Source organism: Rhodococcus sp. OK519, assembly GCF_003051005.1.
Classification (GTDB): Bacteria; Actinomycetota; Actinomycetes; order Mycobacteriales; family Mycobacteriaceae; genus Prescottella.
Window position 1 is genome coordinate 56994 of the sequence record NZ_QAOW01000006.1, and the last position, 230686, is coordinate 287679.

202 protein-coding genes and 3 tRNA genes (2 of these 205 only partly in view) are annotated in these 230686 nt (G+C 67.6%); 100 read left to right on the top strand and 105 right to left on the bottom strand.

The features are described 5' to 3' along the window. The 4 genes from C8K36_RS16410 to C8K36_RS16425 form a co-directional block, all read right to left on the bottom strand. On the bottom strand, positions 1–1003 hold the 5' portion of the coding sequence (locus C8K36_RS16410; RefSeq protein WP_107985590.1) for an NAD(P)H-dependent flavin oxidoreductase. 83 nt of this gene lie to the left of the window's left edge; only the first 1003 of its 1086 coding nucleotides appear in the window; the start codon lies at positions 1001–1003; its stop codon lies off the left edge, out of view. Beyond that, positions 1000–1758, bottom strand: a complete 759-nt coding sequence (locus tag C8K36_RS16415) for a CoA-transferase subunit beta (RefSeq protein ID WP_107985591.1) — start codon at positions 1756–1758, stop codon at positions 1000–1002. Before C8K36_RS16415 ends, C8K36_RS16410 begins: the two co-directional genes overlap by 4 nt. After that, on the bottom strand, positions 1755–2618 hold the full coding sequence (locus C8K36_RS16420; protein ID WP_107985592.1) for a CoA-transferase: 864 nt from the start codon (positions 2616–2618) through the stop codon (positions 1755–1757). Before C8K36_RS16420 ends, C8K36_RS16415 begins: the two co-directional genes overlap by 4 nt. 87 nt (positions 2619–2705) lie before the next feature. Then, positions 2706–3506: a sugar phosphate isomerase/epimerase family protein gene (locus C8K36_RS16425; RefSeq protein WP_258195455.1), complete on the bottom strand. Its 801-nt coding sequence runs from the start codon at positions 3504–3506 to the stop codon at positions 2706–2708. Between the two features lie 240 nt (positions 3507–3746). Between C8K36_RS16425 and C8K36_RS16430 the strand changes: the two genes are divergently transcribed. The 3 genes from C8K36_RS16430 (at position 3747) to C8K36_RS16440 (ending at position 6378) form a co-directional block, all read left to right on the top strand. After that, on the top strand, positions 3747–4784 hold the full coding sequence (locus tag C8K36_RS16430) for a phosphotransferase family protein (RefSeq protein ID WP_107985593.1): 1038 nt from the start codon (positions 3747–3749) through the stop codon (positions 4782–4784). A gap of 35 nt (positions 4785–4819) precedes the next feature. Further along, positions 4820–5674, top strand: a complete 855-nt coding sequence (locus tag C8K36_RS16435; protein WP_107985594.1) for a sugar phosphate isomerase/epimerase family protein — start codon at positions 4820–4822, stop codon at positions 5672–5674. Between the two features lie 119 nt (positions 5675–5793). Next, on the top strand, positions 5794–6378 hold the full coding sequence (locus tag C8K36_RS16440) for a TetR/AcrR family transcriptional regulator (RefSeq protein WP_107985595.1): 585 nt from the start codon (positions 5794–5796) through the stop codon (positions 6376–6378). 81 nt (positions 6379–6459) lie between these two features. Here the strand turns inward: C8K36_RS16440 and C8K36_RS16445 are convergent, their stop codons facing one another. Continuing rightward, entirely contained in the window at positions 6460–8802 is a 2343-nt protein-coding gene (locus C8K36_RS16445; RefSeq protein WP_107985596.1) for an arylsulfatase, read from the bottom strand. A gap of 51 nt (positions 8803–8853) precedes the next feature. Further along, a complete protein-coding gene (locus C8K36_RS16450) occupies positions 8854–9669 on the bottom strand; it encodes a TauD/TfdA dioxygenase family protein (protein WP_107985597.1) in 816 nt (271 codons plus the stop codon). 96 nt (positions 9670–9765) lie between these two features. Here C8K36_RS16450 and C8K36_RS16455 point away from each other — a divergent pair, with 96 nt between their 5' ends. The 5 genes from C8K36_RS16455 (at position 9766) to rraA (ending at position 15488) form a co-directional block, all read left to right on the top strand. Continuing rightward, positions 9766–10377 (top strand): TetR/AcrR family transcriptional regulator, encoded by a 612-nt coding sequence (locus tag C8K36_RS16455; RefSeq protein WP_181319602.1) that lies wholly within the window; start codon positions 9766–9768, stop codon positions 10375–10377. Positions 10378–10642: 265 nt separating this feature from the next. Continuing rightward, the gene (locus C8K36_RS16460; RefSeq protein WP_107985599.1) at positions 10643–12142 is read left to right on the top strand and encodes an MFS transporter; all 1500 of its coding nucleotides are present in this window, start codon (positions 10643–10645) and stop codon (positions 12140–12142) included. 149 nt (positions 12143–12291) lie between these two features. Continuing rightward, the gene (locus tag C8K36_RS16465; protein WP_107985600.1) at positions 12292–14529 is read left to right on the top strand and encodes an arylsulfatase; all 2238 of its coding nucleotides are present in this window, start codon (positions 12292–12294) and stop codon (positions 14527–14529) included. A 45-nt stretch (positions 14530–14574) separates the two neighbouring features. Beyond that, positions 14575–14955, top strand: coding sequence for a DUF5313 family protein (locus C8K36_RS16470; RefSeq protein ID WP_107985601.1), 381 nt, complete (start codon positions 14575–14577; stop codon positions 14953–14955). 62 nt (positions 14956–15017) lie between these two features. Further along, a complete protein-coding gene (gene rraA / locus C8K36_RS16475; RefSeq protein WP_107985602.1) occupies positions 15018–15488 on the top strand; it encodes a ribonuclease E activity regulator RraA in 471 nt (156 codons plus the stop codon). An 11-nt stretch (positions 15489–15499) separates the two neighbouring features. On the opposite strand, the gene C8K36_RS16480 is transcribed toward rraA, so the two are convergent. From C8K36_RS16480 to C8K36_RS16490, 4 genes are all read right to left on the bottom strand, one after another. Next, complete coding sequence (locus C8K36_RS16480) at positions 15500–16801, bottom strand: alpha/beta hydrolase (protein WP_107985603.1); 1302 nt, start codon at positions 16799–16801, stop codon at positions 15500–15502. A 425-nt stretch (positions 16802–17226) separates the two neighbouring features. Next, positions 17227–17427: a hypothetical protein gene (locus C8K36_RS24575; RefSeq protein ID WP_146176501.1), complete on the bottom strand. Its 201-nt coding sequence runs from the start codon at positions 17425–17427 to the stop codon at positions 17227–17229. Between the two features lie 213 nt (positions 17428–17640). Then, the gene (locus tag C8K36_RS24580; RefSeq protein ID WP_146176502.1) at positions 17641–18096 is read right to left on the bottom strand and encodes a hypothetical protein; all 456 of its coding nucleotides are present in this window, start codon (positions 18094–18096) and stop codon (positions 17641–17643) included. A 158-nt stretch (positions 18097–18254) separates the two neighbouring features. Further along, positions 18255–19628: an FAD-binding oxidoreductase gene (locus C8K36_RS16490; protein ID WP_107985605.1), complete on the bottom strand. Its 1374-nt coding sequence runs from the start codon at positions 19626–19628 to the stop codon at positions 18255–18257. Positions 19629–19730: 102 nt separating this feature from the next. Here C8K36_RS16490 and C8K36_RS16495 point away from each other — a divergent pair, with 102 nt between their 5' ends. Both C8K36_RS16495 and C8K36_RS16500 read left to right on the top strand, forming a co-directional pair. After that, a complete protein-coding gene (locus C8K36_RS16495; RefSeq protein ID WP_181319603.1) occupies positions 19731–20447 on the top strand; it encodes a GntR family transcriptional regulator in 717 nt (238 codons plus the stop codon). 35 nt (positions 20448–20482) lie between these two features. Further along, positions 20483–21976, top strand: a complete 1494-nt coding sequence (locus tag C8K36_RS16500) for an adenylate/guanylate cyclase domain-containing protein (RefSeq protein ID WP_107985607.1) — start codon at positions 20483–20485, stop codon at positions 21974–21976. Between the two features lie 9 nt (positions 21977–21985). On the opposite strand, the gene C8K36_RS16505 is transcribed toward C8K36_RS16500, so the two are convergent. After that, complete coding sequence (locus C8K36_RS16505; RefSeq protein ID WP_181319604.1) at positions 21986–23542, bottom strand: molybdopterin-dependent oxidoreductase; 1557 nt, start codon at positions 23540–23542, stop codon at positions 21986–21988. Between the two features lie 100 nt (positions 23543–23642). Continuing rightward, a complete protein-coding gene (locus tag C8K36_RS16510) occupies positions 23643–23873 on the bottom strand; it encodes an RNA-binding S4 domain-containing protein (protein WP_107985608.1) in 231 nt (76 codons plus the stop codon). Positions 23874–23958: 85 nt separating this feature from the next. On the opposite strand from C8K36_RS16510, the gene lysX reads away from it, so the two are divergent. Both lysX and C8K36_RS16520 read left to right on the top strand, forming a co-directional pair. Then, positions 23959–27348, top strand: coding sequence for a bifunctional lysylphosphatidylglycerol synthetase/lysine--tRNA ligase LysX (lysX, locus tag C8K36_RS16515; protein ID WP_420910901.1), 3390 nt, complete (start codon positions 23959–23961; stop codon positions 27346–27348). A gap of 7 nt (positions 27349–27355) precedes the next feature. Continuing rightward, the gene (locus C8K36_RS16520) at positions 27356–28063 is read left to right on the top strand and encodes a DUF998 domain-containing protein (protein WP_181319605.1); all 708 of its coding nucleotides are present in this window, start codon (positions 27356–27358) and stop codon (positions 28061–28063) included. Positions 28064–28150: 87 nt separating this feature from the next. Here C8K36_RS16520 and C8K36_RS16525 read toward each other — a convergent pair whose 3' ends face one another. Both C8K36_RS16525 and C8K36_RS25220 read right to left on the bottom strand, forming a co-directional pair. Continuing rightward, the gene (locus C8K36_RS16525; protein WP_107985611.1) at positions 28151–28444 is read right to left on the bottom strand and encodes a putative quinol monooxygenase; all 294 of its coding nucleotides are present in this window, start codon (positions 28442–28444) and stop codon (positions 28151–28153) included. Positions 28445–28506: 62 nt separating this feature from the next. Continuing rightward, positions 28507–28659, bottom strand: a complete 153-nt coding sequence (locus C8K36_RS25220; protein ID WP_258195456.1) for a hypothetical protein — start codon at positions 28657–28659, stop codon at positions 28507–28509. A 418-nt stretch (positions 28660–29077) separates the two neighbouring features. Between C8K36_RS25220 and C8K36_RS16535 the strand changes: the two genes are divergently transcribed. From C8K36_RS16535 to C8K36_RS16545, 3 genes are read left to right on the top strand one after another with little or no spacing between them, the layout of a single operon-like run. Then, entirely contained in the window at positions 29078–29701 is a 624-nt protein-coding gene (locus tag C8K36_RS16535; RefSeq protein ID WP_107985612.1) for a TetR/AcrR family transcriptional regulator, read from the top strand. A 17-nt stretch (positions 29702–29718) separates the two neighbouring features. Beyond that, a complete protein-coding gene (locus C8K36_RS16540) occupies positions 29719–31380 on the top strand; it encodes an FAD-binding dehydrogenase (protein WP_107985613.1) in 1662 nt (553 codons plus the stop codon). Next, positions 31377–32177 carry an SDR family oxidoreductase gene (locus tag C8K36_RS16545; protein ID WP_107985614.1) on the top strand — a complete coding sequence of 267 codons (801 nt, stop codon included), beginning with the start codon at positions 31377–31379 and terminating at the stop codon, positions 32175–32177. Before C8K36_RS16540 ends, C8K36_RS16545 begins: the two co-directional genes overlap by 4 nt. A gap of 60 nt (positions 32178–32237) precedes the next feature. Here the strand turns inward: C8K36_RS16545 and C8K36_RS16550 are convergent, their stop codons facing one another. Then, complete coding sequence (locus C8K36_RS16550) at positions 32238–33083, bottom strand: hypothetical protein (protein ID WP_107985615.1); 846 nt, start codon at positions 33081–33083, stop codon at positions 32238–32240. A gap of 337 nt (positions 33084–33420) precedes the next feature. On the opposite strand from C8K36_RS16550, the gene C8K36_RS16555 reads away from it, so the two are divergent. Continuing rightward, positions 33421–34002: a DUF732 domain-containing protein gene (locus C8K36_RS16555; protein ID WP_107985616.1), complete on the top strand. Its 582-nt coding sequence runs from the start codon at positions 33421–33423 to the stop codon at positions 34000–34002. Positions 34003–34069: 67 nt separating this feature from the next. On the opposite strand, the gene C8K36_RS16560 is transcribed toward C8K36_RS16555, so the two are convergent. The 6 genes from C8K36_RS16560 to C8K36_RS16585 all read right to left on the bottom strand — a co-directional run bounded on the left by C8K36_RS16560 (position 34070) and on the right by C8K36_RS16585 (position 46540). After that, complete coding sequence (locus C8K36_RS16560; protein ID WP_107985617.1) at positions 34070–34984, bottom strand: cutinase family protein; 915 nt, start codon at positions 34982–34984, stop codon at positions 34070–34072. 259 nt (positions 34985–35243) lie between these two features. Beyond that, positions 35244–36986: an Ig-like domain-containing protein gene (locus tag C8K36_RS16565; protein WP_107985618.1), complete on the bottom strand. Its 1743-nt coding sequence runs from the start codon at positions 36984–36986 to the stop codon at positions 35244–35246. A 22-nt stretch (positions 36987–37008) separates the two neighbouring features. Next, a complete protein-coding gene (locus C8K36_RS16570) occupies positions 37009–38784 on the bottom strand; it encodes an Ig-like domain-containing protein (protein WP_258195457.1) in 1776 nt (591 codons plus the stop codon). Positions 38785–39074: 290 nt separating this feature from the next. After that, positions 39075–40538: a glutamate synthase subunit beta gene (locus C8K36_RS16575; RefSeq protein ID WP_107985620.1), complete on the bottom strand. Its 1464-nt coding sequence runs from the start codon at positions 40536–40538 to the stop codon at positions 39075–39077. Then, the gene (gltB, locus tag C8K36_RS16580; RefSeq protein ID WP_107985621.1) at positions 40531–45147 is read right to left on the bottom strand and encodes a glutamate synthase large subunit; all 4617 of its coding nucleotides are present in this window, start codon (positions 45145–45147) and stop codon (positions 40531–40533) included. The genes C8K36_RS16575 and gltB overlap by 8 nt, the downstream gene beginning before the upstream one ends. A gap of 436 nt (positions 45148–45583) precedes the next feature. Then, positions 45584–46540 (bottom strand): beta-propeller fold lactonase family protein, encoded by a 957-nt coding sequence (locus C8K36_RS16585; RefSeq protein ID WP_107985786.1) that lies wholly within the window; start codon positions 46538–46540, stop codon positions 45584–45586. 202 nt (positions 46541–46742) lie between these two features. Here C8K36_RS16585 and C8K36_RS16590 point away from each other — a divergent pair, with 202 nt between their 5' ends. Beyond that, on the top strand, positions 46743–47762 hold the full coding sequence (locus C8K36_RS16590) for an FAD-dependent oxidoreductase (RefSeq protein WP_107985622.1): 1020 nt from the start codon (positions 46743–46745) through the stop codon (positions 47760–47762). Between the two features lie 163 nt (positions 47763–47925). Here C8K36_RS16590 and C8K36_RS16595 read toward each other — a convergent pair whose 3' ends face one another. Then, positions 47926–49392, bottom strand: a complete 1467-nt coding sequence (locus C8K36_RS16595) for an MFS transporter (protein ID WP_181319606.1) — start codon at positions 49390–49392, stop codon at positions 47926–47928. A gap of 156 nt (positions 49393–49548) precedes the next feature. Between C8K36_RS16595 and C8K36_RS16600 the strand changes: the two genes are divergently transcribed. Continuing rightward, on the top strand, positions 49549–50004 hold the full coding sequence (locus tag C8K36_RS16600; RefSeq protein WP_107985624.1) for a MarR family winged helix-turn-helix transcriptional regulator: 456 nt from the start codon (positions 49549–49551) through the stop codon (positions 50002–50004). A gap of 61 nt (positions 50005–50065) precedes the next feature. Here the strand turns inward: C8K36_RS16600 and tatA are convergent, their stop codons facing one another. Genes tatA through C8K36_RS16615 form a run of 3 tightly spaced genes read right to left on the bottom strand, consistent with a single transcriptional unit; the run spans position 50066 to position 52547 of the window. Beyond that, positions 50066–50266, bottom strand: coding sequence for a Sec-independent protein translocase subunit TatA (gene tatA, locus C8K36_RS16605; RefSeq protein ID WP_107985625.1), 201 nt, complete (start codon positions 50264–50266; stop codon positions 50066–50068). Further along, positions 50266–50940 carry a Rid family hydrolase gene (locus C8K36_RS16610; protein ID WP_107985626.1) on the bottom strand — a complete coding sequence of 225 codons (675 nt, stop codon included), beginning with the start codon at positions 50938–50940 and terminating at the stop codon, positions 50266–50268. Before C8K36_RS16610 ends, tatA begins: the two co-directional genes overlap by 1 nt. Before the next feature lie 29 nt (positions 50941–50969). Beyond that, positions 50970–52547: a flavin monoamine oxidase family protein gene (locus C8K36_RS16615; RefSeq protein WP_107985627.1), complete on the bottom strand. Its 1578-nt coding sequence runs from the start codon at positions 52545–52547 to the stop codon at positions 50970–50972. A 237-nt stretch (positions 52548–52784) separates the two neighbouring features. On the opposite strand from C8K36_RS16615, the gene C8K36_RS16620 reads away from it, so the two are divergent. The 3 genes from C8K36_RS16620 to C8K36_RS16630 all read left to right on the top strand — a co-directional run bounded on the left by C8K36_RS16620 (position 52785) and on the right by C8K36_RS16630 (position 55628). Continuing rightward, the gene (locus C8K36_RS16620) at positions 52785–54272 is read left to right on the top strand and encodes an APC family permease (RefSeq protein ID WP_107985628.1); all 1488 of its coding nucleotides are present in this window, start codon (positions 52785–52787) and stop codon (positions 54270–54272) included. Continuing rightward, complete coding sequence (locus C8K36_RS16625; RefSeq protein WP_107985629.1) at positions 54272–55024, top strand: IclR family transcriptional regulator; 753 nt, start codon at positions 54272–54274, stop codon at positions 55022–55024. Before C8K36_RS16620 ends, C8K36_RS16625 begins: the two co-directional genes overlap by 1 nt. 91 nt (positions 55025–55115) lie before the next feature. Further along, positions 55116–55628 carry a hypothetical protein gene (locus C8K36_RS16630; RefSeq protein ID WP_107985630.1) on the top strand — a complete coding sequence of 171 codons (513 nt, stop codon included), beginning with the start codon at positions 55116–55118 and terminating at the stop codon, positions 55626–55628. Here the strand turns inward: C8K36_RS16630 and C8K36_RS16635 are convergent. Genes C8K36_RS16635 through C8K36_RS16645 form a run of 3 tightly spaced genes read right to left on the bottom strand, consistent with a single transcriptional unit; the run spans position 55625 to position 57951 of the window. Then, a complete protein-coding gene (locus C8K36_RS16635) occupies positions 55625–56899 on the bottom strand; it encodes an RNA polymerase sigma factor (RefSeq protein WP_107985631.1) in 1275 nt (424 codons plus the stop codon). The genes C8K36_RS16630 and C8K36_RS16635 overlap by 4 nt on opposite strands. Then, positions 56899–57267 (bottom strand): YciI family protein, encoded by a 369-nt coding sequence (locus C8K36_RS16640; protein ID WP_107985632.1) that lies wholly within the window; start codon positions 57265–57267, stop codon positions 56899–56901. Before C8K36_RS16640 ends, C8K36_RS16635 begins: the two co-directional genes overlap by 1 nt. A 42-nt stretch (positions 57268–57309) precedes the next feature. Next, entirely contained in the window at positions 57310–57951 is a 642-nt protein-coding gene (locus C8K36_RS16645; protein ID WP_107985633.1) for a DUF998 domain-containing protein, read from the bottom strand. A gap of 251 nt (positions 57952–58202) precedes the next feature. Between C8K36_RS16645 and C8K36_RS16650 the strand changes: the two genes are divergently transcribed. Continuing rightward, the gene (locus C8K36_RS16650; RefSeq protein WP_107985634.1) at positions 58203–58667 is read left to right on the top strand and encodes a hypothetical protein; all 465 of its coding nucleotides are present in this window, start codon (positions 58203–58205) and stop codon (positions 58665–58667) included. A gap of 91 nt (positions 58668–58758) precedes the next feature. Here the strand turns inward: C8K36_RS16650 and C8K36_RS16655 are convergent. Beyond that, positions 58759–58841 (bottom strand) — tRNA-Leu (locus C8K36_RS16655). 197 nt (positions 58842–59038) lie between these two features. Here C8K36_RS16655 and C8K36_RS16660 point away from each other — a divergent pair. From C8K36_RS16660 to pknB, 7 genes are all read left to right on the top strand, one after another. Then, positions 59039–60304, top strand: coding sequence for a DUF3662 and FHA domain-containing protein (locus C8K36_RS16660; protein ID WP_107985635.1), 1266 nt, complete (start codon positions 59039–59041; stop codon positions 60302–60304). Positions 60305–60467: 163 nt separating this feature from the next. After that, the gene (locus C8K36_RS16665; RefSeq protein ID WP_107985636.1) at positions 60468–60935 is read left to right on the top strand and encodes an FHA domain-containing protein FhaB/FipA; all 468 of its coding nucleotides are present in this window, start codon (positions 60468–60470) and stop codon (positions 60933–60935) included. Then, positions 60932–62353, top strand: coding sequence for a PP2C family protein-serine/threonine phosphatase (locus C8K36_RS16670; protein WP_107985637.1), 1422 nt, complete (start codon positions 60932–60934; stop codon positions 62351–62353). Before C8K36_RS16665 ends, C8K36_RS16670 begins: the two co-directional genes overlap by 4 nt. Then, the gene (locus C8K36_RS16675; RefSeq protein ID WP_107985638.1) at positions 62353–63795 is read left to right on the top strand and encodes an FtsW/RodA/SpoVE family cell cycle protein; all 1443 of its coding nucleotides are present in this window, start codon (positions 62353–62355) and stop codon (positions 63793–63795) included. Before C8K36_RS16670 ends, C8K36_RS16675 begins: the two co-directional genes overlap by 1 nt. Next, positions 63792–65279: a peptidoglycan D,D-transpeptidase FtsI family protein gene (locus C8K36_RS16680; protein ID WP_107985639.1), complete on the top strand. Its 1488-nt coding sequence runs from the start codon at positions 63792–63794 to the stop codon at positions 65277–65279. Before C8K36_RS16675 ends, C8K36_RS16680 begins: the two co-directional genes overlap by 4 nt. A gap of 3 nt (positions 65280–65282) precedes the next feature. Then, entirely contained in the window at positions 65283–66659 is a 1377-nt protein-coding gene (locus C8K36_RS16685) for a serine/threonine-protein kinase (RefSeq protein WP_107985640.1), read from the top strand. Beyond that, positions 66656–68587, top strand: a complete 1932-nt coding sequence (gene pknB, locus C8K36_RS16690; RefSeq protein ID WP_107985641.1) for a Stk1 family PASTA domain-containing Ser/Thr kinase — start codon at positions 66656–66658, stop codon at positions 68585–68587. The genes C8K36_RS16685 and pknB overlap by 4 nt, the downstream gene beginning before the upstream one ends. Positions 68588–68611: 24 nt before the next feature. Here the strand turns inward: pknB and C8K36_RS16695 are convergent, their stop codons facing one another. Then, positions 68612–69277 carry an aminodeoxychorismate/anthranilate synthase component II gene (locus C8K36_RS16695; protein ID WP_107985642.1) on the bottom strand — a complete coding sequence of 222 codons (666 nt, stop codon included), beginning with the start codon at positions 69275–69277 and terminating at the stop codon, positions 68612–68614. 30 nt (positions 69278–69307) lie between these two features. Beyond that, entirely contained in the window at positions 69308–70072 is a 765-nt protein-coding gene (locus C8K36_RS16700; protein ID WP_107985643.1) for a DUF881 domain-containing protein, read from the bottom strand. A gap of 167 nt (positions 70073–70239) precedes the next feature. On the opposite strand from C8K36_RS16700, the gene crgA reads away from it, so the two are divergent. Together crgA and C8K36_RS16710 are read left to right on the top strand one after the other, a co-directional pair. Continuing rightward, entirely contained in the window at positions 70240–70503 is a 264-nt protein-coding gene (gene crgA / locus C8K36_RS16705; RefSeq protein ID WP_107985644.1) for a cell division protein CrgA, read from the top strand. Between the two features lie 107 nt (positions 70504–70610). Continuing rightward, entirely contained in the window at positions 70611–71081 is a 471-nt protein-coding gene (locus C8K36_RS16710) for a PH domain-containing protein (protein ID WP_107985645.1), read from the top strand. A 7-nt stretch (positions 71082–71088) separates the two neighbouring features. Here the strand turns inward: C8K36_RS16710 and C8K36_RS16715 are convergent, their stop codons facing one another. Then, entirely contained in the window at positions 71089–72054 is a 966-nt protein-coding gene (locus C8K36_RS16715; RefSeq protein WP_107985646.1) for a rhomboid family intramembrane serine protease, read from the bottom strand. A 10-nt stretch (positions 72055–72064) separates the two neighbouring features. Then, positions 72065–72586, bottom strand: coding sequence for a peptidylprolyl isomerase (locus C8K36_RS16720; RefSeq protein WP_107985647.1), 522 nt, complete (start codon positions 72584–72586; stop codon positions 72065–72067). A 57-nt stretch (positions 72587–72643) separates the two neighbouring features. Here C8K36_RS16720 and C8K36_RS24855 point away from each other — a divergent pair, with 57 nt between their 5' ends. Continuing rightward, positions 72644–72817: a hypothetical protein gene (locus tag C8K36_RS24855; protein WP_181319607.1), complete on the top strand. Its 174-nt coding sequence runs from the start codon at positions 72644–72646 to the stop codon at positions 72815–72817. A gap of 3 nt (positions 72818–72820) precedes the next feature. Here the strand turns inward: C8K36_RS24855 and C8K36_RS16730 are convergent, their stop codons facing one another. Together C8K36_RS16730 and C8K36_RS16735 are read right to left on the bottom strand one after the other, a co-directional pair. Continuing rightward, positions 72821–74080: a lipase family protein gene (locus tag C8K36_RS16730; protein ID WP_107985649.1), complete on the bottom strand. Its 1260-nt coding sequence runs from the start codon at positions 74078–74080 to the stop codon at positions 72821–72823. A 41-nt stretch (positions 74081–74121) separates the two neighbouring features. Continuing rightward, positions 74122–75387, bottom strand: coding sequence for a TetR/AcrR family transcriptional regulator (locus C8K36_RS16735; protein WP_258195459.1), 1266 nt, complete (start codon positions 75385–75387; stop codon positions 74122–74124). 688 nt (positions 75388–76075) lie between these two features. Here C8K36_RS16735 and C8K36_RS16745 point away from each other — a divergent pair. Beyond that, positions 76076–76450 carry a nuclear transport factor 2 family protein gene (locus C8K36_RS16745; protein ID WP_107985652.1) on the top strand — a complete coding sequence of 125 codons (375 nt, stop codon included), beginning with the start codon at positions 76076–76078 and terminating at the stop codon, positions 76448–76450. 156 nt (positions 76451–76606) lie between these two features. Here the strand turns inward: C8K36_RS16745 and C8K36_RS16750 are convergent. The 13 genes from C8K36_RS16750 to dnaA all read right to left on the bottom strand — a co-directional run bounded on the left by C8K36_RS16750 (position 76607) and on the right by dnaA (position 91987). Further along, positions 76607–76679, bottom strand: a tRNA-Ala gene (locus tag C8K36_RS16750). Between the two features lie 167 nt (positions 76680–76846). Continuing rightward, positions 76847–76920 (bottom strand) — tRNA-Ile (locus tag C8K36_RS16755). A 74-nt stretch (positions 76921–76994) separates the two neighbouring features. Beyond that, a complete protein-coding gene (locus C8K36_RS16760; protein ID WP_107985653.1) occupies positions 76995–77996 on the bottom strand; it encodes a DUF3566 domain-containing protein in 1002 nt (333 codons plus the stop codon). Then, positions 77997–80507 carry a DNA gyrase subunit A gene (gene gyrA, locus C8K36_RS16765; RefSeq protein WP_107985654.1) on the bottom strand — a complete coding sequence of 837 codons (2511 nt, stop codon included), beginning with the start codon at positions 80505–80507 and terminating at the stop codon, positions 77997–77999. Between the two features lie 45 nt (positions 80508–80552). Continuing rightward, entirely contained in the window at positions 80553–82589 is a 2037-nt protein-coding gene (gene gyrB / locus C8K36_RS16770; RefSeq protein ID WP_107985655.1) for a DNA topoisomerase (ATP-hydrolyzing) subunit B, read from the bottom strand. A 231-nt stretch (positions 82590–82820) separates the two neighbouring features. Next, positions 82821–83744, bottom strand: coding sequence for an alpha/beta fold hydrolase (locus C8K36_RS16775; protein WP_107985656.1), 924 nt, complete (start codon positions 83742–83744; stop codon positions 82821–82823). 23 nt (positions 83745–83767) lie between these two features. After that, positions 83768–84889 carry a PDR/VanB family oxidoreductase gene (locus C8K36_RS16780; RefSeq protein WP_107985657.1) on the bottom strand — a complete coding sequence of 374 codons (1122 nt, stop codon included), beginning with the start codon at positions 84887–84889 and terminating at the stop codon, positions 83768–83770. After that, positions 84886–85809 carry a metal-dependent hydrolase gene (locus C8K36_RS16785; protein WP_107985658.1) on the bottom strand — a complete coding sequence of 308 codons (924 nt, stop codon included), beginning with the start codon at positions 85807–85809 and terminating at the stop codon, positions 84886–84888. The genes C8K36_RS16780 and C8K36_RS16785 overlap by 4 nt, the downstream gene beginning before the upstream one ends. Before the next feature lie 115 nt (positions 85810–85924). Beyond that, positions 85925–86482: a DUF721 family protein gene (locus C8K36_RS16790; protein ID WP_107985659.1), complete on the bottom strand. Its 558-nt coding sequence runs from the start codon at positions 86480–86482 to the stop codon at positions 85925–85927. After that, positions 86479–87705, bottom strand: coding sequence for a DNA replication/repair protein RecF (gene recF / locus C8K36_RS16795; RefSeq protein ID WP_107985660.1), 1227 nt, complete (start codon positions 87703–87705; stop codon positions 86479–86481). Before recF ends, C8K36_RS16790 begins: the two co-directional genes overlap by 4 nt. After that, positions 87705–88628, bottom strand: a complete 924-nt coding sequence (gene gnd / locus C8K36_RS16800; protein ID WP_107985661.1) for a phosphogluconate dehydrogenase (NAD(+)-dependent, decarboxylating) — start codon at positions 88626–88628, stop codon at positions 87705–87707. Before gnd ends, recF begins: the two co-directional genes overlap by 1 nt. Positions 88629–88700: 72 nt before the next feature. Then, positions 88701–89885 carry a DNA polymerase III subunit beta gene (dnaN, locus tag C8K36_RS16805; RefSeq protein ID WP_107985662.1) on the bottom strand — a complete coding sequence of 395 codons (1185 nt, stop codon included), beginning with the start codon at positions 89883–89885 and terminating at the stop codon, positions 88701–88703. Between the two features lie 518 nt (positions 89886–90403). Further along, entirely contained in the window at positions 90404–91987 is a 1584-nt protein-coding gene (gene dnaA, locus C8K36_RS16810; protein ID WP_107985663.1) for a chromosomal replication initiator protein DnaA, read from the bottom strand. 648 nt (positions 91988–92635) lie between these two features. On the opposite strand from dnaA, the gene rpmH reads away from it, so the two are divergent. From rpmH to rsmG (C8K36_RS16840), 6 genes are all read left to right on the top strand, one after another. Beyond that, on the top strand, positions 92636–92779 hold the full coding sequence (gene rpmH, locus C8K36_RS16815; protein ID WP_107985787.1) for a 50S ribosomal protein L34: 144 nt from the start codon (positions 92636–92638) through the stop codon (positions 92777–92779). A gap of 26 nt (positions 92780–92805) precedes the next feature. Next, complete coding sequence (rnpA, locus tag C8K36_RS16820) at positions 92806–93183, top strand: ribonuclease P protein component (protein ID WP_107985664.1); 378 nt, start codon at positions 92806–92808, stop codon at positions 93181–93183. Further along, a complete protein-coding gene (gene yidD, locus C8K36_RS16825; RefSeq protein ID WP_107985665.1) occupies positions 93180–93518 on the top strand; it encodes a membrane protein insertion efficiency factor YidD in 339 nt (112 codons plus the stop codon). The genes rnpA and yidD overlap by 4 nt, the downstream gene beginning before the upstream one ends. A gap of 75 nt (positions 93519–93593) precedes the next feature. Beyond that, positions 93594–94685 (top strand): membrane protein insertase YidC, encoded by a 1092-nt coding sequence (yidC, locus tag C8K36_RS16830; RefSeq protein WP_107985666.1) that lies wholly within the window; start codon positions 93594–93596, stop codon positions 94683–94685. A gap of 21 nt (positions 94686–94706) precedes the next feature. Beyond that, positions 94707–95258 carry a protein jag gene (locus C8K36_RS16835; protein WP_107985667.1) on the top strand — a complete coding sequence of 184 codons (552 nt, stop codon included), beginning with the start codon at positions 94707–94709 and terminating at the stop codon, positions 95256–95258. 100 nt (positions 95259–95358) lie between these two features. Beyond that, positions 95359–96045, top strand: a complete 687-nt coding sequence (gene rsmG / locus C8K36_RS16840) for a 16S rRNA (guanine(527)-N(7))-methyltransferase RsmG (protein WP_107985788.1) — start codon at positions 95359–95361, stop codon at positions 96043–96045. 43 nt (positions 96046–96088) lie between these two features. Here rsmG (C8K36_RS16840) and C8K36_RS16845 read toward each other — a convergent pair whose 3' ends face one another. Both C8K36_RS16845 and C8K36_RS16850 read right to left on the bottom strand, forming a co-directional pair. After that, positions 96089–97051, bottom strand: coding sequence for an esterase/lipase family protein (locus C8K36_RS16845; protein WP_107985668.1), 963 nt, complete (start codon positions 97049–97051; stop codon positions 96089–96091). Positions 97052–97455: 404 nt separating this feature from the next. Then, positions 97456–97692: a hypothetical protein gene (locus tag C8K36_RS16850; protein ID WP_107985669.1), complete on the bottom strand. Its 237-nt coding sequence runs from the start codon at positions 97690–97692 to the stop codon at positions 97456–97458. A 1185-nt stretch (positions 97693–98877) separates the two neighbouring features. Between C8K36_RS16850 and rsmG (C8K36_RS16855) the strand changes: the two genes are divergently transcribed. The 4 genes from rsmG (C8K36_RS16855) (at position 98878) to C8K36_RS16870 (ending at position 102683) form a co-directional block, all read left to right on the top strand. Then, positions 98878–99558 (top strand): 16S rRNA (guanine(527)-N(7))-methyltransferase RsmG, encoded by a 681-nt coding sequence (rsmG, locus tag C8K36_RS16855; protein ID WP_107985789.1) that lies wholly within the window; start codon positions 98878–98880, stop codon positions 99556–99558. A 70-nt stretch (positions 99559–99628) separates the two neighbouring features. Further along, complete coding sequence (locus tag C8K36_RS16860; RefSeq protein ID WP_107985670.1) at positions 99629–100639, top strand: ParA family protein; 1011 nt, start codon at positions 99629–99631, stop codon at positions 100637–100639. 1 nt (position 100640) lies between these two features. Beyond that, positions 100641–101768, top strand: a complete 1128-nt coding sequence (locus C8K36_RS16865) for a ParB/RepB/Spo0J family partition protein (protein WP_107985671.1) — start codon at positions 100641–100643, stop codon at positions 101766–101768. Between the two features lie 225 nt (positions 101769–101993). Then, positions 101994–102683: a hypothetical protein gene (locus C8K36_RS16870; RefSeq protein ID WP_107985672.1), complete on the top strand. Its 690-nt coding sequence runs from the start codon at positions 101994–101996 to the stop codon at positions 102681–102683. 156 nt (positions 102684–102839) lie between these two features. On the opposite strand, the gene C8K36_RS16875 is transcribed toward C8K36_RS16870, so the two are convergent. The 8 genes from C8K36_RS16875 to C8K36_RS16910 form a co-directional block, all read right to left on the bottom strand. Beyond that, complete coding sequence (locus C8K36_RS16875) at positions 102840–104042, bottom strand: N-acetylmuramoyl-L-alanine amidase (RefSeq protein ID WP_107985673.1); 1203 nt, start codon at positions 104040–104042, stop codon at positions 102840–102842. A gap of 153 nt (positions 104043–104195) precedes the next feature. Beyond that, entirely contained in the window at positions 104196–104519 is a 324-nt protein-coding gene (trxA, locus tag C8K36_RS16880) for a thioredoxin (protein WP_107985674.1), read from the bottom strand. A gap of 52 nt (positions 104520–104571) precedes the next feature. Further along, the gene (trxB, locus tag C8K36_RS16885) at positions 104572–105561 is read right to left on the bottom strand and encodes a thioredoxin-disulfide reductase (protein ID WP_107985675.1); all 990 of its coding nucleotides are present in this window, start codon (positions 105559–105561) and stop codon (positions 104572–104574) included. Positions 105562–105767: 206 nt separating this feature from the next. Next, on the bottom strand, positions 105768–106361 hold the full coding sequence (locus C8K36_RS16890) for a TetR/AcrR family transcriptional regulator (protein WP_107985676.1): 594 nt from the start codon (positions 106359–106361) through the stop codon (positions 105768–105770). Positions 106362–106391: 30 nt separating this feature from the next. Next, positions 106392–107159: an ABC transporter ATP-binding protein gene (locus C8K36_RS16895; protein WP_107985677.1), complete on the bottom strand. Its 768-nt coding sequence runs from the start codon at positions 107157–107159 to the stop codon at positions 106392–106394. Next, complete coding sequence (locus C8K36_RS16900) at positions 107156–108283, bottom strand: ABC transporter permease (RefSeq protein WP_107985678.1); 1128 nt, start codon at positions 108281–108283, stop codon at positions 107156–107158. The genes C8K36_RS16895 and C8K36_RS16900 overlap by 4 nt, the downstream gene beginning before the upstream one ends. 138 nt (positions 108284–108421) lie before the next feature. Then, positions 108422–109618: an NADH:flavin oxidoreductase gene (locus C8K36_RS16905; protein ID WP_107985679.1), complete on the bottom strand. Its 1197-nt coding sequence runs from the start codon at positions 109616–109618 to the stop codon at positions 108422–108424. Continuing rightward, a complete protein-coding gene (locus C8K36_RS16910) occupies positions 109615–110610 on the bottom strand; it encodes an NAD-dependent epimerase/dehydratase family protein (RefSeq protein WP_107985680.1) in 996 nt (331 codons plus the stop codon). The genes C8K36_RS16905 and C8K36_RS16910 overlap by 4 nt, the downstream gene beginning before the upstream one ends. A gap of 98 nt (positions 110611–110708) precedes the next feature. On the opposite strand from C8K36_RS16910, the gene C8K36_RS16915 reads away from it, so the two are divergent. Then, positions 110709–111329 carry a helix-turn-helix domain-containing protein gene (locus tag C8K36_RS16915; protein ID WP_107985681.1) on the top strand — a complete coding sequence of 207 codons (621 nt, stop codon included), beginning with the start codon at positions 110709–110711 and terminating at the stop codon, positions 111327–111329. A gap of 6 nt (positions 111330–111335) precedes the next feature. Here the strand turns inward: C8K36_RS16915 and C8K36_RS16920 are convergent, their stop codons facing one another. The 5 genes from C8K36_RS16920 to C8K36_RS16940 all read right to left on the bottom strand — a co-directional run bounded on the left by C8K36_RS16920 (position 111336) and on the right by C8K36_RS16940 (position 119938). After that, positions 111336–112094, bottom strand: coding sequence for a hypothetical protein (locus tag C8K36_RS16920; protein WP_107985682.1), 759 nt, complete (start codon positions 112092–112094; stop codon positions 111336–111338). Positions 112095–112158: 64 nt separating this feature from the next. Next, complete coding sequence (gene sigM, locus C8K36_RS16925) at positions 112159–112740, bottom strand: RNA polymerase sigma factor SigM (protein ID WP_107985683.1); 582 nt, start codon at positions 112738–112740, stop codon at positions 112159–112161. Positions 112741–112800: 60 nt separating this feature from the next. Further along, positions 112801–116571, bottom strand: a complete 3771-nt coding sequence (locus C8K36_RS16930; RefSeq protein WP_107985684.1) for a murein biosynthesis integral membrane protein MurJ — start codon at positions 116569–116571, stop codon at positions 112801–112803. Positions 116572–116963: 392 nt separating this feature from the next. Then, on the bottom strand, positions 116964–119378 hold the full coding sequence (locus tag C8K36_RS16935; protein ID WP_107985685.1) for a DUF6049 family protein: 2415 nt from the start codon (positions 119376–119378) through the stop codon (positions 116964–116966). Further along, complete coding sequence (locus C8K36_RS16940; protein ID WP_107985686.1) at positions 119375–119938, bottom strand: NUDIX hydrolase; 564 nt, start codon at positions 119936–119938, stop codon at positions 119375–119377. Before C8K36_RS16940 ends, C8K36_RS16935 begins: the two co-directional genes overlap by 4 nt. 125 nt (positions 119939–120063) lie before the next feature. Here C8K36_RS16940 and C8K36_RS16945 point away from each other — a divergent pair, with 125 nt between their 5' ends. From C8K36_RS16945 to C8K36_RS16965, 5 genes are all read left to right on the top strand, one after another. Then, positions 120064–121518 (top strand): CCA tRNA nucleotidyltransferase, encoded by a 1455-nt coding sequence (locus C8K36_RS16945; RefSeq protein ID WP_107985687.1) that lies wholly within the window; start codon positions 120064–120066, stop codon positions 121516–121518. Between the two features lie 95 nt (positions 121519–121613). After that, positions 121614–122021, top strand: coding sequence for a TOBE domain-containing protein (locus tag C8K36_RS16950; protein WP_107985688.1), 408 nt, complete (start codon positions 121614–121616; stop codon positions 122019–122021). Between the two features lie 53 nt (positions 122022–122074). Then, a complete protein-coding gene (modA, locus tag C8K36_RS16955; protein ID WP_107985790.1) occupies positions 122075–122806 on the top strand; it encodes a molybdate ABC transporter substrate-binding protein in 732 nt (243 codons plus the stop codon). Beyond that, the gene (locus C8K36_RS16960) at positions 122803–123609 is read left to right on the top strand and encodes an ABC transporter permease (protein ID WP_107985689.1); all 807 of its coding nucleotides are present in this window, start codon (positions 122803–122805) and stop codon (positions 123607–123609) included. Before modA ends, C8K36_RS16960 begins: the two co-directional genes overlap by 4 nt. Continuing rightward, positions 123606–124688: a sulfate/molybdate ABC transporter ATP-binding protein gene (locus tag C8K36_RS16965; RefSeq protein WP_107985690.1), complete on the top strand. Its 1083-nt coding sequence runs from the start codon at positions 123606–123608 to the stop codon at positions 124686–124688. Before C8K36_RS16960 ends, C8K36_RS16965 begins: the two co-directional genes overlap by 4 nt. 17 nt (positions 124689–124705) lie before the next feature. On the opposite strand, the gene C8K36_RS16970 is transcribed toward C8K36_RS16965, so the two are convergent. Then, on the bottom strand, positions 124706–126229 hold the full coding sequence (locus C8K36_RS16970) for a DUF4185 domain-containing protein (RefSeq protein WP_107985691.1): 1524 nt from the start codon (positions 126227–126229) through the stop codon (positions 124706–124708). Between the two features lie 122 nt (positions 126230–126351). Here C8K36_RS16970 and C8K36_RS16975 point away from each other — a divergent pair, with 122 nt between their 5' ends. Further along, complete coding sequence (locus tag C8K36_RS16975) at positions 126352–126858, top strand: hypothetical protein (RefSeq protein WP_107985692.1); 507 nt, start codon at positions 126352–126354, stop codon at positions 126856–126858. Here the strand turns inward: C8K36_RS16975 and C8K36_RS16980 are convergent. Together C8K36_RS16980 and C8K36_RS16985 are read right to left on the bottom strand one after the other, a co-directional pair. Beyond that, a complete protein-coding gene (locus C8K36_RS16980; RefSeq protein WP_107985693.1) occupies positions 126855–128159 on the bottom strand; it encodes an MFS transporter in 1305 nt (434 codons plus the stop codon). The two genes, C8K36_RS16975 and C8K36_RS16980, sit on opposite strands and share 4 nt — an antisense overlap. A 9-nt stretch (positions 128160–128168) precedes the next feature. Next, positions 128169–129116: an NAD-dependent epimerase/dehydratase family protein gene (locus C8K36_RS16985; RefSeq protein ID WP_107985694.1), complete on the bottom strand. Its 948-nt coding sequence runs from the start codon at positions 129114–129116 to the stop codon at positions 128169–128171. A 140-nt stretch (positions 129117–129256) separates the two neighbouring features. On the opposite strand from C8K36_RS16985, the gene C8K36_RS16990 reads away from it, so the two are divergent. From C8K36_RS16990 to C8K36_RS17000, 3 genes are all read left to right on the top strand, one after another. Next, positions 129257–129949 (top strand): TetR/AcrR family transcriptional regulator, encoded by a 693-nt coding sequence (locus C8K36_RS16990; RefSeq protein WP_107985695.1) that lies wholly within the window; start codon positions 129257–129259, stop codon positions 129947–129949. Between the two features lie 126 nt (positions 129950–130075). Beyond that, entirely contained in the window at positions 130076–130405 is a 330-nt protein-coding gene (locus C8K36_RS16995; protein WP_107985791.1) for a rhodanese-like domain-containing protein, read from the top strand. Between the two features lie 28 nt (positions 130406–130433). Then, entirely contained in the window at positions 130434–130694 is a 261-nt protein-coding gene (locus tag C8K36_RS17000; RefSeq protein WP_107985696.1) for a YgaP family membrane protein, read from the top strand. A gap of 139 nt (positions 130695–130833) precedes the next feature. On the opposite strand, the gene C8K36_RS17005 is transcribed toward C8K36_RS17000, so the two are convergent. Both C8K36_RS17005 and C8K36_RS25480 read right to left on the bottom strand, forming a co-directional pair. Next, complete coding sequence (locus tag C8K36_RS17005; protein WP_181319608.1) at positions 130834–131823, bottom strand: alpha/beta hydrolase; 990 nt, start codon at positions 131821–131823, stop codon at positions 130834–130836. Positions 131824–131908: 85 nt separating this feature from the next. Further along, positions 131909–133087: a PucR family transcriptional regulator gene (locus C8K36_RS25480; protein ID WP_107985697.1), complete on the bottom strand. Its 1179-nt coding sequence runs from the start codon at positions 133085–133087 to the stop codon at positions 131909–131911. A 288-nt stretch (positions 133088–133375) separates the two neighbouring features. Between C8K36_RS25480 and C8K36_RS17015 the strand changes: the two genes are divergently transcribed. Then, positions 133376–133981 carry a YqgE/AlgH family protein gene (locus C8K36_RS17015; protein WP_107985698.1) on the top strand — a complete coding sequence of 202 codons (606 nt, stop codon included), beginning with the start codon at positions 133376–133378 and terminating at the stop codon, positions 133979–133981. Positions 133982–133998: 17 nt separating this feature from the next. Here C8K36_RS17015 and C8K36_RS17020 read toward each other — a convergent pair whose 3' ends face one another. From C8K36_RS17020 to C8K36_RS17030, 3 genes are all read right to left on the bottom strand, one after another. After that, positions 133999–134970 carry an alpha/beta hydrolase gene (locus C8K36_RS17020; protein ID WP_107985699.1) on the bottom strand — a complete coding sequence of 324 codons (972 nt, stop codon included), beginning with the start codon at positions 134968–134970 and terminating at the stop codon, positions 133999–134001. Positions 134971–135114: 144 nt separating this feature from the next. Beyond that, on the bottom strand, positions 135115–136464 hold the full coding sequence (locus tag C8K36_RS17025; RefSeq protein ID WP_107985793.1) for a glutamate decarboxylase: 1350 nt from the start codon (positions 136462–136464) through the stop codon (positions 135115–135117). A gap of 149 nt (positions 136465–136613) precedes the next feature. Continuing rightward, on the bottom strand, positions 136614–137600 hold the full coding sequence (locus C8K36_RS17030) for a bile acid:sodium symporter family protein (RefSeq protein ID WP_107985700.1): 987 nt from the start codon (positions 137598–137600) through the stop codon (positions 136614–136616). Positions 137601–137684: 84 nt separating this feature from the next. Between C8K36_RS17030 and C8K36_RS17035 the strand changes: the two genes are divergently transcribed. After that, positions 137685–138524: a LysR family transcriptional regulator gene (locus C8K36_RS17035; RefSeq protein ID WP_107985701.1), complete on the top strand. Its 840-nt coding sequence runs from the start codon at positions 137685–137687 to the stop codon at positions 138522–138524. Positions 138525–138533: 9 nt separating this feature from the next. Here C8K36_RS17035 and C8K36_RS17040 read toward each other — a convergent pair whose 3' ends face one another. Next, positions 138534–139514, bottom strand: coding sequence for a DUF1648 domain-containing protein (locus C8K36_RS17040; RefSeq protein WP_107985702.1), 981 nt, complete (start codon positions 139512–139514; stop codon positions 138534–138536). A 17-nt stretch (positions 139515–139531) separates the two neighbouring features. Beyond that, on the bottom strand, positions 139532–139927 hold the full coding sequence (locus C8K36_RS17045; RefSeq protein WP_107985703.1) for an SdpI family protein: 396 nt from the start codon (positions 139925–139927) through the stop codon (positions 139532–139534). Between the two features lie 124 nt (positions 139928–140051). Between C8K36_RS17045 and leuS the strand changes: the two genes are divergently transcribed. Next, complete coding sequence (gene leuS, locus C8K36_RS17050; RefSeq protein WP_107985704.1) at positions 140052–142922, top strand: leucine--tRNA ligase; 2871 nt, start codon at positions 140052–140054, stop codon at positions 142920–142922. Positions 142923–143035: 113 nt separating this feature from the next. Here the strand turns inward: leuS and C8K36_RS17055 are convergent, their stop codons facing one another. Further along, positions 143036–144547: a lipase family protein gene (locus C8K36_RS17055; RefSeq protein WP_258195460.1), complete on the bottom strand. Its 1512-nt coding sequence runs from the start codon at positions 144545–144547 to the stop codon at positions 143036–143038. Between the two features lie 151 nt (positions 144548–144698). Between C8K36_RS17055 and C8K36_RS17060 the strand changes: the two genes are divergently transcribed. The 5 genes from C8K36_RS17060 (at position 144699) to C8K36_RS17080 (ending at position 150092) form a co-directional block, all read left to right on the top strand. Next, a complete protein-coding gene (locus tag C8K36_RS17060; RefSeq protein WP_107985705.1) occupies positions 144699–145070 on the top strand; it encodes a nuclear transport factor 2 family protein in 372 nt (123 codons plus the stop codon). Between the two features lie 300 nt (positions 145071–145370). Then, a complete protein-coding gene (locus tag C8K36_RS17065; RefSeq protein WP_107985706.1) occupies positions 145371–146819 on the top strand; it encodes a cytosine permease in 1449 nt (482 codons plus the stop codon). 48 nt (positions 146820–146867) lie between these two features. Then, positions 146868–148094 carry an allantoate amidohydrolase gene (locus C8K36_RS17070; RefSeq protein WP_107985707.1) on the top strand — a complete coding sequence of 409 codons (1227 nt, stop codon included), beginning with the start codon at positions 146868–146870 and terminating at the stop codon, positions 148092–148094. Further along, positions 148094–149482, top strand: a complete 1389-nt coding sequence (locus C8K36_RS17075) for a formimidoylglutamate deiminase (protein WP_107985708.1) — start codon at positions 148094–148096, stop codon at positions 149480–149482. Before C8K36_RS17070 ends, C8K36_RS17075 begins: the two co-directional genes overlap by 1 nt. A 70-nt stretch (positions 149483–149552) precedes the next feature. Beyond that, positions 149553–150092, top strand: coding sequence for a HutD family protein (locus C8K36_RS17080; RefSeq protein ID WP_258195461.1), 540 nt, complete (start codon positions 149553–149555; stop codon positions 150090–150092). 9 nt (positions 150093–150101) lie between these two features. Here the strand turns inward: C8K36_RS17080 and C8K36_RS17085 are convergent, their stop codons facing one another. The 3 genes from C8K36_RS17085 to C8K36_RS17095 are packed head-to-tail and all read right to left on the bottom strand — an operon-like array spanning position 150102 to position 151523. Further along, the gene (locus C8K36_RS17085; RefSeq protein WP_107985709.1) at positions 150102–150785 is read right to left on the bottom strand and encodes an SDR family oxidoreductase; all 684 of its coding nucleotides are present in this window, start codon (positions 150783–150785) and stop codon (positions 150102–150104) included. A gap of 22 nt (positions 150786–150807) precedes the next feature. After that, entirely contained in the window at positions 150808–151167 is a 360-nt protein-coding gene (locus C8K36_RS17090; protein ID WP_107985710.1) for a hypothetical protein, read from the bottom strand. A 14-nt stretch (positions 151168–151181) separates the two neighbouring features. Beyond that, positions 151182–151523, bottom strand: coding sequence for a hypothetical protein (locus C8K36_RS17095; RefSeq protein WP_107985711.1), 342 nt, complete (start codon positions 151521–151523; stop codon positions 151182–151184). A gap of 112 nt (positions 151524–151635) precedes the next feature. Between C8K36_RS17095 and C8K36_RS17100 the strand changes: the two genes are divergently transcribed. The 6 genes from C8K36_RS17100 (at position 151636) to C8K36_RS17125 (ending at position 156579) form a co-directional block, all read left to right on the top strand. Continuing rightward, entirely contained in the window at positions 151636–152109 is a 474-nt protein-coding gene (locus C8K36_RS17100) for a MarR family transcriptional regulator (RefSeq protein WP_107985796.1), read from the top strand. Further along, positions 152106–152531, top strand: coding sequence for an organic hydroperoxide resistance protein (locus C8K36_RS17105; protein ID WP_107985712.1), 426 nt, complete (start codon positions 152106–152108; stop codon positions 152529–152531). The genes C8K36_RS17100 and C8K36_RS17105 overlap by 4 nt, the downstream gene beginning before the upstream one ends. Before the next feature lie 37 nt (positions 152532–152568). After that, positions 152569–153594: a PHP domain-containing protein gene (locus C8K36_RS17110; RefSeq protein WP_107985713.1), complete on the top strand. Its 1026-nt coding sequence runs from the start codon at positions 152569–152571 to the stop codon at positions 153592–153594. Between the two features lie 16 nt (positions 153595–153610). Beyond that, positions 153611–154948, top strand: a complete 1338-nt coding sequence (ggh, locus tag C8K36_RS17115; protein WP_107985714.1) for a glucosylglycerate hydrolase — start codon at positions 153611–153613, stop codon at positions 154946–154948. A 96-nt stretch (positions 154949–155044) separates the two neighbouring features. Then, complete coding sequence (locus tag C8K36_RS17120) at positions 155045–155779, top strand: glycoside hydrolase family 25 protein (RefSeq protein ID WP_258195462.1); 735 nt, start codon at positions 155045–155047, stop codon at positions 155777–155779. 17 nt (positions 155780–155796) lie between these two features. Beyond that, positions 155797–156579: an SDR family NAD(P)-dependent oxidoreductase gene (locus C8K36_RS17125; protein ID WP_181319609.1), complete on the top strand. Its 783-nt coding sequence runs from the start codon at positions 155797–155799 to the stop codon at positions 156577–156579. Positions 156580–156688: 109 nt separating this feature from the next. Here C8K36_RS17125 and C8K36_RS17130 read toward each other — a convergent pair whose 3' ends face one another. Together C8K36_RS17130 and C8K36_RS17135 are read right to left on the bottom strand one after the other, a co-directional pair. After that, the gene (locus tag C8K36_RS17130) at positions 156689–158440 is read right to left on the bottom strand and encodes a glycosyltransferase family 39 protein (RefSeq protein WP_219910017.1); all 1752 of its coding nucleotides are present in this window, start codon (positions 158438–158440) and stop codon (positions 156689–156691) included. Then, a complete protein-coding gene (locus tag C8K36_RS17135; RefSeq protein WP_181319610.1) occupies positions 158416–160344 on the bottom strand; it encodes a cellulose biosynthesis cyclic di-GMP-binding regulatory protein BcsB in 1929 nt (642 codons plus the stop codon). Before C8K36_RS17135 ends, C8K36_RS17130 begins: the two co-directional genes overlap by 25 nt. A gap of 295 nt (positions 160345–160639) precedes the next feature. Between C8K36_RS17135 and C8K36_RS17140 the strand changes: the two genes are divergently transcribed. Next, entirely contained in the window at positions 160640–162226 is a 1587-nt protein-coding gene (locus C8K36_RS17140) for a hypothetical protein (RefSeq protein ID WP_107985716.1), read from the top strand. Next, a complete protein-coding gene (locus tag C8K36_RS17145) occupies positions 162223–163752 on the top strand; it encodes a glycosyltransferase (protein ID WP_107985800.1) in 1530 nt (509 codons plus the stop codon). Before C8K36_RS17140 ends, C8K36_RS17145 begins: the two co-directional genes overlap by 4 nt. Before the next feature lie 73 nt (positions 163753–163825). Here the strand turns inward: C8K36_RS17145 and C8K36_RS17150 are convergent, their stop codons facing one another. The 4 genes from C8K36_RS17150 to C8K36_RS17165 form a co-directional block, all read right to left on the bottom strand. Further along, entirely contained in the window at positions 163826–164866 is a 1041-nt protein-coding gene (locus tag C8K36_RS17150; protein ID WP_107985717.1) for a cellulase family glycosylhydrolase, read from the bottom strand. Between the two features lie 170 nt (positions 164867–165036). Further along, on the bottom strand, positions 165037–165768 hold the full coding sequence (locus C8K36_RS17155) for an amino acid ABC transporter ATP-binding protein (RefSeq protein WP_107985718.1): 732 nt from the start codon (positions 165766–165768) through the stop codon (positions 165037–165039). A 3-nt stretch (positions 165769–165771) separates the two neighbouring features. Next, positions 165772–167565: an ABC transporter substrate-binding protein/permease gene (locus tag C8K36_RS17160; protein WP_107985719.1), complete on the bottom strand. Its 1794-nt coding sequence runs from the start codon at positions 167563–167565 to the stop codon at positions 165772–165774. A gap of 15 nt (positions 167566–167580) precedes the next feature. Continuing rightward, positions 167581–168375, bottom strand: a complete 795-nt coding sequence (locus C8K36_RS17165) for an LLM class F420-dependent oxidoreductase (RefSeq protein WP_107985720.1) — start codon at positions 168373–168375, stop codon at positions 167581–167583. 85 nt (positions 168376–168460) lie between these two features. On the opposite strand from C8K36_RS17165, the gene C8K36_RS17170 reads away from it, so the two are divergent. From C8K36_RS17170 to C8K36_RS24585, 6 genes are all read left to right on the top strand, one after another. Next, the gene (locus tag C8K36_RS17170; protein ID WP_107985721.1) at positions 168461–168943 is read left to right on the top strand and encodes a nitroreductase family deazaflavin-dependent oxidoreductase; all 483 of its coding nucleotides are present in this window, start codon (positions 168461–168463) and stop codon (positions 168941–168943) included. A 100-nt stretch (positions 168944–169043) separates the two neighbouring features. After that, the gene (locus C8K36_RS17175) at positions 169044–170126 is read left to right on the top strand and encodes an ABC transporter ATP-binding protein (RefSeq protein WP_107985722.1); all 1083 of its coding nucleotides are present in this window, start codon (positions 169044–169046) and stop codon (positions 170124–170126) included. A gap of 146 nt (positions 170127–170272) precedes the next feature. After that, positions 170273–171556 carry an ABC transporter substrate-binding protein gene (locus C8K36_RS17180; protein WP_107985723.1) on the top strand — a complete coding sequence of 428 codons (1284 nt, stop codon included), beginning with the start codon at positions 170273–170275 and terminating at the stop codon, positions 171554–171556. Between the two features lie 38 nt (positions 171557–171594). After that, positions 171595–172686, top strand: coding sequence for a carbohydrate ABC transporter permease (locus tag C8K36_RS17185; RefSeq protein ID WP_107985724.1), 1092 nt, complete (start codon positions 171595–171597; stop codon positions 172684–172686). A gap of 149 nt (positions 172687–172835) precedes the next feature. After that, the gene (locus C8K36_RS17190) at positions 172836–173651 is read left to right on the top strand and encodes a carbohydrate ABC transporter permease (protein WP_181319619.1); all 816 of its coding nucleotides are present in this window, start codon (positions 172836–172838) and stop codon (positions 173649–173651) included. 14 nt (positions 173652–173665) lie between these two features. Next, positions 173666–173857: a hypothetical protein gene (locus C8K36_RS24585; protein WP_146176503.1), complete on the top strand. Its 192-nt coding sequence runs from the start codon at positions 173666–173668 to the stop codon at positions 173855–173857. 124 nt (positions 173858–173981) lie between these two features. On the opposite strand, the gene C8K36_RS17195 is transcribed toward C8K36_RS24585, so the two are convergent. Both C8K36_RS17195 and C8K36_RS17200 read right to left on the bottom strand, forming a co-directional pair. Continuing rightward, on the bottom strand, positions 173982–174749 hold the full coding sequence (locus tag C8K36_RS17195; RefSeq protein ID WP_107985726.1) for a hypothetical protein: 768 nt from the start codon (positions 174747–174749) through the stop codon (positions 173982–173984). Further along, positions 174746–175315 carry a sigma-70 family RNA polymerase sigma factor gene (locus C8K36_RS17200; protein WP_107985727.1) on the bottom strand — a complete coding sequence of 190 codons (570 nt, stop codon included), beginning with the start codon at positions 175313–175315 and terminating at the stop codon, positions 174746–174748. Before C8K36_RS17200 ends, C8K36_RS17195 begins: the two co-directional genes overlap by 4 nt. A gap of 359 nt (positions 175316–175674) precedes the next feature. Between C8K36_RS17200 and C8K36_RS17205 the strand changes: the two genes are divergently transcribed. Continuing rightward, on the top strand, positions 175675–177873 hold the full coding sequence (locus C8K36_RS17205) for a transglycosylase domain-containing protein (RefSeq protein ID WP_258195463.1): 2199 nt from the start codon (positions 175675–175677) through the stop codon (positions 177871–177873). A gap of 32 nt (positions 177874–177905) precedes the next feature. On the opposite strand, the gene C8K36_RS17210 is transcribed toward C8K36_RS17205, so the two are convergent. Beyond that, entirely contained in the window at positions 177906–179450 is a 1545-nt protein-coding gene (locus tag C8K36_RS17210) for an MFS transporter (protein WP_107985728.1), read from the bottom strand. A 1151-nt stretch (positions 179451–180601) separates the two neighbouring features. Here C8K36_RS17210 and C8K36_RS17220 point away from each other — a divergent pair. Both C8K36_RS17220 and C8K36_RS24590 read left to right on the top strand, forming a co-directional pair. Continuing rightward, a complete protein-coding gene (locus C8K36_RS17220; protein WP_181319613.1) occupies positions 180602–184009 on the top strand; it encodes a serine/threonine-protein kinase in 3408 nt (1135 codons plus the stop codon). A gap of 62 nt (positions 184010–184071) precedes the next feature. Next, entirely contained in the window at positions 184072–185391 is a 1320-nt protein-coding gene (locus C8K36_RS24590; protein WP_146176504.1) for a phospholipase D-like domain-containing protein, read from the top strand. On the opposite strand, the gene C8K36_RS25230 is transcribed toward C8K36_RS24590, so the two are convergent. Then, positions 185388–185702, bottom strand: a complete 315-nt coding sequence (locus C8K36_RS25230; RefSeq protein ID WP_258195464.1) for an ATP-binding protein — start codon at positions 185700–185702, stop codon at positions 185388–185390. The genes C8K36_RS24590 and C8K36_RS25230 overlap by 4 nt on opposite strands. Further along, complete coding sequence (locus tag C8K36_RS17240; RefSeq protein ID WP_107985732.1) at positions 185699–186100, bottom strand: GntR family transcriptional regulator; 402 nt, start codon at positions 186098–186100, stop codon at positions 185699–185701. Before C8K36_RS17240 ends, C8K36_RS25230 begins: the two co-directional genes overlap by 4 nt. Positions 186101–186356: 256 nt before the next feature. Here C8K36_RS17240 and C8K36_RS17245 point away from each other — a divergent pair, with 256 nt between their 5' ends. After that, positions 186357–188423 carry a transglycosylase domain-containing protein gene (locus tag C8K36_RS17245; RefSeq protein ID WP_181319614.1) on the top strand — a complete coding sequence of 689 codons (2067 nt, stop codon included), beginning with the start codon at positions 186357–186359 and terminating at the stop codon, positions 188421–188423. A 141-nt stretch (positions 188424–188564) separates the two neighbouring features. Then, on the top strand, positions 188565–190157 hold the full coding sequence (locus tag C8K36_RS17250; protein WP_107985802.1) for a hypothetical protein: 1593 nt from the start codon (positions 188565–188567) through the stop codon (positions 190155–190157). Between the two features lies 1 nt (position 190158). Here the strand turns inward: C8K36_RS17250 and C8K36_RS17255 are convergent, their stop codons facing one another. The 3 genes from C8K36_RS17255 to C8K36_RS17265 are packed head-to-tail and all read right to left on the bottom strand — an operon-like array spanning position 190159 to position 193024. Beyond that, positions 190159–190827, bottom strand: coding sequence for a DUF305 domain-containing protein (locus C8K36_RS17255; protein ID WP_420910902.1), 669 nt, complete (start codon positions 190825–190827; stop codon positions 190159–190161). Beyond that, positions 190824–192392, bottom strand: coding sequence for an LVIVD repeat-containing protein (locus C8K36_RS17260; RefSeq protein WP_107985735.1), 1569 nt, complete (start codon positions 192390–192392; stop codon positions 190824–190826). The genes C8K36_RS17255 and C8K36_RS17260 overlap by 4 nt, the downstream gene beginning before the upstream one ends. Positions 192393–192451: 59 nt before the next feature. Then, positions 192452–193024: a TetR/AcrR family transcriptional regulator gene (locus tag C8K36_RS17265; protein WP_107985736.1), complete on the bottom strand. Its 573-nt coding sequence runs from the start codon at positions 193022–193024 to the stop codon at positions 192452–192454. A 92-nt stretch (positions 193025–193116) separates the two neighbouring features. Here C8K36_RS17265 and C8K36_RS17270 point away from each other — a divergent pair, with 92 nt between their 5' ends. The 3 genes from C8K36_RS17270 to C8K36_RS17280 are packed head-to-tail and all read left to right on the top strand — an operon-like array spanning position 193117 to position 196186. After that, positions 193117–194349, top strand: a complete 1233-nt coding sequence (locus tag C8K36_RS17270; RefSeq protein WP_107985737.1) for an acyl-CoA dehydrogenase family protein — start codon at positions 193117–193119, stop codon at positions 194347–194349. Continuing rightward, positions 194346–195422: a phosphotransferase family protein gene (locus tag C8K36_RS17275; RefSeq protein WP_107985738.1), complete on the top strand. Its 1077-nt coding sequence runs from the start codon at positions 194346–194348 to the stop codon at positions 195420–195422. The genes C8K36_RS17270 and C8K36_RS17275 overlap by 4 nt, the downstream gene beginning before the upstream one ends. Continuing rightward, a complete protein-coding gene (locus tag C8K36_RS17280; RefSeq protein ID WP_219910018.1) occupies positions 195422–196186 on the top strand; it encodes an SDR family oxidoreductase in 765 nt (254 codons plus the stop codon). The genes C8K36_RS17275 and C8K36_RS17280 overlap by 1 nt, the downstream gene beginning before the upstream one ends. Positions 196187–196216: 30 nt before the next feature. On the opposite strand, the gene abc-f is transcribed toward C8K36_RS17280, so the two are convergent. The 5 genes from abc-f to C8K36_RS17305 form a co-directional block, all read right to left on the bottom strand. Further along, on the bottom strand, positions 196217–197827 hold the full coding sequence (gene abc-f, locus C8K36_RS17285; RefSeq protein ID WP_107985739.1) for a ribosomal protection-like ABC-F family protein: 1611 nt from the start codon (positions 197825–197827) through the stop codon (positions 196217–196219). Between the two features lie 279 nt (positions 197828–198106). Beyond that, complete coding sequence (locus tag C8K36_RS17290) at positions 198107–199201, bottom strand: inositol-3-phosphate synthase (protein ID WP_107985740.1); 1095 nt, start codon at positions 199199–199201, stop codon at positions 198107–198109. Beyond that, complete coding sequence (locus C8K36_RS17295; RefSeq protein ID WP_107985804.1) at positions 199194–199760, bottom strand: PadR family transcriptional regulator; 567 nt, start codon at positions 199758–199760, stop codon at positions 199194–199196. Before C8K36_RS17295 ends, C8K36_RS17290 begins: the two co-directional genes overlap by 8 nt. A 107-nt stretch (positions 199761–199867) precedes the next feature. After that, complete coding sequence (locus tag C8K36_RS17300) at positions 199868–200470, bottom strand: DUF1707 domain-containing protein (RefSeq protein WP_107985741.1); 603 nt, start codon at positions 200468–200470, stop codon at positions 199868–199870. After that, positions 200467–201327 carry a DUF1707 SHOCT-like domain-containing protein gene (locus C8K36_RS17305; RefSeq protein WP_107985742.1) on the bottom strand — a complete coding sequence of 287 codons (861 nt, stop codon included), beginning with the start codon at positions 201325–201327 and terminating at the stop codon, positions 200467–200469. The genes C8K36_RS17300 and C8K36_RS17305 overlap by 4 nt, the downstream gene beginning before the upstream one ends. 147 nt (positions 201328–201474) lie before the next feature. On the opposite strand from C8K36_RS17305, the gene C8K36_RS17310 reads away from it, so the two are divergent. The 3 genes from C8K36_RS17310 to C8K36_RS17320 all read left to right on the top strand — a co-directional run bounded on the left by C8K36_RS17310 (position 201475) and on the right by C8K36_RS17320 (position 206108). Further along, a complete protein-coding gene (locus tag C8K36_RS17310) occupies positions 201475–201894 on the top strand; it encodes a DUF5318 domain-containing protein (protein WP_181319615.1) in 420 nt (139 codons plus the stop codon). Positions 201895–202311: 417 nt separating this feature from the next. Further along, the gene (locus C8K36_RS17315) at positions 202312–204483 is read left to right on the top strand and encodes a transglycosylase domain-containing protein (RefSeq protein ID WP_258195471.1); all 2172 of its coding nucleotides are present in this window, start codon (positions 202312–202314) and stop codon (positions 204481–204483) included. 71 nt (positions 204484–204554) lie between these two features. Then, positions 204555–206108 (top strand): glycosyltransferase family 87 protein, encoded by a 1554-nt coding sequence (locus C8K36_RS17320; protein WP_107985806.1) that lies wholly within the window; start codon positions 204555–204557, stop codon positions 206106–206108. Here the strand turns inward: C8K36_RS17320 and C8K36_RS17325 are convergent. Beyond that, the gene (locus C8K36_RS17325) at positions 206097–206501 is read right to left on the bottom strand and encodes a DUF2752 domain-containing protein (protein WP_107985807.1); all 405 of its coding nucleotides are present in this window, start codon (positions 206499–206501) and stop codon (positions 206097–206099) included. The genes C8K36_RS17320 and C8K36_RS17325 overlap by 12 nt on opposite strands. A gap of 70 nt (positions 206502–206571) precedes the next feature. After that, the gene (locus C8K36_RS17330; RefSeq protein WP_107985744.1) at positions 206572–207960 is read right to left on the bottom strand and encodes a glycosyltransferase 87 family protein; all 1389 of its coding nucleotides are present in this window, start codon (positions 207958–207960) and stop codon (positions 206572–206574) included. A gap of 185 nt (positions 207961–208145) precedes the next feature. Between C8K36_RS17330 and rpsF the strand changes: the two genes are divergently transcribed. The 6 genes from rpsF to C8K36_RS17370 all read left to right on the top strand — a co-directional run bounded on the left by rpsF (position 208146) and on the right by C8K36_RS17370 (position 213597). Beyond that, positions 208146–208433: a 30S ribosomal protein S6 gene (rpsF, locus tag C8K36_RS17340; protein WP_107985745.1), complete on the top strand. Its 288-nt coding sequence runs from the start codon at positions 208146–208148 to the stop codon at positions 208431–208433. Positions 208434–208524: 91 nt separating this feature from the next. Next, entirely contained in the window at positions 208525–209061 is a 537-nt protein-coding gene (locus C8K36_RS17345; RefSeq protein ID WP_107985746.1) for a single-stranded DNA-binding protein, read from the top strand. A gap of 39 nt (positions 209062–209100) precedes the next feature. Then, a complete protein-coding gene (gene rpsR, locus C8K36_RS17350) occupies positions 209101–209343 on the top strand; it encodes a 30S ribosomal protein S18 (protein WP_107985747.1) in 243 nt (80 codons plus the stop codon). A 17-nt stretch (positions 209344–209360) separates the two neighbouring features. After that, positions 209361–209816 carry a 50S ribosomal protein L9 gene (gene rplI / locus C8K36_RS17355; protein ID WP_107985748.1) on the top strand — a complete coding sequence of 152 codons (456 nt, stop codon included), beginning with the start codon at positions 209361–209363 and terminating at the stop codon, positions 209814–209816. 508 nt (positions 209817–210324) lie between these two features. After that, complete coding sequence (gene dnaB / locus C8K36_RS17360) at positions 210325–211713, top strand: replicative DNA helicase (protein WP_107985749.1); 1389 nt, start codon at positions 210325–210327, stop codon at positions 211711–211713. A gap of 420 nt (positions 211714–212133) precedes the next feature. Further along, the gene (locus tag C8K36_RS17370; protein ID WP_107985751.1) at positions 212134–213597 is read left to right on the top strand and encodes a glyceraldehyde-3-phosphate dehydrogenase; all 1464 of its coding nucleotides are present in this window, start codon (positions 212134–212136) and stop codon (positions 213595–213597) included. A 30-nt stretch (positions 213598–213627) separates the two neighbouring features. Here the strand turns inward: C8K36_RS17370 and C8K36_RS17375 are convergent, their stop codons facing one another. Then, the gene (locus tag C8K36_RS17375) at positions 213628–214578 is read right to left on the bottom strand and encodes an alpha/beta hydrolase (RefSeq protein ID WP_107985752.1); all 951 of its coding nucleotides are present in this window, start codon (positions 214576–214578) and stop codon (positions 213628–213630) included. A gap of 45 nt (positions 214579–214623) precedes the next feature. Next, positions 214624–216222, bottom strand: coding sequence for a Na+/H+ antiporter (locus tag C8K36_RS17380; RefSeq protein ID WP_107985753.1), 1599 nt, complete (start codon positions 216220–216222; stop codon positions 214624–214626). A gap of 65 nt (positions 216223–216287) precedes the next feature. On the opposite strand from C8K36_RS17380, the gene C8K36_RS17385 reads away from it, so the two are divergent. Next, positions 216288–216617 (top strand): UBP-type zinc finger domain-containing protein, encoded by a 330-nt coding sequence (locus tag C8K36_RS17385; protein WP_181319616.1) that lies wholly within the window; start codon positions 216288–216290, stop codon positions 216615–216617. A gap of 27 nt (positions 216618–216644) precedes the next feature. On the opposite strand, the gene C8K36_RS17390 is transcribed toward C8K36_RS17385, so the two are convergent. Beyond that, a complete protein-coding gene (locus C8K36_RS17390) occupies positions 216645–218072 on the bottom strand; it encodes an ATP-binding protein (RefSeq protein ID WP_107985755.1) in 1428 nt (475 codons plus the stop codon). Beyond that, positions 218069–219727: an FAD-dependent oxidoreductase gene (locus C8K36_RS17395; RefSeq protein ID WP_107985756.1), complete on the bottom strand. Its 1659-nt coding sequence runs from the start codon at positions 219725–219727 to the stop codon at positions 218069–218071. The genes C8K36_RS17390 and C8K36_RS17395 overlap by 4 nt, the downstream gene beginning before the upstream one ends. 308 nt (positions 219728–220035) lie before the next feature. Here C8K36_RS17395 and C8K36_RS17405 point away from each other — a divergent pair, with 308 nt between their 5' ends. The 5 genes from C8K36_RS17405 (at position 220036) to C8K36_RS17425 (ending at position 225208) form a co-directional block, all read left to right on the top strand. Then, positions 220036–221205 carry a winged helix DNA-binding domain-containing protein gene (locus tag C8K36_RS17405; RefSeq protein ID WP_107985758.1) on the top strand — a complete coding sequence of 390 codons (1170 nt, stop codon included), beginning with the start codon at positions 220036–220038 and terminating at the stop codon, positions 221203–221205. Between the two features lie 53 nt (positions 221206–221258). Continuing rightward, on the top strand, positions 221259–221564 hold the full coding sequence (locus C8K36_RS17410; RefSeq protein ID WP_107985759.1) for a hypothetical protein: 306 nt from the start codon (positions 221259–221261) through the stop codon (positions 221562–221564). 87 nt (positions 221565–221651) lie between these two features. Beyond that, on the top strand, positions 221652–222074 hold the full coding sequence (locus tag C8K36_RS17415) for a YciI family protein (protein ID WP_107985760.1): 423 nt from the start codon (positions 221652–221654) through the stop codon (positions 222072–222074). Between the two features lie 3 nt (positions 222075–222077). After that, positions 222078–223367, top strand: coding sequence for an RNA polymerase sigma factor (locus C8K36_RS17420; RefSeq protein WP_107985761.1), 1290 nt, complete (start codon positions 222078–222080; stop codon positions 223365–223367). A 95-nt stretch (positions 223368–223462) separates the two neighbouring features. Continuing rightward, positions 223463–225208 carry a cutinase family protein gene (locus tag C8K36_RS17425; protein WP_107985808.1) on the top strand — a complete coding sequence of 582 codons (1746 nt, stop codon included), beginning with the start codon at positions 223463–223465 and terminating at the stop codon, positions 225206–225208. A gap of 33 nt (positions 225209–225241) precedes the next feature. Here C8K36_RS17425 and C8K36_RS17430 read toward each other — a convergent pair whose 3' ends face one another. The 3 genes from C8K36_RS17430 to C8K36_RS17440 all read right to left on the bottom strand — a co-directional run bounded on the left by C8K36_RS17430 (position 225242) and on the right by C8K36_RS17440 (position 230112). Continuing rightward, positions 225242–226276: a GAF domain-containing protein gene (locus tag C8K36_RS17430; protein WP_107985762.1), complete on the bottom strand. Its 1035-nt coding sequence runs from the start codon at positions 226274–226276 to the stop codon at positions 225242–225244. A gap of 57 nt (positions 226277–226333) precedes the next feature. After that, positions 226334–227155 (bottom strand): SDR family NAD(P)-dependent oxidoreductase, encoded by an 822-nt coding sequence (locus C8K36_RS17435; RefSeq protein WP_107985763.1) that lies wholly within the window; start codon positions 227153–227155, stop codon positions 226334–226336. A 611-nt stretch (positions 227156–227766) separates the two neighbouring features. Further along, complete coding sequence (locus C8K36_RS17440) at positions 227767–230112, bottom strand: heavy metal translocating P-type ATPase (RefSeq protein WP_107985764.1); 2346 nt, start codon at positions 230110–230112, stop codon at positions 227767–227769. Positions 230113–230261: 149 nt separating this feature from the next. Between C8K36_RS17440 and C8K36_RS25235 the strand changes: the two genes are divergently transcribed. Next, positions 230262–230390 (top strand): hypothetical protein, encoded by a 129-nt coding sequence (locus tag C8K36_RS25235; protein WP_258195465.1) that lies wholly within the window; start codon positions 230262–230264, stop codon positions 230388–230390. A gap of 36 nt (positions 230391–230426) precedes the next feature. Next, on the top strand, positions 230427–230686 hold the 5' end (the start) of the coding sequence (locus tag C8K36_RS17445; RefSeq protein WP_107985765.1) for a TIGR00266 family protein. It continues 439 nt past the right edge of the window; 260 of the gene's 699 nt are visible here — the first part of the coding sequence; the start codon lies at positions 230427–230429; its stop codon lies beyond the right edge, outside the window.

A 230686-nucleotide genomic window follows, 5' to 3' on the forward strand; every position in this document is an offset into this window, starting at 1 on the left:
GGATGTCGTCGATCAGCCCCACCACCTGACCGGTGGCCATCACGCCGATGTCGGCGTTGCCGTCGACCAGCGCAGAGCGGTACAGCATGGGCGCGTTCGCGGCCATCACCACCTGACGCCAACCGAGTTCGTGGCTCTTCTTCATCTCGAGCCCCTCGCGGATCATGTCCTTCCACGGGGTTCCCGAGAGTTTCTGGAATGCAAGGGCATTGCGCACGGCGCGCACCACGCGTTGCGGGCCCCTCGTGGATTCGAGCTGATCGATGGTGCCGGCGCGGAGCACCCGCTGCGGGACACCGTCGATCTCCAGCGTCACCACGGTGTCGTTCACCGACTTCGACAGGTAGACGTCCTTGACGACCTGCGCCACCGGCGAGTCGCTGGTCAGCATGAACCGGGTGCCCATCGCGATGCCGTCGGCGCCGTACGCGAGCGCCGAGACCAGACCGCGGCCGTCGAAGTAGCCACCCGCCGCGATGACGGGGATGTCGACCGCGTCGACCACCTGCGGCAGCAGCAGGCTCGTCGGAACGGCGCCCGTGTGGCCGCCACCCTCGCCACCCTGCACCACCACCGCGTCGACGCCCCACTCGGCGACCTTCTCGGCGTGCCGGCGGGCCCCGATCGACGGAACCACCACCAGTCCGGCGTCCTTGAGCTTCGCGATCAGGTCCCGCTTGGGCGCGAGCGCGAACGACGCGACCTTGACGCCCGAGCGGATCAACAGGTCCAACCGCTTGTCGATGTCCTCCTGGTTGGCCCGCAGGTTCACGCCGAACGGGGCGTCGGTGTGGTCCTTGACGTAGTTGATCGCCTGCTCGAGCTCGTCGAAGCTGAGCATCCCACCGGCGATGATGCCGAGACCACCGGCCGCGGCGGTGGCCGCGGTGAGCTTCGCGTCGGAGACGTAGCCCATTCCGGTCTGCACGATCGGATACTTCACTCCGAACAGGTCGCACAGTCGGGTGTGCAGCGCACTGCGATTCGATTCGACGGTGGTCACGCGGGTACCTCCTTGTCGCGCAGGTTGCGCGGATCGATGACCGTGCGGATCAGCTCGAGCTCTTCCGCGGTCGGGATTCGCGTCTGTGGAACCGAGTCCGGGATCACGAGGTCGAATCCGGTGGCCCCGACGACGTCGTCGACGGTGACGCCGGGATGGACCGACACCAGTCGCAGTCGCCCCGTGTCCGGCGTGAAGTCCAGCACCGCCAGATCCGTGACGACCCGGCGGAGCTCGTGGTACCGCGTAGCCGCCGGGCCCGCCTTGCGGGCGTTGTCGTATCCGACACCCGAGACCATGTCGACCTTGGGCACGAACACCCGGGTGCTGTGCCTGGGCACCCAGTAGCTGGTGGGGTGATAGACGGTGTTGCCCGGCGCTCCGCGTACCCCCAGCAGCTGAACAGCCGGGCGGGCGTGATCCCCGATCGCGGAGATGTTGCAGTTGCCGTACGTGTCGAGCTGGGTGGGGATCATCATGATGTGGCGCTTGCCGTTCCACACGAGATCGAAGATCTGGTTGAACGGCAGCCACGCCTCGACCTCACCGTCGGCCGCACCACCTACCGCCCACGTGCCTCGTACCGCACTGGCTTCACCGTCGGACACCATGAGATCTGGCTCGAAGGTGTTCCGCGCCAATCGGACTCCGATGGCCGGAATGGTGCCGAATGCGCTGGCGATCACTTCGCCGCTTCCGCGATACGCCTCGGCGCACGCGACCGCACACACTTCCGCCCGTGTCGCTGCACTCATGCCGATGTCTCCTCGCGCTCGCCGCGCACCGCGCGCTGATAGTCCGCCTCCGGTCCCGCCAGGTAGCGGTCGACGAAGGTCTGCCACTTCTCCGGATCCTTGGCAGCCGCGACGTATTCACGTTGAAATCCTTCGTCGCGGTCGTAGTCCGGCACGCACGACGTGAAGTGCGCGCCGCCGGGTGCGGCCACGACGCCGGACACCAGCAATCGGGGAATCCTGATCGTCGACGGATGCGCCTCCGCGGTGAGTTCGGCTGTCGGCACGATGCGCTCGCACGAGACGTACACCTGCTCGGCCGCCATACAGAACAGGTCGTCGAAGTACAGGTCCGGCCCCAGGTACTGCGCATTACCGTGCATGTCGGCGCGGTTCATGTGCACCAGTGCCGCGTCGAGCGGGAGCGCCGGCATCGCGACCAAGTTCTCGTCCCCGTAGGGATCGGTGACCGTGCGCAATTCGGGGTTGACGCGCATCACGTCCGAGCCGAGACCCGCGCGGGTCGGCAGGTAGGGCAGCCGGATCCCGGCGGCGTACAGACCCCACTGCAGCATGCCCTCGTCGTACTCGGCGACCTCGATGTTTCCGCTCTGACGAGCGGCACGGAAGTGCGGGTCGAGCGGGATCGAGTCCAGCGAGACGAACCCGAAGATCACCTTGCGCACCTTGCCCGCGGCACACAGCAGGCCCACGTCCGGTCCGCCGTAGGACACGACGGTGAGATCGTCGATGTCCGACCGCAGGATCTCCCGCACGAGCGACATCGGCTTCCGCCGCGATCCCCACCCTCCGATACCGATGGTCATCCCGGATTTCAGCCGGCTGACCACTTCCTTCTCCGACATTCTCTTGTCCGACAATTTGTTCCATCCTTCGTCTACGTCCCGACAACGCCCCGTCGATTCACGGAGCACTCGGCGTATCAAACATTTGCTACGTGCGCGCCATCACGGCACGAATGTCCGCATCCACTGCAGCCCGCGAGCCAGTGCGCTCTCGTCGCCTTCCGCATCGATCGCGGGACCTAGCAGTTCGAGATCCACCACTCCGGTGTATCCGATCTCCCGGACCTCACGGACCAGTCTTTCGAGCGGGAGTTGCCCGTCACCCGGAACCCACCTGTTGGGTACCGACGTCGCCTGTACCCGGTGGTCGCCGATCTGCACCAGGCAGATCGCGTCCAGATTGTCCGCGAGTGTCCGCATGAGCCCACGCTCCTGGAACGCCGAGTAGAGATCGACACACAATCCGACGCCCAGCAGGCCTGCCAACTCTGCAGCGTCGGACACCGAGTGCACGAAACTGATTCCCGAACGAATCGACATCGTGTTCTCGACTGCCAACGCCACGCCCGATCGCCGGGCATGCTCGACGAGCGGCGCGAACCGTTCGACCACCGCGGACGCCGCGTCCTCCCAGGACAGAAATCCAGAGCCACCCGAGGTGAAACAGACGGTGCCGGCCCCGATCTCGGCAGCCGCATCTACCGACCGCTGCAGATGTGCGATGTTCGTGGACCAACCCGCATCGTCGTCGGCCATCGCGTTCACACCACCGGCAATGAAGTCCGCGGACAACCCGCACGCCCTGACCGCGTCGACCGACCTGGCCCAGCCCTGCCTCGACATAGTCGAGGCAAGCAACCCGAACCGGTCCGCCCCGATACGCCGGAGCATCGCCAGCGACTCCTCGATCGGGCGATCGGCCGCCGACGCCAGGCAGACGCTGAAGTCGGATCGAGTACCCACAGCGGTATCCGAGAGAGAGTGTTGCACGAATCCTCCTGTCGCAGTGCAGGTGAAGCAGTCCAGATCGCGGTGCAAACGGAATGTAGCAAATGTTTGATGCGCCGTATAGTCTCGATTCCGAACCGGCGATTCGCGTGCAGGTGGACCGTCCACGAGACCCCGTCACGACCGCCGGAAGTTCGCCCAGTTCGCCCAGTTCACCGATGGTGCCGGGTCCGGCCCCGACTGGAAAGGCATTCGATGAGCAGCATCACCGACACCGGGATCCGCGACGATGCGGTCTCCCGATGGTTCACCGACCACGTCGACGGCGCGCGCGGCCCGCTGCGCTTCGACCGAATCGCCGGAGGCCGCTCGAACCTCACCTACCTCGTGACCGGCTCCGACGACAGCCGTTGGGTCCTGCGCAGACCGCCGCTCGGCATGGCGCATTCACGCGCCCACGACGTGCTGCGCGAAGCCGAGGTGCTCGACCGTCTGCGCGGGACACCGGTGCCCGCTCCGACTGTCGTCGGCACGTGTGACGACGACTCCGTCACGGGTGCACCGTTCTTCGTCATGAACCACATCGACGGCGTCGTGCTCCGCGACCCCGAGACCGTCACCGCCGCGGTGCCTCGGGACCGCAGGCCGGCCGCAGCGACCGCATTGGTGGAGGCGCTGGCTGCACTGCACGCCGTCGATCCGCGAGACGTCGGATGGGGAGGCCTGGCGGATCGCGACGACTACGTGGCCCGGCAACTGCGCCGCTGGTCCACGAACTGGGCGCACGATCGGGTCCGCGTCCTCGACGACATCGGGCGCACCCACGACCGCCTGCTCGAACGCATCCCCCGGCAGGGCGATGCGCGAATCGTGCACGGCGACTTTCGGCTGGACAACTGCCTGTTCACGGCCGACGGCACGATCGGCGGCATCCTCGACTGGGAACTCACCACCGTCGGCGACCCACTCGCCGACCTCGGTCAACTGCTGGCCTACTGGGCGCAACCCGACGACGACGTGTGCGCGCTCGAGAATCCGCCCACGCGGGTGGAGGGGTTTCCCACCCGAGACGACCTGGTGGAGCAATACCTCGCCGCAACGCGGCCCGACACGGTGCCCGACATCGACTTCTACATCGCCTACAACTGGTGGAAGATCGCGTGCATCGTCGAGGGCGTCTACACCCGCACACTGCGCGGTGCGATGGGCTCGAGCGATCGGTCTCCGGCGTCGTTCGGCGCGCAGGCCGAGCGCCTCGCGGAGCAGGCCTGGCGGTACGCGAAAAGACTGTGATCGTTTCCGAAGAACCCGAGACCCAGGAGAAGCCTGTGACGACCGAACACCCCTTCCCCTTGACCGGGACGGCACTGTCGTGGGGATGCGTTCCCGAACTCGACCTGATCGAGCTCGCGGAAATGGCGGCGCGCCACGGCTTTCCCGAGATCTCGGCACAGCCGGGGCAGTACTTCCGCGCACGACAGGTCCCGACCTGGCGGAGAAGGCTGGCGGCGACGGGCGTCCGGGTCGGTGTCGTCGACGCTCTGATGAATCATCTCCCGGGCTCGCCGGATCCCGGGGCGGTCCCTCGGGCCCTGCGGGACACGTATTCGCTGAACGCCGAGGCGTGTCTGGAGGCCGCCGTGGAACTCGGGGCACGCACTGTCAACATGGCCCACTTCCTCGGCCGGCCGGACGTCGGTGTCGAGGAGATGGCCGCGGGAGCGCGTGAGGTGGGCGAACTGGTCGGACAGGAAGGGGTGCGGGTCAGCCTCGAGTTCATCCCCGGCACCGGGCTGCCGGACCTGGCAACCACCCTCCAGATCGTCGAGTGTGCGGGGTCCGCCGCCGTCGGCATCATGTTCGATACGTGGCACCACATCCGTTCGGGCGGAACACCGACCGAGTTGTCGTCACTCGGGCCGGGCCGGGTATTCGAGGTCCAGATCAACGACTGGCGCGCGCCCGTCGCGACGGGCGAGTATGTACCGATGACCGGTCGCCTCGCGCCCGGCGAAGGTACCGCCCCCGTCGGGGAGATGGTGCGCCTGCTCCGGACCGCGTCGCCGGACGTCGTGCTGGGTCTCGAAGTCTTCACTTCCGAGCGCGGCGACCCGGATGGCCGCGTGGCGCGCCTGGCCGCCGTGACCCGCACGTTCCTGGACAGGTGGCAGGACGCAGCCTGAGATACCCGCCGTCCGCACCCCTCGACCACGCATGTAGCAAATGTTTGATTCAGTCGGTAAAGTTGACGCCGCCAGTACGATCCCACTGGTCGTCAAGCGGTTTCGATTCGGAGGTAGGCATGGAGTGGTCGGAGCGCCACACCTTGATCATGGAGCAGGCCGCCGGCCTGTTCGCCACGAAGGGCATCGCGGGCACGAAGGTCCGCGACATTGCCGACGGCGTGGGCATCCTCTCCGGCAGCCTGTATCACTACTTCCCGTCCAAGGACGCGATAGCCGAACTGATCGTCACCCGGTATCTCGACGCCCTCGTCGACGAGTACAGGGCTATCCTCGCATCGTCGAGCGATCCGCGCGGACGTCTCGACGACCTCGTCAAGGCGTCGTTCCGGGTCAGCCAGGCGCATCCGCACGCGTCCGAAATCTACCAGAACAACGGCGCGTATCTGCGTAAGATGAAGTCACATAGCAAGATTCGTGACGCTGCTCGCACCACGAAGGACGCCTGGATGGCGGTCATCGAATCGGGTATCGCGTCGGGTGATTTCCGCTCGGATCTGCCGGCCGAGGTGCTGTACGGCCTCATCCGCGACGCCGTCTGGTTGTCGTTGCGCTGGTTCTCACCCACCCGCGACTTCGGGATCGATCAGCTCGCCGACTCCGTCGTGTCGGTGTTCCTGGAGGGCGTCCGAGCCCGGACCTGACCGGCTCGCGTCGAGCAGGTCCCGACGGACCCCGCGGCCCTCCACCCACCCGGCGAAGCCGAGTGGGTGGAGCTACTCGAATCAGTGGGTGGCGCGGGCGATCCGCGCGAGCTCCTGCTGTTCCTGCGGCGGACGTGCACCCTCGACGTCGATCCGGACATGGTGGAGCCGGCCGTCGAACGCGAAACCGCCGAGCGAGATCTCGTCCGTGACCGGTGTGCCACGGCTGACGCCGATGTCGAGGCACTCGTTGAGGCTGAACTGGAACGGCGAGGTGGCCGCGATCCGCTGCTTGTCCACCGGCACACCGTCGACCAGCAAGGTGAGCGTGCCCCCGCTCCCCGGCCTGCCTCCGTCGTATGCGAAGTCCGCCGTCACCTCTCGCTCGCCGCGAGCAAGCGGCTGGGGTGACCTGACGTATGTCAGATTCCGTCCGAACAGGTTGTAGCAGAAGACGGGAAACGAGTCGAGGACGTAGAGCGCGAATCCGCCGAATCGGCCGCCGATACTCGCCAGCACACCGTTCGCGGGGCTGCCGCCGATCTCGACCTTCGCCGTGATCGTGTACGAGCAGCTGAAGACACGCGGCGCGGCCTTCTCCCCGATCCCGTCCATGTGCGGATAGAGCGTCAGCCCGGTGCGACTGCGCAGCACGTGCGGGGCCCGCGTGTCCGGGTCGAGGTTGCGGGTGTTCGTCCGATCGTCGAGCGGAAACACCTGGTATCGGCAGCCCACGAGCAGGAATTTCTCCTGCAGCTCGGCGAGCTTCTCGGGATACTGTGCCGCCAGGTCCCGCGACTGGGACCAGTCGATCGAGGTGTCGTACAACTCCCAGACGTCGTCCGCGTAGTCCGGCGGCGGCGCCATCAACTCCCACGGCCTGCGGTGCACCGCCACCGCGGTCCAGCCACGGTCGTAGATGCCGCGGTTGCCGAAGATCTCGAAGTACTGGGTCACGTGTTGGTCCGCAGCGGCGGCGTCGTCGAACGAGTAATTCATCGCGACCCCTTCGATCGGCTGTTGCGACACACCGTCCACGGTCGTCGGGCTGGGCACACCGACCGCCGCAAGGATGGTCGGAGTGATATCGACGCAGTGGTGCCACTGGTTGCGCACCTCACCCCGCGCCTCGATCCCGTCGGGCCAGTGGATCACCAGACCGTTCCGGGTGCCGCCGTAGTGTGACGCGACCTGCTTGGCCCACTGGTACGGGGTGTCCATGGCGACCGCCCACCCGGCCGGGTAGTGCGCGTAGCTGTTCTCGGTGCCGATCTCGTCGAGCCGCTCGAACATCTCCTCCGGCGTCTGCGGTGCGCCACAGAGCGTCGCGAGATAGTTGAACGATCCGTCGAGGCCGCCCTCGGTCGAGGCGCCGTTGTCACCGACCATGTAGATGATCAGCGTGTTGTCCAGCATGCCGCGGTTCTCGAGGTAGCCGACCATCCGTCCGACCTGGTCGTCGGTGTGTTCGAGGAAGGCCGCATACGTCTCCATCAAACGTGCCGAAACCGCCTTCTGGACGTCGGACAGCGTGTCCCAGTGCGGAACACCGGGGGTCCACGGCGCCAGCGCGGTGTCCTCCGCGACCACACCGAGCTCCTTCTGCCGAGCCAGCGTGATCTCGCGTTGCGCGTCCCAACCGTGGTCGAACTCGCCGCGGTACCGGCCCTGGTACGAGTCCGGAATCTGCAGCGGGGCGTGGACGGCACCGAACGGCAGATAACAGAACCAGGGCTTGTCCGGATCCATAGCATCCACGCCCTCGATCCACCGGATCGCCTGGTCGACGAGGTCTTCGGAGAGGTGATAGCCCTCTGCCGCCGTCCGAGGCGGGTCCACCATCGTGAAACCGTCGTGGAGTACCGGCGCGAACTGGTCTGCCTCGGCCCCCAGGAACCCGTAGAACCTGTCGAAACCCTCGCGCAGCGGCCAGTGATCGAACGGGCCGGCCGCCGTGGTCTCCCAGGGCGGCGTCTGGTGCATCTTCCCGAATGCTGCTGTCGCGTAACCATTACCCTGCAGCACCCTCGCGACGGTGGCGGCGCTCGCCGGCCGCATACCGTTGTATCCCGGTGAGGACGTCGAGACCTCGGCGATGTTCCCCATCCCGACACTGTGGTGGTTTCGCCCCGTGAGAGTGGCGGCCCGCGTCGGCGAGCACAGCGCGGTCGTGTGGAACCTGCTGTACTTCAACCCCTCCGACGCCAGGCGATCTGCCGTTGGGGTCCGGCACGGGCCACCGAACGTGGAGGAGGCACCGAAGCCGACGTCGTCGAGCATCACCAGGAGGACGTTCGGGGCGCCTACCGGGGGACGCACCGGCTCGACCTGACGGAACTTCTCCGTCTGATCCTGGATGTGGACGGCCGGGGCGGGGTGCACCATCTCGGGAACGATGGGTATCGCGAAACGGTTGAGAGTCATACGGAAAGCCTTTCAGGGGAGATCACTGCTCGACCCGGACCGGACAGCCGGTCACACCGGCACGTCACCGTCGATCACGACCCGATGCATCCGGCGTCGCTGCGCGTAGTCCGCTACCGCATAATGCTGCGTACATCTGTTGTCCCACAAAGCGATCGATCCAGGTTCCCAACGGAAGCGAACCTGGAAGTCCGGGGATCCGACGTGCTCGGTCAGCATCGGCAGAAGTGCGCTGTTCTCGCGTTCGGTGAGGCCCTCGAGGCGAGTCGTGAAGATTTTGTTGACGAAAAGCGCCTTGCGACCCGTGACCGGATGCGTTCGAACGACCGGATGTACCGAGGGTTCGAACTCAGTGTTCGCCGCATTCCTCGCGTGCGACGCCGAATTGGACGAATCATGAACTGCGGTCATCCCGTCGAGCAGACGCTGCATCCGTGACGAAAGTGCGTCGTAGGCCGCATACATCGACGCCCACAGCGTGTCTCCGCCGATGTCGGGCAGTATCACCGCCCGTAACAGTGACCCCAGCGGTGGGCGGTGCAGGAACGTCGCGTCCGAGTGCCAGATGTCCGAGTTCGCGGTCTTGGGCCTGGAGGGGTCGATGTCGATTGCATGCACCTCGGGAACGTCCTCCGACACCGGTTGCAGGAAGGCGAACCGTTGCAGAGGACCGAAGTGTGCTGCGAAGTCTCGTTGCGCGACATCGTCGATGTGCTGATCGCGGAAGAACAGCACCTGGTGTTCGTGGAAGTGGTCCCGGACCTCCTTCACCACGGCGGGTTCCAGTGGGCGGGACAGGTCGACACCGGTGACCTCCGCCCCGAGGGCGTGGGTCAGGGGTCGTGCCTTCAGTGCAGATCGGGGCATCACACACTCTCTTCTAAGACGAAGCGTCTTAACGGAGGCTAGGTGCTGCGCCTGTCCCCGTCAAGGCTCGAGACGCACTCGGGCACAATGACTCACATGACCGAGGATGTCCGCACGAAGATCCTGCTCGCCGCAGAACGCCTGTTCGCCGAACGCGGGGTCGAGCACGTGTCTATGCGCCAGATCGGCGAACGCGCCGGACAGCGCAACAATTCGGCCGTCCAATACCACTTCGGCGACAAGAGCGGACTCATCCAAGCCCTCTACGATCTGCGGCTACTCCCGCTCAACGCGGCACGCCACCGCATGATCGCGGAACTCGACGTACCCGACTCCCGGGAGCTGGCAGGCGCGTACGTTCTCCCACTGGCCACCACCGTTGTCGCTGCCAACGGATCATCCTGTTACGCACGATTTCTCGATAGGTACCTGGGCCGTGGACGCGACTTCGAGCCGTTCGACGACCGGCACGGCAGCGGCTCACGCGAGGTGGTCAGGCAGATGTCGGAACTCATGGACGGGATCGGCCCCGGGGTCCGCGAAGAGCGACTCAGAATGGTCCAGGTACTCACGATTCGCACACTGGCCGACCTCGAGTACCGGTTGGACAACCGGCAGATCGATTCCACTGCAGCCGATCTGACCGTTTCCGCTCTGGTCGAGGCCGTTTCCGTCCTACTCGAGGCGCCCACCGACGTGCGTGGCTGATCGGCATTCCGAGCCGGACACGACGAAACCTCCCGCTGAGTGGGTCACTGCCCGCAAACCCTTCCCTGCGCAACACCGGCTTGCTACTGTCCACCGCATTGGTCGGTCCAACGTTCGTTCGACTCGAACGGGTGCCCGACGCAGAACAGATAGTTCTGTCCCTCAATGCTTTCGGTAGTTCACGGTCCGCGGTTCGTCGCAGAAACGTCGCCCCCGGTCCCCCACCGAGCTGGATCTCCTCCACACAGATTGGAGTTGTTCGGCCATGGCCGAGTTCACGCATCCCTCCCCCAACCAGAAGTCCTCGGATACCGAATCCCGTTCCAAAGGACAATCGATCCTGATCATCGTGCTTATCGCGCTGATGACCGAGATCGTCGCCTTCGAGTTCACACTCGTGGCTCCGGGACTCACCGACATGGCACTCGCCTTCGAGACGAACCGCATCACACTGGTGATGACCATCCCGCTGCTGGTCGGTGGCGTGGTCGTTCCCATCATCGGCAAGCTCGCCGACGTGTACGGCAAGAAGAAGGTTCTGTTGTCCGCCGGAACCACGTTCCTGGTGGGCACGGTCCTGTGCGCAACGGCCACTGCCTACCCACTGTTCCTCGCCGGCCGCGGGCTGCAGGCCTGCGGCCTCGCCTCCTCCGTCGTTTGCTACGGATTGATCCGTGACCTCATTCCGTCCCGATGGGTCCCGCTCGGCGTCGGTGGCGTCGGCGTGGGTATCGGTGCATCGGCACTCATCGGCCCCCTTCTCGGCGGATGGCTCATCGAGACCTTCGGTTTCCGCAGCGCCTTCTGGTTCCTGTTCGTGTACTCGGCGATCGTCCTCGTCGCGATCGCGATCCTCGTCCCCGAGACCACCGTCCGGCTCGCCCACCGGATCGACTACGTCGGCGCGGCCCTGCTCGGCCTGGGTGCGAGTGCCCTCATCCTGGGCGCCAACAACGAGGACGTGCGCGGTGTGGCGATCCTCGTCGGTGTGATCCTGCTCGTCGTCTTCTTCCTCGCCGAACGCCGGATCGCGCAACCGCTGATCTCCATCTCGCTCCTGGGCCGCCCCGGCGTGTGGATGACCCTGCTGATCGCCGCCGCGTACGGCGTCGTCAACGGGGCGAACGGTGCACTTCTGCCCCAGATGCTGCGGGCGCCGTCCATTCCCGGCAACGACGAGTCCGGGCTGGGCCTGTCCGCCATCGGATACGCCCTCCACTACGGCCTGCCCAGTGGTCTGGCATCCGCCGCCTGCGGTCTGCTCGCGGGTTGGGTCTCACGCAAGCACTCGCCTCGGCTCGCGATGCTGGTCGGCATGATCGGTGCCTTCCTCGGTTCCCTCCTGATCGGCTTCGGCACGGTCACCGGCCTCGGAACGACCATCCTGCTCGCTGTCTTCATGGGTATCGCCGGCGGCTGCTTCTACTCGGCCTCCCAGAACCTGCTCATCGAAGCGGTGCCTGCCGACACCCAGGCGGTCACCGGCTCGATGAAATTCACCTCGGAGCAGGTCTCCGGTGCACTTTCCAGCGCCTTCCTCGGAGCGCTCGTCGGCAGCTACGTGCTGGTGGTCAATCCGAATACCGGCCAACCCATCCCGTCGATGCAGGGCTACCACTACGCCTATCTGATCTGTGCTGCCGCCGCCGTCGTCGCCGCCCTCGTGACACTCGCCATGCGGCACGGACGCACCCCGGCCACCGGTGGTGTCGCGTCCGGACAGAGTCTCGCCCGATCCGATTCGCCGGCACTACCTGTGCCCTGACTCGCGCTCCACGACCGAGACGCCCCGGAATCCGGTAGAGACGTCGAGAAAGTTGTTGCGGTGCAACAGTGGAGTCCGTCGAATTCTTGCTCGGCGGACTCCACCGGCGGCAGTGACGCCCCCGTGAACCGGCCCGAGAGGAAACCGAGATGACAGAGTTGAGAGCGCCGAGATGCCCTGCCGCACCGAACGTGCTCGTGGTTCTCGTCGACGACATGGGGTTCGGCGCGTCCTCCGCCTTCGGCGGGCCGATCGACATGCCCACAGCCGAACGATTGGCCGCCGGCGGATTGCGGTTCAACCGATTCCACACGACCGCCCTGTGCTCACCGACGCGGGCATCACTGCTGACCGGACGTAACCCCCATGCGGTGGGATTCGGCACGGTTACCAATTTCGTCAGCTCCGACCCCGGATACAACTGTATCCGCCCGGACAGCGCCGCGACCGTCGCAACGATCCTGAAGGACAACGGGTACAACACCGCCGCGTTCGGGAAGTGGCATCAGACTCCCGGCGGGGAGACCGGGCCTGCCGGACCGTTCGATCGCTGGCCGACGGGCGAGGGCTTCGAACGCTTCTACGGATTCCTCGGCGGTTCCACGGACCAGTACCACCCGGCCCTGTACGACGGGGTGACCCCGATCGACTGCCCGAGCACTCCCGAGGAGGGTTACCACCTCTCCGAGGACCTCGCCGACAGGGTGATCGACTGGATGACCTGCCAGCAGTCGGTGGCGCCGGGCAAGCCGTTCTTCGCGTATCTGGCGCTCGGGGCCACCCACTCCCCGCTGCAGGTCCCGAAACAGTGGCGCGACAAGTATTCCGGGCTGTTCGCCCACGGGTGGAACCGGCAACGCGACATCACGCTGGCCCGACAGAAGGAACTCGGGGTGGTCCCGGAGGACGGCGAGATGACGGCGTGGCTCGACCTCGTGCCCGAATGGGACACGCTGAGCGAGGAAGACCGCCGCGCAGCGGAGCTGCTGATGGAGCTGTATGCGGGCTTCGCCGAACACACCGATGCCCAGGTGGGCCGGGTCGTCGACGCGTTGGAGCGCCTGGAACTGCTCGACGACACCCTGATCTTCTACATCCTCGGTGACAACGGTGCGTCGGCCGAGGGCGGTGTGCAGGGCACCGCCAACGAGGGCATCCTGTTCAACGGGTTGCGCGACAGTTCCGTCCGCATCGTCGAGCTGGCGGACGAATTAGGTTCCCCCACAACGGCTCCTCAGTATCCCTTCGGATGGGCACTGGCCATGGACACGCCGTACCAATGGGTCAAACAGGTGGCGTCGCACTATGGCGGTACCCGAAACCCGCTGATCGTGCACTGGCCGGACGGGGTCGCGGCGAAAGGCGGGATCCGCCCACAATGGCACTTCGTGTCCGACATCGCGCCGACGATTCTCGAGGCCGCGGGTATTCCGGCACCCGAGGTGGTGGGTGGCGTGGAACAACAACCGCTGGACGGTGTCTCGATGCTCTACAGTTTCGACGACGCGGTCGCGAACGACCGCCGCACAACCCAGTACTTCGAGGTGTTCGGTAACCGCGGCATCTATCACGAGGGGTGGGTCGCGTGCACCGCGCATCGCGTCCCCATGCAGGCGGCGTCGGCGGATATGCCGTTCGAGGACGACGTCTGGGAGCTCTACGACACCAACGTCGACTGGACCGAAGCGCGGGACATGGCAGAGGAACTCCCCGGCAAACTGGCCGAGTTGCAGCGGCTCTTCGAGCTCGAGGCGGTGGGCAACCAGGTGCTGCTGGACAACGGTCGGATGCAGCGCATGCGTGAGGGCGTTCCCGCCCGTGACCCGGCGCGGGTGGTGACCTATCCGGGCACGATGCCGCCGCTCCTGCCGGACGCCGCGGTGAAGGTGCTCAACCGGTCCCACACGATCACCGTGCAGGTGACGCTCGACGCCGCGGGCAGCAGCGGGGCGCTGGTGGCCCAGGGCGCGCGGGCCGACGGCGGTTGGTCTCTCCACCTGCACGAGGGCCGGCTCGCTTACTGCCACAACGTGGCAGACCTGCATTCGTGGCACGTCCGCAGTGATGCGGTGCTGGCGGCCGGCACGCACGCGATCCGCCTGGAGTCGATCTACGACGGCGGTGGGATGGGCAAGGGGGCGGTGCTCCGCCTGTTCGTGGACGGCGAACCGGTCGGCCACGGACGAATCGAGAACTCGACCGCGTTCTACATCGGCGGCACGGGCCTACTGACCATCGGGCGCAGCCACGGTGTGCCGGTGACAACGGAGTACACACGGGACAGCCGGATCTCAGGCACGGTGCATTCGGTCCGTTTCGAGCTTGCCATCGAGGGGTCGCCGGCGGGGGACGTCGACCTGGCGCGGGTGGCGCTGGCGACGCAGTGACCGGGGGCCGGTCGCACCCGGTTCCACCGGTTCTACGCTGGACCCATGTCGGCACCTTCGCGCCCCACGTTCGGGCAATACGTGGGCTACCAGTTCGGTCGGACACTGCCGGACTCACTGCAGGACTGGGTCCGCAAGGACCTCGTCGGCCCCGGAGCGTCCGCGCGGTACCTGATCCGGTTCACGGTGCCGGTGCTGCCGGTTCTCGCGCTCTTCCTGCTCATTCCCGGTCCGATCTGGATTCCGCTGGCGATGATGGCGCTGCTCTTCATCCCCCTCGTGTACTTCGCGATCGCGTTGATGCAGGTGTACCGCCGGCATCGCCTGCAGAGCCACGGACTCGATCCCGAGCTGGTGGCCGAGAAGGCGCAGCGGCGCGCCGACCACGTTCGCGACGACTACGAGCGGCGGCACGGACGCGGTTGACCGAGCCAAGTTACCGGCCAGTCAACTATGGTGAACGGGCGAACCGACGAAGGGAAGAAACCATGAGTGAGCAGGTAGCGACCGCCGATCTGGCCGACGAGATCGGTCCCGACATTCGCAGCTGCGACACCCAGTTCATCCAGTTCGGTACCCGCGCCGTCTTCTCCGGCCCGATCACCACCATCAAGTGCTTCCAGGACAACCTGCTGGTCAAGCAGACCCTCAGCGAGCCGGGCAACGGCGGTGTCCTCGTCGTCGACGGTGATGCGAGCGTCCACACCGCACTCGTCGGCGACATCATCGCCGGGCGTGGCGTCTCCAACGGCTGGGCCGGCGTCATCGTCAACGGCGCGGTCCGCGACTCGGCGATCCTGCGCACCCTCGATATCGGTATCAAGGCGCTGGGCACCAACCCGCGCAAGAGCACCCAGACCGGCTCCGGCGAGAAGAACGTGCCCGTCTCCTTCGGCGGCGTCACCTTCAACCCTGGCGAGACGGTCTACAGCGACGACGACGGCGTCGTCGTTCGCTGACACAACCGGTTTCAGACGCGTCGCAGGTGGCCGGCGGTCCAGTCGGCCACCAGCGACAGCACCTCGGCGTCCACCGGTTCGCGCACCAACCTCCGGTAGTTCCGCAAGGACGGCGCGCCGGGATCCCGGCGCACCAGGTGCGTCAGGTCGGGGACTCGGACCGTGTCGACCTCGGTCGGAACCAGTTCCGCGATGCGCGACAGATCATCCGGGTCCACCTGCAGGTCCTTGGCGCCGGTGATCGCCAGGACCGGTGAACTATTCTCCTGCAGTATCGGTTTGGGGTCGAAGTCGAGAAACTCCCGGAGCCAGCGGGCGTTGATTCGGCGAAGACCCATCCGCGCCGTATCGTCCGTCGTCCGGTAGAGCTTGTCGAGTGCCTTGCGCTGCTTGGCTTTCACGTCCACCCGCACCAGCCGCAGGGCGGCCCGGGCCGGACCGGGCAATCCGTCCACCGCCTTGCCGGACTGCCACAGCAGCACCTCGCGACCGGTCACCGCGGGACACGCGAGCAGCACCACCGCGGCCGGATCCACCTCCCGATCGGCGCCCAGCGCCGCGGCCAGGCAGGCTCCCTCGCTGTGCCCGATCACGGCCACCGCGTTCCGCGCGAATCCGCCTGTTGTCCGGAGCCATTCGACGGCCGCTGCCGCGTCGGCGAGGTTGTCCGACATTCCGGCAGACAGATAGCCCCCGCCCGACCTCGGGACGCCCCGCTTGTCGTAGCGCAGCGACGCAATGCCGTTGCGGGCCAGCGCCTCGGCGAGCGCGCGGCTCAACCCGATCGGCAGCTTCGCATGATCGCCGTCGCGGTTCATCTCCCCAGACCCGGAGAGGATCACGGCCACAGGACCCGCCTCGGCACCTGCCGGAACGGTGAGGGTACCGGCGAGGACCGTCCCGTCTTCCGACCGGAACGTCACGTCGCGTTCGGACACTCCCGGTCGCCCGGAGCCCCGCGCATCCCGAATTCGACGCGAAACGTCGATCGCATCGGGGGTCGTGACGATCAGTTCGTCGAACTCCGCGCCCGAAGCCCTACCGACGGTGCGTACCCGGACCGCCGGGACCCCGGACCGCGCGACGACGAACGTGCGCACACTCCCGCCGCGCCACGTTCCGATGCGCAGACGTCGGGGAATCCCGAGGCCCGGCGCCCGCATACCGCGGATGTTGGCGAACGGGTCGGCGACCACGTCGACGTCGGACACGTGCTCGATCGGGACGGTGACGTCCCCGTGCAGTCCGGCGGTCCGCTCGAACCGGGACAATCGCAGCAGCACTCGATCGCCCTGCACGCTCAACTCGCCCACGGCAGCACCTCCTGGGTCGAGTATCCCGCTCCGCGGGGTGGGGTCGAGTGAAAGTGACGGCCTCGATACGGCTCGATTCCGCCGGGCGGGACGCCTTCCTGATTCGAATTGGACATTCGATCAGAATGACGGCGAATTGCCGATTGATGGTGTTCAATATCAATCGCAAGTTTTGAATTCGCGGCGGGGACACGGTCGTGTCGGGGGACTCGACCCAGCAGCGACACATACGCATGTAAACCACGGGCCCTTGCGGGGGTATGAGCCCGGTGATGCGGGCGCGCATCGGCTGCTCCGCGACCAATTCTCCACACCCGGGAACCATCCGGGACGCCGCAGAAACGAGCTTCGTAGATGACCGATCAGAAGGGGATTCCTGTCGGGGGGAATCACAAGACGCGCACCGCCGAGTGGATCGGGTCGATTCACACCCGGGTCGGGCGACGTTTCCGGCGCCCCTCGCCGCGGACCGTGTTGGCACTCGCGACCGTGCCTGCAGTCGTCGTGGGCTTGGCGCAGTTCTCCGACACCTCGGCCGCTTTCACGGATAGCGCAATGGCCAATAGTTCGATGTCGAGTGCGGCGAAGCTGCTGCCGGCGGTCGCGTCGTCGGGTTGCGATACCACCGGTTCTCCCGGGTTTCGCAATGCCCGATTGAAGTGGCCGCACATCGGGACCCCGTTCAAGTATCGGGTGATCGTCTACCAACTGAACGGGAACGTGTCACACACCAGCAACGTTATCGATCCCGGAACTGCCTCCGCAGGAACCCAGTTCACGTACGAGATCGACGACAGCGAAGTCGGCATCCATACCGGATGGGAGTACGTCGCGCGAATCTACACCGTCAATCCGGCCGGAGAACAGTCGACGGACTGGCGTGGTTCGAAACTGAAGCAGCCCACCACCAACAGCGTCGAGTGCAACGGCGATACCTCCTCGATCTCCGCCGCGAACGGCACCGAAGTCCAGGCATTGCGGATGGGCGCTCCACCGTCGGAGACTCCGGCAACCACGGAACCGACCACGGTCGGAAAGAGCTCCACCACGACGGCTCCGAGCACCACTACCGGAACCACCAGCTCGACGACGACCGGCACGACGACGTCGGGAACCACATCCACCGGCACAACGACATCCGAGACGAACGCGACCACCACCGAGAAAGAGGCCGCAACCGCCACGACTACCCCGCCGGAGTCGTCCACCACCACAGCATCTGCCACCGCATCGAAGCCGGTGAAGTCTGCGTCGGGCGAGTACTCCGCCGCTGTGCTGACCGACGGGACCGGCACGCACCTGGTCGTTTACGGCAATTCGGACGAAAAACGCTATCGGACAGTGGTTCCTGTGGATTCGACTCTGACGTGGCTGTCCAGCGGCGACATCAGGATCACCAACGCGACCGGCACCGAGACGGTGTCGAGCGACAACTGGACGAAGTAGCGCAGACTCAGAACCCTCGCCCCGGGTTGAGGATGCCGGTGGGGTCGAAGACCGACTTGATCCCAGCCATGAGTTCCCGCTCGGTCGCACCGACCATCGACTCCATGTACGGCGTCTTGAGCACACCCACGCCGTGCTCGCCGGTGATCGATCCACCGAGTTCCAGACAGGCCGCGACGAGGTCGTCGAACGCGGCGCGCGCCCGCGCGGTCATGTCGGCGTCGGACGCGTCGAACACGATGGTGGGGTGCAGGTTTCCGTCGGCGGCGTGCCCGAACGTGCCGATGAGCACGCGGTGTCGGGCCGCGGTCTCCTCGATCGCGGCGAGCATGCGCGGCAGGTGCGGAACCGGGACGGCCAGGTCGTCGAGCAGGGTGCTGCCCCGGCGCTCGAGTGCGGTGAGCGCGACGCGGCGGGCCTGCATGAACTCCTCACCCTCGACCGGATCGGCGGTGTCGTAGACCTCGGTGGCACCGGCCCCGGTGCAGGCGGCGGCGCAGCGGGCGGCCTCGGCGGCAGCGTCGCCGCCGTCGCACTGCACCAGCAGTAGGGCGCCCGCCGCGTCGTCGAGGCCCATCTTCGTCATGTCGTTGACGGCGGAAATGGTGGTGCGGTCCATCAGCTCGAGCAGGCACGGATCGGCCACCTGCCGGATCGCGAGCACCGCGTCGATCGCCTGCGCGGTCTCGGGGAAGCTCGCGACCACGGTGGACGCCGCCGACGGCTGGGCCCGCAACCGGACGGTCGCCTCGACGATCACCGCGAGAGTGCCCTCGGATCCGACGAGCACCTGCGTCAGGTTGAGGCCCGCGACGTTCTTGCGGGTCTCGGCGCCGGTGTGGATGATGCGCCCGTCCGGGAGGACTGCCTTGATCCGCGCGACATGGTCGGCGGTGACACCGTACTTGGCGCAGCACGTGCCGCCGGCGTTGGTGGCGAGGTTGCCGCCGATCGACGAGATGTCCCGACTGCCCGGATCGGGGACGTACCAGAGTCCGCGTTCGGCGACAGCCGCGGCGAGGTCACCGTTGATGACGCCGGGCTGGACAGTCGCGGTGCGCGCGGCCTCGTCGATCCGCAGGATCTCGTTCATCCGCTCGAGGCTCAGCACGATGCACCCGTCCATCGCGTTCGCGCCGCCCGCCAACCCGGTGCCCGCACCGCGGGTGACCACCGGAATGCCGTGCCGGTGCGCGATCTGCAGCGTCGCGACGACATCCTCGGTGCGGCGTGCCCGCACGACCGCGAGGGGTTCGCCGTCGGGCGTGAGCAGGGACTGGTCGCGCCGGTAGGCGAGCATCCGGTCCAAGTCGGTGACGACCGCGGCGCCGAGGCGTTCGGTCAGGTCGGCAGCAGCGGGGGAAACGACGTCGAGGGTCATGGAGAACCGTCCATCCGAGAGCAGCAGTATCTCTCGATTGTCAGACAAGTACTCATGTGAGTCAAGGAAGTGGAACAGGCACACGCCCATGCATGACAACCCATGGGAAGATCGACCCGAATCGAGCGAGCGGAGGACCCGGTGGGCAGAGTTGCGGCCTTGTCGATCGTCGACGCGCTCGCCGCCGAACTGCGGCAACGCGTGTTCGCGGGCGACCTGACGCACGCCGACGCGCTCACCGAGGCCGAGATCGCCCGTACCTACGAGGTGGCCCGCCCCACCGCGAAGGCCGCGATCGAGAAACTCGTCGGCGAGGGACTGTTGCAGCGCGGCGCCCACAAGACCGCACGGGTCCTGCACCTCGGCCCCGACGACGTGCGCGACATCTACCGAACCCGGGCCGGTCTCGAATCACAGGTGCTGCGCGAACTTGCTCCCACCCGAATCGTGCCCGCCGACGCGGTGACCGCGAACGCCGAGATCGCCGCGCTCACCGACGGCGCACCGCTGTCGGTGGTCGAACCGGACATGCGTTTCCACACCTCGCTCGTCGACGCCGTCGGCAGCCCCCGCACCAGCCGGATCTTCCGGACCCTCGTCTCCGAGGTGCGGCTGTGCATGGTCCAGGTGCAGGGCAAGCACCTGCTCACCACGTCGAGCATCGTCGCCGAGCACCAGCAGATCCTCGACGCCCTCGCGGACGGCGACGGCGACAGCGCGGTGGCCGTCCTGTCCGAGCATCTGGGCCACGCCCGGGAGCGTCTCGCCACGGTGCTCGGGGAGTCCGGGCCCGTGACGGCGCTGCCCGAGCAAGACTAGGTCTCGCACCCGTCCCGGGTGGCTACGCTGGAGTTATGTACCCGCCGACAACGAGGTACGTCGAGCGTGACGGGCACGCGCTGGCATATCAGGTCGTGGGCGAGAGTGGCGAGAACAGCACCGACGTGGTTCTGTTTCTCGAGATCGGCCTGCACCCCGACCTCATGTGGACCGATACGCACATCCACTACGTCTTCGAACGGGCCGCACGGTTCTGCCGGATGGTGTATTTCCAGCGCCGCGGCTTCGGCCTGTCCGATCCGGTCGATCACGTCCCCACGCTCGAACAGCAGGCCGACGACGTGCTCGCGATCATGGACGCGGTGGGGATGCCCCACGCCACGCTGGTCGGCATCGGCAGTACCTGCGGCGCCCTGGCGCTGATCGCGGCCCGCGACCCCGACCGGGTCACCGGACTGGTGTTCCAGCAACCGTTCGTCGAGGGTGCCCTCCGCGAAGGGGTGCATCTGCCGCACGGATGGACGCCGGCGGCACGGACACGCTTCGTCGACGGCTGGCGGGCCGTGTACGACGACTGGGGTTCCGGGCAGGTCATCGCGATGTGGGATCCCACCCAGGACTCCCCGTTCAACCGGCGGCTGATGGCGCTGCTCGAGCGCTGTTCGGCCACCCCCGCCACCGCCCGCGCGCACCTCGAATGGCTGTTCCGGATCGACTACTTCGACGCACTGATGTCCATCCAATGCCCTACGCGTGTACTGCATTCCGCGCGTAGCGCGGTCCCAGAGGCCGCGTCGCGGAAGATCGCGGCCGCGATTCCACACGGCACCCTGCACGTGTTGCCCCCACTGCCACCCGGAACCTCGATGGGTGAGGGCTGGATCCCGGTGCTCGACCACGTCCAGGAGGTCGCTACCGGGGTCCGTCACCCCATCGACGCCGAACGGTACCTGGCGACAGTCCTTTTCACCGACGTCGTCGGGTCGACGGAGACACTCGCCCGCATCGGCGACGGACCCTACCGCGATCTGCGTGCGGCGCACGAACGACAGGTCCGCAACGAGGTCGAGCGGGCGGACGGCCAATTGGTCAACGTCGCCGGCGACGGCACCCTGAGCGTGTTCGAGGGTCCGGCCGCCGCCGTCCGGTGCGCCCGCACGGTGTGCAGCCAGGCCGCAGTTCTGGGTCTCGGCGTGCGCGCGGGGGTGCACACCGGCGAGATCGAGGGCACGGGGCCCGAACTGACCGGGATGACCGTGCACGTCGGCGCGCGCATCGGGGCGACAGCCGGACCCGGCGAGGTCCTGGTGTCCCGGACGGTGCGCGACCTCGTCGTCGGCTCCGGACTCGCCTTCACCGAGCGCGGCGAGTACGACCTCCGAGGCGTCCCCGGACGGTGGCAGTTGTACGCCCTCACCGAAACCGACGACGAACGCACCGTCTCTCGAAAACCACTGAGCCTGAAGATGATCGATCGAATGATTCTGCGTACTGCGCGCCGGGCGCCCCAGGTGCTGCGGGCCGCGGGACGGCTCGCGGTCTCGCATCAGCGCCGTCGGGCCCGGTGACCATCCCCGCTACGTCACGGTGAAGCTTCGCGAGTGCCACCCGTCGGCGCCGTTCGGGATCGGCGCGGCCCGCTCCTCGGTCTGGGTGTTGCCGCCCAGATCGGTGGCCCGCACCTGCAGGCTGTGCACGCCGGTGGGCGCATCCCACTGCCACGTCCACTGCCGCCACGTGTCGATCGAGTACTCCGGCGCGAGCGTCGCTGTCCGCCACTCGCCGTTGTCGACGCGCACCTCGACCTTCGCGATGCCCCGACGCTGCGCCCACGCCGTCCCGGCGACGATCGTGGGACCGGCCGGGATCTTCCCGAACGCGGCTGGTACGTCGATGCGGGACGCGGTCTTGATCGGCGCCTTCTCGGACCAACCTCGCCGGGTCCAGTACGCCTCGGCTCGGTCGAAGCGGGTGAGCTCCCAGTCGACCACCCACTTTGTCGCCGAGACGAACCCGTACAACCCGGGCACCACCTGTCGCACCGGGTAGCCGTGCTCGAACGGCAGCGGTTCACCGTTCATCGCGACCGCGAGGATCGCGTCGCGGCCGTCGCGGAGGATCTCGACGGGGGTGCCGACGGTGAAGCCGTCGGAACTGGTGGACAGCAGCATGTCGGCGTCCGGCGAGACGCCCACCTCGTCGAGCAGGTCCTTGATCCGGTACCCGATCCAGGTGGCGTTGCCGGCGAGATTGCCGCCGACCTCGTTGGACACACACGTGAGCGTGATCGTCCGTTCGATCGGCGTGCGTGCGATCAGGTCGCTCCAGCTCAGGGTGATCTCGCGATCCACCATGCCGTGAATGCGCAGACTCCACTCGTCGGTGGTGAGCATCGGCACCTGCAGCGCGGTGTCGATCCGGTAGAAGTCGCCGTTGCGCGTGACGAACGGGGTCGCCCCGGGGACCGCGACGTCGGTGCCGGCCCCGATCCCCGGCGCCCGCCCGGCGACGGGCACCTGGGGCAGAGCGAGCCCGTTGCGGTTACGGACCGCCCCCGCGATCGTGTCGGCAAGGTAGCGCCCCGCTGCCCCCGCCGCGGCCGCGACCGCAGCCGCCGTCGCAGCCAGCACCAGGAACTGTCGGCGCGGCATGCCCGAGGCGTCGGGCCCGGATTCCGCGGGCACCCGGGCGCGCGCGGTGAGCAGGCGGAGCGTGACGATCCCGGCGGCCACCCCGACGACCGTCGGCGCCGCGTAGAGCAGCGTGGCGCCGGGACGATGCGTGGCCGCGTAGACCCCGACCGCGCCGAGCACCGCCAGGATCGCACTGCCGTACGGCCGACGTGGTTGCTCGACGATGCCGGCCACCGCCGCCAGCAGCACGATCAGGACGGTCATGCCGAGGAACAAGGCGGGCTTGTCGTTGGTGCCGAATGTGGTGATCGCGAACTCCCGCGCCCACGCCGGACTGCGGTCCACGGTGGTGGACCCGACCGCGAAGAACGGCGACGACGCGGGGGCGATCGCCACCGACACCAATTCGCCCACCCCGAGCACGACTGCGGCCGCGAGCACCCCCGACAATGCGCGTTCGGGCAGGCGTCGCCGCGTCGTCGTATCTGCACGCACCGTCATGTCGTCCTCGCTTCGTCCCGGCTACGTGTGAGGATTCGACGCCGACAGGCCCGCGGATGGGTGCCGCGGGGGTTGGCCGAGGGATACCTGGGAGGGATGCCTAGGACGTAGGCGCGCTCACCTTCGCCGACATTCCCCCGATCGCGACGACGTCGCCGTCGCGCAACTGCCGACCGCGACGGATCTCGACCTCGCCGTTGACGCTGACGAGGCCGTCGGCGACGACGACCTTCGCCTCGGCACCGGACTCGATGAGATTGGCGAGCTTGAGGAACTGACCCAAGCGGATGGATTCGTCACGGATCGGGACCTCGTGGGCGGCGTCAGACATGCCTCCATCTTCCTCCTTCACCCCAAACGGCCCTTCGACGCCTCACACTGGACTCAGATACGGGACAGCCACTGGAAGGATGTCGATGGCCACGAGTACCGGTACCCCTGCGGACGCGGAGGAGAAGCGGGAACACCGCACTGCCCGCGTCACGCCGAAACGCGGACGGCTGTCGGAGGTTCCGCACATCGCGGGCCTGATCCTGGGCGTCTTCTCCGTCCTGGTGTTCCTGTGGAGCCTGTCGCCCGCGTTGCGGTACCTCGTGCACACGCCGCGCCTCTACGTCGACGACTATTACTTCGACGCCCCCGACACGAGCCTGTCGTGGGCCGTCGTCGTCGGTCTCGTCGCGGCCGCGCTCGCCAGTCGCAAGCGGATCGCGTGGTGGCTGCTGACGACCTACCTGACGCTGTTCGCGGTATTGAACGCCGTGACGGCGGTGGCGGACAAGAACGTCAGCGCCGCGGTCGCGTGCGTCGTGCAGTTGGCCGTCGTCGGCCTCCTGATCGCGGCTCGCAAGGAGTTCTACACGCGGGTCCGCCGCGGCGCCGCGTGGAAGGCGTTGGGCGTCCTGGTGTCCGGCCTCGTGGCGGGCACCCTGCTGGGCTGGGGGCTGGTGGAACTGTTCCCCGGCACGCTGCCGTCGGGTCAGCGCTTCCTCTGGGCGCTCAACCGCGTCACCGCGCTCGTCGTGGTCGAGAACGAGCAGTTCGACGGTCACCCGCACGTGTTCGTCAACACGCTGCTCGGCCTGTTCGGTGCACTCGCACTGCTGGCCGCGGTGATCACGCTGTTCCGCTCGCAGCGGGCGTCGAACGCGTTGACCGGCGACGACGAGTCCGCGCTGCGCGGCCTGCTCGACACCTTCGGGGCCGACGATTCCCTCGGCTACTTCGCGACCCGCCGCGACAAGGCCGTCGTGTTCGCGCCCAGCGGCAAGGCTGCGGTCACGTACCGCGTCGAGATCGGCGTGTGCCTGGCCAGTAGCGATCCGATCGGCAACCCGGAGGCGTGGCCGCACGCGATCGATGCGTGGCTCGAGCTGTGCTCCCAGTACGGCTGGGCCCCCGCGGTGATGGGGGCGAGCGAGGCCGGGGCCACCGCCTACAAGCGGGCCGGTCTGTCGGTGCTGCAACTGGGAGACGAGGCCATCCTCGAGACCCGCGAATTCACCCTGAACGGCCGCGAGATGCGGCAAGTGCGGCAGGCCGTGCACCGCGTCCGCAAGCAGGGCATCACCGTCCGCATCCGACGCCACCGCGACATTCCGCCCGCGGAGATGGCCGAGGTCATCTCGCGTGCAGACGCGTGGCGCGACACCGAGACCGAACGCGGATTCTCCATGGCGCTCGGACGACTCGGCGATCCGCTCGACGGCGACTGCTTGCTGGTCGAGGCGATCGGGGGGGAAGGAACGGGAGGGAACGACACTGCCGAGGGCGGCGACGTGATGGGCATGCTGTCGCTGGTGCCGTGGGGTCCCAACGGAGCGTCGCTCGACCTGATGCGGCGGAACCCGCACGCCCCCAACGGCGTCGTCGAACTGATGGTCACCGACCTCGCCACCCGCGCCGACGAGTTCGGCGTCGTCCGGGTGTCGCTGAACTTCGCGGTGTTCCGGTCGACGTTCGAGGAGGGCGCCCGCATCGGCGCCGGCCCGATCCTGCGGGTGTGGCGTTCGCTGCTGCTGTTCTTCTCCCGCTGGTGGCAGCTCGAGGCGCTGTACCGCTCCAACGTGAAATATCAACCGGAATGGGCGCCGCGCTACCTGTGTTTCGACGACAACCGGCAACTGCCGCGAGTCGGCATCGCATCGGCCGTCGCCGAGGGCTTCCTGACGCTGCCCACGTTCGGTCATCGGGCGAAGGCGCCCACCCACACGGGCACGCGCACCGCGGTACCGGAAGCGCTCGCGGTCTCCGGTGTCCTACACGCCGACGGCAGCGCACCGGACGTCGTCCCCCAGATCGGCACCGCGCCCGGTGAGTCCGCACTGGCTGCGCCGGAGACGGGACCGCGTCGGCCCGAACAGGTTCGGGTGCGTATGGACAAGCTCACGCGCCTCACCGACGAGGGCATCGACCCCTACCCCGTCGCGTATCCCCCGACCCACACGGTCGCTGCGGCGACCTCCTCCCCCGAAGGCACACGCGTGCGAATCGCGGGACGCCTGTTGCGGATCCGCACGTACGGTGGGGTCGCATTCGCGGTGCTGCGGGACTGGTCCGGCGACATCCAGGTGCTCATCGAGCGCAGCACCGTCGGCGACCGTCTCGACGAGTTCTCCACCGACTTCGATCTGGGCGACCTCATGGAGGTGAGCGGCACCATCGGCCGCAGCCGCAAGGGCGAACTGTCCCTGCTGGCAACGGAGTGGCGGATGAACGGCAAGTGCCTGCACCCGCTGCCCGACAAGTGGAAGGGCCTGACGGACGCCGAGACCCGCGTACGGCAGCGCTACGTGGACCTCGCGATCAACCCCGAGTCCCGCCGACTGCTGACCGCCCGCACCGCGATCGTGAAGTCGTTGCGCGACACGCTGTCCGGACGGGACTACCTCGAGGTGGAGACGCCGATCCTGCAGCGCATCCACGGCGGCGCCAACGCCGCCCCGTTCGTCACCCATATCAACGCATACGACCTGGACCTGTACCTCCGCATCGCGCCGGAACTGTTCCTCAAACGCCTGTGCGTCGCGGGCATGGAGAAGGTGTTCGAGATCGGGCGCGTGTTCCGCAACGAGGGCGTCGACTTCAAGCACAACCCCGAGTTCACGATCCTCGAGGCGTACGAGGCGCACAGCGACTACGAACGCATGATGGTGCTGTGCCGCGAACTGATCCAGGCCGCGGCCGTCGCCGCGCACGGCAGCCAGACGATCATGCGACCCGGACCCGACGGTGAACCGATCGCCATCGACATCTCCGGCGAATGGCCGGTCAAGACGATGCACGGCGCCGTCGCCGAGAAACTGGGCGTCGACGTCACACCGGAGACACCGCTCGAGGTGCTGCAGAAGCTGTGCGACGAGAACGAGATCGAATACCAGAAGAGCTGGGACGCGGGCGCCGTCGCGCAGGAGATGTACGAGCACCTGGTGGAGGGGCAGACCGAATTCCCCACGTTCTACACCAATTTCCCGACGTCGATGTCGCCGTTGACCCGTCCGCACCCCACCATTCCGGGCGTGGCCGCGAAGTGGGATCTCGTCGCGTGGGGCGTCGAACTCGGCACCGCCTACAGCGAACTCACCGATCCGATCGACCAGCGTCAGCGTCTCACCGAGCAGTCACTGCTCGCGGCCGGCGGCGACGCCGAGGCGATGGAACTCGACGAGGACTTCCTGCAGGCCCTCGAACACGCCATGCCGCCCACCGGCGGCCTCGGCATGGGCGTCGATCGCATCGTCATGCTCATCACCGGCGGCAGCATCCGGGAGTCCCTCGCGTTCCCGTTCGCCAAGCCCCGAAGCTGAGGCAGCGGTGTCCCTGACAGTGCGGCGGTACACGATCGCGGCCCTGCTGATCGCGGGTGCGGTGCTGTACTCGTCGTGGGTGCTCGCGTTCTTCATCAACTCGGGCGAGGGGCCGTTCGAGGGGTTCGCGAGCCAACTCGCGGCGACCGACCAGCGCTACGGGATCCTCTACCGGAGCGGTGATCTGCTGACCGGCATCGTGCTGACCGTCGCCGCCCTGCTGGGCCTGACGATCACGCCACGACGGTTCCTGACGACGGTCGGCTGGCTCGCGCTGGGCGTCTTCGCGGTCGGGACCATCGCCGATTCCCGGCTGCCGCTGCGCTGTTCCAAGCCGGCCTGCGAGGCCGAGCAGGTGCCACTGACCCATCAGTGGCATGCGCTGACGAGCACGGTGTCCGTGACGGCCGCGGTGGTCTCGGCGGTCGCGTTCATCATCGCGGTCTTCGTCTATCGCGCGCCGCGGGCGATGTGGTGGTCCGGGCTCACCGTCGTCGTGCTGTTCCTGATCGGCACGCTGTGGATGCTCGTCGGCGTCGACGACCCGTCCGGCAGCCACAGCTGGCTGGGCTTCGCGCAGCGCGTCGAACTGCTGTCGATGAGCGGGTGGATGGTGCTCGTCGCCGCCACGCTCCTCAGCGACAGCGCGTGGCGGGACGTGCACGGGGTGACATCCGGATCCACTAGTCCTGCTGGTTCCACTGGTTCCACGTGAAACGCGTTTTGCGCACTTATCGCTGATTCGCGGACCGGAATTCCGCGACAAGTGCGCAAAACGCGGGACGGGGGAAGGCGCGGAGGGTCAGGCGACGGGGCGCAGCGGGTGGATGCCCGGGGCCGCGGCGAGGTGGGCGCCGAACGCACCGGCGGCCTCACGCATGTGCGGCGACTTCATGTGCGTGTCGAGCGCGTGCTGGTCCTTCCACACCTCGACGACGACGAACGTTCCGGGCGCCGACGTGGACTCGTAGAGGTCGTACGACACGCAGCCGTCCTCCTTGCGGCTCTCCTCCGCCAGCGCGGTGAGGGCGGCCTGGACCGTGTTCTCGGATCCGGACTTGGCCGGGATGGTCGCTACGACATGCAGATTCGACATCGAAATCCTCTTCTGTGAGCGCCGCCACAGTGCACGGCTTCCCGACGGTACCGTGGTCAGCGCTATAAACCCCGCAGATACGCCTGCGCCCGTTCGGAATTCCAGCCGAACACTTCACCAAGACCGGTCGCCATCGTCTCGAGGTAGGCCTCCGACGGCGGTACCCGGACGACGTCGCCGTGCCCGAGCGCACTCGTGAACGTGCGCAGGGGCACCCCTCCGCGCTCCCCCAGCTCCAGGATCCTTGGTCGTAGCACGACGGTTCCTGCCCACGGATGTCGTCGAACTGTTCGGTGGTCACGAGATACGCGCACGCGGCAGTGTCACCGGCCAGGTCGGGGTCGTAGAACGCGCGCCCGCCGCCCCACACGATCGACTCGCCCGCGAAGTAGACGGTGCCCGGCAATCGGATCGCAGCCCGGTCCAGTGGAGGATTCGGATCTCGCGCACCCGCATGCTGCCAGCCTCTCCCGGCGGGACAACCACCCCGCAGGTAGCAGTCGAGACGGGCCCGCGACATGTTCGATCCATAGCTGACGTACCAGACCTGCACGATTTCGACGCTACGCCGCCCTCCCATCGGATACAGTTTTGTATCGAACGGGAACTCGACCCGGAAAGCGGGGATGACCAGTGCAGACGGCCGACACGCCACACCCCAAGCGCGTCACGAAGCGTCGTGCTGAGACGCGGCAGCGCCTGCTCGACGCCGCCGGCGACGTGTTCTCGGACGAGGGCTTCGGACGCTCCACCGTGGAGCAGGTGTGCGAGCGGGCCGGGTTCACCCGCGGCGCCTTCTACTCGAACTTCACGTCGCTCGACGAGTTGTTCCTCGCGATGTGGGAGCAGCGGTCCACGGTCATGCTCGACGGCATCCGCGCCGCCCTCGCCGATCGGCCGTCCACCCTGACGCTCGAGTCGGCGGTGGAGCGCGTGCTGGCGGCGATCCCCGTCGACGACGCCTGGTACCGGATCACCGCCGAGTTCACCGCGCACGCGCTGCGCAACCCCGCCCTCAAGCGCGTCATGGCGGCCCGTGAGGACGCCATCCTCCACACGATCCTGCCGATCGTCGAGGACGCCCTCACCGCGGCCGGACGACGCATCGCCGACCGCGAGGCAATGGGCCGGGCACTCGTCGCGATCCACGACGGCACCTCCGTGCAGGTGCTGATGGAACCCGAGAACGAGGCGGTCCGGCAGGCGCGTGCGCGCCTGTTCGTCACCGTCGTGAGCAGTTACAGCAGCAGTACCTAACGGACAGGAGATAGGCCGTGGCAACGGAAGCCGACGTCATCGTTGTCGGAGCGGGACTGGCAGGTCTGGTCGCGACCCACGAATTGGTCAAGGCCGGCCGCAAGGTCGTGGTCGTCGACCAGGAGAATGTGGAAAACCTGGGCGGACAGGCCTTCTGGTCGCTCGGTGGCCTGTTCATGGTCGACAGCCCCGAGCAGCGTCGCATGGGCATCAAGGACTCCCGCGAGTTGGCCCTGCAGGACTGGCTGGGCAGCGCCGGATTCGACCGCGACCGCGAGGACCACTGGCCTCGCCAGTGGGCCGAGGCGTACGTCGACTTCGCGGCCGGCGAGAAGCGTGCCTACCTGCACGATCTCGGCCTGCGCGTGATGCCGAACGTCGGGTGGGCCGAGCGCGGCGGCGGACTCGCCACCGGTCACGGAAACTCCGTGCCACGCTTCCACATCACGTGGGGCACCGGCCCCGAGGTGGTCCGGGTGTTCCGCGAACCCGTGCTCGACGCCGCGAGCCGCGGCCAGGTCACCTTTCGCTACCGGCACCAGGTGGACGATCTGATCGTCGAGAACGGCGCCGCGGTGGGCGTGCGCGGGACGGTGCTGGAGCCGTCGTCCGAGCCGCGTGGCGTGAAGTCGTCACGGACGCCTGTGGGCGACTTCGAGATCCGGGCCCAGGCGGTGATCGTGACGTCCGGCGGCATCGGCGGCAATCCCGACCTTGTGAAGAAGAACTGGCCCGTCGACCGACTCGGCCGCGTACCCGAACACATGATCACCGGCGTCCCGGCGCACGTGGACGGACGAATGCTCGAGATCACCGAGAACGCGGGTGGCAACATCGTCAACCGGGATCGCATGTGGCACTACACCGAGGGCATCGTCAACTGGGATCCGATCTGGCCCAATCACGCCATTCGAATCATTCCCGGTCCGTCGTCGCTGTGGCTCGACGCCACCGGCAGGCGCCTACCGGTGCCGCTGTTCCCGGGCTTCGACACCCTCGCGACCCTGAAGCACATCCTCGGCACCGGATACGACCACACGTGGTTCGTCCTCACCCAGTCGATCATCGAGAAGGAGTTCGCACTCTCCGGATCCGAGCAGAACCCCGACCTCACCGGCAAGGACATGAAACTCCTGCTCGGCCGCGTGAAGAAGGGTGCGCCCGGACCGGTGGAGGCGTTCAAGCAGCACGGCGTGGACTTCGTGGTCCGCGACAACCTGCGCGACCTCGTCGACGGCATGAATGCCCTCACCCCCGACGCCAAGCTCGACTACGCGCAGGTGGAGCGCGAGATCGTGGCCCGCGACAACGAGATGGAGAACACCTTCTCGAAGGACATGCAGGTGATGGCGATCCGCAACGCACGAACCTATCTGCCCGACAAGGCGATCCGCGTCGCGAAGCCACACCGCCTGCTCGATCCGGCGCACGGCCCCCTCATCGCCGTCCGGCTGAACCTGCTCACCCGCAAGACCCTGGGCGGGCTCGAGACCAACCTCGATGCGCAGGTGATCCGGCCCGACGGCAGTGTGTTCGACGGCCTGTATGCCGCGGGTGAGGTCGCCGGGTTCGGTGGCGGCGGCGTGCACGGCTACAACGCGCTCGAGGGTACGTTCCTCGGCGGCTGCATCTTCTCCGGACGTGCCGCCGGACGCGCGCTCGGCCGGAGTCTCGGATGAGCCGCACCGCGCTCGTGACGGGAGCGTCGTCGGGTATCGGTCTCGAGGTGACGCGCGCGCTGGTCGCCCGCGGCTGTCGGGTCTACGGCACCACCCGTAATCCGGATGCGCTGCAGACGAGTTCACGGGTCCCTGGTGTGGACTACGTGGCGCTGGATCTCACGGACCGGGCGAGTATCGAGGCGTGTGCGCGGACCGTCGGCGACGTGGATATCCTCGTCAACAATGCCGGCGAGAGCCAGATGGGGCCGCTCGAGGAGTTGCCCCTCGACGCCATCGATCGACTGTTCCAGGTGAACGTGCTCGGTGCGATCCAGCTGACTCAACTGCTGCTGCCCGGGATGCGCGAGCGCGGCTACGGCCGCGTGGTGATGGTGGGCTCGATGCTCGCGAGTTTCCCGCTGGCGTTCCGGTCGTCGTATGTCGCCGCGAAGTGCGCGCTGAAAGGCTTCGCATCCGCGGCCCGACGCGAGCTGAGCCCGTTCGGTGTGTGGCTCACCACCGTCGAACCCGGCACCATTGCCACCGGCATTGGCGACCGCCGCACCCGGTACATCGCCGACGGATCCCCCTACGTGCGCGACTACGAGACGGTCTCGAACGCCATGGCGCGCAACGAGGGCCGGGGCATCGAGGCCGCGACCGTGGCCGAGCTGGTGGTGAAGGCCATCGAGGCGGACAAGCCGAGGCCGCTGTACGCGGTCGGGAACAAGGCACCACTGGTGTTCACCGTGCGCCGACTCGCGCCGCGTGCCTTCACCGAGAAGATGATGGCCCGCTTCCACGGCCTGAAGTGATGCGACGGGTGTCCTGCCGATCCCCCGACGGACCGGCAGGACGCCCGGATCGCGGACGAATCAGCTACCGCTGGAACCGCTCGAGCCCGCACCGTCGCCCGAATCATCGAGCGGATCGGTGCCACCGGCGTTCGCCGGGAACAAGAATCCCGTCGACACTGTCTCGAGCGAGGTGCCGGACTCGGCCGGAACCTTGGCTCGCCAGTTGACGATCGGGTTGAGAATCCCGAACGGGCCGCAGCCCGTGGCACCCGGGAGCGCAAAGTTGGTTGCCGCGTTCTTGACGTTGTCGAGCGCAGCGGTGCCTGCGGGGTACGGCGTGGTGGTGTCGGTTTCAGCCAGATCGTCCAACGTGTTCGTGTTGTCCAATTCGAATACGACGGGGTTGTCCTCGGTTCCGATGTAGCAGTTGTCGCCGAGGAACGGATTGTCGATCTTCAGCCTCACCGGCAGGGTCATGTCGAAATCGGTGATGATGCCGTTGAAGACCGGTATGTCCACGGCCTCGACGGTGGAGGTGACCCCGGCCAGACCGAACAGGTTGTCGAACGGGAGATCGAACCCGAGCACGCCGCCGGGGACGGTGAGCGGCTTGCTGTAGACGCCGTTGCTGCCGTCGTCACGCGGAACGAAATCCACCTCACCGAGGTTGCCGGCGATGATCATGTCGCCGTCGGCGATCGGCAGGTTGAAGCCGTTGTTGACGAAGGCGCCGCTTCGGACCACGACGGACAGGCAGGCCTCGGTGAGCACCGGATCGCACACTGCGCCGCCCGGCACCGGGACGGGCGTGGGCGCTGCGGTGGCCAATGGCGCAAGCATTGCCATGGAGGCGCCGACTGCACCCACCACTGCCACGGCGCGGACTGCGCCACGACGCCGCGAAACACTCGAATCGTTCTTCACGCGTTCTCCTCAGTTATCAAGCTTTCGATGAGCACAGCCACGTTTGTGGCCACAGGGAGGAACCAACAGCGGCGAGCGATTGCTCGCCGCGAACTACGCTGAACAGATCTGCGCCGTGGAGCTACAGGCTTCCCACGGCACCACGAGGGCGACCCGCAAATGACGCCTACCAGTACATTCATCGCAGGATCAACACACCTTCGACTGTTACGCGAAGTAACAGCTGGAGTGGTTTATATCACAGGGCCGCGACGCCAAATGCGAAACTCGCGACTTTTCGGCCTTCGGTGTTTTGGGGTCTACCAGTCAGTAGTTCAACGTGCCACACTGTCTTCCCATGACGAGCACACGTGCAGTTACCGTCGTAATCGCGGCCGCTGGAGCACTGCTCCTCAGCGCGTGCGGCGGGCAGGATTCGGAATCCGAGCACACAGGGCACGACGCGGCCGCCACCTCGGTGCAGGCCTCCACGACCACGTCGGCGACATCGCCGTCGACACCGATCTCCTCCCCGATTCCCGCCCCGGCCGCCGAGTCGTCCACTCCCCCGGCGCCCACCACGACAGTTGCGCCAGCCCCACCGGTGACCACCGTGCCGCCACCGGCCTCGCGTGCACCGGCACCCGCGGCGGGCGCGATCGACGCCCGCTCGCCGGATCAGATCGTCGCCGACTCCGGCGAACGCGGGCAGCGCTACCTCGCCGCGCTGCGGGGTGCGGGCATCCCTCCCACGGGAATGGATGCCGCCGAGGTGCTGTACGCGCAGGGCACGTGCGACGCACTCGCGCGCGGGGACTCGCGGGCCGGCGTGCTCGCCGAATTCGATTCGGTCGGACAGGCATACGCGCAGTTCCTGCCGATGCCCGCAGACCGGGTCGCGGAGATCTACGTGTCGACCGCCGAGAGGACGTATTGCTGAAACGCCTTCCGAACCGTGCTGACGACGATGGCCGCGACTCTTCGGTGAGTCGCGGCCACCACGATCGTCAGGCCTTGGAGCGCAACCAGTTCGCGAGCCACGACGTGGCCGTCGCACCGTTGCGGTCGACGACGTAGCCGCTGTAATCCTGATGCACCTGCGACTGGTAGAACATGCGGAGTTTCTCGGCCCTGTCCTGATTGGCACCGTCGGACGACTGCGACTCGAGTGTCGGCATGCCTCCCGCGGCGATCAGGTCCTGCACGATGACCAGGGCCTCCTGCGCATACCGACCCGTGAGCGGTGCCAGCGGTGACGAGTTCTGGGCCATGAACCCGGCCAGGCGGGTCACGAAGTCGTCCTTCGGCGTGGAGCAGTAGAGATCACCTGCGGCACAGAAGGTACGCGTCTGCGGATTGACCAACCCGAATCCGCCGACCCGCGGCCCGCCGGCGCCGTTTCCGATCACTGCCGGACCGACGATGGCGTCCCCCTCGGAGCGGCGCGGATCGGACACCAATCCCACCGCGGCGATCCGGTGCGGCGGAACGACCCCCAGACCGGTACCGATCTCGGCCGCCAGATCGCCGGCCGCATCCGCGCCCTGGCTGTACCCGACCAGGGCGAAACTCGTATTGCCGCAGCGCCCGGCGACGTCAGCGATGATTCCCCGGGCGTTGTCGACGGCCTGCCGCTTGGACGCGCCGTAAACCTCGGTCTCCCACGGGAACGCCGTCGCCGCGTACGTCACATAGTCGACACCGACCGACGACGGAAGTGGGTTGGTGACCGTGGCCAGCAATCCCGGACCGCGGCGCTCACCCGGATCCGTGGTGGTCTCCCAGGTCCCCGGGATGGCCACGACCTGTAGGTTCGGACAGGCCGGCGCCGCCTGCGCGACACCGGCCCCCACCGACACCACCGATCCGACAACCGTTGCAACGCAGGCTCCGAACACCGCCAGCGACTTCTTCACACGCATCAACCCGGCACCCCACTCACTCGCTTCGAGTGGCCACTTCCCCATGGCCACGTGTCGTGACGTCCCCTCCCGTGACAACGCCCTGCGGGTGACGCGACAGGTAGATCCTTACAGGGCCACATGTCGGTACGGTGCACGATCGGTAAACGCACGTTACCGGAGGCGAGCGCGGTGGTGGGCTTCTTCTGTTCGTCCCCTTGGGTCCCGAGAACGATGGGCCCCCTCGCATTTCGCGAGAGGGCCCATCCGACGACTGGAATCAGCCGCCCAAGCTACCGAACAGTCCCGAAAGGCCGGCGAGGCTTCCGCCCCCATCCGGATTCGGAATCGTGTCCGGATCACCGGTCACCGTGACGTTCACCGGGCTCGCTGCCGAGTCGATGAACCCGGCATCGGCGGTGAACTGAGCGGTGACGACGAAGTCGCCCGGATTCTGGAAGAACGTCGTCAACGTCGCGACGCCGTTCGCGTCCACCGACACGGGTCCACCCAGCAGCACGTCACCGAGCTTGAACTGCACCGTGCCGCGGGCATCGGCCGGATCGAGGCGCGCGGTGAGGGTCACCGGCGAGCCCTTCGCGGTCGAGGCGACCGGGTCGACGGTGATCGTGGTGGCCACATCGGCCGCCGGGGCCTCCGTGACGCTCACCGGGTACTGCAGCGACACCGACGGGGAAATCCCCTCGGCACCCGAGTACCGGGCGACCACGCGGTGCGTGCCGTTGGTGGTGAAGGTGTGCGGCAGCACCGCGGCACCGTCGTCCATCACCTCGGCGGTACCGACCGCGGTCCCGTCGACCTCGAAGCTCACCGTGCCGCCCGAGACACCCGGCTCGACCTTCGCGGTGAGGTTGACCGGCTGGTCACGATAGGCATCGTGATCCGGTCCGGTGACCGACGTGGTGGTCTGGATGTCCTGCGACGTCACCGTCACCGTCTTCGACCCCGACGACGTGTTGAAGAACTCCGCCCCGAGGAACTTCGCCTCGTACGCGTAGTCGCCGTCGGTGTCGATCGACTGCGTCAGCGACGCCTTGCCGTTCACCAGATCGACCGGCGCGCCGACATCCTCACCGTCGCGGGTGAACTGCACCTGACCACTGTCCGGGGTGGGGACAACCGTGGTGTTGAGCGTGAACTCGCCACCGTTGGTCACCGCGCTCGGACCGTCCAGGTAGGTGACGGTCTCGACCGCCTGCCGCAGGATCTGGATCGTGGCCAGAGGGCCGGCGCCCGCGTTCAGCGGGCCGGTGGCGGTGTCCCGCGGCGAGCACTGGGTGGGAGCCCAGACGGTGCCGACAACCGGCGCGCTGGCCTTCGGCAGGAACGTCAGGAAGTTCGCGTCGTTGCCGAAGGTGCCGGCGCTTCCCGCGGTGCGCAGTTTCATCGAGATCTCGCCGGCCGCACCCGCCTTGAGAGTCGCCTTGACCTGCGGCAACTGGAACGTCGTAGTGCTGCCCGACGCGTTTGCCTTGATACCGCCCTCGGAACTCTTCGACGAACCGGGGCCGTTGCCGATCGTCTGGTTGTTTCCGGACAACCGGATGATCGAGCCGTTCGCATCCGGATTGCCACTCTCGTTGACGACGAGGACATTCGGCGCGACACCCGTGATGCCCGCTGACGTCCCGGCGACCACCTCCGCGCCGACGAACTGCGCGTTCTCCGGCATCGCCACGTCGATCTTGAGCCGCGAGATGTTCGACAGGCTCGCGCCGGACCCCAGATCGTTGGGCACCGAGATCGGCGGCGGCGAGATCGTCACCACGAACTCCTCACCCGGTGCCACGGTTGCCGGCGCGTCGACCGTCACCGACGCCGCCTGTACCTGAGTCTGCGGCCCACCGGCCAGACTCGACGACGGCGTCGCCTGACACGCGTTGTTGAACGGTGTCGTCGTCGTCTCCGCGGAGGCGGTCGCAACACCCAGGACACCCGCGCCCGCCACGACGGTCGCGCCGACCGCAACCGGTGCGATGAAGCGGTACAGCTTGGAACTCATCGATCCTCCTGCACTCATCTCGTCAGCCCCCGATCGATCCGGCGAGCAGCCCGGCCAGCGGGCCTTCCAACAGCGAGCCGAGGCTGCCTGCGCCCGGCTCCGGAGCCACCGGCGCCGCAGACACGTTCAGCACCACCGGGTTCGACACGGTGTCCCGGAAGCCCTCTCCACCGACGAACTTCGCGGTGAGCAGCTGCGTGCCCTCGAAGTCGAGCGTGGTGGTGACGGACGCCTTGCCGTCGACGACGGCCACGGGAGCGCCGATGGCCTCCGTGCCCTTGTAGAACTGGACGGTGCCCTGCGCGTCAGCGGGATCTACATCCACGGTGAGCGTGACCGTCTGGCCCGCCACCGACAGACCCTGAACCTTCAGATCCGCGTTCACGGCGGTGAGGACGGGCGCGGTCGGAGCGACCGTGGCGGTGAACGGCGCGGACGTCGAGGCCGTGAAGCCCTCGGTGCCGGCGAAGTCGGCGACCACCTGATAGGTACCGGCGGTGTCGAAGGTGTGCTCGAGGGCCGCGACACCATCGGCGGTGCCCAGATCGACGGTGCCGACCTCGGTGCCGTCGACGGAGAAGGTGACGGTGCCGCCGGTCGGGATCGGGCGGACGGTGGCCATCAGGTTGGTGGGGCTACCGGCCTCCGCGTTCACCGGCTCGACGACCACCGTGGTGGTCTGCCAGGCGCCGTAGGAGACGGCGATCTGCTGCGCCGTCGCAGCCGAGTCCGCGACACCGAAACCACCGACGAAGTTGGCGGTGACCGCGAAGTTGCCGGGATCGTCGAAGCGGTGGTTCAGCGTGGCCGCGCCGCCGCTGACCTGGACCGGGCTACCGACGTCGGTGCCGTTGACTGCGAACTGCACAGTGCCCTGCGCGTCTGCAGGGGTGACGGCAGCCTGCAGCGGCACCGTCGAACCCGCCTCGGCCGTAGCAGGGACGGTCACGGTGGTGGCCGTCTGGACGGGGCCGACCTCGATCTCCTGTGCCGGCGCTTCGGAGTCGTGGAAGGCACCGGTAGCGGTGTACTTGGCGGAGATGGAGTACGTGCCCATCTCGTTGAAGGTGTGGGGCAGCGTGGCGGTGCCACCACTGACCGTCACCGGGTCACCGAGCGGAGTTGCACCATCGAAGAACTGCACCGTGCCCGTGGCGCCGACCGGTGCCACGGTTGCCGTGAGCGGCACCTCGCTGCCCTTGCCGACAGTGGCGGGCACCGTCAAGGTTGTCGTCGTTTCAGCGTGGTCGTGCGAGACCCGAACCTTGGCGCCCGAAGCGTTGGAGCCCTGCTGGGAACCGAAGGTCGCAACGTCGAAGACGAAGGCGCTGTTGAAGTCTCCGGCCGTGGGATGCGCCGGCACCTTGTACGTGACGTCGAACGTCAAAACGGTGCTGCCGATGATCTTGAACCCGGTAGCGGCATTCAACGGGGCGCTCTCGCAACCGCCCGCGGTACAGACCGCCTTGACGCCGGAGGCACCCTCGTTGGTCACGGTCGCCGACTTGCTCACTGTGGAGCTGACGTAAGTGAAGTCCGCGGGCGCGACGTGCCGGATCGCCGTGATGTAGCGACCGAGATTCAGAAAGCCGCCGGCCTTCGAGTTCTCCCAGATCTTCGAGCGATAGGTGACCGTGTCGCCGGGGTTGAGAACATTTCCGCCGACGACCTCGGTGCTCCACCCCATATTGTCCGCTGTCTGATTGCCCGAACTCGACGTCGGGGGCGGATCAGCCGCCGCTGCGGTGCCCGCTCCCGCGCCGAGCGCGAGGGCCGTCGCCGTACCGATGGCAAGCACCGGTGCAGCAACTCTACGAAGGGTTGACGAAAACACTGCTCCTCCTCGGGTTAGTCCGCCTCCCCGACTTGGCGGTTATGTGTCATGCATCACATGAGGCGGACCATAGCCGTTGCAGGATCGTTGCAGAAGCGTTTTCTGGTCGAACGTCCAGATTTTCTGGTCAATCGTCCAGAAAGCGCCCTCGAAAGGGACGAAGGCCCCGTCCCACGCGAGGCGATGCGTGGAACGGGGCCTTCGAGTCGTGAAGAGCGATCGGCGGGGAGCGACGTTGATCCCCGCCGGATCGCTCAGCGCTGTGGCGCGGTGGTGGTGCTGATCGGCGTCGGCAGTGCGGTCGAGCCCTCGAGGAACGAGTCGACGGCGGCCGCACAGGAACGGCCCTCCGCGATGGCCCACACGATGAGCGACTGGCCGCGGCCCATGTCGCCGGCCACGAATACGCCGTCGACGTTGGTGGCCCACTCCGACGAGCGGGCGACGTTGCCGCGTTCGTTGAGATCGACACCCAGGTCGGTGAGCAGACCCGGCTTCTCGGGTCCGACGAAGCCCATCGCGAGGAACACGATGTCGGCCTCGAGCTCGAAGTCCGAGCCCTCGACCTTCTCGAAGCGGCCGCCCACCATCGCGACCTCGTGCGCCTTGAGAGCAGCGACGACCTGCCGGCCATTCTCCTCGCGCCCGACGAACTCCTCGGTGTTGACCGAGAACACGCGCTCGCCACCCTCCTCGTGGGCGGACGACACGCGGTACATCAGCGGGTACGTCGGCCACGGGGTCTGCTCGGCGCGCTGCTCCGGCGGACGCGGCATGATCTCGAACTGATGCACGCTCTCGGCGCCCTGGCGGTGGCTGGTGCCGAGGCAGTCGGCACCGGTGTCGCCGCCGCCGATGATGACGACCTTCTTGCCCGCCGCCGTGATGGTCGGCTCGGCCATATCGCCCAGCTGCACGCGGTTCGCGATCGGCAGGAACTCCATCGCCTGATGGATTCCGTCGAGCTCGCGGCCCGGAATCGCCAGGTCGCGCGCCTCGGTGGCACCGCCCGCGAGGACGACCGCGTCGAACTGCTCGCGCAGCTGCTCGGCGGTGATGTCGACACCGACGTTGACGCCGGTGCGGAACACCGTGCCCTCGGCCTCCATCTGCGCCAGACGACGGTCGATGTGGCGCTTCTCCATCTTGAACTCGGGGATGCCGTAGCGCAGCAGGCCGCCGATGCGGTCGTCGCGCTCGAACACCGTCACCGAGTGGCCGGCACGCGTGAGCTGCTGTGCGGCAGCCAGACCCGCGGGGCCGGAGCCGACGATCGCAATCTTCTTGCCGGTGATGTGCGACGCGCGCACCGGCTGGACCCAACCCTCGTCGAAGGCGCGATCGATGATCTCGACCTCGACCTGCTTGATGGTCACCGCGTCCTGGTTGATGCCGAGCACGCACGACGCCTCACACGGCGCCGGGCACAGCCGGCCGGTGAACTCCGGGAAGTTGTTGGTCGCGTGCAGCCGGTCGATGCCCTCGCGCCACCGATCCTTGTGGATCAGGTCGTTCCACTCGGGAATCAAGTTCCCGAGCGGGCAGCCGTTGTGGCAGAACGGGATACCGCAGTCCATGCACCGGCTGGCCTGGGCCTTGAGGGTTTCGGGCTTGAAGTCCTCGTAGACCTCTTTCCAGTCCATCAGGCGCAGCGGCACCGGACGGCGGATGGGCAGCTCGCGCGACGTGTGCTTCAGGAAGCCGTTCGGATCACCCACGAGCTGCCTCCATGATTGCGTCGTCCACGTTCGTTCCGTTCTTCTTCGCGGTCTCGATAGCGACGAGGACCTTCTTGTAGTCGCGCGGCATGACCTTCGCGAAATGTGCCTTCTGGTGCGACCAGTCGGCGAGGATCCGAGCCGCAACCTCGGATCCGGTCTCGTCACGGTGACGCTCGATGGCGCCGTGCAGCCACCCGAGATCCTCGACGCTGAGGTCCTCGAGATCGACCAACTCGGTGTTGAGGTTGGTCCCGAAATCACGGTCCGGATTGAAGATGTACGCGACACCACCGGACATGCCGGCGCCGAAGTTGCGTCCGGTCTTGCCGAGGATGACCACCTTGCCGCCGGTCATGTACTCGCACGCGTGGTCGCCCACACCTTCGACGACAGCGGTGGCGCCGGAGTTGCGGACTGCGAAACGCTCGCCGACGATGCCGCGGAGGAGAGCCTCACCCGTGGTGGCACCGAACAGGATCACGTTGCCGCCGATGATGTTGTCCTCGGGTACGAAGCCCGCGGACGTCTTCAACGGCGGGCGGACGACGATGCGTCCACCGGACAGGCCCTTGCCGACGAAGTCGTTGGCGTCGCCGTGCAGTCGAAGCGTCATGCCCTTGGGCACGAACGCGCCGAAGCTGTTTCCGGCCGAACCCGTGAAGGTGATGTCGATCGTGTTGTCCGCCAGGCCTTCGGCACCGTAGGTCTTGGTCACCTCGTGGCCGAGCATGGTGCCGACCGTCCGGTTGACGTTGGTGATCTCCGACGCGAATGCGACGGCCTCACCCTTGTCGAGCGCCGGACGTGCCTGCTCGATCAACTGCTGGTCGAGTGCCTTCTCCAGGCCGTGCTCCTGCGTTCCCGAGCAGTACAGGTCCTGGTCCACGAACGTGGACTCGACCTTGTGCAGGATCGGCGACAGGTCCAGCTTGGACGCCTTCCAGTGCTCGAGTGCCGCGGTGGTATCGAGTGCCTCGACCTGGCCGACCGCCTCCTGCAGGGTGCGGAAGCCCAGCTCGGCGAGCAGCTCGCGCACCTCTTCGGCGATGAACATGAAGAAGTTCTCGACGAACTCGGGCTTGCCTGCGAAACGCTTGCGCAGCACCGGGTTCTGCGTCGCGACACCCACCGGGCAGGTGTCGAGGTGGCACACGCGCATCATGATGCAGCCCGAGACCACCAGCGGCGCGGTTGCGAAACCGAACTCCTCGCCGCCGAGCAGCGTCGCGATGACGACGTCGCGGCCGGTCTTCATCTGACCGTCGACCTGGACCACGATGCGGTCACGCAGACCGTTGAGCAGCAGCGTCTGCTGAGTCTCGGCCAGGCCGAGCTCCCACGGAGCGCCCGCGTGCTTGAGCGACGTCAGAGGCGACGCGCCCGTGCCACCGTCGTGACCCGAGATCAGGACGACGTCGGCGTGCGCCTTCGAGACACCCGCGGCGACGGTGCCGACACCGATCTCCGAGACCAACTTCACGTGAATCCGCGCCTGCGGGTTCGCGTTCTTCAGGTCGTGGATCAGCTGGGCCAGATCCTCGATCGAGTAGATGTCGTGGTGCGGCGGCGGCGAGATGAGGCCGACGCCGGGGGTGGAGCCACGCACCTCGGCAACCCACGGGTACACCTTGTGCGGCGGCAGCTGGCCACCCTCACCGGGCTTGGCACCCTGCGCCATCTTGATCTGGATGTCGGTGCAGTTGCTCAGGTAGTGCGACGTGACACCGAAGCGACCCGACGCGACCTGCTTGATCGCCGACCGACGCCAGTCGCCGTTCTCGTCCGGGGTGAAACGCGACGGATGCTCTCCGCCCTCACCGGAATTCGAGCGGCCGCCGAGACGGTTCATCGCGATCGCGAGGGTCTCGTGCGCCTCGGCCGAGATCGAGCCGTAGCTCATCGCGCCGGTCGAGAACCGCTTGACGATCGACTCCGCCGACTCCACCTCGTCGATCGAGATGGGCTCGCGCAGTCCGGTCTTGAACTTGAACAGGCCACGCAGCGACGCCAGTCGCTCCGACTGATCGTCGACGAGCTTGGTGTACTCCTTGAAGACCTCGTACTGGCCGGTCTTGGTGGCGTGCTGCAGCTTGAACACCGTGTCCGGGTTGAACAGGTGGTACTCACCCTCACGACGCCACTGGTACTCGCCGCCCACCTCGAGCTCGCGGTGCGCTCGCAGCTCCGGACGATCCAGGTACGCATTGGCATGGCGCGCAGCGACATCCGCTGCGATCTCGTCCAGGCCGATGCCGTCCAGGTTGGAGTGCAGACCGGTGAAGTACTCGTCGACGAGCTCCTGCGACAGGCCGATCACCTGGAACAGCTGAGCACCGGTGTACGACGCGAGCGTCGAGATGCCCATCTTCGACATCACCTTCAGCACGCCCTTGCCGGCGCCCTTGATGTAATTCGCGACGGCCGTGTCGAGGGTCATCCCCGGCAGCTGGTTGCTCTGCAGCAGCTCGTCGATGGTCTCGAACGCCATGTACGGGTTGACGGCCGCGGCACCGCAGCCGAGCAGCGCCGCCATGTGGTGGACCTCGCGGGCGTCGCCGGACTCGACGATGAGACCGACCTTGGTGCGGGTCTTCTCGCGCACCAGGTGCTGGTGCACCGCAGAGGTGAGCAGCAGCGACGGGATCGGCGCGTACTTCTCGTTGGACTCGCGGTCCGACAGCACGATGATGCGGGCACCGCCGGCGATGGCCTCGGAAACCTTGTCGCGCACCGTGTCCAGGGCCTTGCGCAGACCCTTTCCGCCCTGCGCGACCGGGTACACGCCGCGGACGACGACACTCCGGAAGTGCGGGAACGTGGCGTTGTCGTTGAGGTGGATCAGCTTCGACAGGTCGTCGTTGTGCAGGATCGGCGACGGCAGCGCGATCTGGCGGCACGACGCGGCCGACGGGTTCAGCAGATCGGACTCGGGTCCGATGGTGCCGCCGAGGCTCGTGACGATCTCCTCGCGGATCGCGTCGAGCGGCGGGTTGGTCACCTGCGCGAACAGCTGCTGGAAGTAGTCGAACAGCATCCGCGGGCGGGCCGACAGCACTGCGATCGGAGTGTCGGTGCCCATCGAACCGAGCGCCTCACCACCGGTGAGCGCCATCGGCTTGACGAGGAGGTTCACCTCTTCGTTGGTGTACCCGAAGATCTGCTGGCGCAGCACGACCCGGTCGTGGGTCATGTACGTGTACTTGCTCTCCGGCAGGTCACCGATCTGGACGAGACCCTCGTCGATCCACTGCTGGTACGGGTGCTCTGCGGCGAGCTCCGACTTGATCTCGTCGTCCGAGATGATGCGGCCCTGCGCGGTGTCGACCAGGAACATGCGGCCCGGCTGCAGGCGCATCTTGCGCACGATCTTCTCCGGAGCGATGTCCAGGACACCGACCTCGGACGCCATGACGACGAGGCCGTCGTCGGTGACCCACACGCGCGACGGACGCAGGCCGTTGCGGTCGAGCACGGCGCCGACGACGGTTCCGTCGGTGAAGCACACCGACGCCGGGCCGTCCCACGGCTCCATGAGCGCCGAGTGGTACTGGTAGAACGCCTTGCGGGCCGGGTCCATGCTCTCGTGACGCTCCCAGGCTTCCGGGATCATCATCAGCACGGCGTGCGGCAGGCTGCGGCCACCGAGGTGCAGCAGCTCGAGCACCTCGTCGAAGCGGGCCGTGTCCGACGCGCCGGGGGTGCAGATCGGGAAGATCTTGTCGAGCGCGCTGCGCTGGTCCTTGCCGGGCCCAGCCTCCCCTGACGCGAACACGTCGGACTTGATGAGCGCCTCGCGGGCCCGCATCCAGTTCTCGTTGCCGCTGACGGTGTTGATCTCACCGTTGTGCGCGACGCGGCGGAACGGATGCGCCAGCGGCCACGACGGGAACGTGTTGGTGGAGAAGCGCGAGTGCACCAGGCCCAGCGAGCTCTCGAGCCGGTCGTCCTGCAGGTCGAGGTAGAAACCCTTGAGCTGCGGGGTGGTCAGCATGCCCTTGTAGACGAACGTCTGGCCGGACAGGCTCGGGAAGTACACCGACTCGCGGCCGGGACCGTCCTCGCCGGCACCGCCGTCGCCGAGCTCGTGCTCGACGCGCTTGCGGATGACGTACGCGCGGCGCTCGAGATCCATGCCGGTGACGGCGTCACCGGCCGAACCGATGAACACCTGGCGGAACGTCGGCATCGCGGCCTGCGCCAGCGAACCGAGCGACGAATCGTCGGTGGGAACCGCACGCCAGCCGAGAACCGTCAGGCCCTCCTCGGCAACGATCTTCTCGACGCCCGCGGCAGCCTCCTCGGCGGCGGCATCGCCCTGCGGGAGGAATGCCATGCCGGTCGCGTACGCGCCCTCGGCGGGCAGCGCGAAATCGACGACGGCACGCAGGAAGCGGTCCGGGACCTGGAGCAGGATGCCGGCGCCGTCACCCGTGTTGGGCTCGGAGCCCGCGGCACCGCGGTGCTCGAGGTTGACGAGCGCGGTGATCGCCTTCTCGACGATGTCCCGACTGCGACGACCATGCATGTCGACGACGAACGCAACGCCGCACGCGTCGTGCTCGTTCGCCGGGTGGTAGAGCCCCTGGGGCCCGGGAAGATGCTTCATACCTACTGCCTTCGTATGCGTAAATGCACCGACGACCAGCAGCGCTGATGGTCATACAACTGCAGAGCATGTACCTGCACGACACTGTGCGGCACCGACCGAGAAGGGCTCCTCATTGAGCCTCGGCACGGGGACTGACCTTCGCCCCGGCGACGTTGCTCGGGGCAGTTCAGGTGGTTATGAGTCCACTGTGTTGAGAAAAGGTTAATTCACTCCCCGGGGAGAAGCGCAAGCAAGGATCCCCTCTCCACCCCGTGACCTGTGGTTTCACTCGCGTTTCCTGGGAAAATGCAGTGCACGTCACAGCTTAGGGCGAATGTTTCGTGCTCGACGGGGCGATGGATTGCAGCATCGACACGATCCTCCTACGCCGCCGCAGCGACCGGATGTCGCCGAGATGTCGAAAGCGGTTGCGTATCCAAGGACCTCTCAACGATCAGCCGACCCCGATCACCGACACCGAGTCGCTGTCGTAATTGGTGACGAAGACGCGCGAGCCGTCGGGTGAGGTCGCCACCTCGGACGGACTGTCCCCGACGGGGACGGTGGCCTCGACGGTGTTGGTGAGCGTCCCGATCACCGACACCGTGTCGTCGCCGTAGTTGGTGACGTACGCCCGAGTCCCGTCCGGGGTGATCGCCACCCCGAACGGATTGCGGCCGACCGGAACGGTAGTCACGACGGTATTGATCGCGGTCGCGATCACCGACACCACGCCGCCGTCCCACGCCGTCACCAGGACGCGGGTGCCGTCGGGCGTGATCGCCACCCCGAACGGTGCGTCGCCGACCGGCACCGTCGCAGCGACCGCGCCGGTGGCCGTGTCGATCACCGACACCGAGTCGCTGTCCTGGTTGGCGACGTAGAGCCGGGCGCCGTCCGGCGTGACCGCGACTTCCGAGGGAAGGCGCCCGACGCCGATGGTGCCGGTGACCACGTCCGTCGCCGTGTCGATCACCGACACGGTGCCTCCGTCGTAGTTACTGACATAGACCCGGGTTCCGTCCGGCGTGACCGCGACCCCTTCCGGACCCGCGCCCACCGGGATCGTGGCCGTGACGGCACCCGCCGCCGTGTCGAGCACCGACACCGAGTTGCTCTCGTAGTTGACGACATACGCCCGCGCCCCGCGCGGGGCGACCGCCACTCCCGTCGGGAACGTGCCGACGGGGATCGTGCCGGTCACCGCGGCGACCCCGGTGTCGATGACCGACACCGAGTCGTCGTACGAGTTCGTCACGTAGGCGCGGCCGTCACCGCCGATATCGATGCCGGTCGGACCGGTGCCGACCGAGATGGTGTCGGTGACGGAGTCGGCCAGCGCCGGCGGACCCGACGAGAAAGCCAGGCCTGCCACTGTCGCCAGCACGACCGCCGCTGTACGCGCAATCATGTGAGTTCCCTTCTCCAAGCGGACGAATCGCCGAAGTACGGCGTCCGTCTCCTCGCCGTTCGACTCCCGGGCCTTCACCTCGCTCACCGTCACGGGCGGCGGATCAGCATTCAATCCATTGGACGCCGTGCGCGCGGAACTGTAAACACCCAGCGAATCGTCGAACCCGGAAGCGTGACACCACCTCGGGTACCGTCCCCACATGGCTGGTTGCGCAGCGATCCTCGGGGGCGGCATCGGCGGACTCACGGTCGCCAACCACCTGATCCGGCACGGCTGGGACGTCACGGTCTTCGAGCGATCACCCGGACCGCCCACGACGGGAACGGCACTCGGCATGTGGCCCCAGGCGATGGCGGCGCTCGATGCCGCCGGCGTCGGCGACGGGGTCCGGCAACTCGGCACACTGCAGCGGCGCGCGGCGTTCCTGCGACCCGACGGATCGGTGATCGGACGGGTCGACAGCACGCGCCGGACCGCCTACCTGATCTCGCGGCCCGCACTGCTCGGCGTCCTGCTCGATGGAATGCCCGCCGACGTCGTGCGATTCGCCGAGCCCGCGCCCGACCTCGCGACCCTCGCCGAATTCGACGTCGTCGTCGCGGCCGACGGCACCCGCAGCGCCACCCGCGACTTCCTGTTCGGGGCGCGGTACCGGCCCACGTACGCCGGGATGACGGCCTGGCGGGGGTGGATTCCGGGCGAGGCCGCGTCGGTCACCGAGACGTGGGGTCCGGGTGGACTGTTCGGCATCACCCCGCGTGAGGGCGGCCTGGTGAACTGGTTCGCCGCGGTCCGCTCCCCCGCCGACTCCCCCGGCGGACTCGACTTCCTGCGTGCCCGCTTCGGCGACTGGCACCAGGACATCCGCAAGATCCTCGAACAGGTCGGCCCCGACGTCGTGCTGCACCATGACCTGTACGAGTCGCCGGCGCTGCCGTCATACGTGCGCGGGAACGTCGCGCTGATCGGCGACGCCGCCCACTCGATGGCCCCCAACCTGGGGCGCGGCGCGTGCGAGGCCATGGTCGACGCCGTCACGCTGGGCCGACTGCTCACCGAACGCGCCGTGCCCGACGCTCTGGGCCGCTACGACCGGGCCCGCCGGCGACCCACCCGGCGGCTCGTGCGGGCCTCCCACCTGGTCGGACGCGTCGCCACCGCGGAACGTTGGATCGGGCTCCGCGACAGTGTCGTCGGACTGGGTTCACGTTTCGCGTGAAACATGGGTCGGCTGCGGATCCGGGTGCGAAAATAGCTACTGGCCGCAGCGAATGAACAGCTGCGGCCAGTGCAGGACGAACATTAGCACCTGTTGAACGTTTGTCTCGCGGGGATCGGAACTTCTTGTCGGAGTGCCGGATCCCGTGAATCGAACGCCCTGGTCAGACCTTGGCGACCTCGGCGTCGCCCACCTCGACGACGGCGGGAGCGGGCTTGCGGCCGGGGATGGCCGCCGCGATCGCCGCCGCCACGAGGGCCACTCCGCAACCGATGAGCAGACCGGTACGGAAGCCGGCCTCGGTCGGGACCGTATGACCGCCGCCGATTTCGACGCTCATCTGCGCCAGCACCACACCGACCACCGCGGCCGCGAAGGACGTGCCGACCGAACGCATCAGCGTGTTGAAGCTGTTGGCGGAGCCCGTCGCCGACGGCGGCACCGCGCCCATGATGAGGGCGGGCATCGAGCCGTAGGCCAGGCCCACGCCGGCGTTGGAGATGCAGACCACGACGAGCAGACCCCAGGTCGACCCGAGGAGCAGCATCGACGAGCCGTAGCCGAGGGCGATGACCAGTGCACCGAGCACCAGCGTGACCTTGGGGCCGCGGGCGGCGGACAGCTTCGCGCCGAGCGGTGAGACGGCCATCATCACGAAGCCGCCGGGCAGCATCCACAGGCCCATCGCGAGCATCGACTGACCCAGGCCGTAGCCGGTGGACTCCGGCAGCTGCAGCAGCTGCGGAATGATCAGCGACTGCGCGTACATCGAGAAGCCGACCACGACGGAGGCGGCGTTGGTCAGCAGCACCTGCTTGCCGGCGGCCAGGCGCAGGTTCACCAGCGGATCGCGGGTGCGCAGCTCCCACCAGCCCCAGGCCAGCAGCACGATGACCGCGGCCGCGAACAGGCCGAGGATCGACGCGCTGCCCCAACCCCAGACGGCACCCTTCGACACCGCGAGCAGCAGGCTCACGAGTCCGACACCGAGACCGAGCGCACCGACGAAGTCGAATCGGCCCCCGGCCGCCATCGCGGGCGTCTCCGGGATGAGACGCCAGATCAGAACGCCGATGACGACGCTCAGCACCGCGCATCCCCAGAAGAGCACACGCCAGCTGGCGTTCTGGGTGACGGCCGCGGAGATCGGCAGACCGAGCGCACCGCCGATACCCAGGGTGGCGCTGATCAGGGCGATCGACGATCCGAGCTTGGCCGGCGGGACCAGCTCACGCAGGGCGCTGATGCCCAGCGGAACCATGCCCATGCCCAGGCCCTGGAGGCCGCGACCGATGACCATCGGGGCCAGCGAGTCGGCGAGCGCACACAGCACCGAACCGGCTGCGAGCGGGAATGCGCAGAACAGCAGCATCCGCCGCTTGCCGAGCAGGTCACCGAGCCGTCCGGTGACGGGCGTCGCCACCGCGCCCACGAGCAGCGTGATGGTGATGACCCACGACGCGTTGGACGCGGACGTGTCGAGAATGCGGGGCAGGTCGCCGATCAGCGGCACCACCAGGGTCTGCATGAGTGCCGCCACGATGCCGGCGACCGCCAGCACTGTGACGATGCCGCCCGAACGGGCGGTGGACGCGGAGCTGTCCACGGGACTCCCAACTTCTGGATTCATACGGATTTCGTTACTCAAACTAGTTGCAGCATACAACCAACTTGTATCATGCAATCAAGTTGTATCGCGCAAAATCCCAGGTAGGGTGATATGTCCGATTTCGCCGGGCACAATGGGAGGGCATCGAAGACCGATGCAGCTTGTGAGAGGACCGGCATGGAGAAGCCCACGCATCTGATCGACTTCGAGACCATGCTGCTCGGTCGACACGTGCACCACAACAGCCCGCGCCCCCGTCGCAGCGGCGGCCGTCTCGACAGCAGCGCCTACGTCCTGCTCAGCCGCATCGCCATCGAGGGGCCCCTGTCGATCGGGCAATTGAGCGACGCCCTCGGCCTCGACACCTCCACCCTGCACCGGCAGACCACCTCGATGCTCGGCGACGGACTCCTCGAACGCATCCCCGATCCCGACGGCGGAATGGCCCGCAAGTTTCGCATCACCGAGGAGGGCCAGGCACTCCTCGACGCGGAACGGTCGGGGAGCGTCGAGGCGCTCGACAAGCTGATGGAGGACTGGACACCCGAGGATGTCGCGGCCTTCGCCGCCTACCTCGAGCGGTTCAACACGGACATCGAGCGAATGAGCGGACGGCCCTGGCCGCGGCCGTGACGGCACAGACGTCGAAGGCCGCGCAACGCTCGTGCGTTGCGCGGCCTTCGCTCTCTCCGGTCTAGGCGGGCAGGTGTTTCACCGATTCGGGCTTCCCCAGTTCGGCGGACTGATCGTCGGCCTGCAACTCCCCCACCTCACTCTTGAGGATCCGCAGCGATCTCCCCAGGCCGCGGGCCGCGTCGGGCAGCTTCTTCGACCCGAACAGCACCAGCATCACCACGGCCACGATCGCCCAGTGCCCCGGGCTCAGCGCGCCCATCAGGACGGCTGCTTACCGTCGGGGTAGACCGCGTCCACCTCGACCTCCACCAACCAGCCTGCGACCGGGAGGCTTCCGACCTCGAGCGCGAAACGGCTGGGGCGGGCGCTGTTCCGTTCGATCGGGGCCGCCGGCGCGGCCGTGCCCATCGGCACCAGTTCGGTGTCGCCGGTGTCGAGGTTGGTGTTGGCGAAGAACTGTCGGTAGGCGCGGTTCCATCCCGCGTAGTCGGCGCGCTCCGTGCCGGGAGCGTTGTCCAGGAACACGCGCATCGTCACCACGTCCTCCAGCGTCAGCCCCTGGGCCTCGAGGTTGTCGCGAATCTTCTTGAGTACGCCGATGCCCTGTGCCTCGGTGACCGTCACCCCGGGCGGCAACACTCCACCACTGAACTGGCTGTCGATGTACGACTCCGGGGTGCCCTCCGGGGCCGCCTTGTTGGACGCCGACGGTCCGAGCCCGCTGGTCTTGTAGACGGCCGTGCCGCCCCCGATCGCGACACCCTGCGCGATCATCGGATTCGACTCACCCGCTTCGATGACGGACTTCGAGACGAAGGTGCTCTCCGGTGCGGGCGCGGCCTCGGCGGTGTCGGACGAGCAGGACGTGGCGGTCAGGATCAGCGCAGAACCGGCGAGAACTGCGGCGAACGTCTTGCGCGGAACGGATTTCATGGTGGCTCCTCGGCTAATGATGAACGGGCTCAAGCGGCTTGGGCGACGCGCTGGTGAATGTTGGTGACGACGTCGCGAGCGGACGTGAAGGCGCCGTGCTGCCAGGCGATCGCGTTGGACAGGTGGTCGCCCGCGAAGTAGACGCGGTCGACAGGTTCGAGCAGCTTCGTGTACTCGGGGGTCGCCATGCCGCCGTGCGAATCGCCGGACCCCGCCCACGACGCCCACGCGGACTCCGAGTACTTGGTGCGCCGCCACGAACCCGAGAAGGACGACGAGATGTCGCGGGTGTACTTGTCGCCGTGGATCTCCGAGCCCTCGGCGAGTGCCTTCGCGAGCCGCTGCCGGTGCGTGAGCGACTCGAAGCCGAGCTGACGACGGCCCGAGCTGTAATAGGCCACCACCACGCCGCGATCGGCGTTGTAGTGGTCGTACGGGAACATGATCTGCGAGATGTCGCGGTCCGTGTTGGACGCGCCGCCGTAGATGCGATCCTCGATCTCCCACCAGCGACGCGAGTACTCGATACCGAGCTTGCCGGACGACGACGGCTTCGCTGCCCGCAGTGCGGTGATGACGTCCGACGGCAGGTTGTTGTCGAGTCGCTCGATCAGGTGTGGCGGGATGGTGCAGATCGCGTAGTCCGCGGTGACGGACTTGTGCCGGCCGCCGACGCGGTAGTCGACCGTCACGCCGTCCGAGGTGTTCTTCATCGCGGTGACCTCGGCGCCGTAGACGAGGCTGTCGCCGATCTCCTCGGCGAAGCGGTAGTAGATGCGGTCCATGCCGCCCACCGGGGTGAGCATCGTCACCGCCTGGTCGTATTCGTAGTCGAACGCAAAGTTGCGGCCGATACCGCTCTGGATGACGTCCTTCATGGCGAACGGCGGCTTCTGCGCGCCGAAGTTCAGGCCGGCGCCGGGCTCGGTGTCGTAGCCGCGGCGCGGCGAGCCGACGTAGCGGCCGTCGTCGGACAGATCACCGAAGCTGCTGAGGAATTCGGAGAGCTTGTCCTTGTCGTCCTTGGTGAGCACGTCGTCGAGCGCGCCCTGGTTGGTGGCCTTCTGCAGCAGTTCGGAGACGTAGCCGAACGTGTCGGCCTTGGCGGCACGGTAGGTGACCGACTGACCGGCGAGCGGCTGGCTGCCGGTGTAGTTGACCATCGTGTTCGCGTTCTGGTTGCCGAACACCTGCAGTTCCACGCCCAGTTCGCGGCAGTAGTCGAGGGTCACATGGCCCTGCGGGATGCGGGTTCCGCCGAGGTTGTAGTAGTGCCCCTCGGAGAAGGTGCACTTCTGTGTCTCGCCGTTGAGGTCCGTCTCCTCGGTGCCCGCCCGCACCGACCAGATGCGGCCACCGGGACGATTGCGGGCCTCGAGCACGGTGACCTTGTAGCCGGCCTTGCGCATCTCGTACGCCGCGCACAGCCCCGCCGGTCCGCCGCCGAGGATCACCACCGAGTGATCGCCCTTGACCGAGCCGATGAAATCACCGGCCGACAGCGACTGGAAGCGCTTGGGGACCCCGGCGGTGGCCGGAGCCATCCCGATCGAGGACATCGCCCCGTAGGCCAGGCCCGCGCCACCCGTGACGCCGAGTGCCTGCATGAAAGTTCTACGTGTGAATGCCATTTCACGCTCCCAAATGTCCGCCCGGCGACCCGGGTGATCCGTTGGAACAGATCCTGGAGGTCGCTCGGGTCGGGAAGTTGTCGACGGTGAAACGGTTCTGCGGGACCGACTGAGAAATCCGCGGTCCGGGGGCTGCGCAGTCTCAGTCGGAAGCGATCACTGGAAGCACACAGGCAATATCGTTGTTACACAGCCGGACTAGCGTCACGCGCTATGTCCGCCCTCACCGACGCGATCGCGCGCTCGTTCGCGACACGCGAACCCGAGCGTCCCGCGCTGTCGCCGATGCGGGCACTCGGCCGTCGCCGGCTGTCGGGGATCGAGGTGCTGGCCCAGTCGGTCGCCACCACCGCGCCGGCGGTGTCCATGGTGGTACTGCCCGTCACCATGCTCACCCACGACCGCCTGCTCGGCGGGATGGTGACGATCCTGGTCGCGACGATCGCGGTCACCCTCATCGCATTCTGCGTCTCGCAGTTCACCCGACGCATGGCCGCGGCAGGCGGCCTGCACAGCTTCGCCTTCCGCGGATCGGGGACGCGAGCAGCCCTGACCGTTGCCGTCGCGATGCTGGTCAAGTACGTCGGCAGCGCGGTCATGACGCTCTACCACGGTGGCCAGGCCGTGATCGCACTGTGCGGTCTCGCCGGCTTCTCTCCGCCCGTCCTTCCTGTGTATCTCGCACTCGGGGTGGGCATCCTGAGCTGCCTTCTCCGCAGTGTGCGGTTCGCGGCGTTGACGATCCTGACAATCGAGGTGAGCTCGCTCGTCTTCATCGTCGGCCTGATGGCGTTCGGCGACAGTGCGTCCCAGACGGCCCTCGTTCCGCCCTCGTCGGGTCACGGCACACTGGCCCTCGCCCTCGCGGCCCTGTTCGCACTCGCCGGCTTCGAGAGCGCCGTGTTCTTCGGTCCCGAGGCGCAGCGCCCGCTCGTGACCGTGACCCGCACGGTGCTGTTCACGCCGATGATCTGCGGATCACTGTTCGTGTTCGCCGGATGGGCGGCGTGGAGCGGACGCAGCGACACCCTCGTCAACGCCTACCTGCACGGCACGTCGACCGGGGTCAGTCCGGCCGTCGTGGTCGCGCTCAACGTCGGACTCTGCTGCTCGTGGCTGGCATCCGCGATGGCGTCGTCGAATGCCGCTTCCCGCCTGGTGTATTCACTCGGCATCGAACGCGCGCTGCCGCGCTGGTGCGCCCGGGTGCACCGGTCGTTCCGGACCCCGTTCGCGGCGCTGACCGCCGTCGTCGGCCTGGTCGTGCTCGGTGCGGGGGCGTTCGCGATCCTCGGCACCGGCGTCGTGTTCGGCGACCTTCGTCTGGTCGTGCGCGGCGCCGTGATCGTCGCGTACGTCATCGTCGCGATCGCGTCCGTGCGGTTCCTCACCCGCATCGGCGAACAGACTCCCGGCGTCCGCGCGGCCAGCACCCTCGGCAGCGTCGCCGGTGTCACCGTCCTCGGATACCTGCTGTACGTCAACGTGATCGACGTGTCGTATGTCGTGCCGATCGCGGTCGCCGCGGTGCTGTCCTCCGGCCTGCTGTGGCGGGCACGGCTGCGCCGACGCCGCCCGGACGCGCTGCTGCGCATGGGTGCCTTCGACAGTGCCGAGTCCGCGGACGTGCTGCCCGGGGCGGGTGTGTTCGGCGCCGACGCGACCGGACAGACGATCCTGGTCGGCCGGGGCCCCCGCTGATGGCGGGTGCCCGGGATCTCGGCGGCAACGAACCACGTGCCGTCCAGCGTGCGCTGGCACTGCTCGAGGCTGCCGCGCAGTTGGGGTCCGGCGCATCCGCGAAGGACATCGCCGCGCTGGCCGGGATCCCCCCGGCCACCGCCTACCGTCTGCTGAACCTGCTCGTCGCCGACGGTTATCTCGTCCGGGTCGCCGACCTGTCGGGTTTCACCCTCGGCCGGCGTACCCGCGAACTGGCGGGCGCCGCGGACCGACCCGACGACGTCGGCGTCGTCCTCGAAGAACTCCGCTCGCAGGTCCGGTACGGGGTGTACCTGGCGTCGTATGCCGACGGCCGGGTCCGTCTCGTCGATCGCGACCCCGATCACGAACTCACCGGCGAACGCACCCTGCTGACCGCGCCGCACGCGTCGGCGATCGGGAAGGTACTGCTGGCGTCGCGTCCGGACCGGCTCGACCGGTCCGAGACACCGCTGCGTCGGGTCACCGCCCGCACCATCACCGACCCGGACCGACTGGAACTCGAGCTGTCGCTGATCCGGCGCGGCGAACCCGCGCGGGAGGTCGACGAGATCCGCGTCGGTCGCTCCGCGGTGGCAGTCCCCGTCCACGACAGCCGGCGGGCCGTTGTCGGCAGCCTCGCCGCGATCGGCCCCACCGGGCGACTCTCGGTCGACGACGTCGGCCTGGTCAACCTGCTGCGCGAATATGCCGGGCGGGTTGTTCCTAGCGGTATCCAGACCTCGGCCTGAGCGTCCGGTCCACGCAGCATCGGACGGAACCCCGCACGAACAGCGAAGGAATGGAACACCACGCCGATCAGGCGCCGCTAGCGTGATGCCCATGGAAGCACTCGGTGAAGCGCTCGCCCGCTTGCGCTCGGCGGGATGGACGTTCGAGCCTGGTTCGCCGAATCCGCGGACGGTCCCTGCGGCACTGAGGTCCGTTCCGCCAGGCCACGTGGCCTTCGCTTCGTCGTTCTCCCGACTGTCGAGTCCGGACGATGCAACGTGGTTCCTCGCGCTCGACGACTATGTGAGTTCGTCGCCTGACGCCTTCGCCTGGAACGAGTTCGAGACGATGAGCCGGGATGCGGCAGCGAGCATCGAGGACGAGGCCGCCGTCGCGGCGTTCTGGGATCGGCACTGCCCGATACTGCTGTCGGTCCGCGACCACTACGAGTATCTGGCGGTCCGCGTCGACGGCACGATCGTGCACGGCGAGGAACCCGAGTTCGAGAACACCACCGATACCGCCATCGATCTCGACAGCCTGCTTCGAAGCATCGCCGACCGACCCGACCCGGGCGTCGGGCTTGTCGAGGCGCTGCTGTTCGGGCGCGCTCCCGGTTCCTAGGGCGTCTCTTCTCCTGCGCGACGCAGAAGGTAGCGCCGCTCGATGTCGTTGTCGGTGAGTTCTGCTGCTGCACGGAACTGTTCACGAGCCGGAGCCTGGTGGCCGAGCTGTTCCAGCAAGTGCGCGCGGACAGCCCGGGCTCGCTGTGCGACGAGCGGATCGTCCGTGATCCGATGGTGGTGATCGAACTCGTCGAGCAGGGCGATGCCACGGCGCGGACCGAAGGCGTGTGCGACGGCGACGACCCGGCTCAGTCGAACGGGCGCGGTGGGCTGCAGTCGCTCGAGCCACAAATAGAGTGCGGCGATCTGTGGCCAGTCCGTGTCGGCGGCTGTCGTCGCCTGCGTGTGAGTTGCCGCGACCGCCGCCTGCAGCTGGTACGGACCCACACGCGCACGTGCCCAGGCCTTTTCGATCAGATGCTGCCCCTCCTCGATCAGCCGCACGTCCCACTGGGTCCGGTCCTGATCGGTGAGAGGGACTAGTTCCTCGTCGGCACCGGTGCGGGCGGCCCGACGCGCCTCGGTCAGGAGCATGAGCGCGAGGAGACCGGACGTCTCGGGATCGTCCGGAAGAAGATCGCACAGCATTCGCGTCAGCCTTATCGCCTCGGCAGTGAGGTCGGTTCGGGTGAGGGCGTCACCGGCAGTGGCGGTGTAGCCCTCGTTGAAGACGAGGTAGAGCACACGCATGACTGCTGCGATGCGCTGTGCGACGCCCGCGTCGTCGCGGATTTCGAAGCGGGCCCCCGCCTTCTTCAATGTCTGCTTGGCTCGGCTGATTCGGGTGCCCATCGTGGCTTCGGTGGTGCCGTAGGCGTGCGCGACCTCGCTGGTGCTCAGGCCCCCGACCGCGCGGAGCGTCAGTGCCACCTGGGAGATCTCACTCAGTGCCGGATGGCAGCACAGCAACAGGAGGTGCAGGCTGTCGTCGCGATCCCGAACGGCGGGCCCGGGCCGCGCGGGATCTACGAGGACAGCGTCGCTGTGCGCAGCCTCCTCCTCGCGGCGCCGGGACGCCTGCTCGGAACGGATGAGGTCGATCATCTTCCGGTAGCCCACGCGGATCAGCCAACTGCGCGGCTCCTCGGGCATGGTGTCCGCACGCCAGTCGCGGCCGGCGACGAGGAGCGCTTCCTGCGTGGCGTCCTCGGCGAGCTCGAATCTCCCGAAGCGTCGGACCAACGCGCCGAGCACATGCGGGGCCTCGGTGCGCAGCACGTGCTCGATGCGTCGGAGTTCTGCCCTCCGCCCGGCGTCGGACGTCGCCATCAGGCGAAGTCGTCGCCCATGATCGGCCGGATCTCCATCGGCTCGCCGAGAACGTCGACCATCCTGGCGACGATGTCACGCGCACGTTCGAGGCTCGAACACTCGATGATCGCGAAGCTTGCGAGTACTTCCTTCAATTCGGCGAAGGGACCGTCAGTGGCGACGATCCCGGCGTCGGTCTTCCGGACGGTTGTGGAGACCGCCGGATGGCCCAGGCCTTCACTCAGGACGAACTCGCCTGATTCACGAAGCTCGGCCTCGAACTTCTGGTAGGCGGCGAAGGCGGCCAGTGCGTCGTCCCCGGGGACGTCCGCGGTCTCGGCATCCCAGGAATCAGCGGGAGTGTAGCTCAGCAACAGGAACTGCATGACTCTCCTCGGGAGCTCGTTTGTGTTGTCAGCCTAGATGTTTCACAGACCGCGCCGCAGGCTGAGCGCGTACACCGTGACCCACGTGAACGCGATCAGCCCGGTCACCGCGATCTGGACACTCGATTCGGAGGGCGACATCGGCAGCAACAGCACCAGCGCGGTCGCACCGTGGCCGACGGCTGCCCACACCCGCCGACGCCGGATCGCACGGACGAGCAATGCGATGCACGCTGCGGCGAGGGCGACGAACGACAGCGTGGCAGCGACCGTATGGACGACACCGTGCCACGACATCTCGACCGCGCCGGCCGGTGCGCCGAGCGGAAAGCCGTTCTGCGGGTCCATCGGAAAGCATCCGGCGACGACGAATCCCGCCCCGAAGACGGCGAGGAACACGGGTGCGACCCGCGAGCCGACGCCACTTCTCACAACTCGGCGGTGCGCGACCGCCAGCGCGAGCGCGCCGAGACCCGCCAGCACGAAGGTGGCGGACTGGATCCAGCCGTACTCGCCTGCCGCGAGCTGACTGAGCGGATGAACGCGAAGGTCGAACCCGTCCCGGCTCAGTGCCTGCACTGTGGAAGAGACGTAGAAGATCGGGCCGGCGATCGTGGCGGCGCCGAGCAGGGTCGGCGTTCGGGCGCCGATTCGCTGTGTCTCGCGGATCGTTTCGGTGACCATGCTGACCTCCAGATGTCGGGGCGTCCGCCGGCCGGGACCGGACGGCGTTCACGGACACCACGGAGCCGACACCGACGGTTCGACATCGGCGGTTCGACATCGGCGGTTCGACATCGGCGGTTCGACATCGGCGCCGAAGAATCTTCGACCGATCTTCTTCGCGCCCGGACGTCGAGAACGCGGCGGCCGCTCCGTGGTCCCGATGAGAGCAGCCACCGCGGCGCTACTCCGAAGCAGACGAGGAGCACACCATGAGCGACATCACCACCACCGGCAACGACGTCTTCGATCAGAACGAGCAGGCGCAGCCCAGCGACCGGGTTCGCGCACTCGACCGACTCGTCGGCACGTGGGCCGTGACCGGGGGCGCGCAGGGCACCGTGCGGTACGAGTGGATGCCCGGGGGGCACTTCCTCGTCCAGCACGTCGACCTCGAGCAGTACGGCCAGGCCGTCACCGGATTCGAGGTCATCGGGCACCTCCACCCCTTCGGGGAGCCGATGGGCGACGATCTCGTCTCCCGGTTCTACGACTCGGCAGGCAACACCTTCGACTACGTCTACGAACTCGACGGCGATGTCCTCACCATCTGGGCCGGTGCGCACGGCAGCCCGGCGTACTTCCGCGGCACCTTCACCGACGGTGACGGCACGATGACCGGCGACTGGGTCTACCCGGGAGGCGGTGGCTACACCTCGACGATGACGCGGCAGTAGTCCGCGCAAACAAGAACCGCAAACGAAAACGAGGTCACGATCCCTTGCGGGTTCGTGACCTCGTTCTGCGCAGTTCGTGGAACTGCATGTGTGGGCGAAGGGGGACTTGAACCCCCACGTCCCGAAGGACACTGGCACCTGAAGCCAGCGCGTCTGCCATTCCGCCACTCGCCCGAGCGACGCTGAAACACTAGCACGCACTTCTCGGGAACAACGATTCGTGCAGGTAGGGGCCCAAAAACGGCCCTGCAGAGCGGTTAGCCGAACACCCCGGACACGGTGTCCGGATATCATGCAGATGCAGCGGCAGGCGCACTTTGCCGCCGCGACACGCAGACTGACCGCGAACAGACAACAGCAAGGTTCATGCCGTGGGGATCGTTCAACGTTTCGAGCGCAAGCTTCAGGGGGCCGTCGGCGACGCCTTCGCGCGCGTCTTCGGCGGTGGCGTCGTACCGCAGGAAGTGGAAGCCGCTCTGCAGAGAGAGGCCACCGACCGCGTCCAAGAACTGGACGGCGGGCACTACCTGGCCCCCAACAGTTACGTGATCACCGTCAACGAGTCGGATCACGCGAAACTGGCCTCGGATCACGAAATGACCGTGAAGTCTTTCTCGCGACACCTCGAAGGGTTCATCCGAGAACAGGGGTGGCAGACCTACGGTGACATCGACGTCCGTTTCGAGGCGTCACCGACACTGCACACCGGGCAGTTCCGCACTACTGGAACGGTCGATCCGGATGCCCGCAGCGACGACGCCGGCGCATCCGGGCCCGATCGACGGGCCCGACGTGCCCCGACACCCGTTTCACCGACCCCAGGAGCAGGCCCCATGACCCAGAACTCCGGCAACGAACCCGGTCGCGAGCATCGAGACGACCGCGGCACGCGCAACGGCAGCGCCCACCCGGATCAGGCGCAGGGCCCCGATCAGGGCGAATACCAGCAGGACTACCCGCAGGGCGGCTACGCACAGCCTCGCTACGACCAGCAGGCGTACGGCGCGGTTCCGGGTGGCTACCCCCAGGACGCCGGCTACCCCCAGCAGGGTGGCTACGAGCAGCAGGGCGAGTACCAGCAGGGTTACCAGCAGCAGGGCTACGACCAGCAGCAGTACCCGGGTCAGTACCCCGGCTACAACTATGACCAGCAGGGCTACGACCAGGGCTACCAGCAGCAGGGCGAGTACCAGCAGCAGGGCTACGCCGACTACAACTACCAGCAGGGCGACTACCAGCAGCAGGGCGACTACGACCAGGCCGGGTACAACCAGGCGTACACCCAGCAGGGCTACGACCAGGGATACGACAACGGCTACCAGGCCGGCTACACGCCCGAGGCGGGCCGCACGTACACCGCGACACTGCAGCTCGAGGACGGCAGCGGCCGCTTCTACCAGCTGAGGGACGGCAGCAACATCGTCGGACGCGGCCAGGAAGCGCAGTTCCGCCTGCCCGACACCGGCGTCTCCCGCCGCCACTTCGACATCCGGTGGGACGGCCAGGTCGCGATGCTCTCGGACCTGGGCTCCACCAACGGCACCACCGTCAACGGCGCGCCCGTGCAGGACTGGCAGCTCGCCGACGGTGACGTGGTTCGCGCCGGGCACTCGGAAATCCTGGTACGCATCGTCTGACCTCTGCAGACGTCGTACGTCGCGCCTGAATGCCGCATCCCGGACACGGGATGCGGCGAAAGATCATGATCACCGTCGCCGGCTTCCACATATGATGCAGCCAGCTGAAAATGCCCCGGCTGCGCATCCGCGCGGCCGTGCCCCCCGAAGGAGGTGTCGAGCAGTGCAGGGACTGATACTCCAGCTGACGCGAGCAGGCTTCCTGCTGTTGCTCTGGCTCTTCGTCTGGGCAGTGATCAAGACGCTCCGCAGCGACATCTACGCGGGCGTGGGCGGTGCACGCCCGGCCCCACGCTTCACGCGCACGGCGTCGGTGCTCCCGTCCCTCGGCCGCACGAAAGTCGCCAAGAACCTGGTCGTGACGCAGGGCGCGCTGGCCGGAACCCGCATCACGCTGGGTACACAGCCGGTCCTCATCGGGCGCGCCGACGACTCGACGCTCGTGCTCACCGACGACTACGCATCCACGCGACACGCCCGTCTGTCTCCCCGCGGCACCGACTGGTACGTCGAGGATCTGGGCTCCACCAACGGCACCTACCTCGATCGCGCGAAGGTCACCACGGCCGTGCGGGTTCCACTCGGCACGCCGGTTCGCGTCGGCAAGACCGTGATCGAGCTCCGCCCGTGACCCTTGTCCTCCGCTACGCGGCCCGAAGCGACCGCGGTCTCGTCCGCGCGAACAACGAGGACTCCGTGTACGCGGGCGCCCGCCTGCTGGCACTCGCCGACGGCATGGGCGGACACGCGGCCGGGGAGGTCGCCTCGCAGTTGATGATCGCGGCGCTCGCGCACCTCGACGACGACGAACCCGGCGGCGACCTGCTCGGCAAGCTCGAGGCCGCCACCCACGAGGGCAACGCGACCATCGCCGACCACGTGGAAGAGGATCCCGAGCTCGAGGGGATGGGCACCACGCTGACGGCGATCCTGTTCGCGGGCAGCAAGCTGGGCCTGGTCCACATCGGCGATTCGCGGGCCTACCTGCTGCGCGACGACCAGCTCACGCAGATCACCCGCGACGACACGTTCGTGCAGTCCCTCGTCGACGAGGGCCGGATCACGGCGGAGCAGGCGCACACCCATCCCCAGCGTTCGCTCATCATGCGGGCGCTCACCGGCAACGAGATCGAGCCGACGCTCACCGTCCGCGAGGCCCGGGCCGGCGACCGCTACCTGCTGTGCTCGGACGGCTTGTCGGACGTCGTGAGCGACGAGACCATCGCCAATACGATGCGCGAGGGCACCCAGGACGAGTGCGCCGACCGCCTCATCGAGTTGGCGCTGCGTAGCGGCGGACCCGACAACGTCACCGTCATCGTCGCCGACGTCATCGACCTCGACTACGGGCAGAGCCACCCGATCGTCGGCGGCGCCGCGTCCGACGACGACGACGAGGACACCCCGCCCCCGAACACCGCGGCCGGACGGGCGGCGGCGATGCGCCCGCCGCGCGCCACACCCAAGCGAGTGGCCGCGACGCCGGAGACCCCGCCGAAGAAGTCACACAAGCTGCGCTGGACGCTGATCGCGCTCGGTCTGGTGGTCCTGGTCGTCGCGGGGCTCTTCGTGGGCCGCAACATGATCCGCGACTACTACTATGTCGGCGTGTCCGACGACCGGGTGACCGTGCTCCAGGGCATCCCCGGCTCGTTCCTCGGGTACTCGCTGCAGGAGAGCGCGCTCGTCGGCTGTGTCGCCGACGACGGCGCCCTCACCCTCGTCGAACCCGACGCCGCACCCAGCGGATGCCACGTGCTGAAGGTCGACGACCTGCAGCCGTCCGCACGCGAGCAGGTGCGGGCAGGGCTGCCGTCGGGCACGAAGGACGACGCGACCGAGCAGATGCGTCGACTCGCCGCCAACGACGTGCTGCCCCTGTGCACGCCCGAGCCGACACCGACTTCCACACCGACACCGGCACCCGCACCCACCCCGGAGCCGGCACCGCCGGCTCCCGAGGGGGCGGCACCCACCACCGCGGCTCCCCCACCGACGCCCACGCCCGTCGAACAGGTCCCCGGCGTGAATTGCAGGGCCGGTAGCTGATGTCCACGCCCGACGCACCGTTCCCCAGTCCACCCGGCGGTTTCGCACCCCCGCCGACGCAGTCGACTCGGCGGAACACCGAACTGATCCTGATCGGCTGCGCCGTCGCGATCACCACGATCTCGCTCGTGCTGGTCGAGGCCAGCCAGGAGCAGACCATCACGTGGGATCTGGCGAAGTACGCGCTCACCTACACCGCGGTGTTCGTCGTCGCGCATCTCGCGGTGCGTCGGTACGCGCCGTACGCGGATCCCCTGCTGCTGCCGATCGTCGCGCTGCTCAACGGACTCGGGCTGGTGCTGATCCACCGTCTCGATCTCGCCGACGCAGAGAACGCGGTGTACCAGGGGCTCCCGATCCCGTCACCGGACGCCAACCAGCAGGTGCTGTGGACCGCACTGGCGATCGGCGGATTCGTCGCGGTGCTGATTCTGCTGCGTGACTACCGACTCCTGGCGCGCTACAGCTACACCGTCGGCCTGGCCGGTCTGGTGCTTCTGGCGATCCCGGCGCTGCTGCCGTCCCGGTTCTCCGAGGTCAACGGCGCCAAGATCTGGATTCGGCTGCCCGGGTTCAGCATCCAGCCGGGCGAGTTCGCGAAGATCCTGCTGATCATCTTCTTCGCCGCGGTGCTGGTCGCCAAGCGTGACCTGTTCACCACCGCCGGCCGCCACTTCCTCGGCATGGATCTGCCCCGAGCCCGCGACCTGGGCCCGATCCTCGTGGCCTGGATCGTCTCGGTCGCCATCATGGTGTTCGAGAAGGATCTCGGCACGTCGCTGCTGGTCTTCGGCACCGTGCTGGTGATGCTCTACATCGCGACCGAGCGTGCCGGGTGGCTGTTGATCGGCGGCGCCCTGCTCGTCGTCGGATTCTTCATCGCGTACCAGATGTTCGGGCACGTCCGGGTGCGCGTGGACACGTGGCTCGACCCGCTCGGCGACTACCAGAACACCGGCTATCAGATCTCGCAGTCGCTGTTCGGCCTGGCCACCGGCGGGATCGCCGGCACCGGTCTGGGCAGCGGACGCCCGTCGCAGGTGCCGTTCGCGAAGACCGACTTCATCGTCGCCGCGATCGGTGAGGAGCTGGGCCTCATCGGACTGGCCGCGGTACTGATGCTCTTCCTGATCCTGGTGGTCCGCGGCCTGCGCACCGCCCTCGCCGTCCGGGACAGCTTCGGCAAACTGCTCGCGGCCGGGCTGTCGTTCACGATCGCGATCCAGGTGTTCGTGGTCGTCGGCGGCGTCACCAAGCTGATCCCGCTGACGGGTCTGACCACGCCGTTCGTCTCGTACGGCGGATCATCGCTCCTTGCGAACTACCTGTTGTTGGCGCTGCTGATGAAGATCTCGGACGCCGCCCGCACGCCCGCCGCACCCAAGAAGAAGGGGCCCGCGCCCATCGCGGACGCCCCGACGGAAATGCTGGGTCGCCAATGAACACTCCCCTCCGCCGCGTCGCGCTCGCCGTCATGGTGATGGTTGTCGCGCTGCTCGCCAACGCCACCTACGTGCAGGTCATCAAGGCCGACGACCTGCGCGGCGATCCGCGCAACTCGCGGGTGCTGCTCGACGAGTACTCGCGTCAGCGTGGGCAGATCTCCGCGGGCGGACAGGTGCTCGCGTCGTCGGTTCCCACCGACGACCGCTACAAGTACCTGCGCGTGTACCCGCCTAATCCGGCGGCGCCGTCGAGCCCTTTCGCGAACGCCCCGGTCACCGGCTTCTACTCGATGCACTACGGCAGCGCCGGACTCGAGAAGGCCGAGGACCAGGTCCTCAACGGCTCCGACAATCGCCTGTTCAGCAAGCGGTTCTTCGACCTGGTGTCGGGTCGCGACCCGCGCGGCGGCAACGTGATCAGCACGATCGACCCGGTGATGCAGCAGGTCGCCTACGACGAACTGACCGCGAAGGGCTACACCGGTTCGGTCGTCGCGATCGAACCGAGCACCGGCAACATCCTCGCGATGGCCAGCACGCCCAGCTACGACCCCAACACGCTGTCGAGCCACGACGGCGCCGAGACGTCCGCGGCCTGGGACGAACTGAACTCCGATCCGGACAAGCCGATGCTCAACCGTGCGGTGTCCGCGACCTACCCGCCGGGGTCGACGTTCAAGGTCGTCGTGACGGCGGCCGCGCTGGAGAACGGCGCGAACCCGGACGAGCAGTTGACCGCGGCACCCAACATCACCCTGCCCGGCACCAGCACGACGCTCGAGAACTACAACGGCTCCACGTGCGGCGGCGGGCCGACGGCGTCGCTGCGGGAGGCGTTCGCGCGCTCGTGCAACACCGCGTTCGTCGAACTCGGTATCCGCACCGGATCCGACGCACTCGCCGAGCAGTCGCAGGCCTTCGGCATCGGACCCGGCACCCCGGGCATCCCGATCCCGGTCGCGGACAGCACGATCGGTTCCATCCCCGACGATGCGGCGCTCGGACAGTCGAGCATCGGTCAGCGTGACGTCGCGCTGACGCCGCTACAGAACGCGGAGATCGCCGCGACCATCGCCAACGGCGGTATGCGGATGGAATCGCACCTGGTGTCGCAGCTGCAGGGGCCGGACCTGTCGAACCTGGCGACCACCACACCCAAGTCGGTGGGCCGGGCCATCTCTCCCGAGGTCGCGGCGACGCTGACCCAGTTGATGATCGGCTCGGAGAACAACACGGCCGGCCAGGGCAAGATCCCCGGCGTGCAGATCGCCTCCAAGACCGGTACCGCCGAACACGGCAGCGACCCGCGCAACACCCCGCCGCACGCCTGGTACATCGGCTTCGCGCCCGCACAGAATCCGACGGTCGCGATCGCGGTCATCGTGGAGGACGGCGGTGACCGCGCACTCGCCGCGACCGGCGGCTCCGTCGCGGCACCGATCGGACGAGCCGTCATCGCGGCCGGATTGCAGAGGGGTTGAGCCATGTCGTTGACGAACGGATCGGTGATCGGCGGCCGCTACCGCCTGCAGCGGCTGATCGCGACCGGCGGCATGGGCCAGGTGTGGGAGGCCACCGACGGGCGCTTGGACCGACGCGTCGCGGTGAAGGTGCTCAAGGCCGAGTTCTCGTCGGATCCCGAGTTCGTCGAGCGGTTCCGCATCGAGGCCCGCACCACCGCGCAGCTGAACCATCCGGGCATCGCCGGCGTGTACGACTACGGCGAGACCCGTGACGAGGCCGGCGCCAACCTCGCGTACCTGGTGATGGAACTGGTGGCAGGGGAGCCGCTCAACGCGGTGCTCGCGCGCGTGGGCCGCCTGTCGATTCCGCATGCCCTCGACATGCTCGAGCAGACCGGGCGCGCGCTGCAGGCCGCTCATTCGGCGGGCGTCGTGCACCGTGACGTCAAGCCCGGCAACATCCTCATCACCCCGACCGGACAGGTGAAGATCACCGACTTCGGCATTGCGAAGGCCGTCGACGCGTCGCCGGTGACCCGCACCGGAATGGTGATGGGCACCGCGCAGTACATCGCGCCGGAGCAGGCGCTGGGCCAGGAGGCGAGCGCCGCCAGCGACGTGTACTCGCTCGGCGTCGTCGGCTACGAGGCGCTGTCGGGGCGGCGACCGTTCGGTGGCGGCGGCACCCTGACGGTGGCGATGAAGCACGTGCAGGAACCGCCGGAGCCGATGCCCGCCGACCTGCCGGCGCCGATCCGCGAACTGATCGACATCACGCTGACGAAGGACCCGGCCGGGCGCTACGCGAACGGCGGCGAGTTCGCCGACGCGGTGGCCGCCGTCCGCGCAGGCCATCAGCCGCCACCGCCGGGCCGGGTGCCCACCGCGGGGGCCCGGATGGTTCCGCCGGCGGCCGCGACCGCGATGATGTCGACGCAGCAGCAGCGCAGCTTCGACGACGGCAACGGGGGCAACGGGGGCGGTGACGGCGCCGACGACGGCACCGGGCAGTCCGGCGGCTGGACCAGCGGCCAGAAGGCGGTGGCATGGGCCGGCGGCGGTCTGCTGACCCTCGCGGCGATCGTCGCACTCGGACTCATGTTGTTCGGTGGCGGATCGGACAGTCCGTCCACACCGCCCGTCGTCACGACGACGTCGAAGGCGCCGGTGACCACCACGCGGACGACACCGCCGAGGATTACGACCACCACCACGGTGCCGCCCACGACGACCACCACCACCACGGTGCCGCCCACGACGACCACCACCACCACGGTGCCGCCGACCACGACGACCACCACACCGCCGCGGACGACGACGACCACGACAACGGCTCCGCCGACCACGACCACCACGACGGCCGCGACCACCACCACGGCCACGCAAGGACAGCCATGACGACACCGCGTAATCTCTCCTCCCGGTACGAGCTGGGCGAGATTCTCGGCTTCGGCGGCATGTCCGAGGTGCACCTGGGCCGGGACCTGCGGCTCAGCCGCGATGTGGCCATCAAGGTGCTGCGCGCCGACCTGGCGCGCGACCCCACGTTCTACCTGCGATTCCGCCGTGAGGCGCAGAATGCAGCGGCGCTGAACCATCCGGCGATCGTCGCGGTGTACGACACCGGGGAGGCCGAGACCGACGCCGGCCCGCTGCCGTACATCGTGATGGAGTACGTGGACGGCGACACGCTGCGCGACATCATCCGTACCGAGGGGCCGATGGCGCCGCGGCGGGCGATGGAGGTCATTGCCGACGTCTGCGCGGCGCTGGACTTCAGCCACCGCAACGGCATCGTGCACCGCGACATGAAGCCCGCCAACATCATGATCAACCGTGCGGGCGCGGTGAAGGTGATGGACTTCGGTATCGCACGGGCGATCTCCGACAGTTCCAGTCCCATGACGCAGACCGCCGCGGTGATCGGCACGGCGCAGTACCTGTCGCCGGAGCAGGCGCGCGGCGAGCAGGTTGACGCCCGCTCGGACGTCTACTCGCTCGGCTGCGTGCTGTACGAGCTTCTCACCGGCGAACCGCCGTTCAAGGGTGATTCCCCGGTTGCGGTGGCCTACCAGCATGTTCGGGAGGATCCGAAGCAGCCGTCCCAGGTGAATCCTGGGGTGCCGCTGGCGCTCGACTCGGTGATCCTCAAGGCGATGAGCAAGAACCCTGCCAACCGGTACCAGAGCGCCGCCGAGATGCGCAGCGACCTGGTGCGGGTACTCGGCGGACAGCGCCCGAGTGCACCGATGGTGATGTCCGACGAGGACCGCACCACGATCTTCGGTGCCGTGGACAGCGGTGCGGGCACCGGATCCGGCTACCAGCCCGAGCCGGCCCGCACGTCGACGGTGACCGCAGCACCGGTGGCCGTCCCCGCGGCGGCCCCGCCCAAGAAGCGCAACACCGGACGCAACGTGATGCTGTCGGTCGCCGCTCTCGTCGTGGTCGGCATCATCGGGGCGTTCATCTGGTCGCTGGTGGCCAACCCGGCGAAGGTGGATGTGCCGAACGTCGCCGGGATGACCGCGCAGTCGGCCGAGGCGCAGCTGCGGAACCTGAACCTCGACACGAGCATCCAGACGCGGCCGGACGCGGTGGTCGCGGAGGGCAACGTCATCGCGACGACGCCGGCGGCCGGGTCGTCGGTGAGCGAGAAGAGCACGGTCACGCTGCAGGTGTCGTCGGGCCCGGAACAGGTGCAGGTGCCGAAGCTTTCGGGCCTGACGCGGGACGAGGCGGCGCAGGCACTCAACGCCGTCGGCCTGCTCCTCGACACCCAGGTCGGGCGCGCCCCGTCGGATCCGGGCCAGCTCGACAAGGTAACCACCCAGAATCCGTCCGCGGGCGCGAAGATCAACCTCGATTCTGCGGTGTCGATCACGCTGGGTTCCGGACCGGAGCAGGTGCGGGTGCCGAACGTCATCGGTCAGACCATCGACATCGCGCAACCGAACATCGAGGGTGCCGGCTTCAAGGTGCAGGTCGAGACCGTCGATTCGAGCAAGCCCGAGGGCCAGGTCCTCTCGACGACGCCCTCGGGTGGATCGACGGCCGCCAAGGGCGACGTCATCACCGTGCAGGTGTCGAACGGCAAGCAGTTCACGATGCCCGCCCTCACCGAGATGTCGGTGTCGCAGGCACTGGAAGCGCTGCGCAAGGCCGGCTGGACGGGGTCGTCGAACCAGTTGGCGCAGACGCGGCAGTCGACGCTCGACGCCACCCTGGTGGGCAAGATCCTCGGGCAGCAGCAGCCGGCCGGCAGCGACGTCGCGAAGAACGCGCCGCTGACGGTGATGGTCGGCGAACTGGGCATCCCGCGCTGACGACGACGGCGCGGGCGCCGGGGATCAGCGCGTGAGCGCGTCGCCCAGCGCCCGTGCCACCTCGTCCTCGAGGGTCGCGACGAGCGTCTCGCTCGGGGCCTGACCGCACTCGCCGAGCCAGTTCGCGAGCATCCGGTGCCCGCCCTGGGTCAGGACCGACTCCGGATGGAACTGGACGCCGTGGATGGGCAGTTCGCGGTGCCGCATCGCCATCACGATGCCGCTGTCGGTGTGGGCGGTGACCTCCAGCTCGTCCGGAATCGTGTCCGGGATGACGGTGAGCGAGTGGTAGCGGGTGGCCGTGAACGGGTCGGGCAGGCCGGCGAGGACGCCACGGCCCGTGTGGTGCACGGTGCTGGTCTTGCCGTGCAGCAGTTCCGGCGCCCGGTCGACGGTGGCGCCGAACGCGGCACCGATCGCCTGGTGTCCCAGGCACACGCCCAGCAGCGGGGTCTTCGCCTCGGCACACGCTCCGACCAGCGGCATCGTCGCGCCGGCACGCTGCGGGGTTCCCGGGCCGGGGCTGAGCAGGATGCCGTCGAAGTCGGCTGCGGCGGCCGCGATTGCGGCGTCACCGGTCAGTCGCGGATCGTCGTTGCGCCACACTTCGGCGTTCGTCCCGAGCTGGCCCAGGTACTGCACCAGGTTGAACACGAAGCTGTCGTAGTTGTCGACGACCAGAATGCGCATGAGTGAAGGGTAATGCGCAGTACGTTCCCGCTACTCGACCGGTCGCGCGTATTCGGTGTTCAACTGACCGGTGTACGCCGGCACGGTCAGGTTGCCGGACTCCTGCTGGGTGTACCCGAGGCCGTAGCGCACCGCGTACTGCTTGAACGTCTTGATGCCGGGCTCGTTCGCGAGGGTTGCCGCGAGCCGCGCCGGATCGCCGATCGCGGTCACCACGTACGGCGGGCTGTATGTGCGTCCGTGCAGGAGCAGGGTGTTTCCGATGCAGCGTGGGGCCGACGTGTTCACGATCCGCTGGTCCTGCATCGCGATCGCCTCGGCGCCACCGGTCCACAGCGCGTTGAGCACGCTCTGCACGTCCTGCTGGTGGACGACGAGGTCGTCGGGCGACGCACCCGCCGGATACTTGCCGTCGGCATCGCGCGGGGCGTCGGTGAGGGTCACGACGACGCCCGGTCCGCTGAGTTCGGTCAGCCCGGCGGCGTCGGCGAGCGCGCGGGTCTCGGCGAGCACTTCCGCAACCCGGCTGTCGGTGCTCGCGGCGTTCTCCTGCAGTTCCTCGACCTGGGCAGCCAGGGCGTCCCGACTGCTCGCGGCCCGGTCCACCTCGGCCTGTGCCTGCCGGACCAGATCGGACAGGCGCGTGGAGTCGGCGGCGCGGATCTCGTTGCCGTGGGACACCTCGCGGGTGGTCGCGATCAGCAGTCCCGCGACCAGGCAGACGACGAGGACGGCGATCGACCAGACTCCGAACGGCGGGCGGGCCCGTTGCGGCTTGTCTCCGACGTCCGACACCCTCGATCACCACTCCTCACCACGGACAATCGGTGCGTGACCGGTCCTGGCTGCGTTCGTTTGAGTTAGCGTGTACTCACAGCAGGTTAGGTGCGAATCTACCCTGACGGCCCGGACGGCTCCGGGCATCGTGCTCGCGTTATCCATCCACACGAAACAAGGACGTCATGCCGAAGTCGAAGGTCCGGAAGAAGACCGATTACACGATCAATCCCGCGAACCGTACGCCGATGAAGGTGAAGGCGGGTCCGTCGAGCGTCTTGTACGTGTCGGTGATGCTCGGTTTCATGCTCGTCGGCCTGGTGTGGCTGATTGTGAATTACCTCGCGGGCGAGGACCTCGCATGGATGAACAACCTGGGGGGATACAACTTCCTCATCGGCTTCGGATTCATGGTCGTGGGCCTGATCATGACGATGCGGTGGCGGTGACCTGCTATTTCTCCGGAGAGGCGGCGTTATCCCCAGCCGCCAATTACACACGTGTTATTCATCCCCAATGTGGATAACTCCTGTGGATAACAGGGGTAGTTGTGCACATGCCTGAGGATGAAATTGATCATGGACCGTCTCTCGAGTGGTCCACACCGCTCGGCGCGGTGGTGGCTCTGGCCGCAGGCGGCGTCGTACTGATCGTCGCCGGCCTGCTGCTCGGCCTCGACGCCCCCGGACGTTTCCTCGTGGTCCTGGCCGCGCTCGGAATGTTCGTGCTCGCGTTCCTCGGCGGTCGGCAGCGACCGAAACTGGCGATCGTGCAGGACGGGCAGACGCCCGCCCTCGCAGCGACCCGACTGACGGGGCGCCGCGTCTACGGACGCGACGGCATCGACCGTATCCGGGTCGTCCGGTACCCCCGACTGGGTCGGCGTGTGCCGATGCTCGAGATCGACGCCGTCGATCCCGATGGCACCGAGCGTCTGCTGATCTTCGGACGCTGGGACCTGGGCGTCGATCCGACGGTGGTGTTCGACGCCCTGTCCGTGCACGGACTGGTGCCGCCCGAGAACTGACCTGCGGCTACGCGAAGCCCAATTCGTCGCGCAGCATCACGGTGCGCAGCACGATCAGCCCGACAACTACGACGGCGACGGTCGCCAGACCGGCCCAGCTCAATTGTCGCGCCCGGGCGACGCCTCCCGGGGTCCGCTGCCCGGTCGGCGCGTACACCAGCACCGCGGTCGCGGCGGCACCGGCCACGAGGCCACCCATGTGGCCCCACAGGGAGATCCCGGGCACCGTCAGGCTGATGACCACGTTGAGGCCGATCACGGTGAGGACCGGCGTGGCGCTTCGACGCATCCGAAGCAGCAGGACAGCTTGGGCGCCCATGATGCCGAAAATCGCGCCGGACGCTCCCGCGGTGAACGCACCTGCCGACTCGAACATCAGCGCCGATGCCGATCCGCCGAGGAGCGAGATCATGTAGACCGCGAGGTAGCGACTGCGGCCGAGCACCATCTCGGTGTCGCGGCCCAGCACCCACAGCGCGAACATGTTCACGGCCAGGTGGATGAGACCGAAGTGCAGGAATCCACTACCGATCACCCGGAACCATTCGCCCTGCGCGACGGCGGACGAGTCGAGGACCATCCAACCGAACAGGGGCGAGTCGAATGTCGCCGCACCGGTGAACCGGTTGACGACGCCACCGCCGTTCTCCATGAGCGACCGGGCCTGCAATGCGGTGATCGCGAAGATCAACACATTGAGCGCGATCAGCGCGTAGGTGACGACGGGCGTCGGAAGTTGCGAGCGCACCGCAGCGCCCGCGACGGTGCGGGCCTGCGGTGTGTTCCGCTGGTCCGCGGCGATGCAGTCGACGCACTGATGGCCGACGGACGCCGAACGCAGACAGTCCGGGCAGGCCGGGCGGCCGCAGCGGTTACAGGAGAGGGCAGTGGGTCGATCGGGGTGTCGCACGCACCTCGGCTGAGGTGGCGGGGTGCCCTCGCTCGCCGCACCACCCCAGCCGGGGTTCGTCATTCGAGAGTCCTTACGCGATGGTGATGCTATTGATCACGACGTCGTCGACCGGGCGGTCGCCACGATCCGTCGCGGTGGTGGCGATGGCGTCGACCACCTTCTTCGACTCCTCGTCGAGCACCTCACCGAAGATGGTGTGGCGACGGTTCAGGTGCGGGGTCGGGCCGACGGTGATGAAGAACTGCGAGCCGTTGGTGCCCGGGCCGGCGTTCGCCATGGCCAGCAGGTAGCCGCGGTCGAACTGCAGTTCCGGGTGGAACTCGTCGCCGAACTTATAGCCCGGGCCGCCACGACCGGTGCCGGTCGGGTCGCCGCCCTGGATCATGAAGCCGTCGATGATGCGGTGGAAGACCGAGCCGTCGTAGAACGGACCGGACGCCTCGCCCTTCGCGTTCTGCGTGGAGTATTCCTTGGAACCGTCCGCCAGGCCGACAAAGTTCTCGACGGTCTTCGGCGCGTGGTTACCGAACAGGGCGATCTTGATGTCGCCGCGGTTGGTGTGCAGCGTTGCGGTAGCAGTCTGTGAAGTCACGCCTCTATCGTGCCATTGGCTCGGGGTGGCGTGTGCGAGCTGTGCAAGAGTGGAGTCATGACGCGTGCCAAGAGTGCTTCCGTCCCGTCGTCCGACGGCGGACGACGACGGTTCCTGATCGGTGTCGGGGCGGCCGTCGCCACCGTCGGTGCCGCGGTGTTCGCCCTGACCCGCCGTCCGGAGATGCCGCCGGTGGCCCCCAAGCCCCCGTCGCTGTCCGACCCGCGGTAGCTGTCACAGCGTCCCGCAGGAATTGGGCGCCGGCACCCCGGCGAAGCGGTCGGTGACCCACGTCAGCGATTCGACGATGCCGAGCGGGTACGGGAGCGCGTGGTTGAGGCCCGTCCCGGGACTGATCGGCGGGAGCGTGTTCTCGCTGAGTTGCACCGCTACGCCCTTGCCGCACCAGTCCTTCGCGAGCTGACGCACCTGCCCGTACGGCACGGTGTCGTCGTTGACGGCGGCCTGGATCAGCACGGGTGCGCCAGGTGTCCGGTCGCCGATTCGCTGGGCGGCGAACAGGTCCTGTGCGAGCGGATAGCGGCCGAGGACCGTCGACAGCGGCTCTCCCGTCCGTGTGAACGACTCGCTGCGCTGGAAGCCGTACTTCAGCCGGGTCTCACCGACACACTGGTTCTGCACGTCGGCCAGCAGCTGCCGACCGCGATCGTTCAACTCGGCCTCGATCATCGGTCGCGCCTCGGGATACGACTGCGCCATGCCGTTCAGCGTGTATCCGATCGCCCCGAACAGTGAGGCCCCGTCGATACGGTCCAGTGTGGCGGCCAGGTCGGCGGGCGGCGCCCCGGCGAACGCGCCACGCACGTCGAGTTCGGGCGCGTACTCGGGTTGCAGTTCCACTGCGGCCGCCGACGCGCCGCCGCCCTGTGAGTAACCCCAGAACGCGACCGGGCCGTCGGGCGTGATTCCGGTGCCCGGCAGTCGTTTCGCTGCTCGGGCGGCGTCGAGTACCGCGTGCGCCGACGCCGCCCGGTTCACGTACGTGTGCACCCCATCCGTGCCGAGCCCCTCGAGGTCGGTGAGGACCACCGCGATACCCCGGGACAGAAGGGCATTCACGAACACCACCTCGTACGACGCCACGACATCCGACGGCGGCGTGAACTGGACGACGGTACCGATCGTCTCCGACGGCGCACACTTGTCGCCCTGCCCCTGAGTTCCCGCAGCCATACTGACGAGGGGTCGTGGGCCCGGACCGGTCCACGGCAGCGCCGGGTCGAAGTAGGTACCGGTAACCGCGTTGGCCGTGCCGTGAGTATCGTTGCTGCGATACATGATTCGCGTGGCACTGGCGGGAAAGTTCCCCACCTGCCATGCCAGCGGCATCGACTCTGTCCGGATCAGACCACCGGTCTCGCCGGGGAGTGTCGGCGGTGGTTCGTAGAAGCCCGGAGCGGCATATGCCGCAGGACTCGCGGCAACCACCACACCCACTACTGCCGCCACTGCGGCACAACATTTTCCGATCACACCGACCTCCCCAGCCAAGATGTCCGATCAGTCCACTGCTGCTACTTCGGAGACGCGCCCCACAGAACGGTCTCGAGGTTGTATCGCGTCAGTCGATCGACCGACACCCGCGGCAGAGTGTGCGTCGACCACAGGAGTTCGCCCATGCACTGGAACACCAGGCGGCTCGAACCGGGGATGGTGATGCTGCCGTCACGCACCCCGGCCGCGAAGGCGCGGTCCCACACGCGCAACAGCTTCCGTCCGTCGGTCTTGAGGAAGTCGAAGTGTTCCCTGCTGGTGAGCATCGCCCACGACTTGAGGATGGTGATCTCGGCGGCGAAGCGTTTTCCGGCGGCGCTGCGCATCCGGATCAGCGCGTCCACCGTCTCCAGTGGCGTTCCGCCCGCCGCGCCGATCGCCTCGTGGGCCTCCCGCATCCGGGACGAGAAGATCTGCAGGACCGCGACGAGGATGGCCTCCCGCGATTCGAAGTGGTGGTAGAGGCTGCCCTGCGTGAGCCCCACCGCGGTGGCGATGTCGCGGGTCGTCGTCGCGTCGAATCCGCGCTCGGCGAACACGATCCGTGCGGCATCGAGGATTCGGTCCTGCTTGTCCGACAGGTTCACCAGGTCTGCACGATCCCAGGAGGCGATGATCTTGCGGGCCACCTTTGCGGGTTCCGACTCCGAGAGATCATCGTCGGCAGGCTTGCTCGACAGCCCGCCGAACACCAGATCGATGGCGCAGTTCGCCACCTTCCGCGACGAGAAGCCGGTGGGAGAGAGGGTCGCGCTATGGGTGATCGCGACCCGCAGCACCTCGCGAAGGATGCGCGTGTCCACCTCGGGCCGGAGGTATCCGGCGTCTTCGACGTCCCGCACCAGGGTCTGCCACTTCCGTTCCGACCAGCGGGATTCGGCCGTCAGCAGCGCCTCCAACTGCTCATTCTGCGTCTCCGGGATGCCGAGGCACACCTGGAGGGCGCCGGGGTGTCGGGCAGACGCGTCCGCCACCTCGACCGCGAATCGGCGGAGCGCCTCGACCGGCGTATCCGACGGCACCGCTTCCCGCTGGGTGGCGCCGACGATGTCGTCACGGAGATCGGCCACCATCGTCGCGGCGAGCGCCTCCTTCGAATCGAAGTGGTAGTAGAGACTGCCGGCCAACATGCCGGTGTCACTCGCGATGTCCCGCATCGAGGTTCCGGTGTATCCCTTGGCCGCGAACAGATCCGACGCCGCGGCCAGAATTTCCGCGCATTTGTCGGAACGCTCGCGGTGCCCGGCGCCACCATCCGGAACAGGCTGCCTACCAATACGACTCACTGCCACTCCCCCTGTAGAAAGATCATTCTGTCGGGACTGTCGCCATCCCACGTCACATCCCCGGCTCGATCTCGACGCCCCCGAACGTCCCCGAGATCGACACCAGCGTACGGCGGATGCAGTGGCATTCCTGCCCCAACACGTTCTCCGGCACACGATCGCGGGAGCTTCCCGAACGGGTCGCGTGCCACTTCGTCCACCGTCACGCCTTCATTTGAGCGCCGAACGGACGTTCGTGTAGTCGTTTTGCCGGTAATGAACTTGTGTTCATTTTTGACGCCTGGCCTCGAATGACGCCCCTCCGCACCCGAAAGCTACTGGGGATCAGGGGTTCACCCGCGTCGCGACTGCCTGACACAGGGTCGAACCGCCACACGGGGGCCTACCGGTGTGGTGAGCGAAGAGGAGTGCACTACCCGATCTCACGTGCTGCCGGGTCGACCACGCGATCTGTTCCGCTGCCTCGTAGCAGCAGAGTGCCGCCCTCGAGAACCAATGATTCGGTCGGCAACACGGCCACCCGACACGCTTCCTCGCCCGCCCTGACGATCGACAGAGTTCGGCCGTCGTCGTCGAGCGACTGTGCGAGGTTCCGCGCATCCGGTTGCGACGGCCGGATTCCGACCACGTTCCGGTCCCGCTGGGATACCCTCGCGGCTGAAACAGGTTCTACTTTTGGAGGAGCAGCATGGCCGCGTCACCCGAGAGCATCCGCACCACCGTCGAGAGCTACATCAAGGCCGTCGCGACCGGCACCGCCGATGACGTCCTGGCGCTGTACGCGGAGGGCGCCACCGTCGAGGATCCGGTGGGCACCCCGGTTCGCGCCACGCGCGAGTCGATCCACGAGTTCTACGCGATCATCGAGCCGTTCGACCAGGAGGCCGAGCTGGTGACGCTGCGCATCGCGGCCAACACCGCGGCCTTCCACTTCCGCCTGATCACGAAGATGGGCGATCAGACCATCGAGATCGCGCCGATCGACATCATGGAGTTCGACGACGACGGCAAGATCGTCAGCATGCGCGCCGTGTGGGGCCAGGAAGACATGATCACCGGCTGAGCCACCCCTGGCCCTGCTGCACGCGAATTGACGCGCTGCCCGCCCGATTGCGCGCGCGGCAGGCGAGGAGGCGCGCGGCAGGGCCGACCGGGACCACTGGCGCCGGTACAGACGAAAAAAGACGCCGCCCCGGTTCGGGATGGCGTCTTTCGTGTGTGGAGCCTAGGAGATTCGAACTCCTGACATCTGCCTTGCAAAGGCAGCGCTCTACCAACTGAGCTAAGGCCCCGTCTGCACTGCTTCCGGAAAACCGGATTCAGCGACTTGTGACCTCGTGCCAGACGTCCGCGCCGCGTCGCTTGTTGAGCAACTTGGCGAGGCCGAGTGCCACCAGCAATCCGGCTCCTGCGAACAGGACGACCTTCATGTCGGTAACCCTTCGTCGGCACGTGGGAGTGGGCCTAGGAGGACTTGAACCTCCGACCTCTTCGTTATCAGCGAAGCGCTCTAACCGCCTGAGCTATAGGCCCTCGAACCGAGCAGAAGATTACCCCACCGGAGTCGCGGGACCAAAACGGCTCCGGCGGGGCACTGTTTTGCCTGGTCAGTCGGGGTCGGCCAAAGTGACCTGCACGCCGCCGACCAGGTCGGAGCACAGGTTGTAGATGAACGAACCGATCGTCGCGAGAGCTGTGAAAAGGACCACATTCATCAGACCGATCAGCGCCGAGTAACCGAACACCTGGCCGGACGTGACGAGACCCCCGCTGCTCGAGTCCGTGATGATCTCGGTGAAGGCGTTGTTCAGTCGATCCCACACGCCCATGCCGTCGAGCACGACGTACAGCAACCCGACGGCCACCATCCACACGAAGAAGAGCGCCACGGAGATCACCAGCGACACCTTGAGCGTCGACCAGGGATCGACCCGACGAAGCTGGACGGTTGCCCGCAGCGGCTCGCCCTCGTCCGTCACAGCGGCGGTGAGGGCCGTCGGGGAAGCCTTGCGCACGGAAGGCGGCACCGACTGCCGCGGATGCGGAGCCGCGGACAGGTCGGGCATGTCCCTGGCCAGATCGCTCCGGGCGATGCTGCGGGTGGGGCCGTCGATGGCAGCAGCTTTCGCCTTGACAGCCTCCCGGCGATCCGCGGCGGGCGGCTTGGGTGCCGCCGTTCCCGTGACGACAGGCCTCGCGGGCCGCGCATCACTCTGCGGCGGCTTGGGTGCCGCCGTCCCGGTGATGACGGGCCGGGACGACGCCGGCTTACCGGTACCGCCTGGCTTACCGGTACCGCCGGGCTTGGCAGCGCCGTTCGGCGAGGACGGCGAGGACGGCGAGGAGGACGGCGAGGACGGTGACGCCCCCTGCTGCTGTCCCCGCTGCCACGGCGGCGTCTGCACCGGCTTACCGGTGGTCGCGGGCGGCTTCGGTCCACCCTTCCCGTTGCCCTGCGGTCCCGGGGAAGGGGCGGGCGCCGGCTTGCGAGTCGGCCCGGTCGGCTTCTCCGATTTCCCGGGCGCCCCCGCCGCCTCCGGCCGCTTGTCGGCGGCCGGAGGCGGCGGAGACTGAGGCTTGCCGTCTCCGGGCTCGTGGGGAGTGCTCAACTAGGACTCCTTCGCTCCATCGGAACCCGCAGCACCTTCTTCGGGCTCGTCTGCGTTGCGCGCGATCGCGAGCAGGGTGTCACCCTCCCCGAGGTTCATCAACCGCACACCCTTCGTCTGACGGCCGGCCTTACGCACCTGCTTGGCTGCGGTGCGGATGACACCGCCGCCCGAGGTGATCGCGTACAGCTCGTCGTCGTCGTCGACGATGACCGCACCGACAAGGGTGCCACGTTTCGGGTCGTACTGGATGGTGAGAACGCCCTTTCCGCCGCGACCCTGTGCCACGTAGTCCTCGATGGGCGTGCGCTTGGCGTAGCCGCCGGACGTCGCGACCAGCAGGTAGGTGCCCTCCCGGACCACGTTGAGCGAGAGCAGCTCGTCGTCCTGGTTGAACCGCATGCCCTGGACACCCGACGTCGCGCGGCCCATCGGGCGCAGCGCCTCGTCGGTCGCGGCGAAGCGGATCGACTGGCCCTTCGCCGAGACCAGCAGCAGGTCGTCGTCGGACGAGCACAGCACCACGCCGACCAACTCGTCCTCGCCGCGCAGGTTGACGGCAACGATGCCGCCGCTGCGGTTGGAGTCGAAATCGGTGAGCTTGGACTTCTTGACCAGGCCGTTACGGGTCGCGAGCACCAGGTACGGCGCGTCCTCGTAGGTCTTGATCTGGATGATCTGCGCGATCCGCTCGTCCGGCTGGAACGCCAGCAGGTTCGCGACGTGCTGGCCGCGGGCGGTACGGCTGGCCTCGGGCAGCTCGTACGCCTTGGCGCGGTACACGCGACCCTTGGTGGTGAAGAACAGGATCCAGTCATGCGTCGAGCTGACGAAGAAGTGCTTGACCAGGTCGTCCTGCTTGAGCCCGGCGCCCTGCACGCCCTTGCCGCCGCGCTTCTGCGAGCGGTACAGGTCGGTCCGGGTGCGCTTGGCGTAGCCGGTCTCGGTGATCGTGACGACGACGTCCTCGCGCGCGATGAGGTCCTCGTCGGTGACGTCGCCGTCGGCCGCGATGATCCGGGTGCGTCGGTCGTCGCCGTACTTCTCGACGATCTCCGCGAGCTCGTCGCGCACGATCGCACGCTGCCGCTCCGGCTTGGCGAGAATGTCCTTGTAGTCGGCGATTTCGACTTCGATCTCGGCCAACTCGTCGATGATCTTCTGACGCTCGAGAGCGGCCAGGCGACGCAGCTGCATCGCGAGGATCGCGTCGGCCTGGATGTCGTCGACCTCGAGCAGGCCGATCAGGCCGGTGCGGGCGACGTCGACGGTCTGCGACGCACGGATGAGTGCGATGACCTCGTCGAGCGCGTCGAGTGCCTTGACCAGACCACGCAGGATGTGGGCCCGCTCCTCGGCCTTGCGCAGCAGGTAGCGCGTGCGTCGGACGATGACCTCGAGCTGGTGGGTGGTGTACAGCCGGATCATCTGGTCCAGGCGCAGGGTGCGCGGCACCCCGTCGACGATGGACAGCATGTTGCAGCCGAAACTGGTCTGCAGCTGCGAGTGCTTGTAGAGGTTGTTCAGCACCACCTTGGCGACGGCGTCACGCTTGATGACGACGACGATGCGCATGCCGACACGGTCGGACGACTGGTCCTCGATCTTGGAGATGCCGGCGATCTTGCCGTCGCGCACCTGCTCGGCGATCGAGGTGATCAGGTTGTCCGGGTTGACCTGGTACGGCAGCTCGGTGATGACGATCTGCGTGGCACCGCGATCGGATTCCTCGATCTCGACGACACCGCGCATGCGAACCGAACCGCGGCCGGTGCGGTAGGCGTCCTGGATGCCCTGGCCGCCGACGATCAGACCCGAGGTCGGGAAGTCGGGGCCCTTGACCCGCTCCATGACGGCTTCGAGGGTGGCTTCCTCGTCGGCCTCGTGGTTGTCGAGCGCCCAGTAGATGGCCTCGGCGACCTCGCGCAGGTTGTGCGGCGGGATGTTGGTGGCCATACCGACGGCGATACCGCCGGAACCGTTGATCAACAGGTTCGGGATACGGCTCGGCAGAACCGTCGGCTCCTGCGTCTTGCCGTCGTAGTTGGGAACGAAATCGACTGTGTCATGGTCGATTTCGCGCACCATCTCCATGGCGAGCGGCGTCAGGCGGCACTCGGTGTAACGCATCGCAGCCGCGCCGTCGTTGCCGCGGGAACCGAAGTTGCCCTGGCCGTCGACCAGCGGGTAGCGCAGCGACCACGGCTGCGCCATACGCACGAGGGTGTCGTAGATCGAGCTGTCGCCGTGCGGATGGTAGTTACCCATCGTCTCGGCGACCGGGCGCGCGGACTTCACGTAGCCGCGATCCGGGCGATAGCCGTTGTCGTGCATTGCGTACAGCACGCGGCGGTGCACGGGCTTGAGGCCGTCGCGCACGTCGGGCAGGGCGCGGCCCACGATCACGCTCATCGCGTAATCGATGTAGCTGGACTGCATCTCCTGCTGGATGTCGACCGGTTCGACCCGGTCGTGCGACGGTTCCTCGGGGGGCAACGTCGTGTCGGTCATGAGCTCACTTTCTGATCAAAAGTCGTTAAGCCGCTGCGCAAGTGCCTAGACGTCGAGGAAGCGGACGTCCTTGGCGTTGCGGGTGATGAAGCTGCGGCGCGCCTCGACGTCCTCGCCCATGAGCACGCTGAACAGCTCGTCCGCGGCGGCGGCGTCGTCGAGGGTGACCTGGCGCAGAACCCGGACGCTCGGGTCCATCGTGGTCTCCCACAGCTCCTTGGCGTTCATCTCGCCCAGACCCTTGTAGCGCTGGATGCCGTCGTCCTTGTTGATCTTCTTGCCCGACGACAGGCCGGCCTCGAGCAGTCCGTCGCGCTCGCGGTCGGAGTACGCGAAGTCGGGGGCCGAGCCCTTCTGCCACTTGAGCTTGTACAGCGGCGGCTGGGCCAGGTACACGTGGCCGTGCTCCACCAGCGGACGCATGAACCGGAACAGGAGCGTGAGCAGGAGCGTCGCGATGTGCTGGCCGTCGACGTCGGCGTCGGCCATCAGCACGATCTTGTGGTAGCGCAGCTTCGCGATGTCGAACTCGTCGTGGATGCCGGTGCCGAACGCGGTGATGATCGACTGGACCTCGGCGTTCTTGAGGACGCGGTCGATGCGGGCCTTCTCGACGTTGATGATCTTGCCGCGCAGCGGCAGGATCGCCTGGTACATCGAGTCGCGGCCGGACTTGGCCGAGCCGCCTGCGGAGTCGCCCTCCACGATGTAGATCTCGCACTTGCTCGGATCGTTGGAGCGGCAGTCGGCGAGCTTGCCGGGCAGGCCGCCGATGTCGGTGGCGCTCTTGCGGCGGACCAACTCGCGGGCCTTGCGGGCCGCGGTGCGGGCCTGCGCCGACGACACGGCCTTGGTGACGATGGTCTTGGCGTCCGCCGGGTTCGACTCGAACCAGTGCGCAATGTTCTCGTTGCACGCCTTCTGGACGAACGACTTGACCTCGGTGTTGCCGAGCTTGGTCTTGGTCTGACCCTCGAACTGCGGCTCGGCGACCTTGACGGAGATGATCGCGGCCAGGCCCTCGCGGATGTCGTCGCCGGTGAGCTCCGGATCCTTGTCCTTGACGAGCTTCTTGTCCTTCGCGTACTTCTTCACCACCGAGGTGAGCGCCGCACGGAAGCCCTCCTCGTGGGTGCCACCCTCGTGGGTGTTGATGGTGTTCGCGAACGTGTGGACCGATTCCGAGTAGCCGGAGTTCCACTGCATCGCGATCTCGAGCTCGTGCCCGGTGCCCTTGGAGGTGAAGCCGACGACCGAGTTGTGGATCGGCTGCTTCGTGCGGTTGATGAACCGCACGTAGTCCTCGAGGCCACCCGGGTAGTGGTAGACGCGGGACTTGACCTTCGGCGCCTTCGGCGCGGCGGCCTCTTCCTCGGTCTCGGACGCAGTCTTGGGCGCCTCGGCAGTGGTGCTGACGACGTCGTCGGTGACCTCGTCCTCGGCGACGCGCTCGTCGGTGAGGGTGATGGTCAGGCCCTTGTTGAGGAACGCCATCTCCTGCAGACGACGCGCGACCGTCTCGAAGTTGTAGGTGGTGGTCTCGAAGATTTCCGGATCCGCCCAGAACCGGACGGTGGTGCCGGTCTCGGACGTCGGCGCACCCTGCACCAGCGGACCGGGCTTGGCGTGGTTGTACGTCTGGGACCAGTTGTAGCCGTCGACCTTGATGTCGACCTCGACCTTGGTCGACAGCGCGTTGACGACCGAGATACCGACGCCGTGCAGACCGCCCGACACCGCGTAGGCGTCCGAGTCGAACTTGCCGCCGGCGTGCAGCTGGGTCATGACGACCTCGATGGTGGGGACACCGGAGGCGTGCATCGCGACGGGGATACCACGGCCGTCGTCGACGACCTGGATGCCGCCGTCCTCGAGCATGGTGACGTCGACCCTGCTCGCGTAGCCGGCCATCGCCTCGTCGACGGAGTTGTCGACGACCTCCCAGATCAGGTGGTGGAGGCCGCGTTCACCGGTGGAACCGATGTACATGCCCGGTCGCTTGCGGACGGCTTCGAGCCCCTCGAGGACGGTGATGGAGGAAGCGCCGTAGGTGTTGCTCTTGTCTGACTTCTGGGCAGCCACGGGTGGGTAGCTCTCCTTCTCCGTAGTGTGCCGACACGGCTCTACACTGCGCTCCGCAGAAGAGTGGCCGAGTTCTATCGCAGCCACGCACAACGAGGCACCGCGAGCGGTGTGTCGAGATTCGCCGCTAGTTACCCGACCATCTTACGTGTAGGTACCGACACACAAGGCACCTAACACGCCCCCAGCTGGCCCACAGGCGAATTTTTTCGGCCCTCGGCGGGTCAAACCCTAGGCGGAACCGGCCTCAGTGCTGTCGGCTGCGGTGGTCCCGCGAAGATCATCGACGAACTCGGCCGTGAGACGAGCCACGTCCGCCCCGTGCGAGATCGGCGACCAGTGGCCCGCCGGAAGCTCGCGTCGGCGCACGTCCGAGACCCACCGCTCGGTGTCCTCGTAGCCGACCGGGCGCACCGCCAGGTCCCGCCGATTGAGGATCAACTGGACGGGGACGTCGGTGCGCCGCTCGCGTGGGCTGCGCAGGCGCGGCCGGATGTTGGCCCGATATCGCTTGAGTCCGGTGATCATGTCCGCGCGCAACGTCGGCGCTGGATGCACGAGCGTCGGGTCCAGCCGGTCGAAGAATCGCAGGAACGTGGGCCAGATCCGCCACAGCCCGAGCCGGAACGGCAGTGTCCCGACGCCGGGGATCTGGAACAGCACGGTGTACCCCGACGCCGCGGCCTGCGCGAGTGGGCCGGACGGACGCCGTTCCGCGAGCCGGCGCCGCATCCACGCGCCCAGGTGGTCGAGATTCGGCCCCGAGATCGACGTGTACGACGCGATCCGCCGCTCGGCACCCGGTTCGCACACCGCTTCCCACGCCTCCACCGCCCCCCAGTCGTGCGCGAGGACGTGAACCGGGGCGTCCGGGCTGACGGCGTCGATCACGGCGAACAGGTCGCGCGCCAGTTCCGGCAGCGCGTACGCCGACACCGCGGTCGGCGCGGTGGTCGCGCCCGCGCCGCGGGTGTCGTAGCTGACGATCCGGAACCGCTCCGCCAGATGAGGGATCACGTGCTGCCACAGCTCATGGGTGTCCGGCCAGCCGTGCACCAGCACGAGCGTCTCACCGTCCGGGTCGCCGTGCTCGAAGACCGCGAGCCGGACATCGCCGTTGGTGACCAAACGTGGTTGCGACACAAGCGCACTCATGGACGTTCCTCCCGGTCGAGCGTTCAGAGATCGATGATCAGACGGCCGCCGGCGGCGCGGGAGACGCACACGAGCATGTGGTCCTCCCGTTCCTGCGGCGTGAGACGGGTCTCCCGGTGGTCCGGGGTGCCGGAGAGCACCCGCACCTTGCAGGTGCCGCAGAAGCCCTGCTGACACGAATAGCCGACGCCGGGCTGCCGCTCCCGGATCACGGCGAGCGCGGACTCGTCGGCGGGTACCTCGAGTACCTCGCCGGTGCTCACCAACTGCACCTCGAACGGCGCACCGCCCAGCACCGGCGGCGGACCGAAACGTTCGAAGTGCAATGCGGTCGCACCCGTACCGGCGAAGCCGCCGCGGACGGCGTCGAGCATCGGGGTGGGGCCGCAGCAGTACACCGCTCCCCCGACGGCGGCGCGGCTCAGCAGGTCGTCGGCGGTGGGGAGGCCGAACTCGTCGTCGGGACGAACGAACACTCGATCGGGATCCCAGGTCGCGATCTCGTCGAGGAACGGCATGGACTCCCGCGAGCGACCGGAATAGACGAAGCGCCAATCCATTCCGGACTTCCGGGCCGCACGCACCATCGCGATGATCGGCGTGATGCCGATGCCGCCGGCGACGAACAGAGCGCTGCCCTCCGCGACGAACGGGAAGCCGTTACGCGGACCACGCACCGTCACGGTGGTGCCCGGGGTGAGCCCGTGCATCTCGATCGACCCGCCACCGCCGTCGCGGATCGATCGCACCGCGATCCGGTAGTGCCGACGATCCGCAGGGTCACCGCACAGCGAGTACTGACGGCGCAGGCCGGACGGCAGGTGGAAGTCGAGATGGCAGCCGGGCTGCCACGCGGGCAGGTCGCCGCCGTCGAGGGCCGCGAACGTCAGGGCGGCGACGTTCTCGTCCTGCGCGACGATCGCGCGGTCGGTGGCGATCAGAGTCATCGCGGTATCCGGGTTGTGACCGGCCACGACCGGGTCGTAGTCGTACGATGTGAGCACCCGCAGGTATTTGTCGGCCGCGGCCTCGACGAGGGTCATCGCCCGATCGGGCCGGCCACGACCCTGCAGATCGGCCGGCGGAGCAGGGCGCATCAGCGACTCCTGCGGCGACAGGAGATCGCGCACGCGGGGCAGTTTCACCGGGCCGCTGCCCGGGCCGCCGGCGAGGACGCCAGGTACGCCACCGCCTGCGCGGTCGACCCTTCCTTGCCGGGGTGATAGTCCCGACGGAAGTACGTGGACATGCGCTTGCCCAATTCCATTGCGGTGGGCAGGGTTCCACGACGACCCGACGCACGGAAGTCGGACAGGTGCGGACGGCGCCGACTCGGCGACCAGTTCTGCAGTTCCGGATCGTTGCGCATCAGGAACCGGGTGCCACGCACCCACAGCCACACGATCATCGGGGTCACGACCAACTGCGTGCGGATGCGTCGTGTCTCACGCTTGTCGAAGTAACGCATGACATCGTAAGCGACACAACGATGTTCGACTTCCTCGGCGCCGTGCCAGCGCAGCAGGTCCAGCATAGTCGGGTGCATCCCGGCGCGGTCGAGACCATCCGCGTTGAGGACCCAGTCACCGAGGAACGCCGTGATGTGTTCGACGGCAGCAATGATTGCGAGGCGTTCGACGAGATGATTCTGCGCGCGACGTCCGACGAGAGGCTTGGGCCCGAGCAACTTCTGGAAGGCCCAGTGCATCTGGTCGGTGTACGGCGTCGGGTCCAGTCCGTTTTCCTTCAGGTGCGCGAGCACGCCCGTGTGTGCCCCGGCGTGCATCGCCTCCTGGCCGATGAACCCGACCACGTCCTCGCGCAGCTTCTCGTCCTCGATGAGCGGCAGCGCCTCCTTGTAGGTGGCGACGAACCATTCCTCACCCGCCGGCAGCAGCATGTGCAGCACGTTGAGCACATGCGTCGTGAACGGGTCGCCCGGCATCCAGTGCATCGGCAGGTCGGACCAGTCGAACTCGACGTTCCGGGCCTGCAACAGGATGTGATCCGGCTCGAGGTGATCCGTTGCGATCCCGGATGTGTGCGCGGTGGACGCGACCGACATGACTGCTCCAGCTATTCGTATAGGCCCGACCCACCTCGACACGGCAGCGTCGTGACCCAGCTCACTCGACGAAGTAGCTGTAAATGTAACATCAGGTAATAGGTAAATCCAGGGATCAGCCGTACGTGTCCCGGGGCCCTCGCCCCGACACGTGCCGGTCACCCTTTCGCCAGCTCGGAGCGGTCGGTCCGGTGATGCGCAGCGACTTCACGACGCCGTGCCCCACCGCGGCCGCGATCTTCGCGAGGATCTGCGCCTGCATCATCCGCAACTGGGTCGCCCACGCCGTCGACTCCGCCGAGACGCTCAGCACGCCGTCGCGCAGGCCCGTCGGCTCCGCATGAGACGAGATGTCCGAGCCGACGACGTCGGCCCAGCGCCCCAGCACCGTGCCCTCCGACACCTGCGACGACCAGCCGCGCTGCTTGGACACCGCATTGACCAGCGCCCCGAACGGCTGCGGATCGCGGTCGTCCGGGCCCGCGCCCGACCACGATCGACGACGCGACCGCAACGCGCGGATGCCACCGCGCGGCGACGATCGGCCCTGCCCCACCGACTTACCGTTCGCCTTCGCCGCCGCTCGTGCCTCTTCGAGCGCCCGCCGGGCCAGGTCGATGCCCTTGAGTTCGGGCTGCGGTTCAGGCTGGGAATCGGACTGTTCGCCGCTCATAGCTCCCCTCCCGTCGTGGTCATTCTGCCGAGCGCGGTGACTTCCGAGATCCGTCCGCGCTCCGTGTCGTGCGCCTCGACCCCGAATCGTGATGCGGACAGCTCGTCGGGCACGTCCTCGGCCACCGCCGCCGTGATCAAGACCTGTTCGGCCTCCGCCGCGACGCCGGCGAGGGCGGTGCGGCGCTTGCGGTCGAGTTCGGCGAACACGTCGTCGAGCATCAACACCGGGTCACTGCCGTCGTCACGCAACAAGAAGAAGGCACCCAGCCGCATCGACAGCGCAAACGACCACGATTCGCCATGGCTGGCAAAGCCTTTCGCGGGCTGGTCGCCCAGGATCAGCTCGAGATCGTCGCGGTGCGGGCCCACCAGGCACACCCCGCGCTCGATCTCCCGCTGCCGCATGACCGACAGCTCGTGCAGGAAGCTCGCCTCCAGCAACTCCACATCGTCGCGCTCGGGTTCCCTTGTCGGATCGAGTAATTCGGGAGGAAGCGATGTGCCGAGACTGCTGCGGTAGCGCACCGATGCCGGGCGGGACTCGGGCGCCAGCGACTGGTACGACGCCACGAGATGCGGTGACAGGTCGTGCACCAGCCGCAGCCGCGACTCCAGCAATTGGGCGCCGTGCACCGCGAGATGCCCGTCCCAGACATCAAGCGTCGCAAGCGCACTCGCGCCGTCCGTCGAACGCGAACCGCGCCGCAGAGCACCACCCGCGGTCTTGAGCAGTGCGGATCGCTGCCGCAGCACCTTGTCGTAGTCCGCACGGACCGCGGCCATCCGCGGTCGCCGCGACGTGAGCAGTTCGTCGAGGAAGCGTCGACGATCGCCCGGATCGCCGCGCACCAACGAGAGGTCCTCGGGCGCGAACAGCACCGTCTGCAGGATTCCGACGATCTCCCGGGGCCGCCGGGCCGGCGACTGGTTGATCCTGGCGCGGTTGGCCTTCCCATCGTTGATTTCGATGTCGATGCCCAGTTCGCGCCCGTGGTTGGCGACCAGAGCGCCCGCGTACGCCTGCGTCGTACCCGCCCGGATCAGCGGGGCATCATTGGACACTCGGTGCGACGACAGTGTCGACAGATAGCCGAGTGCCTCGAGCAGATTCGTCTTCCCGTGACCGTTGCGGCCGACGAACACCGTGCATCCCGGCTCGAGTTCGATGGTGACGGCGTCCCACGAGCGGAAGTCGCGGAGGGAGAACTTGCGGACGAACACTATGTCTTCGACTCTCCGGACGGCTGGACGGCACCCGATTGTCCGGCGCCCCGGACGGCGTGCCCGCCGAACTGGTTGCGCAACGCGGACACCGCCTTCATCGCGGGAGAATCGCTCTGACGCGACGCGAACCGCGCGAACAGGGCCGCGGAGATCACGGGCGCGGGCACCGCGTGGTCGAGCGCCTCGTGCACGGTCCACCGGCCCTCACCGGAATCCTCCGTGTAGCCGGAGATCTCGGCAAACTCCGGGTCCTCGGCGAGCGCCTTGACGAGCAACTCGAGCAGCCACGAGCGCACCACGGTGCCGTGCGTCCAGGCCTGCAGCACACCGTGTACGTCGGTGACGAGGTCCTCGGCCTCGAGCAGTTCGTAGCCCTCGGCATACGCCTGCATCAGTCCGTACTCGACACCGTTGTGCACCATCTTGGCGTAGTGCCCGGCGCCGACCGGCCCGGCGTGCACGAAACCGCCCTCGCGCAGACCGTCGGGTCGTAGGGCGTCGAAGATCGGCATGGCGCGGGCGACGTCGGCGTCCGCGCCACCCACCATCAGTCCGTAGCCCTCCGCGAGGCCCCAGATGCCACCGGACACACCACAATCCACGTAGCCGACACCGTGCGCGGCGAGCAGATCCGCGTGTCCACGGTCGTCGGTGTAGCGCGAGTTGCCGCCGTCGATCACCAGATCACCGGTCCCGAGCACGGACGCCAGTTCGGCGATCGTGCTGCGGGTGATCTCGCCCGCGGGGACCATGACCCACACGATCCGGGGCGACGACAGCGCCGCCACCAGCTCCGTGAGGGACGCCACGTCGGTGACCTCCGGCCGCGGATCGAACCCGACCACGTCGTGGCCGCGCTCGCGCAGCCTGGCGCGCATGTTGAAGCCCATCTTGCCGAGTCCCACCAGTCCGAGCTGCATCCTGAGATGTCCCTCCGCTAGTTGGTGATTCGAGCTGGCTTCGTTTCCGAGGGCGCCTGCTGCGAACCTGGATCAGCCCGGCAACCGCACCGGCATCAGCAGGTAGATGTAGTCACTCTCGGGAGCCGGGAACGCCCCGGACTCGCCACGCTCGAGCTCTTCCTCGCCGGCCGGACGCAGCACCGCGGGCCGACTCGGGGTGGTGAACCCGAACGAGACGCGCTCGGAATGCAGCGAGTTGAGGCCGTCGATGAGGTAGCCGGGGTTGAAGGCGATGATCAACGGCTCGCCCTGGAAGTCGGCCTCGAGGGCCTCCTCGGCCCGGCCGGCGTCGTCGCCACCTGCGGAGAGAACCAGACCTTCGCTGTTGAACTCGAGGCGCACCTGGGCACCGCGTTCGGCGACGAGGGCAACACGCTTGATCGCATCGACCAGCGGCGCGACAGCCACAGTGGCCATCGCCGTGTGCTCGGCCGGCAGCAGCTGACGGAACTTGGGGAACTCGGCATCGAGCAGTCGAGTCGTGGTGCGACGGCCGTCGGCGACGATGCCGAGCATGCCCTCGGTGCCCACCGATGCACCGGCACCGAGCGCCAACTGGACCGGGGAAAGCGAGTTGCTACCCAACGTCTTCGCGGACTCGGACAACGTGCGAGCAGGGATCAGGACCGCCGCAGTGACCTCGCCGGCGATGGGCATCCACTCGAGCTTGCGGACCGCGAGCCGGAACCGGTCGGTGGCGGCGAGAACGACATCGGTGCCTTCGATCTCGACGCGGATGCCGGTGAGCATCGGCAGCGTGTCGTCCTTGCCTGCCGCGACTGCCACCTGGCTGATGGCTTCGGAGAACAGGTCCACCGGCAGCGTGCCGGTCTGCTGCGGGAGCGTGGGCAGCTGCGGGTAGTCCTCGACCGGCATCGTCGGCAGGGAGAACTTGGCGCTGCCGCACGCGATGAGGACGCGAGTGCCGTCGACGGTCACGTCAACGGGCTTGTTGGGCAGGGCGCGGGTGATGTCGGCGAGCAGCTTGCCGGACACCAGGACCTGGCCCGTGGTGGTGACCTCTGCCGAGACGCGAACCTGCGCGGAGACCTCGTAGTCGAAGCCGGAGACCGTCAGACCCTGCTCGTCTGCACCGAGCAGGACGCCACCGAGAACGGGAACCGGAGGCCGAGACGGCAGGCTGCGCGCGACCCAGGCGACTGAGTCGGCGAAGTCCTCCCGAGCAACGCGAAACTTCATACTTCCAAGCTCCATCGCTCGGTTGTTCCTCTCGGTAGGCACGGACGTGTCGGCAACAGCTGCGGACAAGGCTGCGCTAGCAGTCTGACACAGCGGCCAGGGGACACCGTATGCGTTCGGAGCCCATGTTGGAAAGCGGACGGACGCGTCTCGAGACACCTCGAGGCGGCTGCAAACAGGTGGGTTCCGAGGGGATGTTCACAGGCCCTGTTTTAAAAGAAGTTCTCTCGAGAAGACTTCAATCTCAGTAATAGGTCCTGTGGAATCTGTGGATGGGGGCGTGAAGCCGCTGGTCCCCACTACTCGAGGCATGGGGACTTCTCGAGGATGTACTCGAGGATGAATCGAGGGCGCCTGTGGACACCTCGAGGATCTTCAGAACTGTCCCACGGTTCTCCACAGCGATTACACCTTATACACATACCTATCCACAGGTGTTAATCCTTTGCGATTCGTGTCTCGAGTCACCTCGGAAACACGACATCCGCACGGCGTGAACCGTGCGGATGTGGGTGTCGTGGCGTGACCCGCGATCAGCTCTTGGAGCGCTGCTTGATCCGGGCGGTGAGCTCCTGGACCTGGTCGTACACCTTGCGCCGCTCGGTCATCTCCTTACGGATCTTCTTGTCCGCGTACATGACCGTGGTGTGGTCACGGCCGAACGTCTGGCCGATCTTGGGCAGCGACAGGTCGGTGAGCTCCCGGCACAGATACATCGCGATCTGGCGGGCCTGCGCCAGCGGTCGGGCCTTGCCGGGGCCGCACAGGTCGTCGATCGACATGTTGAAGTACTCCGCGGTCACGGCCATGATCGTCGCCGCATTGATCTCGAGTGCGGCCGAATCGGGCATCAGATCGCGTAGGACCACCTCGGCGAGCTTGAGGTCGAGAGCTTGGCGGTTGAGCGATGCGAAGGCGGTCACACGGATCAGCGCACCCTCGAGCTCGCGGATGTTGCGTTCTATGCGGCTGGCGATCAACTCGAGGACGTCGTGCGGGACGTCGAGCCGATCCATCCGCGCCTTCTTCGACAGGATCGCGATGCGCGTCTCGAGTTCGGGCGGCTGGACGTCGGTGATCAGGCCCCACTCGAAGCGGGTCCGCAGGCGCTCCTCCAGCGTCGCCAACTGCTTCGGCGGCCGATCCGACGACACCACGATCTGCTTGTTCGCGTTGTGCAGCGTGTTGAAGGTGTGGAAGAACTCTTCCTGGATACCTTCCTTGCCCTCGATGAACTGGATGTCGTCGACGAGCAGGATGTCGGTCTCGCGGTACCGCCGCTTGAAGGCGACCTTACGGTCGTCGCGGAGGCTGTTGATGAAGTCGTTCGTGAATTCCTCGGTGGAGACGTACTTCACGCGCATGCCGGGGAACAGGCGCTGGGCGTAATGGCCGGCCGCGTGCAGCAGATGTGTCTTGCCGAGTCCGGACGCACCCCAGATGAACAGCGGGTTGTAGGCGCGGGCGGGAGCCTCGGCGATCGCGACGGCCGCGGCGTGCGCGAAACGGTTGGATGCGCCGATCACGAACGTGTCGAAGGTGTACTTCGCGTTGAGACTGTTCCCACCCGACGACGAGGTCGTCGTGCTCGCGGGCGGTTTCGTGAAGTACGACGGCCACGACTCGTGGACGCTCGCCAGCGCCTCCCGGTCGTCGTCCACCTCTTCGTGTTCGGCCAACTCCGTGGCTGTGGCCTCGCTCGCACCCATCGAGAGGTGCCGGCGGCGCACCGAACTAGATCCACTGTCGGAGAAACTCGAGTCGGCGAAGTCGGTCGTTGCTGCACGGTCCGCGGTGTCGTCCTCGGCCCCGGTGTCGTCGTCGGCGAGATCGTCGGACGGCGCGGCGATCCGGACCCCCAGCCCCTCGACCTTCTGGCCGAGGTGACGATTGAGTGCCCGCAGGATCGGTTCGCGCAGATCGCGTTCGATCGCCTCCTGCGCGAGGGGCGACGGGACCGAGAGGAGAGCGAAGCCCTGCGCGTAGGTCAGCGGCCTGACCAGCGCGAGCCACGCCTTCTGCGCCTTCGAGAGCTTGGGGCCGTCGGAGGCGTCGGAGGTCAGTTCTGCAACGACGTCGCGCCAGACATACGCCAAGGCGCTCGGATCGTCGTTCACTCTGTGTCCTCCCCATCTGCGGGTCTGCTCGGCAAGTTGCCGTGGTTGTCTGTTGAGCTCCCCCAGGTGAGGCTGAACCCCTTGACTGCTGGGCACCGAATATGCCACCCGATCAGTGTTTCCACACAATTATCCACAGATGTGGACAACGCTCGAGAACGGGCCCGTCGGCCGGGGGTGTGGGGTCGCGCCGAGTCCTCGAGGCGCTCACCAGGTGGAATGGTTTCCGGGAGTCGGTACGCCTACCTGCGGCTGCTCGGACTCGAACCGCCCGCCGGGGTGTTAGTTGTCTTACAGTCCCACTTCTCGAGCACTGCGCAATCGCGCAGCCGGCACGTTCCGCGTCTCGAGGCGGGTGGGCGCAGCGACAGGGCCATGGACGGACCGTAACAACCGATAGGTCGGTTCACGGCGATTCGAGCGATACGGGCGCCTGAATCTCATACGGCGTCCCGTCGTGCAAGCCCGACACGGACCCCGGTTTGACCTTGCCATCGACGGTCAGTACCCTCGAACAGTCACCCGATGGTGGAGGATGTGTGCTGACCGCAGGTCGGCGCCCCGATTACTTTCGAGTGGCCCCCAGATTTTCAGTGAAATGTTAGACCGACGCCGTCCGGCGTCATCGATCTTCGAGGAGTGTTGACCGTGGCCAAGGGCAAGCGGACGTTCCAGCCGAACAATCGCCGCCGCGCGCGCGTTCACGGCTTCCGTCTCCGTATGCGGACCCGTGCGGGTCGTGCAATCATTTCGGCGCGTCGTCGCAAGAGTCGCTCCGAGCTCAGCGCCTGATTCGATCCTGACGTCAGGAGCTCGGGGTGTTACCTGAGCCGTACCGCCTGCGTCGCCGCGCGGATTTCTCCGCGACGGTGCGTGGCGGACGTCGAATGGGTAGGCAGGACCTGGTCGTCCACGCTCTCGAGCGTGGGTCGACCGACACCCTGGTGAGCATCGACGGACCCCGTTTCGGGCTCGTCGTCAGCAAGGCTGTCGGGCCGGCGGTGATTCGACATCGAGTCGCCCGCCGGTTTCGTCATATCTGCGCCGGCTTGGTCGACACCCTTCCCGTCGGCACCGACGTGGTGATTCGCGCGTTGCCGGGATCGGCGACCGCAAGTTCCCGGGAACTCGACAAGCAGCTGCGATCGGTCCTGCGACGGATGGATCTGCTGGCTGACGAAGGCAAGTCGGCATGAGCACCGAACACGATGAGGCGCGGACCGAGACCGGTCCGCGCTCGTCGTCGTTTCCGGGCACCCTGTGGACCACGCTGCGGAGATTTCCCGCGCGGGTTCTGATCTTTCTCATCGAGCTGTACCGCACGTACGTGTCCCCACTCCGCCTGCCGACCTGTCGGTTCATGCCGACGTGCAGCGAGTATGCGGTCGACGCGTTGCGTACCCACGGTGCGATCAAAGGCTCCGCCCTGACTGTCGTACGGCTCGCGAAGTGCGCGCCCTGGCACCCTGGTGGTTGGGATCCCGTTCCGGAAAGACGCGGACGGCACATCCACTGCGTGAGCCAGGAATGACGCGTCCCGCTCGCCCGGAACTTGCCCAACTCCACGGCGTGGTGAACGTGGACGAACAGAGGAGTGCTTAGAGCCGTGCTCGACTTCATTTACTATCCGGTGTCTTGGATCCTGTGGGTCTGGCACAAGGTGTTCGGCTCCGTCCTCGGCGCCGACAACGGCTTCGCCTGGGCGTTGTCCGTCATGTTCCTCGTCTTCACGCTGCGCGCCATCCTCTACAAGCCGTTCGTGAAGCAGGTGCGCACGACGCGGCAGATGCAGGAACTGCAGCCGCAGATCAAGGCACTGCAGAAGAAGTACTCCAAGGATCGTCAGCGCATGGCGCTGGAGATGCAGAAGCTCCAGAAGGAGCACGGCTTCAACCCGATCATGGGCTGCCTGCCGGTGCTGCTCCAGGCGCCCGTGTTCATCGGCCTGTTCCACGTGCTGCGCTCGTTCAACCGGACCGGCAGCGGTATGGGACAGCTGGGTCTGACGCCGGAGCAGAATGCCGCTATCGGCAACTACGCGTTTAGCCCCGAGGACGTCCAGTCCTTCCTGAGCGCCCGCCTGTTCGGTGCCCCGATCTCGGCGGCCATCACCACCCCGCAGGCGCAGCTCGAGGCCTTCGGTCTGTACGGCACCGTCCCGACCGTCCTGAACATCGCTGTCGTTGCGATTCCGCTGATGGTCATCGCGTCCGTCGCGACCCACTTCAACTCGCGCGCATCGGTGGCGCGCCAGAGTGCAGCCGCCGCCGCCAACCCGCAGTCCGCGATCATGAACAAGCTGGCGCTGTGGGTCTTCCCGCTCGGTGTGCTCGTCGGTGGTCCGTTCCTGATGATCGCGATCCTCCTGTACTGGGTCTCGAACAACATCTGGACCTACGCGCAGCAGCACCTCGTCTTCCGCCGCATCGACGCCGAGGAGGAGTCCAAGAAGCAGGCGGTCATCGAGCGTCGCGCGGACAACGCCCCCAAGCCCGGCGCGCGCCCCAAGCTCGACAAGAAGAAGACGTCAGCACAGCAGCCCTCCCCCGCCGTCGATGCGGAGTCCGAGGACGCCGGCTCGACGGACGACACGGACAGCGGTCAGAGCACGGACGAAGGCGCGGCCGGTCCACGGCCCAAGCCGAAACCGCGGCCGGCCGCGAACCGTCCCAAGAGCAACAAGCGCAAGCGGCGCTGACCTCGAGAAGAGAGAACGACGATGACCAGTGAGCAGGACATCGCCCGGGAGGGTGAGGACAGGGAGAACACGGACGTGGTACTCGAGACTCCTGATGTGGCCACCGACGGCGAGGACGATCTGATCGAGGAAGGCGAGATCGCCGGCGATTATCTCGAGCAGTTGCTCGACGTCCTGGACTACGACGGCGACATCGACCTCGACGTCGAGGGCGACCGCGCGATCGTCAGCATCGACGGCGGCGAGGATCTGGCGAAGCTCGTCGGCCGCAAGGGCGACGTCCTCGACGCGCTGCAGGAACTGACGCGCCTCGCGGTGCAGCAGTCGACGGGCGTCCGCAGCCGTCTGATGCTCGATGTCGCGGGCTGGCGTGCGGGTCGTCGCGAGGAGCTCTCCGGGCTCGGTAAGGCCGCCGCTGAGCGCGTCCTGGAGTCCGGCGAGCGCGAGTCTCTCACCCCGATGACGCCGTTCGAGCGCAAGATCGTTCATGACGCTGTCGCCAAGGTGGACGGTGTCTCGAGCGAGAGTGAGGGCGCCGAGCCCAATCGCCGCGTTGTCGTGATCAAGGACTGACGAACGAGGGTCCGTCCGGACTCGAGAGGGCCGCGGCTCCCAGCTTCACCGCTGGGAACGGCGGCCCTCTCTCTTGTTGTGTGGTGGCTGGTTGGGGAGGATGTTTCACGTGGAACTGGTTGATGAGCAGTGGGATGTTGTCGGTGCGGTGGCTCGGGTGTTTGGTGAGCGGGCGTCGTTGGCGGAGGGGTATTACGCGTCGTTGGCGTCGGATGGTGTGGTGCGGGGGTTGATCGGTCCGCGTGAGGTGCCTCGTTTGTGGACGCGGCATGTGCTCAATTGTGGGGTGTTGGGTGAGTTGGTGGGGGTGGGTGAGTCGGTGGTGGATGTGGGGTCGGGGGCTGGTTTGCCGGGTGTTCCGTTGGCGATTGCGCGTCCGGATGTGCGGGTGACGTTGGTGGAGCCGTTGTTGCGGCGGTCGGTGTATTTGCAGGAGGTTGTCGACGATCTGGGGCTCGACAATGTGACTGTGGTGCGGGGTCGTGCGGAGGAGTCGGGTGTGGTGAAGGAGGCTGGGGGCGCGGATGTGGTGACGTCGCGGGCTGTTGCGCCGTTGGAGAAGTTGGCGCGGTGGTCGTTGCCGTTGGTGCGTGTGGGTGGTCGGATGTTGGCGTTGAAGGGTTCGAGTGCGGCGGAGGAGATTTCTCGTGACCGTGCGACGTTGGCGCGGTTGGGTGCTGGCAAGCTGGGGGTGGTCGAGTGTGGTGGCGCGGTTCTTCCGGTGCCTACGGTTGTCGTGACGGCGGAACGCGTTGCGCACCATCGTCATCGCGGTCAGCGTCGCTGACTCGAACCCCTCTCCCCCACCGGCCGGTTCGGCTGTGGAGTTGTCAGCCGCCGACGAACGGCGCGACGAACCCGCACGGCACCGGGCGCGGATGCGCCGGGTCGAGTGCGTTGAGGACGTGGCCGGCCGCGACGCGAGACGCCGCGAGCGCGATATGGTCGGAGTAGTCCTGCGAACACTGATCCTGGACAACGATGTTCGTCGCGTTGGGGCCCTCCACATAGCCGCTCGTGTACGGCAAGATTCCTTCGTCGTAGCGGGTCATGATGTTGGTGTAGGTGACTTCCGGCGCGTACAGGCCACCGGCGTGCAGTTTCGCAATGAATTCCGACGCGGGTAGGAACTGGAGACATGCCTGACAGAACGGCAGCAGGCCGCGGGCGTCGTCGGTGCCGAGACCGAGAATCGTTGCGCCACCGTCCGGTCCGGTGAGTGCACTACCGTTCCACGCCGGACCGAGCGACACGTACTTGTCGACCTTGGCTGCGCCGCCGAGGTACTTGACGAAGTAGTTGGGCACGACCGACCCCTGCGAGATACCCAGGATGTCCACGCGGCCCGCGCCCGTCGTCGCGAGCACCTCGTCCACGAAGTCCCCGATCTGTGCCGCACTGTCTTCGGCGCGGGCCATCCCCCCGACCGCGCTGATCGGATACGGCTGGTCGGCATAGTTGCCGAAGGTGAGTGCAAAGACGCAGTAGCCCTCGTTCGCGAGCAACGGCGCGAACGTGGTCCACATGTTGAGTCGATTGGCGCCGGTGCCGTGGACGAGCACCACGGGGTTGGGATGTTCCGGGGTCGGCTTGCACGACCAGTCGTTGGATCCTGTCGCTGACCCGCCGGGGTTGGTGAACTCGTCCTGCACGAAAAGGTTGTACGGCACCGGATACGGATCTCGCGCGTTCGCTGTCGCGGGTGCCGCGACGATGGCGACGGCTGCCGAGACTATCGCGAGAAGTGCGGTGGCCGCGCTCCGCCACCGTATGGGTCTGGGTGTGGTGTTCATCCGGTCTGTCCCCCCTTGGAATAGCTCCGATGAGTCGAAACGCTACGGGAACGGCGTGTTCCGGGAGGGTTTTCCGTCATCCTGCAGCGCTGAAGATGAATTATGTTGTGCGACAAGATATCAGCAGCTCAATGAGTTTCGACCGAACCCATTGCGCGGTGTGACCATCGGAGGATGCCCCCCATTTCGTCACTGTGACATCAGTTTTCCGATTCGTGCCTGTCCGATGGCGTGGGGCGGTGCATCGCGTTGTCGTTGCGGGCGAATCGAGGCCGACGATCTGCGACCGGGGATGTTTCACGTGAATCATTGCGGGTGTCACGGCACCGTCTCCGGATGGCCGAGTCGTTCCACGTGGGCTGCCGACTCGCGCCACTCCCCCCTTCGACGGTTCGGCCGCGGCGCTATCGGCCGTCCACGAACGGAGGAACGAACATGCACGACACCAGCGGCGTCGGATCGTGTGCGTTGAGCACGTAGGAGGCCGCTACCCGGGACGTCGCCAGGGCCGGGTGTTCCGAGCAGTCCTGTGAACACCGATCCTGAAACGCGATGGTCGTCGCCTCGGGATCGTCGACGCAGCTATTCGTGTCCGGCAGCACCAGTTGGTGGTGCCGAGTCACGATGTCGGTGTCAGTCACTCCGGCGCGAGGAGTGCACCCTCGTGCAGTCGGATGAACTCTGAGGCCGGCAGGAACTTTGGGCAGCGCGGGCAATGGGCAACAGTCCGGGTGCATCGTCGTGTGAGGTCGAGGGTCCAGTGGCCGTCGCGGGTCGGCCCGGTTCCCATCGTCCCCCTGCGGGTTGGACGTACGTGTCGACCTCCGTCGCATGCAGCGCGTACTCGTTCGAGCCCGTGGAGGCTTTCAGAAGGTCGATACGTGCGGCGCCGGTGCGTCGAGCACGTCGTCGACGAAGGCCCGATCTGGGCCCGTTGTCCTCGGCGTGTGTCAGCGCGTCTATCGCGCGGATCAGGTTCTGCGTCGGCGTCGTTGCCGTAGGTGAGTGTGCAGGCGCAGTAGTCCTCGTTGGCGGGGAGCGTGGTGCGGTGTACCAGCACGACGGGGTTGGGATGCTCGGTGGTCGGCTTGCACGACCGGTCGTTGGGCCGGTGTCTGAGCCTCCCGGGCTGGTGAAACTAAGAGGTAGGTACGCACCGGAATGGGCTCGCGGGCGCCGACTGTCGCGAGTGTCGCAGCGACGGCCACAGTGGCTGAGACGATCGCGAGTAGTGCGGTGGCCGCGCTCCGCCGCCGAGACGGTTTCGCTGTGCTGTTCATTCGGTCTGTGCCCGTTGGATTGGTTCCGATGGGCCGAACCGCTACGGAACGGCCCGTTCAGAGAGCGCTTTCGGTCATCTCGCGGTGTTTCACGTGAATCAGGTTGGGCGACAACGGATCACCCTATTGCGGCGGTTCGGCCGAATCGCTTGCGTCGTCGGCCCACCCAGAGGTACCAGCTTATTTCGTCACTGTGACAGCAAGCTCCACTTTCGCGGGATTTCGACCCCGAGGGGTGGAGGTTTTCCTCACCGCCGTGGGCGAATCGGGGACCCGAGGGTCGACTTGCCGTCGATGTTTCACGTGAATCATTGCGGGCGTCACGACACCCGCCGCCATCGAACATCATCGGAACCCGAACGGTTCCACGTGAAACAGGTCAGCCGTGTCCGCTGTTGTTCCACGTGAAACTCGATGCGCCGGGGTCGGAGATCATCACTTTGTCTGCCCAGCCCGGCCCTCCCCTACCGTCCCGAGTTCACGGGTGCCGGAGCGAAACCCGAAAACCTTTGCCCGAGTTTGTTGTGTGGTGGCTGGTTGGGGAGGATGTTTCACGTGGAACTGGTTGATGAGCAGTGGGATGTTGTCGGTGCGGTGGCTCGGGTGTTTGGTGAGCGGGCGTCGTTGGCGGAGGGGTATTACGCGTCGTTGGCGTCGGATGGTGTGGTGCGGGGGTTGATCGGTCCGCGTGAGGTGCCTCGTTTGTGGACGCGGCATGTGCTCAATTGTGGGGTGTTGGGTGAGTTGGTGGGGGTGGGTGAGTCGGTGGTGGATGTGGGGTCGGGGGCTGGTTTGCCGGGTGTTCCGTTGGCGATTGCGCGTCCGGATGTGCGGGTGACGTTGGTGGAGCCGTTGTTGCGGCGGTCGGTGTATTTGCAGGAGGTTGTCGACGATCTGGGGCTCGACAATGTGACTGTGGTGCGGGGTCGCGCGGAGGAGTCGGGTGTGGTGAAGGAGGCTGGGGGCGCGGATGTGGTGACGTCGCGGGCTGTTGCGCCGTTGGAGAAGTTGGCGCGGTGGTCGTTGCCGTTGGTGCGTGTGGGTGGTCGGATGTTGGCGTTGAAGGGTTCGAGTGCGGCGGAGGAGATTTCTCGTGACCGTGCGACGTTGGCGCGGTTGGGTGCTGGCAAGCTGGGTGTGGTCGAGTGTGGTGGCGCGGTTCTTCCGGTGCCTACGGTTGTCGTGACGGCAGAGCGTGTTGCCCAACACGGTCGCCGGCACCGCTGAGTTACGGGCTTTCGAGGGCTCGAGGGTTGAGAATTACCGCATGCGCGGTCATCAAGTGAAGGAGCAGTAGATGTCGGCTGGATCGGAGCCCGCCGTTTCACGGGAAGCGGTTTCACGTGAAACTGCCACCCCGTCTGACTCGACGAACGGCAGTCGAGGCGAGGGCTATGCCCACTCCTCCCCCTATACCGGGATCTCCCTCGCGGACACGCCGATCGGGGCAGCAGCGCAGCGAGCAAGTCAGGTGCTGCATCCCGGATCGGTGAGCCTGCCGCGGCCGTCTGAGCGCCGCGTCTTCACGATTGCGAACCAGAAGGGCGGCGTCGGCAAGACGACATCCACGGTGAACCTCGCGTCTGCGCTCGCGATCCAGGGTCTCACCGTGCTGGTCGTCGACCTCGATCCGCAGGGCAACGCGAGCACCGCGCTGGGTGTCCCGCACACCTCGGGAACGCCGTCGAGCTACGAACTGCTCATCGGTGAGGTGACCGCCAAGGAGGCGATCCAGCAGAGCCCGCACAACGAGCGCCTCTTCTGCATCCCCGCGACGATCGACCTGGCCGGCGCCGAGATCGAACTCGTCTCGATGGTGGCTCGCGAGAACCGCCTCAAGAACGCGCTGTCCGAGAAGGCGCTCGCAGACATCGATGTCGACTACATCCTCATCGACTGCCCGCCGTCGCTCGGCCTGCTGACGGTCAACGCGATGGTCGCCGCGAAGGAGGTGTTGATTCCGATCCAGTGCGAGTACTACGCACTCGAAGGCGTCGGGCAGTTGCTCCGCAACATCGAACTCGTCCAGGCGCACCTCAACCCCGACTTGCACGTGTCGACCGTCCTACTGACGATGTACGACGCACGCACCAAGCTCGCCGATCAGGTGGCCGAGGAGGTCCGCAAGCACTTCGGCGACGTGGTGCTGCGCGCGGTCATCCCCCGCAGCGTCAAGGTGTCCGAGGCGCCCGGCTACGGCATGACGGTCCTCGACTACGACCCGGGTTCGAGGGGGGCGATGAGCTATCTCGATGCCGGCCGCGAACTCGCGGCACGCGCGATGTCCACCAAGACTCAGGAGCAGTGAGATGGCGCAGACACGCAAGGGCGGCCTCGGACGTGGGCTCGCGGCACTGATCCCGACGGGCCCGGCCAACGGAGGACCCGGACTGGGGAACGCGGCTGCCGACGTCATCATCGGTACGTCCGCTCCGGCCGTCGACACGGCGGTCGACACCGCCGTCGAGACCGAGGCTCCGCCGGCCAAGGCGTCGAAGCCTGCCGCCAAGAAGGCTCCCGCGAAGGCGGCGTCCAAGACCGCATCCAAGCCGGCGCAGTCCGACGTGGTGGCCACAGCGCCCACGCCGGCGCCCGCGGTCCTCACCGACGCGGAGCCCCTCTCCCCCACCGGCGCGGTCTACCACGAGATCCCGCCGCTGCAGATCGAGCCCAACCCCAAGCAGCCGCGCAGCGTCTTCGACGAGGAAGCTCTCGGCGAGCTGGTGCACTCGATCCGTGAGTTCGGTCTGATGCAGCCGATCGTCGTCCGGCGGACAGGGCCCGAGCAGTACCAGCTCGTGATGGGTGAGCGCCGTTGGCGAGCCAGCCAGCTCGCCGGCCTCGAGACCATCCCCGCGATCGTCCGCGAGACCACCGACGAATCCATGCTGCGCGACGCGCTGCTGGAGAACATCCACCGCGTGCAGCTCAATCCGCTCGAAGAGGCGGCCGCGTACCAGCAGCTGCTCGAGGAATTCGAGGTCACTCACGAGGAACTGGCGTCCCGGATCGGACGATCCCGTCCCGTCGTGACGAACATGATCCGTCTCCTCAAGCTGCCGATCCCGGTGCAGCGCCGCGTCGCGGCGGGAGTGCTGTCTGCCGGGCACGCGCGGTCGCTGCTCTCGCTGGAGGCCGGCGCCGACGCGCAGGAGGTGCTCGCTGCCCGCATCGTCGCGGAGGGCATGTCCGTCCGCGCGACGGAGGAAGCGGTGATGCTCGCCAACCGTGAGGGCCCCTCCCCTACCCCACCGGTGAAGCGCAAGCCGATCCAGATGCCGGGTCTGCAGGATGTCGCCGAGCGGTTGTCGAACTCGTTCGATACCCGGGTGACGGTGAGCCTCGGCAAGCGCAAGGGCAAGATCACCGTCGAGTTCGGTTCGGTGGACGATCTCGAACGCATCGTGAAGATGATGGAGAAGCAGGCCGGAAACTGAGCCTGTTCGCGGTGAACGGACACCCGTGAGCGTTTCGTCACTGTGACGTTACAGGTGTATCGGGGCGCGGCACAGTCGCTTCGCTCTCGTCGGAATCACATAGTTTCCGCCCGGCCGAGAACGGAACTATCCCCTATTCTGGAGGGATAGTTCCGTTCTCGGCGGGATTGTGATTCCGGGTGGTTGCGACCACCCGGGGCAAGCGCACGGAGGCTGGCTTACACGGTGTCGACAAGCGTCACGTCACTCACGCTCGATGGACTCGACAAGCTGTCCAGCCACGCGCGTCGATGCGTTTTCTGGGAGATGGATCCGGACGCGGTCCACCAGGCCCGCGACTTCTACGACCCCGAGTTCGAGAAGGAAGCATGGCTCTCGATGGTCATGCTCGAATGGGGATCCTGCGGCCAGGTGGCCCTCGTCGACGACAAGCCCGCGGGATGCGCGCTGTATGCCCCGCCCAGCATGGTGCCGCGCTCCGACCTCTTCCCCACAGCTCCCGTCAGCGCCGACGCCATCCTGCTGACGACGATGCGACTGGAGCCCATCGGTGACGAGCACGGACTGGGCGCCACGCTCGTCCAGGCCGCGATCGGTGACCTGGTCCGACGCGGCGTCCGGGCACTCGAGGCCTTCGGGATCCGCGCCGACGCGGAAGCGACCCCGACCAGTACACCTTCGGCGACGGCGGCCCGCGAGTGCTCGCCACAGGAATGCATGATCAGCTCCGACTTCCTCGAGGACGTCGGATTCGAGGTGGTTGCACCGCACCACCGATTCCCGCGACTGCGACTCGAACTCGACCGCGACCACCTGTGGAAGGCCGACGTCGAGGCGGCCCTGGATCGCCTGCTGGAGACCGCGACCCTGTCGCTCCTCGATATCGGCGAGAAAAGCGCTCTGGCGGTCGGCTAGAGCCCTTTTCGTGGCTCTCATTGTGAGACGGGTCGGCGATATCGCCCCGAGGGGCCGGCGCTGAGAGCTAGGTTGAGCAAATCGTGGGAGAAGTCGTGTTCTTCCCCGCCTACTGGGTCGCGTGGTACGTGCGAGACAGCAGGCGGGCGAACAGGATCAGCGAGCCTGGGGCGCGCTGGAGAGTTCTTCCGCGAGCAACTCCGCGAATGTGAACGTGCCCGTCGGGGCGTCGTCCTGTCCCAGCAGGTACAGGCGCTTGACCGCGATCAGAATGGCCTCGGCGATGGTGTCCCGCGACCGCGGATCGGTGAGTACTGAGATGTCGAATTCGTTTGTGAGATAACCGATGTCGACCTGCACCGTGGGCATCTTGGTGAGTCGCAACAGTTCCCACGTACGACCGTGAGTTCTGCAGTCCCGCAGTCGAGTTCGTGCCACAACCTCGCGCTGGATGAAACCGGTGAGGATCTGACCGATCATCGATGTGGAACCGTGCGAGTTGCCGAAGTGGAAGCTCGCGACACCGCTCGCGGCCGGGCTGGCGTGGCTGTCGCAGCGCAGCGAGATCATGAGATCGGCGTCGAACCCGTTGGACGTCTCGGCGCGCTCGGCCTCGCTGGGGTTGGCGTGTTGGGGCCGGGACAGGAACGTCTCCATCCCGGTGGCGGCCATGCGGCCCTCGAGTCGGCTCGCGAGGTCCCACAGGATGTCGGCCTCACTCATCGGGCCGTGCGGGGTCTTCACGATCCGGCCGGTGTCGGCGCCGCCCAGTCCCGGGTCGATGACGATCCGCTTGCCACTCAGCTGCGGGCCGGACCGGCGGACCAGTTCCTCCTCGCTGATGGCGTGCGGGGAACCACCGGAGACGCGGGTGCCGAGCAGTTCCAGCGACCGCAGCGTGGCCGGGCCACAAATGCCGTCGGCGGCGATGCCGATCTCGCGCTGGAACGAACTGAGGGCCTCGTGCGTCTGCGGGCCGAAGTAGCCGTCGACACGCCCGATGTAGAAGCCGAGATCCTGCAGGCGCGTCTGCAGGGCCGCGACGTCGTCACCGTAGAGCGGTGCCGACAACTGGTAGATGAGGGTGCGAGCCCCGAGCCGGTACGACGCCTCCTTGAGGGAGCGGTACGTTGCCGGGCCGACGATGCCGTCGACGAGCAGTCCGCGTTGCTGCTGGAATGCCCGGACGGCGGAGTCGAGATGGTGGTCGAACATCGCGTCGGGCGACACCCAGTGCGAGCCGTTGACGGCCTCACGATGCGTCTCGGCCACCCCGTTGTGGAGGAAGCCGAGGCCGGTCAAAGTACCCCGAATCTCGGCGACGGCGGGGCCGTGATCGCCGTGACGGAGTAGCTGCATGCTCGCGGGCCTTTCGTTGCGCGGACGTTTGTCGATTCTTTCAGACGGCGCTCGGCCCCGGAAATCTGCTCAGGCCACAGTGTGACAAGACTGTGGTGCCGGTCTGGTCACACTGTGGCCCGGCAAAGGGTCCAACGGGACGAACGGGACGCGTCAGAGGACGTCTGCGAGATCCTTGAGCAGAGCGGCCTTGCCCTTCGCGCCGACAATCGTCTTCACGGGCTTGCCGCCCTGGAACAGGATCATCGTGGGGATCGACATCACCTGGAAATCGCGGGCCGCGCCCGGGTTCTGGTCGATGTCGAGCTTCGCGACCGTGAGCTTGTCGCTGTGCTCACCGGCGATCTCCTCGAGCACCGGAGCCACCATCTTGCACGGACCGCACCAGGTGGCCCAGAAATCGACGAGCACGGGCTTCTCGGAGTCGAGAACCTCCTGCTTGAACGAGTCGTCGTTGATCGTGATGGTGTTCGCCACAGAATCCTCCTGGGATCTGATCCGGTTCGGTTGACGGATGGGGGTAGGCAGGTCAGGCGTCGACGGCGACGGGCTCGCCCGCAGCGGCCAGGGTGTTGTCGGTGATGTCGCCCTGGTCCGACAGCCAGCGCTCGGCGTCGATGGCGGCGGCGCAGCCGGTGCCGGCGGCGGTGATGGCCTGACGGTAGGTGTGGTCCACCAGGTCGCCGGCCGCGAACACGCCCTCGGTCGAGGTCGCGGTGGTGGGCGACTGCACCTTCACGTAGCCGGCGTCGTCGACGTCGACCTGGCCCTTGACGAGCTCGCTGCGCGGGTCGTGGCCGATCGCGACGAACATGCCGGTGACGGCCAGCGTGGACTGCTCGCCGGTGACGGTGTCGCGGATCACCAGGCCGGTGACGCTGTTCTCGCCGAGGACCTCGATGGGCTCGGCGTTGGTGACGAAGCGGATCTTCTCGTTCGCCTTGGCGCGCTCGAGCATGATGCGGGAGGCGCGGAACTCCTCGCGGCGGTGCACCAGGGTGACGCTGCGTGCGAACTTGGTGAGGAAGGTGGCTTCCTCCATCGCGGAGTCGCCGCCGCCGACCACGACGATGTCCTGGTCGCGGAAGAAGAAGCCGTCACACGTGGCGCACGCACTCACACCGCGGCCGAGGAGGCGCTCCTCGCCCTCGATGCCGAGGTAACGGGCGGCGGCGCCCATCGCGAGGATGACGGCGCGGGCGTAGTACGTCTCACCGTTCGCGACGACCTTCTTGACCGGGCCGTCCAGCTCGATCTCCTCGACGTCCTCGGTGCGGATGTCCGCACCGAAGCGCTTGGCCTGCTCGCGCATCTCGTCCATGAGGTCCGGGCCCATGATGCCCTCGCGGAAGCCCGGGAAGTTCTCCACCTCGGTGGTGGTCATCAGCGAGCCGCCGAACTGGGTGCCCTCGAAGAGGAGGGGCTCGAGCTCCGCACGGGCGGCGTAGACGCCGGCCGTGTACCCGGCGGGTCCGGAGCCGACGATGATGAGGTCACGGACCGTGGTCGGAGTAGTCATGCGGGCCTTTCCTGTCTGTCCTGCGCTGCGACGGTTCACTTTGCTCACGCGTACCCGCCGGGGAGGGCGTGGCTCGCGGAGTCGGTCAGGTCAACAACAGATTAGTGGGTGTTGTTCCCCGCGGGGGTGTGCCGCCACGTGGCTTCCGCTGTCGAACGTTTCACGTGGAACCAGAGGTGTGCACCGCGTCATAGGAGCGGCGCGTGTCAGTCGGTCCGCCGCGCGAGGTCGGTGACGTAGGGCCGCACCAGGTCGGCCGCGTTGCGGCGCGCGGTCTCGAGATCCTCGCCCCGCTCGACCTGCCGGGTCGCCGCGTGCAGCACCGCGTTGATCAGTTCGGACATCGCGGCGACATCCCGCGCTCCCAGCTCGCGCAGCGCGTCGGACAGCGGGGTGTAGAGATCGTCGTGCATCGCACGGCTCTTGGCGTCGAGTTCCGGGCCGGGTGCGAGCTGCGCGAGGGCTGTCGCGATGGCGTGCTCGCCCTCGGCGACGAGGGCCAGGTTGGCGTCGATGTACGCCAGGACCCGCCGATCGGGAGAACCGGCGTCGGACATGGCGGAGGCGACCCGGGCCGACCACCGGGGGAAGGCGTCCTCGATCAGCGCCTCCAAGAGGTGCTGACGAGACCGGAAGTACTGGTACATGCTCGACCGCGCCAGCCCGGCGCGGGCGGCGACCTCACCGAACGACGGGATGTCGGTGGCCCCCTCGGCGAGGACCTCACGTGCTGCGTCGAGGAGGGCACGTTCCTGGGCGGCTCGATGCTCACCGACGGTGGGTGCAGTGATCCGCGGCACGTGCCCTCCTCTCTCGCTGCTGGTTCGCGACTACCGGGGCGTGAGCCGCCCGTCGGTCATCTCGACCACACGGTCGCAATAGTCGAGGACATCGTAGTCATGGGTCACCATGACGGTCCCGACCTTCGATTCGCGGGCCTCACGCGCCAGCAACTGGACGATCTCGTGGCTGCGGGCCCGGTCCAGCGCCGCGGTGGGCTCGTCGACGAGCAGCAGCGACGGCGTGGACACCAGGGCGCGGGCGATGCCCACGCGCTGGCGCTCCCCGCCCGAGAGCTGGTCGGGGCGACGATCGGCCTTGTGGCCCAGACCCACCTGTTCGAGGAGCTCGAGCGGATCACGGAACTTGCGGCCCTTGGTGTTGCCGAGGTGCGAGACCAGACGCAGTTGGTCGGCCGCCGTGAGCGACGGGATCAGGTTGCCGCTCTGGAACACGAATCCGATGTGCCCCCGCCGGAACCTCGCGGCCTCCGCCCTCTTCATCGCCAGCAGGTCGTGGCCGCCGACACGGACGGTGCCCGAGTCCGGGGTGGTGAGCGCGCCGGCGACCGCCAGCAGGCTCGACTTGCCCGAGCCGGACGGCCCGACGACCGCCACCATCTCGCCGGGGCGGACGGTCAGGCTCACCGCGTTCAGCGCGGTCACGGTCTGATCCCCGTCGCCGAGGCTCAGGTTGGCATCGACGATCTCGAGGGCTGCGATCTCGAGGGCTGCGACCTCGAGGGCTGCGGTGTCGACGCGGGTGTCGGTGTCAGTGGTCACGGCAGGGGTCCTTCCGAGGTCCTTGCGGGCGCTCATCGCTGGCCTCCCAGCGCGTTCAACGGATCGACGGACGCGATGCGGACGATCGCGATCGCCGCACCGATCAGCCCGAGGACCGTCAGCAGGACCGCGGCGACGGCCACGGCGGCGGGCTCGAGCAGGAACGGCACTCCCCCGCCGATCAGGGAGCCGAAGCCGTAGCCGACGGCGGCACCGACCGCGACCGAGCCGAGCAGCAGGATGAACGCCTGCGCGAGGCCGTCGCGCAGCAGGTATCCGGTGGAGGCGCCCATCGCGCGCATCACGGCGATCTCGTGCTTGCGCTGAATCGTCCACACGGTGAAGAACGCGCCGACGACGAGCGCCGAGATCGCGTACAGGAACACCTTGATGAGGTTGAGGGTCATCGTCTCGGCGCTGAAGCCGGGTGAGGACGCGAACGAATCCTCGAGTGCGACGGTCGACGTCTTCGCGGCCGCGTCACCGGCTGCGTAGTCGAGTGTCGCGCCGGGCGCGGCCTTCAGCGCGACGGCGGTGGACTCGGCCATCGACTGTGCCGGAACGGGCTCCCCGGGGCGGACGCCGGTGTGCAGTTCGCGCCACGTGTCGATCGGCAGGTACGCGACGTCGACGTGGCCGAACGTCTGCTTGCCCTCGGTGACGCCGACGATCGTCAGTTGGGTGCCCAGCCGATCGATCGTGATGGTGTCGCCGAGTGCGACGCCCTCGTCGAGGGCACTCTTGCTGACGACGATGCCGTTGGGCTCGCGCAGATCCGCGCCCTGGGCCGCGGTCGGCGCGAGGAACGAGTCGACCGGGACGCCGAACAGGGCCAGGTCGACCGGGACGCCCTTGTCGCTGTGGGCATTGACGAGCATGTTGCCGAAAGGCTCGGCCTCGTCGACGCCGGGCTGCTCGCGCCACGCCTCGACCTGCTCGTCGGTGACTGCGCTCCGGGAGAACGCCGAGTCTGTCTTGGTGCCCTCATTGAAGGCGAATCCGTCGACGGGCAAGGCCTTGAGGCCTGAGACACCGTCTTCGACGAGGCCGGAGGACAGGCCGGACAGCAGCACCATCAGCACGGAGATGAGGGCGATGACACCGCCCATCAGGCCGAATCTGGAACGCGCGAACCTTAGCTCCCGCAGGGCGAGGAACATCTCGATCTCCTGGTCGGTGTGGTGTGTCGATGGGAGCCGCCACGCGATGCTCGACGAATCGACATCTTCCCGACGGCCTGTCGGTAAATATACCAACGCACTGTCGGGAAGATCCGTGACGTTTGTCTCCTCCGCCGGTCAGTGGCGGGAGTTCTCCCACAGGGCTTCGCGCACCACGCACCGGGTTCCCGAGTAGATCGTCGGCAGGCACTTGTTGCAGTGGATGCACAGGCCCTCGGCGACACCCTCTTCGCGGAGTTTGCGCGGCAGGTACGGGTCCCGCAACAGCGCCCGCGCCATCCCGACGAACTCGAAGCCATCGTCGAGGGCGGTCCGGATGGTGTCGGCTCGGTTGATCCCGCCGAGCATGATCAGCGGCAGGGTCAGCGCCTCGCGGAACTGTCGCGCGAACGGTCGGAAGAACGCTTCCTCGAACGGGTAGGTGGGGAAGATGTGCGGGCCGTACACCCGCAGTCCCCACCCGACCGGTTTAGGTTGCGCAGCAATGAATTCCGCCAGCGGAACGTCGCCCCGGAAGTAGTACATTCCGTTGAGTAGTGAGCTGCCGCCGGTCAGTTGCAGGGCGTCGACGCAGCCGTCGGACTCGATCAGACGGGCGATCTGCAGGCTCTGGTCCAGCCACAAGCCCTTCGGGACGCCGTCGGCCATGTTGAACTTCGCCGTCACCGCGACGGACCCACCGACCGCGCCCCGCACGCGCCCGAGTACCTCTCGCGGGAAGAGCGATCGGTTGACGACACTGCCACCGTAGATATCCTTGCGCCGGTTGAGGTTCGGGCTCAGGAAACTGCTCAGGAGGTAGTTGTGCCCGAGATGGACCTCGACGGCATCGAACCCGGCGTCGACGGCGACACGCGCCGCCCGCTCGAATTCCCGGGCCACCTGCTCGAGCTGCGCCCTGGTGGCGGCACGAACCGGACCCATTGCGGGCGCACTGATCCGGGCTGACGGCGCCAGGGAGCGGGCCCTGTTCGACACCTGGTTCGCGACCAGCCCGGCGTGACCGATCTGCGCGCACGCCAGCGCGCCCTCGGCATGCACCGTGTCGGTCAGGTGCCGCAGATCCCGGCCCGTCCGGTCGTCGAGGACCAGGGTGTGGCGGTGGACGCGGCCGCCGGGCGAGACGGCGCAGTAGGCGACGGTGGTCATCGCCGCTCCCCCGCGGGCCACCTCGCCGTGAAAGTCGATCAGCTCGGGCGTCACCCGCCCGTGCGGCATGACGCCCTCGAACGTCGCCGCCTTGATCACGCGGTTCCGCAGCGTCAGTGGACCCAGCGGCGCCGGTTCCCAGACCTCGGTCGAGACGGGAGTCATTGTGGCACTGCTTGTTTCGGATCGTCCACTGACGCGGCGAGCGCGTCACGCACCGGACGCCACGTGAGTCCCAATTCGGACAGCGTCCGAGAATCGTCGGTGGGGGCGGCCGCGGTGAGCAGCCACGCCGCCTCGTAGCTGAATCCGGCGCCCACCGGCAGGAACCGGCCGACCGCGTCGGCGACCCGTCCGGCACCACGGAAGATGCTCGGAGCCAGTGGGATTCGTCGGATATGGCGGCCGGAGGCGCGCTCGAGGACGTCGATCAGTTCGTTGAACTCGATCAGCTCGCCACCGCACAGGTACCGGCGCGGGCCGCGGCCCGGTCGCATGGCCGCGGCGTGTACGTCCGCGACGTCGCGCACGTCGATCATCGCCATCCCGCCGCGCAGCCTCGGGGCGACACCGGCCTCGACCATCGGCGCCCAGCCCGTCGCGGTGATGCCTGCGCCACCATCCAGTCCGGGTCCCACGACACTCGACGGGTACGTGATCACCACGGGGGCGCCGGCGTCCTGCAGGGCCCGCGCGATTCGGTCGGCGGCAGCCTTGGTGCGGCCGTACGCGCTACGCCCCGGCGCGGTGGGGCTGTCGGGGCCGATCACCGGGTCCGGGGACGGGAACAGCGCGCTGTAACTGGCGACGTGCACGATCGGGTCGAGTCCGAGGAATGCGGCTCGGGTGAGCAGTGTCGCGGTGGCCGCGGTGTTGACCTCCCACATCAGCGTCTCGCGACTGTCGTCGGTGCCGACCACGCCGGCGGCGTGCAGCACGGAGTCGCAGCCGTCGAGCAGTCTCGCGATCGCCGCCGGGTCGCGGATGTCGCCGGTGAGGACCTCGACGCGGGCGGCGCCGGCCCCGAACAGGGGCGGGATCTGCTCGACGGGCTCGTCCGGATGCACCAGGAGTCGGATGTCGTGGCCGTCGGCGAGCAGTCTGTGCACGGTGTGTGCGCCGACGTAGCCCGTCCCCCCGGTCACCGCGACCTTCATGTTCGTTCTCCCTGAATGAGCCACGCAATTAAGAGGCCACTGGACTCGTAAAGCAAAGGATAGCGCAACCCGGTGCCCGTGGCCGACAATTCGAGGCGATGAATGCACACGTGAACGGCAGTTCCAGCCAATCCGGGCGCCCCCGCGACCCGAGAATCGACGCCGAGGTCCTCGCCGTGACCCGAGAGATGCTCGTGGAGGTCGGCTGGGACCAGCTGAGCCTGCGCGCGATCGCGACCCGTGCCGGGGTGAGTCGGGCGGCTCTGTCGCGGCGCTGGACGTCCAAGGCGCACCTGGTGCTCGACGCGATCCTGGGGTCGACGCCCGACCTCGCGCCGTTCGAGGGCACCGATCGTGCCGGGTGGATCGACTGGGTGGTCACCGGCAGCGCGCAGATCTTCTCGCGTCCCGACGTCCGCGCCGCCGCCCCCGGCCTGCTGGCGGCCCTGCGCGACCACGACGACCTCCGAAAAGCGCTGTGGCAGGGGTTCAGTGGTCCGGCGACCGAGCTGTTCGCCGCCCACGGCGGTGCGGGTCAATCAGAGGAGAGTCGGCGCCGGGATCTGCTCGACGCGAAGGCGGTCCTGGTCCTGGCGTCGGGAGCGGCGTTGTTCGCGAGTCTGGTGGCCGGGGACGACGCCACACCGGAACTGCACGCGCGGGTTCTCGAACTGCTCACTCCGGTCGCCGAGCGTGGTCCGGTGGAGAGCGGAAGCTAGCTCTTCTCAGCCTATTTCGGTTCGGCTGAGCAGGTCGGGATGCGTCGCATCGCATCCCGCGCCGACCACCAGCGCCACCAGTGTCGGCGGCGTCGGTCCGGCGATCAGGATCAGCACGGCGTCGGTGCCCTGGTATCGCACGGCCCGCGTGCCCAGGACGGGCCGGGAGGTGTCGACCCCGACGGCGGCCAGGCAGGCCGAGCGCACGTCGGGCCTCGCCAGCGCGCCCGTGCCACCGGACTCGGCACTCCCGATCAGTGCGAGGACCTGAGCGCGATCGATCGCGCCGGTCAGTTCGGCTCGCGCGGGGCCGTCGGGTGTCGTCGAGGTAGGTGACGCGACCACCGCGGGCACCGTCGAGTCGGGGCGATCGATCCCGGTGAGCGCGAAGACGATCGCGAGGGCGGCCGCCGTCGACGCTGCGGCGACACCGAGCCACGCCAGCCTGCGCCTCTTGGCGGCCGCACCGGACAGCGAGATCACATTCGGGTCGAACGTCCGATCTTCCAGTCCCAGAGCAGAATTGATGCGATCTGCGATCTCGGGGGGGATGGGCGTCCCGACGCTGTGGTCGCGGCCCGTCTCGGCGAGGCGCGCACTGACGGCGTCCAGCGCGTCGAGCACGGCCACGGCCTCCGGATCCTGTCGGACCAGCGGCCACAGCCGCTCGCTCACGGATTCGGGGAGAACGCCGGCATGCAGATCTGCGAGCAGGTCCGTGGAGAACGGGGGGCCGAGAACGTCGTCGCCGCTCTGTAGCGTCATCTCACCTCCTACCCGCAGTTCCCGGGACACGATTGTGCCTTCAATTTGTTCTGACGCGGGGGAATCAAGATCGGTTCCCTACATCTCGCAAGTATTCCAAATGAGATGCGAGCTTCGTCCGAGCACGCGCGCATCGACTCTTGACGGTTCCCTCCGGCACACCGAGTCGTCTGGCCGCCTCGGCAACGGAATAGCCCTCCATGTCGACGGCGACGATTGCGGCCCGCTGATCGGGCGACAGTCGCTGCAGGGCACGGTCGACGAGGATCGACGTCTCCCGTTCGGCGATGCGGTCACGGTCATCGCTCGGCTCGTCCGCCTCGTCGGTCGACAACGACACCGCCTGCCGCACCCGATTGCGCCGGATCCGGTCGAGACACGCGTTGACGACGATCTTGTGCAGCCAACTGCGCACGGCTGCATCCTCCCGGAACGAACCCGCCGTCCGGTGAGCCGACAGCAGCGCCTCCTGCAGCGCGTCCGCGGCGTCCTCGACGGTGTAGCTCGTTCTTCTCGCAACATGCCAAAGATGGTCGTAGTGCCGACTCAGCAACTCCGCGAACGCGCCCCCATCACCCGACGCGTGCGCTGCCAAGAGTTCCGAATCGGACAGACCAGCTTTGGCGACCCCCCTGAAGATTCGCACCGGCGGATGCTAGCTGATCGGTTGCCCGTCACGCCGTGCAAGACCGTGCCGAGCGGTATGTCAGCGCGCCGCGGTGAACGACACCTCGGCGATCCCGGACTGGTTCTTTCCGCTTGTCGCGCTCAGATCGGTGATCCACACGAGGACGTTCTTGGTGCCGGCCTCCGACGCGAGTGGGATTTCCGTCACACCGTCCGTCAAGGTGGCATTTCCGATGACGCGGGTCTGGTCCAGGGACGTGTTCGGGGACGGTGCCGTACGGATCTCCACCTGGGTGCCCGGAGTGGGCGAGGTGATCTGCATGCTGGTGAGCTTCGCGGCGTCGGGCAGCGTCACCATCAGGCCGACGCCGTTCTTCAGCGCAGGGAAGGGCTGGAAGTACGCGTCGGTGCTCCACACCGTCGCGGGGTTGCCGTCGATAGCCAGACCCGCGTTGGCGGCGTTGTCGGGCGTGCCCTGGGGCGAGAACACGGTGGCGCCCGTGGGCTTCAGTGACGCCGTCGCGGCCGGCGGTGCGGCCGGAGAGGCCTCCGCAGACGTCTCGGGCGCCACGGCCGTCGTCGTCAGGCCCAGGTTCTGTTTCGTGAGCGGTTCGTCGGAGCTTCCGCCCGCCAGCAGGTTCACCAGCCACCAGCCGATGAGCGCCAGTACCACCACGGTCAGGACACCGAGGGAGACCAGCGCGATCAGCGTCCGGTCGGACTTCTGCTTCTCCGCGGCCACGGCCTCCGGATCGGCGAGGGCGTGCCCGGAGCTGCCCGGAACCCGTTGGCCCAGGCGCAACGCCGGCATGAGGTCGGTCTTCTGGTCGACGACCGTCGCCTGATCGAGGATGTGCTGCACCGTGCCGGCCGCCCGGATGCCGCTGTCGCCGCCGAGCGCGCGGGCGGCCACTGCGGAGATCTCGAACGGCACGTCGGGGCGCAGCTGGCGCGGTTCGACGGGGCGGCCCGATGCATCCCGTTCCGCCGGGGGCATCGCGTCGTCGCCCTGGTTGCCCGGGCCGTCGAGCGGCCAGCGTGCGGTGATGAGCGCGTACAGCATCGCGCCGAGTCCGCGCACGTCCGAGGCGGGGTCGGCGTCCGACAGCGTTCCGGGGAACGCGAGGACGGCGTCGCCCGCGGAGCTGATGCGGATGCGGTCGGGGTCGTCGACGGACAGCGCGCTGCCGCCACGGTGTGCGGCCTCCGCTGCGCCCGCGAGCGCGCGCACGGCGCGTGCGGCACCGACCGGAGACGGATCGGTGGCCGCCATCTCCTTGAGCGACCGGCCCGGCGTCCACTCGGCGACGACGATGCCGCCCGAGGATCCGCGGACCACGTCGAGCACGCGAGCGAGGCCGGGCGAATTGATGCGTCCCAGCCGCAGCGTGCGCGACAGGATCGCCTGCGGCCCGTCGGGGCCGGTGGCGGCCAGTCCGTCGGCCTGCTGGTCGGCGTCGACGAAGGTCAACGCCACCTCGCGGTCGAGCTTGATGTCGAGGGCCTGCCAGAACTGCAGTCCGCGGGCGCCACCGTGCGGCGCGAGCAGGCGGTAGCGACCACCGGCGACCGAGGCGCCCGGCACCAGCTGGGGTCCGCGCAACGGACGGCGGGATTCGGGGACGGCGCCGGTGACGCGCAGCGGCGGGAGCTGCGGCGAGCCGATCGGGAAGACGCCCGTGTCGACGTTCAGATCCCGGCTGCGGCGACGGCGATCCGACACCAGGTCGGCATCGTCCGGAGTCGAACCCTTGTTGGAGTCCGGCGAATCGGAAGCATCTGCTGCCGAGTCGTTTTCGTCCGAAGCGGTCGAGGCGGACGGCGCGTCGGACTGCTGGTCCGGCGAATCTGTCGAAGTGGCACCGGCATTCGCCAGCTTGGTGGTGCCGTCCTCGACGTCGGTGGACGTGCCGTTTCGCTTGTCGGCACCGTCGTCGTCGCTCACACTCGCTCCTTCAATGAACTCGTCGGGAATGTAATCCGCACCGACGTATGCCTCGCTGCGTCCAGGGTACGGGAGACCATCGGGCCTATCGAGAGACCGCGGGAGGTCCCGGACAACCGGAATCAGTTCGGTATCAGCCTCGTACGGGCGCGGCGCGACGCCCGTCGTGTCCTCGGCGGCTCGGCCGCCGCGCCCGCGCAGGGCCGACACTTTGCGGCCCACCATGACGGTGATGGCCATGACCTCGGGTACCTTCGCCAGCCACATCAGGACGAACGTGACGACCAGCATGAGTGCACCGGTGATGGCGACGCGGATCATCGCGCCGGGACCGCCGAACGACTCGGACAGCCGCTCGAGCCCCAGCAGCTTGTCGGCCGCGAACATCGCGACGGCGCCCGCCGCGGACGCGAGCAGCACCACCCACACCGTCTTGCCGACGTTGGCCATCCTCAGATCGCCGAGGCTGCGGTGCAGGAGGAAGCCGCCGATGAGGGCACCCGCGACGAACGCGAGGCCGTTCGCGGCGCCGAGCAGGATGACGACCTGCTGGTTGTTCGCCGCGACGAGTGGCGTCAGCGCGGACAGCGCAATCTTCACGCCGGTGATGCCGAGGATGATCCACGTCGGCGTCCACGCCTGCTCACGCGCGTAGAAGACGCGGAGATGAATCAGCACCAGTGAGTACGGGATGAGCGTGAACGCCGACCAGCTGACAGCCTCGCCGAGGCGCTCGGCGTTGCCGGCCCCGAAGTTGCCGTAGCCGTACAACGCGTGCCCGATCTGCGGTCCGGCGAACGTGAAGAACGTGATCACCGGGATGAGCGCGATCATCGTCAGCCGGGTCGCGACGGAAAGATCGTCGACCACTGCGGGGGTGTCGTCGTCGGCCGCGTTGCGGCTCAGTCGCGGCATGATCGCGGTCAGGACGGTGACACCGAGGACGCCGTACGGCAGCTGCAGCAGCAGCCACGCGTTGGTGTAGATCGCCGGTCCGGCCTCGTCGGCGTGCGCCGAGACGCGCGTCGCGAACACCATGCCGGCCTGGCTGATGAGCACGTAGAGCACGATCGCGACGGCCATGCCGCCGAACTGCTTGAGCCGGTCGTCGATACCCCACAACGGGCGCAGCGAGATGCCCTGGCGGCGGATCGCGGGCAGCAGGCTGACGGCCTGGATGATGACGCCGGCCGTGACGCCGAGTCCCAGCAGCAGCAGGTGCGGATCGGTGATGCGGACCGGGTCGAGCGAGATCTCACCCGGCACCAACCAGTACCCAGCGAGGATCGCGAGCACCACCAGGTTGTTCAGCACCGGCGCCCACGCACCCGGCTTGAACTCCTGACGAGTGTTGAGGATCGCTGTGAGCAGCGCGGACAGGCCGTAGAACAGGATGGCCGGCAGCAGCAGGAAACACAGTGCGGTGGTGAGTGCGGTGTTGACCTGGCCGTCGTCGGGCAGGAAGACGTACGTGGTGAGGATCGGTGCCGCAGCGGTCGCGAGTAGCGCGGCGGTACCCAGCAGTGCGAGCGCCGCGGTGAAGAGTCTTCGGACGAACGCCGCGCCCTGGTCGGGGTCCTCCTTCTCCGCGCGGACCAGCACGGGGACGACGATCGCGGTGAGGACCGCGCCGAGCACCAGCTCGGAGATCATGTTCGGGATCTGGCTCGCGACGGTGAACGCGCTCGCCACCGCCGGACCGAGCGCCGTCAGCAGCAGTAGCTGCTTGAGGAAGCCGGTCATGCGGCTGATCAGCGTCGCGATCGCGATGGACCCCGTGGCCGCGAGAAGGCTCTTCTTCTGCGGTGCGGTCTCGGCGACCTTCTCCGGTTCCTTCTCGGCTACCGGCTGAGGCGGAACCGGACGGGCCGGTACAGGCTGCTGCGGGAGCGGGCGGGGCGGCATCGGGCGGGGACCGCCCTGGGGCATGGGGCGTCGCGCGCCGGGCGGGGCGGGACGCTGAGCACCCGGCGGCACCGGACGCTGGGCGCCGGGAGGGAGCGGGCGCCGGGCTCCGGGCTGGACGGGACGCTGCGCGCCGGGCTGGACGGGACGCTGCGCGCCGGGCGGGACGGGACGCTGCGCACCGGGCATGGGGCGCGGCGGCTGACGGCGGGGTGCTCCGGGCGGGATCGGGCGCGGGCCGTTCTGCGGCGGCGGCACCGGACGTCGGACGGGCTGCGAGGGTTGTCCGGGCAGCCCGGGCCGTTCCTGGGGGCGGTGGTCAGGATCGGCGCCGCGATCCCACGGCTCCGGCCGCGCCGACGACCGATAGCCCTCGTCGCGAGAGTTCTCGGTCATGGACGTTCATACCCTTCGTCGGCTCGGTCAGGCTGGCCGCGGAACCGGTGCCAGAGTCGTCGCCCGGCCAGGAACAGCAGAAGTGCACCAGCGCACGCCGTAATTATCGCCAAAGCTTGACCGTACGCATTCGACCGCACCGTGACGGACGTCTGTTCGCCCAGGCTCTGGCCGCTTTCGGTGGTCAGTGAGAAGTCCACCACCATGGTCCGGGAGTCGGAAATCTCGGCGGGAACCTGCAGCGACCGGCTGCCGCGGGGTGGCAGTTGCTGAGGTCCGATGTCGGTGATCTGCATCTCGGTGGGGGCGTCGACCCGCAGTTGCACCGTGATGGCGACGGGTAGTTCGTTGCGCGCCACCAGCAGCAGTGGACTCTGCTCCGACGCGAGCGTGTACACCCCGCCCGGCGCCAGGATCGTGACCGCCGAGTACATGCCGTCGACCGTGGTGGCGACGGCGCTCACCCGCTGTCCCGCGATCGTGTCGGCGGTGGCTGCGGCGTCGTTCTGTTCGCGGCGACCGGACAACGTCATGGCGCGGAGCAGATCCTCCCGCAGCGGCGCGAGGAACCGGGTGGGCGTCAGCGGAACCTGCGGATCGTCGACGAGGGCCGCCATGAGTTCGTCGATGCGTGGTTCCTGCGCGCCCACTCCCCACTCGATCGACTCGGGGGTCCCGTCGACGATGGCCTGCTCCGGGTACGCCAGCGACGCCGCCGCCGGCGAGGTCGGTGGCTGTTCGGCGACTCGCGACAGCGGCTTGGGTGTCGCGAGCCCAGAGCGCAGCAACGTCGACACCGTCGACAACACGGCCGCGGCCTCGTCGCCGTCGGCCGTCCACTGCTGCGGCGGCACGATCAGCATCGGCCGGTCCGCGGGCCGATTCGGTCCCCCGGTCGAGCCGGTCGACTGCAGCGCCGACCACGACATTGCGCCCAGGGCGTCCTGCAGTCGTGCGGTGCGCGAGTCGCGGTCCACGTTGTAGCGTGCCCGGGCGGGCACGTACGACGGCGTCTGCGGGTCGGCGCCGACCGCAGCGAGGGCCGCCGCGGCGGAGACGTCGAACAGTCCGGCGGTCACGGCGTCGGCTCCCGCACCCGTGACGACGACCTTGCCGCCCGCGGGTGCCGTCGAGTCGATCGCGTTGGCCGCGAGAAGTGTCGTGGTGGGTCCGATGTCGTGCAGCAGCTGTGCCGTCGCGTCGTCGAGGACACCCGAGTCGGGCCACGTCACGTTTCGCAGCGAGGCGACGCCGAGGATCGAGTCGACGATGTCGGCCGGTGCCTTCAGCGCGGTGTCGGTGAGCGAGGTCTGGTCGACCCGGCTCAGTGCGGCGAGGTCCACCTGTGCGAACGGCACCGACGTGATGCACATCGTGCGGGCGATCGATTCCAGGCGCTCGAGCCACGCTGCGGCGGCGGCGCGTCCGGACCCCTCGCGGGCGGGCCCGTTCGGGTCGGCCGGATCGTCCACGACCAGATAGCCCTGCGTCATGTTGCTGACCGTGATCAGCAGGTCCGGGTCGACGGCCAGGCACAGGGTGTCGGTCAGCCGGCGGTCGCGGTCGACGTCGGGTCCGGTCGCGTGCTCGACGGCGCCGAGGAGTTGGTCGAGTCGACCGCCCGCGGACAGCGAGGAGGCGAGTTCGTCGTCGCGGAGCCGGACCTTCTCGGTGACCGAGCCCGGGACGCCGGCTGCGAGCCGGGGCCGGTCGGCGAGCGGCCACAGCAGCGTGAGCGCGACCGGGGAGGACGTGTCGGGGGGCACCGGCGCAGTCGGCGAAGTCGGCAACGTCTCACTGACCGGCGGTGTGGTCTCGGTGGTGCCACCGGCCGCCCGCGGCAGGCCGAGCACCGGGAGCAGGAAGCGGGCGTCGTCGAGCCGGGCCTGCCCGCCGTACTCGGGGGCGCCGTTCACGTTCACCAGGAGCGGGTACACGCCGGGCTCGGTGACGTCGAGCGACGACCCGGTGAGCGACCGCAGCGGCAGCGAGAGCACGAACTGCTTCCGTTCACCCTCCGCGAGCTCGGGTGTGACCTGCACGAACGGGCCGACGACGTCGAACTGGCCCTGATCCATGTCGAGCGAGGTGCGCAGCTCCTCGCTCGAGTCGACGCGGGGCGCGCGCTGCAAGCGCACGCCGACGTCCGTGACCGCGCGGTCACCGACGTTCGCGACGGTCCCGGTGACGGTGACGACGGGATCCGACGTCGTCGTGACGGTGGACGGGGTGACGTCGTCGATGTGCAGTTCCAGGAACTTGGGTTGGCTGCGCGCCTTCGTGGTCTGCGCGAAGGCGGTCCCCGCCCCGGCCGTCCCGGCGATGGCACCGATGAGCATCAGGACGAGCGCCAGCACCGTGTAGGTCGCGGCACCCGGTCGTCTCCCTGCGGGACGCGATGCCAGTGTCATTCGGCGTCGGTCTCCCCGACCCTCGAGGGCCCCATCTCGGCGATGAGCTGACCGGCGATCTCGGCGAGCTTGCGTTCGTCGGCGTAGGCGAGCCGGGAATCCAGTTCGGACAACGGCACCCAGGCGACCTCGGTGACCTCGATGTCCGCGTCGGACAGCTCACCGCCCAGCGACCGCATCAGGTAGTGGTGCACGGTCTTGTGGACGCGCCGGCCCTCGGTGACGAACCAGTAGTCGATGCTGCCGAGCGAGGCGACGACGGAACCGCGGATGCCGGTCTCCTCGGCGACCTCGCGCATCGCGGTCTGCTCGGTGGTCTCGCCCTGCTCGATGTGTCCCTTGGGCAGCGACCACAGCAGGCGCCCGCGCCGATCGGTTCGGCCGATGAGGGCCGCGCACAGCTTGTCCTCGGGTCCGCCGAGACCGTCGACGACCAGTCCGCCGGCGGAGGTTTCACGGACGGTTCGCAGGTGCGGGGTCTTGGATTTGACGGAATCAGCGCTGGTGCCGCGACGCCGCGAGGAGCGACGGTTGCGGTTGGCACGTTCAGCGGCGGACACCTCATTGATCGTAGTTGACACGGCGCAACCTGCCGGACTCCCACGCCAGAGGTCGGGACGCGCTGCGCGGTGTCCTCACCGGAGGTGCGTTCGGCGCCGCGACGACCTCGGTAAGGTTTGCTGACGTGAATGCCCCCACTCCCGATGCCGAGCGGCGCGCCCGACTCCTCGACGGTGCGCACCGAACCCTGAGCAGCCTGTCGGATGTGCTGACCCCGCTCGGCGCACGCTTCGCCGAGGCCGGGCACGAGCTGTACCTGGTGGGCGGCAGTGTGCGCGACGCGGTCCTGGGCCGTCTCGGCACCGACCTCGACTTCACCACCGACGCGCACCCCGAGCAGGTGCAGCAGATTCTGCGCGGCTGGGCCGACAACCAGTGGGACACCGGCATCGCCTTCGGCACGATCAGCGCGGCCAAGGGCGCCGACCAGATCGAGATCACGACCTACCGCACCGACACCTACGACGGGGTCACCCGGAACCCGGAGGTGCGGTACGGCACCACCCTCGAGGAGGATCTGGTCCGCCGTGACTTCACGGTGAACGCGATGGCGGTCCGGGTCGACGGCAGCGGCACGTTCGAGTTCGTGGATCCGCTCAACGGGCTGGACGCACTGCTCGAGGGTGTCCTCGACACCCCCGCGGCCCCCGAGATCTCCTTCAACGACGATCCGCTGCGGATGCTGCGCGCGTGCCGGTTCGTCTCGCAGTTGGGGTTCACGCTCGCACCACGTGTGCGGCAGGCGATCGTCGACATGTCCGGGCAGATCGAGCGGATCACCGCCGAGCGGGTGCACACCGAACTCGACAAGCTGATCCTCGGCGCGTACCCGATCGACGGCATCAACGTCATGTGCGAGACGGGTCTCGCGGACCGCGTGGTCCCCGAGATCCCCGCGATGAAGCTCGAGATCGACGAGCACCATCAGCACAAGGACGTGTACTGGCACTCGCTGACCGTGCTCAAGCAGGCGATCGACCTCGAGGACGGCGATCCGGACCTGGTGCTGCGCTGGGCCGCGCTGCTGCACGACATCGGCAAGCCGGACACCAAGCGCAACGAGCCGGCGGGCGGCGTGAGCTTCCACCACCACGAGGTGGTGGGCGCCAAGCTGGTCCGCAAGCGGATGCGGGCGCTCAAGTACTCCAAGCAGATGGTCGACGACGTGGGCCAGCTGGTGTTCCTGCACCTGCGGTTCCACGGCTACGGCCAGGGGCAGTGGACGGATTCGGCGGTCCGCCGCTACGTCACCGACGCCGGTGACCTGCTGCCGCGGCTGCACAAGTTGGTCCGCGCCGACTGCACCACCCGCAACAAGCGTCGGGCCGCGGCCCTGCAGGCCACCTACGACGACCTCGAGGTGCGGATCGCCCGGATCGCCGAGCAGGAGGACCTGGCGCGCGTGCGCCCCGACCTCGACGGCAACGCGATCATGGAACTGCTCGGCATCCCGGCGGGACCGCAGGTCGGCATGGCGTGGAAGTTCCTCAAGGAACTGCGCCTCGACCGCGGCCCCCTCGATCGCGACGAGGCCGAGGCCGAGCTGCTGAAGTGGTGGGCGGACCAGCCGAAGGGCTGAGTGGGGCCGAGTAGGATCCCGGGCGCGTACCGAGCAGGCGCAGAATCGGATCGAAACGATTGAGGCATCCGCAGATGCGGATCTAGACTCCGTGCATGCCTGACATCCGGATACGCGACGCTGCCCAGCTACTCGGTGTCAGTGACGACACCGTCCGACGGTGGATCGACGCGGGCACGCTCGTGTCGCACAAGGACGACGCCGGCCGCATGGTCCTCGACGGCCGTCAGCTCGCCGAGTTCGCCCGGGCCAACGCGGCTCCGGCTCCGGAGAATCCGCTGGGTGTGGGCAGTTCGGCCCGCAACCGCTTCACCGGGCTGGTGACCCGAGTGGTGATCGACGGCGTGATGGCGCAGGTCGAGATGCAGTGCGGCCCGTTCTCCGTCGTCTCCCTCATGAGTGCCGAGTCGGCGACCGAGTTGAAGCTCGAGCCCGGCAGCATCGCGGTGGCCGTCGTGAAGGCCACCACCGTGATCGTCGAGACGCCGGCGGTGTCGGCGTGAGGCGCGTGCGGGCGGGGGCGGTGGCCGGCACGCTGGCCGGCGCGCTGGCTCTGATGACGTTGCTGTCCGGATGCAGCGGCTCCGCGGATTCCGGCACCGACTCCGAGTCCGGCGCCACGATCACGGTGTTCGCGGCGGCGTCGCTGAAGTCGACGTTCACCGAACTGGGCAGGCTGTTCGAGGCCGAGCATCCCGACACCCGCGTCGTGTTCAACTTCGGGGGATCGTCGGACCTGTTCACCCAGATCGACCAGGGCGCCCCGGCCGACGTGTTCGCGTCCGCCGACACCGCGAACATGACGAAGGCGGTCCGGGCGGGGCTGACGGCGTCGGATCCGGTCAACTTCGCGACCAACACGCTGACGATCGTCACGCCGCCGGGCAACCCGTCCGGCATCACGTCCTTTGCCGATCTCGCTCGTCCGGGCATCGACCTCGTGGTGTGCGCACCCCAGGTGCCGTGTGGCAACGCGACCCAGCGCATCGAGGACATCACGGGTGTGCGCCTGTCCCCCGTCAGCGAGGAGTCGTCGGTGACGGACGTCCTCGGCAAGGTCGTGACGGGGCAGGCCGACGCGGGCCTCGTGTACGTCACCGATGCGGCCGGTGCGGGAGACAAGGTCGCGACCGTCCCGTTCCCGGAATCCGCGCGGATCGTCAACACGTACCCGATCGCGGTGCTGCGCAACTCCGACGATCCGCTTGTCGCCGGCGAATTCGCGGCCTTCGTGATCGGGCCCGACGGTAGGCAGGTGTTGTCGGCAGCAGGATTCGGCGCGCCGTGATCACCACGCCGCGGGTGCGCGTACCGGCGGGGTTGCCGGTGTGGATCTACGTGCCCGCGGCCGTCGGCGCCCTGCTGGTGGTGTTGCCGCTCGTCGCAATGCTCGCTGGGGTGGACTGGGCGAACTTCGTGAGCCTGGTGACTTCCGAATCGTCCGTGGACGCTCTGCTGCTGAGCCTGAAGACGGCGTCGATCAGCACTGTGCTGTGCCTGCTGCTCGGCGTGCCGATGGCGCTCGTATCGGCGCGGTGCGAGTTTCCCGGGCTGTCGGCGCTGCGCGCACTCGTGTTGCTGCCCTTGGTTCTTCCGCCCGTCGTGGGTGGACTCGCGTTGCTGTACACATTCGGCCGACACGGCCTGCTGGGACAGCACCTGGAGCTGGCCGGCATCCAGATCGCCTTCTCGACGACGGCGGTGGTGCTGGCTCAGACGTTCGTGGCGTTGCCGTTCCTGGTGATCAGTCTCGAGGGTGCGCTGCGCACCGCGGGCCGACGCTACGAGGCCGTCGCCGCGACCCTGGGTGCGCGTCCGACCACGGTGCTGTGGCGCGTCACCGTTCCCCTGGTGCTGCCCGGACTGATCTCGGGGGCGGTGCTGTCGTTCGCCCGCGCACTCGGTGAGTTCGGTGCCACACTGACTTTCGCGGGCAGCTTGCAGGGTGTGACCAGGACGCTGCCGCTCGAGATCTACCTGCAGCGCGAGACCGACCCGGAGGCTGCGGTCGCGTTGTCGCTGGTGCTGGTGGTGGTGGCCGTGGTGATCGTCCTGGGTGCCCGGACCCGCCGCCTGGTGGGGGCGTTGTGAGCGGCCTGTCGCTGCGGGCCCGCGTCGACGCCCGCGGACTCGACGTCGCGCTCGACGTGGCGCCCGGCGAGGTCGTCGCGATCCTCGGGCCCAACGGCGCCGGCAAGTCGACGCTGCTCGACGTCGTGGCCGGACTGCTGCGCCCCGACGACGGACGGGTCGTGCTCGACGATCGAGCGCTCACCGAAACCGCGAAAGGTGTTGCGGTGCCACCGCATCAGCGGTCGGTCGCGCTCCTGGCGCAGGAGGCGCTGTTGTTCCCGCACCTGACGGTTCGAGAGAACGTCGCGTTCGCGCCGCGTAGCGCCGGTGCGGGGCGGCGCGAGGCGTACGCCGTGGCGGACCGCTGGCTGGACGAGGTGGATGCCTCGGCGTTCGCGGGTCGCCGGCCTCGGCAACTGTCCGGTGGGCAGGCGCAGCGTGTCGCGATCGCGCGCGCGCTGGCGGCCGACCCGCAACTGCTGCTGCTCGACGAACCGATGGCCGCGCTCGACGTCGGCGTGGCGCCCGCCCTGCGCGCCGTGCTGCGGCGCGTTCTGCGAACCGGAGACCGCACCGCGATTCTGGTGACCCACGATGTGCTGGATGCACTTTCGCTCGCGGACCGGGTGGTCGTGCTCGACGGTGGACGGGTCGTCGAGGAAGGGCCGGTGGATCGGGTGCTGGCCCGTCCGCGCAGCACGTTCGCGGCCCGGATCGCGGGGATCAATCTGATGTCGGGCAAGGTGTGCGACGGCGTCCTCGACACGGTCGCCGGGAGCGTGCACGGTGTCGCCGAGGATCCTTGCGACGACGGTGAGCACGCGGTGGCGGTATTCAGTCCGACCGCGGTCGCCGTGCACCGCACGCACCCGGAAGGAAGCCCGCGCAACGTGTTCCGTGTCCGGATCGCGGAGATCGAGGGGCTCGGCCGGCACGGCCACGCGATCCGGGTTCGCGCCGTCGACCACCCCGACGGGTCGGCAGGACTGGTCGCCGACGTCACGGCTGCTGCCGTCGCCCAACTCGATCTGGTTCCCGGCGACGACGTCTGGTTTGCCGTCAAGGCAACCGAGGTGGCGGTCTATCCGGCCGCGTGATCGCCGGAACCGCGGGATCACTCGAGCTGCGCCCGCATGAGGTAGACGTTGTAGCTGTCCCACTCGGACATCGTGAAGTACAGGTCGTTCGGGGTGGACCACGGGTGCATGAAGCCGCCGTACATCTTGGGGTACTCGGCGGCATCGGCGAGGGTGCCCCCGTCGGACCAGACTCCCTGCGGACTCGCGGAGCGGCGCAGAATGATTCGACCGGACATCGGATCGAGGTAGCTCATCAGCCACTGTTGCCGGGTGGCGTCGTAGCGGACCGACAGTTCGCTCGCGGCCCCCGCGACGAGTGGTGTGGCGAGGTGCTCGACCACCGGCACCCACGATCCGGCCACCCAGTACTGGTAGGCGCTGGGGTTGAGCAGCTCGCCGACCGGGACGCGGGCCAGTCCCACCGCACCGAGGCGCCCGTTGGGGGTGCCGAACATGAAGACGTGGTCGCCCTGCGGGACCATCGCCGCCACCTGGAACCGGCCGGTGCCGAAGATGTTGTCCCACTTGGCATGCTGGTCTTCGGTCCAGGTGTGGCCGTCGTCGTCGGAGTAGGCGATGCCGCCGTAGTTCGTGTACCACATGCCCGGGACGACGCTCCAGCGCCGCACCGACATGTAGCTGAGGTACTGACGATCGCCGATCGCGAACCCGGACGTCGGAATTGTGGTGGTCTCCCAGTTCGGGATGTGCCGGGAGGCGATGATCTCGGCGGCGTGGCAGCGGCTGTCCTGCACCATGGAATCGATCGTCATGCCGTCCGACAGGTCGGTGTCGGTGCTGTGCCCGAGGACGTTGCTGCGCCAGTCCTTCCCGTTCGCGCCGGGCGGGACCCAGTCGAGCCCGAAGGTGTCGCCGAACGCGACGGAGATCTCGCCCGGGCGGCTCTGCCAGGTGATGCCGAGGTCGGTGCCGCTCACCTGCCAGCGCTTGTCGGTGCGGTTCTCGGAACCGGGGCCGGTCACCTGCGACACCAGATCCACGGCCCGCACCTGCGGGGCACCGATGGACGGGGTGAGGGGTCCTGGTTCGATCGTTCCGATCCGGAACGGGGGCGCCGGTTGCGGTGCGGGGCCCGGTTCGTCCCCCGGAATCGGAATCGGCACGGTCTCGGACCTGGGCTGAATCTCTATACGCGGCAACGAGAACGAACCGGATCCGGACCCCGAACCGGACCCGGACCCCGAATCGGATCCCGGCGCCCCGGGGTCGGGAGCGGCGGGCGTCTCGGCCAGGTCGGTGACGTCCGGGCACGGGTCGGCGCACGGGTCGGCCGGCAGCGGATCCTGCGGCACCCGGGTTTGGTCGGGCGCGGGATCCGGGAGGGGCACGGGGACGAACTCCGGATACGGCAGCGGAACCCCGATGACGGGCGGATCGGTCGGCACCGGTTGCGGGTCCCGCACCGAGGGGTCGAAGCCCCGCTCGCCGCATGCATTCGTGAACGCCACCGGATCGGGTGTCTGCGCGACGGCGGGGGCCGTGGCGAGTGCCAGACCCGTGGCGGTGGTGGCGAGTAGCGACGTCAGAATCCGAGGCATGACCGTCAGTTCCGTGCGACAGCGATTTCCGCCGAACGTAACACCGGCCGGGTGCCCTCCCCCGGCGCAACGGTGTCGACCGTGACGGAACCGTGTCACGTTGCCGCGCGTCGAAGAAGGATATGGAGGGACTCGAGTATTGGTTCGGAACCGGAGACGGTGCGACGACCACGTGGACGTCGCCCGCCGACCTGGATCTCGACGCGGACGGCGGACTGGACGCGGTGCGCCTCGACTTCGACGGCGACGGCCTGCTCGACGACGCGATGTGGGACAGCGACGGTGACGGGGTCGTCGATCACGCGGTCCTCGACGTCGGTGTTCCCGAGGCCCGCTACTTTGCCGATTCGTCCCGCAACGGGGTGTGGGGACAGCAGGTTTCGCCGGGACCGTCAGGGCAGCCGCACCGGTGGGGGCGCGTCGACTTCGACAACGACGGCGAACGGGACGACGAGGTCGTGGACCTCGATCGCGACCGGACACCCGACTACGTGCTCGTCTCCACCCGTGACCCGGCGCGGCACGACACGTTGCTGGTCGCCGAGGAGGAAACAGGGCGGATGTCGGTGCGGTTGACCGACACCGACGGTGACGGACGCCTCGACACGGTGCTCAGAGGTGAGGCCTAGCCAGTCTCGGCGGCCGAACGTCGTGAGTTCAGCCCGATGCCGATCAGGCTGAGGGCGTAGACGCCGCCGGCTGCGAGGACCAGGCCGAGGGAGCGGCCGTCCGGGGCGATGGCGGTGGCCGCGGCGGCGACGGCCGCACAGAAGGCGATGTTGAAGACGGTGTCCTGCAGGGCGAACACCTGGCCGCGGCGGTCGTCGTCGATCTCGATCTGCATGGCGGCGTCGCCGGTGAGCTTGACGGTCTGGCCGGCGAATCCGAGGAGGAATGCACCGATCAGCAGCCACGACTGCGACAGCGTCGCGATCATCGTCACCTGCACGACGAGGGCGAACGCGATCGCGACGGTGACGGTGCGGGGCCGTCCGAGTCGGGGGATCAGCCACGGCGTGACGAGCGCGGCCAGCAACATGCCCGCGGCCGTAGCGCCCACCGCCACCCCGAATCCGGCGAGCCCCCCGGGCAGTGCTCCCGCGGATGCCGGGTCGCGCAGGATCAGCACCATCACGAGGGTGTTGACGCCGAAAGCGATGCGGTGCGCCCCGATTCCGAGCATCGCTGTGGTGACGCCGGGCGCCTGCCACACGGCGGTCGCGCCGACGCGCAGCCCCGCGAGGATCGCGAGGGCGGTGCCGCGGGTGTCGGCGGCGGTGTCGGTCGGGCCGAGTGCGTGACGCGCGAACCCGCGCGACGCCCACACCGCGATCACCGACCCCACCGCACCGATCGCAACGGCGACCCCGGACCCGACATCCCCCTCGCCGAGGAAGCCGATCACCGCCACGGCGGTGCCCGCACCGAGCGCGGCGAACACCGACCCGGCGGTAGCGAGAACAGAATTGGTTGGTACCAGCCAACTTTGCCGCACCACGTGCGGCAGCGACGCGGAGATGCCGGCGAGGACGAATCGGCTGACGCCGATCGCCGAGAGGGCCAACAGCAGCAGCGGCGTCTCCCCCACCCCGGCCATGAGCGTCGCCGCGATCACGAGAATCAGGATGCCGCGCAGGGCATTCGCCCACAACAGCACAGCTCGGCGGTCCCACCGATCGAGCAGTGCGCCCGCGAACGGCCCGACCACCGAGTACGGCAGCAGCAGCACCGCGAAGCCCGCCGCGATGGCGAGCGGTTCGGTTTCCCGTTCGGGGTTGAACAGGATGGCCCCGCCGAGTGCGGCCTGGAACAGTCCGTCGCCGAACTGGCTCGCGAAGCGGACCGTGGTGAGGCGGGCGAGGCCGGGCGAGTGACGCAGGGTCGTTGCGGCGGCCGTCCACGACCCACGAACCGAACTCCATCTGCGCACACGGCGACCCTATCGGGCGGCCGGCGTCGCCAATTCGGTCCGCCACCACCGCACCGTCGCCGCGGTGGCGTCGGCGAGCGAGGTGGGAGTGAGCCCGAGCAGTTGCTCGGTGCGGTGCGAGTCCATCACGAACGGGGCCTCGAACTGGTACAGCGTCTCGGCCAGTTCTCGGGTGGGCCGATGCACGGCGCCGGCGCCGCGCAGCAGCCACCCGGGCAGCGTTCCGACCTTGGGGCTCGGCACCCCGGCCGCCTCCGCGAACGCCGCGACCAACTCGCGCTGCGTCACCGCGGGGCCGGTCGGAGCGTGGAGCACCGAGTTCCACCTCGTCGGATCGTGCGCGGCCGCGATCATCGCCGCGGCGAGGTCGGGGACGTACGTGAACGAGTGTGGGGCGTCGGCGCGACCCATCACCCGGATCGTCTTCCCGTTCAGTACCGGCGGCACCATGCGCTCGCCCGCGTGGGCGTTCATCACGTGCGGTCCGAAAAAGTCGGACGCGACGACGCTGACGGTGGGCGCCGGGTGCGCGGCGCGGGCCGCCAGGAGGCGGGTGCGCACCCCCAGCTTGCCGGTGGTGGCATTGCGGGGGCCGTCCTCGGTCATGGCGGCGCCGGGCCGGCTGTACGAGTAGAGGCTCTCGGGGAACGCGACGACGGCCCCGATCCGCTGAGCGGCGTCCATCACCACCCGCTCGGCGGCGGGCAGCTCGCGCTCCCAGGCGCGGGCGTCGTATGCGGATCCGTGGATGCAGTGGAAGACCGCGGTGGCGCCCTCCGACGCCGGGGCGAGGGCGGCGGGATCGGAGACGTCGACCTTCAGTCGTTCGATCCGCGGATGGTCCGGTCCGCTGCCCGAGCGGGTGAGCACGCGGACGTCGTGGCCGGCGTCGGCCAACTGTTCGGCAACGGTCCAGCCGACGGGTCCTGCACCGGTCACTACCTGCAGATTCGACATGACGTGCTCGCTTCCTCTAGTGGGATTCCTGAACCGAGAGCACTGCTCTCTTCTCTCACCATGCGCTTCCGGAGTGGTGATGTCAAGAGCAGTGCTCTCGTTTGTTGACAGTGCTCTCATTTCTCCGGCAGGGTGGGCGCATGACCGTCACCCCGCGCGAACGCGCACGCGAGCAGACGCTCGCCGAGATCACCCGCATCGGTCGCGAACACCTCGCGACGCAGGGTGCGGCCGCGCTCTCGCTGCGCGCGGTTGCCCGAGACCTGGGCGTGGTGTCCTCGGCGGTGTACCGATACGTCGCCAGTCGCGACGACCTGCTCACGCTGCTGGTGATCGACGGCTACACCGAACTCGGCGCGGAGGTGGACGGCGCCGTCGACGCGCTGCCCGTCGACGACCACCGCGGCCGGTTGCACGCCCTGGCCCGAACGGTCCGCGCGTGGGCGGTCCGCGAGCCCGCGCGGTACGCACTGCTGTTCGGCAGTCCCGTCCCCGGCTATCACGCACCGGCGGAGCGCACGACGGGTCCGGGTACGCGCGTGATCGTCGCGCTGATCGGCATCGTCGAGGCCGCGCACCGGGCGGGGGCGCTGTCGGTGCCGGAGTCCACGGTCGATCCCACCCTGGCCGTGGATCTCGACCGCATCCGCGCCGAGATGGGGCTGACGGTCCCCGACGAGGTGCTCGCGCGCGGCGTCCTGGCGTGGGCGTCGCTGTTCGGTGCGGTGAACTTCGAGGTGTTCGGGCAGTACGGCGCCGACACGTTCGCCGATCCGGCCGCGCTGTTCGAGCACCATCTGACGGTCCTGGATCAGATTCTGGGGCTGGCGTAGCGCCACAGCGCAGTGTCCGACGACACCTCGACCAGATACCCCATGGGGTATAAAGTTGCGGGTGGAGAACGATCCCCCCTGGGGGGTCTGGAGAAAGCGAGTGGGGTGGCCCTACTGTCGAGGTCCGTGGGCATCTTTCGAAAGTCGTACGGAACGGTCGACGTGCACAAGGCGCAGAGCCTCGTCGAGCAGGGCGCGCTCCTGCTGGACGTGCGATCGCGTCCCGAGTGGGACACCGGTCATGCACCGGGCGCCACCCACCTGCCGCTGCACGAGGTGATCGACCACGACTTCGAGGTGGTCGCGGGTCGACCCGTCGTCGTGATCTGCCGTTCCGGCGGACGCTCCGCGACAGCGGCGCGTCAGTTGGCACGGGCAGGCGCCGAGACCTACCTGGTGCGCGGCGGGATGGACGCCTGGCGTCGCGCCGGCCTCGCGATCACCACTCCGGACTGATCGCCACGTCACACGAGGAGACACGAACATGGCATTGCCGAAGCATTCCGGTTGGACCGTCGAGCGCATCGTCCCGCTGCTCGGCGGGTCGGTGGTGGGCACGAGCCTGCTGCTCGGCCGCACCCACTCGCCCAAGTGGCGGGGCCTCACCGCGTTCGCGTCCGCGAACCTGGTGCTCTACGGGATCGTCGGCTGGTGCCCGATGAGCTTGCTGCTCCAGAAGGCAGGTGTCCCGCGCGGTGCGTCCTGCCCCGTACCGGCGGCGCGTACGGACGCCGACACAATCTGAGCGAGGCCTGCGCGATTCCGTGAGGCTCGAACACCTGCCGGCGGCACCGAGTGCCGCCGGCGGACGGTGGTGGCGCGGAGGCAGGCGCAGCCGTGATCGGACGTGTGTGAATGCAGTTGGAGCGCCGAAAATAATTCTGCTAGAGCAGAACTCGGCTCAAGTAGGCCAGCCGTGTATCGCTTGCCGTCCGTGACAAGGCGGCATGCGGGACAAGGGAACTGAACCCGTGAAACCCGCCCGGCCACACGTGGAGCTCGACCGGCACGCCTGCGTGAGACAGTCGAGTCGCGAAGTCGACCGCTTCGTCCAGGAGGATCTCGCTGCTCCCCACATCGATGTAGGCCGGCGGCAGTCCGGAGAGGTCGTCGGCCCGAGCTGCGGAAGCATAGGCAGAGACATCCGGCCCGCCGGCGGCATCGCCCAACAGTGCCGCCCAGCCGTTCTGGAGTCCCTGCTTGAAGTTGACGCTGTGCAGATCGGTCGCCGAGGTCGACTGACCGCTCATGCGATCGTCCAGCATCGGGCATCCCAGTACCTGATGACTGATGTCGGGGCCCTGCCGATCCCGAGCCAGTAGGGCCGTCGAGGCGGCCAGACCGGCGCCGGCGCTTCCTCCCATGATGACGATACGTCGTGGGTCGATACGCAGTGCGGCGGCGTTTCGTGCCACCCAGACGAGCCCGGCGTAGCAGTCCTCCACCGGGGCCGGATGCGGATGCTCAGGAGCGAGTCGGTACTCCACCGAAACGACAACTACTTGAAGCGCCGCAACATATTCCGCGAGAGTCTCCGCACCGTAGTAACGGTCTCCGGCGACCATTCCGCCGCCGTGGACGTGGTAGATGACCGGCCGAGGTCCACTCCCCTCTGTGGGCGACATGACCAAGACCGTGATCTCGGGCGCCCCCTGGGGTCCGGGGATCTGCTTGTCGTAGACATCAATTGTTCCGCCGCGAGTCAGGCTCGCCATGTTCGGCCGCCACGACGCCATCAAGGCGCGAGATTCCTCAATGGTGGCCGGGCCGTTTTCGGTACCGAATATGTCGGCGGGAAGGCTCGCCAAGCCGACTTCGAGTTCGGGATCGTACGGTGCTCGTATTGCAACCGGCCCGCCAATGCTCGCAGTCAATTTCTCTCCTCGAGATGATGATTCACGTACGAACCAATCATCTGCCACAGAGAACCGGCGATGCGACCGCCAACTGTCTGCGATCTCACGCCGGATGTCGACGATTGGCGGTTGTACTACCCGCCGCACCCCTCCTCGGGACGATCCGATCGTTCGCGGAGTCGCGAAGGAGTTTGAGAGCGTGCAGGGCGATACTCACGCGCAAGGTTCCGGAGTATGCGTTCAAATCCCAGCCCAGTTTCAGCTCGGCTCGCGAGATGCGTGTCGCAACGGTGCTGTGGTGCATGTGCAGTGAAGCAGCAGCCTGACGCAGCGATCCGGTGCGGCACAGCGCCTCCACCGCCTCCAGATCCATCCGGCCGCTGTCGGTCGCGGTGAGTTCCACAAGAGCGAGCACGTCCGGGTTCGCGGCGAGACGGGCCGACGGTATGTCCGCCAGCAACGCAATGGCTCCGAGTTCGTCATGATCGACAACGGCAGAGGCGGTTCCGGCCTCTGCGAATCTCAGTGCGAGCTTGCCCTCGAGCCAGGACTGCCTCGCCTGGTCGGGCATGACTGCGGTGCCGACACCCGCCAACGTGTGTCGAGCAAAAGTGTTCTCGGACAACACTTCTCGCAATCCCGACACAACGACAGCAGGGTCGGATCGGGGTTGGAGAAGAACCGCTGCGAGCGGGCCGACCGTCACGACCCGCGGGCCGACAGTCGACGGTCTTCGAGATACCAGCGCAGCGGCAGCTCCTTCAGGATCCTGCCCACCTGTCGTCGCGACCGCCACCACTCGGACTGGACGGTTCGGGTCGAGCCCGAGCAGTTTGATCGCACGGGCCCGATCCTCCGGGCAGTGCGTGCCGGCGATGAGAACCTCTACCAGCGCAGGATCCGCAATGTCGCGTGGCTCCAGACCATTCGGGCGAGGAATCAGTGCACGCGCTGCCAACGCGAAACGCTCGAGAAGCAGATCGTCCAAGTCGTGCGGGAGACCCGATCTTTCGAGCCACACGGATATCCCTCCGGCGGACCGCTGAGACGGCGATACATCCGGGTAAAACTCGTCCAACCGGTCGCCGTTCGGAGCGTAACGAACGACGGCGTGCCCGGGGCGACTGATCCCTGCCGGGCACTTCGCCAGCCCCGCAGTTGCCCGCGTCAAGGCTCCAACGGGGGCGCGGCTCTCCATGAGCCTGTCGAACGCGGCGACCACACGCACGGCCGCCTCGGCCCCGGCATCCAGGCTCGACAATTGCGCGAGCAGCCTGTCCATGCCCAACCTCCAGCTGAAATGCACCGCCACCGTCGTACGTCGTGACGAGGCGGCGTCGACCGACGCCCTGCCTCAAGTGGGCCCCATCACTCCTCGATCAATCCGGTCGGGTCCCACCCAGCGAGAACCGGGACTCCGACGCCGCCGATACGACATCGGTATCTCAGGCACCTGCCGCAGTGGCGTCCTGGACGTCGTCATCGCCGGGACCCGGCATTTGTCGGACACGCTCCAAGTCGTTCGCCGTCGCATCTCCCGTCCGGGTCGCGTCGGTGAGATGATGACCCAGTGGCGCACCCGGAGGAACCTGAGGATCGCACGGCATCGGCCCAACCGGCGGTGCGGCCCGGCAGCCTGCTCGTGTCGTCCACCGATCTGACCGAGCCGACGTTCCGCCGGACGGTCGTCTACATGCTCGAGCACAACGACGCCGGCAGTCTCGGCGTCGTCCTCAATCGGCCGAGTGAGACCGCCGTGCACGAGGTGCTGCCGCAGTGGGCGGCCCTCGCGACCAAGCCGCAGGCGCTCTACATCGGCGGCCCCGTCACCCGCGATGCCGCGCTGTGCCTGGCCACGGTCCGCACCGGCGTAGACGTCGCCGGGGTGCCCGGTCTGCGGCGCGTCGACGGCCGTGTCGTCATGGTCGATCTCGACGCCGACCCCGAACCGATCGCCGCGGTGATCGAGGGCCTGCGCATCTTCGCCGGCTACGCGGGCTGGACCATCGGTCAGCTCGACGCCGAGATCGAGCACGACGACTGGATCGTCCTGTCCGCGTTGGCCTCCGATGTGATCAGCCCTCCCCGGTCCGACGTGTGGGGGCAGGTGCTCCGACGTCAGCCGATGCCGCTCGCGCTGCTCGCGACGCACCCGATCGACATCGATCTGAACTGACCGACCTGAACTGACCGCTACTCGACCAGCGCCCGTCGCACGGCGTCGATTGCGAGGGTGCGCGCGACGATCGTCGCCTTGCAGTCCCGCAGGCTGTCGAGCATCAGGAAGTCGTGCACCATCCCCTCGACCCGGACGGCGGTGACGTCGACGCCCGCGGCGCGCAGCTTCGCGGCGTACGCCTCCCCCTCGTCGCGCAGGACGTCGGCCTCGTCGGTGATCACCAGCGTCGTCGGCAGCGCCGCCAGTCGGTCTTGCGACGCCCGCAGCGGGGAGGCGTAGACGTCGGCGCGTTGCTCCGGGTCCGGAATGTACTGGTCCCAGAACCACTTCATGCCGTCGCGGGTGAGGTAGTGGCCGTCGGCGAACTGCAGGTACGACGCCGTCTCGAAGTTCGCGTCCGTCACCGGGTACAGCAGCACCTGCGCGCGCAGGTTCACGTCGCCGCGTTCGGCGGCCATGAGTGCCAGCACCGTCGCCATGTTGCCGCCCACCGAGTCCCCGCACACCGCGATGCGGGAGGTGTCGAGTCCGTATTCGCGGCCCTGCTTCGCGGCCCACTGCGCCACCGCATAGTTCTGCTCGATCTGGGTGGGGTACTTGGCCTCCGGCGCCCGGTCGTACACCGGGAAGACGACGGCGACACCCGCGCCGACCGCGAGTTCGCGCACCAGTCGATCGTGGGTGTTCTCATCGCCGAATACCCATCCGGCGCCGTGGATGTAGAGCAGGATCGGGACGTCGCCGGACACGTCGACGGGACGCACGATGCGGGTGCGGACCGTCCCGTGCTCGCCGGCGTCGACGTGCACCCACTGCTCCTCGACCATCGGCTTCGGGACACCCTCCCCGGCCTGCAGGTCGGCGAGGATCTTGCGTCCCTGCTCGGGCGGGACCTCGTAGATCCGCGGGTGCGGTGAAGTTGCGACCACCAATTCCTTTGCGGCGGTCTCCAGTACGGGTTCGGGCGGATCGGGCAGCCGGGACATTGCGGGCTCCTTCGTGTCGGGTTCCGCCAAACGGATACCCAGTCGTGGGCGTCCGGCAAACCATCCCGGTGCGAACGGGATACCGCGGCACGCTCGCGGCGCGAAACCGTGTCGTGAACTCCCGTTCGATACTGCGCGAACGGGTCAGTGCGCGAAGTGTTGCGCCTTCGAGTGGATTGCGACGCCGTCTTGCCGCAGGTACGCGCACACCGAGAGGATGTCGTCGAACAGTAGACGAGCGAGGTCGGCGCTGAACCCCTCGCGGACCACGATTCTCAGGACCGCGACGTCCGTGGCGTCGGCCGGCATCGTGTATGCCGGGACCTGCCACCCGCGGGCGCGGAGTTCGTGGGAGATGTCGAACACCGTGAAGCGCTGGTCGCCGGTGAGTTCGAATGCGAGGACCGGAATGGCGGAGCCGTCGCTGATGACGCGGAAGTCGCCCTCCTCGGCAAGCTTGCCGCTCAACCACATCGCGGTTCCACGCAGAGATTTCATGATGCCCCGATAGCCGGAGCGTCCGAGTCGTAGAAAGTTGTAGTACTGGCCCACGATCTGGTTTCCGGGCCGCGAGAAGTTGAGCGTGAAGGTGGGCATGTCGCCGCCGAGGTAGTTCACCCGAAACACCAGTTCCTCGGGCAGGTGATCACCGTCGCGCCACACGACGAATCCGATGCCCGGGTAGGTGAGCCCGAACTTGTGGCCGCTCACGTTGATGGAGACGACCCGCGGAATCCGGAAGTCCCACTCCATTTCGGGGTTGAGGAACGGGATGACGAACCCGCCGCTGGCCGCGTCCACGTGCACCGGGACGTCGGGGCCACCGTCGGCCGCGACGGCGTCGAGTGCCTCGGCGATCTCCTTCACCGGTTCCAGTTCGCCGGTGTAGGTGGTGCCGAAGATCGCGACGACACCGATCGTGTTCTCGTCGACCGCCGCCGTCACCTGCTCGGTGGTGATCACGTAGCGGCCGGGCTCCATGGGCAGGTACACCGGTTCGACGTCGAAGTAGCGGCAGAACTTCTCCCACACCACCTGGACGTTGCTGCCCATCACCAGTTTCGGCCTGGATGCGTCGAGACCGGCCCGCTCGCGGGCCTGCCGCCACCGCCACTTCATCGCGAGCCCGGCGAGCATGACGGCCTCGCTCGAACCGATCGTCGAGACGCCTGTCGCCGACGTCGGATCGTCGTCGACAAGGTCGGGGGCGTTGAACAGGGCGGCGACCATGTTGACGCAGCGCTGCTCGATTGCCGAGGTGGCCGGGTACTCGTCCTTGTCGATGAGGTTCTTGTCGAACGTCTCGGCCATCAGCGTGCCGGCCTCCGGATCCATCCACGTCGTGACGAATGTCGCGAGATTGAGGCGCGAGCTGCCGTCGAGCATCAGTTCGTCGTGGATGAATCGATAGGCGGCCCGTGGATCCATATCGTCTTCGGGTAGCCGCAGCGCGGGAACGGGATTCGTCGCGATTCGGCCCGTGTAGGCGGGCATGATGACGTCGCGGGATTCGTGGTTGTGGTGATGGTGGTGGTTGTTGCTCACGCTCGCCTCCGATAAGACTGCGGCTACCTCGGACACACCTGACCTGCCACCCATTGAACCCCAGGAGTGACGCCGGTGTGGGCGAACGCGAGCTCGGGTCAGGACACGACCCGTTCCGGATCCGCCCGTTTCGCGTAGTGCTGCGCGAGCGCGGCGCACACGATCAGCTGGATCTGGTGGAAGATCATCAGCGGCAGCACGATCAGGCCCACCGGCTGTCCGGCAAACAGCACCGACGCCATGGGCAGGCCCGTCGCGAGGCTCTTCTTCGATCCGCAGAAGATGATCACGATTCGGTCGGGCAGCGAGAATCCGAGCTTCTTGCCGGCGAACGAGGTGACGCCGAGGACCACCGCGAGGATGCCGATGCACACCGCGACCACGACGGCGATCTCGAGCACGGTCACGGTGCCCCAGACGCCCTCGTTCATCGATTCGCTGAACGCCGAGAACACGACGAGCAGGATGGATCCGCGGTCGACGAGCTTGGTCGGCTCCGCGTACCTCTTCAGCCAGTCGATGACCAGCGGACGGATCAGCTGGCCGATCATGAACGGCAGCAGCAACTGCAACACGATGTTGATGATCGACGAGAAGTCGACCGTCGCCTCACCGGTCGTGTTCATCAGCAGGATCACCAGCAGCGGCGTGACGAACACCCCGAGCAGGTTCGAGAACGACGCGCTGACGATCGCGCCCGCGACGTTGCCGCGCGCGATCGAGGTGAACGCGATCGACGACTGCACCGTCGACGGCACGAGGCACAGGTACAGGATGCCGGTGTACATCTCGTCGGTGATCACGGTCGGCGCCAGGATTCGCAGCGCCAGGCCGATCAGCGGGAACAGGACGAACGTCGACGCGAACACCACCGAGTGCAGCCGCCAGTGCTTGAGGCCCTGCAGCGCCTCGGCCGGCGACAGTCGCGCTCCGTAGAGCAGGAAAAGGAAACCGATCGCGATCTTGGTGGCCCAGTCGAGGATCGTCTGGCCGCTGCCGGATACGGGGAACAGGCTGCCCAGAACGGCGACGGTGGCGATCGACAGGATGAAACCGTCGATATAGAACCTGCTCAGAAACTTCACCGGTCAACGGTATCCGTCCCGAATTCGATCATGAAAGGCGTTCAACACGTTAACTGTGATCGCGTTTCGTGATAGGTAGGGTGCATGTTCGATCCGGTTCTCCTCAGGACGTTCCTCGCCGTCGAGCAGACCGGCGGCTTCACGGCCGCCGCCCGGCAGCTGGGGCTGCGGCAGTCCACGGTCAGCGGGCACATCGCGCGGCTCGAGAAGGCCGCCGGCCGCCACCTCCTCAGCCGCGACACCCACACGGTGGAACTCACCGCGGACGGCACCGCGATGGTCGGCTTCGCCCGGTCGATCCTCGACGCCCAGGACCGCGCGAGCCGCTACTTCGAGGGGTCGACGCTCACCGGACGGCTGCGGTTCGGGGCCGCCGAGGATTTGGTCGCCAAGGGGCTGCCGCAGATCCTGCGGGAGTTCCGGCGCACGCATCCGCTCGTCGACCTGCAGCTCACCGTCGGGCTCAGCCGCACGGTCCACGCGCAGTTGCGGGCCGGTGACCTCGATCTGGCGTTCGTGATGCGCCGGCCCGGTGAGCCGCACGGCGACCTCGTGGGGCGGGACCGGCTCGTGTGGGGTGGAACGGACGAGGCTCAGTGGGACCCGACGACGCCGGTGCCGCTGGTGGCCTATCCCCCGCCGAGCATCACCCGGGCGTGCGCGCTCGGGGCACTCGAGTCGGCCCGGCTGCCGAGCCGCATCACGTGCCTGGTGAACAGCCGCGCGGGCCTGCGGGCCGCGGCCCTGGCCGGTCTGGGGTTCATGGTGCACGCGCAGTCGCTGCTGCCGACCGAGTTGCGGCCCGTCGGCGACCGTCTGGGCCTGCCGGACCCGGGCGACGTCGAGTTCGTGCTGCTGCGCCGCGCCAGCACCCCCAGCGAGCCCGAGACGGCGCTGATGGAGGCGATCCGGGGATCGCTGTGAGCCGCCGGGTCAGGAGAGGGCCAGACGCCCATCCGCGAGTGTGTTGAGTGCGCCGGCGATCCGCTCGGCCTCCGGCGTCGTGACGGTGAGTCGGTCGCCGCACGCGAACGTGATGACGACGGCCGGGCCCGTCCGGGTGACGACCCCGTAGTTGCCGCGCCCCTTCGCCTTGACTCCCCAGCCGCCGAAGTCCTGGAACGGCCGCACCTCGTCGACGCGTGCGCCCAGCACCTCGTCGACGCCGTACTCGATCGCCGCCATCCCCAGGTTCCGGACGCGGATGCCGTTCGCGTCGACGACGAGTCGAAACTGCAGCAGCGTGACCGCGAGCAGCACCACCGGTAGGTACACGCCGAGCGGCCACCAGGCGCCGGCCAGCCAGCAGACGAGGACCGCCGGTGCGGCGAGGGCGAGGGCGGTGGCCAGCAGCCCGCCCGCTGTCATGCCGACCTCGTCGGCGATGGGCAGTTCGACCGCGCCGCGGGGCAGGTCGGCGGGAGGTGCTTCGGTGGCGGGAGTACGCACCCGGTGGTCGCGGAGGGTGGAGGCGCCGAGCAGTCCGACGACGGTGCCGACGACCAGACCCAGTACCAGCGTCTCGGCCGATATCCGGGCGGAGGACGCGTCGGCGAGGTCGAGCTGCCCGAGGATCATCGAGAATTCGGCGGCCACGATCACCCCGACGACCGCCGATCCGATCAGCAGCATCATCCGGCGCGTCATCAGACGGGCCTGGGCGAGCGCGGCGATGCCGCTGCAGCCGACGCCGACGAGGAGCACCATCGCGGCCATCGACCACGCGCTCGCAGCAGGGGTCATGAACCCGTCGGGCGTGCTGCCGGACCAGTGGGTGGCGATCTGCTCGGGTAGGCGGGGTGCGAGCGCGTACGTCGCTACGACGCCCGCCGCCGCGGCCAGCACCGGAACGAGGATGCCGAAGACGACGCCCGCGGGATCGACGATGCGTGGTCCGGTCGTGGGTGGGGTCACACCCGGGATTCAACCAGTCAGGCCGGTTCGCACGCGCCCTTGAGGCTGCACGCGCCGCAGGAGGTGCCGCAGCCGCTGGTCTCGGGGACCGCGCCCGCGGCCTTGGAGCCGAGCGTGCCGCCGGCCGCGATGGTGAACAGCGCCGCGACGAGCGCGACGATCACCGCGACGATCGGGAGCACGCCGTCGAGCAGAACGGCCGCCAGGCCACCGATCGCGAGGACGCCGGCCGCGGCCAGCAGCGTGGGCGCCGCAACCTTGTTGGCCAGCGCAAACGTCTCGTCGTCACGCAGCGATTGGGGGGTACGAACGCCGATCCAGCGATTACGTTCGAGCCGACCGGTCAGTCCGGCGATTGCGATCGCGCCGAGCGCGAGAGCGGCGATGAACAGCACGACAGCGACGATGACCACGCATCCACGATAGAGCCCGGTCGACTGGGCCGGTCTTCCTGGGTGTAACTGGGTGTCGTCGAGGTCCGCCGACGCTTTACCCTGGTTGACGGAATTCCCGTCATCCAAGTAGATAGCGACCACCGTGACCGAGCCAGTTCAGCAAGCCTCATCCCCCGACGACTCGACGCCGCAGCACCGCTACACCGCGGAGCTCGCCGGCCGGATCGAGCAGCGCTGGCAGGACCTGTGGAGCGAGCGCGGGACCTTCAACGCGCCCAACCCGGTGGGTGCGCTGGCGCCTCAGGCGAGCGCAGCGACGGGGGAGGTGCCCGCCGTGCCCGCGGACAAGCTGTTCGTGCAGGACATGTTCCCGTACCCGTCGGGTGCGGGTCTGCACGTGGGCCATCCGCTCGGCTACATCGCCACCGACGTCTTCGCGCGCTATCACCGCATGCAGGGCCACAACGTCCTGCACGCCCTCGGCTACGACGCCTTCGGCCTGCCGGCCGAGCAGTACGCGGTGCAGACGGGCACGCATCCGCGCACCACGACCGAGGCCAACATCGCGAACATGCAGCGCCAGCTGCGCCGTCTGGGCCTGGGCCACGACGAGCGCCGCTCCGTCGCGACGACCGACGTCGACTTCTACCACTGGACGCAGTGGATCTTCCTGCAGATCTACAACGCCTGGTACGACACCGCGCAGGGCAAGGCCCGTCGCATCTCCGAGCTCGAGGCCGAGTTCGCTTCGGGCGAGCGCGCTCTCGAAGACGGTCGGGACTGGGCGTCGCTGGACGCCGCCTCGCGCAGCAAGGTGCTGGACGCGTACCGCCTTGTCTACCACTCGGATTCGATGGTCAATTGGTGCCCGGGTCTGGGTACGGTGCTGGCCAACGAAGAGGTCACCTCGGACGGCCGCAGCGAGCGCGGCAACTTCCCGGTGTTCCGTAAGCACCTGCAGCAGTGGATGATGCGCATCACCGCGTACTCCGATCGTTTGGTCGACGACCTCGAGTACCTGGACTGGCCGGAAAAGGTCAAGTCCATGCAGCGCAACTGGATCGGACGCTCGCACGGCGCGCAGGTCAAGTTCGATTCCAACGGTCACGACATCGAGGTGTTCACCACCCGTCCGGACACGCTGTTCGGCGCCACGTACGTGACGCTGGCTCCCGAGCACGAGCTGGTCGACCAGTTGGTGCCGGCGCAGTGGCCCGAGGGCGTCGACCCGCGCTGGACCGGCGGAGCATCCACTCCGGCGGAAGCTGTTGCGGCGTACCGCGCATCGATCGCTGCGAAGACCGATCTCGAGCGCCAGGAGAACAAGGAGAAGACCGGCGTCTTCCTCGGCGTCTACGCCGTGAACCCGGTCAACGGCCACAAGCTGCCGGTGTTCATCGCCGACTACGTGCTCACCGGTTACGGCACCGGCGCGATCATGGCCGTGCCCGGTCACGACCAGCGCGACTGGGAGTTCGCGACCGCGTTCGGTCTGGACATCGTCGAGGTCATCAAGGGCGGCGACCTGTCCGAGGCCGCGTTCACCGGCGACGGGCCGCTGGTCAACAGCGACTACCTCAACGGCCTGGACGTCGCCGACGCCAAGAAGGCCGTCATCGAGCGCCTCGAGGCGGAGGGCGTCGGCACCGGCACCATCCAGTACAAGCTGCGCGACTGGCTGTTCGCGCGTCAGCGCTACTGGGGCGAGCCGTTCCCGATCGTGTACGACGCCGACGGCGTCGCGCATCCGCTGCCGGAATCTGCTCTGCCGGTCGAACTTCCGGAGGTCGAGGACTACGCGCCGGTCTCGTTCGATCCGAACGACGCCAGCTCCGAGCCCTCTCCCCCGCTGGCGAAGGCGTCCGACTGGGTCAATGTCGAGCTGGATCTCGGCGACGGCCTGAAGGATTACCGCCGCGACACCAACGTGATGCCGCAGTGGGCGGGTAGCTCGTGGTACCAGCTGCGCTACATCGACCCCACCAACAGCGAGCAGTTCGTCGCGCCCGAGAACGAGGCCTACTGGACGGGTCCGCGCCCGGACATCCACGGCCCCAACGATCCCGGCGGTGTCGACCTGTACGTCGGCGGTGTCGAGCATGCGGTGCTGCACCTGCTGTACTCGCGGTTCTGGCACAAGGTGCTGTTCGACCTGGGCTACGTCAGCTCGAGCGAGCCGTACCGGCGCCTGTACAACCAGGGCTACATCCAGGCGTACGCGTACACCGACGAGCGTGGCGTCTACGTGCCGGCGGCCGAGGTGACCGAGGAGGACGGCAAGTTCTTCTACCAGGGCGCCCCGGTCAAGCGCGAGTACGGAAAGATGGGCAAGAGCCTCAAGAATTCCGTTGCGCCCGACCAGATCTGCGACGAGTTCGGTGCAGACACCCTGCGCGTCTACGAGATGGCGATGGGTCCGCTGGACACGTCCCGTCCGTGGGCCACCAAGGACGTCATCGGTGCGCACCGCTTCCTGCAGCGGGCGTGGCGCGTCGTCATCGACGAGGAGAGCGGCGACCTGCGTGTCACCGATGCCGAGCCGTCGGAGGGCACGCTGCGGGCGCTCAACAAGACGATCGCCGGTGTCGCCGAGGACTACGCGGCGCTGCGCGACAACACCGCGGTGGCCAAGCTCATCGAGTACACCAACCACCTCACCAAGGAGTACCCGGCCGGTGCCCCGCGGTCCGCGGTGGAGCCGCTCGCGCTCATGCTCGGCCCGATCGCCCCGCACCTCGCGGAGGAGCTGTGGTCGCGGCTGGGCCACACCGAGTCGCTGGCGCACGGACCGTTCCCGACGGCCGACGAGAAGTGGCTGGTCGAGGACACTGTCGAGTACCCGATCCAGGTCAACGGCAAGGTCCGCAGCCGCATCCACGTGGCCGCCGACGCGGCCCGTGAGGACATCGAGAAGATCGCCCTCACGGACGAGAAGATCGTGACGCTGCTCGACGGCAAGGATCCCCGCAAGGTGATCGTCGTGCCCGGCAAGATGGTCAACATCGTCCTGTAGTCCACCAGCCTCTAGCCCACCCGCCTGTAGTCCACCCGCGTTTTGCGCACTTATCGCGCCTGAACCCTCCCGGATTCAGCGATAAGTGCGCAAAACGCGATGGACGGCGCGCGTCAGCACTCCGACGGCGCGGGTTCGCCGCGCAGGCGCGCGTCGATCCAGTCGAAGGCGCCGGAGTTCCCGAGGGCCTCGCCGAGCAGGTGCTCACCGGGCACCTGCCGGTATACGGCAGCGACGCCGTAGCCGCACTGCTCGTCGTACAGGTTGCGGGCGCCCAGGGCGGGGATCCAGAAGTCCTGCCCGCCGTTGTAGATGTACAGCGGTGTGCCCGAGACGAGGTCGGCCATCTTCATCTTGGCGTAGATGTCATGGGCGACAGGTGAATTCAACGCGTCCACGACGTTGGCAAGGGCCTCCGCCGGGATTCCGATGATGCCGGAGGCGGCGAGGTTGGTGGAGCACTGATCCTTGATGGACGAGATGCCGATCCGCTGTCCGAGGCTGTTGACCAGCGGCAGGATCTCCGGGTTTTCCCGCGAGATGCCGAACACCGCGGCGAGGAACAGCCCACTGGCGAGGTTGCCGTTCATGGTGCGTCCGAGCATCTCGAAGTCGGCGGGCACCCCGCCGAATGCGGCGCCCGCGATGTCGGGCGCCAGTTCCGGGGCGTACGAATCGATCAGCTTCACGGCGCCGTGTGTGGCGATGGCCCCGCCGGAGTAGCCCATCATGGCGAGCTTGCTGTTGCCGAACTCGGCGGGGAAGACGCCGCGCATGCCGCGGATCGTGTCGAGGACCGCGTGCCCGGCGACGTACGGTTCGCCGTACGCCATCCGGGGGCCCTCGTGGTCGGGGATGAGGACGGCGTAGCCGCGCTCCTCGGCCTTCGTGGTGACGGGTCGCAGCAGTTCGAGGAAGTTCGTGGACGGCGTGATGCCGTACGCGAGGGTGTGGGACGGGGTGCAGGTCCGTCCGAGCCCGTTGATCGGCACGTTGTTCACCAGCACCGGACGCGGTCCCGGGCCGGGCCACGGCGTCGCCGGAACGACGAGGGTCGCGGTCGCGAACGATGGCGCACCCGAGGCGTCGGTGGTCTTGACCTTGAGCTGCCGAACTTCTCGCACAGGGCCGCGGAGGAGCCCCCGAGCGACGGGGGTGACGTCGCGGGTCTCGATGACGTCACCGTTGGCCATGCCGGGTAGCCCTGGCGGGTAGAAGTCGAAGAACGGGTCACCGATCGGCGCGGGCAGGGTCTCCTCGCGCAGCGTCTCGAGCGGCGGCGGCGCCAGATCGGGTTCCGGCACCAGCGAGCCGACCAGACCCGGCATCCAGGAACCGAACGCCGACCGGGCCAGCGATGCGGTCCCCCACGACCCGGTGATCGGCGTCGTACCGTTCGATCCGGTTCCGTCCGAGCCCGTTCCGTCGGTCAACGATCCGGGGCCGATGAACCCCTGCCCGGCTGCGCTGCCGGTAGATCCCACCCCGCCGACGCTGGTGTTCGGCAGGGCGCTTCCGCTGGACTGGGCTGCGGCCGTGCCGGCGGTACCGCCTCCGGCCACGACACCTACCGCGAGTGCGGCGACGACTATCCGGCCCCAGAATCCCCCGTGCTGGATTGGCATGCGCGGGACGCTAACACCGTGGTTATCCGGCTCGTGTTGCTTCGCCGGATTGTCGGGAGTGTCCGGTGGGCGGGATCGCGCGCTGCGCCGAGCCTGTGAGCCGGGTTACGCTCCGGCCGAAACCCGTTCCACAAGCAAAGGTTCAGTGCGCATGGCATCCGCAGAAGACATCAAGAGCACCGTCACCGCCTACATGAAGGCGCTCAGTGGCAAGAGCGCCGACGCGGTGGCTGCACTGTTCGCCGAGGGCGCCACGGTCGAGGACCCGGTCGGCACCGAGCCCAAGCGTGGCGTCGAGGAGATCCGCGCGTTCTTCACGGCGATCGAGTCGATGGACCAGACGGCCGAGCTGCTGACGGTCCGCGTCGCCGGCAACAGCGCAGCGTTCCATTTCCGTGTCACCACGAAGGCCGGCGACCAGACGTATGTCATCGAGCCGATCGACGTCATGACCTTCGACGACGACGCCAAGATCACCAGCACCCGGGCCTACTGGGCGCAGGAGGACATGGCCGTCAGCTGACGGCCGCCAGACGCCTCTGCGCTGTCGACGGGGTGTGTCCCGGTGCCTTACGGCCCGGGACACACCCCGTCGTCGTTCGTGGGGATTGCGGCTGCGGCGGTGAACCGGGTGGGCAGTGAGTCTCTCCGCCAAGGTATTACGGTTGTGTTACCGGTCGGCACCGTATGTAAACAGTGAGGGAGAGCATTGACTCCTCAAACTTGTCTATACAAGACTAGACAAGTAGCCGGGTGTTGAACGTTCAGCGTGGAGCGGGCATTACCAACCGGATTCCCCTGTCGTCTCCCCGAAGGCTCTCCCATGGTCACAACCGATAGTGCGTCGCCCGCTCGCGATACAACAGCCACGAGTTCAGCGGTCGAGACGCGAACCATCGAGATGGTTCCCGACTCGGAGCGGCACGGATCTCCGCGCAGCCAGTTCACCCTGTGGTTCGGGGCCAACACCCAGATCACGGCGATCGTCGACGGTGCTCTCGCCGTCGTCTTCGGTGCCGACGCCCTCTGGGCGATCATCGGTCTCGCTATCGGAAACCTGCTCGGCGGCATCGTGATGGCCCTGCACTCCGCGCAGGGTCCGCGGATGGGCCTTCCCCAGATGATCTCCAGCCGAGCCCAATTCGGAGTTCTGGGTGCGGTGATCCCGCTGGTGCTGGTAGTGCTGATGTACCTCGGATTCGCCGCGACCGGCAGTGTTCTGGCCGGTCAGGCGGTCAACAAGTTCCTGGGGATCGACAATGCCACGGTCGGTATCCTGATATTCGGTCTGCTCACTGCGCTGGTCACCGTGGCCGGATACAAGCTGATTCACCGAATCGGCCAGCTCGCAACGATTCTCGGACTGGTCACCTTCGTCTATCTGACGATTCGCCTCTTCACGCAGTACGACGTCGCCGCCCACGTCGGGGTGAAGGGCTTCGACATCGTGACCTTCCTGCTCGCGATCTCGTTGAGCGCCGGCTGGCAGTTGACGTTCGGTCCGTACGTTGCCGACTATTCCCGGTATCTGCCCCGAAACACCAGTGAGCGCGCCACTTTCTGGGGAACTCTCGGCGGCAGCGTGCTCGGCTCGCAGTGGTCGATGACCCTCGGTGCGCTCATTGCCGCCGTCGCCGGTGACGCGTTCCTCGACAATCAGGTCGAGTTCCTGGGTGAGTTGGCCGGCCCGGCGATTCTCGTGATCGTGATGTACCTCGTGATCGTGGTCGGCAAACTCACCGTCAACACGCTCAATGCCTACGGCGGCTTCATGTCGATCCTCACCGCGGTCACCGCGATCTCCGGACGGAGCAGCGTCTCGCGAACGGCCCGCACAGTCTGCGTGTTCGGGTTCACGGCGATCTCGATCGTCATCGCGATCTTCGCGAGTGAGGACTTCCTTTCCAACTTCAAGAACTTCGTGCTGGTCATTCTCATGGTGTTCACCCCCTGGAGCGCCATCAATCTGGCCGACTACTACCTGATCTCCAAGGAGCGCATCGACATTCCGGCGCTCTACGATCGCCGCGGTCGCTACGGAGCATGGAACGTTCCGACGCTGGTTACCTACGGGGTCGGTGTGCTCATCCAGATCCCGTTCCTGGCCCAGACCATGTACACCGGTCCGTTCACCGAGATGCTCGGCGGCGCCGACATCTCCTGGATAGTCGGGCTTTTCGGAACTGCACTCATCTACTACCCGTGGGCCAGGCGCAACGTCAAGGCCCCCGATCGCATGATCTACCCGGAGTCCGTCGGCGCCGACGACTGACCGACCGATCGCAGCACGACTCCGCCGAAGCAGGAAGAGGATCGAAACATGACTACGTTCGACTCGCTCTGGTCCGACATCCTCGACGTCGGCCAGCACCCGGCGACGCGTGGATACCGCCGCTACGCGTGGTCCGATGCGGATCTGACGCTGAGAGAGTGGTTTACCGGGTGCGCCACTTCCCGCGGCATGGACGTCGAGGAGGACCGGAACGGCAACATCTGGGCGTGGTGGATGCCGCCCGGGTGGATCGGTGATCCGCGCGACGCGTTCGTCACCGGGTCGCACCTCGACTCGGTGCCCGACGGCGGTGCCTTCGACGGTCCGCTCGGCGTGGTGTCCGCGTTCGCGGCGGTGGACCTCCTTCGCGAACGCGGCGTCGTCCCCAGCATTCCGGTCGCGGTGGTCGCGTTCTCGGACGAGGAAGGGGCGCGCTTCGGGGTCGCCTGCGTCGGTTCGCAGTTGACGACCGGTGCGCTCGATGCCGATCGTGCCCGCGGCCTGCGGGACATCGACGGCATCAGCCTTGCCGAGGCCATGACCCGTGCCGGACGCCGACCCGAGGACCTCGGTGTCGACGAGCGGCTGCAAGAGCGGGTCGGGGTGTACGTGGAGTTGCACGTCGAGCAGGGGCGGGGCCTGGATCTCGTCGATCGTCCGATCGCGGTCGCTTCGTCCATCTGGCCACACGGCCGGTGGGAGTTCACCTTCCGGGGCGAAGCGAACCATGCCGGTGCGACGCGGCTGGTGGACCGGCACGATCCGATGCTGGCGTTCGCGTCGTCGGTCCACTCTGCTCGCTCGTGTGCCGCCTCGCACGGTGCGGTCGCGACGTTCGGCAAGGTTCTCGTCTCCCCCAACGGCGCCAACGCGATTCCGTCGGAGATTCGGGCGTGGCTCGATGCGCGCGCAGCGGACGAGGCGACCTTGACGGCCCTCGTGGATCAGATCGGTAGACAGGCGACCGCCCACGCGGCCGTCGACGGCATAGGGCTCGAGATCGAGGCCGAGTCGATCACGCCGATCGTCGAGTTCCCGGAGGCGCCGCGGGCACGCGTCCAGCGGGCCCTCGCCGAGCTGGGCGACATTCCGGTGCTGCCGACGCAGGCCGGCCACGACGCCGGCATCCTGTCGGCGGTGCTGCCCACCGCGATGCTGTTCGTCCGCAATCCCACGGGCGTATCGCATTCACCCGAGGAGTATGCCGAGATGGACGACTGCCACCGGGGTGCGCAGGCACTGGCCACCGTGATGACCGATTGGGTGACTCGGTGATGGCTCAGTCGTGGTGGTGCGAGCAGGCCTGGCTCGGCGGCGACACCATCGCCGACCGCGTGCTGATCACGGGCGCGGACGGTCGGATCACGGCGATCGTCACGGACACCGAGCGTCCGGCCGGGGCGCGGCGACTGCCGGGCCTGGTGGTTCCGGGGCTGGCCAACGCACACTCGCACGCCTTCCACCGGGCCCTGCGTTCGCGCACCCAGCGTAATCGGGGATCGTTCTGGACGTGGCGCGACCTGATGTATCGCGCCGCCGACCGCCTCGATCCCGACAGCTACCGCGACCTCGCACGCGGTGTGTATGCGGAGATGGCGCTGGCCGGTGTCACGTCCGTCGGCGAGTTCCACTACCTGCACCACGACGTCGGGGGCGCCCGCTACTCGGACCCGAATGCCATGGGCCAGGCGTTGATTCAGGGAGCCGCGGACGCCGGCGTCCGGCTGACCCTGCTCGACACCTGCTATCTCAGCGCGGCTCCCGACGGCAGTCCTCTCGCGGAAGGCCCGCAGCAACGATTCGGTGACGGTAGCGGCGACCGCTGGGCGGAGCGGGTCGAGGCACTGCGCTCGCAGGTCAGCGCGTCGGCGGGATCCGGGCCCGGTGTCCTGGTGGGTGCGGCTCTCCACTCGGTGCGGGGGGTGCCGATCGAGCACATGCCCGCGGTCATCGAATGGGCGGAGGCGTATCAGGCTCCGCTGCATGTCCATTCGTCGGAGCAGACGCGGGAGATCGAGCAGTGTCTGGCAGTCCACGGACGGACCCCGACAGCAGTCCTGCGCGACGTCGGTGCGCTCGGTCCGCGGACCACGGCGGTCCACGCAACGCATCTGACGGACGAGGATGTCGCAGACCTCGACCGGACCGCCACGGGGGTGTGCTTCTGCCCCACTACGGAGCGTGATCTCGGGGACGGTATCGGCCCGGCACCGGCGCTGTTGGCCGGATCCGGCCTGTTCAGCCTCGGCTCGGACAGTCATGCGGTGATCGACATGTTCGAGGAGGCGCGAGCCGTCGAGCTCGACGAGCGTCTCGCCCGGCGTGAGCGCGGAATCATTTCTGCGGAGCGGCTTCTCGGAGCTGCGACGGCGGAGGGGCAGCACGCGTTGGGCTGGACCGATGCCGGACACCTGCGTGTCGGTGCGCGCGCCGATCTGGTGGCGGTCGATCTGGGATCGATCCGGACGGCGGGTGGCGGTATCACCATCGAGAACGTCGTCTTCGCCGCGACGGCAGGAGACGTGACCGACGTCGTCGTCGACGGACGCGTGGTGGTCGCCGACCGGCGGCACGTGGCCCTTCCGGACACCGCGGCCGACCTCGCGCTGACCATCCGGGAATTGATGGACGTGCCTGCCGATACGCTTGCACCTGTCCGGTAACCCTGCTGCACAGCGGCATCGGAATCGGCGGTAGCCGTGACCTGCGCTACCCGATCACCACGGAGGAACTGTGAACGACGGACCGTACACGTCCGGTGCCCCGGCACGCCGCACCACCCGCGACGACCGGGTGTCGGTGCGCTGGCGCAACGGTCAGGGCACCACGCAGGTGGTCGCCGAGACCGAGTTGTGGCGGGTGAGTATCGCCGATGAGCCGACGTCGTCGACGTTCTCGGTGATCGACGGATACGACCGACTGTTCATGCCGATCGGCGAGGTTCCGATCGAACTGACCGGCGCGGACGACGCTTCCGGCGTGGTGCGCCGCGTCGTCGAACCGCTGCAGACGATCGCGTTTCCCGGCGAATGGGCGCCGGAATGTCGGGTGGAGGCACCCAGTCGGGCGTTGAACGTCATGGTCCGGCGAGGCGCAGCCACCGCGACCATGCGGTTCGGTGAGCCGCCCCGGGTCGCCGATCCCACTGCGCTGCTCGTTCTCGTCGACCCGGTGACGGAGACCGCCGTGCTGCTCCCGCCCGGATGCGCCGACGCATTCGAGATGACCACACCCTGCGCGATCGTCACCATCACGACGCTCGACCATCCCTGACGGAGCGTCCTACCGCGGCATCGGCCGCAGCACGATCTCGGTGGGGTGCGCGTCTCGGGGCGTCTCGACGGCGTTCCGGACCGCCCGCGCCACGGTCTCGGGGGTGAGGAACGCGCCGGCGTCGTACTCGCCGCCCTCGGACGCGACGATCGCGCGCTGCATGTCGGTGTCGATGCGGCCGGGATGGATCGAGGTGACCCGCAACGTCGGCTCCTCGAGACGCAGGGCGTCGCCGAACGCTCGCAGCGCGAATTTGCTTGCGGCATAAGCGCCCCAGTTCGCGTTGGCGCGCAGCCCCGCACCCGAGTTGATGAGCACCACGTGCCCGTTCGCAGCGCGCAGCGCGGGCAGTAGTAGTCGGGTCAACTCCGCTACCGCGACGACGTTGGCCTCGAACGTCCGGCGCCAGGCGTCGGCCGACGTCTCCTCGATGGTGCCGAGTTCCGCCACTCCGGCGTTGTGGACCAGCACCTCGAGCCGATCGATGTCGGCGACGGCGCCCGCGACGGCCGCGTGGTCCGTCAGATCCACCGGCCACGGCGCGGCGCCCAGTTCGCCGGCGATCGGTTCGAGCGATTCGGCGCTGCGGCCGCCGAGGATCAACTGGTGGGTGGGTGCGAGTTCGCGGGCGATCGCGGCACCGAGACCGCGGCTACCGCCGGTGATCAGGGCCGTCGGATGCTGGGAGATCATGCTCCCGAGGTTAGACCGAGGCTCAGCCGGCCGGTGTGGTGAGCGTCGGCGCCGCGGGTGCCCGGGCGGGAAGCCCGGGGCCGCCGGGTAGCGGTGGGCCGGGGTTGTCGAACGGGTTGTCGTTGAAGGGTCCCGGTGCGCCCGGTCCGTTGCCGTTGGTCGGTAGCGGGCTTTCGTGCTCGGGGATGTAGCCGAACGAGTTCGTCTGTTGCAGACCGGTTTCGTCCGTTGTGGTCGTTTGTTCCTGTGGGTAGCCGTGGTTGGTGACCTCGGACGCCTTCTGGCATCCGGAGGCAGCCACGCCGAGCACCACTGCCGTCGATGCTGCGACGACGGCGATCGCGATTCGTTGCGATAGTGGCCCGTCGTTTCGCTGGATCATGGCATCGCCTCTGGTCAGCCTGTAGGTGTGGTCAGTGTCGTGGCGGCGGGCAACTGCACCGTGGCGCCACCGAGTTCGAACGGGTCGTCGTCGATGCCGCCGCCTTCCGGTCCGATCGGTTCGGTGTCGAGGGGCGTCTCGTGTTCGGGGATGTAGCCGAAGGAGTTCGTCTGCTCGAGACCGCTCGGATTCTCCGGGGTGTCGGTTCCCTCTTCTTCCGTGGTGAGTGTCGCGGGATTCGACTCGATATCGTCGGTGCCTGCGGCGACGGCGGCACCGAGCAGTCCCGACGTGACGGCCGCGGCGGCCGCTGCCGCGACCATCCAGCCGCGGTGCTCGATCGTCTGTTGACTCATGGTTCTGCCTTCCGTGCATGTCCCCCGGCAGCCCTTTCTCCAGCATGGCACCGTCGGGTCATCCCTGCAGATTAAGGTTGTGCGCAATATTATTGTGGTCTACATTTAGGTGGTGACCGACGATCTCGCACTGGACCGGCAGGTGTGCTTCGCGCTCTATTCGGCGTCGCGCGCCACTACCGCCGCCTATCGGACGCTGCTCGCCGACCTGGGCATCACCTACCCGCAATACCTCGTGATGCTGGTGCTGTGGGAGCGGGACGGCCGGGGCGTCCAGGAGATTTGCGACGCCCTCCAACTCGACACCGGAACGTTGTCGCCGCTGCTCAAGCGACTCGAGGCGGCCGGTCTCATCGACCGGCAGCGGTTGGGCGGCGACGAACGTCGCGTCACCGTCGTTCTCACCGACACGGGGGCGGCCCTGCGCGAACGGGCGTCCGACATCCCAGCCCGCCTTGCGCGCGCCACCGGCCTCAGCGGACCGGATCTCACACGATTGCGCGACGTTCTCATGGCCGTCGGCCGCAATCTGCAGTCCACCGAGTTCGACACTCCACCGACCGACAACCGAGGAGAGGCACCGTGAACATCGTCTACACCGCAGAGGCACTGGCCACCGGCGAGGGCCGCAACGGCCGCGCCCGCACGTCCGACGGACGCCTGGATCTGGAACTCGCCATCCCGACCGAGATGGGCGGCACCGGCGACGGCACCAACCCCGAGCAGTTGTTCGCCGCCGGATACGCCGCGTGCTTCCACTCCGCACTCCAACTGGTAGCACGTCAGGCGGGAGCGGACATCACCGATTCCGCAGTCGGTGCGCGTGTCGGTATCGGGCCCAACGGTTCCGGCGGCTTCGGGCTGGCCGTGACGTTGGAGGTCTCGCTGCCCCACCTCGAGCATGGCGAGGCACTCGCGCTCACCGAGAAGGCGCACGAGGTGTGCCCGTACTCGAACGCGACGCGCGGCAACATCGAGGTCACCCTGACCGTCGCCGACGACGAATAGGGCTGCCCCGCACCGGCCCGACAGGCACCATGGAGACATGGCGAATCCGGGTCCCGTCGAGGCGCTGCGAGAGGTCGCGTTCTGGCTCGAACGCGACCGCGCCGACACGTACCGGGTCAAGGCGTACCGGCGGGCCGCGGATGTCGTCGCCGGCCTGTCCGACGAGCAGCGCCGCGAACGTGAACGCGCCGGCAGTTGGACGTCGCTGCCGGGCGTCGGCGCGAAGACCGCGGCCATCGTCGAACAGGCTGTCGACGGAAAGGTGCCTGTCTACCTGCAGGAACTTCGGGACGCGGCCGGGACGATCGGGTACGGCGGTGATCTGCAGCCCGCGTTGCGCGGCGATCTGCACGTGCACTCGGACTGGTCCGACGGCGGCAGCCCCATCGACGAGATGATGCGGACCGCGGCGAGGCTGGGGCACGAGTACTGCGCGCTCACCGATCACTCGCCGCGCCTGACGGTCGCGAACGGTCTGTCCGCCGAGCGCCTGCGTACTCAGCTCGCGGTGGTGCACGACCTCAATCGCGAACTCGCGCCGTTCCGAATCCTCACCGGCATCGAGGTCGACATCCTCGACGACGGCGGCCTCGATCAGGACCCGGAACTCCTGGACGAACTGGACGTCGTCGTCGCGAGCGTTCACTCGCACCTGCGCGCCGACCGCGGCGAGATGACCCGACGGATGCTCGGCGCGGTCCGGAACCCGCGCGTGAACGTGCTCGGTCACTGCACGGGCCGACTCGTCGAGGGACGGCGTGGAAATCGGCCGGAGTCGAAATTCGACGCCGAGAAGGTGTTCGAGGCGTGCCGTGACCACCACGTCGCCGTCGAGATCAACAGCAGGCCCGAGCGCCGCGATCCGCCGAGCCGGCTGATCGATCTGGCCGTCGACGTCGGCGCCCTGTTCGCGATCGACACCGACGCGCACGCGCCTGGCCAGTTGGCGTGGCAGGGCCTGGGCTGCGAGCGGGCGATCCGCTGCGGTGTCGAGCCCGAGCGTGTCGTCAACACGTGGCCCGTCGACCAATTGCTCACCTGGACGCGCGCGTCGGTCGGGTGAGTCGCAGAATGGGACGATGATCGACCCCGGATTCACGCCGACCCAGCTCGCGGCGCGAGCCGCTTACCTGTTGCGCGGCAACGACCTGGGGAGCATGACCACCGCCGCGCCGCGCCTGTACCCGCACATGTGGAGTTGGGATGCCGCATTCGTCGCGGTCGGGCTGGCGCCCCTGAGTGTCGAGCGTGCCGTCACCGAACTCGACACGCTGCTGTCGGCGCAGTGGAGCAACGGGATGATCCCGCACATCGTGTTCGCGAACGGGGTCGACGGCTACTTCCCGGGCCCCGCGCGCTGGCAGTGCCGGGAACTGGCCGGGTACGCGCCGATCGGCGTCGACACCTCCGGGATCACCCAACCCCCCGTGCACGCCATCGCGGTGCAGCGCATCCTCGACCACGCCCGCCGACACGGCCGCAGCACCCGAGCGGTCGCGGAGGAATTCCTGGACCGTCGCTGGCCCGACCTGATGCGCTGGCACCGCTGGCTCGCCCGGGCCCGGGACCGGGACGGCAGCGGGCGCATCACGCTCTTCCACGGGTGGGAGTCCGGAATGGACAACTCGCCCCGATGGGATACCCCGTACGCCAACGTGATTCCGGGCGCAGTTCCGTCATATCGGCGCGAGGATGTCACCGTCGTCACCGATGCCTCGCAGCGGCCCAGCAACGGCGAGTACGACAAGTATCTGTGGCTCCTCGAGGAAATGAAGAGCGTTCGCTACGACGACGAGGCTCTGCCCGAGAAGATGAGCTTCGCTGTCGAGGACGTGTTCGTGAGCGCGATCTTCGCGCTCGCGTGCGATGTGCTCGCCACTATCGGCGAGGAGCATTCGCGCCCCAACGCCGATGTCCGCGAACTGCATTACCTGGCCGACCACTTCCGTAAGGGCGTCGTCGCGACGGCCGACGCGCGCAGCGGCGCGGCCCGCGACCTCGACCTGCGCACGGGCCGGTGGATCGCCACCGACACCATCGCGATGTTCGCTCCCCTGCTGTGCGGCGGGTTGGACCGGCACGCCGAGCGCGCCTTGCTGCACACGTTCGAGGGTCCGCGCTTCTGCACCCACCCGGATCTGCGGTACGCGGTGCCGCCGTCCACGTCACCGGTGTCGCGCGACTTCCGGCCGCGCGAATACTGGCGGGGGCCGGTGTGGCCCGTCATGACGTGGCTGTTCTCGTGGGCGTTCGCGCGGCGCGGGTGGGCCGAGCGGTCGCTGATGCTGCGCGCGGAGGGACTGCGCCAGGCCGCGGACGGCAGTTTCGCCGAATACTACGAACCGTTCACCGGTGCGCCGCTCGGCAGCATGCAGCAGTCGTGGACCGCGGCGGCCGTGCTGGACTGGCTGGGCTGATGAACCGCAGCGAACGAACCTGTGAACTGCCTGTAAGAATCAGCCGTTCGACGCGAAATCGACGCGCGCCGTGAGGAAGTCGTCTAGTCTCGGGCAATGCCGAGGAACCGCCGTCGCTCCCTTTCGCGTGTCGCCGTACTGGCCATGGCCGGGGCGGTGACCTTAGCGGCGCCTGCCGTCGCGGTGGCGAACCCGCAGGGTGTCGATGTGGCATCCTGGCAGCACCCGGGCGGTGCGCCCATCAACTGGTCGGCGGTGCGCGGCGCGGGATACGAATTCGGCATGGTGAAGGCCACCGAGGGGTTGTTCTACACCAATCCGTACTTCGCGCAGGATTCGTTCGCGATGCGGATCGCCGGTGTCGCGCGCGGCGCGTACCACTACGCCGACCCGACGGCGTCTCCCGAGGCACAGGCGGCGCTGTTCGCGTCGACCGTCTTCGCGGTCAACCAGATCGGCGGCCTGCCGCCCGTTCTCGACCTCGAGAGCACCGGTGGGCTCGCGGCGCCGCAGCTGATCGACTGGACACACCGCTACCTCAACACCGTGCAGGCACTGACCGGGCGTCAGCCGATCATCTACACGTACCCCAACTTCTGGCGCACCGCGATGGCGAACACCAGCGAGTTCTCCAACTATCCGCTGTGGATCGCCGACTACAACGGCGCCAACTACCCCGGTCCACTGCCGGGCGGTTGGAAGACCTGGGCCTTCTGGCAGTACACCGACAGCGGGCGGATTCCGGGGGTGAACGCCAACATCGACCTCAACGTCTACAGCGGGTCGATGGGCGACCTCAACATGTACGCCCGCAACTTCTTCGGCAGCTGACGGGGATAGTTGTCCACATGACGAATCTGAGCGGCAAGACCGCAATCGTGCTGGGCGTTGCGCCCGGCAATGTGGGGCACGCCATCGCCCGCCGTTACGTCGACGACGGTGCCACCGTGTTGATCGCGGGACGACGCCCGGATGCGCTCGAGGCCGTCGCCGACGAGATCGGCGCGCAGTGGCAGCAGTGCGACATCACGTCCGAGTCCGATCTGGACGCCCTCATGGCCGCCGCCCGGGATCGTCTCGGACACATCGACGTGGGCGTCAACGCCACCGGGTGGGGTCTGCTCGCGTCCTTCGAGGACACCACCCGCGAGGACCTCGAGAAGATGGCGGCGGTCCAGTTCACCGGGCCGTTCCAGCTCTTCCAGCGGTTGGTCGCGAACATGCCGAACGGTGGATCGATCATCCAGATCTCGTCGGTCACCGCATCGATCATGTTCGAGAACCACGCGGCCTACATGGGCACGAAGGCCGGCATCGACCACGTGATCCGGTGCATCGCCAACGAATACGGACAGCGCGGGATCCGCGCCAACTCCATCGCACCCGGTGGTGTCGCGGACGCCCCGATGTCGGGCGGCGGACTGAACTATCCGCCGATCCGGTCGCTGTACCTCCGCGAGATCCCGCTGGGGCGGGTCGGCGTCGCCGAGGACGTAGCGAACGTGGCGGCATGGCTGGCCGGCGACGAATCCGGGTTCGTCACCGGCCAGATGCTGCACGTCAGTGGCGGTCAGACGCTGCGCCGCAATCCGTCGATCGCGGATCTGATCGGGGCGGCCACGCCCGAGTAGGCGTATTCGCGAACGGAGACGAGAGTGCGAGATCAGTCTTCGGGTTCCCGATATCGGTGGGGATGCGCGAGCCAATTCTCCGGACGGTGATGGTTGCGGTGATGGCGACTCAACCACCCGGCGTGATCTGGCCTGTCACTCGGTACAGACGCCAGTTCTCGGGCTCGGCCTTGCTGTCGTTCGGCATCTCCAGCATGAGAGCGCCCACGCCGCTGGAGCCGTTCTCGTACATCGTCGGATAGCGGCGGTTGACGGCATCGGCGGTACCGCGTTTCACGTTGGGCACGGTGATGATGTATTGCACGCCGTGCGCGGCGGGATCGTCGAGGATCCGGACGAAGTCGGTGTCGGACGTGATGACGAACTGCTTCGGCTTGGCCGACGACGTCACGATCGCGAAGCTCTGGACGGTGTCGAGCAGAACCGATCCCTCGGGCAGGTCGAGGTTGTCGAGATACTGTGCGATGCGACGCTCGGCGCTGAAGTTCCGGACGGAGTCGAAATCCGAACGGCCTCCCGCCATGATCGCGCTGGCAACCGGATACTCCAGTCCGGCAAGCCGTTCGTTGCCCATCGCGACTGCCGTGACACCCGTCGATCCGACGAGAAGTGACATCGCCACCGCGAGTAGCGGGGACGGGCCACGAACCGAGGTGGGGTCGGGGGTTGGGACGGCGAGTTTGCCGGGGCGGTGCGAGACGACGGGAATCTGCTGCGGGGCGAGCAGCACGACGAGCACGAACGCGAACGGAATCGCGGTGATGTAGAAGCGCAGGAACGGAAACGTCGAATCCATGAGGTACAGAAGAGACTGCGTGCCCAGAATCGAGCCGAAGATCATCGAAGGAACGAGGATGGCACCGTCGCGACGGCGGTAGGCGAGCGCGGCCGCGACGGCCAGGAGCAACGGAAGTGCCGGCGCGAGGACCATGATCTCGGTGAGGGAGAAGGCGATTCGCTCGACATCCGTCGCCGTCCGTGTTCCCGACTGTTCGAGGATGGCGCTGTTGCCGTAGACCGACGAGAACTGCTGGAACGCTTCACCGGTGATGAGCCAGCTGGTGAAGGACCACGCACCGAACGCCGCGACCCCGGGCGCGATCACGAGTGTGGCGTCGACGATTGCCGCCCACCACGGGTCCGAACGGTACGCCGTCGGGATGCGTCGCCGACGCCACAGACTCACGACGCCGACCAGCGCACCGGCGACCATCATCGGTGCGATCGCGTCGTATCGCGTCAGATATGCCAGTGCCAGAGCGATTCCGGCAGTGATCAGGTCGTGCACGCCGTCGGAGCGGATCCACCGGATGAGGCGCCGCACCGCCCAGCACACGAAGAAGAGGAACGGTGCCTCGCTCATGCCGTTGGCGGCGTATATGAGCATCATCGGGTTCAGCGCGAACAGCGCGGTCAGCACGACGATCAGTGTCCGCGAGCATCCGCGATCCCATGCGATACCGCGGATCTGGATTACGGTGCCGGCCATGAACGCCGCCGACACCACGGCCGCAGTCAGGTTCCAGCGCAGCAGGCCCGGCCACCATTCGCCGAAGACCGCGATCGGCAACTGGGCGGCCGCCGTGAGTGGGGTGAAAACGAAGCCGATTGCGGCGAGGTGTGGATCTCGGCTCAGCAGCACACCTGATACCGCGGCGACGCGCGACATCGAATCGGTGAACATGAAGCCGATCTTCACGTTCACGAGCACGCCGGCGGCGCAGTACGCCGCGAAGAGCGTGGCGTACAGGAACCACGGGAGACGGTGCGGTCGGGCCGTGGACCCGGACCGAACCGGTACCGCGAGCGGCGTCGCCGGAACTGCGGCGGTGGCCGTCACGAGCGGCGGCGCCGCAGCCACAGGGTCACGCCCACTGCCGCGGCTGCTACCGCCGCAGTCACGGCGGCGACCGTGGCCAGCGCGACACCCGAGAGCCCGTTGTCGGAGGCGTTGACGGCTTCCGCCGTCACCTCGGCGACCTTCACACCGATGGTGAACGGCTCCTGGCCCCGCGGCCCGATCAGCACGTCCCCGGTCAGGCTGGGCAGTCGCCCTGCGTCCGCGGTCAGCCAGTCCAGCAGGCCGTCGAGATCTGCGGGGTCGCCCGTGGACGACGCCAGTACGACTGTGCGCCGCGGCTGTTCGACGACCTGCACGTTGCCGAAGGAGCTACTGGAACTGACCCCGCGTAGCGCCAGTACCGGCGAGTCGGCAGAGTCGAGCGGTTCGTCGACCGATTCGGGAACATAGCCGTCCGCCGCGACGAGGACCGCCGGCAGGGGCCCGGTCACAGCCGAGTCGAACGGCTGGATCCGCGGCTGCAGGGGCAGATAGCTCGATCGCTGCATCTGGACGAGCAGCTTGTCGGCGCGGACGAGGTCGGCGAAGTCGCCCTTGCTGAGGCCGACGTCGACCGTCGGCAGCAGCGACTGTGGCAGGGAGGCGAATCCGCCGGGCAGCGGCGGCGACGCCAGCTGCGAGGTGATCGTGCTCAGCGGATCGATGGTGAGTGAGGATTCGTCGATTGCGCCACACTGGAATTCACCGGTGACCTCGATGGCGACGGTCAGCGTCATGTACCGCGAGAGGAGATGACGGGGCACCGTAGCGACGACGTCGAACGTGCCGGACGAATCGAGCGGTGCACTGGTGAGCGGCATCCCGTTCATGCCGACGGTCAAGACTCCGCTGCGCGCCGCGGGCAGCGGCACATAGGTTCCGCGTAGGTGTGCGGACAGGCTCGAGATCGGACGCCCGAGTTGAGTCTGGTCGATGGCGACCGGAAGCTCGATGCGGTTCGTTCCCGCCGCGGTCAGTGAGCCCATGCCCAGCTGATAGAGCGACAGCGCGTCCTGCGCGATCTCGGGCACCGTTCGTTCGGGCGGCAGCACTGAGGCACTGGCGGAGCTGTAGCCGGCCAGGTTGGTGATCAGCAGGTCCATCTGCGACGTCAGGGCAGGACCGTCGCCGGGAATGAGCAGGACCGCCGCCCCGGAGGGGCCGCTCTCGAGAGTGATTTCCGCGCCGGGCCCCCCGATCACGATGTTGCGCTCGAACGGCGCCGGGCTTGCGTCGGGCAGCGCCGGTGACTGCAGTTCGGCCAGTTCCATCCGGGTCGGCTGGCTGCCGTAGTGGTTGGTGAGCGCCGTACTCAAGGCCAGGGCGGCGTTCTGCTGAACGGTGGACGCACTGTCGGTGAGGTGGATCGTCGCCTTGCGCAGCATCGGCGGGAGGAACTCGGCGGGGGTGACGGGCTGGCGTTCGGTGCCGGAGTAGGAAACGGAGGTGTCCCGCAGGGTCATCGCAGCGAAGGGAGAGCGGTCGTAGCAGCGATCGTCGAGCGGGAGATAGTGGCTGACGAGTTGCAGTGTGACGGACCGATCGACCACCCGCAGCCCCCCGAGTGGGATCGTGAGCGGGACACCGCGTTCGGCGGTGCCACCGGGAATGTCGATTCGCTGGACGAGCCGGCCCTCCGACTGGACTTCGATCCATCCCTCGCGGTAGTCGGTCGGGGTGACGACGGTTCCGGTGAGCTGCCCGGCGGTGAGCCCGTCGGGGACCGGGACAGTGACATTCGTCGCCGTCGAATCGACGGGAATCCGCAGATCCACGGGCCGACCCAACTCCCGGAAGGAAACGGCCTGACCGGTAGGAGTCGTCGACGATTCGGAAGGCTGCGCGGAGGCGTTGCCGGCGGACTGCGTCAGCGCGCCGAGTGTCACCAGTGCGCATGTCGCGAGCGCAGCCCATGATCGCCTCACTTGGCCAGGCTTCCGCATGTCATCCCCCGATTCGTCGTAGGCCGTGTAGTGGTTGCTCGACGAACGGAGTACGGGAGCTGAATCCCTCTGCCTACCTGTGGAGCCCGACTCGTGCGGGCGGTCGGTGGCACAGCCGTCGCCGGATCGCATCCAACCACAATCGCCAATCAAACGCTCGTTGGCCCCGCGAATGCGCGTCCGGTTCGTGTGTCGAATACCCTCGCCTCGCGTCGAACTCGGCCGGAATCTATGGTGAATTCGTCAGTGGAGGGTGAGTCGTCGGGGAGGAAGCGCCATGACGCATGTCGCGAACGGCGTCGAGGCACCTCACGGTACCGACGACAACGAGGCTCCGGCCGCGAATACCGTTGTGACGAAGAACGGCTCGGCGAAGGCTCGAGCTCGGTCGCTCACGCGTCTGATGGACGGGTCGATCTCGTTGCAGATCGCCGGCCGGTGGCTCCTCATCGCGGTGTGCATGCTCGGCGCGTTCTGGCCGTCGATCCTGCGGACCGTCGACGACCTCCATGGCGGCGATCCGTTGGGCTACGTCTTCGTCATGCCGATCCTCGCCGGGGTTGCCGCCTTCGGAATCGCGCGCCGACGGGGACGGGAACTCCCCATCCACGATCGGCAGATCGACAGCATCGTCGGCGGCATGGGCTTGATCTTCGCCCTCGTCATGGAGTGGCTGCTGCTGCCGCGTTACGAGGAACAGTTCAGCCTCCTGAGAATCGATCTCCTGGTCTGCCTGCTGTTCGTGATCAGTTCTGCCGTGCTGATGTTCGGGCTGCGCCCGGTCGGACGCTTCTGGCCGGTGTGGCTGATGCTCGCGGTGATCGCGCCCCTGCCCTACCGGATGATGGTGGTCACCCTCGGTGGACAGTCCCTCCACGTCGCCGTCGTTCTGACCTTCTTCGCTGCCGCAGCCACCGGTATCGCCGTCGGACGTACACGCCGCCGCGCCCTGATCGGTGTGACGGCCACCGTCGTCCTGGGTTTGACGACCCTCGCCGTGCTCTGGGCGTTCTTCCCGCAGGCCCCGCGTCTGGTGGTCCAGTTCGTGCCGCCCGGTGTGGCGGCCTTCGGAGTGGGCATCGGGATGTACCTGCAGAACGGCTTCTACCTCGACGATCGCCGGTCGGCGTACTCCGTGGTCGCGCAGCGCAGTCCCGCGGTGCGGACAGGTCTGGTCCGATCCGGACTCGCGGTCGTCGCGTGCGCCGCCGTGCTCGCCTCCCAGCCGCTGCCGCCACCGCCGACGACGTTCGTCGCCGTCGGTCCGTTGCCGACGCAGCAGACGGCCCCGCCGCCGGGATGGACCATCGACAGCACGCGTGAGTTCGATTGGGCTGACCGCTTCTTCGGTCGATATGCGACCCTCACCCGCGAGGTACTCCTGGCGCGAGGGGGCGTCCCCGAGTGGGACGCGCAGTTGCGCCCCCGGCGCATCGTCGTCGACACTCTCGATACCCTCCGTCCGGCAAGCCTGCACGTCTACCCGCCGGACACCCTCTATCGGTCCGTCCACACCCGCCGCAGCCCCGCGATCCCGATCGAACTGGGCCACGACGTGCGTGGCGAACTCACCACCGTCGTCGACGAGGATCTGCTGCTCACCTGGAGCATTCTGTCGTTCACCTGGACCCGGGGCCGCACCGTCGAGCGGGTCAACATGATCACTGTCGACGATCACCGTCCCGTCGCACGCTTTCCGGAACCGACGCCGTCGATGGCCTCCGACGTGACGAACACGCTGAACGTGTTGGTCCGCGGGAACTCGGTGACGATCGACGACCAACCGCAGTACAAGGACAAGGACATGCTCACCGTCGTCGGAACGCAGTTCGTCGATGCACAGTGGAAGGCGACGCAGTCGTGACCGCCACCGTCCCCGAGGTTTCCGAGGCCACCGACGCCTTCAAGGCCGCTGCGCTGCACGACGCCATCGACGGTCTGCGCGAGCGTCATCCGCTCGCGTCGGCATCGGTCGCGTTCGTGCCGTGGCAGCGCAACGTCGCGATCGCCCTCGCCGTCGTCTGCGCCGTCGCGGTCGGGTTCTTCCCGATCATGGCCGTCACGGTGCTCACCGCCGTGTGCACGATCGGCTACGTGGCGACGATGATCGATCGGCTCATCATCTTCGCTCGGGGCCTCGATCGGGACGCTATCGTCACCGTGGCCGACGACGAGGCGCGCGCGATCCCCGACGACGAACTGCCCCCCTACACGATCCTGGTCCCCGCCTACGACGAGACCGAGGTGATCTTCGATCTCGTCTCGGGTATGACGGCCCTGGAGTATCCCCGCGACAGACTGCAGGTTCTGCTGCTCCTCGAGGAGGATGACCACGGCACCGTCGAGGCGGCGCGGCAGGCGGTCTCGGTGCCCGGCGGTGAGATCGTGACGGTGGTCCTGGTGCCCGCGGCCCAGCCGCGGACCAAGCCGAAGGCTTGCAATTACGGCCTGCATTTCGCGACCGGCGAGATCATCACCATCTACGACGCGGAGGACAAGCCCGATCCGCTGCAGTTGCGCCGGGTGGTTGCCGCGTTCGGGCGTCAGTCCGACGACGTCGCCTGTGTGCAGGCCAAACTCGCGTACGACAACGGCCGGCAGAACCTGCTCACGGGCTGGTTCACCGCCGAGTACGCAGTCTGGTTCAACTTCCTGCTTCCCGGGTTGATGAAGACCCGGTCGCCGATTCCTCTGGGCGGCACGTCGAATCACCTGCAGCGCTGGGTGCTCGACGAAATCGGGGCGTGGGACCCTCACAACGTGACCGAGGACGCGGATCTCGGAGTACGGATCGCGGCATCGGGATACTCGACGGCCGTCCTGGACTCGACCACCATCGAGGAGGCCAACAGCGACCCGATCAACTGGATCCGTCAGCGGTCCCGTTGGTACAAGGGCTACCTGCAGTCGTGGCTGGTGCACGTGCGTCGGCCGCGCGAAGCATGGCAAAAGCTGGGTGCCCTCAGCTTCATCCGGTTCACACTGCTGCTGGCGGGCACACCGATCATCGCGTGCCTCAACCTCGTGTTCTGGTTCATCACCCTCACGTGGTTGCTGGGCCAGCCCGCGGCGATCATCGAGGTGTTCCCGCCCTCCGTCTACTACGGCGCCCTGATCTCCCTCGTGTTCGGCAACGCGGCCGCGATCTACATGAACATCGTCGGCTGCCGGGAGACAGGTAACTCGCACCTGCTGCTCGCGTGTCTGACGGTCCCGATCTACTGGGTGATGATGAGCATCGCTTCGGCCAAGGGGTGCTGGCAGTTGCTGCGCAACCCGTCCTACTGGGAGAAGACCTTTCACGGGCTGGGGACGCCGAGCACACCCAGCCCGGCCGCCGAGCCCCAGGTTCCCGAACCCCTACCCCAAGCTCAACCTGCTGCCCCCTGACTCGCGTTTTGCGCACTTGTCGCGGATCTCGGGATCTTCCCGGCGCGAGAAGTGCGCAAAACGCGAGACGGGATCAGCCGACGGTGTTGAAGCCGGCCATCAACGGGAACAGCGGATCATCGAGGCCGATGTCCATGGTGCACTCGTTCGGCCGCGGATCCGGGACGAAGGCCCACAGGAGCGCGCCCGCCGTGCCGGCCGCACGCTGACCGGTGATCTTCTGCCCGATACTCGCCGAGCGCGCGTCCAGTGTCTTGCACGAGCCCGCGAACTCTCCGATCTCGGCCACCAGCAACGGCTTACCGGCCGCCTCTGCCTGATCGATGCGACGGGCCAGGCCGTTCCACTGGTCACCCGGTAGCGGCACACCGTCGGCGCCGTAGTCGTGGTACTGCACGAAGTCGACGTTGTCGGATTCGGCGACGTACTGATAGAAGTCGCCGCCGGTACCGCACTGGCCGCCACCGATGAGGCCGGCGGTGATCAACTGGTGCGGCGCGATGGCCTTGATGCGGTCGCCCGCGTTCTCCATGAAGTCACGCAGCACCTCGGCCGCGTCGTCGGGGCAGGTGCGCACCTCCCAACGGCAGTCACCGTCCGGACACACGCTGGGGTCGGGCTCACCCACCAACTCCCATGCCGCCACCGATGGGGAGTTCTTCCACCGGTCGACGGCGGTCTTCACCCAATTCTCGAAGGTGAGCCGAGTTCCGTTCTCGTTCTCGTGCTTCCAGCCGTCGGTGAACCATTCGTGGTCCTTGAACTTCTCGCTCTCGCACGCTCCGTCCTGAGCGGCCAAGACGGGAATGATCATCTGGTCGTGGGCCTCGGCCGCGGCGAAGACGGCATCCATCGCCGTGAAGTCGAGTTGGCCGGTGAACTTGTTGATCGCGAGTTCCTGGAACGCATTGAAGCGTGTCAGAGAGTGCGCGGGTAGGGAACCGAAGTATTCCTGCAGGTCCACCATGCCGCCGCAGCCGCGGTTGATCCCCCAGTTGGTGGACAACTGGTAGGCGTTGAAGCCTGCCGGCCACCACTTCTCTCCGTCGAGCTTCAGACCGTCCACGGTCGTGGTGACCCGGCCCGTGGTGGCAGGGGACGCGGGATCGGCCATGGGGCTTCCCGCCCCGCAGGTCGTGACTATCACTGCCGACACTGCGGCGACGAACAACCATCTCGATCTCAGTAGGCGTTTCAGAACCGTCTCGCTTCTTCCGGACGCGGCCCCGACAGGTACGAAACACCTTCGGCAACCACGATGCACGAACCCATCCGCGCAGTACTCTAGAGAACTTCGGACAGAAAGGTCTGTAGTCGCGGTGTCCCGGGTCTGTCGAACATTTGCTCGGGAGCGCCCGACTCGACCACCACCCCGCGGTCCATGAACAGCACCGAGTCCGACACCGACCGCGCGAACCCCATCTCGTGGGTCACGACGACCATCGTCATACCTCCCTTCGCCAGGTCGGCCATGAGCGTCAGAACACCCTTGACCAGCTCGGGATCGAGCGCCGACGTGGCCTCGTCGAAGAACATCACCTGCGGCTTCATCGCCAGCGCGCGGGCGATGGCGACCCGCTGCTGCTGGCCTCCCGAGAGGTTTCCGGGCCGCGAGTCGGCCTTGTGCGCCAGACCCACCAGTTCGAGTTGGTCGACCGCGAGTTGTCGGGCCGCGTCCTTCGACAACCTCTGCAGCTTGCGTGGCCCGAGTGCGATGTTGTCGGCGACGGTGCGGTGCGGGAACAGGTTGAAATGCTGGAACACCATGCCGATCCGCTGCCGCAGCCGATCCGGATTGTCCGCGAGCACCGAGCGGCCGTCGAGCGCGATGTCGCCGGCGTCGGGTTCGTGCAGCCGGTTGAGGACCCGCAGCAGCGTCGACTTCCCGGACCCGGACGGGCCGATCACCGTCACGGTCTTGCCGGCGTCGACGTGGATGTCCACCCCGCGCAGAACTTTGTTGGTGCCGAACGCGAGGTGCAGTCCGGTGCCGGTGAGGGACACGGAATCGGTCATGCGTCAGCCCCTCTCCACGACGATCGCCTGCTCGAGGTCGTCGAGCGTGCCCGACGTGTCCGCCCGTCCGGTCCGCAGCCGGCGGTCGATGTAGTTCACCAGGTGGGTCAGCGGGATCGTCAACGCCAGGTAGAACAGTCCGGCCGCCACCAGTGGCGACAGGTTGCCGGTCTGCGCGTTGAGGTCCCGGCCCACGGCGAACAGTTCGCGCTGTGTCACCAGCAGCCCCAGGAAATAGATGAGCGACGAGTCCTTGATGAGCGAGATGAACTGGTTCATCAGCGCCGGCAGCACCCGCCGCACGCCCTGCGGGATCACCACCAGCGCCATCGACCGGCGATACGAGAAGCCCAGGGCGCGCGCCGCTTCCATCTGGCCGGGCTCGACACTCTGGATGCCCGAACGGAAGATCTCGCCGATGTAGGCGGCCGCGAGCAGCGACAGCGCGGCCGCGCCGAGCCAGTACGGGTTGCTGCCGGTGAGCCCCTTGACCACCGGACCGACCCCGAGACCGACCAGCAGGATGATGACCACCGCCGGCAGGCCCCGGAAGATGTCCGTGTAGACACGGGCCGGCCAGCGCAGCCAGCGGGTGCGGGAGATGCCGCCGACCGCGAGCAACATGCCGATCACGGTTCCGGCGATGCCCGACGTCAGCGCCAGGATCAGCGTGTTCGGTAGGCCCGTGCGCAACAGGTCCGGGAACGCGCGCTTGTACAGCTCCCAGTCGAAGAACGTGTCACCGAGTTGCTGCAGCGTCGACTTCGGCTGCGCGCTGGACGGTTCCGGCGGCCCGCGTTCGGCCACGATGGCAGCGAAATCGGGCAACTGCGGCTCGGGGGCGGCCTTGCTGCCCGGTTTCCACCCAGCGGGCAGTTCCCGCGGCACCCAGTCCGAGTACAGCCGAGACCAGGTGCCGTCCGCGATCACGGCGTCGAGACCCGAGTTGAGCGCGTCGATCAGCGGTTGATGATCTTTGGCCACCGCCCAGCCCACATAGTTGTTGAGGCTGAACGTGTTCTGCACGATCGACGTCGGATCGCCCGGGGCGATCGCACCCTGGGCCTGCTGCGACGGCGCCACCCAAGCGTCGATCTGCCCGGTCTTCAGGTTCGCGTATGCGGTGTTGTAGTCCGGGAACTTGACCGGGTCCAGGCCGAGGGTGTTGACGACGTAGTCGTCCTGTACGGTCCCCTGCACCACACCGATGCGTACCGACGACGTCAGGTCCGAGAACCCCTTGATCGCACTGCCGTTCGGCACCACGAGGGCGAAATAGCCGAAGTCGTAGCCGTTCGTGAACCCGACCAGGTCGCGGCGGGCGTCGGTGGTGGTGATCGACGACGAACCCACGTCGAACCGGTGCCCCGCCACCTGCGCGAGCAGTCCCGCGAAGTCGGTCCCGACGAACTCCACCTGTAGTCCCAGTTTCTCCGCGACCGCACGCAGCAGTTCGTTGTCGAAACCGGTGAAGACGTTGTGTGAGTTCACACAGATGCTCGGTGGCGCGTCCGACAGTGTGCCGACGGTGAGCGTCCCGGGCTTCACGAGATTCAACTTCGACGTATCGATGTTGCTGAGCGGCACCGTGTCCGGCGTCGTGTACCGGTCCTCGGCGGCCGCCGCCGCGGCGGTGTCGAGGTTGCCGGGCAGTGCCGACGCGCTGTCGACGCCGGGCGGGGAGCACAGATCGCCGGCCGAGTCGCCACCGGACCCGCATGCCACCAGCGTCAGCAGTGGCAGCAGTAACACCAGCAGCACCGCCCCCGCTCGGTATCGGGAGGCGGTGGCGGTCATCGGAAATGCCCGGGTCTACGCGAGCCCGGACAGCTGCGGCGGCGTGTGCTCGTCGCGCCAGGCAAGCGCCTCGCGCAGCGTCGTGAGGTCGTAGTCGGGTCCAGTCGCGTTCACCGTGAACAGCGTGACACCGGCGTCGACGTAGGCCGCAGCCTCGTCCACGCCGTGCCACCACGTCGACCGTTCGATCTCGTGCGGATCGCGCTGCACGTCGCCGCAGTGTTCGCCGAGGATCGCCGACTTGCGGACGAATTCGTCCCGGTCGCCGAACCCGTGCCAGATGTCGGCGTACTCAGCCACCAGACGCAGGGTCTTCTTCTCGCCGCTACCGCCGATCATGAGCGGAATATCCCGAGTCGGAGCCGGATTCAGCTTGCCGAGGCGGGACGTGATGCGCGGCAGGTACTCCCCCAGCAGCTTGATCCGGGAACCGGGAGTGCCGAAGTCGTATCCGTAGGCGTCGTAGTCCTTCTCGAACCAGCCGGCGCCGATGCCGAGGATCAGCCGACCGCCGCTGATGTGGTCGACGGTGCGGGCCATGTCGGCCAGCAGGTCCGGATTGCGGTAGCCGGCGCAACTGACCAGCGCGCCGATCTCGACCCGCTCGGTCTGCTCGGCCCACGCGCCCAGCATGGTCCAGCACTCGAAGTGCGCGCCCTCCTGATCGCCGTAGAGCGGATAGAAGTGGTCCCAGTTGAAGACGACGTCTGCGCCGGCGTCCTCGGCGCGCAACACGGCGTCGCGGATCATGCCGTACTCGGGCGCGTGCTGCGGCTGCAACTGGATGCCGATACGCACGGGACGGGTCATGGGAACTCCTTCGCGCAGGGACTCGTATCTCACGTTATCCCCACGACCGGTCTGTTGCACGAGGTAGCCGGAGCACACTGGAGGTATGCGGATCACGCAGCGCCCGAGCCCACCGACCGGTTTCAAGCGTCGGTTCCTCCGCGCGCCCATCACGCTGTACCGGTGGCATCTGGGAGCGCTGCTCGGTCAACGCTTCGTTCTCCTCGAGCACACCGGACGTCGCAGCGGCAAGCCCCGGCAGGTGGTGCTCGAGGTCGTCGACCACGACGACACCTCCGACGGTTGGGTCGTCGCGGCCGGCTACGGGACGTCGTCGGACTGGTACCGGAACCTGACGGCGCATCCCCGGGCGCGAGTGCAGGTGGGCCGCCGTAGATCCGAGGTCGACGCCGACTTCCTGGGTGCAGAGGAGGGCGGCGACCTCATGGCGCACTACGGCAGCATGCACCCGAGGATCGGTGTCCGACTCTGCAAGAGCATGGGCTTCGACGTCGACGGCAGCGCGGACGACTTCCGGGACGCGGGTCGCCACATCCATTTCGTGCGCCTGCGACCCGTGCGCGCTTGAAGGTTCCGGGCACTTCGGACGCCTATGCTGTGCGCGCACACCCGTGCACCCTGACTCGGATCGTCCGGCACGTTCCTGCCGGTGAAGGGATCGTTTCACCATGGCTTCGGTGACATTCGACAAGACCACGTGCCTGTTCCCGGGCGCGACCACGCCTGCGGTCGACAAGCTGGACCTGCAAATCGAGGACGGCGAGTTCCTCGTGCTGGTCGGCCCGTCGGGCTGCGGCAAGTCCACGTCGCTGCGCATGCTCGCGGGCCTCGAGGAGGTGTACGACGGCCGCATCCTCATCGGCGACCGTGACGTCACCGGCCAGGAGCCCAAGGATCGCGACATCGCGATGGTCTTCCAGAACTATGCGCTGTACCCGCACATGTCGGTCGCGGAGAACATGGGCTTCGCGCTCAAGCTGGCGAAGACGCCCAAGGACGAGATCAAGCGCCGCGTGCAGGAGGCGGCCAAGATGCTCGACCTCGAGCCGTACCTCGATCGCAAGCCCAAGGCGCTGTCCGGCGGTCAGCGGCAGCGTGTCGCGATGGGCCGCGCGATCGTCCGCAGCCCGCAGGTGTTCCTCATGGACGAGCCGCTGTCGAACCTCGACGCCAAGCTGCGCGTGCAGACCCGCACCCAGATCGCCCAGTTGCAGCGCCGGCTCGGGACCACCACGGTCTACGTCACCCACGACCAGGTCGAGGCCATGACGATGGGCGATCGGGTGGCGGTGCTCAAGGACGGCGTCCTGCAGCAGTGCGCGCCACCGCGCGAGCTCTACAGCCGTCCGGTCAATCAGTTCGTCGCCGGATTCATGGGTTCGCCATCGATGAACATGCTGACGCTGCCCGTCACGGAAGGGGGTGTCGTGCTCGGGGAGACGGTGATCCCGGTTTCCCGTGAAACCATCGCGGAGATCCCGGAGGGGCAGGTCGTTCTCGGCATCCGGCCCGAGCATCTCGAGCCGGCGCCGAACGGCGAGGGCATCCTCATGGATGTCGACGTCGTCGAGGAACTCGGTGCCGATGCCTTCGTCTACGGCCGGACCGGGCTGGGCGGGCCGGGCGAGCACCCGATTGTGGCCCGTACCGACTGGCGCAACCCGCCGCGTCGCGGTGAGCGGGTGAACCTGCACGTAGACCCGTCCGAGGTGCATCTGTTCTCGGTGTCCGACGGCCGACGGCTCGGGTGACCCTGACCGATCCAGTCCGAGGGGAATGACCGAAATTTGCCTCGTTCCGTGCCAGAGTAAGCGGCGACATATGCCTCGGTCCGGTGGAGTTCACGTCCGCAGTGTTCGTTCGCCGGGGCCGGAGACGTCTATCTGAAAGGTGGACCATGCGTTCAATGAAGACGCGTTCGCGTGTGGCGGTGGCGGCCTCGGCCGTCGCGCTGCTCGCCCTCGCCGGGTGCTCGAGCGACGACGGCGGCAGCGCCAGCGCCAGCGATGCTGTCAAGCAGAACCTCGACGGCCGCGGCGCGATCTCGTTCGCGATGGGCAAGAACGACACCGACAAGCTGCAGCCCGTGATCGAGAAGTGGAACGCGGCGCACCCGAACGAGCAGGTCTCCCTCAAGGAACTGCCCGGTGAGGCCGACGACCAGCGCAACAAGCTCGAGCAGTCGCTGCAGGCCGGCAACGCCGACTACGACGTGATGGCGCTCGACGTCGTGTGGACCGCAGGATTCGCCGCGAACAGCTGGCTGCAGCCGCTCGAGGGCGAGCTGGCGATCGACACCGCCCCGCTGCTGCCCGCGACCGTCGAGTCCGCGACCTACCGCGGCACGCTCTACGCGGCACCGCAGAACACCAACGCGCAGCTGCTGTACTACCGCACCGACCTGATGCCGACGGCCCCCGCGGACTGGAAGGCGCTCACCGACAGCTGCCAGATCGCCAAGGACAAGGGCGTCCAGGACTGCCTGGTCACGCAGCTCAAGCAGTACGAGGGCCTGACCGCCAACACCACGCAGTTCATCAACTCCTGGGGCGGATCGGTCGTCGGCGCAGACGGCAGCACCCCCGAGGTGAACTCCCCGCAGTCCAAGGCCGGCATGCAGGCCATGGTCGACGCCTACCAGGCCGGCCAGATCGCGAAGCGCTCCACCGGCTTCACCGAGGAGGAGACCGCCCTCGCATTCGTCGGTGGCGAGTCGATGTACGCCTACAACTGGCCGTACATGTGGGACAACGCGCAGAAGGACAGCTCCAAGGTGAAGGGCAACGTCGCAGTCGCCCCGATCGTCGGCCCGACCGGCGCGGGCGCGTCCACCGTCGGCGGCTACAACAACGGCATCAACGTCTTCTCGAAGAACAAGGCCACCGCGCGTGACTTCATCGCGTTCATCCAGAACGACGAGAACCAGATGTCGTTCGCGGACGCGGCGTTCCCGCCGGTGCTGAAGTCGGTGTACGACGACGCTGCCCTGCAGGCGAAGTACCCGTACCTGCCCGCGCTGAAGGCGGCCCTCGAGAGCGCCAAGCCGCGTCCGGTCACGCCGTACTACACGGCGATCTCCAAGGCCATCCAGGACAACGCGAGCGCGGCCCTCAACGGCAAGGTGACGGTCGACCAGGCGGCGACCGACATGACCGCGGCGATCAACAACGCGGCCAAGTAATCACCACCGTTCGGATACGAGAGATCAGGTAAAGCACGATGGCTGACTCTGCTGAGCTGAGGCGAGCAGACGAGGCCCACGCCGTGGTCGGGGTCGACGATCCCGATCACGGCGGTCGCGCTTCCGGGCCCGGGCCCGGGACGGCGCGCATGGGTCACGATGACGAACCGAGGACGGTCGCTCCGCGTAAGAAGCGGGACTTCCGGCCGATCTGGCTGATCGCTCCGACGATGGCGATCCTGGCCGTCGTGATCGTGTATCCGGTGCTGCGCGCGATCTATCTGTCGTTCCAGGCGAACAAGGGAATCGACCCGGACACAGGCCGCTTCACCGAGGGCGGGTTCGCCGGTTTCAAGCACTACCTGCAGTGGCTCGTGCAGGACTGCGGTGGCGGCGCGGGGACCTGTCCTCCCGGCACCCTGGCGCACGACTTCTGGTCGGCTGCCGGCGTCACGATCTTCTTCGCCGTCGTCACGGTCACGATCGAGGTACTCCTGGGACTGTGGATGGCGACGGTCATGGGCCGGACCTTCTGGGGTCGGTCCCTGCTCCGGGCGAGCGTGTTGATCCCGTGGGCCATCCCCACCGCGGTCACCGCGAAGCTGTGGTTCTTCATCTTCGCCGAGAACGGCATCGCCAATAAGTTGCTCGGCACCTCCATCGCGTGGACCACCGACCCATGGGCGTCGCGGTTCGCGGTCATCATCGCCGACGTGTGGAAGACGACGCCGTTCATGGCGCTACTCATCCTCGCCGGTCTGCAGATGATTTCGCAGGACGTCTACGAGGCCGCCAAGGTCGACGGCGCCAGCGCGTGGCAGCGGTTCACCAAGATCACGCTCCCGCTGGTCAAGCCCGCGCTCATGGTCGCGGTACTTTTCCGCACCCTCGACGTGCTGCGCATGTACGACCTGCCCGCGATCCTGTCCGGCACGTCCGGCGCGACGCCCAACACGACGCTGTCGATCCTGGTGATGGCCGACATCCGGCAGGGCAACTTCCAGAGCGCGTCGGCGCTGTCGACGCTGATCTTCCTGCTGATCTTCGCGGTCGCGTTCGTGATGGTGAAGTTCCTCGGCGCCAACGCGGTGAGAACCCAGGACGAGCAGCGGAAGGGAGCTGATCGATGATGGGCCGCCACCGCAAGCCCGACGAACTCGACGACCACGCCGTGACGGCGACGTCGTCGGTGCCCGCGACGACGGCTACGGCTGTCGCTGCCCCGCCCGAGACCTCGACGGTGATCGACAAGCCGCGCCGGCGGGCCGACCGCGGCAAGATGGCCCGCACCTACCTCGGTGTGGCGATCATTCTCATCTGGGGTCTGGCGCCGTTCTACTGGATGGTCGTCACCGCCTTCCGGCAGGTCGACCACACCTTCGACACCACGCCGTGGCCGACGTACCTCACGCTCGACAACTTCCGCGCCGCACTGTCCACGGACAAGGGCAACGACTTCCTCGGCGCGATCGTCAACAGCCTGATCATCGGCGTGGTGACGACGGCCGTCGGCCTGCTGCTCGGTGTGTTCGCGTCGTACGCCCTCGCCCGGATCGAGTTCCGCGGCAAGTACATCGTCACCGGCATCATCCTGGGCGCATCGATGTTCCCGACCGTCGCGCTCATGACGCCGCTGTTCCAGCTGTTCGGCGACTTCGGGTGGATCGGCCAGTACCAGGCGCTGATCATCCCGAACATCTCGTTCGTGCTGCCGCTGACCATCTACACGCTCACGTCGTTCCTGTCGGATCTGCCGTGGGAACTCGAGGAGGCCGCCCGCATCGACGGCGCCTCACGGTTCCAGGCGTTCCGGCTGGTGATCCTGCCGCTGGCCGCGCCCGCGCTGTTCACGACCGCGATCCTCGCGTTCATCGCGACGTGGAACGAGTTCATGCTCGCCAGCCTGCTGTCGACGGAGAAGACCGAACCGGTCACCGTCGCGATCGCCCGGTTCGCCGGCGCCAATTCGTGGGAGCAGCCGTACGCCGCGATCATGGCGGCCGGCACGCTCGTGACGATCCCGCTGGTGATCATGGTGCTGGTGTTCCAGCGCCGCATCGTCTCCGGTCTCACCGCGGGCGGCGTGAAGAGCTGACATGGCGGCTCCACGTGCCTAGGCCGTCACGGCGGCGTCAGTCGCTCGAGATGCTGATCGGCATCCTCGGGTTCTTCACCGCGATGGCGTTCCTCGCCGCGGCCGTCGCCATCGTGCGCGGCGAGCCGTCGGCGACGTCGTCGCTGGTGCTCCTGGCGTGCGTCGCGGCGCTCGGCGGAGCGATCGTCCTGCGCCGCCGCACCTGACCGGTCGGACTCCCCTCCCCGGCCTGGCTCTCCGCCCTCCTCCTTTCCCCGCGTTTTGCGCACCTATCGCGGGGAATCGGGCTCCGGACTCGCGATAAGTGCGCAAAACGCGGGGTGCGACAGCCTAGAAGCCAGGCCCGATCTCGAAGCTGCCGACGACGGTGCCGTCGTCGGCGTATCCGGTGAGTACCGGGCGGGGGCTGCTGGGTGTCGCGGGCATCGGGAACCATCCGAAGAAGCTGCCGTCCGCGAGAACCATGGGCAGCACCTGACCGGTGCTCGTGCGGATCTCGGCGCGCACCGCCTGCCCTGCTGCCGCGTCGAAGGTCACGGCGTTCGGACCGATCTCACCTCCACCACCATCCCCGAACGCGAGGGGGAAGTAGCCGGCACCGTCGCCCAGATCGCCGAACCCTTCGGGTCCCTGCCTGCACCGGCTACCCAGATCGGTGAACTCCGACGGGCCGGGCTGCGTGGCGCTCTCGGGGCTCTCGAACACCGAGGCCAGGCACCGCTGGTCACCGGCACCGTGAGCGACGAGGACGCTGAACACGAGTCCGTCCGGGCCGCCGGGGACGGTGCCGACCCGCTGGGCGGCGGCCGGGTCGACAGGGGCCGTGCCCGGCCCCAGTGCGTCCCGCCAGTGTGAGAAGTGGTCGGTGAACGCCTGCGGCATCATCCCGGATGCCGCAGCGGCCCCGACCCCGGCTGTGGCGACCAACGCCGCGACGGTGACGACGGTGGCCGCCCGCCGGGAACGGGCCCGAGGAGTGGTCGGCTCGGCGTCTGCCGCGATGATGCGTGCGCATGCCGCGGCCCGCAGATCCTCCGGCCACAGCGCGTCGGAATCGGGTCGCATCGCTTCGAGCGTCTCCAGCAGGTCCGTCGTCATCGCACGCTCCTCGGTTCGGGGACGACCCGCAGCGGAGCCGGGGTGGCAGATTCGGTTGGTGTCCCGGCACGCAAGCGTCGTCGGGCCCGGAACAACCGGACGTGCATGGCCGGGACGGAGCAGCCCACCACCCGGGCGGCTTCGGTGGCGTTCAGGCCGTCCCACGCGGTCAGGAGCAGGGCTTCGCGTTCAGTCGGCGTGAGGGCCGCCAAGACTGCGAGTACCTCTCCCCGGTCGGCGACGGTGATGTCGGCGCCGGGCGCGGACACCGCGAGCTGCTCGAGGCGGCCCATCTTGTCGGCCAGCGCGTCACGCCGGCGATCGGTGCGGCGGTGGTTCGCGACAGTGTTGCGGGCGACCACCAGCAGCCACGGCAGCGCCGGCTCCGGGACGTCCGACAGGCGGCGCCACGCCACCAGGAACGTCTCCGACACCACCTCCTGCGCCGCGTGATGGTCGACATGTCGGCTGGCGTAGGCGAACACCCGCCCCGCGTACGCATCCCACAGCCCCGTGAACCGCACGCTGTCCCCCGTTGCCGGCGATTCCGGCCGTTCCTCTCCCATACGAAGAAGTGTCCGGGCCGTCGGTATTTCTTACAGGGACCGCCACGATCTCGCCCTCCTCCCGCGTTTTGCGCACTTATCGCGACGATCCAGGCCCCGGGCGCGCGATAAGTGCGCAAAACGCGGGAGGGGAGGGGAGGCGTCGGGTATGCCGGGTCCGTCCTCGCACCTCGCGCAATCACATGTTCTCGTGACCTCGAGGTGCGACGATCGGAGGACGCCCGGATTCGACCGACCCCGGTGAGGGATGCGGCCGGATCGCCGATTGCGGACCGGAAGTTGCGCGCGTGAATCCCACGAGCAGCACGAACCCCGAGAAACCCGAGCGGCCACAGCCTGCGCCGCGATCACGTCGCAAGATGGTGCTGCGCATCGTGGCCGCCGTCGTGATCGTCCCGCTGGTTCTGTTGGGTGTCGCATACGTGCTGGCGGACGTGCCGAGCCCGGCGGAGATGCGTCCGGCGCAGGTGGCGACAATCTTCGCGTCGGACGGGACCAGTGTGGTCGCGAAGGTGGTGCCGCCCGAGGGCAACCGCACCGAGGTGCCGCTCGACGCGGTGCCCGGATACGTCCGAAACGCGGTGCTGTCGGCGGAGGACCGCGACTTCTATTCGAATCCCGGGTACTCGATCTCGGGATTCCTGCGCGCGGGCCGCGACAACGTGCTGGGTCGGGACAGCGCCGGCGGCGGGTCGACGATCACGCAGCAGTACGTCAAGAACGCGTTGGTCGGCACCGATCGCAACGTGGTCCGGAAGGCCCGCGAGCTGGTGGTGTCGGCGAAGATGGCCCGACAGTGGTCCAAGGACGAGATCCTCGAGGCGTACCTCAACACCATCTACTTCGGCCGCAATGCGTACGGGATCGCGCAGGGTTCGCGGGCGTTCTTCGGTAAGCCGGTGGAGCAGTTGACGCTCGCGGAGGGCGCCGTGCTGGCGTCGGTGATCCAGAGTCCCTCGTTGCTCGATCCGGCGACCAACCTCGACGCGCTGCGGGCACGCTGGAACTACGTACTGGACGGCATGGTCGAGATGGGTGTCCTCGCGGCGACCGAGCGGGCCGCGACCGAGTTCCCGGAGGTTCTGCCGTCCGCTCCCCCGGACTCCGATGATGTCGCCCCCGGACCGGAGGGGCTGGTCCGGACGAAGGTGGCCGCCGAACTCGAGGCTGCGGGGATCAGCGAGCAGGATCTCAACACCGGCGGCCTGCAGATCACCACGACGCTCGACGCGAAAGCGCAGCAGGCGGCCGTCGATGCCGTGAACCGCACCCTGGACCGGCAACCCGACCAGTTGCGGGCGTCGGTGGTGTCGATCGATCCGAGGTCGGGGGCGATCCGCGCGTACTACGGCGGCGCGGACGGCACCGGGTACGACTTCGCGCAGGCACCGCTGCAGACCGGGTCGTCGTTCAAGGTGTTCGCCGCCATTGCGGCGCTGCAGGACAAGATTCCGCTCAGCTCCCAGTACAGCAGCGCACCGCTCACGGTCGGCGACCTCACCATCAAGAACGTCGAGGGCGAGACGTGCGGGACGTGCAGCCTCGCGGAGGCTCTCAAACGTTCGCTGAACACCAGCTACTACCGGCTGACGATGTCGATGGAGGACGGTGCGCAGAAGGTGGCCGACGCCGCCCATCAGACCGGCATCCCGAAGCAGATTCCGGGCCTGGCCTCCGAGACGCTCACCCAGGCCGGCGGTCCCCCCGAGACCGGCATTGTGCTGGGGCAGTATCAGACTCGACCGATCGACATGGCGTCCGCATACGCGACGCTGGCGGCGTCGGGCAAGTTCCACGAGCCGTATCTGGTCCAGAAGGTGGTGGACGCGGACGGGCGGGTGCTGCTCGACCGGGCACCGAACGACGGGGAGCAGCGGCTCGAACCGGCCGTCGCCGACACGGTGACGCAGGCGATGGTGCCGATCGCCGCGTACTCGCGCAACCACGGCCTCGCCGGTGGGCGGGTGTCGGCAGCCAAGACCGGCACCACCCAGTTGGGCGATACCGGCGAGAACAAGGACGCGTGGATGGTGGGGTTCACGCCGTCTCTGTCCACCGCCGTCTGGGTGGGGACGCCCGACGGAAAGCCCATCGAAACCAGTTGGGGTGGAGCGATCTACGGTGCCGGTCTGCCATCGGACATCTGGAAGGAGACGATGGATGGGGCGCTCGCCGGCTCGGCGAACGAGCAGTTCCAGACATCTCCGCAGCCGGGAGGCCAGCAGGGTCGGGCGCCCGCGGCGACCGGGGGGACGGCCACCACCGAACAGCAGTACTCGGAGCCCGCGCCGACCCGGCAGCGGTCGATGCAGACGCAGCAACAGGAGGCGCCCGCCTGGACGCCTCCTGTGCAAACCGTGCCGCAGGCACCTGTCCAGCAGGCGCCGGTGCCGCAGCAGCAGTGGAATGCGCCTGCGCCGCAACAACAACAACGGGAGCAGGCACCCGCCCCCGTACCGCAGGCGCCTGCTCCCGTTCCAGCTCCCCCGGCACCGGCCCCCGCGCCGGCACCTGGGATTCAGATCCTCCCGGGTGTCACCATTCCCCTACCGGGCTGACATCCATCAGGCAGGTAGACGATTCGCAATCGTCAGCCCGCGGCGACGAGCTCGTCGCCATCGGTGGCCGATCGAGTGGCTGATGCCGGAACCTCGACCTGAGTGATGTTGCGCGGCAGAAGGAATGCCACGGCTGCGCCGACGAGGGCGAAGATCGCACCGATCCAGAACGCGACCTGGAATCCGGCCTCGTCGTAGAACACGGCACCTTGCAGCGTCGCCTGGATCTCCGGCGGGAACTGCACGATGTGCGAGTTGTTCATGATCGCGAACGCGACGACGGGAAGAATTGCCGGGAAGATCGACTGCGCCACGCCCACCATGGAGGCGGAGCTGGCCTGCAGCTGCGGCGGCACGGCCTCGATCAGCAGGTTCGGGATCGAGGCGTAACCCATGCCCATGCCGAAACCGAAGATGGCGCAGACGAGCATGATGATGCCCTTGGTGTCGTGGACCTGTGCCATCAGTGCGAAGGCGAAGGCGTTGAGCAGCAGGCCGCTCACCAGCAGCGGTCGCGGACGCATGTTGCGGCCGACCATGGTGCCGACGAGCAGGCCGCCGAGGACGACGGCGAAGCCGATCGGCAACTGGTACAGGGCGAAGCCCTCGGCGTCGACGCCGAAGCCGTAGCCCAGCCCGAACAGGGCCGGGGTCATGACCATCATCGGCAACAGGATGGTGAACAGGCCGGAGGCGCCGTAGACGACACCGGAGCTGATCGTGGTGAGCAGCACCGGACGCTTGCCGAGCACATCCAGGTCGATGAGCGGCTCCTTGATCGTCCGTGCGGACACCACCCAGGCGATCAGCAGCACGATGCCGCCGATGAGGAAGGTCAGCGTGCCGGTGTCCGTCCAGCCCCACGAGGGACCGAAACTGACCGAGAGGAGGATGCCGGCGATACCCGCGCCGAGCAGGACCGCGCCGATGAGGTCGACCCGCGAGCGCAGTCGCACGCCCGACTCGGGCGTCGTGAACTGGATGAGGACGCCCAGCACGACGAGGCAGATGACGAAGAACCAGAAGATGGACCGGAAGCCGAAGTCGTCGAGCAGCCAGCCGGTGAGGAACGGCGCGGGGATCGCGATGAGACCCATGCCGCTGGTGGCGATGCTGACCGCGAGCGGAACCGTCTTCGCCGGGAAGACGTCACGGATCAGCGAGTAGCTCAGGAACAGGGTCGGCACCATCAGGCCGGCCAGGCAGCGGCCGGCGATCATCATGGCGTACGACGATGCGATGGCCGAGATGAACGAGCCGACGAGCGCGATTCCGATGCAGGCCAGCAGCATCTTGCGCTTGCCGTACATGTCCGCGAGCTTGCCGATCAGCGGCGCCGCCATGGCTCCGACCAGCAGGAACGCGGTCAGCAGCCACGCGCCCTGGGTGGTTTGGTAGTTCATGGCGATCGCCGGCAAGGCCGTCGAGATCATCATGTAGCTGACCGCGAGGAGCTCGAGCAGGAGAACGATCGAGGCCAGGGACAGGATGAGCCGGAAGTTCCAGCCCTCCTGGGGTGCCCGACCTGTGGGGTCGGTGGGCGACGGCATAACGCCGCCGGTCGGGGTGGTGACCATCCGTGGAATCCTTTCAGACACCAATAAGCAAAGGGACCAAAAGGTTTCGGCCCCTGTGAAGTCTCCGGAGGTGGCGGGTGCGCAGCTTCCCGCCGTGGCACCTTCGGTCGGCCGACGGCGCTCTCACATCACACTGATCGCAAAAGCGTGACGCCAGTCACATGTCCGTTCAGTGGGACACTTCGTGGCTGGGGTCGAAGACTTGCCTTACTCCGCGAATCCGCTTCTTTACCAGTGCTATTGAGCGCCCGAGTGCCATAAGTGGTCGTGCTCGGGTGATTTGTCGGAATTGCCGAGGATGGCGAAAACGTCAAACGCTCGACACCGAATCGGCGTCGAGCGTTTGGTTGGTGACTGACAGGTCCGTCAGGGGGGCGGAGTCTGCGCACCGCCCACAGCGAGGGGGCGAGCAGCAGTGCGGTGAGGGCGAGCAGCAGCGCGGCTTCAGTCAGCTGGAAGCGGAGGAAGAGGCTGTCGGCGTGATAGCGGACCTCGAAGTGGTCCAAGTCTTTTAGCGCGTTGGCGCTCCACGTACGCACAGTCCCGTGCGGCGTCGACACTGACGGCGAACTTGACGCGACCTACGTGGCGGGCAATGCTCGCTGGACGAATTGGTGAAGTAGATCTGCGCGTGCAGCACGCACTGGGTGAGCTATACCTGCCGAACAATCATCATCGGGACGAAATCAGCTCCCTGACCGATCGATCAGAGCACCCATATATGTCCTGACTGGCCAGTGATGTCTGCGCTGGCCCCGCTCCGAACGCGGTTGCGAACGCGACAGCCGCCTCCGACGCGAGCGGTCCATCTTGAGCAGCAAGGATGCAAAGGGGGGGGGCTTCATCGAGGAGGATAGCTGCGGTAGCCGACGAAACAAAGGCACGAGCGCCCCGCTGTTGCCGCTAGCTTATCGTGAAATAGTAAGCGAGGCTCGATGCAGTATTTTCGTTCGCTGTTAGGGCCGCCCGCCAGCAGTTCTTCATTCGAGCGATGCGCGCAATGGTTGAGGTATTGCCGTCGGGACGCTCAGGGCGCAAATTTGAGCTAGGGACGGTTGAACACGTGTCGGGCGCCGGGGTTCCTTCGTGTCCGGCGTCTGTGCTTTTATGGGTGCGGTCCAGACCAGAGTCGAACCAGGGGGATGCGGCGCGTGCCAGAAATCATTGACGACCATTACGTGCTTCTCAAGGTGGCGCGCCGTAGCGGGACGTTCTCTGTCGTACGGAAGGCTATCGACGATCGCGACGAATCGTTTGTCGCCGTCAAGCTCTTGTCGGGGCAGTCCGACGACGTGACACGCAAGGTGTTCAACAATGAGGCCAGAACTCTCCAGAGTCTGTCACACCCCAACATCGTGCGCTGCCGCTCGGCCGGCATCGACGAGACGGACACCTACTTTCTGGTCTTAGACTGGGTCGAACGCAACCTAGCTGACGTCCTGAAAGAGTCTGGTCCGTGGGAGTCCTGGGACCGCCTTGCTGTAGACGTCGCTTTGCCGCTCGTTGATGCGTTGGCCTACACGCACCTGATGCAGATTGAGCACCGGGACATCAAGCCACAAAACGTGCTCATCTCCGATGCCGGGGTCCCCTTGCTCGCAGATTTCGGTATCGCGAAGATCCGAGGCGAAGAGCAGACGTCTACGCATACAGTCGCGGCGTGGCATTCCAAGCCGTACGCGCCACCTGAACTCAATGCGGACATCAGATATGTGAGGGATGTCTACTCGATGGGGGTTCTTTTAATACAGTGTATGACTGAAGAGCAGCTAAAGGATCCAGCCAGTGTCGAACGAGCGTTGGAGGCAATTCCCGTTCCGCAAGACATACGGAAACTGCTCGGAACCTGTATTTCAATTCAACCTGAAGATCGCCCCAAGAATGCCAGCGACCTTCTGGGTGCCCTGAAGGCAATTCACCAGAGAAATTACGTCCAGCGGCAAGCAGCACGCAATCATGTTTGGCTCCGTCTGACCAAGTCCGCCACCCAATCCCTAGGAGGAGCTGACGATGCGCGGCAAGAGGCCGCGGCTAAGGCGCAGGCTGATCTATCCGGCGATGTGTATGCATCATTCTTTAATGATCGGGATTCCGGTGAGGTCCAACGAGACAGTATTCGGCTGGACGGCGAGGCGTGGAGTTTCACGTTGAAGTCCGATGAGAGTGGCGCTGTAATTATCAGGGCCACCGAACCCGATTTTGAGCGCCTGGAGAACCACCGACGCAGGGCGCTGCTACTGCCGAAGCTATTCGAATGGACGTTCAAGCAACCACAAAACCTCACCCGCGCTCAGGCCGGCGTTGCCATGTTGGTTGACACGATCGATGCCTCATACGACGTCGAAGACCAGCCAGACGAGGTGGAAGGTGAGGAACGGGACCATGAATTTCTATTCGATACGTGGCGGCGGGTCCTCAACGCCCGCGAAGAGCTGGCCCGGGGCGAAAAGAAGCCCCTTGCCTACAGGAAGTGCCAGACCCGTGGTCGCGAGGCGACTTTCACTCTAGATGCTGCAGTCGATCACGACCTGGTTGGCACGGAGTGGCGTGTTAGAGATCAAGCAACCGACCGGAAGTTGGGTTGGGGTGAGGTCGTGAATCATGACGTCGATCGAATCGTGATCTTGAGTCCAAGAAGGTGGGAAGGTCTACCGGACCGCGCTTTCCTTGATCCGCATCTGGGTCCTGACGAAGCCGCCCTAAATCGACAGCGCCATGCCATCGATGACGTTCAGCGCGACAAGTCAGCGCGCCCGGATCTACGGGATCTGCTACTCGCCCCAGGTCGCAATACCGAACCGAACCCCGTCTCGATCACGAATTGGAACCGCGAGCTGGACGAGCGCAAACGCGAGGCCATTGAGACCGCGCTGGGATCCCCCGACATGTTCGTCGTGCAAGGGCCTCCAGGAACGGGAAAAACGAGTTTCATCGCGGAACTCGTGGAGCAAACCCTGCTTATTAATCCTGACGCTCGAGTACTCATCGCCTCCCAGACGAATGTCGCCGTGGACAACGCCTTGCAGCGCTTGGCCAACGACGGACAGGACAGCATGGTTCGGCTGGCGAGCGCAGACCCCAGCCGCGTTGATGAGTCTATCCGTCACCTGCTTCTGGATGCGCAAATGAAGCGATGGGCACGTGCGGTTCGCAAGAACGCTGAGAAACATATGGGCGCAAGAGCGACCGAGGCAGGACTCGACCCGACACACCTGCGTGCTGCCCTCGCTCTCCAGCAGCTCTCCGCCACGTTGTCGCAGCTTGACCAACTTCAGAACACCCATCCTGACGAAGATGACCACCCGTCGGAGCTCGCGACCTCTCTCGCAGAACCGACTTCGTCCACGAATGTCCAGGAGAAGGTCGACGCCTTGATAGACCTCGGTGATGAGCTGCTTCTGGAGGCTCAAACGGAGTTGGGTGGCGACCTGACACTATCCTCTGAGCTGAGCTCCAGCGACGCGCTGAGCGCAGTTGACGCGCTGATCGGCGTGAGCCCCGATGCTCAGGCGCTGCTCACTCGTCTGAGGTTGCAAGGCGAATGGTTGCAGCGAATCGCGTCGGATTCGGGACTCGCGACCGCTTTCCTCGATCAGACGCACATCATTGCGGGGACTTGTGTCGGCTACCTCCGACATCCGGCCGTTCGTCACCTCGATATCGATCTATGCATCGTCGATGAGGCTTCACGAGCAACTCTGACGGAAGCCCTAGTACCCGTTTCCAGGGCCAAGCGGTGGGTCGTGGTTGGCGACACGAACCAGCTGCCGCCAGTCGACGAGGACCTCCTCCGGAACAAGGACCTAATGAACGATCATCAGATCCAACCCGATGACGTGAAGCAGACTCTCTTTCAACGGCTGACGGATCGACTACCAGAGCATTCGCAGGTCATGCTGAACAAGCAATACCGCATGATCCGTCCGATTGGGAACATGATTTCGACGTGTTTTTATGGAGAGAAACTACAGTCCCCGAATGAGCGCGGGCTTGAGGGCTATGCACTTGGATATGGAAAGCCTGTGCTTTGGCTCGACACTGCAGCACATGGCGACGCTCGCCGCGAGGCCGCTCCTCAAGGTAAGGGTAAAAGTTACGCGAACCGTGCAGAGGCACGAATCGTGGTCGACCGACTTAAGGTGCTGAACGGTTCGATCGACAAGAAATTCGTACTTCTCTCCCCGGGCGGCGACCAGCTGGACGTACTAATCATCGCGCCATATGTCGCTCAGGTTGCCGAATTGAACCAACAGCTCGCCCCTCTACGCGATCAACTAAGGCATCTCGAAATCACTGTTATGAGCGTCGACGCGGTGCAAGGTCGCGAATCAGACGTTGCCATCTTCTCGGTAACAAGGAGTAACTCCAAGGCCCAACTGGGCTTCATTGGGCCCGACTATTGGCGACGTATCAATGTGGCGCTGTCCCGCGCTCGATTCGGACTCACCATCGTTGGAGACGCCGGATTTATTAGGGGGACAACTGGCGCACTGAAGAAAGTCTTGACGTACATTGAATGCCATCAAGATGATTGTGAGATTAGGATGGCCGAACGATGAACTTGACGTCAGCGGACATGATCGGTCGCAGGTTCGGTGACCATCGACCTGGACTCGAACTCGTGAGAGTCGTCGATGCAGCCGTGCCTGTTACGATTCTTCGTGTCGACGTCCTGGCTCAGGAGCGAAAACCAATTCCGTTGCTTGACGAGTTTATTCTGAGATTCGTTCACGCCGGAGTGCTGGAGATCGATGAGATCGCATCCCTGCTAGGGCTACAGCGTGAGCAAGTTGTAGCCACTGTAGCCGACCAGATTAGCTCCAACAATCTCGCACGCGAAAGTTCGGGACGACTTGGGCTTACCGCGCTCGGCCTTGAGGCTGCCCGCAATCTTGCTGCTGTTCAGCCTGTTCTTACTCAGCTCAACGTCCCTTTCGATCGACTTGTGTGGGATGCGCAGGCATACGCGCGCTCGAGTCTTATCAAGAAGCGAGATGCGCAAGAGGCTGGTCTGGAGCTGCTTCCTGCGAAGAAGAACTCTCGCATTGACCTGAACGCTCTGACGGTTGAGCGATTCAACCAACTCATCGAATCTGGTGATGACCGAATGAGACAGGTCGAAGTGTTGCGTGTGAGAAAGATTGCCTCGCAGCACTTGCATCTTTATATGCCGGCCCAGCTGCTGATCTACGGGGATCCCGGAACCGGAGAGGTCGAGCTCGGACTCTGTATCAACGGTGACCTGCAGCCAGCTCATGGCCTTGAGCTCGCCGCTGCGGAGGCCGCAGCAAAGCTGGGCATCGCTGTCGCTGCTCCGGATCCTCGCCCTCGCCTTGGTCCTGAGCTCGAACAGCAGCGGGTGGCGAGTGATCAGGTCGAGATCATCAGAGCAGCCGGCGAACGGCCCCGGACGGGCAAAGCGGAGGCTCTGGAGCGCCCGCCCAAGCGCATCGAGGAGATAGCAGTACGAAGCGTTGATGTCCATGAGCACTCACAACTGCTCACCAAGGCGCTGAACGCCGCCAAGCAGCGACTGCTCATAATTGCGCCTTGGGTCAAAGGCGGCGTCGTCAACACTGACTTTGTCGCCGCACTTGAGCGACGTCTGCGGGCCGGCGTGGAAGTGCACATCGGCCATGGTTACGGGCCGGATGACCGAGGATCGGATGGCTCCGCTCTTCAAAGGCTCGATAATTTGGCGAAACGTTTCGAGAGATTGAGGGTCGTCCGGCTTCAGAACACCCACGCCAAGATTCTTATCTTCGATGACGTCTGGATCACAACAAGCTTCAATTGGCTTTCCTTCAGGGGCGATCCGGATAGGACCTACCGCATGGAGGAGGGAACGCTCGTCCAGATTGCGAGTGAAGTGGATAAGGCATTCGTTCGGTACACCGGCATTTTGGATGCAGACGGAATGGACCCGCGAGAGCAGAATTAGATCAGACGGTCGTATCCCTGCTCAGCTCGGGGTTGGGTTATTCCGGCAGCCCGGACGAAGCGAACCGAGCCCGGTATTTCTCCATAGCGGGACCTGCGGCGAGGCACTGCTTCTCCGGGTCGAGGTGACGGACGAATCGGTAGTTCGAGCCTGTCGATCGACATCAGCGTCGACTTTCCGGCGCCGTTCGCGCCCACGAGGGCGGTGATGCTGCCGCGTTCGACGTCGAAGGAGCAGCCGCGCAGGGCCTCGGTACGGCGGAACCGCTTGTACACGTCGCGCACGGTCAGCGCGATGTCCGACTCACTCATCTGAACTCTCCTGTGTCCTCGCCGAACTCGATGTCCAATGTCGCCGCCACGAGTGCCTCGAGATCCGCTCGGTCGAGGCCCGCGGCCGCCGCCTCGCGCACCCACGTCGCCACCTCGGCCTGCAGGGCCTGTCGCGCCTCCATGCCGGGCTTTAGCAGGGATCCGGTGACGAAGGTGCCGAGTCCCGGCCGTGCCTCGACAAGGCCCTCGTTCTCGAGCTCCCGGTAGGCCTTGAGCACGGTGTTGGGGTTGATCGTGACGGCCGCGACCACTTCCTTGGCGGTCGGAAGCCGGTCGCCGGGTGCCAGATCGCCCAGCCGCAGTGCCTGCTTGACCTGCAGTACCAGCTGCACGTAGGCGGGGATGCCGGATCGACGGTTGATGTGGAACTCCACCATCGAATCTCCATTTCACTACAACAATAGTGAAATAGAGGTTGCACGTCGGGGGTGCCCGATGTCAACCTGTTCGAGAGGTTCGCGAGGGGGTTGCGTGTCGCCGCAAATGCGGCCAGAAGCCCATGAGCAGTGCGAAGATTCGTGGTAAAGCATTGATTGAGACGAAAGTTCGATTGTGAATTCAACCAACACCGGCGGCGCGAAGACACCCGCCGCGGACCCTCGTGCCGGAAAGAAGAAGGGGCGTCGACGACCTATGAGTCGTCGTCGGAAGATCGCGCTGTACGTGAGCCTGGTCGTCGTCGTACTGCTGATCGCGACGCCGTTGGTGGCGTTCGGCATCGCGTACCGGGACGCGGACGTCCCTCGCCCCAGCGACATGCGGACCAACCAGGTCTCGACGATCCTCGCTTCGGACGGCGCCACGGAGATCGCCCGAGTGGTGCCGCCCGAGGGTAATCGAACCGAGGTGGCCCTCGATGAGATTCCCGGGCACGTCCGCAACGCCGTGTTGTCCGCGGAGGATCGCGACTTCTACTCCAACCCGGGATTCTCGGTCTCGGGATTCGCGCGGGCCGCCCGCGACAACGTCCTCGGCCGCGACAGTGCCGGCGGCGGATCGACCATCACTCAGCAGTACGTCAAGAACACGCTGGTGGGCTCGGAGCGGTCGGTGTCGCGCAAGATGAAGGAACTGGTCATCTCGTCGAAGATGGCGCGCGAATGGTCCAAGGACGAGATCCTCGCCGCCTACCTCAACACCATCTACTTCGGCCGCGGCGCGTACGGCATCGCGGCCGCCTCCAACGCCTACTTCGACAAGCCGCTCGCCGACCTCACGGTGGCCGAGGGTGCGGTGCTCGCGGCGGTGATCCAGAGCCCGTCGAGTCTCGATCCCGTCACCAACCCGCAAGCGCTGGAATCGCGCTGGGCGTACGTGCTCGACGGCATGGTGACGATGACCGCGCTCGCCTCGACCGAACGTGAAGCGATGCAGTTCCCCGCGGTGCTGCCCGCCGCTCCCAACCCCGATGCGGGCGCCGCACCCGGGCCGGAGGGGCTGATCCGGGCGCAGGTTCTGCGTGAACTCGCCGAATCGGGGATCAGCGAGCAGGATCTCGACACCGAGGGCCTGCAGATCACCACCACGATCGATCCCAAAGCGCAGCAGGCGGCGCTCGACGCGGTGGCCGACACGTTCGACGGCGAACCCGAAAACCTCCGTACCTCGGTCGTTTCGATCGATCCGCGTTCGGGCGCGGTCCGCGCCTACTACGGCGGCGTCGACGGCAAGGGCTTCGACTTCGCGCAGGCCGCACTGCAGACGGGATCGTCGTTCAAGGTGTTCGGCCTGGTTGCCGCTCTGCAGCAGGGCATTCCACTGTCGCAGACCTACGACAGCTCCCCGCTGTCCGTGTACGGGGTCACCATCAACAACGTCGAGGGCGAGTCGTGCGGAAAATGCACCATCGCCGAGGCGCTCAAGCGCTCGCTCAACACGAGCTTCTACCGTTTGACGTTGGCGCTGGACGACGGTGCGCAGAAGATCGCCGATGCGGCCCACCAGGCGGGCATCCCGGAGACCGTCGCCGGTTGGCAGTATCCGACGCTCACGCAGGAGGGCGGGCCGCCGGAGAACGGAATCGTGCTGGGGCAGTATCTGACCCGGACGATCGACATGGCGTCGGCGTACGCGACGCTGGCCGCGTCGGGCATGTACCACAAGCCGTACTTCGTGCAGAAGGTCGTGACCGCGGACGGTGCGGTGCTGCTCGAGCGTCCGGCATCGGAGGGCGAGCGCAGGTTGGATGCCGCCGTGGCCGACAACGTGTCCCAGGCGATGCTTCCGATCGCCGGGTACTCGCGTAACCACGGGCTCGCCGGCGGACGCCCGTCGGCATCCAAGACCGGTACCGCTCAGCTCGGGGACACCGGGGAGAACAAGGACGCGTGGATGGTGGGGTACACCCCGCAGCTGTCCACCGCGGTGTGGGTCGGCACGGCCGATGCCAAGGCGATCGAGAACAGTCGGGGCGGGCTCGTCTACGGCTCGGGTCTTCCGGCGGACATCTGGAAGAAGACGATGGACGGCGCGCTCGACGACGCTCCCATCGAGAAGTTCCCGTGGCCGGCCCCGATCGGCGGCCAGGCCGGTGTCCCGGCGTACACCGGCGTCACCACGGGTACCGGTGGCGCGACGAGTTCGAGCGCTCCCGCGCCGGGCGCCCCGCCGCCCGCCGCGCCGGCGCCGCAGCTACCGCCCCCGCCCGCGCCTCGCGTCATCGAAATCCTGCCTGGTGTGAAAATCACGTTGCCGGGGTAGCGACGACTCACTCACATTCTGCGAGTGCGGTGCCGGGATACGGGCAGGACCTGGGGGATATTGGATCGCGTGAGTGATCGCGAACGCCCCCGAACGTCCGCCCGGATCCGCGTCGGTGCAGCGGTGACGTGCGCCGCGGCGGTGACCGCACTCCTGACCGCCGCGCCCCCGGCCGGTGCCGAGGGCGCCTCTCGGCCGGCGTCGTGCGTACCGTTCGGTACCGCGCAGCTGCCGCCGGGGGCGCCGTCGACGGGCGCCAGGGACGGACTCGTGCTGCTGCCGGAGGCCGTGGGCGTGGCCGCTCCCTCGTCGGTCGAGCTGCGCACCCAGACGACCCAGTTCAATCGGTTCTGGGACTTCGCGTTGGTCGACGGCGCCCTGCTCACCCGCCCCCGGGTGCAGAGCGGCGAGAACGCCGAACCGTGGCGGTATGCGCCGCTGCCGGACTGTCTGCGGGGGGTTCTGGTGGGCATCTCCGTCGACGACGACGAACTGATCGCCGTCGACGGCGACGGATGGATCTACACGCTCGACAACGTGTCGCACTCGCCGCTGCTGTGGAACTGGACGTCCGCGTTCGGTGCGCCGCTGTGGACCGGGCAAGGCCAGCAGCTACCCGGCGGGGCGCCGGGCACGTGGGCGCTGAGCGTCTCGTCGCCGTGGGACAACCAGACCTACACCGACGCCGCAGGCCGGATCCACTACGTCGGACTCGGGAAGATGACGATGGTGCCGTCGTTGACGGGTGACGGCAGCCGCATCACGTACGCCGACCCGTGGCTGCCCAACGACCAGAGTTACGAGATCGGGGGTCCGCTGGGCGGCCGGTTCCGGTCGGTTGCGTTGTCGTCCGCCGGGTCGACGACATTCGTGACGAACGAGTTCGGCGACATGTTCACCCGTAACTTCGACTTCGATGCGGGCGGTTCGGATTCGGTCTTCTTCCGCTACAGCTGGGACGACCAGACCGGCAAGCCCACCGCGCCGAACATGTTCGCGGAGTTGCTGGACCGCGACACCGCTGCGATCCGGTTGCCTGCACAGGACTGGGTGCGCCAGCCCAAGATCCCGGGCGAGATCACGTCGGCGATCAGCGTGCACTCCACCGGGGTCGGGCCGGGCATGCGGGAACTGCGGGTCGCCGGTAGCCGTGACGGAGCCACGGGCTTCTGGCACAAGGATCTGAGCGCCGACACCTGGGAGTTCACCGCGACCGACGCCGACCTTCCCGGCGCGCCGCTGGACAATTCACCGCAGGACCGGTCGACGGAGACGCTGGCTCCGCCCGCGCCGTGGAATCTGTCGGCGTCACTACCCTCGCGGGACACGCTCGTCGACGGACAGTTCCTGCTCGACGTCGGACTGCCGTACACGCTGGTCGATCCCCGCCTGCTCGACCAGGCAGGGATGCAGGCCGCACCGTCCGGGTATCGGCTGTCCATCGATCATTTCGATCCCGCCGCCACCACCCGGAACGCCATCGTGACCGCGCCCGACGGCACCGCGATCCCGGTGCTCGTGCACACCGCGGACGGTCTCCGCTTCGCGCCGCGTGGTGCCGGGCTGGACTCGGAGCCGCGACACCTCGTCGGGGCGATCGAGATCCCGCTCGAACGATTCGATGCCCGCGAAGCCGATCCGGTGCTCGACGCGTTCGTTCGAGACTGGATGCGCGGCAAGCAGATTGCTCCGATCACCCTCAGCGCCACCGACACCGACCTCGTGGTGCGGTGAGCTACCGGCCCCTCACGGGCAACAGCGGTGCACCGAACTGCGTCAGCATCAGCGCCATCGTCCCGGCCTCCTGACTCTGCGTCGTCAGCATCTCGCGGGCGGTCTGCCGGACCGGACCGTCGGAGAGTTGGCTCTCGGCGGCCTGCGCCATCGCGACACCCCCGACATGGTGGCGCTGCATGAGCTGCAGGAACAGGATCTCGGCGTCGCGTCCACCCGTGGACGCCAGGGCATCGATCTCGGCGCGCGTGGCCATGCCGGGCATCGGGGGTGACAGGACGTCGGGGGACTCGTCGTGGTGCGTGCCGTGCCCGGCGGCGGTCTGCGGGTGCATCCACGTCATCGGTGCCGGATTGGTGGGCGTGACGCCGGCCAGGCGCAGCCAGCCGAGCATCGTGCCCATCTCCGCGGTCTGACCGTCGCGGATCTGCCGGGCCAGGCGGGTCACGGCTGGATCGGCGCGGGGATCCAGCTGCTGCGTGATGATCAGGGCCTGCTCGTGGTGCGCGGCCATGTCCTGCACGAAGGCGATCTCGGTGGCCTCGAGGACCGGGGCGCCGTGCGGATCGTCCGCCACGATGAGCGGACGCAGTGCCGCGCCCAGCACCATCGACAGCAGGATCAGCGCGCCGATGGCGGCAGTCTTCGCCCACCCGGGGATTGCGGTCACGAGCCGACCGTCGAGCGCTGGTCGGCGGGCGGCATGTACGTGTCGGAGTCCAGACGCAGGGTCAGGAATCCGTTGTCGGCGCATGTGACCCACAGTTCGTTTCCGCGCCACTCGGGTGGGGAGAAGCACCAGTCGGTGGACAGGTCGCCGAAGGCGACCATGCCGGTGCGCGGACTCAGCGCCTCCCGGGGATCGAACGCTCCCTGCTGGACGGCCTGTGCGACTGCGCCCGCCTCGAGGATCGGGACCCCGATGATCGAGGCGAGCGCGTGCGGGGAGTTCCACAGTTCGGTGTTCTGCCCCTTCCGTGCGGGCGGGTTGTAGTACGCGATCTCCCGGACGTCGAAGGGATCGCGGACGTCGAACACCCGGATGCCCGACGAGATCCAGCCGCATGCGAGGGCGGTCGGGTCGACGGGCCGGTCGGCGGCGCAGTAGTGCGAGTCGTAGGCGAACACGGAGCCCCCGGATGCCGACGCCAGCATGCTGTCCTGGTGCTCGGGCAGGTTGATCTCGAGCTTGATCGTGTTTGCGACCTTCGGCGCGGTGTCGTTCGAGATGTCGACGAGTTTGACCCCGCCGGACCCGGCCTCGTCGACGGTGAACAGGTACGGGCGCCCGCCGTATTCGACCGGGATGCTGTGCTGGGTGGCCCACCCGTCGGTCCAGGTGAGCTGCGCTACCGTCAGGACCCGGGGGTCGGGGTCACGCCGCTGGACCGCGGACGAGTCCAGGACGGTGACGCCGCCGAGGATGTTCGACAGGTACACCCGGTTGCCGTCGGGGCTCACGCCCATCCCGTGCATCGACAGGCCCGGCAGCCCCTGCCAGACCACGCGGGGATTTGCCGGATCGGTCAGATCGACGGCGCTCACCAGTCCGGGAGCGGTGCCCGACGACCAGTAGGTGTTGCCGTCGGGCGAGAAACCGCCCTCGTGCGCCGTGATGGGCAGTGGCATCCGCAGATCGGTGCCCGGGCCCGCGTTGAGGAGCCGGGGGTGGGCGCAGTCGGAGATGTCGTACACCGAGAGCAACCCGGCACCGGTCAGGGCAGGAACACCCGCTCCCACCAACAACTTCCGCGCCGCGTTGACCTTGAGACTTTCCCAAGTCCCGGCCAGCATCGCGGGCTCGGTGAGCGTGGCGGTCAGCACCGGATTGCTCGGGTCCGAGACGTCGAGCACCTGCACGCCCTGGGCCGGCCCGAGGAGGTTGCCGGGGAAGAAGCTGCCCACGTAAGCGCAGTGGTCGTAGCTGGTCGAGGTGATGCCGCCGCCGCGGCCCGCGTAGCCGCCGATCCGTTCGAGGTTGCAGGTGTAGCCGAGACTGCTGCGGCCGCTGTCGCGGTCACCGGCCGGGACGTCTCCCTGCAGGCCGGTCTCGGGGTTGGATCCCGGGCCGCAATCAGCTCGCGCTGCAGCGGTTTCGGTGATCCCGGTGGCCGTCCGAACGGTGTCCGCGGACGTCGATCGGGACTGCGCGGCCACCACGCCCAGCGGCGATGCCAGCAACACCGCAACGGCGACGACAGCAGCGTTGCGTAGTGGTCGGGTTGTGTATGTCATTCTGCGCGAGAACGACACGGGGCGTCAGCGTTTCGGAGTCGGACCGGGTGGGCGCAGCGTCATTGTGTCGGGAGTGCCGCGATCGCCCGGTCGACGACGTCGTCGACGGTGAAGACGGGGTCGACCGTGCGGTCGATCGCGAGGCTCTCGACCATCGACCACCACCCGCGCAACAGCATCCGGGTGGCGGGTGAGGGCTCCGTGCCGGTGGCCTCCAGGGTTCGCTCGACCATGGTGTTCTTCATGTTCTCGCGGATCTCCTGGATCTGCGGGTCGGCACCGAAGCCGCCGTGGAAGAACGACTGGTAGTTGGCCCCGTGCCGGTCGATGAACGAGACGAACGCGTGCACCACTGCCCACAGCGGATCGGTGTCGGGTTCCTCGGAGCTCGGGACTGCTGCGCGCAGCAGTCGTCGGGCAGCGGCGCCGACGACCGCGACGTAGTAGTCCTGCTTGGTCGGGAAGTACCGGAACAGCAGGCCGCGGGAGATCCCCGCCTTCTGGGCCACCTGATCGATCGACAGTGCGTGGATGGGGCGCGTGGACAGTTCCTGCAGGCCGATCGCGACGAGTTGCCGCTTGCGCTCCTCGGGCGGGAGTCGCCGCCGTGGGGCTGCAGTTTCGATCGACACGAGATGACACCGTCCGGGTTCTTGATTGCGGGGCAAGTCTACGTCTACGTTAACTGAGCAATGCTCAGTTAGTCGACGTCACGGAGGCCGGCATGGATTTCGCCCGGAACGCACGTTCGCAGGATTACCTCGACCGGTTGCGCGCCTTCATCGCGACCGAGGTCGCCCCCGTCGAGGCGCGCCTGCGGGCTGAGCGGGTGGCTCCTTTCGCGCAGCGCGCCGATGTCGCCGGTGCCGCGATGTGGCAGGTGTCCGACGAGTTCCGCGCGCTGCAGGTGAAGGCGCGCGCGCAGGGCCTGTGGAACCTCTTCCTGCCCGACGCCGAACTCGGCGCCGGCCTGAGCAACGTCGAGTACGCGCCGCTCGCCGAGGAGATGGGCCGCTCCCCCTTCGTGTCGGCGATCTTCAACTGCGACGCCCCCGACACCGGCAACATGGAGGTGCTCTACCACTACGGCAGCGCCGAGCAGAAGCAGCGTTGGCTGAAGCCGTTGCTGGACGGCGAGATCCGGTCCGCGTTCTGCATGACCGAGCCCGATGTCGCGTCGTCGGACGCCACCAACATGGCCGCGACCGCCGTCGTCGAGGGCGACGAGGTGGTGCTGAACGGTCGCAAGTGGTGGAGCACCGGCATCGGCAGCCCGGACTGCAAGATCCTGATCTTCATGGGCCTCACCGATCCGGAAGCGCACCGGTATCAACGACATTCGATGGTGCTGGTCCCGATGGACGCGCCCGGTGTGAAGGTCGAGCGGATGCTGTCGACCATGGGCTTCTACGACGAGCCCGGCGGGCACGGCGAGGTGTCGTTCACCGATGTGCGACTGCCACTGGACGCGATCATCGCCGGCCCCGGACGGGGATTCGAGATCGCGCAGGGACGTCTCGGGCCCGGACGCGTGCACCATTGCATGCGACTGGTCGGTCTCGCGGAGGCCGCACTCGAACTCGCGATCAAGCGTGGCACCGAACGTGTCGCGTTCGGCAAGCCGCTGATCAACCTGGGTGGCAACCGTGAACGCGTCGCCGACGCCCGGATCGCGATCAACCAGCTGCGGCTGCTGGTGCTCAACACCGCGTGGCTGCTCGACACACAGGGCGTCGCAGGCGCGCGGTCGGCGGTATCGGAGATCAAGGTCGCCGCACCGCGGGTGGCGCAGCAGGTGATCGACTTCGCGATCCAGATCCACGGCGGCGGCGGACTGTCCGACGACTTCCCGCTCGCCGGCGCCTGGACGGCGGCCCGCGCACTGCGCCTGGCCGACGGTCCCGACGAGGTACATCAGGGTCTCGTGGCCCGTTTAGAGTTGGGCAAGTACCAGTGACCGAGGAGAGGGCGGGGCTGCCGGACAACGCGCGTACCGTCCGCGACGAGGACGCATTCGATGTGGACGCGGTGGCGAAGTGGTTGCGCGACAGCACCTCCGATGCGCCCGACGGGCTTCCGGCGGTGCGCCAGTTCGCCGGTGGGGCGTCGAACCTGACCTACCTGCTGCGCTATCGTGACCGCGACCTGGTGCTGCGTCGTCCCCCGGCGGGCGCGAAGCCGTCGTCCGGGCACGACATGGTCCGCGAGTACCGCATCCAGTCACTGCTCGCGCCCGTGTACCCGCACGTGCCCGCGATGGTGGGCCTCTGCACCGATCCTTCGGTGCTGGGGAGCGACTTCTACGTGATGGAACGGGTCGAGGGCACGATTCTGCGGTCTGCTCCCCCGGCCGAACTCGGGCTCACGCCCGAGAACACACGGGAGTTGTGTCTGCGGGTGGTCGATCTGCTCATCGAACTGCACGGTGTCGACCCCGCGGCGTCCGGCCTGGACGGATTCGGCCGCGGCACCGGCTATGTCGGTCGTCAGGTCGCGGGCTGGACCAAGCGCTACGCGGCCGCCCGCACCGACAACGTCCCAGACTTCGCTCGGGTCACGAAGTGGCTCGCCGACAATCAGCCCGCCGACATCGCATCGACGGTGATCCACGGCGACTTCCGGCTCGACAACGTCGTGCTCGGCGACGGCCTGCAGCCGCGGGCCGTCCTCGACTGGGAACTCGCGACCGTCGGCGACCCGCTCATGGACCTCGGATCGAGCCTCGCGTACTGGGTGCAGGCCGACGACCATCCGATGATGCTGGCAACCAAACGTCAGCCGTCGGATCTCCCGGGCATGCTCACCCGCCGCGAGATCGTCGAATACTACGGCGAGCGAACGGGTCTGCCGATCGACAATTGGCGCTTCTACGAGGTGTTCGGACTGTTCCGGCTCGCAGTGATCGCGCAGCAGATCTACTACCGCTTTCACCACGGGCAGACCACCAACCCGGCGTTCGAGCACTTCTGGATCGCCGTGGGTCATCTCGATACTCGTTGCAACGAACTGATCGACACGGAAGGCGCATAGTGGGTACCCGCGCGATTCGACAGAGCATTCTCATCACCGGCGCCAGTTCGGGTCTCGGCCGCGGCATGGCCCGCGAATTCGCCGCGCGGGGACGCAATCTGGCGCTTGCTGCCCGGCGTACCGACCGGCTCGAGGAACTGCGCAGCGAACTGCTCGCTGCGCACCCGCAGATCACGGTCGCGATCCGGAAGCTGGACGTCGACGTCCACGACCAGGTGTTCAGCGTGTTCCGGGAGTTGGACGAGGAGCTCGGCGGCCTGGACCGGGTGATCGTCAACGCCGGCCTCGGCAAGGGCCAACCGTTGGGCACCGGCTACTTTCGCGCCAATGTGCAGACAGCACGCACCAACTTCCTCGGCGCGCTCGCGCAGAGCGAGGCGGCGCTGGAGCTGTTCCGGCCGCGGAACGCCGGCCATGTCGTGCTGATCTCGTCGGTGAGCGCGATGCGGGGCATGCCGCGCAATCTCACCACCTATGCGGCGTCGAAGGCCGGTGTCGCGACGCTCGGTGAGGGGATGCGCGCCGACCTGGCGAAGACCGGGATCGACGTCTCCACCATCTTTCCCGGCTTCATCCGCTCGGAGATCAACGAGAAGGTGAAGAAGGTTCCGTTCATCGTCGACACCGAGACCGGTTGTCGTGCATTGGCTGCCGCGATCGAGAAGGAACCGAACAAGGCGTACGTCCCGGCGTGGCCGTGGCTGCCGGTGTCCATGGCGATGAAAGTGCTCCCGCTGTCGGTGGTGTCGAAAATGGCGGGGTGAGCTCGGGGCGCTGTCGAGCCCGCCGGAGACTCACAGCGCGAGACGGTCGCCGCGGAATCGCCGCCGCATCCGGCGGTCGTGGGTCACCAGGACGACGGTGCCGGTGAATGCGTCCAGCGCCTCCTCGAGTTCCTCGATCAGCGCCGGTGCCAGGTGGTTGGTGGGCTCGTCCAGCAGCAACAAATCGGCGCCCGACGTAGCCAGCAAGGCCACGTCGAGGCGTCGGCGCTGACCGAAGGACAGTTCCCCGATCCGGCGGTGCAGGTCACGCGGGCGGAACAGTCCCAGCGAGAGCAATTCTGTCGCTGTGTCGTCCGGATCGCCGGGGCGTTCGGCCGCATACGCCTGCAGCAGTGTCGTCGCCGGCGGCCGCCTGCGTGACGTCTGCGGCAGGTATCCGATCCGGGCGGACCCCCGCACCGACCCCGCATCGGGAATGATGACGCCCGCAATCACATTCAGCAACGTCGTCTTTCCCGAGCCGTTCGGGCCGGTCACCAGCAGTCGGCCACCGGTCCGCACGTCCAGTCGGGGGATGGACAGTCGGTCGCCGACCCGGACGTCGCGTAGCGAAACGGCCGGTGCCTCCGGTCCGGCCGCCACGACCGTGCTCAGGCACGGACGGAACCTCAACAGATCCGGTGGCGGCGCAACGGGATTCCGGGTGAGGCGATCGATTCGCTCCTTGGCGTTCCGGATTCGTCCCATCGCCCCGTGGTCGCGGCCGCGCGCCCGGAATGCGCCGTGGCCGAAGCCGGCCTTGTCCTGCTTGCGTGGAATGGCCGCGAGCCTCGACGCGTTGGCGCCGACCAGGTGCGCGCTGCGGGCGAGTTCGAGCCTCCACTCCTCGTATTCACGGAGTCGGTGTCGTCGCTCCGTCACCTTCGCAGCGAGGTACCCGTCGTAGCCGTGCCCGTAGCGGCGCACCCCGCGGTCGGCGACCTCGAGGATCACCGGTGTCAACCGGTCGAGAAACACGCGATCGTGGGTCACCGCGACCACGGTGCCGCGATGGCCGATCAGGCGTTGCTCGAGCCATGTGACGGCGTCGTCGTCGAGATCGTTCGTCGGTTCGTCGAGCAGGAGGAGTTCGGCATTCGACGCCAGGCTCGCGGCAAGTGCCAGCCGAGCCTGCTGCCCGCCCGACAACGTGTCGAACCGGCGTGTCCGGTCGAGATGCGGCAACCCCAGCACGTGCAGTCCGGCGTCGACTCGTTCGTCGACAGTGTAGCCGCCCATGCTCTCGAAAAGCGCTGTCGATTCCGTGTATTCGGCCAGGAGGCCGTCGAAGTCCGGGGCGGACGAGTCGGCCAGGCGTCGCTCCAGGCCGCGGATCCGGGTCTCGAGCTCCCGGACGTCGTGGAGGACATGGTCGACGGCCGCCTGGACGGTGGCATCCGCGGGCAAGTCCAGCGACTGCGCGGCATACGCGATTCCGGCCGGTGCGACGACGCGGACATCACCGTTGTCGGGGCGGATGCGGCCGGCGAGCAGCGCGAGGAGCGTCGACTTGCCGGATCCGTTGTCGCCGACGACGCCGGCCTTGGCGCCCGGCGGGACCGACAGGTCGACACCGTCGAGCACGACACGGTCGCCGAACCGCTTCGATACGGAGTGGAGGGAGAACTGGGAGGCAGGCATGGGCGTGCTCCTTGTGTCCGGAACGAATCCGGACGATCGGGGGAAGGTGCCCTCGCGCAGTCGACCCGTCCGAACGGGATCGAGGCGTCGGCGCGCTCAGGACCCGCCGCGGAGCATGCTCGACGCGGCGTCCCGACCTATCGATTCAGAGTGCCCACGAAAGCCAACGTAGCACCGAATGATTCGTCCGCCCACCGATTATCCGCAGAGCCTCCCCCGAATACACCTGTGGCGGTGGTCGAACGAATCGACCACCGCCACAGGAATTTCAACCGAGAATCAGGCCTCGATGATGAAGGCCTCGAGCTCGGCGCGAGCCTTGTCGTCGGCCATCTGGACCGGCGGGGACTTCATCAGGTACGCCGAAGCCGGCAGGATCGGGCCACCGAGGCCGCGGTCCTTGGCGATCTTCGCGGCGCGGATGGCGTCGATGATGATGCCGGCCGAGTTCGGGGAGTCCCAGACCTCGAGCTTGTACTCCAGGTTCAGCGGGGCGTCACCGAACGCGCGACCCTCGAGACGGACGTACGCCCACTTGCGGTCGTCGAGCCACTCGACGTAGTCCGAGGGACCGATGTGGACGTTGCGGTCGTGGACCTTGCCCGCGAGCGAACCGGTGAGGTTCGAGGTCACGGCCTGCGTCTTGGAGACCTTCTTGGACTCCAGGCGCTCACGCTCGAGCATGTTCTTGAAGTCCATGTTGCCGCCGACGTTCAGCTGGTACGTGCGATCCAGCACGACGCCACGGTCCTCGAACAGCTTCGCCATCACGCGGTGGGTGATGGTGGCGCCGACCTGCGACTTGATGTCGTCGCCGACGATCGGGACACCGGCCGCGCGGAACTTCTCGGCCCACTCCGGGTCGGAAGCGATGAAGACGGGAAGCGCGTTGACGAACGCCACGCCGGCGTCGATGCAGCACTGCGCGTAGAACTTGTCGGCCTCTTCCGAGCCCACCGGCAGGTAGGACACGAGGACGTCGACCTTGGCAGCCTTGAGCGCGGCGACGACGTCGACGGGCTCGGCGTCGGAGACCTCGATGGTCTGCGCGTAGTACTTGCCGATGCCGTCGAGCGTGGGGCCACGCTGGACGGGGACGTCCAGCGGCGGGACGTCGGCGATCTTGATGGTGTTGTTCTCGCTGGCGTTGATGGCCTCGGAGAGGTCGAACCCGACCTTCTTGGCGTCAACGTCGAACGCGGCGACGAACTGGACGTCGCGCACGTGGTACTGGCCGAAGGTGACGTGCATCAGGCCGGGGACGGTCGAGTTCTCGTCGGCGTCCTGGTAGTACTGCACGCCCTGGACCAGGGACGAGGCACAGTTACCCACGCCCACAATGGCTACACGCACCGCGGTGCTGTTCTCACCCATGGTCGGGTTCTCCTTCTTTCTTCTGGAGTGCTGCTGCTGTTGATGATTGTTCGGCGGCGATCAGCTCGTTGAGCCACCGCACTTCGCGCTCGCTCGATTCGAGACCGAGCTGGTGGAGCTGGCGGGTGTAGCGGTCGAGTGATCCCGTGGCCCGCCCGACGGCGTCGCGGAGGCCCTCTCGGCGCTCCTCGACCTGACGCCGCCTGCCTTCGAGAATTCGCATCCGCGCCTCGGCGGGGGTGCGGCTGAAGAAGGCGAGGTGAACGCCGAACCCGTCGTCGGTGTAGTTCTGGGGCCCCGTGTCCACCACCAGCTCGGAGAAACGCTTCCGGCCGGCGGGGGTGAGCTCGTACACGCGACGCGCCCGACGCTTGACGGTGCCGTCCTCGCTGTCGCCCTCGGCGATCAACCCGTCGGCCTGCATGCGGCGAAGGGTCGGGTACAGCGAGCCGTAGGAGAAGGCGCGGAACGCACCGAGTAGGCCGGTGAGCCGCTTGCGCAGCTCGTATCCGTGCATGGGTGACTCGAGGAGCAGCCCGAGAATTGCGAGTTCGAGCAAGATCACACCCCCTGAGTGTCCCGAACATAACCGATAGATGCGATTGCCAACTATATCGCACCGATATATAGAGACAACCTGTTGCGGCAAAACTGTCGGAAGAAGACCTACTGGTCTGCTCGGCGGACGCTGCGGACGTCGCCGTCGAAGCCGACGGTCAGGAAGCCCTGTGCACCCGTGTTCTCGTTCGACAGGTAGATGCCCACGACCGCCCCGGTGTCGTCGTCGCGATCCGCGATCAGATAGGTGCTGGTCGGATTGTCGACGCCGAGAGTGCGGTCGGCGCCGTAGACGAGCCCGATGAGCCGGGGAACGTTCGCACGCAGAACCGCCAGGTCGACGGGCACGCCGGCGGTGCGACCCGGCGACCTTCCGGTATCGGTGAGCTGTCCGTCCTCGTAGCGAAACGACTGCTCGCTGCCGGGTAGGCCGGGCACCGATCGCGAGATCGACGCGTAGTCGGGGTGGATCGTCACACTGTCCACCTCGAGATTGCCCAGTGGGCCGGCGATGTCGTCGAGCATCCGTCCTAGTCCCGCTGCGGTGATCAAGTCGGTGCCCGCCCTGGGCGATGCGGTTTCGTAGTCGTCGCGGGTCGACGTGGCCACGACGACGAATCCGCACGCCGCGACCACGGCCGTCGACAGCGCGACCACGGCCGTCGACAGCGCGACGACCCAGCGAGTACCCGGCGTGGGTGGCACGGTCACCGCCCCCCGACCGGAAAGACGTCGACGATCGTGCCGTCGAGACGGGTATCCACGGATCCCGTTTGCTTCTCGGAGTCCTCGAACAGGACGGAGATCAGAGCTTCGTCGGTCGTCCGATCCGGGCGCACGAAGATGTGCGACACCTCGGCCGACAGGAGTCCGACGCGGCGCGGTCCGTCCGTGATCACCTCGGTGAGTCGGTCGACGTCGAGGAGCGCGAGGTCGACCGTGGCGGTGTCCGGGGTGCGCGAATCCGGGGCCCTCGTCGGCTCGAACCCACCTTGAAAGCTCCAGTCCTGTTCGCGATGCGGTTGGTCCGGCAGCATGCGGGTGAGGAACACGTACGTCGCGTAGAAGGTCACCTGGTCGACCCGCAGATCGCCGAACTTCACCCCGAGTTGCCGCACGAACTCGCGGATCCCGTCGGGAGAGAGGGGGTCGTGCGACTCGATCACGATCGGCTGAGGTTCAGCCGCGGGGAGCGGAGCCGGCGCTGGTTCGGCTGCGACGGCCACCTCCTGGGCCGCGTCTACTCGAGACACGTAGACGACGGTTCCGCAGACCGCGACGAGCGCGACGACGACCGCCGCGACCGCCGCGACCGCGCGACCCGGAACACGCCTGCGCGGCGCCGGCTGCGATGCCTGCACCGCTTCGACGAGATGCGCGGGAATCTGCAGGTCCGAGACGAGCGAGTCCAATTCGGCGAGCGTCTTGGCCTTCATCGCGCGCGCGGTGCGCGACTGGTGCTCGCTCGGATCGAGCTGCCCGTCGCCGTAGCCGGCGTCGAGCAGCCCACACGTCTGTGCCCGGTCGATGTCCCGGGCGCGGGTTTTGGTGGAGAACCTGGCGGCCACGTCCGAGATACTAGGGAACCGGTCGGATTGTGTTCGCGCCGTGTCCACTCTCGTATCTGCGGGCTCTGTCAAGAGGGTGTGTTCGTCCCCACGTGCGGTCACTCCCGCTCCACCCGGCCGACGGTGGGCGCACGTACTCTGGTCTCCGTGCGGATACAGCGGCAGGTCGTGGACTACGCGCTGCAACGCCGGTCCTTGCTCGCCGAGGTCTTCTCGGGGCGGACCGGCGTGACCGAGGTCTGCGATGCGAGCCCCTACCTGCTGCGGGCGGCCAAGTTCCACGGCCGGTCGAGTTCGGTGATGTGCCCGATCTGTCGTAAAGAAGAGTTGACCCTCGTATCTTGGGTGTTCGGCGACAAGCTGGGTCCGGTGTCGGGCTCGGCCCGGACACCCGAGGAACTGGTTCGTCTGGCCGCGACCGAGGAGGAATTCTCGGTTCACGTCGTCGAGGTGTGCCGCACATGCAGCTGGAACCACTTGGTCCAGTCCTACGTTCTCGGTGCGGTCCCCGCGCCCAAGCGGCCGCGGAGGTCTTCGTCCCCGCGCCGCCGCACCGCGAGCGAGTAGGGATTCGACAGCTGTGCCCACCGACCGACGCAACCGAGGACTGCCCACAGTCACCCGATTACTGGAGATTCGTACGTGAGTTCCCCCAACAACCCTCAGGGTCGCGCCAACGGACCACGACGTCCGAACGGCCCCCAGCAGAGTGGACGACCGGCCGGGCAGCAGCCCGGCCGTCCTGTGGGTGGCCCCGCGCCGCGCCGCAACCCCGGCCCGCCGCCGGGCGGTCGCCCCGCAGCCCCGCGGCAGCCGCAGGGTGGCCGTCCCCCGCAGGGCGGCCCGCGCCCGGCTCAGGGTGGTGGCCGTGGACCCGGCGGTCGTCCGCCGGTCGGCCCGCCGCCGACGGCCCGCAAGTCGGGTGGGGGTTCCGGTGGTCAGCCGCCGAAGGGTCCGAAGAAGACCAAGTCGAGCAAGTGGAAGATCGCGCGCCGCGTCACTGCCGCAGTGGTCGCCGTCGGCCTGATCGTGCCGATCCTCGGTTTCATGGTCGCGTACATCTTCGCGGACGTCCCGCGTCCCGGTGACATGAAGACCAACCAGGTCGCGACGATCCTCGCGTCGGACGGAACCACCGAGATCGCGCGTGTCGTGCCGCCCGAGGGCAACCGCACCGAGGTCGGGATCGACCAGATCCCGGTCCACGTGCGCAACGCGGTGCTCGCGGCGGAGGATCGCGACTTCTACTCGAACCCCGGCTTCTCGGTGACGGGCTTCGCCCGCGCCGCGCGTGACAACGTGCTGGGCCGTGACAGCGCCGGCGGCGGTTCCACGATCACCCAGCAGTACGTCAAGAACGCACTCGTGGGTTCGGAGCGCTCGCTCACCCGCAAGATGAAGGAACTCGTCATCTCGTCGAAGATGGCCAAGCAGTGGTCCAAGGACGAGATCCTGGCCGCGTACCTGAACACCATCTACTTCGGTCGCGGCGCCTACGGCATCGCCGCGGCGTCCCAGGCGTACTTCGGTAAGCCGGTCGAGGAACTGACCGTCGCCGAGGGCGCGACGCTGGCCGCAGTCATCCAACAGCCGTCCGGCCTCGATCCCGAGTTCAATCCGACCGGTGCCCAGTCGCGCTGGAACTACGTCCTGGACGGCATGGTCGGCAGCGGAACCCTCAGCGCGGCTGATCGCGCCGCAGCCCAGTTCCCACAGGTCATTCCGTCCGCCGAGGTCGACAACAGCAGCGGCGGCGGTGGCCCCGAGGGGCTCGTCAAGCAGCAGGTGCTGCAGGAGTTGTCGGCGTCGGGCATCAGCGAGCAGGACCTCAACACCGAGGGGCTGCAGATCACGTCGACGATCGATCCGCAGGCGCAGGAGGCTGCGATCGACTCCGTGGAGACGTACATGGAGGGCGAACCCGCCGATCTGCGGACCGCGGTCGTGTCGGTCGATCCGCGCAGTGGCGCCGTCCGCGCCTACTACGGCGGCACCGACGGCACCGGCTACGACTTCGCGCAGGCCGGCCTGCAGACCGGCTCGTCGTTCAAGGTGTTCGGTCTCGCCGCGGCACTCGACCAGGGCGTCCCGCTGTCGCAGATGTACGACAGCGGCCCGCTCACCATCAACGGGATCTCGATCGGCAACGTCGAGGGCGAGTCCTGTGGCACGTGCACCATCGCCGAGGCACTCAAGCGGTCGCTGAACACCAGCTTCTACCGGCAGATGCTGTCGATCGACAACGGACCGCAGGCCATCGCCGACATCGCTCACAAGGCCGGCATCCCGGAGAACATCCCCGGCGTCGGCGAGTCGCTGACCGAGCCCGGTGGCGTCGGCCCCAACAACGGCATCGTGCTGGGCCAGTACCAGTCGCGGCCGCTCGACATGGCGTCCGCGTACGCGACGCTGGCCGCATCGGGCGTCTACCACCAGCCGTACTTCGTGCAGAAGGTCGTCACGGCGGACGGCACCGTGCTGCTCGACCGCGGCACCCCCGCCGGTGAGGAGCGCATCGACCCCGCCGTCGCCGACAACACCACGGCCGCGATGATGCCGATTGCCGCGTACTCGCGCGGCCACGGCCTCGCCGGGGGACGCCCGTCGGCGTCGAAGACCGGCACCGCGCAGCTCGGCGACACCGGCGCCAACAAGGACGCCTGGATGGTCGGCTACACGCCGTCGCTGTCGACGGCCGTGTGGGTCGGCACCGAGCAGGGTCTGCCGCTCGAGAACAGCTACGGCGGCATGATCTACGGCTCGGGTCTGCCGTCGGACATCTGGAAGGGCACGATGGACGGCGCGCTGAAGGGCACCGACGTCGAGAAGTTCCCGACGCCGAAGGCGATCGCGGGTGTCGCGGGTGTTCCGCAGTACTCGGCTCCGGCACCGCCGAAGACGACGACCGCCGCCCCGAGCAGCACGCAGCCGTCGACGACCACCCCCCCGCCGCTCGAGATCACCACGAGCAACGTGGAGATCCTGCCCGGCGTGACGATCCCGATCCCGGGCATCGCACCCGGCCGGACCACCCCGTCGTCACCGACGCAGTCCCCTGACGAGCCGTCGTCGGAGGTCGAGCAGCCGCCGGCCGCCGGCGGGAACACGCCCCAGGGACAGCAGCGGCCCGCGCCGCAGCCGGTACCCGCCGGATAGCGGATTCCCGGTAGCCTCGCGGAGTGGCCGACAACACCGCGGGCAGCACCGAGGACAGGATCGGCGGCGAGATGGTGTCTCCGGCACCACTCGCCGCCGATCGTCGTTCCGCCGACTGGCGGGACGTTCCCGGTCACTCCGACCCCCTGACGTCGAAGTTGGCGTCGACGATCGGCGGCCCGGTCGGTCGGCACGCGCTGATCGGACGGACCCGCTTCTTCACCCCGATGCGGGTGATTCTGTTGCTGGCCGTCGTTTTCCTGAGTCTCGGCTGGTTCACCAAGGCGGGCTGCATCCAGCAGGGCCCGGTCGGCGCGGACGGTGCCCTCGGCCTGAACTGGAGCGGCAACCGGCAGTACGTCGCGATGTGTTACTCCGACACCGTCCCGCTGTACGGCGCCGAACACCTCGACGAGGGGGCGTTCCCCTACAAGAAGTGGTGGGAGGAGCCGAGATCCGACGGCTCGGTCCAGCAGCGGTACATGGAGTACCCGGTGCTGTCGGGGCTGTACCAGTACGGCTCGATGGTGGTCGCGAAGGCGTGGGATGCCACGCCGTGGCTGCCCGGCGGCCTGCAGGTCGCGATCTACTTCAACGTCGTCGCGTTCGGTCTGGCGATGGCATGGCTGGTGACCGTCTGGGCGAGTGCGCTGTTGGCCGGGCGGCGGGTCTGGGACGCCGCGCTCGTCGCATGCTCACCGTTGGTGATCGTGCACGCGTTCACCAACTTCGACCCCCTGGCGACGGCGTTCGCGATGGCCGGCCTGCTGGCATGGGCCCGCAAACGCCCGGTCCTCGCGGGCGTCCTGCTGGGGTTGGGTGGTGCGGCCAAGCTGTTTCCGCTGATGCTGCTCGGCCCGCTGCTCGTGCTGTGTCTGCGGTCGGGACGAATGCGGGAGTGGACGCGGGCGACGCTCGCTGCTGCGGCCGCGTGGCTGGTGGTGAATCTGCCCATCGCGCTGCTGTTCCCGCGCGGCTGGGCCGAGTTCTTCCGGCTCAACTCCGAGCGCGGCGCGGATCCCGATTCGATCTACAACGTCATCACCTCGTTCACCGGATGGACCGGATTCGACGGCCCCCTCGCGCCGGGTGAGTCGCCGAGCGTGCTCAACGCTGTGACGCTGCTGCTGTTCGTCGCGGTCTGCGTCGGCATCGGCTACGTCGCGCTCACCGCACCGCGGCGACCGCGCGTGGCGCAACTGTGTTTCCTGCTCGTCGCCGGATTCCTGCTCACCAACAAGGTATGGAGCCCGCAGTACTCGCTGTGGCTGGTGCCGCTCGCCGTGCTCGCCCTCCCGCACCGCCGGATCCTGTTGGCCTGGATGACGATCGACGCGCTCGTGTGGGTGCCGCGGATGATGTACTACCTGGGCATCTCGAACAAGGGCCTGCCCGAGCAGTGGTTCACCGGCGCCGTCGTCGTACGCGACCTCGCCGTCGTAGCGCTCTGTGTCCTGGTCCTGCGCCAGATCTACCGGCCGTCAGAGGACCTCGTGCGGTTCGGTTTCATCGACGACCCGGTCGGCGGCGTCCTCGACCAGGCAGAGGATGCGCCCCCGCGGTGGTTGCCGACGTGGCTGCGGCCGCGGGTGCCCGAGCGTGCCGAGGAGAGGTCAGACGCGTAGCCCGGTGAAGGGCTCGAACGGAAGATTCCTGATCACGAACCACACGCAGAACACCGCGAGGGTGGCGACGGACGCCCAGCGCAGGCGTCGCGGGTTCGAAGAGGGGCGTCCGCGTAGTCGACCGCGGGTCCACGATACGTAGACGGCCACGAGGAGCATCGTCGCTGCCACGCCGATCGCGTTGTACCGCAGCGCCTCCGCGACATCGAGGTGCAGCAACGCGTACAGCATTCGGGAGGTGCCGCAGAGTGGACAGTCGATTCCCAGGAGTGCCTTGGTCGGGCACACGGGGATGACGCCACCGGGTGTGGTCGGGTCGGCCCACACCACGAAGCCACACGCGACGACGGCGGTGGCGGCCACGGCCGCAGGTGCTGCGACGCGGTGCCGCATCGGCGGCGCGGAAGCGGCGGACACGGGGTCCAGTGCACCACACGAATACCCGCGGGTGTCGGCGATGCGATCACCGAGGAGGAGCGGACGCGGCATCGACCGGGTGTTCCGTATCGGGCGCCGTGCGGCTGACGGTGACCGTCGTGGTCGGCGCCCGGGTTCCGCCCGCGCGCCGACGCAGCGGCGCCCGCACGAACAGGAAGAAGAACGACACCAACAGCGCGGCCTGACTCCACACCCCGACCACGACGAGGAGCTTCGCGGTCTCGCCGTCCGTGTCGGTGGCGAGGGCGTCGAACCAGCGGAACACCGCGATGCCCAGCACGACGTCGGCGACCAGGTAGGCGCCCACCAGTGACCACGGGACGCGGAGCAGGACCAGGAACGGCAGGAGCCACAGCGTGTACTGCGGCGAGTGCACCTTGTGCAGCAGGACGAACGCGCACAGCATCGATGCGCTCACGCCGATCCACGGGTAGACGCCGTCGCGCCCGTACCGCCGCCATCCCAGCCACAGTGCGAGCGCCAGTGCGGCGGCGAGCAGCAGGGGGGAGAGCGTGCCCACCAGCGCGTTGTACGACGCACTCCCCTCTGCATCACCGACCATCAGGGGCCGCAGGCCCCAGTACCAGATGCTGTTGCTCGTCAGGTCGGCGTGCCGCAGTTGCTGGAACGTGAACGACGCCCGCCAGCCCTCGTAGTCGTGCACCGCGAACGGCAGATTGATCGCGACCGCAGTCGCGGCCGCCGCGCCGAGCACCGCGGCGGCGCCCCGCACGTCGAGGTCGCTGCGCGACCGCCCTCGCCCTCGCCCTCGGGTGAGGACGTACAGCGCGAGGGGCAGCACGAACAGACCCGGATAGAGCTTGAGGCAGAACCCGACGCCCAGCAGCACGGCCGCGAGCACCCCGCGGGTGCGCAGCGACCACCGGTCCGTAGCCATCACCGCGATCGCCGCGACCGACGTCGCGACGACGGGCAACTCCCAGTTGTGGAACGCGTAGAGCAGCAGCGGCGGCGTGGCCGCCCACAGCAGCGCGGCGCGTCCGGTGAGCCGACTCAGCATCCACGCGGTCGCCAGACCGAACGGCGCCAGCAGTAGCGCGGAATGCTGCAGGAACTCGGCGTCGGTGTGGGCGCCGATCGCGCCGAGCCACATCAGCAGGCCGCTGAGCACCGGGTATTCGACGGTCCCGCCGGTGAGCAGGCCGTCGGGGGTGATGCCACCGGTGAAGGGGAACAGGTGCTGGTCGATGCCGCGCCCGAGCCACAGGAGCTGGATGTCGGAGTAGCAGACGGCACGGTCCTTGATCCCGTCGAAGATCAGGCTGCGACCGTCGGCGCCGAACGGCGGACCGATGCAGCGGGCCTTGTCGAGGTAGCCGAGCACCAGGGTGAGCAGGCAGGCAGTGAGGACGAGGACCGTCGCTCCGGCTCGGATGTTCCCCGTCGCCCGCATGCGATCCAGCGTAGGGCGATGTCGTCGACCCGTGTGATCGTCGAACTCCGACGAAATCGGACTGCGGAGTCAATTTCGCAGGTCAAAGGCCACTCGTGTACCCTGCAAAGGTTGCTGACGCAACGACCCTCCTGCCACGGACAGTCCGTGGCCGTTTCACAGTCCATAGGAGGTGATGAGGTCTTATGCGTCATTACGAATTGATGGTCATCCTCGACCCCAGCCTGGACGAGCGCACCGTCGCCCCGTCGCTGGATACGTTCCTCAATGTCGTCCGTAAGGACGGCGGCAGTGTCGACAAGGTCGATGTCTGGGGCAAGCGCCGTCTCGCATTCGAGATCGCCAAGAATCCCGAAGGCATCTACGCGGTCATCGACATCACTGCCGAGCCGGCCACCGTCAAGGAGCTCGACCGTCAGCTTGGTCTGAACGAGTCGGTGCTTCGCACGAAGGTCCTGCGCCACGGCAAGTGATTCCCGTCTGATCCAGGACGAGCGCTGGTAGTCAGTATCAGCACCTAGGCTCTGGACCAACAGGAACTCCCCAAACAGCAGGAGGAACCACATGGCAGGCGACACCGTAATCACCGTCATCGGAAACCTGACGGCTGATCCCGAGCTTCGTTTCACCCCCGCGGGTGCTGCGGTCGCGAACTTCACCGTCGCGTCCACACCGCGCACCTTCGATCGTCAGTCCAACGAGTGGAAGGACGGCGACGCGCTGTTCTTGCGCTGCAACATCTGGCGTGAGGCTGCGGAGAACGTTGCGGAGAGCTTGACCCGCGGCTCACGAGTAATCGTGAGCGGTCGGCTCAAGCAGCGCTCGTACGAGACCCGTGAGGGCGAGAAGCGCACTGTCGTGGAGCTCGAGGTCGACGAGATCGGCCCCTCGCTCCGTTATGCCACTGCCAAGGTCAACAAGGCCAACCGCGGAAGCGGTGGCGGTGGCGGCTTCGGTGGTTCTTCCGGCGGATCAGGCGGCGGACGTCCGGCGTCCAACTTCAACAACAGCAGCCAGGGCGGAGAAGATCCGTGGGGCAGCGCGCCGCAGGCGGGCTCCTTCGGAGGCTCCCGTGGCTCGGACGACGAACCGCCGTTCTGATTCGTACCCGATCGGAACATCCAGAAAACGGAGATAGACATGCCGAAGCCGCCGCTGCGCGACAAGGTTATGAAGAAGAAGGTTTGCGCGTTCTGCAAGGAAAAGAACACGCAGATCGACTACAAGGACACGGCGCTGCTGCGTAAGTACGTCAGCGACCGCGGCAAGATCCGCGCCCGCCGCGTCACCGGCAACTGCGTCCAGCATCAGCGGGACGTTGCGGTTGCCGTGAAGAACTCGCGTGAGGTCGCCCTGCTGCCTTACGTCTCGACGGCTCGCTAAGGAAAGGGAGGGACGACATGAAGCTGATTCTTACTGCTGACGTGGACAACCTCGGTGCGCCCGGCGACACCGTTGAGGTCAAGGACGGCTACGGCCGTAACTACCTGCTCCCCCGTGGCCTGGCCATCGTTGCCACCCGTGGCGCTCAGAAGCAGGTCGAGGGCATCCGCCGTGCGCAGGAAGCGCGCTCGGTCCGTGGTCTCGACCACGCCAAGGAGCTCAAGGCTGCCATCGAGGGCCTCGAGGCTGTGTCGCTGTCGGTGAAGACCGCCAGCGATTCGGGCAAGCTGTTCGGTTCCGTCACCGCGGCCGATGTTGCAGGCGCCCTCAAGGCTGCCGGCGGCCCGGCCGTCGACAAGCGCAGCCTGGCGCTGCCGAAGGCTCACATCAAGAGCACCGGCAAGCACCAGATCGTGGTCAACCTGCACCCCGAGGTTGCTGCCAAGTTCACCCTGAACGTCGTCGCCGCGTAGTCGACTCGTTCGGTCGAGGGCCCCGTGGACTCCGGTCCGCGGGGCCCTTCGCGTTGCTGGGGACGAGTTGTGGATAGATTCGCCACCCGGTGCCATTTTTATGATCTGGGTCATACCGCTGTTGGGCCGGCGTTTACCTGACACGCCCGGCTTGTCAACTTGGCCGACACGCCGAACGAGTTTCCATCCACAGGCTTGTGAAAAGAAATACGGCTATCTACCTGCGCATTGTTGAATGTGATGTTCATCGATCCACAGGTTGTCCCCAGTTTTCCCCAAGCGGTTAACACTCGAGGGTTCGGTGTCCCCAATCCATCCACAACTTTGTGCACAGGACGGGTTGATGTGGACTCCTCGAGGCCCCTAACCTCGCTGCGAGCGTGTCTCTCGAGTCGCCCGCGGGGCGGCGCAAGTTTGTCGGCAGACGCGAGTACAAAGAGAGTGCAGGACGGCGTCCGGATACCGATTCGTATGGCGTCGCAGGCTCGTGCGGGGAAGGACAGTCGCGTTGGCGGTTGTAGATGATCGAGGTCACTCCGAGTACCCGGGACCCCCGGAGGAGCCCAGCGAGGAGTTCGGCCGGCAGCCTCCGCACGACATGGTCGCGGAGCAGTCGGTGCTCGGCGGCATGCTGTTGAGCAAGGACGCGATCGCCGACGTCCTCGAGGTTCTGCGGCCCGGCGACTTCTACCGTCCCGCGCACCAGTCCGTGTACGACGCGATCCTCGACCTCTACAGCCGTGGTGAGCCCGCCGACCCGGTCACGGTGTCCGCGGAACTCGACCGTCGCGGGGAACTGCGCCGCATCGGCGGCGCCTCCTATCTCGTCACCCTCACACAGACCGTGCCCACCGCTGCGAACGCCGCGTACTACGCGGAGATCGTCGCGGAGAAGTCGGTCCTACGTCGCCTCGTCGACGCCGGCACCCGCATCGTTCAGTACGGCTACTCCGGTGGCGACGGTCAGGACGTCGCCGAGGTCGTCGACCGCGCGCAGGCCGAGATCTTCGAGGTCACCGAGCGTCGCACCACCGAAGACTTCATGCCGCTCGAGGAGCTGCTGCAGCCCACGATGGACGAGATCGACTCCATCGCCAGCCGCGGCGGCATCTCCCTCGGTGTGCCGACAGGGTTCAGTGAGCTCGACGAGATCACCAACGGCCTGCACGCCGGTCAGATGATCATCGTCGCGGCACGTCCGGGCGTCGGAAAATCGACTATCGGAATGGATTTCATGCGTTCGTGCTCCGTCAAGCACGGCATGGCCAGCGTTCTCTTCTCGCTGGAAATGAGCAAGACCGAGATCGTGATGCGCCTGCTGTCGGCGGAGGCGAAGATCAAGCTCTCGGACATGCGCTCGGGCAAGATGACCGACGACGACTGGACGCGCCTGGCACGGCGGATGAGCGAGATCAGCGAGGCCCCGCTGTTCATCGACGACTCCCCCAACCTGACGATGATGGAGATCCGCGCGAAGGCCCGCCGGCTCAAGCAGAAGCACAACATTCGGCTGATCGTGATCGACTACCTACAGCTGATGTCGTCGGGCAAGAAGGTCGAGTCGCGTCAGCAGGAAGTCTCGGAGTTCTCCCGAAGCCTCAAACTGCTCGCGAAGGAACTCGAGGTTCCCGTGATCGCGATCTGTCAGCTCAACCGTGGTCCCGAGCAGCGAACGGACAAGCGGCCCCAGGTTTCCGACCTCCGCGAATCCGGCTCGCTCGAGCAGGACGCCGACATGGTCATGCTGCTGCACCGCCCCGACGCCATCGAGCGGGACGACCCGCGCGGCGGCGAGGCCGACATCATCCTCGGCAAGCACCGTGGCGGACCGACGGCCACCATCACTGTCGCCCACCAGTTGCACTACTCGCGGTTCGTGGACATGGCGCGGGGGTAGCAAGCACAGGAAGCAGCGCCGATCGTTGCTTGCCGCCATCGCATCATTCCGGCCGATATCCGGTAGGCACTGCCCTCCACGTCCGCGAGGTGGCCGGCTTTCGGTTTGATAACCGAATCATGTTGTGCAGCTCACTGGTTCGGTGTTCGAGCTTTGCGCGTTGAGCGACGACCTCGGCGGCACGGCCGAGGCTCTCGTCACAGCGCAGACGGCGCGTCTCGCGGATATTGCGGCACCTTCCCCGGTGGCAGCGGCAGTAGCAACCGTTGTGTACCTGGTGCCTGTCGCCGCGATGAGCCGGTTCCATATGCTTGGTAATGCACACGCCGTTCCCCGCAACACCGGTGTATGACGTGCGTCTCATCCCGACCGGCGTCCGACCACGAGCACGCCGATTAGCCAGAAAGCCAGAGGAACGCAGTGAGCACAGCGGAACTGACGCAGTGGAACTCCGAGGAGGCTCTCGCGGAAGCGATGATCCCGATTATCGGCGGCCTGCACCGCAGGCATTCGGTGACGATTCTGCTGCACAGCCGCTCGCTGGTGAACAAGTCGGTTATCAAGATCCTGCGGACCCATCGCTTCGCCCGACAGATCCGTGGCGACGAGCTCTCCGTCGAGGAGACCTTCCCCTTTCTCGAGGCGCTGACCGACCTCGATCTGCGGCCGTCGAAGATCGACCTCGGCCTGTTGGTGACCGCCTACCACGCCAACGGTGGCGGAGCGCCGATCCCCGAGTTCGTCGCGAACAGCCTCGCCGACCTGGTCGGGGGCGCCCAGACCAGCCCCGCGCAGCCCCAGGACGTCGTCCTCTACGGATTCGGGCGTATCGGTCGACTGGTGACGCGACTGCTCATCGAGAAGGCCGGTTCGGGCAACGGCCTGAACCTGCGCGCCGTGGTCGTTCGGAAGGGCGGCGAGGACGACCTGGTCAAGCGTGCGTCGCTGCTGCGGCGCGACTCCGTTCACGGTCAGTTCGAAGGCACGATCAAGGTCGACGAGGAGAACAACACCCTCATCGCCAACGGCAACGTCATCAAGTTCATCTACAGCAACGATCCGACGACCGTCGACTACACCGAGTACGGCATCGACAATGCGATCCTGATCGACAACACCGGCATCTGGCGTGACCGCGACGGACTGTCGCAGCACCTCCGTCCCGGTGTGGCGAAGGTGGTGTTGACGGCGCCCGGCAAGGGTGATGTCCCCAACATCGTGCACGGTGTCAATCACCGTGACATCGACCCGGCCGAACGCATCGTGTCTTGCGCGTCCTGCACCACGAACGCCATTGTCCCGCCGCTGAAGACCATGGACGACGAGTTCGGCGTCGTGCGGGGCCACGTCGAGACCGTGCACTCGTTCACCAACGACCAGAACCTGCTGGACAACTTCCACAAGGCCGACCGGCGTGGCCGATCGGCGCCGTTCAACCTCGTCCTCACCGAGACGGGTGCGGCGTCTGCCATTGCGAAGGCACTTCCCGACCTGAAGGCCAAGATCACCGGCAACTCGATCCGCGTACCCACGCCGGACGTGTCCGTCGCGATCCTCAACCTTCAGCTCGGTCGCGAGGCCACCAAAGATGAAGTGTTGGAGCACCTTCGCCAGGAATCGCTCACCGGAACGCTGAGCAGGAACCTCGACTACACCGCGGCAACCGATGCCGTCTCGAGTGACTTCATCGGCTCGCGTGCGGCGTGCATCGTCGACGCGAACGCCGCGATCATCGACGGCGACACCGCCATCCTGTACGTCTGGTACGACAACGAATTCGGCTACTCCTGCCAGGTGGTTCGCACCGTCCAGTACCTCTCGGGCGTGGAGTACCCCATCTACCCGGCGGTCGACGCGGTCGCCGCCGCTGGAGCGATCGCCTAGCCTCAGGCGCCCTGACCGGACGTCCGTCGCTCACGTCCTGTGGCCGCTCACCTGATCGAGGTGGGCGGCCACAGCCGTTCGCTCCGACAACCACGAGTTGATGCCGCCGACAGCCGTTTTCGCGATCGCCGTCGGATGCCCGGTGAACCCGTGGGGCGATTCGGGGTAGACCCGGAGCTCGACGTCGTTGCCCGCGGCGGACAGCCGGCCCGCCATCGCGAGGTTGTCTTCCAGCAGGACGTCGTCGCTGCCGACGACCAGCAGTGTCGGGGGCAGGCCGCGGAGATCGCCGTAGGCGGGTGAGATGTCCGGCGCCGTGCGGTCTTCCGCATGCCCGACGTACGCCTGGAGAAAGTATTCGTCGGCGATCCGCCGTCCGGCCGGAGTCTGCGCGCTCAGGTCGTACGTGCCGAATTGGAGTGCCGCGCCCACGAATCCGCCGACGGCGCCGCGATCACGCAGGCGGAGCAGGGTGGTCATGGCGAGCGTCGCGCCCGCCGATCGGCCCCCGATCGTCAGTCGAGACGTCCCGAAGCGGGCGGCGGCGTGTTCGACGAGCCACAGTGCCGCCGTCTCGCAGTCGTCGGGTGCGGCCGGCCACGGGTACTCGGGAGCCAGTCGGTAGTCGACGCTGACGACGGCGACGCCGAGCGTGTTCGCGAGTGCCCGATTACGCACGTCGTCGTGCGCCGCGGAGTCCATGTAGAAGCCGCCACCGTGGATGCTCAGGTGAACGCCCCGCACGAAACCGTCTGCAGGAGTGCAGATTCGCACCGGCACAGACCTTCCCGCGGCTTCGGCGATCTCGGAGGTCGCCGGTGGATCGGCGGGCACGGCAGTGGGTCGCGCGGCCCGCACCTCGATCAGCTCCGCGAGGCTGCTGGGGCCGCGCCCGGCCACCCTCGCCTCGTAGAAGCGTCGAGCCTCGCCGACGTCCTCCGCGGGCACGTCGACCATCAGATCGTCCAGCGTGAACCGCACGCGTCCTCCTCGCAGTCGGGGATGTCGACACGACGCTATCCGGTTCTACTCCCGATTCAGGGTTGCCTCTTCGAGGTCGAGTTCGCGTAGCACCTGTCGCAGCACTTCGTCGTCGATGCGTCCGCTGTCCCGTTCGGCGATGAAGACGTTCCGCTCGGTCTCGAGCATCTGCAGGCGCAACGCGCGAAAGGCGGCGGACGGGCTCTCGCCCAGCTCGGCCTCGCTGCGCCCCAATCGTTCCCAGGCCGCGTGGGCGCGGTGCTCGCTCCAGGTCCGAAGGATCTCGGCGGCCCGCTCCCGGACGTCGGCCGAGTCCCCGTCGGCGTTGGCGACCAGGCTCTCGAGCACCTCCGTGGCGGCCCGCGCCGCCTTGTCCTGCGCGGCCGCCACCGAGACCGCGTCCGTGCGCTGCTCCTGTTCGTTGTCGACGCCGAACCGGGTGATCACCCACGGCAGCGTCAGTCCATGCAGCAGCAGCGTGCCGACCACGACAGCGAAGGTGATGAACAGGATCATGTCGCGCTCGGGGAAGGGCGCGCCCGAATTGACAGTCAACGGAATCGCGAAGGCGGCGGCCAGCGAAACCACACCGCGCATGCCGGACCACGCCACCACGAACACCCCGCGGGCCGGCGGTGCCGGTTCCCGCTCGCGAATGCGCGCAGAGAGCAGGCGCGGCAGGTAGGTCGCGGGGTAGACCCACAGCAAGCGGACCACGATAACGGCGACGAGCACTGCCAGGGAAGCGCCGACCACCTCGGCCACACTGCGCCCGTGGAGTCCCTGCACGACGCTCGGCAGTTGCAGCCCGATCAGCAGGAAGACGAACGATTCGAGGACCACGTCGACGGCCTTCCACACCGCGGTGTCCTGCAGGCGGGTCGCGTAGCCGGCGCGGGTCGACCGTTGCCCGAGATAGAGGCCGGCGACGACCACCGCGATCACTCCGGAACTGTGCACCTGTTCGGCCGCCAGGTAGGCGACGAACGGGACCAGCAGCCCGATCGCGCTCTCCATCACCGGATCCGAGAGCCGCGAACGGATCGCGTCGACGACGATGCCCACCCCGAGGCCGATCAGGGTGCCGACGACCGCGGCGCCGAGGAACGTGTACACCCCCTCGAGCAGCGTCACGCCCGTCCCGACTGCGGCGGCGAGCGCGACGCGGTAGGCGGTGAGCGCGGTCGCGTCGTTGAGCAGGCTCTCGCCGCCGAGCAGCGTCATGATCCGTCGGGGCAGGCCGAGGCGTCGTCCGATCGCGCTGGCGGACACCGCATCCGGCGGCGCGACGACCGCCCCCAACACCAGCGCGGCGGCCAGGGGAAACGAGGGAATGGTGAGGTATGCGACCACCCCGACGGCGGCGGTGGTGGCGAGCGGCAGCCCGACCGCGAGGAGCGCGATGGGACGCGCGTTGCGGCGCATCGCCAGCGACGAACTGTCGAGTGCGGCGGAGTAGAGCAGCGGCGGCAGCACCGCGAACAGCACGAGATCGGGGTCGAGCGCGGTGTCGGGAAGCCCGGGGACCTGCGATCCGACCAGTCCGACGGGGACCAGCAGCAGCGGCGCCGACCAGTTGAAGCGCCGCGCGACAGCGGCGGTGAGCAGCGCCGCCACCGCGACGGCGAGCAGAGCCACGTTCACGGCGGTTCTCCGTCCGACGCTCGGTGTGTGGATATCGCTCCCTGAAGCATGCAGGATGGAGGGTGATGAAGAGAGCACTCCAGCGTGCAGCCGACGCCATCCGAGCCGGATCCCCGGATCCGGCCACGGACGAGGCGTGCGCCGAGCTGGCGGAGGCCACCGGTCCGGACCCCGAGCCGCGCACCCCCGGCCGCTGCGAGGAATGCGAGGCGCTCGGTGAGCAGAACTGGGCACACCTGCGGATGTGCCTGACCTGTGGACACGTCGGATGCTGCGACTCGAGCCCGCACCGGCACGCGACCGCGCATTTCGAGCAGAACAGACATCCCGTGATGCGATCGCACGAGCCGGGCGAGACGTGGCGTTGGTGTTACCTGCACGCCGAGATGGGCTGACCCCGAACACCCCGGCCGCCCGAGACCTCAGTCGCCGTCATCTCCCTGCGGGTTCAGTGGAAGCCGGACCACGAATTCGGTGCGCCCGGGCCGTGACTCCACGCGAATGTCGCCCCGGTGTTTGTCGACGATCCGCCACGAGATGTCGAGTCCGAGCCCGGTTCCCTCACCGACCGGTTTCGTGGTGAAGAAGGGTTCGAAGATGCGGTCGCGGATGTCATCGGGGACTCCCGGGCCGGTGTCGCCGATTGCCACGGCGACACAGTCACCGTCGCGGTAGGTACGGACGGTGAGAGTGCCGTGGCCGTCCATCGCGCTCACGGCGTTGTCGATGAGATTGGTCCACACCTGGTTGAGTTCGGCGGCGTATGCCGGCACGGGTGGCAGGGCGCGGTCGTAGTCTTTGACGACGTCGACGCCGCCGATCTTGCCGCTCAGCATTACCAGCGTGCTGTCGAGCAGCTCGTGGACGTCCGAGACCTGGAACGGTGCGCGGTCCATCTGCGAGTACTGCTTGGCAGCGCCGACCAGCGAACTGACGCGGGTGGTGGAGTCCGCGATTTCGTTCATGAGTAACTCGGTCTCGATCGTGTAGTTGAGCCAGGCGATTGCCCCGGCGAGGATCGGTGGCTCCACCGTGGCCGCGACCCGTTCGAGCCACGCGACGTCGAGCCCGGCCTGCACGAAAGTCGGGGCGATGTTCCAGCTTCCCGCGATGTCGTGGTCCTCGAGCCACTCGCCGAGCGTGTCCTCCCGGTCCGACGCCTCCAACGGGCTCAGTGTCGGAGCCTTCGCGACCAGCTCCACGGCCTCCTCCTGGATCCGGACCAGTGCCCGGAGGGCCGCGGGTTCGTAGGCGCCGGAGGCGATCATTCCCAGCTTGTGCCGCATGCCGGCGACCCGCTCCCGCAGCGCGGCCGTTGCCCGGACCGCGGCGGCCGCCGGGTTGTTCAGCTCGTGCGTCAGCCCGGCGGACAGCGAGCCGAGGGCGAGCAGTCGCTCACGTTGCGCGAGGATCTCGCGGGAGCTCTGGTTGCCGAAGAACAGCCCCTCGAGCAGGTGCAGCGCCATCGGAAACCACTCCGCCATGAAGCGGGCGAAGTCGTCGGCATCCAGGACGAAGAAGGTGGAGCGCTCGGGCACCGTCATCGACGTGCCGTAGACCTGCGGTACCCGGTCGCCCATGTAGGCGGTCCACGCGCCCGAATATGCGCCGCGGTGCGACGTGCGGACCATCTCCACGTCCTGATCACCCGACTGCTTCGTGAGCACCACCGACCCTTCGACGAGTACGTAGAAGCAGGTCGCGGGGGCGCCCTCGCGATAGACGGGGCCCGGCTCGATCACCTCCATGCGTCCGGCGCGGCACAGCTGCCCGAGCTGGTCGTCGTCGAGCTGCTCGAAGAGGAAGAGCGTCCGCAGTTCCTCCGGCGTGCACACCGGCCCCGCGGTCACGGCTTGGCCAGGTATCGGTGGACGAGCATCACAGCCATCGCTCCCTCTCCCACGGCCGACGCCACCCGTTTCGCGGAGTCGGAGCGCACGTCTCCGGCGGCGAACACCCCGGGCACGTTGGTCTCCAGTTGGTGCGGCGAGCGTTCGAGTTCCCAGCCGGGCGGACGTCGTCCGTCGACCACGAGGTCGGGGCCGGAGACGACGTATCCGTCGGCGTCGCGCACCACGACGCCGTCGAGCCAGTCCGTGCGCGGCGCGGCCCCGATGAACAGGAAGAGCCACTGCGCGTCGACGGATTCGGAGCGTCCCGTGGTGTTGTCGCGCAGAGTTATCCGTTCCAGATGATCGTCGCCGTCCGCTCCGATCACCTCCGAGCACGTCAGGACCGTAATCCTGGAGTTCTGCTGGATCTGCTGAATCAGGTAGTGCGACATGGAGTCGTCCAGCGAGCCGGCGCGCACCACGATGGTGACCGAGCGGGCGCCTCGGGCGAGATAGACAGCCGCCTGCCCCGCGGAGTTCGCCCCGCCGATCACGTACACGTCCTGGCCGCTGCATCGCGCCGCCTCCGTCACCGCTGATCCGTAATAAACCCCGCGGCCGGTGAATTCGTTCAGTCCGGGCGCCGACAGCTGTCGATAGGAGACCCCCGTCGCGAGGATGACGGTGTGCGCGGCCAGTGTGGCCCCGTCGGCGAACCGGACGGTGCGGGCCGATCCGTTCACCTCCAGGCCGACGACGTCGCGCGTGGTGATCACCTCGGCGCCGAACTTGGCGGCCTGCCTGCGCGCCCGGTCGGCGAGCTGGGCGCCGGAGAGTCCGTCCGGAAAGCCGAGGTAGTTCTCGATCCGCGAGCTCTGCCCGGCCTGCCCGCCGGTGGCGGTGCGTTCGATCAGCACAGTGCGCAGGCCCTCCGACGCCCCGTACACCGCCGCGCCGAGCCCGGCCGGACCACCGCCGATGACGACAAGGTCGTAGAAGTCCGATGCGGGGACCGTGGCGAGCCCGACATGTTGTGCCAGTTCCGAATCCGTCGGCTCCACCAGCACCTCGCCGTCGGAGGTGATCACGACCGGCAGCCGCATGGCGTCGGTGCCCGCAGCGTGGAGGAGGCGCTCTCCCTCGGGCTCGTCGGACATGTACCACCGATAGGGCAGCTGGTTGCGGGCGAGGAACTCGCGCACCTCCGACGATCGCCCCGACCACCGGTGTGCCACCACCTTGGTCTCGGTCACCGGCTTGCGGTCCGAGCTCGCCCAGGCGTCGAGCAGGGCGTCGAGCACCGGGTACAGCTTCTCTTCGGGCGGATCCCACGGTTTGAGCAGGTAGTGGTCGAGATCGACGACGTTGATCGCGTCGATCGCGGCATCGGTGTCGGCATAGGCGGTGAGCAGCACCCGCTTCGCCGCCGGATGCAGGTCCATGCCCTGCTCGAGGAACTCGATGCCGCTCATTCCCGGCATGCGGTAGTCGGCGAGCAGGACCGCGACCGGGTCGCCCCGCAGCTTGATCTCCTCGAGTGCGGCCAGCGCCTCGGTGCCGGACTCCGCCCGGATGATCCGGTACTTCTCGCCGTAGCGGCGGCGGAGGTCCCGGACGATGGCGCGGGAGACGCTCGGATCGTCGTCGACGCTGAGAATTGCAGGCTGTGCCATCGTTCTCCCATGTGCGGCCGCCGCTCAGCCGCCCTTTCCGAGTATGCCGCAGATGTGGGACCGGTGCCCGGCCTACCGTGACGGCCGCGGGGAACTGTTCGGCAACAGTGCGGACACTGTCTCCAGGTGCATCACGAAGGTCCCCGTGACGCCGGTCGGTGGGGATGAAAACACCGACCGGCACAGCCGTTCCCGAGCCTTCGGCCATCTCCTCGAGGCTGCTGGGGCCACAGCCGGCCGGACCGAGGCGTAGAAGGCCAGAGCCCGTCACACGGTGCCCGGCCACCGGCGGATGGGACAATCACCCGATGCACCATGTGACCGACGTCCAGCGCCGTGCTCGGCTGGCGGTGCGTCACGCGCTCGTCCCGGATGCACGGGTGGATTCGCCGGAGGCCGCCACGCGGGCGATGACGGTTCTGCACGCGACGGAACCGGCAACGGTGTACCTGTCATGCTGGGCGCGCACGGAATCGGTCAGTATCGCCGACGTCGACCGCGCGCTCTACCGCGACCGCAGCCTCGTCAAGCAACTGGCGATGCGTCGGACCTTGTTCGTCTTCCCGCGCGATCTCCTTCCCGAGGCGGTCTCGAGTGCGTCGGCCCGCGTCGCGAGCACAGTGCATGTGCGGATGTCGAAAGATGTTGTTGCGGTGGGTCTTGCCGATGACGGATGCGACTGGTTCGACCGGGCGCGAGCGGAGATTCTGGCATTGCTCGAGGGCGCGCCGGAGGGACGGACCGCGCTCGAACTCCGTCAGGCGGTGCCGATGATCGATGTGAAGGTCGTGCCACCGACCGGGGAGGCGTGGGGTGCGCCGCAGATCCTGGTCCAACTCGGTGCCGCCGGCGACATCATGCGCGCCGAGAACACCGGCCACTGGCGCACGTCCAGGCCGCGGTGGACGCTCACCCGACACTGGCTCGGCGCCGACCTGCCGCAGGTTCACGCCGGAGACGGGTACCGCGAGATGGTGCGCCGTTGGCTGCACACGTTCGGTCCGGGCACCGAGGCTGATCTCGTCTGGTGGCTCGGATCCACCAAATCAACTGTGCGCAAAGCTCTTGCGGAGATCGGTGCCGTCGCCGTCTCGCTCGACGGCGGTAGCACCGGATGGCTGCTGCCGGACGATCTCGACGAGATTCCGGATCCCGGGCCGTGGGTGGCGCTGTTGCCGGTGCTCGATCCCACCGTGATGGGTTGGCGGGGACGCGACTTCTACCTCGGCCCGCACAGTGAACCTTTGTTCGACAGACGTGGCAACGCCGGAACAACCGTCTGGGTCGACGGGCGCATCGTCGGCTGCTGGGTGCACGACCAGGACGGCGCGGTACGTGTGCACCTGCTCGAACGAGTCAGTCGATCCTCGCGTCAGGCCCTCGACGACGAGGCGGAGCGACTCACCGGCTGGCTTGCCGGGGACCGCGTCGCCACCGGATACATGTCGCAGGCCATGAAGGACGCCACCTCGATCTGAGCGTCACCGATATTGCTGCGCTCCGCCGACAATGTCGAGTTACCCTGCCCGACATGACGATCACCCTCTGCGTGCTGTTGTGGGCCCATCCGGGACGGGAGGATGCGCTGATCGCGTACGAGGACAAGGTGCTCGCACTGGTCGCCGAACACCGCGGCCGCGTCCTCCAACGCGCCCGCACCGACGGGTCCGGTGACCAGCCGCTCGAGGTCCAGATGTTCAGCTTCGAGTCGCAGGAGGCGATGGACGGCTATCTGGGCGACGAGCGTCGCCTTGCTCTCGCCGGCGAGCGTGATCGTGCGGTCGCCCGGACCGAACTGATGCGCGTCACGCCGGCCGAACAAGTTCCCGAAAAATAAATCTCCCACCGTGTCGATCCGCTGTCTTCCCGTTCGACGTCGTGAATGAGAGGGTCGAACTCGCGACCCGGATGAAGGAGCGAACCGATGAAGTACATGCTGATCATGCGCGCCACCGATGAGGCCGTCGAGGCGTACAAGAATGTCCCGTTCGAGCAGGTCATCGAGCAGATGGGCAAGTTCAACGAAGCCCTGATGAAGGCGGGTGTCCTGCTCGCCGGCGAGGGTCTCTCGGACGCCGAGGAGGGCTTCGTCGTCGACTTCTCCAGTGAGACGCCGCTGGTGACCGACGGCCCGTACGGGGAGACGAAGGAGTTGTTCAACGGCTTCTGGATCCTCGAGGTGGCCTCGAAGGAGGAGGCCGCCGAGTGGGCCAAGCGAGTGCCGCTCGGGCCGGGTTCGAAGATCGAGGTGCGCCGGGTGACCGGGCCCGAGGACTTCCCGCAGGACAACGAGTGGATCCAGAAGGAAGAGGGTTGGCGCGAGGACCTCGAGGACCGCAAGGCGTAGTCGATGTCCGACGCCCCGACGGAGCACCGCGCGGATCCGGTCGAGTCCGCGCGGCGCTCAGTCGCGGCCGTGTGGCGCATCGAGTCGGCACGCATCGTCGCGACCCTCACCCGACTGGTGGGCGACTTCGGTAGGGCCGAGGATCTCGCGCAGGAGGCCCTCGCCGACGCGCTCGCGCAGTGGCCGGAAACCGGGGTGCCCGCCAACCCCGGGGCCTGGCTCACCGCGGTCGCCAAGCGCAAGGCCATCGACGGCTGGCGTCGTCAGGAGCGCTACGACGATCGCCTGGCCACCATCGCCCGCGACCTCGAGACCCGAGAGACGCAGGCGGACGCGCAGGAACTGCCGTGGGATCCTGACGTCATCGACGACGACGTGTTGCGGTTGGTCTTCGTCTCATGTCATCCGGTGCTCTCGCGTGAGGCTCGGGTTGCGCTGACTCTCAGAGTGATCGGTGGCCTGTCGGCGGAGGAGATCGCGAGGGCGTTCCTCGTGTCGACGTCGGCGGTGCAGCAACGGATCGTGCGGGCGAAGAAGACTCTCGCAGCCGCGCACGTGCCGTTCGCGGTGCCCGACCGCGCCGAGTTCGGCGAGCGCCTCGGCGCCGTGCTCGGGGTGCTGTATCTCGTGTTCAACGAGGGACATTCGGCGAGCGCGGGCGACGACTGGATGCGGCCCGAACTCAGCCGCGAGGCGCTTCGACTGGGCCGCGTGCTCGCCGAACTCGTGCCCGGGGAACCGGAGGCGCACGGACTCGTCGCGCTGATGGAGCTGACGGCGGCCCGCTTTCCCGCCCGGCTCGACGCCAATGGTGACCCCGTGCTCCTCGCGGACCAGGATCGCCGCCGGTGGGACCGCGGCGCCATCACCCGCGGGCGCGCCGCTCTGGGGCGCGCCGATGCGCTCGGGCGCGGTCGCGGCGCCTACGCGCTGCAGGCGGCGATCGCCGAATGCCATGCGGCGGCGCCGTCCGTCGACGACACCGACTGGGACCGGATCGTGCTGCTGTACGAGGTGCTCGGACGCCTCGCGCCCTCCCCCGTCGTCGATCTCAACCGTGCCGCGGCCGTCTCGATGGCGTCGGGGCCGGGTGCCGCGCTCGAGATCATCGACGGACTGGTCGAGGACGGTCGACTTGCCGGCTATCGCTTCCTGCCCGCGACGCGCGGCGAACTCCTGGCCCGGCTGGGGCGGAACGACGAGGCACGGGCCGAGCTCGAGGCGGCGGCACGGCTGACGGCCAACGAGCGGGAACGCAGGATCCTGCAGGACAGGGCCGCCGAGTTGCTGTAACGCCGTCGCAGCGCCGTGCGACGTTCCCCATGACGTGATGCGTGGCAGGGGGGTCTGCCCACGCGTCGTCCGTGAGTCGGGTTTGGGGAGTGGACATGGCTATTCACGGTTTTCTCGATCGGCATCGGATCGCGACGAGGGCGCTCGCCCCGGTCGCGTCGGGGGCCGTCCTGCTGGTGGTTCTGGCGTGGGCGCTGTGGTCTGCCCCGCCGCGCAGCATCGACACGGAGCTGACCGCGTCCACCACCGACTGTCACGACATGGTGACGTTGTCGATCGCCGGTCGGGGCGACACACCCAGGCCGGGCACCACGAGGATGCTCGTCGACGCCGACGGCCGGGACCTGCCCGCGGCCTCGGCAGAGGACTACGTGAGCACGTGGATCGACCAGGCGTCCAGTGCGCCGCTGAAGGCGGTCACGCCGGGGTCGTACGCCGCGATGTACATCGCGTACCCCGCGGACATGTCGAGCTACGAGAATTCCGTGAACACCGGTGTCGCGAACACCGAATCGGTGATCAAGGCGATCCGGGCCTCCTGCCCGGACACCAAGTTCGCGATCGTCGGTTACAGCGAGGGCGCCGACGTCGCCCGCCGCGTCGCCATGAACGTCGGCCATCAGGAAGCGGACGACGCGGGTCGGTACGGCATCGTGGATCCGGCGAACGTCGTCGGGGTCGTCATCCTCGCCGACGCCGGCCGCGCCGACGGCCAGGGTCCGTTCCCGGGCTCGAAGAACCCGTTCACGAATCCGGACGGATTCGATACGAAGTACCAGAACGGCAGGAATCCCGTCCCCGGGCAGGGCGCGCTGCCTGACACCGGCGGCTCCGATTTCGGTGCACTCGCCGGCCGCATCGCGTCGTTCTGCTCCGACGGCGACCTCACCTGTGCTGCACCGCAGAATATTTCGCTACTCCAGTTGGTCGTCAACGTGGGCCGGCAGTTGAACGTCGATGCGCTCGAACGGGACCAATTGACGGTCGCGACGGGCATCGACGTCGCGACGGTGCTCTCTCGCATCGCGCTCGACGCCTTCGCCGACATCGGGTCCCAGCCCGACTGGATGCAGAGCGACGAAACGTTCCTGGACGTGCTGATCAAGGTATCGGATCCGTCGTACACGCGGCCGACCGCGACTCCGACCACCTCGCCGTCGCCGACCGGGGATACGGGCGAGCCCTCGGACATCTCGGACACGACCCCCGTTTCGGGAGAGACGGATTCGATCGCGACCGACAAGATGTCGCCGCTGGCGTACCTGCCGCAGAAGCTGTTCAAAGAGATCGTCGGCCTGATCGTTACGAACCAGAACACGATCCCGGTCATCATGAACGATCCCTACCAGCTGACGCTGGCCCGGGACGTCGGGCACCACTTCGACTACTGGCGCGACGCCGATCCGGCGAACGGCAAGCCGCTCACGTCCGCCGATTACGCGGCAGCATGGTTGACCTATCTCGCGAAGCAGGCGCAGAACGGCCAGCAGGTGAATCCGGCCGCCAAGCCCAGTGCCGCTGAACTGTCGGCGGCGCTCACCGAGGTCACCTCCACCGCCGTGCCGGCCTCCGCTGCAGTGCCACCGACTGCGCCGTCGAGCAACCCGGCGACGCCGCCGACAACGGATCCGGCGACACCCCCGACGCCCAATGACGCCGCGCCACCGACTTCTCCGGCTCCCGTGCAGGACGCCGCAGGACCGACCGGCACCGAAACGACGGACACCACGGTCCCGCCGGAACCGGGCGCGGCACAGACCAGTACCACCACGCCGCCACAGACCACGAGCGTGGCTCCGACGACGCCGCCCTCGAGCGCCGCCCCGACGCCGAGCGGATAGCGCAGCACGGCCCTGAAGGTGGCCCCGGCACACTCATTCCCGAGTGGCCGGGGCCTCCGTCACGGTGACCAGCCCGCCGTGTGTGGACTCGTCGAATGCCATGAGGGCCACGGACAGATGCAGTGGCTTCCATCCGCCGTCGAGCCCACGAAACCGAATCACGCCCTCGGTATTCCGAACCGCGAGTTCCTTCGCCATCGATCTCACAAGCGGAAGATCCTCGGGGTGGATCGCCGGTTCGGGCTCGCCGGCGGCATCGCCCCAAGCAACGCCGGGCATCGGCTGACTGCGCCATTTGATCAGAGTCAGACGCTTCAGGTCGGCGTACGCGTGATACTCGCCGGGTGCGAGCACCGCATCCAGCACCCGATGCTCGAGGATCACCGGCGGCGGAGCGGACGGGACGTCGTCGGCCGGCCCGATGTCGTGGGTGACACCACGCAGGATCACCACGCGGGCGGCGTTCGCCCCCTGCCGTTCGTCGAGCATGCGACAGGAGAAGTGCGCTGCCCGATCGGTACCGTCGTCGCGGCGCACCTTCCACACCGCCTGGTGCTCGGTGCCCGGTTCGGATTGCACGATCTTCGCGAGGGCCTGGCCCTCGTCGTGGTTCGTCACCAATCGGTTGAAGGCGCCCGACAGGGCAGCCGCCGACCGTCGGTCCTCCGCTGCAACCCCGTACAGATCGAACAGGTCCTTACTGCCGCTCGCGGTACCCGCGGTCAGGTTGAAGTGCCAGGCGCCGACGGGGTCACGCTGCGGCGGTTCGTCCGCGACGTCTCCGCGCCACAGGTGGATGCCGTGCAGGCGGGCTTCGGAGTTCAGCAGCGGCAGCGCCACGATGTGGTGCCGCCCGCCGTTCGTGAGTCGGTCGACCGGCCGGTGGTCGGGGTCCGCCATCATTTCCAGCACCACGGAACGGACATCGTCGAGTGATCGGTTCGTCTGTCCTCTACGTGCTTTGAAGTGCCGGTCGAGAGCGACGAACGGTTTGGGTGTCGAGCCGACCCCGATCAACGACGGTTCTCCTCCCCCGAATGTCGCGATCAGCAACCAGTCCGGTGCCATACGAATTCCACCCCCGAAATGTGAATGTGCCCCAGACGGAGCAGTGAACGGTCTCGGTTATCTCGAAGCGAGCCGCTTGGCAGCGGGCAACAGCCACTGGTAGGCCGGGCCCAGTACGCGAGTGACGACGTCCACGATGCGAGCGTCGGGTCCGACGAGCACCCGCGGTCGACCCCGCTCGACACCGCGCAGGATCGACCGCGCGGCGTCGGCCGGATCTGTCCGGGCGATGCGCTGTTCGAACGACTCCACGACTTCGTCTCTGTCGACATCGGATGCGGTGCGAGCCGTTCGTGCGATGGATGTCCGCACACCGCCCGGATAGACGCACGTGACCTTGACGGGACGCTCGGCGCTCTCCATTTCCTGCCGGAGCGACTCCGTGAATCCGCGAACCGCGAACTTTGCTGCGTTGTACGCGGAGTAACCGGGGGCGGACATGAGTCCGAACGCCGACGACAGGTTCACGACGTGGCCGCGCTCCGACTTGAGGATGTACGGAAGAAACTCTTTGGTGCCGTGGACGACACCCCAGAAATCGACGTTCACGACATGCTCGACGTCCGCGTATTCCGAGGCCAGTACGTCGCCGGTGTAGAGGACGCCGGCGTTGTTCACGATCATGTCGACCCCGCCGAACCGTGCAACGGTGTCGGCTGCGAAGGCGCCGACCGCGATCCGGTCGGTCACGTCGAGCGCCGTCGTCGTCACGTCGACGCCGAATAGTCGGCACCGCTCGGCGGTTTCGGCGAGCGGATCGACAGCGATGTCGGCGAGGGCCAGTGATGCCCCCGACTGCGCCAACTGGATAGCCAACTGCCGGCCGATTCCGGATGCGGCGCCGGTGACAGCAACGACGCGACTATCGAAATACCCCAACGAACTCCCCTTGTCCCCGACGTTCCGTGCCCCTGGTGATTACCAGACGTTCGCACCCTTCGCATTTCGTGCAGTTGTGTGCCAGGGCTCCCGTGCGTGGTCGAGGTGACCACCGGGCGAACGATCCGCGTCGGGGGTTCGGATCGTTCGCCCGGCGGCCGGACGGCCCGAACGACTGCACCTCGGGTGCAATTCGAGCCGAGTCATGGGAAGGCACGGCGGAACACGTTCGAATGGACGTCGGCGGACGGCAGTATGCCGATGCACGGTGCGCTACAAGCAGACCCGAGGTGGACAAGGTTGCAGGAGACCCGACGAGGGTGCGCTTCCCGCACTGTAGGCGAGGGCACGAGGGCGACGCAACGACCACCGCAGCGTGTCGGTGATTCGGTGATTCGGTGATTCGGGGAGTCCCGTGGCCCGGGCGGTGGCATCCGAATGGACTCGGCGCCACCACCCGGCCACGGCCCGCCAGGTCGGGGGTCCGGGGGGCCGTGGGCTGTCCGACGAATCGGCCAGCACCGTCAACGCTACTTCCGTGCCGTCCGAGGCTGTAGGGGGATTTGCCCCGTGACCGGACGGGGATCGGTGTGGGGGTCCCCTCGGCCGCGTCAGTCGTTCGAGGTGTCCGGCTCGGGGGCGAGGGTGAAGTAGTTCTCCTCTTCCTGCGTGAAGTGCAGGCGGAGCACCGCATACAGTCCGTACAGGCAGGCCAGCAGGTCGTCGACCTGGTCGGGTGCGATGCCGCCGGCAGCATCGGCTTGCTCGAGATGGGTACGTAGTCGTCGGGCGAGGCGCTCGATCTCGGCGTGCATGCGGCTCATCGTCGCGGTAGCTTCCGCGTTCCCGAGCGGTGTCGCCAGCGCGGGATAGAGGTCTCGGTCCTCCGCCTCCTCGTGGGGCAGGAGAGTGTCGAACAGGAAGGCGTCGACCCGGCGGAGGGCGGCGTGCGCGCCGGCGAGGTCACCGGCCGTGAGGAGCCCTGCGGTGTCGCGCAGGATCGGCAGGCGGTCGCGCAACTCGTCGTGCTCGGCGGAGAATCGGTGCAGCATCGCCTCGGTGTCCTCCGGCAACGGAATCTCCTCGCCGCGGGCACCGCGCAGGGCGCGTAGCGCATTGAGGATCACCGCGACGTCTATGCCCTCCTGCAGCAGTGCGCCGGCCGCGGGCGGCAAGAACCCGAACGCGGCAAACCCCATGGCCACCAACGACAAACCCATCCCGACGGTCGCGCTCTGCACAGCGATCCGTCGCGAGCGGCGGGCGATCGCCATTGCGTCCGCGAGACGGTCGAGGTGGTCGGTGGTGAGGACGACGTCCGCGGCCTCCGATGTCGCCGTCGACCCGCGGGCACCCATCGCGACGCCGACCGTGGCGGCCGCCAGCGCGGGAGCGTCGTTGACGCCGTCGCCGACCATCACCGTCACGGCGCGGGCGCATTCGGCCCGCACCCGTTCCACCTTGTCGGCGGGTGTCTGCTCCGCGCGGACGTCGTCGAGGCCGAGAACTGCCCCGACTTCCTCCGCAGGTGCGCGCCGGTCGCCGGTCAGCATCACCAACCGGTCGAGTCCGGCCGCCCGCAGGCGTCGCAATGTGCGCGGCGCGTCCCGCCGCACCGGATCCACCAGCAGAATCGCTCCGGAGAGGGTGCCGTCGACCGTGACCCACGCGATCGCGGCGCCGTCGAGCGCGGCCCGCCCGTGTGCGGCCCTCGCCCACTCGGGGGCATCCGCGGGCAGGTCCAGGGTGCCGACGGTGACGCGATGACCGTCTACGGTCGCGGCGACGCCCGTGCCGGCCTCCTCGTGCGCGTCGGCCGGCAGCGACAGTTCGAGGCCCCGCATCTTCGCTTCCTGCACGAGCGCGGCGGCAAGCACGTGGGGTGACAGTTGGTCGGCGGACGCGGCCAGGCGGAGTGTCTCCGCCGCATCCCGGCCGGGGGCGGTGAGCACGTCCGTTCCGGTCGGTTTCCCCGAGGTGAGGGTGCCCGTCTTGTCCATCACCAATGTCGTTGCGTGTCCCAGATTCTCGAGGGCGCCTCCGTTGCGGACCACGACACCCCGACGTGATGCCCGGGACAGTCCGGACACGATCGCGACGGGGGCGGCGAGCAGCAACGGGCACGGGGTGGCGACGACGAGCACGGCCACCGCGCGGGTCGCCGAACCACTGAACAGCCAGGCGGCGCCGGCGACGGCGAGCGCGACGGGCAGGAACCACCCGGCGACGCGGTCCGCGACGCGCACCACGGGGGCGCTCTCGGCGGCGGCATCCTGCGCTAGCCGGACGATCCCCGCGTAGGTGCTCTGCTCGGCGGTCGTGCGGGCCTGCACCTCGAAAGCCGATCCCGCGTTGACGATTCCGCTGCGCACCGCCTCACCCCGACGTCGCCGCACGGCGAGCGGTTCACCGGTGAGGACGGACTCGTCGAGAACGGCCGACTCCGACGCCACCCATCCGTCGACGGGCACGACCTCTCCGGGTCCGACGACGACCGTGTCCCCGGCCGCGACGTCCTCGAGCGGAACGGTCTCCACGGCGTCGTCGACCCGACGCCGGGCCGTGCGGGGGGCGTGTGCGAGAAGCGACCGCAGATCTTTGCTCGCTCGGCGCTCGGCTGCCGCGTCGAGGGCCTGTCCGGTTGCCAGCATGACGGCGATCAGCGCGCCCGCCAGGTACTCGCCCACCAGTAGGGTGCCGATCAGGGACAGCACGGCGATCAGGTCGACGCCGACCCGGCCGCGGCGGAGAGCGTCGAGGACCCACCAGGCGGCGGGGACGACCGCGAGGACGGTCCCGGCGATCCAGCAGCCGTCCGCGACGGCACGCGCGCCGGCGAGCCAAGCGATTCCCCCGGCGACGAGCGCGGCGAGCGTCACCCCGAGCAGCGCGGGCTTCTCGAGGCGGCGCAGCAGGTCGCGCCGCCCGGACCGTGCATCGGACGCTGTATCCGCCATGACGCTCCCCGTCTCTCGCGGGTGTCATCTCGACGGTACCGCGCCGACGGTCGCCGCTCCGGGGTGTTCGCGCTGTTCGGTGCGCGGGAAAGCAGGTGGGACACTATTTTCTGAATGTCCGATTCGATCCGGTGTCCGGGGAGCTCAGAATGACCGAAACGCAGACGCAGCAGGTCCCACCGGCCGCCGACCGGAGCGGTGCGGATGCCGATCGAGTGGCGCTCGCGCGCAGCGCGGTTGCGCGCATCCGGGCCGGAGCGCCGTCCCCGATTCTGTGACCGACCCGATCCAATTCCTGCCACCGAGAGGTACCCGTGAAGACAGAAATCAGTTGTGGACCGGCATTCGCACTTGCGGAGATCATGGTCCCACCGGGCGGATCCGTCCGCGTCGAGGCGGGAGCGATGGCGATGATGCGTGGTGACGTCGCCATCACCACCTCGACCCGTGGCGGCTTCATGAAGGGGCTGCGCCGCTCGCTGGGCGGCTCGAGCTTCTTCGTCAACGACTTCAGCAGCGAGAACGGGGGTGTCGTCGCCGTGGCGGGCGCGCTACCGGGCGACATCGTCGACAC

Excerpts from the sequence above, each read along its gene's own strand:
- C8K36_RS16415 (WP_107985591.1), bottom strand. The coding sequence starts at position 1,758 with ATGAGTGCAGCGACACGGGCGGAAGTGTGTGCGGTCGCGTGCGCCGAG.
- C8K36_RS16430 (WP_107985593.1), top strand. The coding sequence starts at position 3,747 with ATGAGCAGCATCACCGACACCGGGATCCGCGACGATGCGGTCTCCCGA.
- C8K36_RS16440 (WP_107985595.1), top strand. The coding sequence starts at position 5,794 with ATGGAGTGGTCGGAGCGCCACACCTTGATCATGGAGCAGGCCGCCGGC.
- C8K36_RS16445 (WP_107985596.1), bottom strand. The coding sequence starts at position 8,802 with ATGACTCTCAACCGTTTCGCGATACCCATCGTTCCCGAGATGGTGCAC.
- C8K36_RS16450 (WP_107985597.1), bottom strand. The coding sequence starts at position 9,669 with ATGCCCCGATCTGCACTGAAGGCACGACCCCTGACCCACGCCCTCGGG.
- C8K36_RS16455 (WP_181319602.1), top strand. The coding sequence starts at position 9,766 with ATGACCGAGGATGTCCGCACGAAGATCCTGCTCGCCGCAGAACGCCTG.
- C8K36_RS16460 (WP_107985599.1), top strand. The coding sequence starts at position 10,643 with ATGGCCGAGTTCACGCATCCCTCCCCCAACCAGAAGTCCTCGGATACC.
- C8K36_RS16465 (WP_107985600.1), top strand. The coding sequence starts at position 12,292 with ATGACAGAGTTGAGAGCGCCGAGATGCCCTGCCGCACCGAACGTGCTC.
- C8K36_RS16470 (WP_107985601.1), top strand. The coding sequence starts at position 14,575 with ATGTCGGCACCTTCGCGCCCCACGTTCGGGCAATACGTGGGCTACCAG.
- rraA (WP_107985602.1), top strand. The coding sequence starts at position 15,018 with ATGAGTGAGCAGGTAGCGACCGCCGATCTGGCCGACGAGATCGGTCCC.
- C8K36_RS16490 (WP_107985605.1), bottom strand. The coding sequence starts at position 19,628 with ATGACCCTCGACGTCGTTTCCCCCGCTGCTGCCGACCTGACCGAACGC.
- C8K36_RS16495 (WP_181319603.1), top strand. The coding sequence starts at position 19,731 with ATGGGAAGATCGACCCGAATCGAGCGAGCGGAGGACCCGGTGGGCAGA.
- C8K36_RS16500 (WP_107985607.1), top strand. The coding sequence starts at position 20,483 with ATGTACCCGCCGACAACGAGGTACGTCGAGCGTGACGGGCACGCGCTG.
- C8K36_RS16505 (WP_181319604.1), bottom strand. The coding sequence starts at position 23,542 with ATGACGGTGCGTGCAGATACGACGACGCGGCGACGCCTGCCCGAACGC.
- C8K36_RS16510 (WP_107985608.1), bottom strand. The coding sequence starts at position 23,873 with ATGTCTGACGCCGCCCACGAGGTCCCGATCCGTGACGAATCCATCCGC.
- lysX (WP_420910901.1), top strand. The coding sequence starts at position 23,959 with ATGGCCACGAGTACCGGTACCCCTGCGGACGCGGAGGAGAAGCGGGAA.
- C8K36_RS16525 (WP_107985611.1), bottom strand. The coding sequence starts at position 28,444 with ATGTCGAATCTGCATGTCGTAGCGACCATCCCGGCCAAGTCCGGATCC.
- C8K36_RS16545 (WP_107985614.1), top strand. The coding sequence starts at position 31,377 with ATGAGCCGCACCGCGCTCGTGACGGGAGCGTCGTCGGGTATCGGTCTC.
- C8K36_RS16555 (WP_107985616.1), top strand. The coding sequence starts at position 33,421 with ATGACGAGCACACGTGCAGTTACCGTCGTAATCGCGGCCGCTGGAGCA.
- C8K36_RS16560 (WP_107985617.1), bottom strand. The coding sequence starts at position 34,984 with ATGCGTGTGAAGAAGTCGCTGGCGGTGTTCGGAGCCTGCGTTGCAACG.
- C8K36_RS16565 (WP_107985618.1), bottom strand. The coding sequence starts at position 36,986 with ATGAGTTCCAAGCTGTACCGCTTCATCGCACCGGTTGCGGTCGGCGCG.
- gltB (WP_107985621.1), bottom strand. The coding sequence starts at position 45,147 with ATGAAGCATCTTCCCGGGCCCCAGGGGCTCTACCACCCGGCGAACGAG.
- C8K36_RS16585 (WP_107985786.1), bottom strand. The coding sequence starts at position 46,540 with ATGATTGCGCGTACAGCGGCGGTCGTGCTGGCGACAGTGGCAGGCCTG.
- C8K36_RS16590 (WP_107985622.1), top strand. The coding sequence starts at position 46,743 with ATGGCTGGTTGCGCAGCGATCCTCGGGGGCGGCATCGGCGGACTCACG.
- C8K36_RS16595 (WP_181319606.1), bottom strand. The coding sequence starts at position 49,392 with ATGAATCCAGAAGTTGGGAGTCCCGTGGACAGCTCCGCGTCCACCGCC.
- C8K36_RS16600 (WP_107985624.1), top strand. The coding sequence starts at position 49,549 with ATGGAGAAGCCCACGCATCTGATCGACTTCGAGACCATGCTGCTCGGT.
- tatA (WP_107985625.1), bottom strand. The coding sequence starts at position 50,266 with ATGGGCGCGCTGAGCCCGGGGCACTGGGCGATCGTGGCCGTGGTGATG.
- C8K36_RS16610 (WP_107985626.1), bottom strand. The coding sequence starts at position 50,940 with ATGAAATCCGTTCCGCGCAAGACGTTCGCCGCAGTTCTCGCCGGTTCT.
- C8K36_RS16615 (WP_107985627.1), bottom strand. The coding sequence starts at position 52,547 with ATGCAGGCACTCGGCGTCACGGGTGGCGCGGGCCTGGCCTACGGGGCG.
- C8K36_RS16620 (WP_107985628.1), top strand. The coding sequence starts at position 52,785 with ATGTCCGCCCTCACCGACGCGATCGCGCGCTCGTTCGCGACACGCGAA.
- C8K36_RS16625 (WP_107985629.1), top strand. The coding sequence starts at position 54,272 with ATGGCGGGTGCCCGGGATCTCGGCGGCAACGAACCACGTGCCGTCCAG.
- C8K36_RS16630 (WP_107985630.1), top strand. The coding sequence starts at position 55,116 with ATGGAAGCACTCGGTGAAGCGCTCGCCCGCTTGCGCTCGGCGGGATGG.
- C8K36_RS16635 (WP_107985631.1), bottom strand. The coding sequence starts at position 56,899 with ATGGCGACGTCCGACGCCGGGCGGAGGGCAGAACTCCGACGCATCGAG.
- C8K36_RS16640 (WP_107985632.1), bottom strand. The coding sequence starts at position 57,267 with ATGCAGTTCCTGTTGCTGAGCTACACTCCCGCTGATTCCTGGGATGCC.
- C8K36_RS16645 (WP_107985633.1), bottom strand. The coding sequence starts at position 57,951 with ATGGTCACCGAAACGATCCGCGAGACACAGCGAATCGGCGCCCGAACG.
- C8K36_RS16650 (WP_107985634.1), top strand. The coding sequence starts at position 58,203 with ATGAGCGACATCACCACCACCGGCAACGACGTCTTCGATCAGAACGAG.
- C8K36_RS16675 (WP_107985638.1), top strand. The coding sequence starts at position 62,353 with ATGTCCACGCCCGACGCACCGTTCCCCAGTCCACCCGGCGGTTTCGCA.
- C8K36_RS16680 (WP_107985639.1), top strand. The coding sequence starts at position 63,792 with ATGAACACTCCCCTCCGCCGCGTCGCGCTCGCCGTCATGGTGATGGTT.
- C8K36_RS16685 (WP_107985640.1), top strand. The coding sequence starts at position 65,283 with ATGTCGTTGACGAACGGATCGGTGATCGGCGGCCGCTACCGCCTGCAG.
- pknB (WP_107985641.1), top strand. The coding sequence starts at position 66,656 with ATGACGACACCGCGTAATCTCTCCTCCCGGTACGAGCTGGGCGAGATT.
- C8K36_RS16695 (WP_107985642.1), bottom strand. The coding sequence starts at position 69,277 with ATGCGCATTCTGGTCGTCGACAACTACGACAGCTTCGTGTTCAACCTG.
- crgA (WP_107985644.1), top strand. The coding sequence starts at position 70,240 with ATGCCGAAGTCGAAGGTCCGGAAGAAGACCGATTACACGATCAATCCC.
- C8K36_RS16710 (WP_107985645.1), top strand. The coding sequence starts at position 70,611 with ATGCCTGAGGATGAAATTGATCATGGACCGTCTCTCGAGTGGTCCACA.
- C8K36_RS16715 (WP_107985646.1), bottom strand. The coding sequence starts at position 72,054 with ATGACGAACCCCGGCTGGGGTGGTGCGGCGAGCGAGGGCACCCCGCCA.
- C8K36_RS24855 (WP_181319607.1), top strand. The coding sequence starts at position 72,644 with ATGACGCGTGCCAAGAGTGCTTCCGTCCCGTCGTCCGACGGCGGACGA.
- C8K36_RS16745 (WP_107985652.1), top strand. The coding sequence starts at position 76,076 with ATGGCCGCGTCACCCGAGAGCATCCGCACCACCGTCGAGAGCTACATC.
- gyrA (WP_107985654.1), bottom strand. The coding sequence starts at position 80,507 with ATGACCGACACGACGTTGCCCCCCGAGGAACCGTCGCACGACCGGGTC.
- C8K36_RS16775 (WP_107985656.1), bottom strand. The coding sequence starts at position 83,744 with ATGAGTGCGCTTGTGTCGCAACCACGTTTGGTCACCAACGGCGATGTC.
- C8K36_RS16785 (WP_107985658.1), bottom strand. The coding sequence starts at position 85,809 with ATGTCGGTCGCGTCCACCGCGCACACATCCGGGATCGCAACGGATCAC.
- C8K36_RS16790 (WP_107985659.1), bottom strand. The coding sequence starts at position 86,482 with ATGAGCGGCGAACAGTCCGATTCCCAGCCTGAACCGCAGCCCGAACTC.
- gnd (WP_107985661.1), bottom strand. The coding sequence starts at position 88,628 with ATGCAGCTCGGACTGGTGGGACTCGGCAAGATGGGCTTCAACATGCGC.
- dnaN (WP_107985662.1), bottom strand. The coding sequence starts at position 89,885 with ATGGAGCTTGGAAGTATGAAGTTTCGCGTTGCTCGGGAGGACTTCGCC.
- yidD (WP_107985665.1), top strand. The coding sequence starts at position 93,180 with ATGAGCACCGAACACGATGAGGCGCGGACCGAGACCGGTCCGCGCTCG.
- C8K36_RS16835 (WP_107985667.1), top strand. The coding sequence starts at position 94,707 with ATGACCAGTGAGCAGGACATCGCCCGGGAGGGTGAGGACAGGGAGAAC.
- rsmG (WP_107985788.1), top strand. The coding sequence starts at position 95,359 with ATGTTTCACGTGGAACTGGTTGATGAGCAGTGGGATGTTGTCGGTGCG.
- C8K36_RS16845 (WP_107985668.1), bottom strand. The coding sequence starts at position 97,051 with ATGAACACCACACCCAGACCCATACGGTGGCGGAGCGCGGCCACCGCA.
- rsmG (WP_107985789.1), top strand. The coding sequence starts at position 98,878 with ATGTTTCACGTGGAACTGGTTGATGAGCAGTGGGATGTTGTCGGTGCG.
- C8K36_RS16860 (WP_107985670.1), top strand. The coding sequence starts at position 99,629 with ATGTCGGCTGGATCGGAGCCCGCCGTTTCACGGGAAGCGGTTTCACGT.
- C8K36_RS16865 (WP_107985671.1), top strand. The coding sequence starts at position 100,641 with ATGGCGCAGACACGCAAGGGCGGCCTCGGACGTGGGCTCGCGGCACTG.
- C8K36_RS16875 (WP_107985673.1), bottom strand. The coding sequence starts at position 104,042 with ATGCAGCTACTCCGTCACGGCGATCACGGCCCCGCCGTCGCCGAGATT.
- trxB (WP_107985675.1), bottom strand. The coding sequence starts at position 105,561 with ATGACTACTCCGACCACGGTCCGTGACCTCATCATCGTCGGCTCCGGA.
- C8K36_RS16895 (WP_107985677.1), bottom strand. The coding sequence starts at position 107,159 with ATGAGCGCCCGCAAGGACCTCGGAAGGACCCCTGCCGTGACCACTGAC.
- C8K36_RS16900 (WP_107985678.1), bottom strand. The coding sequence starts at position 108,283 with ATGTTCCTCGCCCTGCGGGAGCTAAGGTTCGCGCGTTCCAGATTCGGC.
- C8K36_RS16905 (WP_107985679.1), bottom strand. The coding sequence starts at position 109,618 with ATGACTCCCGTCTCGACCGAGGTCTGGGAACCGGCGCCGCTGGGTCCA.
- C8K36_RS16910 (WP_107985680.1), bottom strand. The coding sequence starts at position 110,610 with ATGAAGGTCGCGGTGACCGGGGGGACGGGCTACGTCGGCGCACACACC.
- C8K36_RS16915 (WP_107985681.1), top strand. The coding sequence starts at position 110,709 with ATGAATGCACACGTGAACGGCAGTTCCAGCCAATCCGGGCGCCCCCGC.
- C8K36_RS16920 (WP_107985682.1), bottom strand. The coding sequence starts at position 112,094 with ATGACGCTACAGAGCGGCGACGACGTTCTCGGCCCCCCGTTCTCCACG.
- C8K36_RS16930 (WP_107985684.1), bottom strand. The coding sequence starts at position 116,571 with ATGCCGCCCCGCCCGCTCCCGCAGCAGCCTGTACCGGCCCGTCCGGTT.
- C8K36_RS16935 (WP_107985685.1), bottom strand. The coding sequence starts at position 119,378 with ATGACACTGGCATCGCGTCCCGCAGGGAGACGACCGGGTGCCGCGACC.
- C8K36_RS16950 (WP_107985688.1), top strand. The coding sequence starts at position 121,614 with ATGCCTGACATCCGGATACGCGACGCTGCCCAGCTACTCGGTGTCAGT.
- modA (WP_107985790.1), top strand. The coding sequence starts at position 122,075 with ATGACGTTGCTGTCCGGATGCAGCGGCTCCGCGGATTCCGGCACCGAC.
- C8K36_RS16970 (WP_107985691.1), bottom strand. The coding sequence starts at position 126,229 with ATGCCTCGGATTCTGACGTCGCTACTCGCCACCACCGCCACGGGTCTG.
- C8K36_RS16975 (WP_107985692.1), top strand. The coding sequence starts at position 126,352 with ATGGAGGGACTCGAGTATTGGTTCGGAACCGGAGACGGTGCGACGACC.
- C8K36_RS16985 (WP_107985694.1), bottom strand. The coding sequence starts at position 129,116 with ATGTCGAATCTGCAGGTAGTGACCGGTGCAGGACCCGTCGGCTGGACC.
- C8K36_RS16990 (WP_107985695.1), top strand. The coding sequence starts at position 129,257 with ATGACCGTCACCCCGCGCGAACGCGCACGCGAGCAGACGCTCGCCGAG.
- C8K36_RS17000 (WP_107985696.1), top strand. The coding sequence starts at position 130,434 with ATGGCATTGCCGAAGCATTCCGGTTGGACCGTCGAGCGCATCGTCCCG.
- C8K36_RS25480 (WP_107985697.1), bottom strand. The coding sequence starts at position 133,087 with ATGGACAGGCTGCTCGCGCAATTGTCGAGCCTGGATGCCGGGGCCGAG.
- C8K36_RS17020 (WP_107985699.1), bottom strand. The coding sequence starts at position 134,970 with ATGTCCCGGCTGCCCGATCCGCCCGAACCCGTACTGGAGACCGCCGCA.
- C8K36_RS17025 (WP_107985793.1), bottom strand. The coding sequence starts at position 136,464 with ATGCCCGCCTACACGGGCCGAATCGCGACGAATCCCGTTCCCGCGCTG.
- C8K36_RS17035 (WP_107985701.1), top strand. The coding sequence starts at position 137,685 with ATGTTCGATCCGGTTCTCCTCAGGACGTTCCTCGCCGTCGAGCAGACC.
- C8K36_RS17055 (WP_258195460.1), bottom strand. The coding sequence starts at position 144,547 with ATGCCAATCCAGCACGGGGGATTCTGGGGCCGGATAGTCGTCGCCGCA.
- C8K36_RS17060 (WP_107985705.1), top strand. The coding sequence starts at position 144,699 with ATGGCATCCGCAGAAGACATCAAGAGCACCGTCACCGCCTACATGAAG.
- C8K36_RS17065 (WP_107985706.1), top strand. The coding sequence starts at position 145,371 with ATGGTCACAACCGATAGTGCGTCGCCCGCTCGCGATACAACAGCCACG.
- C8K36_RS17070 (WP_107985707.1), top strand. The coding sequence starts at position 146,868 with ATGACTACGTTCGACTCGCTCTGGTCCGACATCCTCGACGTCGGCCAG.
- C8K36_RS17075 (WP_107985708.1), top strand. The coding sequence starts at position 148,094 with ATGGCTCAGTCGTGGTGGTGCGAGCAGGCCTGGCTCGGCGGCGACACC.
- C8K36_RS17085 (WP_107985709.1), bottom strand. The coding sequence starts at position 150,785 with ATGATCTCCCAGCATCCGACGGCCCTGATCACCGGCGGTAGCCGCGGT.
- C8K36_RS17090 (WP_107985710.1), bottom strand. The coding sequence starts at position 151,167 with ATGATCCAGCGAAACGACGGGCCACTATCGCAACGAATCGCGATCGCC.
- C8K36_RS17095 (WP_107985711.1), bottom strand. The coding sequence starts at position 151,523 with ATGAGTCAACAGACGATCGAGCACCGCGGCTGGATGGTCGCGGCAGCG.
- C8K36_RS17110 (WP_107985713.1), top strand. The coding sequence starts at position 152,569 with ATGGCGAATCCGGGTCCCGTCGAGGCGCTGCGAGAGGTCGCGTTCTGG.
- ggh (WP_107985714.1), top strand. The coding sequence starts at position 153,611 with ATGATCGACCCCGGATTCACGCCGACCCAGCTCGCGGCGCGAGCCGCT.
- C8K36_RS17120 (WP_258195462.1), top strand. The coding sequence starts at position 155,045 with ATGCCGAGGAACCGCCGTCGCTCCCTTTCGCGTGTCGCCGTACTGGCC.
- C8K36_RS17125 (WP_181319609.1), top strand. The coding sequence starts at position 155,797 with ATGACGAATCTGAGCGGCAAGACCGCAATCGTGCTGGGCGTTGCGCCC.
- C8K36_RS17140 (WP_107985716.1), top strand. The coding sequence starts at position 160,640 with ATGACGCATGTCGCGAACGGCGTCGAGGCACCTCACGGTACCGACGAC.
- C8K36_RS17150 (WP_107985717.1), bottom strand. The coding sequence starts at position 164,866 with ATGGCCGATCCCGCGTCCCCTGCCACCACGGGCCGGGTCACCACGACC.
- C8K36_RS17155 (WP_107985718.1), bottom strand. The coding sequence starts at position 165,768 with ATGACCGATTCCGTGTCCCTCACCGGCACCGGACTGCACCTCGCGTTC.
- C8K36_RS17160 (WP_107985719.1), bottom strand. The coding sequence starts at position 167,565 with ATGACCGCCACCGCCTCCCGATACCGAGCGGGGGCGGTGCTGCTGGTG.
- C8K36_RS17165 (WP_107985720.1), bottom strand. The coding sequence starts at position 168,375 with ATGACCCGTCCCGTGCGTATCGGCATCCAGTTGCAGCCGCAGCACGCG.
- C8K36_RS17170 (WP_107985721.1), top strand. The coding sequence starts at position 168,461 with ATGCGGATCACGCAGCGCCCGAGCCCACCGACCGGTTTCAAGCGTCGG.
- C8K36_RS17175 (WP_107985722.1), top strand. The coding sequence starts at position 169,044 with ATGGCTTCGGTGACATTCGACAAGACCACGTGCCTGTTCCCGGGCGCG.
- C8K36_RS17180 (WP_107985723.1), top strand. The coding sequence starts at position 170,273 with ATGCGTTCAATGAAGACGCGTTCGCGTGTGGCGGTGGCGGCCTCGGCC.
- C8K36_RS17185 (WP_107985724.1), top strand. The coding sequence starts at position 171,595 with ATGGCTGACTCTGCTGAGCTGAGGCGAGCAGACGAGGCCCACGCCGTG.
- C8K36_RS17190 (WP_181319619.1), top strand. The coding sequence starts at position 172,836 with ATGGCCCGCACCTACCTCGGTGTGGCGATCATTCTCATCTGGGGTCTG.
- C8K36_RS17195 (WP_107985726.1), bottom strand. The coding sequence starts at position 174,749 with ATGACGACGGACCTGCTGGAGACGCTCGAAGCGATGCGACCCGATTCC.
- C8K36_RS17200 (WP_107985727.1), bottom strand. The coding sequence starts at position 175,315 with ATGGGAGAGGAACGGCCGGAATCGCCGGCAACGGGGGACAGCGTGCGG.
- C8K36_RS17205 (WP_258195463.1), top strand. The coding sequence starts at position 175,675 with ATGGTGCTGCGCATCGTGGCCGCCGTCGTGATCGTCCCGCTGGTTCTG.
- C8K36_RS17210 (WP_107985728.1), bottom strand. The coding sequence starts at position 179,450 with ATGGTCACCACCCCGACCGGCGGCGTTATGCCGTCGCCCACCGACCCC.
- C8K36_RS25230 (WP_258195464.1), bottom strand. The coding sequence starts at position 185,702 with ATGAGTGAGTCGGACATCGCGCTGACCGTGCGCGACGTGTACAAGCGG.
- C8K36_RS17240 (WP_107985732.1), bottom strand. The coding sequence starts at position 186,100 with ATGGTGGAGTTCCACATCAACCGTCGATCCGGCATCCCCGCCTACGTG.
- C8K36_RS17245 (WP_181319614.1), top strand. The coding sequence starts at position 186,357 with ATGAGTCGTCGTCGGAAGATCGCGCTGTACGTGAGCCTGGTCGTCGTC.
- C8K36_RS17260 (WP_107985735.1), bottom strand. The coding sequence starts at position 192,392 with ATGACATACACAACCCGACCACTACGCAACGCTGCTGTCGTCGCCGTT.
- C8K36_RS17270 (WP_107985737.1), top strand. The coding sequence starts at position 193,117 with ATGGATTTCGCCCGGAACGCACGTTCGCAGGATTACCTCGACCGGTTG.
- abc-f (WP_107985739.1), bottom strand. The coding sequence starts at position 197,827 with ATGCCTGCCTCCCAGTTCTCCCTCCACTCCGTATCGAAGCGGTTCGGC.
- C8K36_RS17290 (WP_107985740.1), bottom strand. The coding sequence starts at position 199,201 with ATGGGTGAGAACAGCACCGCGGTGCGTGTAGCCATTGTGGGCGTGGGT.
- C8K36_RS17320 (WP_107985806.1), top strand. The coding sequence starts at position 204,555 with ATGGTGTCTCCGGCACCACTCGCCGCCGATCGTCGTTCCGCCGACTGG.
- C8K36_RS17325 (WP_107985807.1), bottom strand. The coding sequence starts at position 206,501 with ATGCGGCACCGCGTCGCAGCACCTGCGGCCGTGGCCGCCACCGCCGTC.
- C8K36_RS17330 (WP_107985744.1), bottom strand. The coding sequence starts at position 207,960 with ATGCGGGCGACGGGGAACATCCGAGCCGGAGCGACGGTCCTCGTCCTC.
- rpsF (WP_107985745.1), top strand. The coding sequence starts at position 208,146 with ATGCGTCATTACGAATTGATGGTCATCCTCGACCCCAGCCTGGACGAG.
- C8K36_RS17345 (WP_107985746.1), top strand. The coding sequence starts at position 208,525 with ATGGCAGGCGACACCGTAATCACCGTCATCGGAAACCTGACGGCTGAT.
- rpsR (WP_107985747.1), top strand. The coding sequence starts at position 209,101 with ATGCCGAAGCCGCCGCTGCGCGACAAGGTTATGAAGAAGAAGGTTTGC.
- rplI (WP_107985748.1), top strand. The coding sequence starts at position 209,361 with ATGAAGCTGATTCTTACTGCTGACGTGGACAACCTCGGTGCGCCCGGC.
- C8K36_RS17385 (WP_181319616.1), top strand. The coding sequence starts at position 216,288 with ATGAAGAGAGCACTCCAGCGTGCAGCCGACGCCATCCGAGCCGGATCC.
- C8K36_RS17395 (WP_107985756.1), bottom strand. The coding sequence starts at position 219,727 with ATGGCACAGCCTGCAATTCTCAGCGTCGACGACGATCCGAGCGTCTCC.
- C8K36_RS17405 (WP_107985758.1), top strand. The coding sequence starts at position 220,036 with ATGCACCATGTGACCGACGTCCAGCGCCGTGCTCGGCTGGCGGTGCGT.
- C8K36_RS17410 (WP_107985759.1), top strand. The coding sequence starts at position 221,259 with ATGACGATCACCCTCTGCGTGCTGTTGTGGGCCCATCCGGGACGGGAG.
- C8K36_RS17415 (WP_107985760.1), top strand. The coding sequence starts at position 221,652 with ATGAAGTACATGCTGATCATGCGCGCCACCGATGAGGCCGTCGAGGCG.
- C8K36_RS17420 (WP_107985761.1), top strand. The coding sequence starts at position 222,078 with ATGTCCGACGCCCCGACGGAGCACCGCGCGGATCCGGTCGAGTCCGCG.
- C8K36_RS17425 (WP_107985808.1), top strand. The coding sequence starts at position 223,463 with ATGGCTATTCACGGTTTTCTCGATCGGCATCGGATCGCGACGAGGGCG.
- C8K36_RS17430 (WP_107985762.1), bottom strand. The coding sequence starts at position 226,276 with ATGGCACCGGACTGGTTGCTGATCGCGACATTCGGGGGAGGAGAACCG.
- C8K36_RS17440 (WP_107985764.1), bottom strand. The coding sequence starts at position 230,112 with ATGGCGGATACAGCGTCCGATGCACGGTCCGGGCGGCGCGACCTGCTG.
- C8K36_RS25235 (WP_258195465.1), top strand. The coding sequence starts at position 230,262 with ATGACCGAAACGCAGACGCAGCAGGTCCCACCGGCCGCCGACCGGAGC.